General features: G+C 54.8%; 177 protein-coding genes, 2 tRNA genes and 1 pseudogene (2 of these 180 only partly in view). 102 read left to right on the forward strand and 78 right to left on the reverse strand.

The features are described from left to right. Both K239x_RS08525 and K239x_RS08530 read left to right on the forward strand, forming a co-directional pair. Positions 1–41 carry the end of a LamB/YcsF family protein gene (locus tag K239x_RS08525; RefSeq protein ID WP_145417418.1) on the forward strand. 661 nt of this gene lie to the left of the window's left edge, so the window shows 41 of its 702 coding nt (coding positions 662–702); its start codon lies off the left edge, out of view; the stop codon is at positions 39–41. Further along, positions 38–904: a 5-oxoprolinase subunit C family protein gene (locus tag K239x_RS08530; RefSeq protein WP_145417419.1), complete on the forward strand. Its 867-nt coding sequence runs from the start codon at positions 38–40 to the stop codon at positions 902–904. The genes K239x_RS08525 and K239x_RS08530 overlap by 4 nt, the downstream gene beginning before the upstream one ends. 8 nt (positions 905–912) lie before the next feature. Here K239x_RS08530 and K239x_RS08535 read toward each other — a convergent pair whose 3' ends face one another. From K239x_RS08535 to K239x_RS08550, 4 genes are all read right to left on the reverse strand, one after another. After that, positions 913–1,779, reverse strand: a complete 867-nt coding sequence (locus tag K239x_RS08535; protein WP_145417420.1) for an MYG1 family protein — start codon at positions 1,777–1,779, stop codon at positions 913–915. 32 nt (positions 1,780–1,811) lie between these two features. After that, the gene (locus K239x_RS08540) at positions 1,812–2,780 is read right to left on the reverse strand and encodes a Gfo/Idh/MocA family protein (RefSeq protein WP_145417421.1); all 969 of its coding nucleotides are present in this window, start codon (positions 2,778–2,780) and stop codon (positions 1,812–1,814) included. 153 nt (positions 2,781–2,933) lie between these two features. Beyond that, the gene (gene tgt / locus K239x_RS08545; RefSeq protein ID WP_145417422.1) at positions 2,934–4,040 is read right to left on the reverse strand and encodes a tRNA guanosine(34) transglycosylase Tgt; all 1,107 of its coding nucleotides are present in this window, start codon (positions 4,038–4,040) and stop codon (positions 2,934–2,936) included. A 27-nt stretch (positions 4,041–4,067) separates the two neighbouring features. Further along, a complete protein-coding gene (locus K239x_RS08550) occupies positions 4,068–5,399 on the reverse strand; it encodes a DNA-directed RNA polymerase subunit alpha C-terminal domain-containing protein (RefSeq protein ID WP_145417423.1) in 1,332 nt (443 codons plus the stop codon). A gap of 389 nt (positions 5,400–5,788) precedes the next feature. Here K239x_RS08550 and K239x_RS08555 point away from each other — a divergent pair. Both K239x_RS08555 and K239x_RS08560 read left to right on the forward strand, forming a co-directional pair. Further along, positions 5,789–5,861 (forward strand) — tRNA-Thr (locus K239x_RS08555). Positions 5,862–6,131: 270 nt separating this feature from the next. Continuing rightward, entirely contained in the window at positions 6,132–6,788 is a 657-nt protein-coding gene (locus tag K239x_RS08560) for a CPBP family intramembrane glutamic endopeptidase (protein ID WP_419189832.1), read from the forward strand. 26 nt (positions 6,789–6,814) lie between these two features. On the opposite strand, the gene K239x_RS08565 is transcribed toward K239x_RS08560, so the two are convergent. After that, positions 6,815–8,083 (reverse strand): prepilin peptidase, encoded by a 1,269-nt coding sequence (locus K239x_RS08565; RefSeq protein ID WP_145417424.1) that lies wholly within the window; start codon positions 8,081–8,083, stop codon positions 6,815–6,817. 641 nt (positions 8,084–8,724) lie between these two features. Between K239x_RS08565 and K239x_RS08570 the strand changes: the two genes are divergently transcribed. The 8 genes from K239x_RS08570 to K239x_RS08605 all read left to right on the forward strand — a co-directional run bounded on the left by K239x_RS08570 (position 8,725) and on the right by K239x_RS08605 (position 22,753). Further along, a complete protein-coding gene (locus K239x_RS08570; protein ID WP_419189833.1) occupies positions 8,725–14,043 on the forward strand; it encodes a DUF1549 domain-containing protein in 5,319 nt (1,772 codons plus the stop codon). Between the two features lie 124 nt (positions 14,044–14,167). Further along, entirely contained in the window at positions 14,168–15,649 is a 1,482-nt protein-coding gene (locus K239x_RS08575) for a DUF1501 domain-containing protein (protein WP_145417425.1), read from the forward strand. Positions 15,650–16,075: 426 nt separating this feature from the next. Beyond that, positions 16,076–16,543, forward strand: coding sequence for a TadE family protein (locus K239x_RS08580; protein WP_145417426.1), 468 nt, complete (start codon positions 16,076–16,078; stop codon positions 16,541–16,543). 147 nt (positions 16,544–16,690) lie between these two features. After that, complete coding sequence (locus K239x_RS08585) at positions 16,691–17,149, forward strand: TadE/TadG family type IV pilus assembly protein (RefSeq protein WP_419189834.1); 459 nt, start codon at positions 16,691–16,693, stop codon at positions 17,147–17,149. Between the two features lie 80 nt (positions 17,150–17,229). Then, positions 17,230–18,513, forward strand: a complete 1,284-nt coding sequence (locus K239x_RS08590) for a vWA domain-containing protein (protein ID WP_145417427.1) — start codon at positions 17,230–17,232, stop codon at positions 18,511–18,513. 85 nt (positions 18,514–18,598) lie between these two features. Beyond that, positions 18,599–19,234, forward strand: a complete 636-nt coding sequence (locus K239x_RS08595) for a hypothetical protein (protein ID WP_145417428.1) — start codon at positions 18,599–18,601, stop codon at positions 19,232–19,234. Positions 19,235–19,394: 160 nt separating this feature from the next. Further along, positions 19,395–21,440 carry a hypothetical protein gene (locus K239x_RS08600; RefSeq protein ID WP_145417429.1) on the forward strand — a complete coding sequence of 682 codons (2,046 nt, stop codon included), beginning with the start codon at positions 19,395–19,397 and terminating at the stop codon, positions 21,438–21,440. 308 nt (positions 21,441–21,748) lie between these two features. After that, complete coding sequence (locus K239x_RS08605; protein WP_419190064.1) at positions 21,749–22,753, forward strand: sigma-54 interaction domain-containing protein; 1,005 nt, start codon at positions 21,749–21,751, stop codon at positions 22,751–22,753. A 92-nt stretch (positions 22,754–22,845) separates the two neighbouring features. Here the strand turns inward: K239x_RS08605 and K239x_RS08610 are convergent, their stop codons facing one another. Then, positions 22,846–23,682, reverse strand: a complete 837-nt coding sequence (locus K239x_RS08610; RefSeq protein ID WP_419190065.1) for a carbon-nitrogen hydrolase — start codon at positions 23,680–23,682, stop codon at positions 22,846–22,848. 59 nt (positions 23,683–23,741) lie between these two features. Here K239x_RS08610 and bioD point away from each other — a divergent pair, with 59 nt between their 5' ends. Next, positions 23,742–24,419: a dethiobiotin synthase gene (gene bioD, locus K239x_RS08615; protein WP_145417432.1), complete on the forward strand. Its 678-nt coding sequence runs from the start codon at positions 23,742–23,744 to the stop codon at positions 24,417–24,419. Between the two features lie 4 nt (positions 24,420–24,423). Here bioD and K239x_RS08620 read toward each other — a convergent pair whose 3' ends face one another. The 6 genes from K239x_RS08620 to K239x_RS28355 all read right to left on the reverse strand — a co-directional run bounded on the left by K239x_RS08620 (position 24,424) and on the right by K239x_RS28355 (position 28,916). Next, complete coding sequence (locus tag K239x_RS08620; protein WP_419189835.1) at positions 24,424–25,368, reverse strand: TerC family protein; 945 nt, start codon at positions 25,366–25,368, stop codon at positions 24,424–24,426. After that, positions 25,368–26,192 (reverse strand): sulfite exporter TauE/SafE family protein, encoded by an 825-nt coding sequence (locus K239x_RS08625; protein ID WP_145417433.1) that lies wholly within the window; start codon positions 26,190–26,192, stop codon positions 25,368–25,370. Before K239x_RS08625 ends, K239x_RS08620 begins: the two co-directional genes overlap by 1 nt. An 83-nt stretch (positions 26,193–26,275) precedes the next feature. After that, the gene (locus tag K239x_RS08630) at positions 26,276–27,037 is read right to left on the reverse strand and encodes a phytanoyl-CoA dioxygenase family protein (protein ID WP_145417434.1); all 762 of its coding nucleotides are present in this window, start codon (positions 27,035–27,037) and stop codon (positions 26,276–26,278) included. Between the two features lie 270 nt (positions 27,038–27,307). Then, positions 27,308–27,625, reverse strand: coding sequence for a beta/alpha barrel domain-containing protein (locus K239x_RS08635; RefSeq protein WP_145417435.1), 318 nt, complete (start codon positions 27,623–27,625; stop codon positions 27,308–27,310). Positions 27,626–27,745: 120 nt separating this feature from the next. Continuing rightward, a complete protein-coding gene (locus tag K239x_RS08640; protein WP_419189836.1) occupies positions 27,746–28,483 on the reverse strand; it encodes a phytanoyl-CoA dioxygenase family protein in 738 nt (245 codons plus the stop codon). Positions 28,484–28,601: 118 nt separating this feature from the next. Next, a complete protein-coding gene (locus K239x_RS28355; protein ID WP_419189837.1) occupies positions 28,602–28,916 on the reverse strand; it encodes a hypothetical protein in 315 nt (104 codons plus the stop codon). A gap of 68 nt (positions 28,917–28,984) precedes the next feature. Here K239x_RS28355 and K239x_RS28360 point away from each other — a divergent pair, with 68 nt between their 5' ends. The 3 genes from K239x_RS28360 to K239x_RS28370 are packed head-to-tail and all read left to right on the forward strand — an operon-like array spanning position 28,985 to position 29,943. After that, positions 28,985–29,374 carry a substrate-binding domain-containing protein gene (locus tag K239x_RS28360; protein ID WP_419189838.1) on the forward strand — a complete coding sequence of 130 codons (390 nt, stop codon included), beginning with the start codon at positions 28,985–28,987 and terminating at the stop codon, positions 29,372–29,374. Between the two features lie 45 nt (positions 29,375–29,419). Continuing rightward, positions 29,420–29,533, forward strand: a complete 114-nt coding sequence (locus tag K239x_RS28365) for a hypothetical protein (RefSeq protein ID WP_419189839.1) — start codon at positions 29,420–29,422, stop codon at positions 29,531–29,533. Further along, a complete protein-coding gene (locus K239x_RS28370) occupies positions 29,533–29,943 on the forward strand; it encodes a helix-turn-helix domain-containing protein (protein WP_419189840.1) in 411 nt (136 codons plus the stop codon). Before K239x_RS28365 ends, K239x_RS28370 begins: the two co-directional genes overlap by 1 nt. On the opposite strand, the gene K239x_RS08650 is transcribed toward K239x_RS28370, so the two are convergent. Continuing rightward, on the reverse strand, positions 29,919–30,836 hold the full coding sequence (locus K239x_RS08650; protein ID WP_419189841.1) for a sialidase family protein: 918 nt from the start codon (positions 30,834–30,836) through the stop codon (positions 29,919–29,921). The genes K239x_RS28370 and K239x_RS08650 overlap by 25 nt on opposite strands. Beyond that, complete coding sequence (locus tag K239x_RS28375) at positions 30,806–31,072, reverse strand: hypothetical protein (protein ID WP_419189842.1); 267 nt, start codon at positions 31,070–31,072, stop codon at positions 30,806–30,808. The genes K239x_RS08650 and K239x_RS28375 overlap by 31 nt, the downstream gene beginning before the upstream one ends. A 1,193-nt stretch (positions 31,073–32,265) precedes the next feature. Between K239x_RS28375 and K239x_RS08655 the strand changes: the two genes are divergently transcribed. The 4 genes from K239x_RS08655 to K239x_RS08670 all read left to right on the forward strand — a co-directional run bounded on the left by K239x_RS08655 (position 32,266) and on the right by K239x_RS08670 (position 37,774). Beyond that, complete coding sequence (locus K239x_RS08655) at positions 32,266–32,547, forward strand: hypothetical protein (protein WP_145417437.1); 282 nt, start codon at positions 32,266–32,268, stop codon at positions 32,545–32,547. A 136-nt stretch (positions 32,548–32,683) separates the two neighbouring features. Further along, positions 32,684–35,851, forward strand: a complete 3,168-nt coding sequence (locus tag K239x_RS08660) for a PSD1 and planctomycete cytochrome C domain-containing protein (RefSeq protein WP_145417438.1) — start codon at positions 32,684–32,686, stop codon at positions 35,849–35,851. 24 nt (positions 35,852–35,875) lie between these two features. Further along, positions 35,876–37,282, forward strand: a complete 1,407-nt coding sequence (locus K239x_RS08665) for a DUF1501 domain-containing protein (RefSeq protein ID WP_145417439.1) — start codon at positions 35,876–35,878, stop codon at positions 37,280–37,282. Positions 37,283–37,600: 318 nt separating this feature from the next. Then, complete coding sequence (locus K239x_RS08670) at positions 37,601–37,774, forward strand: sialidase family protein (RefSeq protein WP_145417440.1); 174 nt, start codon at positions 37,601–37,603, stop codon at positions 37,772–37,774. 251 nt (positions 37,775–38,025) lie between these two features. Here the strand turns inward: K239x_RS08670 and K239x_RS08675 are convergent. Further along, positions 38,026–38,099: transfer RNA gene (locus K239x_RS08675), tRNA-Pro, on the reverse strand. 66 nt (positions 38,100–38,165) lie between these two features. Between K239x_RS08675 and K239x_RS08680 the strand changes: the two genes are divergently transcribed. The 8 genes from K239x_RS08680 to K239x_RS08715 all read left to right on the forward strand — a co-directional run bounded on the left by K239x_RS08680 (position 38,166) and on the right by K239x_RS08715 (position 46,945). Next, entirely contained in the window at positions 38,166–39,614 is a 1,449-nt protein-coding gene (locus tag K239x_RS08680) for an MDR family MFS transporter (RefSeq protein ID WP_145417441.1), read from the forward strand. Between the two features lie 111 nt (positions 39,615–39,725). Then, on the forward strand, positions 39,726–40,637 hold the full coding sequence (gene pyrF / locus K239x_RS08685; RefSeq protein ID WP_145417442.1) for an orotidine-5'-phosphate decarboxylase: 912 nt from the start codon (positions 39,726–39,728) through the stop codon (positions 40,635–40,637). A 246-nt stretch (positions 40,638–40,883) separates the two neighbouring features. Beyond that, positions 40,884–41,090, forward strand: a complete 207-nt coding sequence (gene rpmI / locus K239x_RS08690; protein WP_145417443.1) for a 50S ribosomal protein L35 — start codon at positions 40,884–40,886, stop codon at positions 41,088–41,090. A 210-nt stretch (positions 41,091–41,300) separates the two neighbouring features. Continuing rightward, positions 41,301–41,657 carry a 50S ribosomal protein L20 gene (gene rplT / locus K239x_RS08695; RefSeq protein WP_145417444.1) on the forward strand — a complete coding sequence of 119 codons (357 nt, stop codon included), beginning with the start codon at positions 41,301–41,303 and terminating at the stop codon, positions 41,655–41,657. A 5-nt stretch (positions 41,658–41,662) separates the two neighbouring features. Next, positions 41,663–42,694 (forward strand): phenylalanine--tRNA ligase subunit alpha, encoded by a 1,032-nt coding sequence (gene pheS, locus K239x_RS08700; protein WP_145417445.1) that lies wholly within the window; start codon positions 41,663–41,665, stop codon positions 42,692–42,694. A gap of 103 nt (positions 42,695–42,797) precedes the next feature. Next, positions 42,798–44,822 carry a phenylalanine--tRNA ligase subunit beta gene (gene pheT / locus K239x_RS08705; protein ID WP_145417446.1) on the forward strand — a complete coding sequence of 675 codons (2,025 nt, stop codon included), beginning with the start codon at positions 42,798–42,800 and terminating at the stop codon, positions 44,820–44,822. Positions 44,823–45,354: 532 nt separating this feature from the next. Beyond that, on the forward strand, positions 45,355–46,158 hold the full coding sequence (locus tag K239x_RS08710; RefSeq protein WP_145417447.1) for an EF-hand domain-containing protein: 804 nt from the start codon (positions 45,355–45,357) through the stop codon (positions 46,156–46,158). Positions 46,159–46,405: 247 nt separating this feature from the next. After that, the gene (locus tag K239x_RS08715; protein ID WP_145417448.1) at positions 46,406–46,945 is read left to right on the forward strand and encodes a PH domain-containing protein; all 540 of its coding nucleotides are present in this window, start codon (positions 46,406–46,408) and stop codon (positions 46,943–46,945) included. 134 nt (positions 46,946–47,079) lie between these two features. Here the strand turns inward: K239x_RS08715 and K239x_RS08720 are convergent, their stop codons facing one another. Beyond that, positions 47,080–47,502 (reverse strand): DUF2780 domain-containing protein, encoded by a 423-nt coding sequence (locus K239x_RS08720; RefSeq protein WP_145417449.1) that lies wholly within the window; start codon positions 47,500–47,502, stop codon positions 47,080–47,082. 783 nt (positions 47,503–48,285) lie between these two features. Between K239x_RS08720 and K239x_RS08725 the strand changes: the two genes are divergently transcribed. Next, positions 48,286–51,342, forward strand: coding sequence for a vitamin B12-dependent ribonucleotide reductase (locus K239x_RS08725; RefSeq protein WP_145417450.1), 3,057 nt, complete (start codon positions 48,286–48,288; stop codon positions 51,340–51,342). A 139-nt stretch (positions 51,343–51,481) separates the two neighbouring features. Here the strand turns inward: K239x_RS08725 and K239x_RS08730 are convergent, their stop codons facing one another. Beyond that, on the reverse strand, positions 51,482–52,216 hold the full coding sequence (locus tag K239x_RS08730; protein WP_419189843.1) for a glycine zipper 2TM domain-containing protein: 735 nt from the start codon (positions 52,214–52,216) through the stop codon (positions 51,482–51,484). A 242-nt stretch (positions 52,217–52,458) separates the two neighbouring features. On the opposite strand from K239x_RS08730, the gene K239x_RS08735 reads away from it, so the two are divergent. Continuing rightward, entirely contained in the window at positions 52,459–52,851 is a 393-nt protein-coding gene (locus K239x_RS08735) for a VOC family protein (protein WP_145417452.1), read from the forward strand. On the opposite strand, the gene rlmN is transcribed toward K239x_RS08735, so the two are convergent. Beyond that, positions 52,848–53,945 carry a dual-specificity RNA methyltransferase RlmN gene (rlmN, locus tag K239x_RS08740; RefSeq protein WP_145417453.1) on the reverse strand — a complete coding sequence of 366 codons (1,098 nt, stop codon included), beginning with the start codon at positions 53,943–53,945 and terminating at the stop codon, positions 52,848–52,850. The genes K239x_RS08735 and rlmN overlap by 4 nt on opposite strands. Before the next feature lie 140 nt (positions 53,946–54,085). On the opposite strand from rlmN, the gene K239x_RS08745 reads away from it, so the two are divergent. The 3 genes from K239x_RS08745 (at position 54,086) to K239x_RS08755 (ending at position 56,944) form a co-directional block, all read left to right on the forward strand. Next, positions 54,086–55,279, forward strand: coding sequence for a M20/M25/M40 family metallo-hydrolase (locus tag K239x_RS08745; protein WP_145417454.1), 1,194 nt, complete (start codon positions 54,086–54,088; stop codon positions 55,277–55,279). Continuing rightward, a complete protein-coding gene (locus K239x_RS08750) occupies positions 55,272–55,514 on the forward strand; it encodes a (2Fe-2S)-binding protein (protein ID WP_145417455.1) in 243 nt (80 codons plus the stop codon). The genes K239x_RS08745 and K239x_RS08750 overlap by 8 nt, the downstream gene beginning before the upstream one ends. 128 nt (positions 55,515–55,642) lie before the next feature. After that, the gene (locus tag K239x_RS08755; RefSeq protein ID WP_473163574.1) at positions 55,643–56,944 is read left to right on the forward strand and encodes a DUF819 family protein; all 1,302 of its coding nucleotides are present in this window, start codon (positions 55,643–55,645) and stop codon (positions 56,942–56,944) included. A gap of 49 nt (positions 56,945–56,993) precedes the next feature. Here K239x_RS08755 and K239x_RS08760 read toward each other — a convergent pair whose 3' ends face one another. Further along, positions 56,994–57,611, reverse strand: a complete 618-nt coding sequence (locus K239x_RS08760; RefSeq protein WP_145417456.1) for a hypothetical protein — start codon at positions 57,609–57,611, stop codon at positions 56,994–56,996. Positions 57,612–57,915: 304 nt separating this feature from the next. Between K239x_RS08760 and K239x_RS08765 the strand changes: the two genes are divergently transcribed. From K239x_RS08765 to K239x_RS08855, 19 genes are all read left to right on the forward strand, one after another. Beyond that, entirely contained in the window at positions 57,916–58,851 is a 936-nt protein-coding gene (locus K239x_RS08765; RefSeq protein WP_145417457.1) for a 4-hydroxybenzoate octaprenyltransferase, read from the forward strand. Positions 58,852–58,930: 79 nt separating this feature from the next. Continuing rightward, positions 58,931–60,085, forward strand: coding sequence for an aminofutalosine synthase MqnE (gene mqnE / locus K239x_RS08770; RefSeq protein ID WP_145417458.1), 1,155 nt, complete (start codon positions 58,931–58,933; stop codon positions 60,083–60,085). A gap of 178 nt (positions 60,086–60,263) precedes the next feature. Continuing rightward, complete coding sequence (locus K239x_RS08775; protein ID WP_145422258.1) at positions 60,264–61,505, forward strand: DUF1559 family PulG-like putative transporter; 1,242 nt, start codon at positions 60,264–60,266, stop codon at positions 61,503–61,505. Then, positions 61,489–61,707 carry a pentapeptide repeat-containing protein gene (locus tag K239x_RS28380; protein ID WP_419189844.1) on the forward strand — a complete coding sequence of 73 codons (219 nt, stop codon included), beginning with the start codon at positions 61,489–61,491 and terminating at the stop codon, positions 61,705–61,707. The genes K239x_RS08775 and K239x_RS28380 overlap by 17 nt, the downstream gene beginning before the upstream one ends. Before the next feature lie 58 nt (positions 61,708–61,765). Next, entirely contained in the window at positions 61,766–62,752 is a 987-nt protein-coding gene (gene folK, locus K239x_RS08785; RefSeq protein WP_419189845.1) for a 2-amino-4-hydroxy-6-hydroxymethyldihydropteridine diphosphokinase, read from the forward strand. Positions 62,753–63,131: 379 nt separating this feature from the next. Continuing rightward, positions 63,132–63,821, forward strand: coding sequence for a cytochrome c3 family protein (locus K239x_RS08790; RefSeq protein ID WP_145417461.1), 690 nt, complete (start codon positions 63,132–63,134; stop codon positions 63,819–63,821). Positions 63,822–63,926: 105 nt separating this feature from the next. Then, the gene (locus tag K239x_RS08795; protein ID WP_145417462.1) at positions 63,927–67,313 is read left to right on the forward strand and encodes a TAT-variant-translocated molybdopterin oxidoreductase; all 3,387 of its coding nucleotides are present in this window, start codon (positions 63,927–63,929) and stop codon (positions 67,311–67,313) included. A gap of 80 nt (positions 67,314–67,393) precedes the next feature. After that, positions 67,394–68,821 (forward strand): NrfD/PsrC family molybdoenzyme membrane anchor subunit, encoded by a 1,428-nt coding sequence (gene nrfD / locus K239x_RS08800; protein WP_145417463.1) that lies wholly within the window; start codon positions 67,394–67,396, stop codon positions 68,819–68,821. Positions 68,822–68,914: 93 nt separating this feature from the next. Then, complete coding sequence (locus tag K239x_RS08805; RefSeq protein WP_145417464.1) at positions 68,915–70,351, forward strand: quinol:electron acceptor oxidoreductase subunit ActD; 1,437 nt, start codon at positions 68,915–68,917, stop codon at positions 70,349–70,351. Between the two features lie 132 nt (positions 70,352–70,483). Then, on the forward strand, positions 70,484–71,758 hold the full coding sequence (locus K239x_RS08810; protein ID WP_145417465.1) for a hypothetical protein: 1,275 nt from the start codon (positions 70,484–70,486) through the stop codon (positions 71,756–71,758). A 253-nt stretch (positions 71,759–72,011) separates the two neighbouring features. Continuing rightward, on the forward strand, positions 72,012–72,614 hold the full coding sequence (locus K239x_RS28385) for a hypothetical protein (RefSeq protein WP_419189846.1): 603 nt from the start codon (positions 72,012–72,014) through the stop codon (positions 72,612–72,614). After that, positions 72,604–73,566, forward strand: a complete 963-nt coding sequence (locus K239x_RS08820) for an SCO family protein (protein WP_145417466.1) — start codon at positions 72,604–72,606, stop codon at positions 73,564–73,566. Before K239x_RS28385 ends, K239x_RS08820 begins: the two co-directional genes overlap by 11 nt. A gap of 15 nt (positions 73,567–73,581) precedes the next feature. Next, a complete protein-coding gene (locus K239x_RS08825) occupies positions 73,582–74,742 on the forward strand; it encodes a cytochrome c oxidase subunit II (protein ID WP_145417467.1) in 1,161 nt (386 codons plus the stop codon). Between the two features lie 123 nt (positions 74,743–74,865). Further along, complete coding sequence (locus K239x_RS08830; RefSeq protein WP_145417468.1) at positions 74,866–76,599, forward strand: cytochrome c oxidase subunit I; 1,734 nt, start codon at positions 74,866–74,868, stop codon at positions 76,597–76,599. 134 nt (positions 76,600–76,733) lie between these two features. After that, positions 76,734–77,942, forward strand: a complete 1,209-nt coding sequence (locus K239x_RS08835; RefSeq protein ID WP_145417469.1) for a cytochrome c oxidase subunit 3 — start codon at positions 76,734–76,736, stop codon at positions 77,940–77,942. A gap of 51 nt (positions 77,943–77,993) precedes the next feature. Next, complete coding sequence (locus tag K239x_RS08840; protein ID WP_145417470.1) at positions 77,994–78,383, forward strand: cytochrome C oxidase subunit IV family protein; 390 nt, start codon at positions 77,994–77,996, stop codon at positions 78,381–78,383. 8 nt (positions 78,384–78,391) lie between these two features. After that, entirely contained in the window at positions 78,392–78,841 is a 450-nt protein-coding gene (locus K239x_RS08845) for a GNAT family N-acetyltransferase (protein ID WP_145417471.1), read from the forward strand. Between the two features lie 250 nt (positions 78,842–79,091). Continuing rightward, a complete protein-coding gene (locus K239x_RS08850) occupies positions 79,092–80,558 on the forward strand; it encodes a sulfatase family protein (protein WP_419189847.1) in 1,467 nt (488 codons plus the stop codon). A gap of 210 nt (positions 80,559–80,768) precedes the next feature. Further along, complete coding sequence (locus K239x_RS08855) at positions 80,769–81,998, forward strand: hypothetical protein (RefSeq protein ID WP_145417472.1); 1,230 nt, start codon at positions 80,769–80,771, stop codon at positions 81,996–81,998. A gap of 37 nt (positions 81,999–82,035) precedes the next feature. Here the strand turns inward: K239x_RS08855 and K239x_RS08860 are convergent, their stop codons facing one another. The 7 genes from K239x_RS08860 to yajC form a co-directional block, all read right to left on the reverse strand. Beyond that, a complete protein-coding gene (locus K239x_RS08860; protein WP_145417473.1) occupies positions 82,036–83,127 on the reverse strand; it encodes a Gfo/Idh/MocA family oxidoreductase in 1,092 nt (363 codons plus the stop codon). Further along, the gene (gene lpxA / locus K239x_RS08865) at positions 83,124–83,936 is read right to left on the reverse strand and encodes an acyl-ACP--UDP-N-acetylglucosamine O-acyltransferase (RefSeq protein WP_145417474.1); all 813 of its coding nucleotides are present in this window, start codon (positions 83,934–83,936) and stop codon (positions 83,124–83,126) included. Before lpxA ends, K239x_RS08860 begins: the two co-directional genes overlap by 4 nt. Positions 83,937–83,995: 59 nt before the next feature. Next, positions 83,996–84,922 carry a UDP-3-O-acyl-N-acetylglucosamine deacetylase gene (lpxC, locus tag K239x_RS08870; protein WP_145417475.1) on the reverse strand — a complete coding sequence of 309 codons (927 nt, stop codon included), beginning with the start codon at positions 84,920–84,922 and terminating at the stop codon, positions 83,996–83,998. A gap of 262 nt (positions 84,923–85,184) precedes the next feature. Further along, positions 85,185–85,793: an OmpH/Skp family outer membrane protein gene (locus K239x_RS08875; protein WP_419189848.1), complete on the reverse strand. Its 609-nt coding sequence runs from the start codon at positions 85,791–85,793 to the stop codon at positions 85,185–85,187. Between the two features lie 300 nt (positions 85,794–86,093). Further along, positions 86,094–88,229, reverse strand: a complete 2,136-nt coding sequence (locus K239x_RS08880) for a M28 family peptidase (RefSeq protein WP_145417476.1) — start codon at positions 88,227–88,229, stop codon at positions 86,094–86,096. Positions 88,230–88,509: 280 nt separating this feature from the next. Then, on the reverse strand, positions 88,510–91,875 hold the full coding sequence (gene secD, locus K239x_RS08885) for a protein translocase subunit SecD (protein ID WP_419189849.1): 3,366 nt from the start codon (positions 91,873–91,875) through the stop codon (positions 88,510–88,512). Between the two features lie 225 nt (positions 91,876–92,100). Further along, positions 92,101–92,526: a preprotein translocase subunit YajC gene (yajC, locus tag K239x_RS08890; RefSeq protein WP_419189850.1), complete on the reverse strand. Its 426-nt coding sequence runs from the start codon at positions 92,524–92,526 to the stop codon at positions 92,101–92,103. A gap of 457 nt (positions 92,527–92,983) precedes the next feature. Between yajC and K239x_RS08895 the strand changes: the two genes are divergently transcribed. Beyond that, on the forward strand, positions 92,984–94,093 hold the full coding sequence (locus tag K239x_RS08895) for a DegT/DnrJ/EryC1/StrS family aminotransferase (protein ID WP_145417477.1): 1,110 nt from the start codon (positions 92,984–92,986) through the stop codon (positions 94,091–94,093). Positions 94,094–94,248: 155 nt separating this feature from the next. On the opposite strand, the gene rdgB is transcribed toward K239x_RS08895, so the two are convergent. From rdgB to K239x_RS08910, 3 genes are all read right to left on the reverse strand, one after another. Next, positions 94,249–94,863, reverse strand: a complete 615-nt coding sequence (gene rdgB / locus K239x_RS08900; protein WP_145417478.1) for an RdgB/HAM1 family non-canonical purine NTP pyrophosphatase — start codon at positions 94,861–94,863, stop codon at positions 94,249–94,251. Between the two features lie 31 nt (positions 94,864–94,894). Then, positions 94,895–96,040, reverse strand: coding sequence for a hypothetical protein (locus tag K239x_RS08905; RefSeq protein WP_145417479.1), 1,146 nt, complete (start codon positions 96,038–96,040; stop codon positions 94,895–94,897). Positions 96,041–96,341: 301 nt separating this feature from the next. Beyond that, complete coding sequence (locus K239x_RS08910) at positions 96,342–98,408, reverse strand: vWA domain-containing protein (protein WP_419189851.1); 2,067 nt, start codon at positions 98,406–98,408, stop codon at positions 96,342–96,344. Between the two features lie 558 nt (positions 98,409–98,966). On the opposite strand from K239x_RS08910, the gene K239x_RS08915 reads away from it, so the two are divergent. From K239x_RS08915 to K239x_RS28395, 5 genes and pseudogenes are all read left to right on the forward strand, one after another. Beyond that, positions 98,967–99,626 (forward strand): metallophosphoesterase family protein, encoded by a 660-nt coding sequence (locus tag K239x_RS08915; RefSeq protein ID WP_145417481.1) that lies wholly within the window; start codon positions 98,967–98,969, stop codon positions 99,624–99,626. A 322-nt stretch (positions 99,627–99,948) separates the two neighbouring features. Continuing rightward, positions 99,949–101,619: a BBP7 family outer membrane beta-barrel protein gene (locus K239x_RS08920; protein ID WP_145417482.1), complete on the forward strand. Its 1,671-nt coding sequence runs from the start codon at positions 99,949–99,951 to the stop codon at positions 101,617–101,619. Between the two features lie 139 nt (positions 101,620–101,758). Next, positions 101,759–102,280 (forward strand): RNA polymerase sigma factor, encoded by a 522-nt coding sequence (locus K239x_RS08925; protein WP_419189852.1) that lies wholly within the window; start codon positions 101,759–101,761, stop codon positions 102,278–102,280. Next, positions 102,277–102,339: pseudogene (locus tag K239x_RS28390) on the forward strand (hypothetical protein); the annotation flags it as partial. The gene K239x_RS08925 and the pseudogene K239x_RS28390, both read left to right, overlap by 4 nt. A 777-nt stretch (positions 102,340–103,116) precedes the next feature. Beyond that, complete coding sequence (locus tag K239x_RS28395) at positions 103,117–103,644, forward strand: GumC domain-containing protein (RefSeq protein WP_419190135.1); 528 nt, start codon at positions 103,117–103,119, stop codon at positions 103,642–103,644. Between the two features lie 17 nt (positions 103,645–103,661). Here the strand turns inward: K239x_RS28395 and K239x_RS08935 are convergent, their stop codons facing one another. Together K239x_RS08935 and K239x_RS08940 are read right to left on the reverse strand one after the other, a co-directional pair. Next, positions 103,662–104,528 (reverse strand): FliG C-terminal domain-containing protein, encoded by an 867-nt coding sequence (locus K239x_RS08935; protein WP_145417485.1) that lies wholly within the window; start codon positions 104,526–104,528, stop codon positions 103,662–103,664. A 172-nt stretch (positions 104,529–104,700) separates the two neighbouring features. Continuing rightward, positions 104,701–105,954: a DUF3754 domain-containing protein gene (locus K239x_RS08940; protein ID WP_419189853.1), complete on the reverse strand. Its 1,254-nt coding sequence runs from the start codon at positions 105,952–105,954 to the stop codon at positions 104,701–104,703. Positions 105,955–106,027: 73 nt separating this feature from the next. Here K239x_RS08940 and K239x_RS08945 point away from each other — a divergent pair, with 73 nt between their 5' ends. Then, positions 106,028–106,651, forward strand: coding sequence for an HAD family hydrolase (locus K239x_RS08945; RefSeq protein WP_419190066.1), 624 nt, complete (start codon positions 106,028–106,030; stop codon positions 106,649–106,651). Between the two features lie 146 nt (positions 106,652–106,797). On the opposite strand, the gene K239x_RS08950 is transcribed toward K239x_RS08945, so the two are convergent. The 3 genes from K239x_RS08950 to K239x_RS08960 are packed head-to-tail and all read right to left on the reverse strand — an operon-like array spanning position 106,798 to position 110,960. After that, positions 106,798–109,347: a serine/threonine-protein kinase gene (locus K239x_RS08950; protein WP_145417488.1), complete on the reverse strand. Its 2,550-nt coding sequence runs from the start codon at positions 109,345–109,347 to the stop codon at positions 106,798–106,800. After that, the gene (locus tag K239x_RS08955) at positions 109,347–109,982 is read right to left on the reverse strand and encodes a sigma-70 family RNA polymerase sigma factor (protein ID WP_145417489.1); all 636 of its coding nucleotides are present in this window, start codon (positions 109,980–109,982) and stop codon (positions 109,347–109,349) included. Before K239x_RS08955 ends, K239x_RS08950 begins: the two co-directional genes overlap by 1 nt. A 57-nt stretch (positions 109,983–110,039) precedes the next feature. Beyond that, positions 110,040–110,960 (reverse strand): histone deacetylase family protein, encoded by a 921-nt coding sequence (locus K239x_RS08960; protein ID WP_145417490.1) that lies wholly within the window; start codon positions 110,958–110,960, stop codon positions 110,040–110,042. Between the two features lie 185 nt (positions 110,961–111,145). Between K239x_RS08960 and K239x_RS08965 the strand changes: the two genes are divergently transcribed. Beyond that, a complete protein-coding gene (locus K239x_RS08965; protein ID WP_145417491.1) occupies positions 111,146–111,751 on the forward strand; it encodes a hypothetical protein in 606 nt (201 codons plus the stop codon). Between the two features lie 59 nt (positions 111,752–111,810). On the opposite strand, the gene K239x_RS08970 is transcribed toward K239x_RS08965, so the two are convergent. Further along, positions 111,811–113,193 carry a COG3014 family protein gene (locus K239x_RS08970; RefSeq protein WP_419189854.1) on the reverse strand — a complete coding sequence of 461 codons (1,383 nt, stop codon included), beginning with the start codon at positions 113,191–113,193 and terminating at the stop codon, positions 111,811–111,813. Between the two features lie 83 nt (positions 113,194–113,276). Beyond that, complete coding sequence (locus K239x_RS08975; protein ID WP_419190067.1) at positions 113,277–113,978, reverse strand: penicillin-binding protein activator LpoB; 702 nt, start codon at positions 113,976–113,978, stop codon at positions 113,277–113,279. 551 nt (positions 113,979–114,529) lie between these two features. On the opposite strand from K239x_RS08975, the gene K239x_RS08980 reads away from it, so the two are divergent. The 3 genes from K239x_RS08980 to purN all read left to right on the forward strand — a co-directional run bounded on the left by K239x_RS08980 (position 114,530) and on the right by purN (position 119,547). Further along, entirely contained in the window at positions 114,530–115,012 is a 483-nt protein-coding gene (locus tag K239x_RS08980) for a hypothetical protein (RefSeq protein ID WP_419189855.1), read from the forward strand. A 421-nt stretch (positions 115,013–115,433) separates the two neighbouring features. Then, positions 115,434–118,919, forward strand: coding sequence for an isoleucine--tRNA ligase (ileS, locus tag K239x_RS08985; protein ID WP_145417493.1), 3,486 nt, complete (start codon positions 115,434–115,436; stop codon positions 118,917–118,919). Between the two features lie 49 nt (positions 118,920–118,968). Then, the gene (gene purN / locus K239x_RS08990) at positions 118,969–119,547 is read left to right on the forward strand and encodes a phosphoribosylglycinamide formyltransferase (RefSeq protein WP_419189856.1); all 579 of its coding nucleotides are present in this window, start codon (positions 118,969–118,971) and stop codon (positions 119,545–119,547) included. Between the two features lie 31 nt (positions 119,548–119,578). On the opposite strand, the gene K239x_RS08995 is transcribed toward purN, so the two are convergent. The 3 genes from K239x_RS08995 to K239x_RS09005 are packed head-to-tail and all read right to left on the reverse strand — an operon-like array spanning position 119,579 to position 125,656. After that, positions 119,579–120,877 carry a DUF1552 domain-containing protein gene (locus tag K239x_RS08995; RefSeq protein ID WP_145417495.1) on the reverse strand — a complete coding sequence of 433 codons (1,299 nt, stop codon included), beginning with the start codon at positions 120,875–120,877 and terminating at the stop codon, positions 119,579–119,581. A 6-nt stretch (positions 120,878–120,883) separates the two neighbouring features. Beyond that, the gene (locus K239x_RS09000; protein ID WP_145417496.1) at positions 120,884–123,487 is read right to left on the reverse strand and encodes a DUF1592 domain-containing protein; all 2,604 of its coding nucleotides are present in this window, start codon (positions 123,485–123,487) and stop codon (positions 120,884–120,886) included. A gap of 60 nt (positions 123,488–123,547) precedes the next feature. Beyond that, on the reverse strand, positions 123,548–125,656 hold the full coding sequence (locus K239x_RS09005; protein WP_145417497.1) for an ATP-binding protein: 2,109 nt from the start codon (positions 125,654–125,656) through the stop codon (positions 123,548–123,550). Between the two features lie 376 nt (positions 125,657–126,032). Between K239x_RS09005 and K239x_RS09010 the strand changes: the two genes are divergently transcribed. Continuing rightward, positions 126,033–130,145, forward strand: a complete 4,113-nt coding sequence (locus tag K239x_RS09010) for a WD40 repeat domain-containing serine/threonine protein kinase (protein ID WP_419189857.1) — start codon at positions 126,033–126,035, stop codon at positions 130,143–130,145. Between the two features lie 26 nt (positions 130,146–130,171). Here K239x_RS09010 and K239x_RS09015 read toward each other — a convergent pair whose 3' ends face one another. Further along, complete coding sequence (locus K239x_RS09015) at positions 130,172–131,137, reverse strand: carbohydrate kinase family protein (RefSeq protein WP_145417499.1); 966 nt, start codon at positions 131,135–131,137, stop codon at positions 130,172–130,174. Positions 131,138–131,201: 64 nt separating this feature from the next. On the opposite strand from K239x_RS09015, the gene surE reads away from it, so the two are divergent. Continuing rightward, entirely contained in the window at positions 131,202–131,942 is a 741-nt protein-coding gene (surE, locus tag K239x_RS09020; protein ID WP_145417500.1) for a 5'/3'-nucleotidase SurE, read from the forward strand. A gap of 226 nt (positions 131,943–132,168) precedes the next feature. On the opposite strand, the gene K239x_RS09025 is transcribed toward surE, so the two are convergent. Continuing rightward, positions 132,169–132,399, reverse strand: coding sequence for a carbon storage regulator (locus K239x_RS09025; RefSeq protein WP_145417501.1), 231 nt, complete (start codon positions 132,397–132,399; stop codon positions 132,169–132,171). Between the two features lie 539 nt (positions 132,400–132,938). Beyond that, positions 132,939–133,844, reverse strand: coding sequence for a nucleoside hydrolase (locus K239x_RS09030; RefSeq protein ID WP_419189858.1), 906 nt, complete (start codon positions 133,842–133,844; stop codon positions 132,939–132,941). 183 nt (positions 133,845–134,027) lie between these two features. Between K239x_RS09030 and K239x_RS09035 the strand changes: the two genes are divergently transcribed. From K239x_RS09035 to K239x_RS09060, 6 genes are all read left to right on the forward strand, one after another. Then, a complete protein-coding gene (locus K239x_RS09035) occupies positions 134,028–134,858 on the forward strand; it encodes an alpha/beta hydrolase (protein ID WP_419189859.1) in 831 nt (276 codons plus the stop codon). 116 nt (positions 134,859–134,974) lie between these two features. Beyond that, positions 134,975–136,549: a TlpA family protein disulfide reductase gene (locus K239x_RS09040; protein ID WP_145417503.1), complete on the forward strand. Its 1,575-nt coding sequence runs from the start codon at positions 134,975–134,977 to the stop codon at positions 136,547–136,549. Between the two features lie 16 nt (positions 136,550–136,565). After that, complete coding sequence (locus K239x_RS09045) at positions 136,566–137,621, forward strand: N-acetyltransferase DgcN family protein (protein ID WP_145417504.1); 1,056 nt, start codon at positions 136,566–136,568, stop codon at positions 137,619–137,621. Positions 137,622–137,796: 175 nt separating this feature from the next. Beyond that, positions 137,797–139,539 carry a Na+/H+ antiporter NhaC family protein gene (locus K239x_RS09050; protein WP_145417505.1) on the forward strand — a complete coding sequence of 581 codons (1,743 nt, stop codon included), beginning with the start codon at positions 137,797–137,799 and terminating at the stop codon, positions 139,537–139,539. Positions 139,540–139,615: 76 nt separating this feature from the next. Beyond that, positions 139,616–140,905 (forward strand): FAD-dependent oxidoreductase, encoded by a 1,290-nt coding sequence (locus tag K239x_RS09055; protein WP_145417506.1) that lies wholly within the window; start codon positions 139,616–139,618, stop codon positions 140,903–140,905. Between the two features lie 154 nt (positions 140,906–141,059). Then, complete coding sequence (locus K239x_RS09060) at positions 141,060–141,635, forward strand: hypothetical protein (protein ID WP_145417507.1); 576 nt, start codon at positions 141,060–141,062, stop codon at positions 141,633–141,635. Here the strand turns inward: K239x_RS09060 and K239x_RS09065 are convergent. Next, a complete protein-coding gene (locus K239x_RS09065) occupies positions 141,595–142,509 on the reverse strand; it encodes a hypothetical protein (protein ID WP_145417508.1) in 915 nt (304 codons plus the stop codon). The genes K239x_RS09060 and K239x_RS09065 overlap by 41 nt on opposite strands. 141 nt (positions 142,510–142,650) lie before the next feature. Here K239x_RS09065 and K239x_RS09070 point away from each other — a divergent pair, with 141 nt between their 5' ends. From K239x_RS09070 to K239x_RS09080, 3 genes are all read left to right on the forward strand, one after another. After that, positions 142,651–143,328 carry a histidine phosphatase family protein gene (locus K239x_RS09070; RefSeq protein ID WP_145417509.1) on the forward strand — a complete coding sequence of 226 codons (678 nt, stop codon included), beginning with the start codon at positions 142,651–142,653 and terminating at the stop codon, positions 143,326–143,328. 222 nt (positions 143,329–143,550) lie between these two features. Beyond that, complete coding sequence (locus tag K239x_RS09075; RefSeq protein WP_145417510.1) at positions 143,551–145,494, forward strand: DUF1592 domain-containing protein; 1,944 nt, start codon at positions 143,551–143,553, stop codon at positions 145,492–145,494. Further along, positions 145,494–147,086, forward strand: a complete 1,593-nt coding sequence (locus tag K239x_RS09080) for a DUF1552 domain-containing protein (protein WP_145417511.1) — start codon at positions 145,494–145,496, stop codon at positions 147,084–147,086. The genes K239x_RS09075 and K239x_RS09080 overlap by 1 nt, the downstream gene beginning before the upstream one ends. A gap of 22 nt (positions 147,087–147,108) precedes the next feature. Here K239x_RS09080 and K239x_RS09085 read toward each other — a convergent pair whose 3' ends face one another. From K239x_RS09085 to K239x_RS09095, 3 genes are all read right to left on the reverse strand, one after another. Then, on the reverse strand, positions 147,109–150,705 hold the full coding sequence (locus tag K239x_RS09085; RefSeq protein ID WP_145417512.1) for a carbohydrate-binding family 9-like protein: 3,597 nt from the start codon (positions 150,703–150,705) through the stop codon (positions 147,109–147,111). Positions 150,706–150,893: 188 nt separating this feature from the next. After that, complete coding sequence (locus K239x_RS09090) at positions 150,894–152,420, reverse strand: SpoIIE family protein phosphatase (RefSeq protein ID WP_145417513.1); 1,527 nt, start codon at positions 152,418–152,420, stop codon at positions 150,894–150,896. Positions 152,421–152,844: 424 nt separating this feature from the next. Next, entirely contained in the window at positions 152,845–154,086 is a 1,242-nt protein-coding gene (locus tag K239x_RS09095) for a DUF1559 family PulG-like putative transporter (RefSeq protein WP_145417514.1), read from the reverse strand. A gap of 483 nt (positions 154,087–154,569) precedes the next feature. On the opposite strand from K239x_RS09095, the gene K239x_RS09100 reads away from it, so the two are divergent. The 3 genes from K239x_RS09100 to lysA all read left to right on the forward strand — a co-directional run bounded on the left by K239x_RS09100 (position 154,570) and on the right by lysA (position 158,637). Then, complete coding sequence (locus K239x_RS09100; RefSeq protein ID WP_145417515.1) at positions 154,570–155,691, forward strand: cysteine desulfurase family protein; 1,122 nt, start codon at positions 154,570–154,572, stop codon at positions 155,689–155,691. A 662-nt stretch (positions 155,692–156,353) separates the two neighbouring features. Then, positions 156,354–156,974, forward strand: coding sequence for a hypothetical protein (locus K239x_RS09105; protein ID WP_145417516.1), 621 nt, complete (start codon positions 156,354–156,356; stop codon positions 156,972–156,974). 391 nt (positions 156,975–157,365) lie between these two features. Continuing rightward, entirely contained in the window at positions 157,366–158,637 is a 1,272-nt protein-coding gene (lysA, locus tag K239x_RS09110) for a diaminopimelate decarboxylase (RefSeq protein WP_145417517.1), read from the forward strand. Positions 158,638–158,663: 26 nt separating this feature from the next. On the opposite strand, the gene K239x_RS09115 is transcribed toward lysA, so the two are convergent. After that, entirely contained in the window at positions 158,664–159,746 is a 1,083-nt protein-coding gene (locus K239x_RS09115; RefSeq protein WP_145417518.1) for a S26 family signal peptidase, read from the reverse strand. A 500-nt stretch (positions 159,747–160,246) separates the two neighbouring features. On the opposite strand from K239x_RS09115, the gene K239x_RS09120 reads away from it, so the two are divergent. Then, a complete protein-coding gene (locus K239x_RS09120) occupies positions 160,247–161,392 on the forward strand; it encodes a beta-ketoacyl-ACP synthase III (protein ID WP_473163575.1) in 1,146 nt (381 codons plus the stop codon). Here the strand turns inward: K239x_RS09120 and K239x_RS09125 are convergent. The 5 genes from K239x_RS09125 to K239x_RS28400 form a co-directional block, all read right to left on the reverse strand. Beyond that, positions 161,378–162,868, reverse strand: a complete 1,491-nt coding sequence (locus K239x_RS09125) for a sulfatase-like hydrolase/transferase (protein WP_419189860.1) — start codon at positions 162,866–162,868, stop codon at positions 161,378–161,380. The two genes, K239x_RS09120 and K239x_RS09125, sit on opposite strands and share 15 nt — an antisense overlap. Before the next feature lie 228 nt (positions 162,869–163,096). Further along, positions 163,097–165,226: a multiheme c-type cytochrome gene (locus K239x_RS09130; protein ID WP_145417520.1), complete on the reverse strand. Its 2,130-nt coding sequence runs from the start codon at positions 165,224–165,226 to the stop codon at positions 163,097–163,099. Between the two features lie 163 nt (positions 165,227–165,389). Beyond that, positions 165,390–168,374: an FG-GAP-like repeat-containing protein gene (locus K239x_RS09135; RefSeq protein WP_419189861.1), complete on the reverse strand. Its 2,985-nt coding sequence runs from the start codon at positions 168,372–168,374 to the stop codon at positions 165,390–165,392. 77 nt (positions 168,375–168,451) lie between these two features. Next, positions 168,452–169,666 carry a DUF1559 domain-containing protein gene (locus tag K239x_RS09140; protein WP_145417522.1) on the reverse strand — a complete coding sequence of 405 codons (1,215 nt, stop codon included), beginning with the start codon at positions 169,664–169,666 and terminating at the stop codon, positions 168,452–168,454. A gap of 211 nt (positions 169,667–169,877) precedes the next feature. Next, complete coding sequence (locus K239x_RS28400) at positions 169,878–170,054, reverse strand: hypothetical protein (protein WP_419189862.1); 177 nt, start codon at positions 170,052–170,054, stop codon at positions 169,878–169,880. A gap of 274 nt (positions 170,055–170,328) precedes the next feature. Here K239x_RS28400 and K239x_RS28405 point away from each other — a divergent pair, with 274 nt between their 5' ends. After that, positions 170,329–170,487, forward strand: a complete 159-nt coding sequence (locus tag K239x_RS28405) for a hypothetical protein (protein WP_419189863.1) — start codon at positions 170,329–170,331, stop codon at positions 170,485–170,487. A 37-nt stretch (positions 170,488–170,524) separates the two neighbouring features. Here the strand turns inward: K239x_RS28405 and hemE are convergent, their stop codons facing one another. Further along, positions 170,525–172,459 (reverse strand): uroporphyrinogen decarboxylase, encoded by a 1,935-nt coding sequence (hemE, locus tag K239x_RS09145; RefSeq protein WP_145417523.1) that lies wholly within the window; start codon positions 172,457–172,459, stop codon positions 170,525–170,527. Between the two features lie 140 nt (positions 172,460–172,599). On the opposite strand from hemE, the gene trmB reads away from it, so the two are divergent. Beyond that, complete coding sequence (gene trmB / locus K239x_RS09150; RefSeq protein WP_145417524.1) at positions 172,600–173,244, forward strand: tRNA (guanosine(46)-N7)-methyltransferase TrmB; 645 nt, start codon at positions 172,600–172,602, stop codon at positions 173,242–173,244. 303 nt (positions 173,245–173,547) lie between these two features. On the opposite strand, the gene K239x_RS09155 is transcribed toward trmB, so the two are convergent. From K239x_RS09155 to msrB, 4 genes are all read right to left on the reverse strand, one after another. Beyond that, on the reverse strand, positions 173,548–175,878 hold the full coding sequence (locus K239x_RS09155; protein WP_145417525.1) for a TolC family protein: 2,331 nt from the start codon (positions 175,876–175,878) through the stop codon (positions 173,548–173,550). Positions 175,879–176,180: 302 nt separating this feature from the next. Beyond that, positions 176,181–176,732: a DUF6580 family putative transport protein gene (locus tag K239x_RS09160; protein WP_145417526.1), complete on the reverse strand. Its 552-nt coding sequence runs from the start codon at positions 176,730–176,732 to the stop codon at positions 176,181–176,183. A 114-nt stretch (positions 176,733–176,846) separates the two neighbouring features. Continuing rightward, positions 176,847–177,731: a hypothetical protein gene (locus tag K239x_RS09165; protein ID WP_145417527.1), complete on the reverse strand. Its 885-nt coding sequence runs from the start codon at positions 177,729–177,731 to the stop codon at positions 176,847–176,849. Between the two features lie 283 nt (positions 177,732–178,014). Then, the gene (gene msrB, locus K239x_RS09170) at positions 178,015–178,608 is read right to left on the reverse strand and encodes a peptide-methionine (R)-S-oxide reductase MsrB (RefSeq protein ID WP_145417528.1); all 594 of its coding nucleotides are present in this window, start codon (positions 178,606–178,608) and stop codon (positions 178,015–178,017) included. A gap of 232 nt (positions 178,609–178,840) precedes the next feature. On the opposite strand from msrB, the gene K239x_RS09175 reads away from it, so the two are divergent. Together K239x_RS09175 and fae are read left to right on the forward strand one after the other, a co-directional pair. Next, a complete protein-coding gene (locus K239x_RS09175) occupies positions 178,841–179,953 on the forward strand; it encodes an ABC transporter ATP-binding protein (protein ID WP_145417529.1) in 1,113 nt (370 codons plus the stop codon). A 128-nt stretch (positions 179,954–180,081) separates the two neighbouring features. Next, positions 180,082–180,630, forward strand: coding sequence for a formaldehyde-activating enzyme (fae, locus tag K239x_RS09180; RefSeq protein WP_145417530.1), 549 nt, complete (start codon positions 180,082–180,084; stop codon positions 180,628–180,630). Between the two features lie 109 nt (positions 180,631–180,739). On the opposite strand, the gene K239x_RS09185 is transcribed toward fae, so the two are convergent. Continuing rightward, on the reverse strand, positions 180,740–181,291 hold the full coding sequence (locus K239x_RS09185; protein WP_145422267.1) for an AlkZ-related protein: 552 nt from the start codon (positions 181,289–181,291) through the stop codon (positions 180,740–180,742). Between the two features lie 127 nt (positions 181,292–181,418). Here K239x_RS09185 and K239x_RS09190 point away from each other — a divergent pair, with 127 nt between their 5' ends. The 3 genes from K239x_RS09190 (at position 181,419) to K239x_RS09200 (ending at position 184,501) form a co-directional block, all read left to right on the forward strand. Next, positions 181,419–183,170, forward strand: a complete 1,752-nt coding sequence (locus K239x_RS09190; protein WP_145417531.1) for an outer membrane protein assembly factor BamB family protein — start codon at positions 181,419–181,421, stop codon at positions 183,168–183,170. Between the two features lie 242 nt (positions 183,171–183,412). After that, the gene (locus tag K239x_RS09195) at positions 183,413–184,156 is read left to right on the forward strand and encodes a thioredoxin domain-containing protein (protein ID WP_145417532.1); all 744 of its coding nucleotides are present in this window, start codon (positions 183,413–183,415) and stop codon (positions 184,154–184,156) included. Continuing rightward, on the forward strand, positions 184,157–184,501 hold the full coding sequence (locus tag K239x_RS09200) for a redoxin domain-containing protein (RefSeq protein ID WP_145417533.1): 345 nt from the start codon (positions 184,157–184,159) through the stop codon (positions 184,499–184,501). A gap of 56 nt (positions 184,502–184,557) precedes the next feature. Here K239x_RS09200 and K239x_RS09205 read toward each other — a convergent pair whose 3' ends face one another. The 3 genes from K239x_RS09205 to K239x_RS09215 all read right to left on the reverse strand — a co-directional run bounded on the left by K239x_RS09205 (position 184,558) and on the right by K239x_RS09215 (position 188,496). Further along, positions 184,558–185,217 carry a 3-keto-disaccharide hydrolase gene (locus K239x_RS09205; RefSeq protein WP_145417534.1) on the reverse strand — a complete coding sequence of 220 codons (660 nt, stop codon included), beginning with the start codon at positions 185,215–185,217 and terminating at the stop codon, positions 184,558–184,560. A 64-nt stretch (positions 185,218–185,281) separates the two neighbouring features. Then, positions 185,282–186,931 carry a DUF5060 domain-containing protein gene (locus K239x_RS09210; RefSeq protein WP_145417535.1) on the reverse strand — a complete coding sequence of 550 codons (1,650 nt, stop codon included), beginning with the start codon at positions 186,929–186,931 and terminating at the stop codon, positions 185,282–185,284. Between the two features lie 56 nt (positions 186,932–186,987). Further along, entirely contained in the window at positions 186,988–188,496 is a 1,509-nt protein-coding gene (locus K239x_RS09215) for a sulfatase-like hydrolase/transferase (protein ID WP_145417536.1), read from the reverse strand. Positions 188,497–188,815: 319 nt separating this feature from the next. Between K239x_RS09215 and K239x_RS09220 the strand changes: the two genes are divergently transcribed. Continuing rightward, the gene (locus tag K239x_RS09220) at positions 188,816–189,382 is read left to right on the forward strand and encodes an RNA polymerase sigma factor (RefSeq protein WP_145417537.1); all 567 of its coding nucleotides are present in this window, start codon (positions 188,816–188,818) and stop codon (positions 189,380–189,382) included. Further along, positions 189,369–189,923, forward strand: a complete 555-nt coding sequence (locus K239x_RS09225; protein WP_145417538.1) for a hypothetical protein — start codon at positions 189,369–189,371, stop codon at positions 189,921–189,923. Before K239x_RS09220 ends, K239x_RS09225 begins: the two co-directional genes overlap by 14 nt. Here the strand turns inward: K239x_RS09225 and K239x_RS09230 are convergent. Beyond that, positions 189,915–191,069 (reverse strand): FAD-dependent oxidoreductase, encoded by a 1,155-nt coding sequence (locus K239x_RS09230; RefSeq protein WP_145417539.1) that lies wholly within the window; start codon positions 191,067–191,069, stop codon positions 189,915–189,917. The two genes, K239x_RS09225 and K239x_RS09230, sit on opposite strands and share 9 nt — an antisense overlap. Positions 191,070–191,374: 305 nt before the next feature. On the opposite strand from K239x_RS09230, the gene K239x_RS09235 reads away from it, so the two are divergent. Continuing rightward, complete coding sequence (locus K239x_RS09235; protein ID WP_145417540.1) at positions 191,375–191,860, forward strand: DinB family protein; 486 nt, start codon at positions 191,375–191,377, stop codon at positions 191,858–191,860. 25 nt (positions 191,861–191,885) lie between these two features. Here K239x_RS09235 and K239x_RS09240 read toward each other — a convergent pair whose 3' ends face one another. Both K239x_RS09240 and K239x_RS09245 read right to left on the reverse strand, forming a co-directional pair. Next, entirely contained in the window at positions 191,886–192,977 is a 1,092-nt protein-coding gene (locus K239x_RS09240) for an acyl-CoA dehydrogenase family protein (protein WP_145417541.1), read from the reverse strand. Between the two features lie 130 nt (positions 192,978–193,107). Then, complete coding sequence (locus K239x_RS09245; RefSeq protein ID WP_145417542.1) at positions 193,108–194,520, reverse strand: EF-hand domain-containing protein; 1,413 nt, start codon at positions 194,518–194,520, stop codon at positions 193,108–193,110. Positions 194,521–194,940: 420 nt separating this feature from the next. Between K239x_RS09245 and K239x_RS09250 the strand changes: the two genes are divergently transcribed. The 7 genes from K239x_RS09250 to K239x_RS09280 all read left to right on the forward strand — a co-directional run bounded on the left by K239x_RS09250 (position 194,941) and on the right by K239x_RS09280 (position 203,456). Then, positions 194,941–195,894, forward strand: coding sequence for a sugar phosphate isomerase/epimerase family protein (locus K239x_RS09250; RefSeq protein ID WP_145417543.1), 954 nt, complete (start codon positions 194,941–194,943; stop codon positions 195,892–195,894). A 10-nt stretch (positions 195,895–195,904) separates the two neighbouring features. Then, the gene (rsmH, locus tag K239x_RS09255; protein ID WP_145422268.1) at positions 195,905–196,819 is read left to right on the forward strand and encodes a 16S rRNA (cytosine(1402)-N(4))-methyltransferase RsmH; all 915 of its coding nucleotides are present in this window, start codon (positions 195,905–195,907) and stop codon (positions 196,817–196,819) included. A gap of 206 nt (positions 196,820–197,025) precedes the next feature. Next, entirely contained in the window at positions 197,026–197,703 is a 678-nt protein-coding gene (locus K239x_RS09260; RefSeq protein WP_145417544.1) for a PilZ domain-containing protein, read from the forward strand. 216 nt (positions 197,704–197,919) lie between these two features. Continuing rightward, the gene (locus K239x_RS09265) at positions 197,920–199,623 is read left to right on the forward strand and encodes a hypothetical protein (RefSeq protein ID WP_145417545.1); all 1,704 of its coding nucleotides are present in this window, start codon (positions 197,920–197,922) and stop codon (positions 199,621–199,623) included. 704 nt (positions 199,624–200,327) lie between these two features. Next, positions 200,328–201,827: a rhamnulokinase gene (locus tag K239x_RS09270; protein WP_145417546.1), complete on the forward strand. Its 1,500-nt coding sequence runs from the start codon at positions 200,328–200,330 to the stop codon at positions 201,825–201,827. A 105-nt stretch (positions 201,828–201,932) separates the two neighbouring features. Further along, positions 201,933–202,532, forward strand: coding sequence for a 5-formyltetrahydrofolate cyclo-ligase (locus K239x_RS09275; RefSeq protein ID WP_145417547.1), 600 nt, complete (start codon positions 201,933–201,935; stop codon positions 202,530–202,532). Between the two features lie 3 nt (positions 202,533–202,535). Beyond that, positions 202,536–203,456, forward strand: coding sequence for a formylmethanofuran--tetrahydromethanopterin N-formyltransferase (locus K239x_RS09280; protein ID WP_145417548.1), 921 nt, complete (start codon positions 202,536–202,538; stop codon positions 203,454–203,456). A 128-nt stretch (positions 203,457–203,584) separates the two neighbouring features. Here K239x_RS09280 and trpD read toward each other — a convergent pair whose 3' ends face one another. Beyond that, positions 203,585–204,613: an anthranilate phosphoribosyltransferase gene (gene trpD, locus K239x_RS09285; RefSeq protein ID WP_419190068.1), complete on the reverse strand. Its 1,029-nt coding sequence runs from the start codon at positions 204,611–204,613 to the stop codon at positions 203,585–203,587. A 99-nt stretch (positions 204,614–204,712) separates the two neighbouring features. On the opposite strand from trpD, the gene K239x_RS09290 reads away from it, so the two are divergent. Beyond that, the gene (locus K239x_RS09290; protein ID WP_145417549.1) at positions 204,713–205,654 is read left to right on the forward strand and encodes a nucleoside hydrolase; all 942 of its coding nucleotides are present in this window, start codon (positions 204,713–204,715) and stop codon (positions 205,652–205,654) included. Here K239x_RS09290 and K239x_RS09295 read toward each other — a convergent pair. The 11 genes from K239x_RS09295 to K239x_RS09345 all read right to left on the reverse strand — a co-directional run bounded on the left by K239x_RS09295 (position 205,651) and on the right by K239x_RS09345 (position 217,573). After that, positions 205,651–207,879 carry a type II secretion system protein GspD gene (locus K239x_RS09295; RefSeq protein WP_419189864.1) on the reverse strand — a complete coding sequence of 743 codons (2,229 nt, stop codon included), beginning with the start codon at positions 207,877–207,879 and terminating at the stop codon, positions 205,651–205,653. The genes K239x_RS09290 and K239x_RS09295 overlap by 4 nt on opposite strands. Positions 207,880–208,197: 318 nt before the next feature. After that, a complete protein-coding gene (locus K239x_RS09300) occupies positions 208,198–208,686 on the reverse strand; it encodes a hypothetical protein (protein WP_145417551.1) in 489 nt (162 codons plus the stop codon). After that, positions 208,676–209,344 carry a hypothetical protein gene (locus tag K239x_RS09305; RefSeq protein WP_145417552.1) on the reverse strand — a complete coding sequence of 223 codons (669 nt, stop codon included), beginning with the start codon at positions 209,342–209,344 and terminating at the stop codon, positions 208,676–208,678. The genes K239x_RS09300 and K239x_RS09305 overlap by 11 nt, the downstream gene beginning before the upstream one ends. Further along, a complete protein-coding gene (locus K239x_RS09310; RefSeq protein WP_145417553.1) occupies positions 209,341–210,024 on the reverse strand; it encodes a hypothetical protein in 684 nt (227 codons plus the stop codon). The genes K239x_RS09305 and K239x_RS09310 overlap by 4 nt, the downstream gene beginning before the upstream one ends. Continuing rightward, entirely contained in the window at positions 210,021–211,178 is a 1,158-nt protein-coding gene (locus K239x_RS09315) for a hypothetical protein (RefSeq protein ID WP_145417554.1), read from the reverse strand. Before K239x_RS09315 ends, K239x_RS09310 begins: the two co-directional genes overlap by 4 nt. Before the next feature lie 183 nt (positions 211,179–211,361). Further along, positions 211,362–212,585, reverse strand: coding sequence for a type II secretion system F family protein (locus tag K239x_RS09320; RefSeq protein ID WP_145417555.1), 1,224 nt, complete (start codon positions 212,583–212,585; stop codon positions 211,362–211,364). Between the two features lie 58 nt (positions 212,586–212,643). Continuing rightward, entirely contained in the window at positions 212,644–214,464 is a 1,821-nt protein-coding gene (locus K239x_RS09325) for a GspE/PulE family protein (RefSeq protein WP_145417556.1), read from the reverse strand. A gap of 22 nt (positions 214,465–214,486) precedes the next feature. After that, a complete protein-coding gene (locus tag K239x_RS09330) occupies positions 214,487–214,819 on the reverse strand; it encodes an STAS domain-containing protein (RefSeq protein ID WP_145417557.1) in 333 nt (110 codons plus the stop codon). Positions 214,820–214,894: 75 nt separating this feature from the next. Further along, positions 214,895–216,529 (reverse strand): sensor histidine kinase, encoded by a 1,635-nt coding sequence (locus tag K239x_RS09335; protein WP_145417558.1) that lies wholly within the window; start codon positions 216,527–216,529, stop codon positions 214,895–214,897. Continuing rightward, a complete protein-coding gene (locus tag K239x_RS09340) occupies positions 216,522–217,001 on the reverse strand; it encodes a response regulator (RefSeq protein ID WP_145417559.1) in 480 nt (159 codons plus the stop codon). The genes K239x_RS09335 and K239x_RS09340 overlap by 8 nt, the downstream gene beginning before the upstream one ends. 176 nt (positions 217,002–217,177) lie before the next feature. Further along, entirely contained in the window at positions 217,178–217,573 is a 396-nt protein-coding gene (locus K239x_RS09345) for a type II secretion system protein GspG (protein ID WP_419189865.1), read from the reverse strand. A 591-nt stretch (positions 217,574–218,164) separates the two neighbouring features. On the opposite strand from K239x_RS09345, the gene K239x_RS09350 reads away from it, so the two are divergent. From K239x_RS09350 to K239x_RS09375, 6 genes are all read left to right on the forward strand, one after another. Next, positions 218,165–219,229, forward strand: coding sequence for a hypothetical protein (locus tag K239x_RS09350; RefSeq protein WP_145417561.1), 1,065 nt, complete (start codon positions 218,165–218,167; stop codon positions 219,227–219,229). Between the two features lie 165 nt (positions 219,230–219,394). Beyond that, on the forward strand, positions 219,395–220,804 hold the full coding sequence (gene nusA, locus K239x_RS09355) for a transcription termination factor NusA (protein WP_145417562.1): 1,410 nt from the start codon (positions 219,395–219,397) through the stop codon (positions 220,802–220,804). Positions 220,805–221,260: 456 nt separating this feature from the next. Further along, the gene (infB, locus tag K239x_RS09360; protein ID WP_145417563.1) at positions 221,261–224,095 is read left to right on the forward strand and encodes a translation initiation factor IF-2; all 2,835 of its coding nucleotides are present in this window, start codon (positions 221,261–221,263) and stop codon (positions 224,093–224,095) included. Positions 224,096–224,255: 160 nt separating this feature from the next. Then, complete coding sequence (gene rbfA, locus K239x_RS09365) at positions 224,256–224,708, forward strand: 30S ribosome-binding factor RbfA (protein ID WP_145417564.1); 453 nt, start codon at positions 224,256–224,258, stop codon at positions 224,706–224,708. 69 nt (positions 224,709–224,777) lie between these two features. After that, the gene (locus K239x_RS09370) at positions 224,778–226,010 is read left to right on the forward strand and encodes a hypothetical protein (protein ID WP_145417565.1); all 1,233 of its coding nucleotides are present in this window, start codon (positions 224,778–224,780) and stop codon (positions 226,008–226,010) included. 68 nt (positions 226,011–226,078) lie between these two features. Further along, on the forward strand, positions 226,079–226,822 hold the full coding sequence (locus tag K239x_RS09375; protein WP_145417566.1) for a YebC/PmpR family DNA-binding transcriptional regulator: 744 nt from the start codon (positions 226,079–226,081) through the stop codon (positions 226,820–226,822). A gap of 359 nt (positions 226,823–227,181) precedes the next feature. Here the strand turns inward: K239x_RS09375 and katG are convergent, their stop codons facing one another. Both katG and K239x_RS09385 read right to left on the reverse strand, forming a co-directional pair. Beyond that, positions 227,182–229,374 (reverse strand): catalase/peroxidase HPI, encoded by a 2,193-nt coding sequence (gene katG / locus K239x_RS09380; protein WP_473163576.1) that lies wholly within the window; start codon positions 229,372–229,374, stop codon positions 227,182–227,184. Between the two features lie 621 nt (positions 229,375–229,995). Then, positions 229,996–230,686, reverse strand: the 3' portion of a protein-coding gene (locus K239x_RS09385) for a LysR family transcriptional regulator (RefSeq protein ID WP_145417568.1). The gene runs 194 nt beyond the window's last position; 691 of the gene's 885 nt are visible here — the last part of the coding sequence; the start codon falls outside the window, past its right edge; its stop codon occupies positions 229,996–229,998.

Below are 230,686 nucleotides of genomic sequence, written 5' to 3' on the forward strand. Positions count from 1 at the left end.
AATTGGCCGCGCGAATGAACCAGTGGAGACCGCGTCCATGATTCGGGTCCATCGTGGAATGTATCGCTTTGTTCAAGCTGCGGACTACTCGCGGTTGCATGCTGGCTATGCTCCCAGTGGACCGCAGGATCGATTCTCCTGCCAGATGACAAATCAGTTGTTGGGCAATGATCCGCTTGCGGGTGCGATCGAATTTACGTTGGCACCGGCGGCGTTAACGATCCAACAAGATTGCCATTTGGTAGTGGGCGGCGCGCCGTGCGAATGCCGCATTGACGGTGCCGAGCAGCCAGAATGGACCGTCGTTCAGGCGAATGCGGGAAGCGAAATGACAATTCGATTGGGACCCACCGGGTGCCGCGTCTACGTTGGCATGGCCGGTGGAGTGGAGGCGAACTTGGATGCTAGCGTCGATGCGGCGGGAGTATTCCGCGGGAATCCGCTTGCCGCAAAAATCGGCCGCACATTGCGGGTAGGTAAGCAGTCGTGGGCACCGGAGTTTGGTGTGGTCCGCGTGCTTCCCGGTCCCGAATTTGAAAGCAGCCTGGCGGACGATATCGCCGATCGTCATTGGGAGATCGCAGAGCAAAGTAATTCGGTCGGACTACGATTGGCGGGCAAAAAACTGCCGCTGCCATCCTATGACATCCTGTCAGCGCCGGTGCAAGACGGAACGATTCAAGCAACGCAGTCGGGATTGCTGGCGTTGCTCCGGGATCGCGGAACGTTGGGCGGCTACCCGCGCGTCGCAACCGTGATTGATTGCGATGTGGATCGGTTGGCCCAATTTCGTCCTGGACAGCAACTACGGTTTCAGTGGGTTGACCAAAACGAAGCCATCGAAGCGATCCGGCTTCAGCAACTTGCACTGAGCGATTTGCAATCCGACGTTGGACGTCACTAGGCTGTCCGTCAAACAACGGCTTCGGCAAGCAGTTCTTTCAGTCGATCCGCATCGTTGGATTCGGTTTTAGCGACGAATCCCCGTTTGTGGGCGAAACGGACATCTTCGTGGTGTTCGATCTTGGTGAAATCAACTTGCATGCTGTCTTGAAAACGGCTCATTCCGTAGCCCTCTCCACGTCGGTCAGGGTAGACCATCGCCACGATTTCATCTTTCTTGCCTTCGCCGATGATGAACTGATAAAGTCCAAACGATGGCTCATCGTCCGGGGTGACTGCGCGGGGCAGATAAACCGCTTCGATCGTTTTTTCGCCCGATTGAATCGTCCAGTACTGACAGACCTGTTTTAGATGGTCCAAGCGGGCGCGTAGATTTTGCACGTAGCCGACCAAGTCTTCGCCGACCATCGCCATCACTTGGTAGATCGGATCATCTGGCGTCAATGTTTGTTGCAATGCGAAACGACGAAGCAGTGTGATGTCGATGGGCGAAAGCAATGCGTTGAAAGCGTCGCGATCAATCCCCATTTCTTTGGCGGTTTCGACAGGGCCGCGGGAATCCAACCACTCAGCTGGCCGCAACCAATTGCAAAATGCCAGCGCGTCTTCGTAGATCCCCACGTCCTGCAGAACTAGCGAAAGTGCGCAGCAGGGCGGATGATCTTTTGGGAATTGGTGATGATCAAAATTGCTGAGCGATGGTTCGTGTGAACCGCCCACGTCAATGACGCCGATTTCGACGTTGGCCAAATCCTCGTCCGTCGGATCACGGCGCTCAATGGGGGCACCATGCAAGTGAGCCAAAACGCAGCAGGCCAAGAAGTCGTCTTTGTGGGCGCCGCCTGGATGGGTGACGATGGTTTTTAACGGCGTCATAAGTCTTTATCTAAGAGTGGAAGGCGTCGCGACTATTGATTGTCGTTGTAGCACGCCAATGAGATTTCGGTAGCGATGCTGCCAGATTCTCCGCTGAGCGGATTGGGGGTTCCGTCCAGCAAATGAGTAACGAATTCACGGACCAAATTTCCGTGAACGGGGGCAATGGCCGGTAGCGTCCAGTCTTCTTGTCCGGAGGGTGTCTCCAGCCACAAGCGTCCTTGGTCCGAAAGGCTGTCTGTCCACAGAATGCCCTGGGTTCCGACTATTTCGAGCGTGTCGCGTGGCACGGGACTGTTCCACTGAAACGACGCGACCGCTTGAACGCCATTGGGAAATTCCATTGCAACCGATGCAGCGTCTTCCACCGAAGCGGCCAAAGTTTGCGTGCCTGTGATCGCCTGGACGCTGAGCGGCTTGCCAAAAAAGCAGGCCATCAAGTCAAAGCGGTGCGTTCCCACGTCCATCAAAAATCCGCCGCCAGCAATCGCGTTGTTCAATCGCCATGGCTGATCCCCATCGGATTCGAATTGCGAATAAGTTGAAACTGAAATGCGCAGCGGATCACCGATCGCTTGCTCGCTTAGTAGCTGTTTGATTTTTTGCACGACCGGAAAATGACGTCGGTAGTACGCGATGGAGAGCGAAACACCATGCTGGGCACAGGCGTCGTTCATCGTTTGACAATCCGACGTGGACAGGGCCATCGGTTTTTCGCACAGCACATGTTTGCCGGCTTGAGCACACTGAACCGTCAGTTCGCAGTGGCTGTCCGGTGGCGTACCGATGTAGACCGCGTCGACTTCGTCGCAGCGGAGCATCTCATCGACGCTGTCAAAGACTTGCGGGTTGCCATGTCGCGAAGCAAACGACTTGGCTTTGGCAACATTGCGGTTGGCGACGGCGACCAATTTGGAGCGGTCAACTTGATAAAACGCGGGACCACTTTTTCGCTCAGCAACATCACCGGTTCCGATGATTCCCCATCGCACATGTTTCATAGGTCTATCGGCTGGCTTTTTCTTGAAAGGTGATTGCGATGACGGACGAAAATTCTAATGAACATTGACGTTGAGGGATCGTGCAGTCTCCATCAGTTGGCTTCGCGTTTGGGGCACGTGTCGTGATGGGGGCAGGACGGCCAAGTGCGAGCATTATGCCTCGCCCCAGCCAGCCTTTTTGTCAGCGACGTATTCCGCAAAACGATCTTGCTCGATCGCATCGCGTGCGCCCTGCATGACTCGTTGGTAATACGTCAGGTTGTGAATTGAAAGCAGGATCGGGCCGAGCATTTCTTTGGCATTGAACAGGTGCCGAAGGTAACCGCGACTGTGACGACAAGCGATGCAGGGGCAGTCTTCTTCCAGCGGACGTGTGTCTTCACGGTGAACCGCATTGCGAAGTTTGATCGGTCCGGCGTCAGTAAAGCCAAACCCATTGCGACCGTTTCGTGTCGGCATGACGCAGTCGAACAGATCGATACCGCGAGCGACGCTTTCGAGCAAATCAATCGGTCGCCCAACGCCCATCAAGTAGCGAGGTTTTTCGACTGGCAGTTCTGGCGTCGTCGCCTCGGTGATGCGGTACATTTCCGAGGGGGCTTCGCCCACACTTAACCCTCCCACGGCGTATCCATTGAAATCCATCGCCGACAGTTCTCGGGCGCACTGCATTCGTAGTTCGGTATCCAATCCACCCTGCACAATGGCAAACCTGGCCTGGTCGTCGCGAGTCGCTGCGTCCAAGCAGCGTTTGGCCCATCGGATCGACCGCGCCATCGCGTCGACGACCACTTCTTTTTCCGCTGGCAAAGCGACGACGTGGTCCAGCACCATGACGACATCGCTGCCGAGTGCTTCTTGGATTTCGACCGAATACTCGGGCGTCAGTTCGATCATCGCACCATCGATGTGGCTGCGAAAAGTGACCTGCTGTTCGGTTACTTTGTTGATCGCGTCCAAACTGAAAACTTGAAACCCGCCACTGTCGGTCAAGATCGGGCCGTCCCAGCCGCTCATCGCGTGCAGACCGCCAAGTCGACGGACCGTTTCGTGACCTGGCCGCAGTGCCAAGTGATACGTGTTGCCCAAAATCATGTGGGCACCCGTCGCGGCGACTTGGTCAATCGTGACGCCTTTGACAGTTCCCTGTGTACCGACAGGCATAAAGCCTGGTGTCTGGACAGGACCGTGTGGCGTTACAAAAACACCGCGACGCGCCCCAGTGGTCGCGTCGCGGTGGGAGAGTTGGAAATCGAACATGAGCGATTTGCAAATCGACTGATTGAATCAGTCGCCTCGCATTTTTAAACCCATTTCGGTCAGCTTCTCGCGAACTTCGTTCAGGCTGGTCACACCAAAGTTTTTGCACTCCAGCATGTCGTCGCCTGTTTTGCGGATCAGTTCGCCAATGGAATTGATCTGCAATCGCGCCATGCACTTGCGTGCACGAACCGACAAGTTCAAATCTGCGATCGGACGATCCAGCATGGCCTGCTCATCAGCAGACATGTGGCTGGTGTCGATCGGCGGATCGTTGTTCTTCTTCTCGTGTGCAAACTGGCCAAGTGACAAACCTTTGGCCTGTAGCATGTCGCGAATTTCGACCAAGCTGGTTTCGCCAAAGTTCTTGCTGGACAGCAATTCGGATTCGCTGGTGCGAGTCAAATCGCCGATGGTGTCGATCCCCATCTTTTGCAGACAGTTGCGACTTCGCACACTGAGCTCGAAATTCGTCACAGGCATGTTCAACGTCTGTGCCAAGCGATCGTTGCGACGCTGGGCTTCTTCGTCGTACAGCATGTTGCCAGTGGCAGCAGCGTCTTTCATGTAAAGCTGCGTCTGCGGATGGCTTGGATGGCTATCCAAGATTCGCTTGTAACACGCCTGGGCTTTGTCCAGTTGGTTGTTGTCTTCGTAGATCAGGCCCAGGTTGATCAGGGCACCGATCCCGGTTGGGAATGCCTTCGCGGCACGTTCGTACAGACGAAGCGATTCTTCGTCGTTGCCCAAGCGGTCGTTTTCGAGCGCCAGGCCAAACAGTGCCCCCGCGTGATTCTCGTCCGTTTGGATTGCACGTTCGTACAACGTCAAGGATTCGTCCAGTCGCCCGCCGACGGCTGATACGGTCGCAGCACGCTGATACATGTAGTCGGCGGTCTGTTCGGCAGGTCCGAAGATGTTGTCCAAGATCGCCATCGCTTCATCGATACGGCCTGCGTAACGATGTGATTCAGCGATCCCAATTTTGCATTGGTCTTCGTTGTATCCCGAAGTCTGCGCTGCTTCGTAGGCTTTGATCGCGTCTTCGTAGCGTCCAAGTTCGAAGTTGCATCGCGCCTGGTAGAACAGAGCCATCGCACTGCCATCGGCAGCGGACAGAGTTTGCAAAGCGTCCGCAAACTTTCCAAGCAAGAATTCGCACACACCCATCTTGGTCTTACCAGCGGGTGTCAGCGATTCGCTCTCTTGCATTTCGTTGACTGCATCGCGCAGTTCGCCAAAATGGCCGTAGTTTTCGGTGATCGCAGTACGGATTTCGCCTACATCTGCGGGGCCGAACGAGTTATTTGAAAGAATGACATCTTTCAAGTCGAGCACGTCGAGGTCGACTTCATTCATCGAGACAGGTCTCCTTGCCCACTAAGATTAGGGGCGATGGGTTCTCGGGTGGTGGGCTGTTGTATTTCAGGGCTGCTTGAATCAAACCAGTCGGTGACATCGACACGCTACGACGCAGCGGCTGCGAATTTGGGCGTGGAATTTCGATTCAAGGTTGAGATTTTTAGTGGAAAAAATATATTTTGTCGACCGCGAACGCACGGAAGGCAAGGAAAGGCACTTCGCGGCCGAATAGAGGTGGGATTGGTTCCATTGCGGTGGAATAAAAACGATGCCAAACCTTGCCTTCGCTACCAGGCCTTCCGATTTTAGCGGGAGAGAGCACATTGTTGGCGGCGGTACCCGTCCTTGGTCGAAACAGGTTTCATCTGTTATCTTTCGATTTACAGGCCGACGTAGCTCAGTTGGTAGAGCGTCGCATTCGTAATGCGCAGGTCGCCGGTTCAACTCCGGCCGTCGGCTCTTTGAAAGCCTGCCTATCTCGCCACCGATATCTTTCATCGCGGTGTTTCTTCAGGGATCAGGCTGTCGGCAGCGAAACGTAGCCTTTGGCGAGGTACGGCCCGCTGCGGAAGACGCGCATTGATCGGCCGCGAATCGAATCGTTGCAATCAAGAACAAGCTGGGCTCTCCGATCGGGACTGTCGCGATCAAAATATCGCGTCACAATCTAGAAGATTCCTGAATTCACGTTCGCTTGAGTTCGCACCGCACTTCGAGAGACCTTTTGCTTTGTCGGACCAGATTGACGAGCCGCCACAACAAACGCCCGATGAAATTTTCACGACGGCGGTCGTCTTCGAATTGGCACTTGGAGCGCTGGCGCTGATTTTGGGTTGGATCCTGGGGCCGGACGCTCGTGCGATGATTCCCGAGTTGACGCTTGAAAACTGGTGGCCGGTTGTATCGGGGATTTTATACGGTTGCCTAGCGGCGATTCCAATTTTAATTTTCATTGATTTGGTTCGCCGACTGCCGCTCGAAAGCGTGCGTCAACTGGATCGACTTGGCGACGATGGGATTTTCAAAGCTCTCTTGGAACTCCGGGGCATCGAACTGGTTTTAATTAGCATCTGCGCCGGAGTTGGCGAAGAACTGCTGTTCCGTGGATGGCTGATGTATTTCATGGCATCCGGCGGCGAAGGGGGACCGACGACGTTTCAGTTGGGGGCGGCGTTGGTGGCATCGTCGATCGCATTTGGCATGGTTCATCCAATCACCAAGCTCTATGTGCTCCTGGCAGCCATCATGGGGCTGTACTTCGGAGCGTTGTTGATTTGGACCGAAAATCTGTTGGTCCCGATTGCAGCGCACGCGGCATACGACGCCGTGCAGCTGATCATCAGCGGTCGAAGAGGCGACGACTCAATTGTGGTCGTCGAAAACTGATCGTTCGACACGAAGGTTTCGTTTTTCTAGCCGCGAAGAAAGAAGCCTTTGGCGACCTGAATGGCGAACAGCATCACGCCCATGATTGCTAGGATCGCGACGGCGAACGGCAGGACCGCAGGCCCAAGCAACACGAAGTTGATGGCAAGTTTGGGATAAAGCGTGGGCCAAAACGCGACTGTCAAGATCGCACCGGCGCTGAGGTACGGACCAAATGGCGTCTCGGTTTCGCGCGTGATCAGAAGCTTGATAGTGACGATCGCAATCGACGTAAACGGTGCCAAAAAGAACGTCGTCAACGCGGCTTGCCAACCCAAAAACGCACCGATCATCGCCATCAGTGTCACGTCGCCAAACCCCATTGCTTCGCGGCGCATCGATACCCAAGCCACGATGCGAATGGCCCAAACGATGCCACCGCCAACTGCCAATCCCACCAGCGAAGTGAGTAATCCGTGCCAGCGATCGCCACCGATTGCAAACACGGCGGCGATGCCGATGACGCCGGCGACCCAAATTCCGGCCAGAAGTTTCCAAGTCGGCAAACGGACCAAGCCGGCAAAGAAAAATTCGATCGCCTTGGCAAAACCTTTGCGAGTAATAATGCGTCGGTCAGCCAGTGCAAAGCACCAAAGCGACCAGATCGCTAAGCCTGTCATCAGTCCCGTACTGGTTCGCCATTTGGGAGCCAGCGGCGCCCAAGGCAGATTGAAGTAAGCAGGGCTCAGCCAAGTTTCGTTTCCGTTGGCGACATCAACTGGCAAAAACCAATAAGCCGAACACGCCGCCAGCAGCAAACCGATGATGGTTCCCGGCACCGTCAAAACATCGGGGATCGTCTGTTCGTCGAAATCGATAAACGTTCCGGCGACCAGTAGGAACAACAAGAACGCGTGCCCAACCGTTAGTTGGCTTCCCCACGCCTCAAAATCTTTTACCAGCTGCGCGTTTCCTTGCAGACCTACAGGAAGCAAACCGCCGATTTGGGATTCGAACCAATAGAGCAACGGAAACGCGATCGCCAATGCCAGTTCGATCAGCAGTGGTCGAATCCAGAAACCAGTGCCATGGATTTCGCGTTCACGTCGCAGAGTCATCCAGCCCAAAACCGGCAGCCGATCTGCCCACGTCCTGGTGGGCGTTTTTTTGTCCGCGGGCGCCCATGGACTGATCGGCCGAGGAAAATAGCACCAGGTGTAGATCAGGTAATTGGCGGCGGAACCTGCGACGAGGCCACTGATTGCCAGCACCAAGTATCGCAAGTTGAGAGGGAGTCCGATCCAGAAATCAATCACCGAGAAAATCCGTCGTCGCGTGGAGAAAAAAGCGCGGCCGTTGCATGTAGGTCAAAATCGAAAGTCGGCACAATGGGCATCGTCAACGCACTGACGCGATCTACCGCGGCGGACAGGTTGGCGAGGCCGTTTTGCTGAGTGACCAAGCCGTTTTGCTGAGTAATTCGCCGGGTAGGATCGCCTAGCAAGCTTGGCACGGCGTTTGGCCCGATGCTTTGTTCATCTTGGTTGACGTTGGATTCCGACGCAGCAGCCTGGTGTGCAAATCGTAACGGCTGTCGGCCACCCTTGCCGCCCCGTGTGGTTTGGTAAACGGGGGTCTAGCAAGCGGAACCAGCGAAAGGCGACGTGGTTCCCGCCGCTGACGAAACCGCAGGGCGATCCAACTGCCGCGTCGGGTTACCAAAAACGGCTTTGTCTCAGCTTGAAAAAGTGCTGGCCCCTGATTGAGATCGCTTTTCGATTGACGGCAGAATTCGACGCCACTAAACTGCCTCCAGGTAAACCCTGCGTCCGTAGATGCCTGTTTTGCCTCCCGCCTGCCCGTTCTTGGGCTACCCGCATCGGTTCGATTTATTTGGCTGTTGCTGGATTGGCGTTGTTTGACCACCTGTTACTTGAACCGCTCAAGGAACGACTTGGTGTTGAATGCAACGTTTCCTCCGCTCGCGATGCCGTTGGTTGTCAAACCGCGCGTCCGCGTCCCGCAATCCACTCACTCGCTCGCGTCTATGAACCCCCACGCAAAGTCCGCCGTTATTCCGTCACGACACTTGCCTTTCTTGCTCGTACTCATTTGTGTGTCCGTTTTGCCGACGCTTGGTTGGGCCGACGAGCGAGAAGCTGAGCAATCGCCGCAACAATCCGCTGAGCAAGACACCGAAACGGGCGCCGGCAAAGCCGAAGCCATCATCCCGCCGGTTAGCTATCACGAACAAATAACGCCGATCTTCCGCCGTAATTGTTTCGGATGTCACCAGGGCGCCAAACAACTTGGTTCGTACCTGATGACAAACTTCACCGCGATGGTCAGAGGTGGAGAGAGCGAAAATACGGCAATCGTTCCCGGCAAGCCGGACGATAGCTTTTTAATGGATCAGATCCGAATCGTGGACGGTCACGCGGAGATGCCGAAGTCACCCGCAAAGCCGCTTAGCGCAGTTGAAGTGGAATTGGTGTCGCAGTGGATTTCCCAAGGTGCAAAAGATGATTCGCCAGCCCAGTTGGGGCCGCAGTATTCTGCTCAGCAGCCGCCCGTTTATGTCGGCCCACCTTCGCTGCCATCGATCGACGTTTCGCCCGATCAAAAGTTGATTGCGGTGGCAGGTTTTCACGAAGTGATATTGATCGACGCCGACAGCTACCAAACTCGTGCGCGTTTGGTCGGGATGAGTCCCCGAATTAAGACGGTGCGTTTCTCGCCCGATGGTAAACGGTTGGTTGCCGCGGGTGGCACTCCCGCGGTCAGCGGCGAACTGCAAGTGTGGAGCGTGGACGATGCAACGTTAACACTCTCCCTACCGGTCACCTACGACACACTTAGCGGAGCAAGCTGGTCGCCGGATGGTTCGATGATTGCGTTTGGTGCAGCCGACAATACGCTGCGTGCGGTGGACGCCCAAACAGGCGAGCAGGTTTTGTTCCAAGGCGCTCATGATGACTGGGTGCGTGATACGGCGTTCACGCCCGACGGAAAACACGTGATTTCGGTTGCCCGTGACATGACGACCAAGCTGACCGAAGTCGCGACGGAAAGGTTTATCGACAACATTACTTCGATCACGCCGGGCGCGCTTCCCGGTGGCCTTAGCAGCGTTGTGGCCCATCCGACGCGAAATGAAATCGTTGTTGGCGGTGCCGATGGAGCTGCAAAGGTCTACCGTGTGTTTCGCGAAACCGAACGCAAAATCGGCGACGACGCAAACCTGATTCGCGCTTTGCCAAAAATGCCTGGTCGGATCGTCAGTGTCGCGATCAGTCCCGACGGTTCGCGGATTGCGGCTGCCGCGTCTTTGTCGGGGAAAAGCGAGGTTCGAGTTTGGAAGTACGACTTTGACGGGACGTTGCCGGCTGAGATCAAAACGATATTGGCTAAACGAGTTGCGGATCGATCCGCGGACGAGAAGAAAAAGGTGAGCGACTATCGCGGCAAACCGATCGATGAAGTGGTCAAGTTTACTGTGCAAGACGCGGCGGTTTATGCCGTAGGTTTTGCCAAGGATAATTCCGTCTTCTTTGCCGGTGACGACGGGGATGTCTGCCACTTAGACGCGACCGGCAAACTGACCAAGCGGTTTGCCGCGGCCAAAATCAACTCCGACGCGCGAGCTGCAAAACTTGATTTCGATGCCAAGAAATGGACTTCCGATTCCAAGCGAACGGCGTCATCGGGTGACGAACCAGAGTCATTAGGTGCTGTGTCGATTGATGCCGCAACGGTCAAGTCGATCGTCGTTGAACCTCAAACGATTCAATTGGATTCGCCGTATGCCTACGCTCAGATCGTGGTGACTTCGGTGGGAGTGGATGGTGCCACGAATGATTTGACACGGCAAGCGACGTTTCAGGTTCCCGATACGGCAATCGTGTCGCCGTCGGGGTTGGTTCGCCCGACAGGCAATGGCACCGGCGTCATCACGGTTTCCTTTGGCGATCATTCTTCGGAGATCCAATTCACGGCCAGTCGTATCTTGCCCGTCGACGAAGATGAATCCATCGGCGCAGTTGATTTCATTCGCGACGTCAATCCTGTGCTTAGCCGACTCGGATGCAACCAAGGCACATGTCACGGAGCGCAAAAGGGGAAGAACGGTTTTCGACTGTCCCTGCGTGGCTACGACCCCGTTTTTGATCTGCGAGCTTTGACGGATGACCTGTCAGCACGAAGGATCAATCCGGCTCAGCCAAACGAATCCATCATGCTTCGCAAACCGCTTGGGCTGAGCCCGCATCAGGGTGGCACGTTGATGTCGCCAGGGGATCCCAATCACGTAATTTTGCACCGGTGGATTGCCGACGGCAGTCAGTTGGATTTGAAAACCAAAAAGGTGCAGCGGTTGGAAGTGTTTCCGGTCAATCCGATCGTGGAATCGACGACTGCGAAGCAACAAGTCCGCGTCGTTGCTTTTTATCCCGATGGTTCCAGCCGCGATGTGACTCAAGACGCATTTATCGAAAGCGGTAACACGGAGGTCGCCACCGCTGCGGTCGGCGGCTTGCTGTCGTCCCTCCGCCGCGGCGAAGCACCGATTCTGGCTCGCTACGAAGGCGCCTACGCTGCAACGACTCTGACGGTGATGGGCGATCGTCGTGGCTACAAGAAAGTCGCGACCGAATCTTGGGACAAAATTGACGATCTGGTCGCTGACAAATGGGACCGTGTCAAAGTTGTGCCAAGTCAGTTATGCGACGACGCGACATTTTTGCGACGCGTGCACTTAGATTTGACTGGGCTGCCTCCATCCAGCGACCAAGTGCGGGCCTTTTTGTCCGATCAGGAACCCACGCGAACGAAGCGGGCTCGCGTCATTGATTCGTTACTTGGCAACGACGCTTACGTTGATTTTTGGACCAACAAATGGGCTGACCTGTTGCAAGTGAATCGCAAGTTTTTGGGGGTCGAAGGCAGCACCAAGTTCCGTGAATGGATTCGCACGGCGGTCGCCGAAAATCGCCCGTACGACCAGTTCTCGCGGCAGATCCTGACTGCTAGCGGTTCCAATAATGACAATCCTGCAGCGTCCTACTACAAGGTGCTTCGTGAACCCGATGCGACGATGGAAAACACGACGCACCTCTTTTTAGGGATTCGTTTCAACTGCAATAAGTGCCACGATCATCCGTTCGAGCGTTGGACGCAGGATCAGTACTACGAAATGTCTGCTTTCTTTGCGCAGGTCAAACTGCAAAATGATCCTGCGTCGGGCGATCGCAAGGTAGCTGGCACAGCGGTTGAAGGTGCCAAGCCATTGTTTGAGAAAGTTGTCGACGGCAAAGGTGAAATCCAACACCCCAAAACCAACCAAGACGTCGTTCCTGGATTTCCGTTTCCGGTCGCCCACAAGGCTCCTGCGAAAGGTAGCCGACGGGAAAAACTCGCTCAGTGGATGACTGACGCCGATAACCCGTACTTTGCAAAAAGCTACGTCAATCGTCTGTGGGGCTACCTGATGGGCGTCGGTCTGATCGAACCGATCGATGACATTCGTGCCGGCAATCCTGCGACGAATCCCGAGTTGTTGGACCATTTGACGACATGCTTCATCGAATCGAATTTTGACACCCAAGAAGTGCTTCGCAAAATTTGCAACAGTCGTACGTATCAGTTGAGCGTGCAGACGCGGCCGTTGAACGAAGACGATACGCAGAATTACGCCCACGCATTGCCGCGGCGTTTACCAGCCGAAGTGATCTACGATTCGGTTCACGCTCTAACTGGCTCCGTCAGTGCGATCCCCGGCGTGCCGCGAGGGACTCGGGCCGCCGCATTGTCGGATTCCGGCGTGCGACTGCCAGACGGTTTCTTGCAAAACCTCGGTCGGCCAGCACGCGAAAGCGCATGTGAGTGCGAACGCAATTCGGATTTGCAGCTCGGACCTGTCATGGCGCTGATCAGTGGCCCAACGATCGGCACCGCGATCTCGGATCCCAAAAATGAACTCGAAAAGCTGGTTCGCGATCTTCCAGACGACGCGGTGTTGGCCGAGGAAATCTTTTTGCGTGCTCTGGGTCGACCGCCCACCCCGCAGGAGTTGGCGGCGTTTAGTCAGATGGCCGGAATGATCAAAGCCAACCACATCGAGATCGTTGACGAATTGGAAGCAGCGGAACAGAAATGGAAACAGCGACGAGTGGTTTTGGAAAACCAACGCCAGGAGAAGCTGACGTCCATTGAAGAGAAAATCGCTCAGCGGAAGGAAGCAACTAAAGCAGAACGCCAAAAGTTGGCGGCCGACCGTTCAAAGGCAATCGCATCGGCGACGGCTGCCCTGGAAAAGTTGCAGAAGAATCTGGGAAAGAAAATCGATCAGATCTCGGCCGATTTCGCCAAGGGGTCTTTGGAATGGGTACCATTGCGACCATCGGTGCTGACTGCGACTAACAAAGCGGTGATGAAACCGCTTTCGGATCGGTCGATTCTGGTTAGCGGCAACAAGGACAAAGCCGTCTACAACTTGCAGTTTCCCACTTCGCTGACCAACATCACCGGATTGCGAATCGAAGCCATCGCTGATGACAGTCTGCCCAGTAAAGGACCGGGATTGCCGAAGAACGGCAACTTTGTGGTCACTGAAGTGGAGGTCAAGGTGGCGTCAGCGGACGATCCCAAGAAATTGGCAGGTGTCAAGATCGCCAGCGCGCAAGCGGATTTTATGCAGCAAGGGTTTTCGATCAAGCAAACGTTTGACGGCCGAACGCGAGACCAAAAAGGCTGGGCTGTCTCCGGCGCGACCGGAAAGACTCACTGGGCGACGTTCCAGTTTGACAAACCGATCGCCAACGAAAACGGCGGTGTAGTTCACGTCGCGCTGCATCAATTTCACAACGCCGCTGATCATCGACTGGGCCGTTTCCGGATCAGTGCAACTACATCGCAGGGCGAGATTCCACTCAGTTTTTCAGAGGAGATCGCTGCTTCGCTGTCCACCGCCAAGGATCAACGGTCCAAAGCCGATTCCGATCTGTTGTTGGGATTTGTGGGGGGAACCGACAAGGCAATTGTTAAAGCCAAGGCTGATCTAGCGGTCGCCAACAAACCGGTGCCACCCGATGCAGTCCTGGTCGCATTGCAGACACGACAAAAAATGCTGGAGACGCCAACGCCTGACGACGTCCAGTTGGTCCAACTGCGAACGGACGCCAAGCAAAGCACACAGCAAGTTGCCAATATTCGCTTGACCGCCGCAGAAGATTTGACGTGGGCTTTGATCAACAGCCCGGCCTTTTTGTTTAACCACTGATACAACGCTCGATTTAGTTCCAAACGCAATCGTTGCACCGCACAGTTCGATCACTTTGGTCGATTGCGTCAGGCTATTGCATTGCACGACTCCATTTACGCTCCTTCCCTGAAAGACACCCGCCATGCTCTCGATCAAAGGCTTTAAAGCAAAAGACCTCTGCGATCCCCATTTGGCACCTTCTCGGCGAACGTTCCTGCGTGTCGGTGGGGCTGGCATGTTGGGTTTGTCGCTGCCAAATCTGTTGCGATTGCAGTCGGCTAGCGCAAGCGAAGCAGCCAGCGGGTTATCGAGCGGAGGACCGGGGTGGGGCAAGGCCAAGAGTATCATTTTGGTGTATCTCCAAGGTGGCCCCAGTCATCTTGATCTTTGGGACCCCAAAGAGAACGTGCCGGACAATGTCAAAAGCGTCTTCAAGCCGATCAGCACCAAGTTGCCGGGCATCAAGTTCACGGAAAATTTGCCCAAGCTAAGTCAGATCAATGATCGGTTCACGACGATCCGATCGATGTCTTATACACCCAACGGCTTGTTCAACCACACCGCCGCGATCTACCAAATGATGACGGGATACACGACCGACAAGGTCAGCCCGTCAGGCCAACTGGAACCACCGTCGCCCAAAGATTTTCCTAACTTTGGCAGCAACATCATCAATATGTGTCCCGTGGACGAACCGATGTTACCGTTCGTGATGCTGCCGCGTCCGCTGCAAGAATCCAACGTGATCGGCAAAGGTGGCACCGCTGGTTTCTTGGGAAAATCGTTCGATCCCTACACGCTATATCCGACCGGCGACGATCTAGATATGAACAAAATGGACCGCATCAAGATTGACGACTTGAAACTGCGGCCAGAGGTTTTCAGCTTGCGTCTGCAGCGCCGCGCATCACTGCGGACGTTGCTGAACGCGCAGATGCCTGACATCAACAAAGCGGTAGAGTCGTTTGAGTTAGACGAGTACTACGACCGAGCTTTATCGCTGATTGTATCGGGGCGAGCCCGAGAGGCGTTCAATCTGAATGCGGAAACAGCCGACACGCGAGATCGTTACGGTCGCGATACTTTTGGTCAAAGCTGTTTGTTGGCGCGGCGATTGGTTGAAGCGGGAACCCGAGTTGTCGAAGTCATTTGGCCTAAAGTTGCCAACAGCGACAACCATTCTTGGGACCATCACAAAGACCTGAGCAAGCGAATGAAAAATCAATCCGCTCCGATGTTGGACGGCGGGTTATCGGCTTTGATCGAAGACCTGGACGATCGTGGCATGCTGGACGAAACACTGGTCGTCGCGGTTGGAGAGTTTGGCCGAAGTCCTCAACGTGGGGTCAGCACCAGCGGCAACAATAATTCCGACGATGGACGTGACCACTGGCCGTATTGCTACACCGCGCTGATGGCCGGTGCAGGGACTCGGCGCGGCTATGTTCACGGCAAAAGCGACAAGACTGCGTCAGCGCCATTGGAAGACCCGGTACATCCAGCGGAATTGCTGGCCACGATCTACCACAGCTTTGGGATCGCGCCGGAGACGATTGTCTACAACCACCTGAAGCAACCGCGCGAGTTGGTCAAGGCCGAAGCGTTGACGCAACTGCTGAGCTAGATCGGTAGCTTTCGACGAAGATTCGACGAGTTTTGCATTGCGAATTGAAGCGACGGATCTGTCGGATGTCGCGAGCGCTGACTTCGACCGGCAACTTTCTTTTACGATCACGGTTTAGGGTCCGTGACGCGCGATTAGACCGTGCGCCTTCTTTTATGGCGTGGTCGGAGCTGTTTGCTCGTCCGCTTTTGTAATCGCGTGTTAGCCATCGGGGCGATTGTCGCCGGCTTTATCTGCAAAGTCGGAAGGACCCGGTGTGCATCTTGCTGATTACACCGTCTGCAACACTGCGCAGGAAAGCCGCAGTTTCTGGGTGAAGTTTCCGCATCATGCCGATTCGTAAGCTAGGTTTCAAATGGAATCGATCACTTCAGTCGATCACGAAACGCCCCACCCCCTATTTGCAAACCCTTCGTTAGAAGTGCCATGAAATCACTGTTCAACCTCAAACGCGGCCCGATCAAAGGACGTCGTCGCAAGTCAGGTCAGCGAAAGGCCGTTGCGACGGTTGAGTTCGCGATCTGCTTGCCCGTGTTGATCGTGTTGACACTTGGCACGATGGATCTGTGTTCCCTGATCTTCTTGAAGGAATCAGTGACGATCGCGGCTTACGAAGGAGCTCGTCGCGGAGTGGGACGTGGACGAACCAATGCTGACGTGACGTCTCGAGTCATTGAATTCTTGGATGACCGCGACATCGAATTTGACGGTGCCGGCCTGACTCAGTTCAGTTCGCCAGATTTTACGTCCGCCGAAACACTGGAGAACGTCACCGTGACCGTGACTGTACCTGCCGCTGGCAACATGATCATTCCGCTGGGAATGTTTGATGCGTTGACGGTTTCCTCATCTGTCACGATGCGAAAAGAATACAAGAACCTTACGACCAATTAATGCTTGAAAGCTTGATCCTCGCGATCCACCACCCAACCAATTGCCGTCCAGAAAAGCCTTACACAGCCAAACCCTACACAGCCAAGCCTTGCACAGCCCGCTCTGTCGCTCAACTGCCTCGCAGCGAAGTCTGAAGACTGAATCACTATGATGAGAACAAACAACCGAACCGCCCGACGCTCCAACGCTGCACGTCGATTACGATCCCGACGTGATTCGCGTAAGGGTGCGGCGATGGTCGAATTTGCAATCATCGCCAACATCATGTTCGTTGTCATTTTTACGTGCATGGAATTTGCACGCATGAACATGGTTCGCAACCTTGCACAGGACGCTGCGTACTTTTCAGCTCGACACGCAATCGTCCCGGGAGCCACCTCCGAAGAAGCGGTGGCAGAAGCAGAACGGATCATGGGGGCGATGTTGACGACGGGCTACACCGTCGATGTCAGCGATTTGGATGCAGAGTCGGGCATGGTCAATGTGACGGTTGATGTGGATCTGGATGCCGTGGCACTGTTCGCACCAATGTTTTTGCCGAGTGCAACGATTTCGACGACAGCACGAATGCGGACCGAACGCTACGACGGTTTCTACGAACAATAAAAATGACCACCACCCGCTCTTTTTCAATCTCTTCGCTACCAAGCTCTCTTTTCACTGTTAATCACCAACGAAGCTACATCATGAATATCACTACCAATAACCGGCGCTCCCCACGCGCGGCTGCCATGTCGCGGCGCGGGAGTGTCATGACACTGATGGCTTTTGTATTGCCTGTCTTGGCTCTACTGGCGGCCTTTTGCGTTAACACGGCCCACATGCAGCTGACACGGACGGAATTGGTCGTCGCGACTGACGCCGCCGCACGAGCGGGCGGGCGAGCGTTCAGTGAAGTGCAGACCGTCGCAGCTGCCAAAGACGCGGCCAAGGTGACTGCCGCACTGAATACCGTCAACGGCAAGCCGCTGAAGATCCGCGATGGAGACTCGGCGAACGAAATTGAGTTTGGAAAAACAAACCAGTACGACGGCACGAGTAGCCGTTATCACTTTGAAAAGATTCCGACATCACAAATTGACAATGGTACGGTGGCAAGTGCCGTACGCGTCAACGGTATTCGTGACTTCAATTCACTCTCAGGGCGTGTTCCGTTGATCATCCCAGGTTTGCTGGATAAATACGATTTCGGAACCACGCAAGCCTCGGTTGCCATGCAAGTCGATCGTGACATTTCGATGATCATCGACCGCTCTGGATCGATGGGCGAAGTGGAATTCGATTGGCCCAACAACACATCCCCTTGGTACAGCTCGACGATGTCCGCAGGTTACTACGCTGGAATGCTGACGCGTAGCTATAGCAGCCGCCGAGGATATTCCTACTACTACGCTTCTGGCGTCAGCGAATTGGAATACAAGCAGTGGGCATGGGAAGAGCACTATGATCTCGGAACTGCTCCACGACCGCCATGGCAAGACCTTGTTGCAGCTGTCGACGCGTTCTTGGATGTGCTCGATACGACCAGCCAAGAAGAACAAGTGTCACTGGCCAGTTACTCGACCTATGCAACTTTGGATACCTGGTTGGAAAAAGACCACCAAGTCGTCCGCGACAAAGTTGGAGACCTCTATCCAAATGGATGGACGGCGATTGGACGAGGAATGCAGTCGGGGATTAACGCACTGTTGAGTAATGAAGCGAGACCGTTTGCTGCTAAGACCATGGTCGTGATGACCGACGGAATTGAAAATCGTGGTGATAGCGCTGTGACGGTTGCTCAGAGCTTTATGGGCCAGTACTTGCTGACGATCCACACGGTTACTTTTGGCGAAGGTGCTGACCAAGCTCTGATGCAGCAAGTTGCTGCGATCGGCGGAGGCAAGCACTATCACGCTGCGGACGGTGACCAACTGATTGCGATCTTTGAAGAGATCGCAAACAACTTGCCAACCATTTTGACAAAGTAGCATCGCATATCGCGAACGTCGCGTGGTGTTCGTCTCTCTGAGGCGAGCATCACGTTGCAACATTTAACGCAACGGGGGACAAATCATGTCCAAAGAAACAACCAACCAATCAGCTAGCTCCAAGAAGTCATCCAGCGACAAGGCTGGGCCGTCAACCAAATCGACTAAATCGACGAGTTCCAACGTCGACCGTCGCCAACGCAATGGTGGCATCGCCCAAGGCGGACGCCGTAAAGTCGATCGCGCCGTTGTAAAGCCCTTTAACACGTCGTCCAGGATCTGGTTCGGGCTGTCGCTGTTGCTGACACTGGTGATCATTATCTGGACGTTTTCGGTTCCCTTTCGCACGGAGAAGCCGATCTTTGCGTGGGACAAATCGGATCTGCCCAAACGTCCTCTGAACATCTCGCAGGAAATCTTGGATGATCCTGAACACCGGATGTCAGATGATCAGTACAAGGCTTTCATCTGGGAGATCGAAGCAGACCTTCGCGAGCAAGTGGAAATCCGCAATCGAGTGCCCGACAACCTTCCCGATGCGGAGCAGTCCAAGCGAGTGGCTGAACGAAAGATCGCCAACTTCGAAGCCGAATTGGAATCGCTCCAAGAGCTGGAAGGCAAAGTGAAGGATGGTTTCGAGAAGGGCTCCATTGGTTTTCAAGCGATGGAAAATCTCCGCGAAAAACTCGCTCAATCGGGCGAACTAATGCCAGCGAAGTAGACTCGCGACTCCTGCGGGCGACTGCATCGAGCCGCAAAACGCGGTTTCGCGGCTGTTTCGGCATCGATTCAGCCAACTTGGGTGGGGGCGCGTTGCACTGACCAATTATGCTATTGGAACAGCCGTTCAACCTCGCCAATTCCTTCTGTGTTCAATCGAAATGCACCCGCACCTCACCCCTGGCAGTCACCTCGGTCAGCGTGTCACTTCCGCGTCAGTTCTCCGGCACCTCTGCGCAGGCTTGTTGTGTGCTGGCAGCTTCATCGCAATTCAGTCGAATTCGATCGCGCAGGATGCTTTCGTTGACGCCGATACGGCAGTGGAAGTTCAGCCAGACTCACCTGTGGATGATCAAGTCATCCAACTGAATCAGATGGCGGCTCAGGGCGGCACTTCGCTCGGTACCGCGCTCAATGCGTTTACGCGCATCAATCGCTGGTCTGACGCCGACCGATGGCTGCAGAATGGCGTCAGCGGTGTGAATGATCCTGCGGAGCTTGCAGGAATTGCAAAGCAAATCGGAGCCGACAACTTGTTGCGATTAGCAACGAGTGACCAGATAAGCGCCGACGCCAAAAAAATGGTCGAGAAGCTGGGGCAGGCCGCGCAAAAATTTGCTGAGTCCAAGAGTAGGCTGGCCCAAGCCATCGATGGGTTGGATGCCGATTCGGTTGATCAGCGATTGGAATCCGCACGTCGGTTGTTGACCGGTGGAAATGCAGCGGTTGCGGCGCTGGTCGCAGCGGCCGTAAGCGAATCGCCCACGGCGCCGCGAGAAGAGATCTTGCGAGCGATGTTGAAGATTAGCGAAAGCGGCCGACAGGCGATCGAGCAATTGGCCATCTACGGACAAGGATCGGTGCGTGCCAGGGCGACAGGGGCGCTGACGCGAATCGATCGGAAATCGGCTCTGCCGGATTTGCTGACGGCTCTCTATGGCGCAGATTCGACGCCGGAGGAAAAGAGTTTTGCACAAGTCAATTTGCCTCCCTTGACCCAAACACTACCGACGCTGCCAGAAGCCAAGGGGGTTCTATTCACCGAACTCAATCGTCAGCGACGGCGTGCCCAAGATATCGAAAACGGTTTTGATACCGTCACACTTTGGTCGATCGGTGCGGATCGCAAATCAGTCAATTTTCAGTCCGTACGCACTGTCATAGGGGCCTATCGTGGCGCCGTGGATGCCGCGTCTCGCCTGCGCCGTGTCGGTGGACTCTCACGTGGCATGTTGGACGCCGTGTTGGCATCCCAAATGGGCTATCGCGTCATGATTGATCCGGACTGGGGCACCGTAGAACAAATGGAATCGATCGATGCGTCGTTCGCCGATCAAGTTGGCGAAATCGATTTGTCAGACGCGATCGCACTTTCGCTGAAGAACCAGGACTATCCCGCTGCGATCGGGTTGATGCGACTGATTGGTCGGTCGAACCTGGCGGGCGATGTTCAAGGACTGTTGTTTGGATCGCAATCAAAGCTCAGCGTGCTTGTGGGAGCAACGCTTCATGGTGAACCCCGTGTTCGTTACGAAGCGGCTGCGGCGATCGCCAGACTGAATCCTCCCAGCTCGTTTGCTGGTTCCAGCCATTTCATCAAATGCTTGGCGGAAATGCGCGATCTGCAAAACTTGCCGTTGGTGTTGTTGGTGGAAACGCGAGCCGAGGTGGCTTTGCAGCAAGAACTCATTCTGTCAAAGATGGGATTCCAAACCGAGGTCGTCGGTGCGGTGCTTGATTTGGAGCGCTGTGTAGCACGTGGTGGTGACTTACGCATGATTCTGTCCAAGACTCAGCTTTGGGACATTCCTCCGGTCGAAATGATCGATCGTGTTCGCCGGCTACCCAAAGGCCAAAACGTTCCGATCGTTTTTTACAACGAACCGATCCGGCCATCGGACCCCGAGTTTGTGGCCAATCTGGTGGATGACGAAGAGGAGGATGAGTTCTTTGCCAAACCGAAACCACCCGTGCTTCATCAGCCGATTGTCGGGACCGAGAAGTTTTCGATGGCCAAGCAGATCCCTGGACTCGAATCGGATCGTTGGAATGCGCCCAGTCGCCAAATCCCCATGCCCAGGACCCCTGCGGCGTTCACCAACTTGTTCCTGGATTTGGATCTGGTCAATCGATTGCCGGAGCTTACCGCGATTGACCGGCAGCAGTTTCGGAAAACCGCAATGGACTACCTTAGCTCGGTTCAATAGCGTGAAAGATTGCTATCTGGACTGGTGGTCGCTGGATTTTGCGATCCCGCTATCGTGTGCGAAGAAATCACGGTATCGTGCTTGTGATCGATGGTTCAGCAACGTCTATTCTTTTCAACTAGTTCTCGACACGCCTGTTGATCAAGCAGGAAGCGACCCTGGAAATGGCGTGGCGATAGCCGACGACAGGTGACAGTCAGGGTTCGACGAAGTCAGATTTCGCATCGTTACATATGGCAATCCTAGGAAATCCCCCGCACGACTCTTCGTCCCCTGCGCTACCGGGCATCATCGGTTCGTCCGCGGCGATGCAAGAGGTCTATCGCTTGACCAGGCGTGTCGCTGGAAGCAACGCATCGGTATTGGTGCTGGGCGAAACCGGTGTGGGCAAAGAGTTGATCGCCGGAGCAGTTCACCAACTGAGTCACCGAAGTGGCGGTCCGTTCGTAAGAGTCAACTGCGGGGCGCTGAGCGAAAGCCTGCTTGAGAGCGAATTGTTTGGTCACGTTCGCGGTGCCTATACAGGGGCGGTTGCCAATCGCGCCGGCCGCTTCGAAGCGGCTCATGGGGGCACGATTTTCCTAGACGAAATCAATAGCACGTCGCTTACCTTGCAAGTCAAATTGTTGCGTGTGCTTCAGGAAAAGGAATTTGAAAAGGTCGGCGATACTACCACCTTGCAGACCGACGTCCGCGTCATCGCGGCCAGTAATTGCGACTTGATGCAGTCGGTACGAGCCGGAGATTTTCGCGAAGATTTGTATTGGCGTTTGAACGTGGTGCCAATCGAAATCCCACCGTTGCGACGTCGCCAAAGTGACATTCCCGCATTGGTCACTCATTTTCTGGAGTACTACAACGAAGTGAACGATCGATACGTCGTTCATATGGGCGATGGCACGCTGGATGCCCTCAAGAGCTACCACTGGCCAGGCAACGTTCGTGAACTACAAAACTACATCGAACGCGCCGTCGTAATGTCCGAAACGGACGAACTAAGCGTCAGCCTGCTTCCCGATTGTGTGACCAACGATCAGGCACCCATTGGCGTGAATATCAAATCCGTCGATGTTGATTCGTTGACTCGCGATGTCGTCATGCAAGGTTTGAGTGACGCAGGAAGCGACGCGGATGACGTCCACAGCATGATCGTCGATCGAGTCGAGCGGGAATTGATCGCACAAGTGTTGGCGGCTTGCCGAGGCGTTCAAACTCAAGCGGCCAGTCGTTTAGGAATCAATCGCAATACGCTGCACAAGAAAATCAAGCAGTACGGGTTGGACGAAATCGACAGTAACGCGTCGGATTCGTAAACCCGGTTGTCCGTGATCAAGTAGTGGCCTTCGCGTCATGCGAATATCTGAAATCCCAAGCACGCGCTCGCGCGGGATCGCCGTTTGAAGTGCTAGTTGTCGATCCACCGTTTGAGCAGACCGTCGTACGCGTCGATTCGTCGATCGCGAAGAAAGGGCCAGTGAGTGCGGACGAGATCGATGTCGTCCAACTGACAATCTGTGATCACCAATTCTTCCTCAGCACTGCTTCCCTGGGCGATCACTTCGCCTCGAGGTGACGCGACAAATGAGTTGCCCCAAAATTCAAGTCGGCCTTCCACGCCGACTCGATTTGGAGCGCCGACATAGACGCCATTGCTGATCGCGTGGGCTCGCATCGCCGTTTGCCAGGCGTCCAATTGACCGGCGCCGAATTCGTCTTTCTCGTCATCGATCCAGCCGATCGCGGTCGGGTAAAGCAAGATTTCGGCTCCCGCGAGCGAGAACAGGCGAGCAGCTTCGGGGTACCATTGATCCCAGCAAATGCCGACACCCAGCTTGGCGTAGCGAGTTTGGATGGGGGCAAAATCCAAATCGCCCGGCGCGAAATAGAATTTTTCGTAGAACAACGGATCATCAGGGATATGCATTTTGCGATACCGCCCGGCGATAGAACCGTCCGCGTCCAAAACCACCGCAGTGTTGTGATAGACGCCCGGCGCGCGGCGTTCGAATAACGGCACGACGATCACGACTTCGTGCTGCTTCGCGACCGCCGAAAGTGCATCGGTGCTTGGGCCTGGAATCGATTCGGCAAGATCAAAATTGCGGTGATCTTCGCTCTGGCAAGGATAGGGGCTGTTGAACAACTCCTGCAAACAAATAACCTGAGCACCTTGGGCAGCTGCCTTTGCGATCCACTGCGAAACTTTTTCGATCGCTGCGTCACGTGAACCAGCATTCTGCATTTGCAAAAGCGTTAAACGAACATTACGTGCCACGTTCAATTCCTTGGAAAAACCATTTGATGACCGAAACGATTTTCTTTGCGGGCACAGACACGGACGTTGGAAAAACGTATGTGGCTGCATTGGTCGCAAAGACACTGCATTATTCTGGCGTCAATGTCGGTGTCTACAAGCCGGTCGCGAGTGGTTGCCGGTCAATTGGCGAAAAGTTGGTTGCTGCTGATGCCGATCAACTCTGGCAAGCAGCAGGCCAGCCCATGGATTTGGATACAGTCTGTCCGCAGAAGTTCTCGGCGGCGCTAGCGCCCAATGTCGCCGCCCAGGCCGAAGGCAAAACGGTGGATGCCGCGCTGCTGAGAAATGGAGCCACTGTTTGGCAAGATGCTTGCGACACGCTAATCGTCGAAGGTGCCGGAGGTCTATTCAGCCCGCTCGCTGACGGTTTGTTGAACGTCGATCTGTTCAAGCAATTTCAGCCGGCCAGCTTAGTCATTGTCGCAGCCAACCGATTGGGAGTGATTCACCAAACTTTGGCGACCTGCGCTGCTGCATCGTGCCGCGGTATCGTGCCGACGGGGATCATCCTTTGTTCTGTGCAGGCAGATGACGACGAGTCTGTCTCGAACAACGCGACCGAAATCGCCCGCTACACGGACGTGCCGGTGCTGGGGCAGGTCGGTTTTGGTGCTAGCGAATTGCCGTTTGAAATGTCGCGGCTTTTCCCTCCGCCGGCCTAGCCAATCAACGGTCCGTTTGTGTCTTGTCTCGCTTGCGGAAACCGCCCGTTTCTCCTTCGCCACGACTGGGGCGATAGCGTTTGGTTTGCATTCGCAGGTTTAAGAACTCGACCAACAGTGAAAACACCATCGCAAAGTAAACGTAGCCTTTGCTGACCGGCGTGCCCGCGGCTTCGCTCACCAGGACGACGCCAATCAGAATCAAAAACGACAGTGCCAGCATTTTCACCGTGGGGTGTTCTTGGACAAAGTCGCTGATCTGATTCGCAAAGATAATCATTACGCCAACCGAAATGATGACGGCCGTCACCATGATGGGGATTTGATTGGCCATGCCGACGGCGGTGATCACGCTGTCGAGCGAAAAGATGATGTCCATAAATGCGATTCGTAGCAGCACTCCGCTGACGGTGATCGATCCTGGCCGGGCCTGATCTGCGGGAGTGACCCCGTCGTGTGCGCCTCCTTCATCTCCAGGCAGATTGCCAATATCGGCTTCTTCTTCGCCGCCTTCGATTTTGTGGTGAATCTCTCGAACGGCGGTGTACAGCAAAAATAGACCGCCGAACAAAAGGATCAAATCGCGCGTGGAAACTTCGTTGACTTCGTGATCCTCTGCCAGGCTTTGGGCCATTGCAGCGGTCGGTGCAAAATCAGCTAGTTCGAACAAGGCTCCGCCCAAGCCCATGATCCAGCCGATCATCAGCAGCAACAAAATTCGCATGCCCATCGCTAGTGCCAAACCAAACTTGCGGGCGAAGGAACGTTTTTCTTCGGGCAGCCGGCCGGTGATGATCGCGATAAACACGATGTTGTCGATGCCCAAAATGATTTCCATCAGGGTCAGCGTGAGCAATGCGAACAACGCGTCGGCAGAAAAGAGCGATGCACTTTCGGCCAGCTCCGCGCCACTGGCAAGAATCATTCCCGTCATCGTGATCTCCATCATCAAGATTCGCTCGTTGATAAAACGCCCTGGTCAGGCACAGCTATTGCTTCGGAAGGTGTTTCGGCGGACGGCTGATGCATCGGCAAATAGGGGGAAGCGATCCCCGCTATTCCAATGATCAAAAGGAGCCCCAGCGTAACTTTTCGCAGTCGTTGACGCCCCAACCAATCGCCAAATTTTAGGCCAAGGTAGGTTGCCAGTAGTAGCAGGGGAATGGCAAGGGCAGCGAAGACGGCGGGGCGGACAATCAAATCGCCAAAAAACAGATAGAGCACGATCATCCCGGGGGCCAAGCTGATCAGATACATGGCAAACAAAAACCCTCGCATCTGACGCGGCGTCCAGTCATGAGCCTGCACCCAGAACACCATCGCGGGTCCGCCCATTCCGACCAGACCTTGCAAAAGTCCGGATAGCGGAAAGGCCAACCACGCCCACGCTGGATGCAGCGATTGCCGTGGTGTGGGTTTGAATAATATGATCGCCAGCGTCGCGATCAATACGACTAGGCCGACGACTTGTTTGATTCGGTCGATCGGAAAAGTCTGCAATGAAACCAGGAGGCAAACGCCGATTGGGAGGAATACCAGCCGAGTGAACGCAGGCAGAGCAATTCGCCGGATCGAAATGGATTCGCGAAGCGTCCAAACGCCAGCGATGTTTTGCGGGACGGTGGCGATCAGCAGCGACGCTTGGGCTTCGGGGATCGAAAACCCGAACCACAGCAGCGACGGCACGATGATCAATCCAGCGGCAAAGCCAGCGGATGATTGCACAAAGATGCCCACGAACAGGATCATCGCGAGCGGGAGGTAGTCTTGCATCCTGCAGATCGTAGCGAAACAAGATCCGCGACGGCAGTTGGCAGGTAACTGCAACCTGCACCTTGAAACTGGCAGCGATCCCGCTACAGTTCTGATTCGAATGTAGCGACCTCTGGAAAGATCGTTGAGCCGCTGAGCAAACGCCCTAATCGAGGTCGGTTGTCGTTGTAGACTTCAACAGCGTCAGCATCGGCATAACGCAGAAACAATACGCGACGATCTTGGTCCTCGGAAAAGTTCCCCTCCGATTTATGAAGCGTCCAGCATCCAAGGAGCAAGCAATCGCCTGCTTTCATAGGCACTGGAATCGCTTGGCTCTCATCGACGTCGACGACGACTTCGCCAAGTTTCTCTCGATCTTCGGCATTGCATCGCGTTTGGATCTGCCCCTGTTTGTGGCTTCCCGGCAGTACCCAAAGACAACCCGTTTCCGCGTTGTTGTCTTCCAAAGCAGCCAAGCAAGTCGTCGCGTTATATGGGGCCAATTCGCCGTAGCCATTGTCCTGATGCCAGCCAAAAACACTTGTGTTGCCTCGCATCTTAAGAGTCAGCTGCGAAGTCGCTCCCTTGATCTGGTTGGCGATTTCAACAAGCGGCCCTTCAAAGTAGTAGTCTCGGACCAGCTTGGACTTGTGGTGAATATCAACCAATAACGCGTTTTTCAGCCATGTGGAATTCGGGTCATACGGTCCCTTTTCCTCGGCCCAGGCATCCATGCATTCCTTGAGCATTTGTTCGATGCCGGCTGGCTTTAAAAGCCCAGCCAGATGACAGTAGCCATTTTGTTGAAAGCCCTCGAGTTCTGCGGATGTCAATTGACGGTTGGCGAAGTGATCGGACAACATAAGGAACTACCAAGCAGATTGATTGAAGGAGAGGAAACGAAAGTATCGCTTACCGGGTTCATCGACGACAATTGGCAGTTTGCTCTTCTTGGCGTGCAAAGTGCTCGATTGATGAGTCCGCTAAAATCTGAAAAATGAGCGTTCATGAGCAACGTAGGTAAATCACTTTGCTAGTCACACGGCTATTGGATTCCTGAACGGTTGCCGCCTCTGTAACCCTCCGTTCGTGATAAAGCCCATAGATGTCAGGATAGGTTTTTGGACGCAAAATTAAATCTTTCCCAACCCCGCCCGGAACCCGGATGATTGGCCCGCAACAAACTGTTCGTCGAAGCCGCTCATCGTCACGATTGGTCGAGCAATGTTGCGCACAAGCTGCTGAACTGAAAAGAAGCTTGCTCCTGTGCAATTCAATCCGCAAACATTGGGCAGATCATAAAAACCAGTATCTCGCAGGGGATCGACGCTACCGCCCAATGAGACGCTACCGCCCAATGAGACGCTACCGTCCAAGGAATCGATCATGAATGGTAGTTCGGTCGCGTTGTGTATCTGTTCGTAATGGCGACGAGCACCTTCAAATGTCATGTCCCAGTGTCGTGCCGTGAAAAATTGGGGGTACGGATCCGATTAAGTCGGCACCGACTTCGGCTGAGGCGATCGCCAAACGTGTTGCAATGTCAGTGCTTGGATGTCCAGTATGTGCGGTCACAGTGGATCGGCCTGAAGAGACAGTCGCGACCTGTTCGATGACTGTTCAAGAGTTTTCGCAGTGGCGGCTATAGCTTTCCGCGTGACTTCATTTCGTGCCGAAGATTCTCCTGATAGGCCGCATGAGCCTCTGCGTTTTCCTTCGCTGTAGTAGATAAAGCCCATCGCTTTGCGGGTTCGTACAGTCGAACGATTCGCATCTGCTCGGTGGATTGTCTTGGCGTGAAGAACCACCAAGTCACCGGGGGCGGCTTGCATAGCGACTTCTTTGGAGAGGTCGTCTGGCGTTGGATAATCGACAATTCCCTGGCTAAACCCAAGCGTCTTCGTCCTTCCGTGTTCTCGCATTGGTCGCAGATGCGATCCAGGCACATAGCGCACACAGCCGTTTTCTTCATCAGCGTCTTCGAGCGCAAGCCACGTCGTTACCGCCTCGCACGGATTTAGCATGAAGTAAAATCCATCTTGATGGGGCGGAGTCGCGGACCCGCCCGGAGGCTTGTTAAAGCACTGCATGAATTTGGGGACAACGGGACCTTCCAAAAGCTCTTCGGCCACTCGGCAAAACGGACCATCGTTAAACAACATGGCAAACCATTCATCGTGCTCACCCATCTGTTGAATTTGCTTCAACGAAGTCGGGTCTTCTTTGTCTTCGTAGAACAGATGGTCCGTCGAAATCTTAGGAACAACATCAGCGAGAAACCGTTCCACATTGCTTAGCAATTGTGACATTTCCGCCTGATTGAAGAATTGGGGGGAAGACTGCAAATCCATCGGTCTGCATCTGATCGAGCGGTTCTTTAGATCTTGAATTCATCTGTTGGCATTCGTGTTCTCTTAATCGAAACATTCAACAAAATCTTAGGCAGCGGGCGACGACTGGATTTGTGATTTCTGCACTGGGAATTGCCGAAGCCGAACGGGATTCTATCCCAGCACCCGGGAAAGTGATGTGCACATTTTCCATATCTTTATGTACACTTTCAACTTCGGCTTGTTTTGTTCGCAACGTCCAAAATATTGACTCCCAAACTTCAAGTATGGGTAATCTGCCCATTCGTGAATGCTCAAAAAAAAAACGCACATCGAAATGTTCTTTTGTCTCTCGGTTGGTAATACCCTGCCATTCATCGAGGCGTTGCGAAATTTGCGCGAGATAATTCATGGCATCTGACAGCCGACTTTGACGACCCAATTCCAAGAAACTGAAAAGGAGACGGAGTTGTAACTTTGGTGGGACAGAAGGACAGCTTTTGGAATCAACTTCGCAATGTCGAAGCCCCCATCATCGATCTGACCGAGAGCCGACCAAGAATCACACTTCCACGCGTGACTGTCGACAACAAAGCGATCGCTGAAATGGCAGCGAAGTTTGGGGTTTCAACTTTCACGTTCATTCACCGGTGGGAATTGGGAGTCAGTCGTGTTCGGCGCGATTACTTTGCCCAAACATTGAAACAGGCCGGTTTTGAATGCACTGTCTTCTCTTGGGGCAAGGAAAGAGGAAACAAAAAGGACGACCGTCAAGAACGGCACCGCTGGTTGGTGAAACGACTAGCCCAACTACCAAAACCGAACGCAGTGTTTTGCGCTCGTGACATTGAGGCGGTCGAAGCAATCTAAGCATGTGAAGCCGCAAATGTTCAATCGCCTGAGCAGGTCGCAATTTTGGGAGTCGACAATGATGAAGTGGTCTGTGAGTGCCTTCGTTGCCCACTTTCCAGCATCGCTCTCGATTGGGAAAGGTTGGCTTTGAGGGATCACGCCGCCTTCAGGATTTGATGGACGGTAAACCGGACTCCGGAAAAACCATCTATGTTCCGCCAACGCGAATCGTTGAATGCATGAGCACCGATGTGCTGGCCGTCAGCAATGCCATGGTCGCCCAGGCGCTGCAGTTCATTCGTGAAAATTTTGACAAGCAAATTCAGGTCGTCGAAATTCTCAAGCAAGTTGCTGTTTCACGAACTGGGCTCGAAAAAGGGTTCCGCGAAAACTTCCCGCGTGCCCCGATGGAAGAACTAAGACGACTTCGCCTTGATCTTGCCAAGCAACTTTTGCGGACCACCGATGACTCGATCGTGCAGATCGCACGCCAGTCGGGATTTCAGACTTCCCACAATCTCTGCCGCACGTTCAAACGCGAAATGAATGCGACGCCGAAATCTTATCGTAAATCATCAACGAACTGAAACACGAGCGATTCGTATGGCGATTTGGAGCCTGTTTCAAAGAAGCAGGCCACCCGATTGTCCGCCGTCACGACGAGATCACTGTAACCGGTTGGGCCCGCTTCGAGCAGCGAGATCTTCTGCCATTTCTTACCTGCATCCAGGGATTGATAGACGGCCATATGCGTCCGCCCTTTACCCGCCGGATTGCTGCTGACCAAACGCAGGTTGTCGCCTTCGCCCGCCGGGATCGCAATGATACTTCCTTGGCATTTCGGGCAAGGACGCTGAACGTCGTATTCAATCGCGTCCCAGGTTGCACCGCCATCACGACTGAATCGGACGGCGCGGGGCCCTTTTCGATGCGTTTGCATCCGAATGTCCTGTATCAGCAAGTCGGGTGCGACTTCCACAATTTGTGTTTCGCTGCCGCCGGCTGTGGACGATGCTCCGACCTGCCACGTCTCTCCATGATCGTCTGAGTAAAGCGAATGGCAGCGGTATTCCCATTTGCGACCATCGTCGAAATGAATGCTGTGGTTTGCGGGCACAATCAAGCGACCAGCATACTTTCCGGATTGAATTTGAATCGCCGAACATGGTCCCGTCGCATACCACCGCCAGTTTGGCTTCTTGACCGACGCGGACAGATTGCGAGTTTCGGACCAAGACAATCCATCATCGGTTGACGTTATCAGATAAACTTCTCGCGACCCGGCTCCGCCAAGCACTTGCCCTTCGCTGTGACGCGAGCCGCAATAGAACAGAAAAATCTTGCCCGACTGTTGATCCACCAGTGGGCATGGATTGCCGGCTTGATGCTTTCCATCGTCGCGAACGATCTGCATTTCGCTGCATGTTTGCCCATTGTCGATTGAACGCTTCAGGACAATATCGACATCGCCGTGATCCAATACTGGCCAGTGACGCGTCCTTCCGCAAACGCGAGAAGCGTGTCCCTGGTCGATTTTACGATGGCGGGAATGCGGTACGTTTTGTAGCCGCCTTCGCCGGATTCGAATAGCGTTTGGCGACTCTCGACAGGGGAAACGGCTTCGGCTGTTTTTGCTTTTTCCGCTTCGGCGTGATTGACCAGGCAAAATTGGATGGACAACATCACGATCAACGAAACGGAAAGTGTGGTTTTCATTGTCACGTATTCGAAGCTAGGCGAGGATTTGGATCAGTTTGTAGACGTTTGCAACCATTCGGTCCCCAGAAAGACTACGGCAATTGATCGCGAGCGATCGGGCGCAGCCGCATGGTCTTTTCTGAGGGAGCGTAATCATGTGCCATCGTCAATTTTAGTTTGCCATGCTTCGCCCATTCCGTGGGACCCGAGCAGCATGGAACGTTGGACTGATTAGGTTTTGAATTCCGCAGGGAGCAGTAGCAGCACCATTGTCGCGTCACGTGGAAAAACTAAACCACATCTCGCCGATCGTAGCCCTAAGTGCTAATCAGTCGAACGTACATTGTGCGTATTTATATAGGCACTTTGCGCACCAGCGACGGTTGTATTTGTATCCAGAGAGTCCCAGCCTTACCTGGTGCACTGCGATAGCCCAAGACTGGAGGGCAGTTTTTTCAAAGCCAAACCCACTCACCTACGTTTTCACCAGAGAGACCATCAAGAGTTTCAACAACGAATCGGACATCCCCGTGAAGGCAGCTAAGTAGATCCAACACTCTGGCAAGTGAAGAGGGGCCGAGCGATGAGGATCCGGATTGCAAAATCCTACAAAGCATTGACCGTGATGCGAGCCGACCTGAATGGTGCGGGGGACTTTTGGCTGGTATTTGGGCAGGCACTGCTGGCGTCAGTGCATTTTCTCTGGCACAGAGAAGCTGCGCGCTCAAAATTTTTTTCTTACGTGGGTACCGCGTCTGGTTCAGGATCTGGTAGGGCTAGAACGACCGGCAGGTGGTTGTCACTGATTCACGGCATCGCATCACATCATTTACCGGCTGATGGCTAGCGACGGATGCTACTTTGCTGACGCTGATGCCGCGTTTGCGACCAGCGTTTTGTGCCGACAATTCGATCGCTGGCCGGCATGTACTTCGGCTGCCTGCTGGGAACGGCACAGCATGATCAAAAACTGGATCGGTTTTCTGCGGTCAAAATGACCGGGGAAACCCAATCCACCGCTGACCCACGGAAATTCGATTCCTCGCTCACACGTGTCGTTGACACCGTATAAAATGATCTTCCCACCAACGACATGAGGCACTCGTCAATATCGCGAGCCGCGGGTAGATGCCCGTGGGACTCCGGCGTTTAGCCCCGCAGAGTTCAGCGTTTGCGAGACTGTGCTGATGTCCTTCCCGGAGACTTCGTCCATGCTGCAACGATTGCTCCCTGTCGCCCCCCAGCAAAGCACATCCTTCGCGCTCGCGGAGGAGACGGTAGTTCAATCCTTCAAGCGTCAGCGACGCACTGACGTCTATTTTTCCGAAGCCGCGAGTGCGGCAGATGTGAACGGCGTCTGTGTCGCCGATGTGGTTTATGGTCCGTACTGGTTTGCCGGGCCAGATTTCAAAACAAAGCAAGAGATTTGCAAGCCAATTCCGCGGAACCGCGATCGCTATGCTGACAACTTCTTCATTGGTTGTGTGACTTGAATGGTGACGGATGCGTTGTCAGTAACATTCAATTAGAAGTGCTCGCTGAAGATCATTCGCACTCAAAGGACTGAGTGACACAGGAACCCAAAGAGATCTCAGGATTGCAACCGTTATCTTCCGGAAAAAGAATCCCATGAAAGACTCTGGCATTACTATTCTGCTTTGCGTGCTGATGCTTGCCATGGCGCCCTGCACGGGTGTGTGCGCCGGGTCGGATGATGTCATCGCCCTTGATGTGATCGACTATCCGCTGGGTTCATTGCGCCGTGCCGATGCGGGCATCGGGTGGAAGAATTCATGGAAAACGTCACGGGCCGCCATTCCTTTTATCGTTCCGTATCCCGAGGAAGAGTCTCCCGCCCAAACCAATCTGGGCGGGCTCCAGAGCGGGCTCCAGAGCGGGCTCCAGAGCGGGCCCCAGAGCAGCGACAAGAATCGTGGCGTTACGATCAAGGGAACCGGGGCGCGCAACAATCCCATGCGACGTCAGCTCGCCGAACCGCTGGATCAAAAAGAAGTTTACGTCCGATTTGATCTGCATTACCGGGGACCTGACGAAGCGGAATCAAACTCTACAAAACCGACAGGCGTCGATCCCGAGTTTCTCGTTTTGTGGCTCGATCGACTTGAAGGCGGCGACCGTTCGACTCATTCCGCGAACGTGCCGAACATCGGTGTGCATCTTGCAGATCGCGGGCCCAAGAAGGGCCGGAACGTCTTTATGGTTCGCATCGGCGCGGCGAATGTCGCGTGGAGCAAGGTGGAACTCAAATACAACCACACTTACCAGATCGTCGCGAGGCTGACCAAGTCCGGCGATGGTCCTCGAGCCGACTATGGGCGAATGGACTTGTGGGTCGACCCGCACCCGGGAGACCTTGGTTCGCCCGATGCCTCGATCTCCAGTGCTCAGAGCATCAGTCAGATTCAGTGGATCGGATTTTCGACAGGACTGAAAACAGAAGCCTCGGACCAGATCGTCGTGCGCAATTTGACCCTGGGCAATTCATTCAATGGTGTGCTGGAGGATTCGCTGTTGCCCCAAGCGGACGCTCCTCGCGGTTACAAGGGAATTGTTTGGGACAAGCCCGTGGACTTCAAACACGACGTGTACCCTTTGTTGAAGTCGCGCTGTTTCGATTGCCACGAGGGAGCGAAGCCTGAATCGGGCTATCGTTTGGATGTTTTTCGCGAATGGTTGGGCTACAGCAGTGGCGAAGTGTTTGCCGAACCGAGGCGCAGTCACCACAGCCGTCTGATCGATATTGTTGCCGCCGAGTCCGAGGATGATCGAATGCCGCCCGCCGGTGACGATCCTCTGAGTGACACAGAAATCGCGATGCTTGCCGCATGGATTGATCAGGGAATGAAGTGGGACGACGAACTGTTGCCTACCCCACGACGAGAATCTGATCACTGGGCGTTTCAACCCATCGATCGACCAGCAATACCCCGCGCCGCAGATCACGATTGGGTGAAGACGCCGGTCGATGCGTTTATCAATCGGGCTCACCGCAGGGAAGGACTGGAGCCTGCCCCCGAAGCCGCTCGCGCGACACTCGTCAGGCGGTTGTACTTGGACCTGATCGGACTTCCGCCGACTCCGACCGAACTTGATGCCGCGCTGGCAGACACATCGCCCAACGCAATCGACCACCTTGTGGAACATCTGCTCGATTCGCCTCATTACGGTGAACGATGGGGACGTTACTGGTTGGATCTCGCCAGATGGGCCGAAAGCCAGGGGCATCAACACGACATCGTTCGGCCGTTCGCGTGGCGATATCGCGACTACGTGATCAACGCGTTCAACAAAGACAAATCGTACGGCCGGTTTCTGAAAGAGCAACTCGCGGGCGATGAGCTGCAGCCCTATTCAGATGAAAACCTGATTGCGACCGGCTTCCTAGGTGCTGCTCGCATCAGTGGAAATCAGGAAGACGTAGCAATCCAGCGAAACGATGTTCTGGTCGACATCGTCAACGCGACCAGCAGCGCCATTCTGGGACTCACCATGGAATGTGCGCAGTGCCACAACCACAAGTTCGATCCGGTCAGCCAGCGGGACTACTATCGGTTGCAGGCGTTTTTTGTTCGCGGACAACTGGGGAATCTTTCGCTTCGCGACCCCGATGCGGACCATCCCGTCGACCTGGGAAATTGGATACCAACGCCTGCGTACGATTTCTACAAAAAGGAGGTCAAGACGCTGGTTCGTAAGAAGCTTTACACAGCGATGGACACGCCGCACACGTGGGGATTTCTTTCGGCAGCGACCGGTGACCCTGAAATCAAGCGACTGCCGGTTGTCAATCGAAAACCAATCATCTGGCAACCCGCAGCGTTGAAAGAGGCACGTGGAAAGATACTGATACGCGGTGATGCCGGCATGCCCGGTCAAGACGTTCGGCCCGGTTGGCCGGAGGTGTTGGGAAAGACGCCGACTTCACTGGACACAAAACGCCGGTCTGAACTTGCCGACTGGATGGCCGATCCCGACAATCCGCTGGTTGCTCGCGTGTGGGTCAATCGAATCTGGCAGTACCATTTCGGCAGTGGCATCGTGCCGACGGCCAGCGACTTTGGCGTTGAAGGAGCCGAGCCCACGCACCCGGAATTGCTCGACTGGCTGGCGTCTGAATTGATCAACAATGGCTGGAGCACCAAGTCGATTCACCGAGTGATCGTTCTGTCGAACACCTATCAGCAGCAACGAAAATTCCACGTGGCAAATGCCAGTATTGATCCGAGCAACCGTTTGCTTTGGAATTGGCCGCGGCGACGCTTGGAAGCCGAATCGATCCGCGACTCGGTTCTTGTGGTGACCGGTGAACTGGACAGGACCGTCGGCGGCGTGAGTATCCCGCCCGAACGCGAAGAACAGGCTCTTCGTCGCACCATCTATCTGTTCCAACAGCGCAGCAGCATGCCATCGGTGATGGAGATGTTTGATGCGCCGGAAGGAATCGCTAGTTGTTCGCGGCGTTCGGTTTCCACCGTGGCGCTGCAGCCTCTGTTCATGCTGAACAGTCAATTCATGGCTCGTCGCGCAGCAGCGCTGGCGAACGTCGTCGCGAAGGAGTCCGGTGACGATCTGCAACGACAGATTGAAGTGGCATTCCGTCGAACCCTTTCACGCGGGCCGGATGCGCGAGAACGAGAACTCGCGGAGAAGATTCTTCTGCCCGATGATGCGTCAAGACACTCGGGGCAAGATGCCAACAAGGGCGCTTCGGCCTCGCGGCTGACACAGTTCTGTCACGCGCTGCTGAACCTGAACGAATTCGTTTACATTCCATAAGACCCTCACTGTCGAAAGCCGAACATGCTGATACACCGTCGCAGGATGCTGCAGGAAAGTGCTCTGGGCTTTGGCTCGCTGGCGCTGACCTCGATGTTGCTTCGTGACGCTCAGGCGAACGATGCAAGTCCCACCGTTGCACCTGGCGCTCATCACCCGGCAACGGCAAAGAGCGTTATCTTTTTGTTCATGTCGGGCGCTCCCGGCCAAACCGACACCTTTGATCCCAAGCCGTCGCTCGCGAAACTGGATGGGCAACAGGTTCCGGATTCGATCGCGGCCACCGTGCCCAATATTCCGCGATCGGGCGTTGGTTCCAAACTGTTCGCATCCCCGTTTTCATTTCGCCAGTACGGCGAAAGCGGCATCCCAGTGTCTAGTCTGTATCCGCGCACGGCGGAGTTGGTCGACGACATGTGTATCGTTCGATCCATGAATCATCGCGTTCCTGTGCACGGACCGGGTGAGTGCATCGCGCTGACGGGAACCGGTGTAGGGGACCGCCCGAGCATGGGCGCGTGGATGAATTATGGTCTCGGCAGCGAAGCTCAGGATTTGCCGGGATTCATGGTGTTTCTGTCAAACGTCACCGGACCGCCACCACAGTTGCCTGGCTGGAGCGCTGGTTTTCTGCCGGCCCAGTATCAAGGCACTTTGGTCGACGGTCGCAAAGGCGTGCCGTACACCGACATGCCCAGCGGTTACACCGAAACAGATCGCCGGCGACAACTTGATTTCATCAGCGAACTCAACCATCGCCACATCGGGCGGCAGGGCCCCGACAGTGAACTGGAAGCCCGCATTGCGTCGTACGAACTGGGATATCGCATGCAAGCGTCTGCACCGGAAACGTTCGATCTTTCCCGCGAGTCTCAGCATACTCGTGAGATGTATGGCCTCGACCAAAAAGAAACGTCCGAATTCGGCACGCACTGTCTGCTCGCGCGACGCTTGGTCGAACGCGGAGTCCGTTGCATTCAACTTCGCAACGGTGGATGGGACGCGCACAGCGGTCTGGAGTCAAACCATCTCAAGGGAGGCAAACGGACGGACCAGCCGATCGCCGCGCTGTTGCAGGATTTGAAGCAACGCGGGCTACTCGAATCGACACTGGTGGTCTGGGGCGGCGAATTCGGTCGCACTCCAACTATCGAAGGGTCACGAACCGGAAAGAGCCGCGGCCGTGATCATTCGCCAGCCGGTTACACGATGTGGCTGACAGGTGGTGGCGTTCGCGGCGGTCAGATCATCGGTGCCACCGATGAACTTGGCTACGTTCCTATCGAGCGGCCACTGACGCCGGCCGACATGCACGCGACGCTTTTGCACGCGATGGGAATCGACCAGCACCGGTTGAGCTGGAACCATAACAACCGTGACGAAATTCCCACTGTCTTTGGTGGCGAAGTCATCCAAGAAGTTTTTGCATAACAACTCACATGGCTTGTTGCTCATGAACTAAACGCTCCCACTCGTTTTCCTGCTCGCGGCGGTTTCGAGTCCGGCGATTGACGGCGCCGAACCATTTCTAAATAAGACGGACTTGTTTACTGCGAAACAGGCAGCGTACGAAACGTATCGCGTCCCCGGTGTTGTCGTGACGAATTCGGGAACGGTGCTCACTCACTGCGAACCACGCGCGGGAGCCGATCGGATTGGGCTGGCATCGAAATCCTGTTGACACGAAGCTCCAACGGTCGGCGCACGTGATCCCCACCGCAGCGGATCGCAGATTGCGGAAAAGACACGGTGAACAACGCCGTGGCGATTGTTGAAACCGAATCGGGACGCGTGCATTTTCTGTACTGCGTTAACTATCACACAGTCCATTACATGTTTAGCGACGACGACGGGACGACGTTTAGCAAGCCACGCGAAATCACGTCGGATGCCGATACCTTCGCTCCGAAGAACCAAGAGTAGTGGGACCGAACGGCGGAATTTCAGCGTGAGTTCAAGTCATGCGACCGAGATCGCAATGAAACTATCGACATTGCTGTGAAAGCGTTTGAACTTTCTCAAAGTCTGCGGGAAAAGTGGGTTACGGCAGATGATGCCAAACGCCGAATCCTCGAAATCGAGTGTTTGAACGGCACTCTCGTCGACGTAAGTCTAGTCGTCACAACAAGAAAGCCCTTCGACCGATTGGCCGAAGGGCTCGCTTCGAAAGATAGTCGGGCTGACAGGATTTGAACCTGCGACCTCTGCACCCCCAGTGCAGCGCTCTACCAGGCTGAGCCACAGCCCGCTCACAAATTGTGGCAGTTGCCGCGTTGCGACTTCTACCACTCCCCAAGATGCTAATGAACTCTTGATGGGTTCGCTAGCCGACTTATTGGGAAAGATTCCAAGGTCTTTGGCCGGGTTGTTGGGCCTTGGCAGCGAACCGACTGGGCCGGTGGGACGTCTGGGAAAGCAGTGCGTTTTGATCGCCGTTACGTTTTGTGAATTGCTTCTGAACTTGGATCCGCGGATGCTTCGCGATTACTTCGACCTTCCGCTCAGCGTTCGGATCCTTTGCGTGGGGTCGCTGATCAATCGCGCCGGGTCGTTTGTAGTCATCTTTTTGACGATCTACGCCAGCGAACAACTGAATTTTGGAGTTTCGTTCGCAACCGCCTGCGTCGGTGTGCTGGGTTTGGGCGCGATGGTGGGTTCGATCGTTGGTGGGCACCTGGCTGATTTGATCGGCCGCCGAACGGTCATGCTGATCGCATTGCTGGGTGGCGCGTTGATGCTGCTGATCGTTGGATGGCAGACCAACCGTTGGGCGTTCATGCTGGCAGTCGGAGCGTTTTCTTCACTCGCCGAAATGTACCGGCCCGCCGCGTCAGCGATGATTGCCGACGTGGTAACGGTCAAGCAGCGTGCACATGCGTTTGCACTGATGTACATCGCGATCAATTTGGGCTTTGCCATCGCGCCGACTTTGGGTGGCGCTTTGGCGTCCTACTCGTTCCAGCTTCTGTTTGTTGGCGATGCGGTGACGATGTCAGCCTACGGCGTGATTGTATTGTTGATGATCAAGGAAGCATTGCCGTCAGAAACATTGCCGTCAGAAACATTGCCGTCAGAAACGGGAAAGCGATCCACGGCCAAGCCCGGCGTGGCAAACGGACGGAGTGAGCAGCGTGGCGGTGGCCGGCGAGTGACGCTGCGTGAAGCCGTTCGTCACGCGGTTGTTGATTTGCCGTTCATGGGATTTTGCTTTGCGACGCTTTTGATTTCGCTGGTGTTTATGCAGTGCATGTCGACGCTACCGATCTACATTCGATCGTGCGGATATAGCAATTTGGAATTCGGATTGTTGATGTCGATCAATGGCATTTTGATCTTCATTTTACAGTTGCCCGTGACGCAGTATTTGAGCCGATTCAATGCGATGTCGACGGTGCTGGCTGGCGGGATTCTGATCGCGATCGGTTTTGGAATCACCGGAGCGGGCGTCGGCATTGCGTTTTTGACGTTGACGATTTGCATCTGGACGGTGGGCGAAATTTTGCAGTCTCCTTTCAAGCATGCCATTGTGACTCAGCTGGCTCCGATCAATCTGCGAGGCCGGTACCTTGGGATTTACAGCATGAGTTACGCATTGGCGTTGACGATCGGTGCACCCGCCGGTGGCGAGATTCTGACTCGATTGGGTTCCGGGAAATTGTGGCTGATTTCTGCGTTTGTCTCGGCGCTAGCCGTTTTGGTTTATGCATTGATCCATCGTTCGGTGACGGTTCGCGTGGCGACAGCGATGGCGGACGAGGCCTAGCGGAAGTGCGGTTTTCGTACCGGGAGAGCCGTGGTAGCGTTTTGGCACGCACCGCGTCGGTTGATGCGGTGAGATGGAAACGCGAGCCGTCGAAACGAAAGAGAAACGTCAATGAATTTTGCAGACCGATTGGCTGCGGCCGTCCAACGTACCGGTAGCGTGACTTGTGTGGGCTTGGATCCGCGTAAGGCTCAGTTGCCTGCGGTGATTCGCAATTCTGTGGCAGACGAATCGGCGGACGCCTGGGCGGCAGCGTACACGCAGTTTTGCAAAGAAATCATCGACGTCGTCAAAGACATCGTGCCTTGCGTGAAACCTCAGGCGGCTTTTTTTGAACAGCTTGGGCCGGCGGGGATGGTCGCTTTGGGGCAAGTGATTCGGTACGCCCATGGAAAAGGTTTGCTGGTGATTACCGACGGCAAGCGCAATGACATTGGCAGCACGGCGACTGCGTACGCACAGGCCTATCTGGGCGCCGGCGATCGGAGTCCTTGGGGAAGCGATTCTTTGACGGTCAGTCCTTACCTGGGGCAAGACAGCTTGGAGCCGTTTGTGAAAATCTGTGATCAGCGCGAAGCGGGCGTCTTTGTGCTGGTCAAAACGTCGAACCCTGGCGGCGGATTACTGCAAGACCGCGAAACCGACGGGCAAACGGTTTATCAACGCGTCGCAGCGTTGTTGACGGAGCTGAATCAGGGGCGAATCGGTGAATGCGGATACGGGCCCATGGGGGCTGTCGTGGGGGCGACTTATCCGGAGCAATTGGTGGCGATGCGAGCAGCGATGCCTCAGAGTTGGATCTTGATTCCCGGGTTTGGTGCCCAGGGTGGTGCAGCGGACGACGTGCTGGGTGGTTTCGATTCGAAAGGACTCGGTGCGGTCGTGAACAGCTCCCGGCACATCATTTTTGCACACGAACGCGAGGAATTTCGCGAAAAGTATGGCGATGCACAGTGGCAGCAGGCCGTCGAGGCGGCGACAAACCAGATGAATCAGCAACTTGGGACAATCGTCAAGGTTTAGGCGTATCTATCAACGCTTTGACGCGTTCAAACGCGAGGTGACAGCTGGCTGTTTCGCAATCGGCTGCGTCATCGGCGGCGGGTTCAATGCGACGCAGAGCCCCCGGGCAACTTGTTTAGCCTCAAACTCTGCCCAGAAAGGCTCAACTGGCACTTCCCAAAACGACGATTCTTCGGTATTCTCCGCGATTCCATGCGGCAGGATGCTGACCAGAAATAGACCCAAAAACGATCAGAAAGAAGAACGATGGGTAATAAAATCAAAACCCACAAAGGCACCAAAAAACGCTTTCGCTTGACCGCGAAAGGCAAAGCAATGCACCGTGCAAGTGGCACCAGTCACTTGGCTCGGGGATTGTCCAAGAAGCAACGTCGTAATTTGCGTGGCACCAAGGCCGTTGCTACGTGCATGGAAAAGACCATCCACGCTGCCTTGAACGGCAACAGCTATTAATCCATTTGCCTGAGTGGATTTCGTCAGAAATCTGCTCGAACATGGGTTTTGGCAAGATCCGCAGTATCTTCCTTACGGAAAATTTCCAATCGAGATGGTTGGGCAAAACATCGGCGACATGAACGAAGGGTGATCGCACCTGTTGTTCATGATTTCCGGGGCCTGAGCCACACACCTCCCCCCAAAGATTCAAAGCTAGGATTCGAGACAATGCGTACTACTAAAGGTGCAGCTCGTACTAAGTCAAAGAAACGTCTGTTCAAACGTGCGAAGGGTTTTCGCGGCGGACGTGGTAATCTGACACGAACTGTCAAAGAAACGTTGCTTCGTAGTGGTGCGTATGCGTTCCGTGACCGTCGTGTTAAGAAACGCGAATTCCGCAAGCTCTGGATCATCCGCTTGAATGCCGCCGCTCGTCAGCACGGAATTCGCTACAGCGAATTCATTTTCGGACTGAAGAAAGCTGGCATCGAAATGGACCGCAAGACTCTTTCAGAGATGGCGATCCACGACGAAGCAGGCTTCAAAGATGTCTGTGACAAGGTCAAAGAGGCCTTGGCAGCCTAGGCATCATGTCGCTCCAAGATTTTCTTGCTTCGCTGGATGCGCTCCAGTGTGATGCCCAAAGTGCTTTCGATTCCGCCGATGACGCTGAATCGTTTGAGGCCGCGCGCGTTGCCTTTACGGGCGCCAAAAAAGGTCGCCTGAAAGACGTCCAGAAGCAAATGGGCGCTGTGCCCAACGAAGAAAAAAAGACCGCGGGACTGAAGCTGAACGAAGTCAAGTCGGCGATTCAAACTGCGCTCGAAACGGCGCAGTCGCGGCTCGGCGGCGGTGATGATTCAGGTGTCGATCCGACATTTGATCCAACCTTGCCGGGCAACCGACCGATCATCGGGCACATCCATCCGATCACGCAGACGATCAACCACTTGATGGAGATCATGGGGCGAATGGGGTTCGAGGCCGCTGAAGGCCCCGAGGTCGAGGATCCGTGGCACAACTTTGTGGCACTGAATATCCCCGAAGACCATCCGGCGCGTGACCCGCTCGATAACTTTTATTTGGCGACCGCTGCGGCTGCCAAAGCCGACCGCAACGTCGAAGGCGAGCAGCTGCTGAGAAGCCAGACCAGCACGGTCCAGATTCGGATCATGGAAGAACGTCAGCCGCCGATTCGCATCATTTCTCTCGGCCGTGTCTATCGACCTGATCAGCCCGACGCAACGCACTTTCCGATGTTCCATCAGATGGAAGGGTTGTTGGTCGATAAGAACGTGACGATGGCGAATCTGAAAACCGTTCTGCGCGTGTTTGCGACCAACTATTTGGGCGACGACGTCGAGATTCGTTTTCGCCCGTCGTTCTTTCCGTTCACCGAACCGAGTGTCGAAGTCGACTTTCTCTGGGACGGAACGTGGATTGAATTCGGCGGCGCCGGCATGATCGATCCGAACGTGTTTAAAGCTGTTGGTTACGATCCCGATGAAGTGTCCGGCTTTGCGTTTGGGTTAGGCGTCGAACGGCTGTGCATGCGTCGTCACGGCATTACCGATATTCGAGATCTGTACAGCGGCGACCTCCGGTTCTTGCGACAGTTTTAGCAAAGCGTTCAGTTGCCAGCCGCAAGCGTTTGCTTTCGGCGTACTGCCTCGGCGTCGACCTGCTTTTCTCCCTGCCCCTCTCCCTTTAGCTCCCTGCGTCCTCATGCTTGTTTCTTGGAAATGGCTCTCCAAATACGTTGATCTTTCGATGGATCGTGAGGAGTTGGAGACACGCCTAAGTCTGTCGGGGCTGAATCATGAAGGCACCGAAATTGTCGGTGGCGATCCCGTCATCGATTTGGAAGTCACCAGTAATCGTGGAGACTGTCTGGGGCACCTGGGCGTGGCGCGAGAGATCGCGGTGCTTTACGGGACATCGGTTAAGACACCAGAAGTGGTCATCAGCGAGTCCGACGAAGCGGTCGATTCATTGCTGAGCGTAGAGAATCAATTCATCGACGCGTGTCCACGATACACCGCGCGGGTCATCAAAGGGGTGCGCGTTGGGCCGAGTCCTGATTGGATGGTCGAAGCATTGGCTGCGGTGGGCATTGCGAGTGTGAACAACGTGGTCGACTCGACGAACTACGTGACAATGGAATGCGGTCAGCCGCTGCACGCGTTTGATTTTGCGAAAGTCGCTGGTGCCAAGATTGTCGTTCGTCCCGGAAAAAAGGACGAAAAATTCCGCGCGATCGATCACAAGGATTATCAACTTGATGATTCGACGTGTGTCATCGCCGACGCAAAACAGGCCGATGCGATCGCGGGTGTGATGGGCGGAGCGGAAAGCGAAGTCGATGAGAGCACAACGGATTTGGTTATCGAAGCGGCTGTGTTTACGCCGCTTGTCGTGCGCCGCGCAGCGAGAAAACTAAAACTACACAGCCCGTCGTCGTATCGGTTCGAGCGTAAAGTCGATCCGGTCGGTGTTGACTGGGCCAGCCGACGTGTGTGCCAACTGATCCAGGAGCTGGCCGGTGGTGAGGTTGCCAAGGGAGTCATCGATACTGCGCCCGAAATCGCTGATCGTGAATCGATTACGCTGCGTAGCGGTCAGGTCAAACGTATCCTTGGAATCGACATCGACCCGCAAGAAATTACGCGGATCTTGAACGAACTTGGTTGCACAGCAGACGGTGACGATAGCGACCAGGGCATCAGCTACGTACCGCCGACTTGGCGTCACGATTTAACACGCGAAGCTGATCTGATCGAAGAAGTCGCGCGGATTTATGGTTACGACAAAATCCCCGAAGACGCTCCGATTCCAGTCGCGCCGAGTGAAAAACGTCCGTTTGATGTCGCCATGGATCGCGTCCGTGCCGTATTGACTGCGGCTGGAATGAGCGAGGCGATGACGCCTAGTGTTGTGACGGCAAAGGTCGATGATTCACTGAGTCCTTGGACTGACAAACCGGCTTTGCAAACACAGACCCAAATGCTGAAAGGCTCCAAACGACTTCGCCGGACTTTGATCCCAAGTCTGTTGCAAGGTCGCGCGAACAACTGGGCGACGGCCAGTATCGAAGCCAACTTGTTTGAGATCTCGCACATCTACTTGCCAAGTGACGCCGGTGACACGCTGCCTTCGGAGCAGTATTCGCTAGGTCTTGTCGCAGGCGGTGATTTTTTTGACCTCAAAGGGATCATCGAATCACTGATTTTGCGAATGGGGATCAGCGAACCAGCGAAAGTCACTCCGGTCGAACGACCTGGTTTTGCCAAAGGCGGCGCGGTTGAGTTGAGTCTCGGTGACGCACCGCTGGGTTATCTTGGCGTGGTCGATCCCAAGGTTTTGAAACAATGGAAATTGCCCCATCCAGTCGTTGCAGCGGAGTTGTCATTGCCGGCTCTGTTGGACGCTTCTCGGTTGGTTCCGCAGCAGCAAAGCGTCAGTGCTTTTCCGTCGGTGCAGCGCGATCTTAATTTTGTGCTGGCCGAATCCGTTCGCTGGAGCGAAATGGAAAACGTCGTTCGCTCTGCCGTAGGTGACGACTTGGCCGATTTGGTTTACGTCGAAACCTACCGTGACGAGAAGAAAGACGGTAAAGGCACGAAGCGGTTGCTGTTGTCTGTCGTGCTGCAGAAATCCGACGACACTCTGAGCGGCGATCAAGCGGATGCTCTGATTCAGAGCATCGTTGCATCGTGCGAAAAAAAGCTCTCGGCAAAGTTGTTGTCGTAAAGCAATCCTTGAAACATGTTGCCCACGTGATCGCGGGCCTGCTCGAAGGAAGCCTCGCGTCGGCGTGACCGAGAATCGACGTCAGAAGATCTAATCGCCGTGATCTGCTCGGCGTCGCACCAGTGGGCATCTGACTTTTGTCAGAAAAATTCGTGGGCATCTCGATGGGGTTGAATTGTGCATCTAGTGGTCGTTTGATCATTGGGTTGGGGCGGCACGTCTGGTGAAGTTAACCGTCCGCGGTTGTCCGCCGCGCAAGATGCTGAAAGCCCGCTTCTGACGCGTCATCGCTTGCAACGGCAGTTGATTCCTTGATTGGAAACTGAATCGCAAGGCGGTGTTTCTTGGGGGACGATGGAGGGCGTTGGTTGCCTGGCAAGCTGAGTGAGGCAATCCGCAACCGTTGCGTTCGCGTTTTACTTTTGCAGCGCTTTCCCCCGCCTGGTGTGCTAGAACCTCTTTTGAAATTTTGAGGCGACAAAGTTGAACGCGCGTTTTTTGGAAGTGGATCACTCTCAATCAGGCCAGCTCGATGCCCAGCGACGGAAGTTTATCGGTTGCGAAAATTCGCAAGACCATTCTATTTTCCGTGTTGTTGGTGGGAGGGGTAGCTCTGGCCTACGACCACTTGGTTGCTAGACCGGCGGTCGCGGCCGCCTACGATCAGATCACCCAAGAGAGCCGAAAACTAAATGGCCAAGCGGGCGAAACGTTTTCGAATGACGACGTACGTAAGTTGCTTGGCAAGGAACCGGCGGAAGAGTTCCGTGACGGCCTAGAGTATGTCGAAGTCTACGACTTCTCAGGCGGTCTTCCTGGCTGTCCGCATCGACTGTACGCGGTTTTTAAGACCATCGGGTCCAGCAAGCTTTTCTATCGCCATGCGAAGTTTAAGTTTGAAAGTCGGTATGAAGTTTCGCCCATCGCAGACAGCTTCGTTCCGTTTCATACGGTCAAAGAGTACGCGGAATACGACGCGGCTCGACGTCGCTATGAAGAAGAGACGCGAGAACAGCGGGAAGAGTACTTTCGCGCTCATGGAGCAACCCAGTCGTACGATCGCGAGTTCTTTACCACGATGTTTGCTCTGCACGACTATGACGGTGATGGCGAGCTGAATCAGGATGAAATGCCGCCGTTTATTCAACAGCAAATTGTCTATTTCGATTTGGACGGCAGCCTTACCGTCTCGCTTGATGAATTGGATGAGCGGCTGACAGGTTTGAAAGCCGAATTGAGCGGACAGCAGGCAGGAGGCTTTGACGTCGAGACTGTCAATCAAAAAGAATCGGACTCAGCGACTAGCGCTCCGGCGGATGCAGAAATAGGCGTTTAGCGGGTGTCTAGCTGGCGTCGAAAGGGCGTCCAGTGGTGAGTAAATCGCGACAAAATGCTTGGGAATCGGAAAGAACCTTTCGTTTACGGATTTCGCGCCCCCTATTGCTCGTTGCTCAGCCTTGTGAGATAGCCGAGAATTGCTCGGCTGGCGGTGAGCGTCATTGGGAATTTGCCACCGGTCAATTGCTCCTTCTTTGGGGCTCCCATTCCCAGGGCTCCTAATTCCCTGTTTGGAGTGCGATCCGATGCCAGTCAAAGAAATGCCCGAAAGTCCTTCTCCTGTTTTGTCGGCAACCGACAATTCAGGTTTCAATCCAACCAACCAAAGAACAATGTCCGCTACTGATTCCGATCATGGCTTAACGATCGATGAAGATCACCAAACCGTCCGCGAGGAGAAAACGGTGTACGTCGCATCCCCGTCGATGTTTCGTAACCACCCGATAGCGTTTGTGTTGACCTGCGTGCTGTGTTTGGTGGGCGTCGGACTGCCATTTATGTTGGCGTGGTGGATCCGATCAAAATCGACCGAACTTACCGTGACTGACTTGCGCACACGGTTGCACCGTGGTTGGCTGAGTCGGTCGATCACCGAAGTCTGGCATCGCGACGTTCGCAATGTGCAGTTGCATCAGTCGTTTATCCAACGGATTTTTGATGTGGGTCGAATCGGGGTCAGTAGTGCTGGCCAAGACGGCATTGAAATCGATGTGTCAGGATTGCGAAATCCTGACCAGATCAAAGGGATCATCGACGAACACCGAGCGATTGCCAAAGACGCTTAGTAGCGATCCGGCGGCCCGTCGCTGGCGACGAAATTTGTATGCCGACTTTTAACAGCAAAAACGCAGGACGATGTTGATCGCCCTGCGTTTATCTGTGTGGTGATTTGCGTCGCTCTTTGCAGAGCCGATCGGGACTAGCCCATCAAGCTTTTCAGCATGGGCACTTTGTCCAAGATCTGTTTCATCACATCATCGCCGACTTTGTCCTGAATAAACTCCACGATCGTCGAAGCAAAACCGCCGAACTGATCGGTGTTTAGTCCGGCGGATTTCAGTGACGCGGCCATTCCCAGGGCGTCCCCTGCCTTGTCGCCCAAGAGTCCGGACGCCATGCCGGTGAGGGATCCCATCAGGCCCCCTCCATCACTGCCAGCGGCCTGTTCGCTCTCGGCTGCCACGGCAGCGTCGCTTGCACCAGGGATCGCGCCAGAGATCTTGTTGAACAGGTCTTCGCCGGCATGTTCTTTGACCATCGCCATGGCTTTGCCAGTCGCTGCGTTGGCTGTCGAAGCGTCAATTCCAAGCTTGCTGGTGAGCTGCTGAATCAATTCATCCATCTGAAAATTTCCATGTTAAGAATTAGGGCATCAAAATTACGTTTGAGTCAGTAAATCATTGCGATTTTTCAGCTGCCTGACCACCTCGGGGCAAAGTCATCGATTGGTGCCAATGTCGATTTTCGCAGGCATTTGCGAATGTTTTGCCGACGGGCGTTTCGTGGCGGTCGAAGTCGACCGACGGAGGTCGAAGCGCTGGGCATTCTGGCTTGGCGAATTCCTTGCATGAGTGGCGTCAGATCTCCAGGAAAATGCATTCCTGCGCTGCCTATTTTGCCTAGGTTGATGCGTACCGCAGAGAGTCGTAAGAAAATATCGTTTTGAACATGTTTTCCACTTTTGAGACAGTTGCATCGTGGTGATGCGTGTAAGGTGCTGACACCAAATGGTTTACGGATAAAAACGCAGTCGGGCGTTTCGCTGTGACGAGTTGTCGATCGTGACGTAAGTGTCGCTCTTCAAGGGACTTAAGCGTCGGCGAGGTTATGATTGACACGGCCAAAGTAAATCATAAGATTCCCCCGGTTCACCCACATGTAGTTAGTTGCGGCAAACAACTTACTACCGGTAGTGCTTTCAATACAGATTCACTCAATTCGCGTCCTGGAGCATTCAATGAGGAATGCCAGTGACCCACCGAGGATCTGGGACAGCAATCCGAGCGTGAGCAACCGTACACATTTCTTCAGTTAAAATTGGTTGGTTGAGCCGTTTCGCGAGGACCGCGAACAATAACTTGACGGCACGATCAATCGCACGGATGACCCAAGGAGTCTCTCAAGCATGGCTACCGTATTGCCTTCTTCCACTGCCACCGATTTGTCCAACGACCCTGCGATTGAACGAGTCAACTCTCAACAGGGCGTCGACTACGCGTCCTCCCAATTCGGGACCCGCCTACGCGGCGACCGAGCCGGATTGAAGATCGATCCGACTTTTTGTCCTGCCGACGGACGTACCCCCTTTGCGACCACCGAATGGGATTTACGAAGCGCTGCGATCAAAGATGAAAGCGGCAACGCTTTGTTTGAACAGCACGACTGCGAAGTCCCGTCGGATTGGAGCCAATTGGCGACCAATGTCGTCGTTTCAAAGTACTTTTACGGCGATCCGAACAACGAAGGCGAACGCGAAAAGAGTGTTCGCCAGCTGATCCACCGCGTCACGCGGACGTTGACTGACTGGGGTCTCCAGGACGGCTACTTTGATACCCCCGAAGACGGCGAAAACTTCTACCGCGACCTGACCTGGTTGTGCCTGCATCAGCACGGTGCGTTCAATAGCCCGGTTTGGTTCAATGTCGGTCTGCACGCTCAATACGGCGTCGTCGGATCGAAATGCAACTGGTACTGGGACCAGGAAACGCAATCGACCGCTCAGCCGGACAACCCTTACGAATACCCGCAGGGGTCGGCCTGTTTCATCCAGTCGGTGGATGACAACATGGAAGACATCATGCGGTTGGCTTGCAGCGAAGCGATGTTGTTCAAGTTCGGCTCCGGAACGGGCACCGACCTGTCGACCATCCGGTCACAGCGCGAGCGTCTCTCGGGCGGCGGAACTCCGTCTGGCCCATTGTCGTTCATGCGTGTCTATGACTCGATCGCTGGTGTGGTCAAAAGCGGCGGCAAGACTCGTCGTGCTGCCAAGATGCAATCGCTTAAAGTTTGGCACCCGGATATTCTTGAGTTCATCGAGTGCAAATGGGCCGAAGAAAAGAAAGCTCACGCTCTGATTCGTGAAGGCTACGAGTCGAACTTCAACGGTGAAGCTTACAGCAGTGTCTGCTTCCAAAACGCTAACCTTTCAGTGCGTTTGACCGACGACTACATGGCTTCGGTTCGCGACAACCAACGTTTTCAGACTTGTTGGATCAGCGACAAACTGACCGAGCCAGCCCCCGAGTATGATGCTCGCGAATTGTTGAACAAAATGGCTGAGTGTGCTTGGCACTGCGGTGACCCCGGCGTCCAGTACGACACGACGATCAACAAGTGGCACACTTGCCCTAACAGCGGTGCAATCAACGCGTCGAACCCATGTAGCGAATACATGTTCTTGGACGATACGGCCTGCAACTTGGCATCCATCAACTTGATGAAATTCTTGCAAGCCGATGGTTCGTTCAATGTTGAACGTTTTCGTGCTGCATCGCGATTGTATTTCATCGCTCAAGAGATTTTGGTCGATCACGCTAGTTATCCTACCGAGCCGATCGCTCGCAATTCACACGCTTACCGACCACTGGGCCTTGGCTACAGTAACTTGGGTAGCGTTGTGATGACCGGTGGCATGGCTTACGACTCCGATGCTGCTCGGGGTCTTTGCGGATCGCTGACCGCCTTGCTGCACGGCGAAGCCAACCGCACCAGTGCGGAATTGGCCAGTGTCGTCGGCACGTTTGACGGCTACAGCGAAAACGAAAAGTCGATGCTGAACGTCATGCAAATGCACCGCTCAGCTTGCGAAGAAATCAACGACAGCGGTCCACCAGAACTGAAGGAAGCGGCTCGCAAGTTGTGGGACGATGTTCTGCAAATCGGCGAGAAGTATGGTTTCCGCAACGCTCAGGCGACTGTGCTGGCACCGACCGGTACGATCAGTTTCATGATGGACTGTGATACGACCGGCATCGAGCCTGACATCGCGCTTGTGAAGTACAAGCAACTTGCTGGTGGCGGGATGCTAAAGATCGTTAACCAAACGGTTCGATTGGGACTGCAAAAACTGAATTACTCGCAGCCCGAAATCGACGTCATCCTGAAGTTCGTCGACGAAAATGACACGATCGAAGGTGCACCAGGATTGAATCCCGAGCACTTGTCGGTCTTTGATTGTGCGTTTCAACCAGCCAACGGTGTCCGCAGTATCGCCTGGCAAGCTCACATCACGATGATGGCGGCCGCGCAGCCGTTCTTGTCCGGTGCGATCAGCAAGACGGTCAACATGCCAAACGATGTTACTCCCAAGGACATCGCCGACGCTTACTTCTGGGGTTGGGAACTGGGGCTCAAAGCGATCGCGATCTACCGCGATGGCAGCAAGCAGTCGCAGCCACTGAACACGAAGAGCGAAGAGGGCGAGGACAGCAGTGCAGCGGCAGCAGGCACGGTCAAAACGGTCGAGAAGATCGTCTACAAGCCTCGCCGCGAACGGTTGCCTGACACGCGTCAGAGTTTGACCCACAAGTTCACGATCGCTGGTCACGAAGGTTACTTGTGCGTCGGACTTTATCCTGACGGTCGACCGGGTGAAATTTTCATCACGATGGCCAAAGAAGGGTCAACCATCGGCGGCATCATGGACAGCTTCGGCACGGCATTGTCGATCGCTCTTCAGTACGGCGTGCCAGTGGAAGTCTTGGTCAACAAGTTCAGCCACACTCGGTTCGAGCCGATGGGACATACGTCGAACAAGGACATTCGCATTGCCAAGAGTGTCGTGGATTACATCGCACGCTGGTTGGGGCTGACTTTTATGAGCGGCCATGATGGCGTTTCGATGAAGCAGGATACGACCAGCAGCGGTAACGGGCCCGACGTCGCGACGACCAACGGCAATGTCGGTAGCCCCGTGATGGATGGTTTGAAAGCCGACGCCGGAGCGGCTGTCGCATTGGCCGAACGTGCGACATTGTTGGCAAGTTTCACCGAGCCAAAAAACGGTGACTCCAGCGGTCACACCAACGGCAATGGCCAGGGCAAAGAGTCCGGTCGCGGTGATCAGTTTGCACGCTTCCAAATGGATGCTCCCTCCTGTGACAATTGCGGGAGCATCACAGTACGAAACGGTAACTGCTACCTCTGCCACAACTGCGGTGCCAGCATGGGTTGCAGCTAAGAAATCTGCTATCCATTGAAAAACCAAACGCCACCCAATTTGGGTGGCGTTTTTTATTGGGTCACGACGTTGATTCAATCGCGTCGCGTTTGTCGTTCAACTGCGACAGCCCATTGCAACGGCAGCCGCTGTGGGCAGCCTAATTGGCCGGCTGAAACGGAGCCGAGGGTGCCATGATGCTCTGTCCAGATGCGTCATGCAGCTGAACGGATTGTTGCGTTTGGCCGGTTGGCTGTGAATGAATGCTTGGCTGCGAATGAATCGTTGTCTGCGACGGCATCGAGTACGACGAGTGAGACTGCGGATAGACCTGCGATGGCGACGGCACCACGTTGGCTTGCATGTAGTCAATCAACCGCTCGCTGACGCCTTGTTGGTGCAGGCCAATGATGTCGTTGACCGATAGAGCGTGGCTCATTCCGTTGAGCTGGATTTGTGCTGCGACCATCGATTCGGTCAATCCACTTCGTAGCATGTTTAGCACGTCGACCTGCGTCATCGGATGCGCAACTTGGCTGACGGGCGGTGCAACCGGAACAGGAACCGGCACGATGATCGGTGCAGGTTGCGGATACACAGGTTGTGGATAGATAGGGTAATGGTGCGGCGGTTGCGGGTGGGTGTAGCGTGGCGGGTTATGATAGTGCTGCGAATGTTCGATGCGGCTATCTTTGTTTGCTCCAATGTTGCTCCCGATCACGGCACCGGTGACTCCTCCGATCGCAGCTCCCACGCCCTCGCGATTATTTCGATCACCAATTGCCGCGCCAATGGCGGCTCCGGCTAGTCCACCGATGATGGTGCCGCGACGCCGATGGCGGTTGAACTGTGCGCTGGCGGTGCTGGCGACAAAGCAAACAAGCAAAGCGGCCATTACGATTCGTTTACACACAGCAACCACCTTTTGGTCAAAAGAACTAGCAATACATCGACTGTTCAATGATGACTCGCTCTTTAAGGTGTTGCGGATTAAAAAAGCCTTTCCGAATCCGGCTTCTAGAGCGACGGTAGCCATTGGTCGGTTCGTAGCGATTTTGCGGATGCCATTTCGAGACGCGTGTATCATGGCGAGTGTTCGATGGCGACCGTTGGCCAATTCACTGAGCGAGAATTTTCATGACTGATCAACCAAATCCTCCCGGCAACATTTCTTGGGTTGACCTCACCGTTGGTGGCGAGAGTAACGCAGAAGAGGTCAGAGATTTCTATCAGCAAGTTGTCGGTTGGACCCACGAGCCGGTCGACATGGGAGACTATCAGGATTTCTGCATGCAATCGTCGGATGGGCAGGTCGTCGCGGGGATCTGTCACGCACAGGGTGCCAACGCGGATCTACCGACCACGTGGCTGGTCTATATCACCGTTGCCGACATCCAGGCATCGATCGCCAAATGCCAAGCGTCCGGCGGCCAAGTCGTGAAGCCCATCGCAAAAGTTGGCGGGGGGCAATTTGCTGTTTTGAAAGATCCAGCTGGGGCGGTGTTTGCGGTCTACCAAGCGGTCAGCTAGCTGATCGCCTTGCCGCGGTTGCGTCGCAGTTGTCCACAGGCCGCATCAATCTCGCCGCCTTTGCGCTGTCGGAATTTGACGTTGATGCCGCCCGCTTCTAGCACTTCGCGAAAACTAGCGATCGCCTGTTTGTTTGGCGTTTGGTAGGGCAGCCCATCGACAGGGTTGTAAGGGATCACGTTGAGCATCACGTTGCGATGACGGAGGATCGAAACAAGTTCTTTGGCGTTGTCGTCGGAATCGTTAAGGCCGCCCAGCAATACATATTCAAACGTCAGGCGTCGGCCATTGGCTTCAAAGTACCGGTCCGCTGCATCCAGAACGGCATCGATACCAATGTTTTTGTTGACGGGCACCAATTGAGTTCGCAGATCGTCATTGGGTGCGTGCAGGCTGACGGCCAAGTTGTAAGGCACGCCACTGTCCGCCAGGCGGTCGATCGCCGGCGGCAGTCCTACGGTGCTGATCGTGATCCGCCGCGGGCTGATGCCAAGTCCTTCGGGGGATTTTGCCACGGACAGTGCGCCCAGGACGCGATCCAGATTCGCCAAGGGTTCTCCCATGCCCATCATGACGATGTGGCTCAGTCGTTCGTCTGCTGACAAGCGGGCCTGCAGGCGAAGCATTTGTTCCAGGATCTCGCCTCGCGTCAGGTTGCGGTCGACACCGTCCAATCCGCTTGCGCAAAAGACACAGCCCATTGCGCAGCCGACTTGGCTACTGACACAGATACTGCGTCGAATCCCATCACGCAGCAACACACATTCGACTTCGCCACCGTCGGGCAGTCGCACCAGCAGTTTTTCGGTTCCATCGCTGGACGAAACGGCTTCGCTTTCGCTGGCGGCATAAATCACAAACGATGCTTCCAGCAATTCGCGCAGCGGTTGCGGCAAATTCGTCATCTGCTGAAAGTCGGTCGCCCGCTGTTGGTAGACCCAGTTCTGAACTTGCTTGGCCCGAAAACCGGGGTGTCCGTTCTCTTTCAACCAAATCTGAAGGTCGTCGGTATCCAAGTCCAAAAGATGACGACGCGTGTCCCCGGTAGGGGATTCGCTGGAGGTCGAATTCGGCTGGACAACGGGAAGGTTCACGGCAGGTTGTGTCGGCAAAAGAAGTGCGATGCGGTAAGTTAACGCTGAAGGTCGGGAGTCTTGTCGATGCGGCAGCGACTCTCGAATAAATCTCGCGAGAAACAGTCGTCGTTAAAACCTATCGAAAGTGTACCCACAGAATGTCTTTACCCGAAGTCAACAAAGATGCCGCTTTGGACCGTTTCTTGGCGATCACGCAGATTCCCGGCCGTAGCGGCGAGGAAGCGGACGTCGCCAAGGCGATTGAACAGCTATTTCTGAGTGCGGGCGTCGATGCAGCCAATATCCGTTACGACGGCGCTGAAACGCGGACGGCTCTGGCTGGGAACTGCGGCAATTTGATTGTGACGCTGCCAGGCAGTGGCAAAGGCCCGCGTACGCTGCTGTCTGCTCACATGGACACGGTGCCGATTTGTGTGGGAGCAAAGCCGGTGGTCGATGGCGATGAAGTCAAAAGCAGTGCCCCGACAGGCTTGGGAGCCGACGACCGCAGCGGATGCACGGCGATCGCCACCGCCGCGATCGAACGACTGCAGCGGGGGGACGAGAATTTTCCGCCGGCGGTGATTGCGTTTATCGTGCAGGAAGAAATCGGGTTGCACGGCGCACGAAACTTGGACGTCAGCTGCGTTGGGCACGTCGATCGTGCGTTTAACTTCGATGGCGGCACGCTGGAGAAAGTCACCAAGGGCGCGATTGGCGGGGAACGAATGACGATCAAACTGGCTGGCATTCCATCGCACGCGGGCGTGGCACCCGAAAAAGGCGCCAGCGCGATCGTGATGGCGGCCAAAGCGATCGCCGATCTGGACGCTCGCGGATGGCTGGGGAAAGTCGAACAAGATGGCGGTGTCGGTACGTCAAACGTCGGTGTGATAAACGGTGGTGAAGCAACGAACGTCGTCACCCCGGAAGTCACGCTTCGAGCCGAAGCTCGTAGCCACGACGCGGCGATGCGAACCAAGATCGTCGCCGAAATTCGCGCCGCATTCGAACAGGCTGCCGCATCTGTCGCCAACGATCAGGGGTATGCCGGCACCTGCGAATTTTCGTCCAACGTGGACTACGAAGCGTTTTCGTTGGCGGACGATCATCCTTCGATCGCCGCCGCCATGCACGCATTGCGAGTGGTCGGACGCGAACCGTATGTCGACATTGCAAACGGCGGATTGGATGCCAACTGGCTTTTCCGCCACGGGATCGAAGCCGTTACGCTTGGCTGCGGCCAGCGCAACATTCATACCGCCGACGAGAGACTGAACATCGCGGACTACTTGGATGCGTGTGCGGCCGCGACTTGGTTGATCACCGACGGAGCAAACGGCGATGAATGATGACGATCACGTCTGTTTGTGTTTCCACGTTACCCGTCACAAGGTAATGCAGTTTATCCGTGCGGAGAGACCCAAGAAGGCCAGTCAGTTGTCGGAGTGTTACGGAGCAGGAACGGGCTGCGGTTGGTGCCGGCCGTTCTTGGAAAAAATGATGCAAGAGTCCGACCCTGCCGAAGCCGAACTCCCCGAAGCAAGTGTCTATGCCAAAGAGCGAGCCACCTACCGACAGAAATGACCTTTGTCGATGGCGGCATTTTCTGTGTTGCATTTCCTGTTTTGTGAAAGCGGCTCGTCTGTTTTCGAACTTCACGCTGACGCTCCTTCGTTTCATCCCATCGCACGGTGCTTGTTCGATAAGATCTTATGATGCTTGCCAACGCCATTGCCGAAACGCCTGATGCTGTCCCGGCCGTTGCCCCGGCTGCTGTTTTGATCACGAATGATGCCGTCGTCCTTGGCATTTTGATGGCGATTCTAGGGCTGGTTTTCTGGACCGCCAGTTCGTCGCATCGTTTTTGGAAAACGTTTTACGCCGTCTTTCCGATGCTGTTGCTGTGTTACTTTCTGCCTTCGCTGCTGACGTTTGCCAAGTTGGTCGATCCAGAGCAATCGAAGCTCTATTTTATGGCCAGCCGATATCTACTGCCTGCCAGTTTGGTGTTGTTGACGATCAGCGTTGATCTGCGCGAAATTTTGAAGCTTGGTCCCAAAGCCATCGTGATGTTTTTGACGGGCACCGTTGGTGTGGTGTTGGGCGGTCCGTTAGCGATATTGATCGTCGGTTCGGTACGGCCAGATTTGGTGGGCGGAGAAGATGCCGAAGCGGTTTGGCGAGGACTGTCGACCGTCGCGGGCAGCTGGATTGGCGGCGGTGCGAATCAAGCCGCGATGAAAGAAGTGTTTGGTCCCAGCGATTCACTGTACAGCGTTATGGTCGCCGTCGACGTGATCGTGGCAGAGATCTGGATGATGTTTTTGCTGATGGGTGTCGGCAAAGCGGATTGGATTGATGCCAAGTTAAAAGCGGACGCGAGCAGCGTGCGACGTCTGCAAGAGCAGATGGAGGAATTCAGTGAACGAGTTGCCAAAGTCCCGACTGCGACCGACCTCTTTGTGTTGCTGGGCGTGGCATTTGGTGTCACCGCGGTCAGTCACGCTGGCGGAGAGTTTTTGGCACGATGGATCGAAGCGAATCTTCCTTGGCTCAATCAGTTCAGCTTGAACTCGACGTTTTTCTGGCTGATTGTGTTGGCGACCACCGCTGGTGTCCTGTTGTCATTTACCAAAGCGCGCCAATTGGAAGGCGTTGGCGCATCGAAGATCGGTACCGTGTTTATCTTTGTCTTGGTCGCCACGATTGGGTTGAAGATGGACATTCGCGCGATCGCAAGCCACCCGGGGTTGTTCGCGGTGGGTGGCATTTGGATGGCGATTCACGTGGCGTTGATGATCGCGATGGCGTGGCTGATTCGCGCGCCGTACTTTTTTCTGGCCGTAGGCAGCAAGGCAAACATCGGCGGTGCAGCTAGCGCGCCGGTCGTTGCGGCTGCGTTTCATCCGTCGCTCGCACCGGTGGGAGTGCTGTTGGCTGTCCTGGGTTACGCCGTGGGGACGTACGGGGCGTACATTTGCGCGATCATGATGCAAGCGGTCTCGGCTACCTAGAATTGGCTTGCCGCGTGCTGCTGGCTTTTGTGTTTGTTGGGGCGCTGATTCAGTGCAACGCTTCCGTTGTCAGTGCTTCGCGAACCGTCCATCCCGATTCGAGCCGAGAGCGAAGTGCGGCAGGCGAAAGATCGACCTCGCGTGCCCACGCGGTTAGCGTTTGCGTTCGGCCTCTAAAACGAATGAGGTGCGAATTGGATTTCTGTTGAACGACATTGTCGCGGTGGACCCAGTGAACGTTCGAGGGTTTCCAGGCGGAAGTCGTTACCTTGCGTGATAGCTGATGATCTTTGGACGGCTTTGGGCCCACATCTTTGCGAAAGTTTTCGTACGATTGCCAGCGTTTGCATACGTTGTCGCTCTGGCGAACCTTTTCCCAGGCTCGGTATTCCGGCGAACCCCATTGGCCATGCGTGGTTGAGCGAACACCCAGGTCGGCATGACGACATTGGACGCACTGCGTCGACGTACCGCTGCGCAGATTGCAGCGGTAATAGTCAGCCACCGTTCCGCAGTCACACTGGCACTTCCACATCGGTGCAGATTCGCGATAGCCCGCGAAACCCAGCACCGTGAGTCGCCCGTATTGATGGCCTGTTAGATCAATGCGAATGCTCTTTGGGACCGGGATTGTTTTCACCTTCTTGGTGCTGCTTGGCTTGGGCATGTCATTCAGTTTAGTTGGTAAGGAAACACTCGCGTTTTTGCTTGGCGGCAACCCTGTCGATCGTGCTGTCGATGCCCCGTTGATGTCCTTGGCAATTCGCTTGCTGCGACACGTTGCGTTTCAGAAAGCTAGGCACACCAGATGTTCGGGCCTGTCGTATTGTAAATCACATGCCGGTATTCGTCACATGCACGGTCGATTGTGGTGGACCAGACAGCACTTTTCGTTAGCCATGTTGCGGGGCTGCGGTAAATCAGGCAGCTTATGCCATCGACCGCCCCTTTGCTTTTGAACACCAGTTTTGATGAACACACACTCTCAGCAATCTTCGGCGACGTTATCGGATTGGCTGGGGCTGATTCGGTTTAGTCATACGATTTTTGCATTGCCGTTTGCGGCACTCGCAACGGTGATGGCGTTTACTGCTCCGTTGCCTAGCGGCATTTCTCCGACATTTCGTTGGCAAGATATCGCGGGCGTTTTGTTGTGCATGGTGTTTGCGCGAAGTGCGGCGATGGCGTTCAATCGGTTGGTCGACCACAAGATCGATGCGGCAAACCCGCGAACTGAAAAACGGCATTTGCCAGCCGGTGTGCTTTCAAGGCAGAGTGTTTGGGTGTTTACTGTTTTGTGCAGCCTGGGATTTGTCGCTAGCACCGCGATCTTTTTGCCAAATTGGCTGCCATTGGCTGGTGCGATTCCCGTGTTGTTGTTTTTGTGCGGCTACTCATTAGCGAAGCGGTTCACGTCGGCGGCGCACTTGTGGCTGGGCGTTGCTCTGTCGCTTTCGCCGCTCTGTGCTTGGGTCGCGATTCGTGGCACGGAGTCGGTCGCCAATCCGGTGGATCTGTTGATTCCGTTTGTTTTGGCAGTCTCGGTTGCTGCCTGGGTGACGGGATTCGATATCATCTATGCATGCCAAGATGCCAGTTACGATGCCAAAGTCGGCTTGCACAGCGTGCCCGCCAAATTTGGAATTGCAGGAGCCCTGCGAATTGCGGCAGCGTCGCACGTCGTCATGTTGTTGGCATTGGTGTTGTTAGCGGTTGTCGGCGATAGGGCGGGATTGGGCTGGGTTTTCTGGCTGTTGCTGCTGTTTGTCGCGGGATTAGTGATTCGGCAGCATTCTTTGGTGCGCCCAGACGATTTGGACCGAGTCAATCAGGCCTTTTTCGATACCAACGCGGCGATTAGTTTGTCACTGTTGGTGGTCGGCGCAATTGACTGTTTTTGGGTCTAGCCCCAAGTTGCTTGCCGCGATCGTTCGCGGTTCTGTTAATGGGCCACGAAGCTCAACTTCTGATTCGAAATAGATGCTCATGAATACTGCCGACTACGCCGCTCGATTTCGCGAAATCCGTGACAAAGTTGAATCACAGGAACGCCTGACTTTGGACGACGGGATCTTTCTGTACGACCCCAAGGTGCCGCTTCAGGAAGTCGGCGAGCTGGCCAACCTGGTTCGCGAGCGAATGAATGGCAACGTCGGTTATTTCAACATCAACACGCACTTGAACCCAACGAACGTGTGCGTGTACCGCTGCCGGTTTTGTGCATTCCGAAGTGATTTGCGAGACCCCAAGGGTTACGCAATGAACGACGAGCAGATTCTGGCGCGTGGGCAGGAGGCGACCGAAAACGGTTGTACGGAAATGCACATCGTCGGCGGACTGCATCACCAGAAACCGTACGAGTGGTATCGCCACATCATCGAATTGTTGACGGAACATTATCCCAAGATTCATTTGAAGGGCTGGACGGCGGTCGAGATCAATTGGTTTGAGTTTCAGACCAAGAAGACGATCGAGTGGGTGCTGAAGGATTTGCAGGCGGCTGGATTAGGCAGCATGCCAGGCGGCGGTGCCGAAATCTTTCATCCAGAAGTTCGCGATCAGTTGTGCGAACACAAAGCGAACACCCATGCGTGGCTGGAGATTCACCGGACAGCGCACGAGATCGGGCTGCGAACAAACTGCACCATGTTGTACGGGCACGTCGAAAACGCGTTTCATCGAATCGATCACTTGCTGCGACTACGTGAACTGCAAGATCGTACGGGCGGATTTCAAGTGTTCATTCCGCTGGCGTTCCACCCCGAGAACACCAAACTGTCACACATCAAGAAACCATCGGCGCTGATGGATTTGCGAACGATGGCGGTCAGCCGGTTGATGTTGGACAATGTTCAGCACATCAAGGCTTATTGGATCATGTTGGGAATCGAAACCGCGCAGACTGCGCTGGCCTACGGCGCCGACGACATCGACGGTACCGTCAGGCACGAACTGATCTATCACGACGCCGGTGCGACGACGCCGCAATTCTTGACCGTCGACAAGATCAAGGATTTGATTTCCGAAGCCGGTCGCGAACCGATCGAACGCGATACGGTTTACCGCCGCATCGAGCGTGACGAAAACGATTTTACCAACTGGCGCAGTGGTGAAAGCGTCGACGCTTTGGCGGTTTCCTAAGGCGTCTCGTTCAGTATCTCGCTCGTCGGTTGATTCCGTTTTGACGCTTTCGCCGCGGTGGTGTTTCCGTGCGTCGATGGCGTCGGTGTGTTCCTGCTACAATTGCCAACGTCAATTCCTTTTTCGTTGAGCGGGATTATCAGTGCGAATCAAACGGCTTCTGCGGCGCGCTTTCACGATGGTCGAATTGCTCGCCGTCGTCGCGATTATCGGTGTATTGGTCGGTTTGTTGTTGCCGGCAGTGCAGGCGGCACGCGAGGGTGCTCGGCGGCATTCGTGCGCAAACAATCTGATGCAGATCGGCATTGCCACTCACGCGTACCACGCCAGTTTCAAGCAATTCCCCACGCAGTTGTCTGGCACAGATGGCAGCACCGTTGCTGGTCGCGACAATGATCGCAGGCTCAGTGTGTTCGTCGCGATCTTGCCGTTCATGGGACAGCAGGTCGTTGCCGATGACATTGCGACGGCTCAAGCAAAGTCAGGGGGCGACGAGATGGGCATGATGGGGATGTTCGGTGAATATTTTGACGAAGACACGCAGCAATGGGTGACGACCGATGGTGACGAAGAAGGGGCCAAAGCTGGCGAGCCGAAAGACTACCTAGCTGGTGGTCCCGAACCGTTTTGTCGGGACTACGGCCCGTGGCAAATCGAAATTCCAAGTTACCGATGTCCAAGTGATCCGGGAGTCGGGCTGCCGTCGATGGGCCGCAGCAATTATGCCGCGTGCATGGGCGACGGCTTGGTCGCGATCAATACGGGGCCAATGAAATCGGTCCAAGGCACCTTTGTGATCGACAAGCAGCGTCAGTTGCAGTGCGATGCCGCCATGCGCGGCGTGTTTGTTCCCCGGCAAGTGACATCGCTCAGGGACGTTCGCGACGGCGCTGCCAATACATTGCTTTACGCGGAAGCGGCGACTGACTTGGGCGATCGCGATCTTCGGACGGCGGCGGCGATCGGTCCTGGTCAAGCGATTTTGCGTGACAGTCCCAGGTGGTACACGGGGAACGACTTGGTCGATGTGGAGCGTCCTGAGTTTTGGCGTGTCGGCACCAAGACAATTTTGGCTGCCGTGACAGACGGTGGTCGAGGTTTTCGTTGGGCCGACGGGATGCCGCTTTTTACCGGGTTCAACACGATCTTGCCGCCTAACGGAGCCTTGGTCTTAAGCGCCAATCGGGACGATAGCTCAGGTTTGTTTTCGTCCAGTAGTCGGCATCAAAGCGGAGTGACGGCGTGTTTTGTCGACAATTCGATTCGGTTCATTTCAGATTCGATCGACGCCGGTGATCAGTCTGCCGCGACGCCTTACTCAGGCAGTCCGACGGAAAACACCCGCAGTCCGTTTGGCATCTGGGGTGCGATGGGAACTCGGGCGTCCAGCGAGCTCGTTCAGTTTGGCGATCTTCCGTGATGCTTCTGCGAGTGCAGCGGGCTTTAAAGAGGCGGGCTTTAAAGAGGCGGGCTTTAAAGAGGCGGGCTTTAAAGAGGCGGGCTTTAAAGGGGCGGGCTTTAAAGGGGCGGGCTTTAAAGGGGCGGGCTTTAAAGGGGCGGGCCTTGAGCGGGCGAGTTTGCGAACCGTCGACTTTTTTGGCTCCAGGCAACTGATTGCTTGACGAATCGTCGCGCCATACAGTGATAGGGATGTCATCTGATTCCCCGAAACGCCCGTCTTTGACGCCCCCTTCTCCGACGAATCACTCGCAGTGCTTGATCAGCTTTGGGAGTAATTTGGGCGATCGGAATGATGTGTTGGCCGAAGCGGCAAGGCGTATCAGCCAATCGGGGCTGATTTTGGGCGGTTGCCAGTTGCGGACTAGCCGGCTGTTCGAAACTCCGCCAATCGGCGGTCCTGGCGGCCAAGACCCTTTTCTAAATGCTGTAGGTGCCTTTGAAACGGATGCTTCGGCGCGAGACGTCTTGGCTCTGTTGCAGGAGTTGGAGCTGGATTTGGGGCGTCAGCGCCATCGTCGCTGGGCGGCACGTTCGATTGATTTGGACGTGGTTTTGCATGGCGAATTGGTAGGAGGCGGCACCGGGCTGATTGTTCCTCATCCTCGCTACACCGCGCGGCAGTTTGTGCTCAAGCCCGCCTGTGACGTGGCGGCACACTACCGCGACCCGCGTTTTGGATGGACGTTGGCAAGGCTGACGGAGCATGTTTCTGCTGGCAATGCTTCGATCGCTTTGGTGGGCGGCGATGCAAAGACGCGTGGAGAGTTGTGTGATCGCTTGGCCGACGAGCATGGCATTCAAACGTACGCCGCGACGCCAATGGCACCCTCGATGCCCGTGGTGGGCAATGCTCCCGCGGCGGTTCGGCCAGCTGACAGCGACCTGCCGCTGGGGGAGCCGATCGAACACTGCGGCGATCAGCCATGGATTGCGGCTTATTTGCCAAAGTTGCCGATAGATGCTGATCCGGCGAGCGATGCGGTCAATTCACCGTCCGTCCCACGTCTGGTGGCGCGTCTGCAGCGAGCCACCGAAGAGACTCGCTGGCCGGCGCCGCATCAGATTTGGCCCGGCGGATGGGAATGGCCTGAGTATCGCCTGGAAGTCGACGATTTGGCTTGGGCGGTTACCGAACTAGTGTCAGCGCTGGACTCGATGCGGTGCGAAGTCACGCCGGTGACTGACGATGGCCGCTGGTGGGAGTGAAATTCATCCCGCTGTTGGCTTTTTGGCCGCTGCTTTCGTTCGCTGCGTTGATTTAGGTGGCGAAATTTTGGAGCCGGACTGTGGAGATGATCTGGCTTTGCGCAGAGTGCGAAGTTGCGTCGACTTCGCGAGATGCGGTAGCTCCAAGGCGTCCGATTGGGCCACTTTTGGCGCACGATTGCGCAAGCTGCGGCGACTTGTCGCGACTTGCGTACCAACTGCGACGAAATAATCTGCGTCACAATGTCGCTTGAATGCATGCTGCCCTTGTCAGCACGATAGTCCTCGCATGATACTGTGCGACAACTGGCACGGTCGCCATTTTTGATAGCCCTTTTCGTGAAATTTTCGGGCCGCTGATCGCGGTTTCTTATCCATCATGCAACGGTTTTTGTTTCCACGTTGGACCAATCCTTTCCTGCTCGTGTTAGGTGCTGCCATTGCCGGTGGCGGCCTTTTTGCGGCTGCGATGGGCGGTTTGGTTACCGACCCAGTGACGCTGAACATCGGCTATCAGCCTGAGCAGCCAGTTCCATTTAGTCACGCGATCCACGCGGGGCAACTAAAAATGGATTGTCGCTATTGTCACAACACGGTCTTTGATGCGGCTCACGCGGCGATACCACCGACCGCGACCTGTATCAATTGCCACAGCCCGGCTTCGGATCAAGGTCAGACCGCCTTGGCTGCCGTGCATGCCGCCAGTGATAAATTGGCTCCCATCCACGAAAGTTGGGAAACCGGCAAGAGCATGGCATGGAAACGTGTGCACAACTTGCCCGAGTACGTGTATTTCAATCACGCCGCTCACGTGAACTCCGGCGTTAGCTGTAAAACCTGTCATGGTCGTATCGACCAGATGGAAGTCGTCTATCAGCACGAGCAGTTGTCGATGGCTTGGTGCATCACTTGCCACCGAAACCCGGATCCTCACCTGCGACCCAAAGAGTTTGTGACCAAGCTGGATTGGAAACCGCCAGCAGATTGGGACCAAGAAGCCTTCGCAGCGCGAGTTCGCGAAGAACAGAACATTCATCCGCAAGTTAGTTGTGCGATCTGTCACCGGTAACGGCGACCAGTAAACCTGATTTAGCGACGCAAGTGTCAACTGCGGTTTTGCCCAGTTGCTTTGCAAACGAAACACATATCACCTCCATCGAAGTCACTTTTCGTTATGACCTCTTACGAACTACCTCAGTTGCCCCAAGCAAACGCGTTGCCGCAAGCAAAAGCGTCACCGGCTAACGCTTCGGAAAACAACGGTACTACTGAGCGTCCTCGCTACTGGCGAAGTCTTTCGGAGCTGAACAGTGACGAAACATTCGTAAACGATTTTCTGCACCGCGAATTTCCCGTCGCGGCATCGGAATTTCCCGAAGGCGTCTCGCGGCGTCGTTGGATGAAACTGATGGGCGCTTCGATGGCGATGGCTGGCGTCGCTGGTTGTCGCTACCCCGAGGAAGCCATCGCGCCGTTTGTTGTTCGCCCGGAAGGCCGGATTCCTGGTGAGTCGTATTCGCGTGCAACGAATTTCGAGCTGGCCGACCGCGTCTACAACTTGCTGATCAGCAACGTTGACGGTCGTCCGCTTAAGATCGAACCCAATAACGATCACCCCACCGGCGGCGGCACCGATGCTTACGCTCAAGCTTCGATCCTCAGTCTTTATGATCCGGATCGATCACGCGGCGACGAGGGTTTCTTGCGTCACAAGAAAGACGGCGGCACGCGTCGTTTTGAAGTGAACTGGGACGAATTCGATACTTACGGCAGCAATCTCGTAAAATCGCTCGGCAGCGGTGCTCGGTTTGGCGTGCTCGTCGGGCCTACTTCTTCGCCATCGACGGTGCGGATGTTAAAGGCACTGAAAAAGCGATTGCCTGAGTCCACTTTGGCTCGCTACGACGGCGTCTGGGGCGACGCGATGCGAGTTGCAACGACCAGGACGCTCGGCAAGCCTGCTCAGCAGGTGCTTGATTTGGGCAAGGCAAAGGTCATTGTCGCGATCCAGGCAGACATTTTGGGCGCTGACATTGGCATGGTGCAAAACGCCAGTGCGTTCTCGACGCGGCGTGATCCCGTCAACGGCGACATGAACCGTTTGTACGTCGTCGAAGGTGGTTATTCACAAACGGGTGCGACCGCCGACGCTCGATTAGCGATTCGTCCAAGTCAGATGAAGGCGTTTATCGCTGAGCTTGGTCGTCGTGTGGCTGCGATGAAATCTGGCGAAGCTCACAGTCATGGGGATCAGAGCAAACCCTACGATGAGCTTTCCGCCGAGGATCGTATGGAACGATTCTTGGACGCCGTTGCACACGATGTTGCCGACGCGGGTGGCGAAGCAGTCGTTGTGGTCGGCGATCACTTGGGTGCCGAAGCGATTTCCGCTGGCATCCAAATGAACAAAACGCTGGGCTCGTTCGGATCGCTTCAGTCGTTCCGCCCACAAGTCGACGGTGACCTGGGGGACACGGTATCGCTGAGCGATATGGCCACCAAGATGAACGCTGGCGAGCTTGATAGCGTGCTGATTATCGGCGTCAATCCAATTTCGACCGCTCCCGGCGACGTCGATTTTGCCGCCGCTCTGTCGAACGTCGCTGAGTCGATTTACCTCAGTGAGTATGACGACGAAACCGGAGTCGCCTGTAAGTGGTCGATTCCGTTGGCGCACCCTTTGGAATCGTGGGGCGACGTGATCGACAGTCAAGGCAGCTACGGAGTTTGTCAGCCGCAAATTCTGCCGTTGCTGGGTGGACGTAGTGTCAGCGAAGTTTTGTCGGTGATGCTTGGTCAAGACAAAACGAGCGGCCTGGATATCACTCGGGCAACCGCCGATGAAGTGGCTGGAAGTTCGCTGAGTGATCGCCAGTGGCGAGCCTTGCTGCACGATGGTTTTTCAGGCGATATCAAAGGAGAAGCCGGTGACTTGTCGGTAGGTGGTGACGCAAACGAGCTCACTAGCGACGCACCGGTTGCAGTCTCCGCCGACGACATCGATCAAAACGACTTTGACGTGATCTTTACGCCTGCCGATGGTCTGTACGACGGTCGCTTTGCCAACAATGGCTGGCTGCAAGAGATGCCGCAGTCGTTGACAAAAATGTCTTGGGACAACGCGGCGATCATGAGTCCTGCGTCGGCCAAGACGCTTGGCGTCAAGCATGGTTTGACGGTTGCGATTCGCGTCGGCGATGCAAAAGTTAAGTTGCCTGTTTACGAAATGCCTGGGTACGCACCCGGCGTCATTTCGGTCCAGCTGGGTTACGGCCGAACGGTCGTGGGCAATGTGGGCGGCAACCCAGATAAAGACGTTCCGATCGTGGGCGTCGATGTGTCGCCAATCCGCACGAGCGAATCGATGTTGGTTGCTTTGGGCGTCGAGGCACGTCCGGATTACACCGAGTACGAAATCGCCACGACTCAGGACCACTGGGCGATCGACGAAGGTGGCAAGCAAGAAACCGAGGACCGAAGTTTCAACTTGGTTCGCGAGGGAACGTTGGCCTTGTTCGACAAAGTGCCAGGGTTTGCCGAAGCTCCTCCAAAAGAACCGCACGTTCCGCTTGTAGGTGATCACCAGTCGCCGTTTACCGAGCCGATTCACGACATCGAAGAGACGCCCGAAAACCAATTTGAAGAGCGTTTGCCTCAGTGGGGCATGGCGATCGACCTGAGCAAGTGTGTCGGCTGCAACGCCTGTGTTGTCGCCTGCCAGAGCGAAAACAATGTGCCGATCGTGGGCCGCGAACAGATCTTGAACAGCCGCGAAATGCACTGGTTGCGACTGGATCGTTATTTCCAAGGTGACGCCGAAAACGCGGACATTGTTCAGCAGCCTGTCGCTTGCATGCACTGCGAAACGGCTCCTTGCGAGCAGGTTTGTCCGGTCGCTGCGACCGTTCATACGAAGGAAGGCCTTAACGCGATGGCCTACAACCGTTGTATCGGTACTCGTTACTGTGCCAATAACTGCCCGTTCAAAGTTCGTCGATTCAATTACTTCAATTACAACGCGGACATCGGTGTCGGTTACGGCGTCGATTCTTTCCCCGGCAACATCGAATCGGCCAATCGCAAATTGCAAGCGTTGGTGATGAACCCTGAAGTCACCGTGCGTGGCCGAGGTGTCATGGAAAAGTGCACGTACTGTGTCCAGCGAATCGAAAAAGCCAAAATCGAAACTCGCAAAGATGGCGGTCGCCAGATCGAAGACGGCGACGTCGTGACGGCTTGCCAAGCGGCTTGTCCGTCCAAGGCCATCGAGTTCGGTAACTTGACCAATCCTGAATCGGCGGTGTCAAAGCAGCACGCTGATCCACGAAGCTACGGCATGTTGAGCCAGTTGAACGTCAAGCCACGTACCGAGTACTTGGCCAAGGTTCGCAACACACCTGGTTCGCTGATGACGGCCGCACAGCTCAAAGACTTGGCAACGATCACCGCTCCGCACCACGGCGGACACGGAGATCATGGTGACGACCACCACGGCGATGAGCACCATGACGGTGATGGTCACGAAGGTGATGATCACAAAAAAGAAGCCGCTCACGGATAGCGTACCGACGATTGCGGAATTGAGATTTCAATTCCCGTATAGCAGAACTCAACGAAACTTCCTTTCAGTAGATTTGACACATGTCATTAGCCATTCCCAACGGATTGGATAACACCGTCGAAAAACCTGGCCAACGCGCGCCGTTGGTGCTTGGCGATACGACCTACCACGACATTACCGAAACGGTTTGTCAGGTGGCTGAACGACCACCTAGCAAGAGCTGGGTCGCTGGTTTTCTGGTCGCGTTTGCCCTGCTGCAAATGCTGGGTCTGACGATCGCGTACCTGCTGTACACCGGTGTTGGCGTCTGGGGAAACCGGTCGCCGATTTTCTGGGGCTGGCCGATTGTGAACTTCGTGTTCTGGGTCGGTATCGGTCACGCGGGAACACTGATCAGTGCAATCCTGTTTCTGTTCCGCCAGGAATGGCGCACCAGTATTAACCGTGCTGCCGAAGCGATGACGATCTTTGCGGTCGCCTGTGCGGGCACGTTTCCGGGGATCCACGTTGGTCGTGCTTGGCTGGCATTTTGGTTGGCTCCGTATCCCAGTTTGAATCTATGGATGTGGCCTCAATTCCGCAGCCCGTTGCTGTGGGACGTTTTTGCGGTCAGTACTTACGGAACGGTTTCATTGCTGTTTTGGTACATGGGCATGGTTCCCGACTTGGCAACGTTCCGTGACCGGTCGACCAATAAATGGCGACGTATGGCCTATGGCCTGCTTTCGCTTGGGTGGTCCGGTTCATCGCGTCACTGGATGCGTTACGAAAAAGCTTACGCCTTGCTGGCTGCGTTCGCCGCGCCGCTGGTGCTTTCGGTGCACACGATCGTTTCGTTTGACTTTGCGGTTTCGCAAGTTCCCGGTTGGCACACAACGATCTTCCCGCCTTACTTTGTCGCCGGTGCGATCTTCAGTGGTTTTGCAATGGTGCTGACTCTGATGGTTCCTGCACGAAGCATGCTGGGGCTCGAAAAACTGATCACGATTCGGCACATGGACAACATGTGCAAAATCATTCTCGCAACGGGATCGATCGTCGGACTTGCTTACGGAACCGAATTCTTCATCGCTTGGTACGGCCAAGTCGGCGAAGAGCAATTCGCGTTTACCAACCGTGCGTTCGGACCGTACTGGTGGGCTTATTGGACGATGGTCACTTGCAACGTGATCAGCCCGCAGTTGTTCTGGTTCAAGAAGTTCCGCACGACGCCGTGGATCATTGTTGTGATCACGATATTTGTGAACATCGGAATGTGGTTTGAACGATTCGTCATCGTTTGCACCAGCCTTTCGCGTGACTACCTGCCAAGTGCTTGGGCGTATTTCTCGCCAACTTGGGTGGACTGGGCCATGCTGATCGGTTCGTTCGGATTGTTCTTTACACTGTTCCTGTTGTTCTGCCGACTGATGCCGGTGATCAACATGTCCGAAACCAAATCAACTTTAGCCAAGCAATACCACATGGCTCATCTCGATGATGACCATGCGGCTGCTACCGAACATTAAGAAGATGGTCGTGGATTGCTTCGGCAATCCAACGCTCTGATCGCTCGCGATCAGCAACCTTGTCGACTTGCCTTTTTTCAACACGATATTTAGATGTCAGCCAGCGAAACTGCTACCGAAACCGTTAGCGAATCCGAAAAGAAGATCCACGGAGTCACCGCCGAATTTACGTCGGTCGACACGCTATTGGCTGCTTGTCGCCGCGTTCGCGACGCCGGGTATACCAAAACGGATGCGTTCGCGCCGTTTGCCGTTCACGGCATCGACAAGGCATTGGGCATCAAGCCAACTGTGCTGCCTTGGATCGCACTGATTGGCGGAGTGACGGGAGTCACTGTCGCGTTGTGCATGCAGATTTGGATGAACGCGATTGACTACCCGTACATCATCTCGGGAAAACCATTCATCTCGCTTCCGGCGTTTATCCCGGTCGCGTTCGAGTTGACAATTTTGTTGGCATCGTTCGGTGCGTTTTTCGGAATGTGGGCACTCAACGGGCTGCCACGGTTCAGCAACCCGATGTTTACCAATCCGCGGTTTGACCGAGTCACCGACGATACGTTCTTCTTGTTCGTCGACTCCAAAGACGAGCGATTTGACCAAGCCGGCGTCGAGAGATTGTTCGCCGACTGTGGTGGCGAACACATCGATACGGTGGTCGAAGACGACAGCCCTACTAAAGTGCCAAGCTTTTTGATCGTCGCCTGGCTCGTTAGCGTCGCGCTTTCGATTATCCCGCTATTGATCGTCGCAAAGATGCGAGTCACGAATAGTTCGTCGCCTCGGTTTCATATTTTCTTTGACATGGACTTCTCGCCTGCTCGCGACGCTCAGCAGACCACTTCGATCTTTGCCGATAATCGTGCCGCCCGACCGGACATTCCCGGCACAGTGGCTCGCGGACAAGTGCAGGACCTGAGTTTTACCACCGGCATTGAAAAGCTCAGCAGCAACGCACCCAAACCGTCCGAGCATTTGGTCGCGTTTATGCAAGAGTCCGACGACAGCAAAACGACCGGCGGCGCAGCACAGAAAAGTGTGATGGATACGACCGTCTGGTTGGACAAGAACCCACGCAAAGTGGACGCCAGTTTGCTTGAACGTGGTCAACAACAATTCGGAATTTACTGCTCCGTCTGCCACGGTATGAATGGCGGTGGAAACGGGCTGGTCAACCAACGAGCACAGAAACTGTCGCAGTCGACTTGGATCCAGCCATCATCGCTGCATCAAGAAACGCTTTACAGTGACAAATATCCTGACGGCAAGCTGTTTAGCACGATCACCAACGGTATTCGTAAAATGCCGGGATATGCAGGACAAATCAAAGCCAAAGATCGCTGGGCAATTGTTGCCTATGTGCGAGCACTGCAGCAGAGTCAAAACGCTTCGATTGACTTGGTGCCACAAGCAAAACGCGCTAGCTTGGAAAAAGAAAAAGCCGGAGTCGAAAAGCGGCTAAAGGAAGAAGCGGAAGAAGCACAAAAGAAAGCTGGCGAGTCAAAGAAAGACAGTCCGAAGCCAGCCTAACTGGGGCAGACCCACACGCTCGTTCGCGAGCTGAATGGATCTTTGCAAAAGATTCTGTCAACGAAGGAATCTCTTGCGAGATTCACCACCAAATCATTTTCAAACGCAACCAAGTAAATCAGTTCAACCAAGATGTCTGAACACGCACCTGTGGTAGTGAAGCCGGCCGATCACGAGGCCTTCAAATTGCCCGCCTCCCTTTCTGCGCTCGGACTGCCACTTTGCATTGGTGGTGCCATCGCTCTGTTCGTCGGTCTTGGGCTGGGATATTCCAGCGTGAGCGCCAAGTTCGGAATGTCGGCGTACCTGACTGCGTTCATGTATTGCTTTACGATCGTGATGGGATCGTTGTTTTTCGTGCTGATTCAGCATCTTAGTCGTGCAGGCTGGAGCGTCGTGGTTCGCCGCGTCGCTGAACTGATGATGATGATGATCGTTCCGTTGGCCGTTTTGTTTCTGCCAATCTTGGCGACATTGTTCACTGGCGAAGGCGTTTTGTACCGCTGGGACTCGTCGACGTTTTGGGCTGATGCTCATATCGCTGACGAAGTAGTTGCCAACAAGACGGGATACCTCAGCCAAGGCTTCTTTGCGATCCGCGCGGTGTTTTACTTCGCCGTTTGGTGTTTCCTTGCCTACTACTTCTTTAAGAAGAGTACTGACCAAGATGAGACGGGCGAGAAAGCAGCGACGGATCAAATGCAGTGGTGGAGCGGTCCCGCCGTCATGGCTTTTTCGGGAACTCTTTCGTTCGCCGCGTTTGACTGGGTGATGAGCCTGTCGCCTATGTGGTTTTCGACCATGTTTGGCGTTTACATTTTCGCCGGTTCGATTTTGTCAGCCCACTGTGCTATCGCGGCGGGAACATACTTGCTGCAAAGCAAAGGTGCTCTGAAAGATGAAGTCACGGTTGAACACTACCACGACCTCGGAAAACTGATCTTCGGGTTTGTTTTCTTCTGGACCTACATTTCGTTCAGCCAATTCATGCTGATCTGGTACGGCAACATTCCGGAGGAAACCGAATGGTTCTTCGTCCGCCAGCAAGAGACTTGGGTGACGGTTGCGTTTGTGTTGATTGGGCTGCACTGGTTGTTGCCATTCTTGGGCACGATGAGCATTCATGTTCGCCGCAAACCGTTTTTGGTTTTCTGTTGGGCCTGCTATATCCTAGTGATGCACTACTTTGACGTTTACTGGATGATCATGCCCGAAGCGTACTCTGGAATCCACGGTGACGCTTATGCCACGGCTGGTGGAGCGATTGGAGTCGTTTCCAGCCTGCTGTGTGTTGTTGGCATGGCAGCACTTTTGGTCGGCGTGATTTTGAAATTGGCGACTCAGACCAAGGTTGCCGCGATCCGCGATCCGCGTTTCCGCGAATCGATGGCTTTCGAGAACATTTAATTTTGACGACTTAGACACAGCGGTCGGTCGATTCCGAACGCTCCCCGACGCGATATTCAACCACAACTTTTTCAGCAGACAAACGATGGCCGCTTACGACGACCTGAACACAAAACGCATTTTCACCGTCGGAATTCTTTCGATCGTAGTGACAGCGGTGACCGCTTTGGCGGTTCAAGTTGTGTACTACTCGTTGGTTTCGTGGCACGAAGTCGATTTGGCCGAAAAAAGCAGCTACCGACGGCAAAACAAAGTGCTTGCCGATCAAGCGGATCAGATTTCGCAGTACGGCATCGATGACGAAACTGGAAACGTCACGATCCCGGTTTCCGAAGCGATGCAGTTGATCGTCGCGAATAATAGTGACGATAAGCTGGCTGCGGATAAATTGAAGGCAGAACAGGAACAGTTCGCCAAAGACAGAGCAGCGATGGAAAAAGCCAAAGAAGCAGAGGCTAAGAAAAAGGCCGAAGCTAAAAAGGCTGCTGACGCGAAAGCCGCTGCGATGAAGGCAGAAGAAGATAAGAAGGCGGCAGCGGAGAAAAAGAAGGCTGAAGAGGCCAAGAAAGCTGAAGAAGCCAAGAAAGCGGCTGAAGAGAAAATGGCAGCTGAGAAGAAAGCTGCGGACGAAAAAGCCGCAGCCGAAAAGAAGGCAGCCGAGCAGAAGAAGGCGGACGAACTGATGGAGAAGAAGGCTGCTGACGAAAAGGCGGCCAAAGAAAAAGCAGAACAGGAAAAGAAAGAAGCTGCTGAAAAGAAAGCCGAAAAGAAGAGCGAAGAAGACAAGCCCGGCGAAGCTGACAACGACGCTTCAGAAACTGAAGGCGATAAGGAAGAGGTCAAAGATGATGCCTGATCGTACGGGGCTTTTTGCCTTGACAATCAGAACGCTTGCCACTGTCGCAGTCATGGTGACTGCTGCATCAGTCTGCAACTGCGCCATCGCACAGGATCAACTTCGCGAGGGTGCGAATGTTGAACTGAATAACACAATTCCGTTTGAACAACGTGGTGTCACGGTCGATCAAAAGCTGGGTGAAGAAGTCCCGCTCAACTTGCCTTTGAAGGATTCGAAAGGCAACGCGGTCAAAACCGGCTACTTCATCGATGGCAAGAAGCCCACGATCATCACGCTCAACTACAGCAACTGTCCGATGCTATGCAACGTGCAGTTGAACCGACTTTGTCAGTCGCTCAATAAATTGGATTTGCAGATTGGTCGCGACTTTAACATGTTGACCGTCAGCATCGATCCAACGGAGTCGACGGAACGAATCCGCGAAACAAAACAGAAGTATGTCGATGATTTGCCGAATCAACCCGGTGCTGTCAACGGCTGGGCATTTTGCACGGCTCGGCAACCGATCATTACGCGATTGGCCGATTCGGTTGGGTTTCGATACAAGTACGACCGCGCGAATCAGCAATACAACCACCCAGCGATGTTGTGCTACGTGTCTCCAGACGGAGTGATTTCGCGTTACTCATTGGACATCAACTTTCCGCCCGAGCAGATGAAACTTGCTTTGGTGGATGCTGGAAATGGAACGATCGGATCCAAAGTGGATCAGTTCATATTGTGGTGCTACAGCTACGATCCCGATTCCAATTCGTACACCCCCTACGCTTGGCGAATCATGCGTCTTGGCGGAGCGGCGACGATCGGTTTGATGCTTGCTTGCTTGGCTCCATTTTGGATTGGCCGCAAGAAGGGGCCGAACAGTATCGAAGATCAAGAATCTTCCGACGACCGAGACGGTGCAACCGTGGCATCTGACCGCACAAAACCAACTAACCTATTCAATTAAGCTCACCTCAATCTCATGTTTGCCATGTTGCCTGGTGCCTTTTCGCTTTTAGGCGATCAATTTAAAGACTACGCCTGGTTCCCCGAACAAGCTTCGACGTTCGCAGAAACGAACGATTGGCTGTACGGGGTGATCACGTTCATTTGCTTCCTGTTTTTCATTCCTATCGCGGGCCTGTTGTTCTACTTTGCCATTCGCTATCGCAAGCCCAAGGGCGCGAAAGCGGAAAGCCAAGTGGCTCACAACACGAAGGTGGAATTGATCTGGTCGATCGCTCCTTCGTTCGTGTTGATCGCGTTGTTCTACTTGGGTGCTCGTGCCTACTTGGACATTCGTACCGTGCCTGAAGGCAGCTACGAAATCGGCGTTCAAGCTTTTAAGTGGGGCTGGACCATGGATTACGGCCGTGGCACGTACAATCCGGAATTGCACTTGGTCGTCAACGAACCTACCAAGTTGACGATGAAATCCAGCGACGTGATCCACAGTTTGTACATCCCTGCGTTTCGCGCAAAGAAAGACATTGTTCCTGGCCGCTACAACTACATGTGGTTTCAGCCGACGGTTGCGAGCGAGAAAGTCAGCGAAGAAGAGCTTGCCAAGGCGACGCAGTGGACTAAGGAAAGCGGACAGGGTTGGAACTACGAAAAGTGGCAGTTCACGGAGCATGGTTACCGGTTTTTTGACCTGTATTGCACTGAGTACTGCGGTACCAATCACTCCGAAATGCAGACGGTCGTGGTTGTCCACGAAACGCAAGAAGAATTGGATGCTTGGATCAAAGAAGTGAGTGCTCGTGGATCTGATGTGACTCCGGAAGCTTGGGGCAAGTTGCTCTACGAACGCCGGGGATGTCAAGGTTGCCACAGTCTGGATGGATCAAAATTAAGCGGTCCATCGTACAAGGACGCCTATGGCTCTAAGCGTAAGCTGCAAACAGGTGAAGAAGTCCTGTTTGACGAGAACTACGTCCGCGAATCGATCATCAACCCCAAAGCAAAAGTGGCCGAGGGTTATGCTCCAGTGATGCCTAGTTTCAAGGGCCAACTGAGCGACGACGACATCTACTCGATTACCGAGTTCATCAAGACTCAGTCATCCAACACGCCGGTTGCAACGCCAGCGACGACCCAACCAGCAGCGGACGAATCGGCTGCCGGAGAAACAAAGGAATAGAACGTTTTTCCGTCCCGCGGCGGGTCGACGTTTGTCAAACTAAATTTAAGAGCACGGCCAACGAAATGCTGGTCCTGACTAATACGAATCCAACGCATTTGCGTTAAACCGAGGTTATTGAACATGTCTGCCGGATCCATTCCATCGGGTGCACAGATTCGCGATCCAGGGTATCCCACCCACAGCGAAAACTACTTGACCAATTCCAAGGGCATCATGTCCTGGATCTTCACGCTGGATCACAAACGCATCGGCGTGATGTATCTGATTGGTGTGACGTGCGCCTTTGCCTTCGCTGGTCTGCTTGCGCTGGCGATCCGCTTGCACTTGCTCAGCCCCGATGGGGCGATGTTCAAAGGCGAAAATGCCAACAACATCTACAACCAGGTTTTCACCCTCCACGGGGCGGTGATGGTATTCCTGTTCATCATTCCAAGTATCCCGGCAGCACTGGGCAACTTCCTGGTGCCGGTCATGTTGGGCGCCAAAGACGTAGCGTTCCCGCGGCTGAACCTGTGCAGTTTTTACTTGTGGATGATTGGAGCAGTTTTCTTCTTGATGGCTCTACTGGGAAGTCAGCTCGATACCGGGTGGACTTTTTACACGCCTTACAGCACGACAACCGATACGTCGGTGATCGCGGCGACGATGGGCGCATTCATTCTTGGTTTTAGTTCGATCTTCACTGGTCTGAATTTTATAGTGACGATCAACACGATGCGGCCGCCAGGAATGACTTGGTTTCGTATGCCCCTATTTCTTTGGGCGACCTACGCGACCAGTATCATTCAGGTTCTAGCGACGCCCGTTTTGGGCATCACGCTATTGTTGTTGATCGCCGAACGAACAATGCACATCGGGATCTTCGACCCGGAATACAATGGTGACCCAGTCACGTTCCAGCACTTTTTCTGGTTCTACAGCCACCCCGCTGTGTACATCATGATTCTGCCGGCTTTCGGCGTGATCAGTGATCTGATCAGTGTGCATAGTCACAAGCGAATCTTTGGCTATCGCTTCATCGCGTACTCGTCGATCGCAATTGCATTGCTGGGATTCCTGGTTTGGGGACACCACATGTTCACTGCGGGCATGAGCTCGCTGACGACGATCATTTTTAGTGCTTTGACATTTACTGTTTCAGTGCCATCAGCGATCAAAGTGTTCAACTGGTTGGCCACGATGTACAAGGGTTCGATTAGCCTGACGACGCCGATGTGCTATGCGATTTCGTTCATCTTCTTGTTCACGATTGGCGGTCTGACCGGACTTCACTTGGGAACACTTGCAACCGACTTGCACTTGCACGATACCTATTTCGTCGTCGCTCACTTCCACTACGTGATGGTCGGTGGGACCTTAGTGGCATTTATTGGTGGTGTCTTCCACTGGTGGCCAAAGATGTTCGGCAAGATGTACAGCGAACTTTTCGGTCGCTTGTCCTGCCTGATCGTCTTCCTTGGATTCAACCTGACGTTCCTACCACAGTTTGTGCTGGGTAGCCGCGGGATGCCCCGTCGTTACGCCACATACGACCCCGAATTCCAAAGCTTGCACGTCATGAGTACTTACGGTGCTCTCCTGTTGGGCGTGGGGCTGACAGTGGCATTGTTCACTTTGCTGTACTCCCTGATCTGGGGCAAAAGAGCGCCTGCGAATCCATGGGGTGGAGCAACATTGGAGTGGCACTGCACGAGTCCTCCGCCATTTTACAACTTTGAACGAGCACCCTCGGTTGGCGATCCCTACGAGTTCGGCAACGTGGAGTGGGACAGCGAAGACGAACGCTATGTCAGCACGGAACCCGAACGAAAACTTGTTCCCGATGAACAACCGTCCGAAGTGCCTGCTCACTAGGCTCATCCACCGGCACGCCCGGCAATCGCTTTCGACGAAAACGATTGCCGGTTAAGATCTCGCCGCCGATGGCAGTGGGATTTTTCAATTTCCAAAAGACTTTTCAATTCCGTTAACAACCGACGTTCACGACTATGGCTGGCGAAGAAACGAATTCGGGTGGTGATCACGATCACGATCACGACCACGACCACCCGCCGTTTTTGGCGCACCACTTTGACACTCCCGAGCAACAGTTCGACAGTGGCAAGCTGGGTATTTGGTTGTTCCTCGTTACCGAGATTTTGTTTTTCGGCGGGATGTTTTGCGCCTATGCAATCTTTCGGATGTTGCGTCCAGAGGTTTTCGAGGGCTGCAGTCAGTTTTTGAATACCAAGCTTGGTGCCATCAACACGGGCGTTCTGCTTTTCAGTTCGCTAACGATGGCATGGGCCGTTCGCTGTTCGCAGACAGAAGAGCACAAGAAGCTGACCGGCATGCTGGCCGCGACGCTTTCGTGTGCAATGATCTTTTTGGGTGTTAAAGCGATCGAGTACTCGCATAAGTGGCACATGGGATTGTTGCCCGCGGGCTTGTTCTCGTACGACCCGAACCATCCACATCATGAAGGCGGTCCGAACTATCTGTTATGGATCTGTATGCCCTTCATCTTGATCGCGATTGGAACCATTCTCTGGTTAGTGATCTCGCTGATCCGAGGAAATAAGTTCCACATTGCGTGTGCGAAACCGCTCACGGTCGTGGCTTTAAGCTTCTTTGCTGGTGTCGGTCTGGGGACCTACCTGGAGAGTGGCGGATCGGAGTCGCATGCAGTCGCTGGTGCACATGCTGATGGTGACCATGCTAGCGGTGAACACGCTGGCGATGACGCACACGATCACGATGGTGATCATGCTGATCACGACCACGCCCATTCATCGGCTGCTCAGTTGGCGATGGAAGATTCGGGTGACTTAGATGTGCTGGAGCACTTGGCATCGGACGCCACCAACACCGGTTTGAAAGACGACGTGGCGGCTCGCGTACGGCAGTCCGAAGAAGCGTCCGGTTCGTTTGCGTACAACACATCGGATGACGCTGCCAACACCATCAACGACGTCGAACGCGAATTCCTGACTCCAAGTCGTGCCGGTGTGTTCTTTAGTATTTACTACTGTATGACGGGCGTGCACGCGATTCACATTTTGGCGGGTATCGCCGTACTGGTGTGGTTGCTGATTCGTTCGGTTCGTCAAGATTTCAACCGCCAGTACTTCGGCCCCGTTGATTACGTCGGACTCTACTGGCACTTGGTCGACCTCATTTGGATCTACCTGTTCCCGCTGCTCTACCTGATTCGATAACGCCTCGCGGCAACAAAACTTCAGCTCACCGAATACATCGGTCAACAAAATATGTCTGATCACTCCACCGATTCACATGGCGACGGTCATGATTTCGCACATCCGATGCCAGTGCCTATGTTGCTGGCTGTTTTTGGTGCACTAACGGTTCTAACCATCATCACGGTGGGCCAAGCCAGCTTTGATTTTGGAAGCTACGATGTTTTGATTGTCATGTTTATTGCGACGATCAAGGCGACATTGGTGGGTGCGTTCTTTATGCACTTGGCTCATGACAAGCCGTTCAACATCTTTATCTTCGTCAGTTCGTTTGTGTTCGTCGGCCTGTTCATCATCTTTACGCTGAGCGACAGCCAGATGACGTCCAAGGATTTTATCCCCGTCGACGACGCAGTGCCGATTTCGGCACCTGCTGAACCGTCGTCGGTGCCAGCGGTATAGTTGGCGTAATGGAGTTTCCGATTCGACCGGTTTCGTCCAGCGACCATGCTGAATGGTTGCTGCTTTGGAACGACTATCTAGCGTTTTATAACGAAGGCATCGCGCCAGCTACGACGGCAAACACCTGGAAGAAATTTCATAATCCAGGCGGCCACGATTGTTTGGTTGCGATCGAAGCCAGTTCGCTCAAGGTGATTGGTTTTGTCACCTACCTCTTTCATCCCAGCACGTGGACGGACACAGGCTACTGCTATTTGGAAGACCTTTTTGTAGCGGAGTTGTTTCGGAAATCGGGCGCCGGTACTTCGTTGATCAAAGCGGTTGCCGGTGTGGCGCGGCAGCGGAAAGTGAGTCGCGTGTATTGGTACACGGACGATGCCAACGAGGTCGCCAAGAATTTGTATCGCAAAGTCGGGCAACAGTCCGATTCGGTCCAGTTCCGCATCGCCACACGTTAGACTTTGCCGCTCGCCAGTGGATTTCGCTCCACGCGTCGCGGGAGCTCCGCACTGCGTTGAGGATCGTTTCTGCGGGGATTCCTTGCTTGCTCCTCGCTGCCAATTGGTCTGCAGATTGCTTTGACTTGTGTATCGGTTTGCAGCGAATGACCGGGAGTTCACCCGGCGCTGTCGATCTCTGACATAATGGGAGGCTCACCATGCCGGCGCTGGTGCGACGTTTTCTTCTTGCCTCTTCGAACCCAGTGCTATGCCTGACACCCTTTGTGCGATGCGGACGACGCTGTTTGTCCTTGCTCTTTCGTTCGTGCCTGTTTGGGCGGTCGTTGGACAAGAACGCCCTAACATCGTGCTGGTAATGGCGGATGATCAAGGCTGGGGCCAAACGGGTTACTACAACCATCCCGTTCTGAAAACGCCGCATTTGGACGCAATGGCTTCTTCAGGAATACGGTTCGATCGTTTCTATGCCGGGGCTCCCGTCTGTTCGCCGACTCGGGGGTGTGTGCTGACAGGCCGGGCCAACGACCGCATCGGCGTGTTGTCACATGGGTACGCTCTGAGACGACAAGAAATTACGATCGCAAGTTTGTTGGCAGGTGCTGGATACGCGACGGGGCACTTCGGCAAGTGGCACCTCAATGGGATTCGTGGGCCCGGAGTGCCGGTGTTACACGGCGATACGCATCATCCCGGAAAGTTTGGATTTCAAAGTTGGCTGTCGGTTACCAATTTCTTTGATCGTGATCCGATCTTGAGCCGACGCGGGAAGTTCGAGGAGTTTGAAGGGGACTCGTCGGAAATTGTGATCGATGAAGCACTGAAGTTTATGCGTCGACAACACAAGAACCGGCAGCCGTTTTTTGCCGTGGTGTGGTATGGAACACCGCATGATCCGTTTAAGGCAGCGGACGACGACGCCGAAGCGTTTGCGGATCTCGATCCCGTTTCGCGTCAACACTACGGCGAATTGGTCGCGATGGACAGGAGCATCGGTACATTGCGGTCGGGGCTTCGCGAGATGAACGTTGCTGACAACACGATCGTATGGTTTTGCAGTGACAATGGCGGACTGGCAAAGATTAAGCCCGACACGGTGGGTGGTTTGCGTGGAAACAAGGGCAGCGTTTACGAAGGCGGTTTGCGTGTTCCAGGGATCATCGAGTGGCCCGCATCGATTCAGCCTCGTACTTCGCTGTATCCAGCGAGCGTGCTGGATATCTTGCCGACTCTCTTAGATGTAACGGGCGTCGAGTACCCGGACTCAGATCGACCACTCGACGGAATCAGTCTGACCAAATTGTTTGACGATGATTTGCGAGTTCGGCACAAACCGATTCCATTTCGTCACACCGGCAAGGCGGCTCTAGTGGACAATCGATTCAAGCTGGTGACGAATCGGTTAAACGAGGGCGGTTTTGAGTTGTACGATATAGAAAAAGATCCGAAAGAGAAGAAAAACATTTCAGAGCAGGAGCCCGTCATCGCGCAGCGAATGAGACAGCAATTGCTTTTGTGGAGCGAATCGGTCGATCACAGTGCCGATGGCAAAGACTATCCCGAAGGTCAAGTTGATCGTAGCGAGCCGGTTTCGCGGTTTTGGATGGACATGGACGAGTACAAGCCCTTCTTTGGCCAGTGGAAGAGTCGATGGGAGTATGCTGGGCGGCTTGATCCTGAGTCACGAAAGAAACGGAAGAGAAAGACAGCACAGTAGGAAGAGAAAGTCGGCGCGTCGCGTGCGGCCGACGAATGAGAAGCTGCCGCCGCCAAGACGGCTGGGGCAGCGCCTCCAGCGAGCGACACGTGAGCTGATTGCGTCGGTTGTTTTTCAAAAGTTTGCAACGAATGCTGACCCGCCTCTGTTACTCAATGCTATTTCCGCGCCCATGGTTTTCCCTCGCAGGTTGGCGACACAAAAGATTGAATGAGTGATTCGCAGACGATCCTGGTTCACATCCAGACCTTGCTGACCGAGAATCAGTCCAACGAGGCCGAGGACGTGGCTGGTCCCATCCAGTTAGAAGGCGACCAACTTTCCTTGGTCGGTGGGAAGGCTATTGTGTGTGTTGAGCTTTTCGCCAACGAAGGCCGACGTACTTCAGCGAAGATGGTGCACGCTCACGTGATCACACGGCTGGCCGGCAACGAGGGCGACGATGTGTCGACCATCGATCTGCCCGCTTGTGTCGTAGGGATCGACGGAGTGCATGCAGCCGCACTATTTGACGTTGCACGAGTGTGGGTCGATTTGGTCGCTGGCCCCGTTCTTTCAACTGTGCTTCAGCGGCCGGTTTTGAATGCCGAACGTCTGGAGCTACCAGGCCCAGCTGGAAAATCCGGTCTCGATGGCTACGTGGGGCAAGTTGGATTTCGGTTTGATGAATTGCCTGCTGAATCGAAGATCGCCCATGCGCCGCTTTTCGCCGACGTGGTCAATCTCGCGAGTCCTCGCCGGATGCATCTAGCAAAGGCGACGCTGGATGGAGCTGCCGGTCCTCGTTGGCGTTACACGGTCGAAGTGAATGGGCACGAATCGACGTACGCGGATCCAGATTGGCAGGGACTGTCAGAAAAAACGCACGGCGGAATCGCGATTCGCTTTGCAGTGTTGCAGTCTAGCGAACAGACCGCCTGGGGCAGCGAACGCGAAACAATCGACGCTTCGATTTTTCGCTACGTCGAGTTGCACGAGCAGGTTGAGCTTGAGGAAGTCGACCAGCGTTTTTACCAAGCGATGCAAGACGCTCAGCTGACCGAGCAGATAATCGATTTTGTTCCTCTCGCGTGTGCCAGAATTGCTTTTGGCGATCTGGTCCGGAATTGGCCCGGAGAGTTTTACGCGGTGGGCCCCGGTGGCCGGCTGAGTTCGCCGCATCGATTGATGGACGAAGTCACCTTTGCACGATCGATTGGCTTGGCGCCAGTTCTGAGGAGCGAAAGGTATCTTGCAGGATTGCAAAACTGCGCGAAGCGTTCGCCGGGTTTTGCCGCCATTGACCAGACGTCGCGCAATGGCAGCAAGTCTGAAAACTTGGAACTCTTGCCGCTTTTGATTCCGGTCGATGGCGCGGACCAGGAAGATATCCGCATCGCCATGAAAAGTTTGCCGGATCGCAAACCACAGACGTTACGACCGTGGTGGCGATTCTGGTGACTACTTGATTCCCGCGATTGCTACGCTGCCTTGATCTCTACGCAGCGCGACGATTTTCACCGCGAAGGCGAGTTTCGATGCGTTCGCGAGCATAGGCTCTTGGTCCAATTTCGGTTGGACGTGCGTCGGAATACCACTGACGTTCTTGGATCGCCGTGATGATTTGGTCGGCAACCATCACTGCACGCGCTCCGGCGCTGCCGCTGACCGTAGGCGAGACGCCGGTCTGCACGCTGATGACAAAGTCGTGTAGTTCGTCAAGGATTGCGTTGCGCGGCTGCAATTCCTGCGTATCGCACTGCAGGCGTTGGCTGAACAATTGGTCGGCGTAGCCGAGTGGGTTTTCGGTTGCCTGCGAAAGTTCAAACGAACGATCGACCAACGTATGGCAAGGCACGACGGTCGAGAGGGACGGTGTCCCAAAATCGATGTCTGCAAACCCGCCGCTGCCGTAGACTTGCATTTGTCGTGCAGGCGTCGGGCTAACGCGAGAGGCTTTTAAGTTGGCAACCAAACCACAAGCGAACTCAAGTCGCGTTTCGGCGATGTCTTCGTGGTCGCTGACGACTGAAACGCCACTAGCCGATACGGAGGTGATGGAGGAGTCGGTCATCGACAATACGAGATCCAAATCGTGGATCATCAAGTCCATGACGACTCCGACATCCAAGCATCGACCTGGGAATCGCGATGCGCGGACCGCTTCGACATACTTGACGTCGACCCCGATGTCACCGAGCGCCGTGAACGCCGGGTTGAAGCGTTCGACATGCCCAACCTGCAAAGTCAGCCGTTTGGCCGACGCCAAGAGGGCCAGTTGGTTGGCTTGTTCGCCGCTGGGCGTGAGTGGTTTTTCGACTAGCAGGTGTTTGCCAGCTTTTAGGAAGTCCTTCGCGATCTCAAAGTGCAGGTCGGTCGGAGCCGCAATGACAGCCGCGTCGACTTGGGAGATCACGTCACGATAGTCGGCGTACGTTGGCACCGAGAATAGTTTTTCGGCATTTTGGCGAGCAGCGTCGAATGGGTCGCTGATGGCAACCAGTTCGGCGCCGTCGACTTGGCCCAAAAGTTTGGCGTGGATGCGGCCGAGGTGACCAGCGCCGATAACTGCAGTTCGTAGACGACTCATGCCGCTTTCTTCTTTCTTCGGTCCTGGCCACGACCGTGTCGGCCGCCGCTGGAGTGATCAAGGCAATTGAAGAGATGTTTTAGGACAGGGCGAATCGGACCTTCATTGAAGAGCTGATCGCGAGCTGTTTCCACACCGACTTTGGATCGGTAGAGCAATTTGAACGCTTTGGTCAACGCTGTGATGTCATCCGACGAATAGTCGTGGCGTTTTAGACCAATCGTGTTGACCGCGCGAGGTTTGGTGGGCTGACCGTCGACAATCATAAAGGGCGGGACATCGTGCAAAACACGGCTCATCGCACTGACAAAGCTGAGCTGTCCGATCGACGCGAAGTGCGAGACGCCAACGCCGCCCGCCAGCGTGACATCGTTTCCAACGCGTACGTGTCCGCCAAGCATGCCATTGTTGGCGATGACGATTCGATCACCAACTTTGCAGTCGTGAGCGATGTGCGTGCCCGCCATGAAGTAGTTGTTGTTGCCGACCAACGTGATACCGTCTTCTTTCTCGGTAGCGCGATTGACGGTGCAGTGTTCGCGAAAAACATTTCCGTCGCCGATTTCCACGCAGGTGGGGGCGTCGGTGTAGCTGGTGTCCTGAGGGTGAGCACCCAAAACACTGCCAGGGAAGATATGGTTGTCTTCGCCGATCGAGCAGATACCCGTTAGCACAACGTGTTCGTCGACACGTGTGCCATCACCGATTTTGACATCAGGGCCAATCACACAAAAGTGTCCGATCTGAACATGATTGCCGATCTGAGCTCGGGGATCGACGACGGCCGTTGGAGCGATAGTCGCACTCATAGTTGCTCCGGTTGTCCGGTAGATGTGTAAAGGACGTGGTCAATATTCATGGCGGTGTCTTACGCTGCGTGCTGGTCGGGAAGTGAGCTGTCAGCGTCGTCGTTGAGTTGTGTCGCTTGTATCTGATCGTCAGCGATTGCGGCAAGTCGTTCTGCCATGCGTCCGTTGAGCGTATGGCCGCCACGGCAGGAAACGATGGAGCCAACAATGTCGCACCCGGCCAACGCAATGTCGCCGATCAGATCGAGTGTTTTGTGGCGCGAGCATTCGTCCGCAAAACGCAATTCATTGTCGATGGGGCCGTTGTCGCCAAAGACAAGTAAGTCTTGGTTGGTGACATGGCCGGCAACGCCTTGGGCACGCAACATCTCGGCCTGAGATTGCGTGACAAACGTTCGGGCACCCGCGACTTCTTTGCCGAAAGTTTCGGGGGTGCAGTGAAATGAGAACGTTTGTTCGTGGATTGGGCAGTCGTGATCGAAGCTCAAGCGGTATTCAAAACACGTGCCGGCGTTCTGCATCGCGCGATCAAGCGGTTCGACTTGGATCCAACGGTCCGCTAGTTCGATGCGAACGGTTTGTTGGATCACTAGTCGCTTTCGCTGAGTCGATTGCTTGGTGATTCCGGCGTTTTGCAGAGCTTGAAAGAATGCCAGACAGCTGCCATCAAGGCCTGGGAATTCTTCGCCATCGATTGACACAAAGCAGTTGTCAATCTGGAGTGCGTGCAACGCAGCCATCAGATGTTCGACCATCTCGAAGCGTGCATCGCCATCGCGAATGATGGTTCGCAGGGGCGTTTCGCAACGGTTGGCAGCCGAAGCTGTGCAGCTGGGCCGGTCGGTTAGATCACTGCGGATCAATCGAACGCCGGTTCCCGCAGGAGCCGGTTCGATCGATACACACACGAGTTTGCCAGTCCAGTAGCCGCGGCCGCTGACACTGCACGCGTTTGCGATCGTTTGTTCTTTGCGCGAAACGCTCACGCTGTGGCCTCCCTGCCAGTTAGCTGATTCATCCTTGAATGCAGCTATTGTTATCGAACGTTCAATCGGTTTGCTTGAGGTTGTTCAATCGCAATTGATCAGATCATTTGCGATTGAATTCAACACTCATGTTGACCGAACAAGTAGTGGGTTTGCCGCGTCTCCGCCAAGACGACGCCGGTGATTTGCGTCGGGAACTGCACCAAGCCATTGCATCAAGATTGACGACAATGGCTTTGGCAGTGCACGTTAACAACGATCTCTATCGTTGTGTTGCAGGAGCGCCGTTTCCAGCTACCTTCAACGCACGGTCAAGATATTGCATGACGATGGGGGTCATGTTCAACGAATCGTCGTGAAAGACGACGTTCTTCATGACGCCACGAATCACGCTATCGCCTTGACCCTGGTTCATCTCTTCGCTGTTGTAGCGAAGCACCAAGTTGATCTTGTTGTGCTCGGCCAAGAATTTGACGCCGGCAGCGATTTGCTGATAGTTGTCAAAGTAGATTTTGGCTTCGGCATCCGCGAGTTCTTTGCGCTTGCGAGCCATATCCAAGCGGAGCTTGGATTCCATAGAGGCGACTTGTTCTTCTTGCGCAGAGTAGTCCGGGCTGCCAGGTGTAAAAGTTTTCAGTTTTTCCGCGGCCAACTTCAGTTGATCACGTTTTGCCTTCAGTTCGGTATCGTAGCGTTTTAGATCACCTTCGACTTTGGTCACCTGAGCTTTGATGCCCGGATGATTTTTGAAGATATAAGCAACGTCAACAATAGCGACACGTGTCGCATCTTGGGCCGAAGCCACTGACGGGGCCATAACACTAACAACAGCAATGGCCATCACGATGGCCGATTTCTCAATAAGTCGCACGTCCGCTCTCCTTGCGTTTTGGGTGCGCATCCAACCACCGACGCTTTGTTTGGCGAATCCTCCAACAGACATCCATCGTCTGATCTTGGAAAACACTCACGTCGGCACGCCGATCGGTAACCACGGCATGTTCGATTCGATGCGGATTGTGTCACCCCACCGCTATGGCGTAAAGGTTGAAAACGTCGGATCAGGGCTGTCTGACAAAAAAGTTTCGAATCCCTTTTCCTGCGCAGGTGACCCAAATGTTGGGGAGGACGCAGGGAGTTGGGGTGAGTCGTTCGTTAACGCGAAACTTTGTCAGCCTGGCGGACGTTTTCCAAGTTTTACGACCACATCAAGTGGTTTGCCACGGCGAAGAACTTGGACTTGGAGCGAATCACCGGGAGAGTGATTTCGCAACAAGTCAAAGACATCCGTCGATGTTCGAATCCGGCGCCGGCCAATTCGACTGAGCTGATCGCCCGCTATCAAACCACTCTGCTTGGCTGGACTATCCGATCCAACGTACGAAATGACGACATGGTCGCTGCGATCAGAGAGCGAGATCCCCATGTAGACCGACAATTGCCGGCGTATTTGGACCTTGTTTTCCGTTTCCACATATCTCGGACGTTGGCTGCGAACAGCCAGTTGTAAAGTGACATTACTGACCGTATCGGTTATCCGGGACATGCCGCCGAAATCAATCTTGTCAAAATCGTCCGAAGGTCGGTGGTAATCATTGTGGAGTCCCGTGAAGTAAAACAGCACTGGCACGCCCGCTTTGTAAAACGACATGTGGTCGCTGGGCCCGTAGCCAGACGGGATTTTGTACAAGCTGAATTTGGCCACTTCATTGACCTGTTCGACCATCGCATCCAAGCCTTCCGCCGAACCTGTGCCATAAACGGTTAGTTCGTTGTCGCGAAGCCGGCCGACCATGTCCAAGTTGATCATCGCAGCGGTGGTTTCGAGCGAATAAAGCGGGTGTTCGACGTAATAGCGACTGCCTACCAAGCCTCGTTCTTCGCCCGTAAATGCGATGAACACGATGCGTCGATGCGAACGCAGCGTCTTCGTTTTTGGTGCTAGCATCGCTGCCGCGCCCAGCATGGTTGCCACGCCGCTGGCATTGTCGTCAGCACCGTTGTGAATCTCGACCGTGCCTGGTGCCAACGATCCATAGCCGCCCATGCCGACGTGATCGTAGTGAGCTCCCACGATTACCGTTTCGTTGGCAAGTTCGCCTTTGCCAGCAATGACACCGACGACGTTGGGGCTGTTGGCCGATGTCGGCTTGAGCTTGATCTTGAGCGTGCAGGTAACGTTGGTCAAAACACGCGAATCAGGGCGCAAGCGTTCGTTGATCGTCTTTTCAGCCAACTCCAGCGACGAGGGCGAAGAATTACGAATCAACTGATCGACCGTGTCGCGTGCAATCGAAACGACGGGGATTTTTGTGTTCTCGAACGTCGTGGTGCCCGCCTCGCTGATTCCAAGAAGTCCTCGACTGGCTTTGTTACGTTCCAGTTTCAGTGCTTGGATCGACGCGGTCACTCCGTCGATCTGCATTTGAAATTTGTTGCGGCTGTTCTTTGCTTTGGCAGGCAACGTCGCCATTTGTTTTCGCAAATTGGCATCGCGATTTTCTTCTTGCTGAATCTTGTAGCGAATGATTCGCTGAGCTTCATCAACGCTATTGGGATCGTTGACGAAAAGTATCGCTGCGGCACCATGCGCTACCGCGTTCTTTATCTTGGTAGTGAAGTAGGCATGACGCGTGTTGCGAACACCGTCAAAGGGACTTCGCGGATCCGACGCGCGTGGTTCTTTTCGTAAGACAATCACGACTGCGTCTTTTGCATTGATGCCGGCGTAGTCATCGTACTTCAGGTCGGGCGCAGTGATTCCGTAGCCGGCAAAAACCACTGGGCGATCGGCAATCGACCCAGTAATCGGTCCCGCAGCCATCGGGTTCATCGATTCGCCTAGTTTTGCACTCAATGGCGGATTGTCAGATTCGCCGAATGTGAAGTTGGCAAAGTTCTGGTCGGGGCTTCCTGGCTGTGCACCCAAATCAACAGGCACGCTTTGGTAAGCAGTGCCGCCAATCGTATCGATCTGCAAACCGCACGCTTTCATGCGGTCGACCACGTAGCGGGCCGCCAAATGAATCGTTTCATCGCCGACATCACGGCCACGGAGTTCTTCGCTGGCCAAGTAGCGTACATCACGCTCAAGCTGCGATCGGATTGTTTCCGTCGGTTCCGCGTCGCGGGGGAGCGTGTTGGCGGGCGTATCAGCGAAGGCTGGGGCGTTAACAAAAACAAGTAACGTCAGTAGCGAAATGCTGCGTGCGATCGATGCAATTTCGAGAGTGCGGAGCGAAGCGATGGGTTGCAGGATGCCGCGGAGTGATCGCGATGACACCGGTGCCAAATGATTTTGCGTCAAGAGTTTCTGCCTTGTTGACCGCGAATGTCGGTGTCTTCAGTTTTGGAATTTATCAGCGGGAGTGGGCTCCCGTTGGAGGACGCCGGCTTATGGGTTGGGTTCATCCATCTCCGCCAAGCCGCTCCCTGCCGGGCCTTGAGCAAATTGTAACGCTGCGATTGCAGGGGTGGGAATCTGCAAATGCCAGACGCGACACTTGGGCGCATAAAAAACCGATGCTCACTTGCCAATCACAGGGCAGGTGAACACCGGAATGAACAATCTTGTCCGGACTTAGATACTAGGCACCCGCAACGTCTTTGCCTTCTTGACGCTCGATCAGCCATAGCAAGATCGGGCTGGCAACAAAGATCGAACTGTAGGTACCGACCAGAACACCCACCACCAAAGCAAACGCGAATGCATGAATGCCTTCGCCGCCGAATGCGTACAGCAGCACGACCACGATCAGCGTCGTGACCGACGTCAGCAATGTGCGGCTGAGTGTTTGGTTGATGCTGGTATTGATCATCTCCCCGGTCAGCCGAGGAGCTTTGCCCTTGGTTTCGCGGATACGGTCAAAGACCACGATCGTATCATTGAGCGAATAACCGATGATTGTTAACAGTGCCGCAACGACCGTTAAACTGATTTTGAACGGATCGATCAGTAAGAATCCCAAAGCGTCTGCAAGCCAGTAACTGACGGCGATTGCACCCAACGTGATCAACACGTCGTGAAGCAAGGCCGCGACAGCTGCCAATCCGTAGATCACTCGTTGGAATCGGAACCAGATGTAACCGATGATGCAAAGCAAGCTGGCAAACAGCGAACCCAACGCACGGCTGATCATGTCGCCAGCAACTCGTTTACCGACTTTGCTGCTACTGATCCAAACTGGCTCGGTGCCTAGGTTCTGTTCCAGGTTGGCCATGATTTTGTCAGCCGATTCGGCCTTCATCGGAAGCCGGATTTTCCATTTGCTGAACGTCAGCGATGAACCTGTGCTCCACTCGTCGGCACCTTCGCCTTGGGGAGTCAATTCGATCGTCTTTTCGTTGAGCGGAACGCTGGCCGTTTCGGCAGCTCGAGTAATCTCGTCGATCAAGGTTGCTTCGTTGACAGCGGCTCCGTCTTTTTCGCTGGCGATGCCCAGCTCCATGATGGCCGTGCTGTAGGTCAGCGTGCCAGGAGTTTCGACCGTACCAGTGTTGCCGGTATCGCCTTCGGGATCATCGCCCAAAGCGGCGGTGGCATCCGCTGCAGTCGCATCATCGGAGGCTGCGGAATCGCTGTCCGCTTCGTCCGTCGGGGGATCTGCGGCGGCGTCCGTTTCGACATCGTCTTGTGGATAGAACGCCGTCAGCATGACGCCATTGCCGTTCTTGGTCTTAGAGCGAGACTTGAACTTAGATGCATTGGATTGGTCGGCGGGTTTGATCGCCACGTTGTAGCTGACCAGTCCGACGCTACCGTCTTCTTCAAACGCTTTGCGGATCGCGTCTTTGAGCTGGTCGACTTCTTCAAACGACGAGTCCACTTTGTAGACCGTCTGAGCATCGGCTCCTTCCATGCTAACGCCGTTGACCGTGAAATCGATTGGGTCATCGTCGCCGTTGTCCATGACTTTGCCGACGATGCTACGAACGGTTTCCGAATCGGTCGGTTTGTCCAATTTGAATTGCACGGACGAACCGCCTGCGAAATCGATATCCAAGATTCCGTTGCCGCGTGCGAACAAGGATCCCACGCCAACGCAGATCAGTACGGCGGAAAGTGCCAGCGTCAGTTTGCCTTTGCCAATGAAGTCCAGGTTGCCGTCGCCCGATACAGCTGATCGGAGCGAGTTGACGCCGTCGGACATGCTGAGTGTCAAGAAACCGTGACGCTCGGCAAAATCAAAGAAGGTTCGCGACATGTAAATCGCTGTGAACATGGAGAACAAGATGCCCAAGATCAGCGTGACCGCAAAGCCACGAATCTGGTCGGTACCGATCGCATAGAGAACAATCGCTGTGATCAGCGTCGTCAGGTTTGCGTCGACAATGGTTACGGTTGCTTTGGCAAATCCGTTTCGGACCGCCATTCGGTCTGCGGCGCCTTTTTTCAGTTCTTCGCGTATCCGTTCGAAGATAAGAACGTTTGCGTCGACCGACATACCCACCGTCAGCACCAAACCAGCCAGACCTGGCAAGGTCAGCGGCTGATTGATCAGCACCATCGTGGCCAAAATCATCGCCAAGTTCAGAATCAGTGCGATGCATGCGACGACACCTGCGAACCGATAATAGAAAAGGATGAAGACCAGAACCAAGGCGAGCGAGGTTCCGATGGCGTAGACACCTTTTTTGATCGTGTCAGCACCCAAGGTCGCGTCGATCTGGTTTTCGGCGATCGGTTGTTTGGTCAAGGCCGCAGGCAGCTGACCGGCTTTGAGGATCGCAACCAAACTGTCGACTTCTTCGCGAGTAAATCGTCCCGTGATACGCCCTTCTTTGCGAATGGGCTGCAGGATGTTGGGAGCCGAAAGCAGTTTGTCGTCGAGTACGATCCCCAACTGTCGCTGGAATGTTCCGGTTGGGGCGTTGTTAGTCGTCAGTGCAAAGAACTTACCCGACCCCTGATCGGTCAAGTTAAAGGCAACTGCGGGCGCACCGTTTTGGTCGTACGTGCTGGTGGTAAACGCTAGGTCTTCGCCTTTGACGTCTAGCAAGGGATCGACAATCATCAGGACTTCTAGCCCGGACATGCCTTGTTGATCGACCCACTGAGCTTGTTTGGTTTCGCCGTTTTCGCCCATTACGCTTGGTGGCATTTGAATGATTGCACCCGTTTGTGGGTTACGCACAACAGCGTCGCCGACGTTGACACGGAACGGAGCCAGTTCGCCTTCATCGACCAATTCGCGGTCAATGGCTGCCCAGCGCCCGACGATCGTCCCGTCGACGTCTTGCACGACGCTTTGGGTCCGCAAGTTTTGTTCGGGCGAGTCTGCCTGAGTGCGAGCGAGGTCAATTTGGCGTGAGTGGTCACGCTGATTGTTTAAGATCGCAAAACGCAAAATGCCGGCTTCGGCCATCTTGATTTTGATTTGATCAACTTCGCGCTGATCCACTTCGGGCACGATGACTTCGATTTCGGTTTCGCCGTAAGGACGCAAAACGATTTCGCGAGTACCACTGGGGTTAATTCGGCGGGTCAGCGGTTCGATCAAATCTTCGGATTTGATTCGCGTGCCCGTATCACCGTCGACACCAATGTTTTTGGAGGGATCGATCTCGTAGACCAGAATGGTTCCACCCCGGAGGTCGACGCCTAGTCCTGGCAATCGCTGGACCAAGATCACGACGCTGGCCAAGATCGCCAGAATTACGAACCCGAATCGAGTTCCGTAATTGGGCATCTTGAACATCTTGGCCAATCGGCTGCCAACGATGAATGGCAAAATCATGACCGCCAACGCGATGGCCAATGCACCGTATTGTTTCCACGAAATGCCTTCTTCGACGGGCGCGGCGCCCGCAGATGTCACAGCGACTTTTTCAAGTACCGCGTTGTTGTCGGCAGCTTGAGCAAGCGGCATGGCGAAATCAGTGATCGCACCGAGCATATTGCTGCCGTGGATCGAAAAAGCAGGAAGCCAATCGGCCAAAAAAGAGCAGTCCATCGTTTTAGTTTTCTGAATCAGGGGATTCGGGAACTCGATCAGCCATCGTGGCGTTTTCGAGCGATGTGTTTTGTTGTGTCGTTTCTTTGTGGTCGCCGTCGTAAGACACCGGCCTTGTTTTATTTCGAGCAAGCTTAGCGGTTGTTGGTAGTGGCAAAGAATTTTCTTGCCACCGGTTCTCCGGCTGCCAGTTCTGTGCAACGCGGAGTATTTTGACTTGCTTGACTACTTCGCAGCTTCTTTCTTGTCTTGGATCTTCGATGCGATCGCGGAACGATTGATTTTGATCCGTGTATTGCCGCCTTCGTCAATTTTCAGTGTGACGACGCCTTCGCCCGTGGATACCACAGTGCCGTGGATGCCGCCGACCGTGATCACACGATCGTTTTTCTCCAGGGAGGACATCAATTTGGCTTCCTCCGCTTTGCGTTTTCGCTCGGGTGCCAGAAACGTCAGGTAAAAAATCAAAAACAATCCGATCGGTAAGATCAATGGGTTTCCCAATATTTTTTGAATTCCTGTCAATTCAGCTGCCGGTGCCGCTGCTGCTCCAGCCTCGCCGGCTGCATCCCCCTGCGCAAGAAACAGCCCCAGCGAGGTGGCTAAGCCGCAGGTCAGATTTGTCAGCAACGTCAGGGAATTGGCGATCAACGGCGGGGTGCCTTGCGTATGGCTCCATAAAAACAGCTAAAACGCGGTCCGATCGCGTGTTTGCTAGCCATGCTGGACTCCGTAAAGGAAAACGAATCAAGCAAAGCGAGGGCCAGTTTCTTGGCACCTTTGCAAAACAGCGGGATCGCATCGGTCGTAGCCCAAAATGCGAATCGGAAATGATATGGAAGGCAAAAATTAGTCACAAGCCCAGCCCGCTCCTCCAAAGGCTAAATACTGCCGCTAAATGCTCCTGGAAACCGTTCATCGACAAATCAAGCGATTGATTCGGCTGCTGGTGGCAGCCAAGACCGTCCTCGGGCTCGATCGCGGAAACCCGTTTGTGATAGCCTTGACGACTCGGTTTGCTCAAAACCGTTCACTCGGCGGTTGCCTGGATTGCCCAGAGCCCCTGTTTGACTGAGTAATGGCGAAATGATGTTTCTCTTGGTGCTCCATGACTTTTCAGCCTGAAATTTGGCCTCCCCAGTGGCCCGAGATTCGTCAAGCTGCGATGGAGCTGTTTGAATCGGGAGATTGGGGCCGATACAAATCGCTCTGCCAGGAAAAATTGCGTTTGCAGATCGCTGCACTGACGGGATCGGAGTTTGTCCGTTTGTGCGGAAGCGGTTCGTCAGCTATCGAAATCTGCCTCCGCGCCGCCGGAGTGGGACCTGGCGATGAAGTCGTGGTCGCTGCGTTTGACTATCCCGGAAACTTTCGCGCGATCGAGGCCGTTGGAGCTGTCCCGGTGCTGGTCGACGTGGAACCCAGTGGGCTATCGATTGACACTGCGAAACTGTTGGCACATCGCGATGAATTAGACGCTGCCAAGATCAAGGCAGTCATCGTGTCGCATTTGTTTGGGCGCGCCGCGCCCGTCGAATCGTTGCGGCGGTGGTGCGACGAACAAAGTCGTGACGAACGAAAATGCACGTTGATCGAAGACGCTTGCCAAGTTCCGGGAATGACGATCGGTGCAAAAGCCGCCGGCAGTGTTGGTGATCTCGGGGCAATCAGTTTCGGGGGCAGCAAACCACTGACCGCAGGCAATGGCGGGGCGGTCGTGACAAGCGACCGTCGTCTCTGGGCGCGAATCGGTGCACTGCTGGATCGGCCAAGTGATTCACAGCCTTTGTCGACGCTTCAGGCAGCCACTTTGTTGCCTCAGTTGGCGCGACTGAGCGACTGCAATCGCCTGCGCAATGCGACGGTGCAGTTTTTGCAAACTGAGGTGATCGCAGGCCTGAGTTCATGGACTTGGCTGAGCCAGTCGGACTCGCACGTCTCCGCGACACACTACAAAGTGGCGTGGCAGTGTGGTTCGTTGGAACAACGCGACCGCATCGTTGCCGCGGCACGCGATTTTCGCTTGCCAATCGGCGCCGCGTTTCGATCGATGGGTAAAAGCAGTGAACGTCGCTGCCGAAAACCGATGTCGTTGGAACGATCGAACGACTTGGGAGCGACCGCGTTTGTGCTCGATCATTCGGCGTTGTTGATCGACCAGGAGCGGCACGCGGAACTTGGCGATGCACTTAAGAAACTGTTTGAATGCACTTCTTAAAATGCGTTTTTTAAATCAGGCCACACCCATTGAATCGCAGACTGCGACTCTTTGTTTCGAGATAGCTGGCTAGTCGGCAGCTGGATTAAATTCGCTAATCAGATGCCCTGCAGGGGCACTGCTACTAGAGGGGCACTGCTACTAGAGGGGCACTGCTACTGGCTGGATTCCATGCGAACGAGCCGCAATAGCTTTGGGATGAACATGCGAAGAGCGCGCGATCGATGGCTGATTGCTCGTTTGACCGTGAGGTCCAGTTCGGCAAACGTTTTGTGATACTCTCGGATTTCAAACATTGGGTCATAACCGAAACCGGCGGTGCCGCTTAATCCCGTTCGGATGCGCCCCGCACACGCTGCGTTGGCTTCCAGCCTGACGTTGCCTTGGGGATCCGATAGGCAAAGGTAGCAGTTGAACTTGGCACCGCGTTTTTCGGGCGGCACTCCGTCCAGTTCTTTGAGCAGCTTTTGGTTGTTGGCGTCGTCGTCGCCATGTTCGCCGGCATAGCGCGCCGAATAAACACCTGGTTCGCCACGCAGGGCGTCGACGGTCAGTCCGCTGTCTTCCGCTAATACCCAACGCGAAAGATGTTTCGCTTGCTCGGTCGCTTTCAACGCTGCGTTTTCGCTGAACGTGGTCCCCGTTTCGTCGACGTCAATCGAGCCATCGATTTCGGCCAACGAAGTCAGGTTGATACGATCGGTCGGCAGCAGGAGCCGGAGTTCGATCAGTTTTTTTGCGTTGTTAGTGCCGAGGACAAGATCGAACATGGATTCGCTTCAGACGCTTGGGAGTGGCCGCCTAACGACGCACGGCTCCCAAGAAAACACGCTTGGAAGGTTTCGGAACGGCGATCGGGGTCGGTTGAACATCGAACGGAATCATCGCGGCGTGATTGGCTGCGATGCCATTTTTGCCAGGAATCGTTCGCGCGATCTGCGAGTTGAACGCGCTGTACTTCTGCATCACACGTCGGATCTCAGGATTGTATTGAAATCCTCCGTTGGGCATGGGAGTTCCCAGCGAATCAAAGCTACCAATTGTGACCAGTGATCGGTAGCGGTCATGGAACTGGTAGGCTTCGGCGCCGTCTTTGCGAAGTTTTAATGTCATCTTCCGAGCGTCGGTCGCAAACTTGTCCATGCGTTTGCGGCTGGGGACAAAGTCTTTTTCTTTGCTGCCGTCGACGATGGTGCCCAAGCCTGTAAATGTGCATACGACGACGGTGTATTTGCCGTCGCATTTGAGCAAATTGTGTTCGCCAAATTCTTTGTTGTCGTTCAGTTGGCGGACAAACGAATCGACTTCGGGAGCCGAAAAATATTCTTCCGGCAGCATGGGGTTTCGCGTGACAAACGCATTGGCCATGGGGCCCTTGGCGTGTCCTTTGCGAGAATGAAACAGTTTCTGACTGAATGCTTTGATCGTTGTCGCTGGCGAATCGGTGCGGTGTTCGGCGCGAACTTCGTTGGGATCGCTGTACACATCCAGTTGCAACGATTTGATTCGTTTCAGATCGCTGTCGACGTTGCCATCGTTGACGGTTGCGTACTCACCGACCAGGACCGCGTAGGCTTCGTACTCGTACGCGTTGGCGAAACGCATGGGGCGGCTGTTTGCACTGCCGCCTCGGACGCGTCCTTTGAAGTCAAAGTTTTCGTGGTAGATGAAGGCGGGCATTTTGAGCTCGCGGCGTATTTGTTCGGCCGACCGTTCGGCGCGGGTCTTGGCATTGTCGCCGACAAAGGTCGTTCCCAGGATCATCCAAGGGCCGTCTTCTTCGGTTAGCTCATAACGGACGTTGCCAAGTTCGGCTGAAACGTCACGCTGAAACATTTTTTGCAGGAACGATGGCGTTTCACTTTGGGCGTGGTCGCTTCCCAGAGTGATCGCGAAGGCGAAAGCGAGTAAACACAAGACTGGGCGGCGTGATGTTGCAAAGGACATGCGCAGGTTCCGCGTGACGTTGAAGAAAGATTTCATCAAGAGTCTGGGGAACTAACAAAAATCGATACGCAAGCGAAAGAGAAGATTCGCGGCGAGGAGAGTCTGCGACATTGATACGAGCAATCAAGTCAGCCGCACCGAGGTGTCGAAACGCGTTTCGAACGCAATGAGAACGCGTCAGAGCGGTTGTCGTCGATGCGGAATGTGTCGGGGACGATGCGCGTGAAACAATCCGTGTGAAACGCGCCGATGTACCGGACAGGACGTCGTGCCTACCCTGAGGTCAGGGGGATCGCTGCGGCTACAGCTTTGGCACCGGACGCTTGGGAGCTTTTTTTAGCATCCGTTTTTTGTCGTCCTGAGGCGGATTGTTATTGTTGTTATTGCCAGCGGGCCGATTGGGCCGCGGTGTCAAATCGGTGAATGTTTCTTCCCATTTCCAGCCGATCGGAACTGCCAGTTCTTGCTGAGCCAAGTACGCCCACGGCGTGCCATCGTGTTCACTGACCACATTATTCAGAAGGTCGCTGGCCTTTTTCGCTTCTCGTTCCCATTTACTGCCCACGGAGATCTCGTCGGCTGGTTTTAGCAGCCAAGTGTTGTTCTTTTCTTTTTCAAACGTCATGCCGCGTTTGGCTTTGGCCAACATCGCATTGTAAGTTTCGGTACGTACTTTTTGCGCCAGCACGCGGCCCATCGCCAAGTCGTAGCCGGCACGCCAGCGAGGGCTTTCCTCTGCGTCGCGTAGTTTCATGCCCGGCTCCAGAATTTGAGCCAACCGCTGCAGCGTCGGCTCCAGCTTGGCAGCACCTTGTTGAGCGATCGTCAATTCGCCCGCCAGTCGAGCGACATCGGTTTGGACGAATCGTGTTCGTGGTCGGCCGATGCCCTGAACGGGTTTGGATTGGTTCGCGGCTGTAACCAACGCCCGGCGCAGTGGGCTGGCTTCGACTCGGGCTCGATAATCGCCTGGTGATAAGTAATCGGGCCGGTAGGGCTTCATGACTTCCGCATCAAAGAACCTTGTCAGTTCGGATGCAAACGGCGAAAGTTCGCGGCGACTGACCGTTCGGTTCATCGCTCGATTGGGGTGCACTGCGAAAAAGATGCCGTTGGTTTCGTAGCACAATCGCGTCAACGCGTACGGGCCAAATCCGCTGTCGATGGGTTTTTCGTCTTTGAAATCCGCTGTAAATCCAACCTGCACGTACTCGGGAATCAACGATTCAGGGCCCTGGTCGACTTGAGCAAACTGGGGCGACTGATCGAATTTTGGGTCCGGGTCGACGTATTTGACGAACGTGTGTTTGCGACCAAACGGAGCGGGGACGCCGATCACGTGAACGGGAATGCCCGATCGGCGGCAGGCATCGATGGCGGGTTCCAATTGGTTGTCATCATCGCCGCGTTCGTCCGTGACGACGACGAACATGACATTTCGCTGCGGGCCATTGCCGCCGCGACTTTTGCGAAGTGTCTTGTATTTGTCGCAAGCGGTTTTAACGGCTGTGAATACGTTTTCGACGCCCGACGTGTCGACTTCGATGTCATCCAAGATCGTTTTGATCTCTTCGATGTCTTGCGTCGGTGGATCCGTAAACAACATGGGTTGCTGGCCACCGAAACCGATGATCGATGTCAGCAGAGGCGCGTCGTGATCCATCAGCCCACGCTTTTGCTTTGCGCGATCGATTTCGGGGTTGGCAATTCCGACTTCGGTGTAGATGCGATCAAAGCGATCGCGAATTTGCTGACGTTGACGATGCAAAGAACCGCTTTGGTCAAACAACCAGACGACCAGAGTTTTGCGTTCTTCTAGCGACTGCAAAATTTCAAAACTCAAACGGTCCACCGCACCCACGGCTCCGGCGGTTTGCACACCTGTTTTTCCCGTCCGCTGAGTCAAACGGTCAAACTGAGCCGTCGAGGGCTGGAATACCTCTGTCACCATGATGTCGGCGAAATCCGATTTCTCCATTTCGATCGGGTTGGTGATGACAGGGATTTCGCTGAAATCTTGTGCTGACGCTTCGGCCATCGCCGTTTCCGTCTCACTGGCCGCTCCGACTTCATCGGCCGGTTCGTCGTAGGTGACGTCTTCGACGATTTTGATTTCTTCGGTCAGTTCGGTGGTTGGCGGTGAAACCAGCACGACGGCTTCTTCGTCGATGATTTCATGAAGCGGAGCTAGCGCCAAAGCCAAGATGATGACCAAATGAACGATCACGCTACCAATCAATGCGGATGATTCGTCCGTCTGAAAGACTGGTTCCTCTTCCAATTCCTCATCGCTCCACGCATCGACTTCAGCGTCAGTGTGGACGCTCTGATCAGTCGGATGCGATGGGTGAGTCTCGGGAGGTGTCACAGGGTTTCTCAAGGAAGCTTGGGATCAATGAGGGAGGATGGCTGATTGAGGTTTGTCGGCGTCGATGTAGAGAGCATCTACAATCGTAGGGAGCATCGATTGCAGGACTCAGTGTATCGGCCTCCGGCTGGCTTGTTCGAGCTTGGTTTAGCGTTGTTTTCGGGGGGGAGGGGGCGTTTTTGAGTGTCGCACCGGGCACCGTTGTTTCGCGGAACCAGCATTCTGCTTCGCTTCGGTCCTCTCTTTCAAACGGTTTGAATTGGCCGATGTACCCTGTTTCTTTGTTATCCGACGCACCCTTTCTCCGCCACGTGACCGCCACTGGCGAGGCCTCTGGACCGGCTCCCACTTCATTATATCTTGCCTAATGGGCGGGAACGTCTGCTGATCGGCGGTTTCGACGTCCTGATAAAGAATGTCCGCCGATTGGCCCGCCTTTGCGGCTACTCAACTGTGATTAGGTCGAGAAATGCGGTATTTTCAGGCGGATGTCTCGACGGTGTCATGGCGGAATGAGCCGGTTTTCGACGGAGTTTTTTCTTTCTAGGTGTGGTTTTAGTGTCTGAGCGTCTCATCGCCATCGGCGATATTCATGGTTGCCGTGTTGCATTGGACCGTTTGCTGGAGCTGGTCGCTCCGACCAAAGACGACGTCGTCGTGACTTTGGGGGACTACGTCGATCGCGGTCCCGATTCGCGAGGCGTGATCGACACGCTGCTCGAACTGCGTGAGCGAACACACTTGGTCGCGTTGCTAGGCAACCACGAAGAGATGATGTTGGAAGTGCTTCAGAACGGCGCGTCCCACCACGAGTGGCTCAAGCATGGCGGCGTCGACACGCTGGATAGCTATGGCTTTGATGGCGATCTCGATCTGTTGCCGGCCGAGCACGAAGCGTTCTTTGATTCGTTGGGCGACTATTTCGAGACGGATGAGTTCTTCTTTACTCACGCGGCGTATGACCCAGATGTGCCGTTGAAGCATCAGCCAGTGGAGCTGCTTCGTTGGTATTCACTGACGCAAGGAGTTCCTGCGCCGCACGTCAACGGAAAAAGCGGCGTCGTCGGTCACACCGCCAATCGCGATGGCGAGATTCTGGATATGGGGCACCTGATCTGTTTGGATACATACTGCTACGGCGGAGGTTGGCTAACGGCAATGGACGTCAAGACGCGTCAGATTTGGCAGGTGTCGAGTGACGGCCAGTCGCGACGCTAGCCGTTGTTTTTGCTTGCGCGTTTCGGATTGGAGAGCAACTGTTCTTGTTGCGGACTTCGTCTGTGGCATGCTTTGTTTTCATGACGTTGCGTCCAGAGAGTCTGTCGAACGCTAGCAAAGGGACAGAGCGTCAAGAATCACGCAGCCCGCAAAGTTTGCCAGATTTAGCTAATCGTCCTATCCGGAATTGCCGAACAATTGATTCAGGCACGTAGTGCGCACGGGTTTTCGAAGTGCGTCGTCGTTTTTGAATTTTGGGTTGGGTTTGCTTATCGCGACCGCCCGCTGCGTTGCTGTTTTGATTTTTACAGCGGATAAGGCAATGGACTGCTACTTGATTCTCCGAAGTTTCAGCGGAACTGGCTCTCGATTTAGCTGGCTCACTCTGGTCGTGCTGGCAACGATTTGCGTTCTGCCTGCCGCAGCGCATGGACAGCGGCAGATTCGCACCAAGAAACCCGATCGTGGCGTTTACCAGCCACCGACGGTTCAAGTGGATGCAACAGAGAGCGCCAATGCGCCCGCAGCACGCCGTGGCGAGCAACTGGTCGAAGCCGACATTCGCGACGCACAACCGATGCCGACTGCAAGGGTTGGGCAGCAAAGTGCCAATGGTCTAACCACGCGCCGCTCGGCGACTCAGTCACGCAGTTCGGCGACCCAGTCACGCAGTAATGTTCGCTCCGTCCGATTCAATGAACCCGTCCTGGACGCACCCTACGTGGGTGGCGCAATCGCCAACGACGTGATCCTGGACTCCGACGTTCAGTACGAAACAATCCCATACGATGGCGAAATCGTTTGTGGCGCCGAACCCGTTTGCGGCGTCGAAGCGATGGGCTGTGACTCAATTGGCTGTGACTCCGCGGGAAGTTGCGGAAGTCCGCGGTGTGGTCGCTGCTTGCCCTCGCCCAATGGATACATCAGCTTTTCGCCGGATCGCTGGTTCGGTTCGATCGAGTTGATGTTGATGTATCGCAAAGGCGACCGACTGCCGACGCTGTTGACCACTGGCCCGTCAACCGATGCCGATACGGCCGGTGAACTCGGTCAAGCCGGAACACAAACCGTCGTCGGTGGGGATCCTATTTTTAGAGACGTAGCAGCGGGAGGACGATTGACACTGGGCACTTGGTTGGATAATCAGCAGTGCCGAAGTTTGATCTTTCGCGGTTGGTTCTCAGGTGAAAAGACATTCGGATTCGTTCGTGACCAGAATGGACAGAGCGTCATCACGCGTCCGTTCTTAGATGTTTCGGATAACCAAGCCGCACAACAAGACACGTTGCTGATTGCATTTCCTGGTCGTGCGACCGGTTCGATATCGATCAGCGGTGACAGCAATGTCTACGGAGGTGACGTATCGGTACGGCAGTTTTGGTACGGCATCGAAGGACTGTCGATTGATTTTCTGTACGGTTATCAATTCATGCGGCTGGACGAAAATCTAGCAATTCGCGGTTCGTCGGTTTCGCTGGACGACGATTTCGCGCCACTTGGTTCGACAATCGCGATTAGCGATTCGTTCGATATCGAAAACGAATTTCACGGCGGACAGATCGGTGTCGCGTCGATGTACCGAGAAGGCTGCTGGTCGTTTAGTGCTTTGGCAAAAACTGGATTCGGGTCGCTGGCTCGACGAGCCGATTTGCAAGGCGAAACTCGAACCAGCATCGATGGCAACACAGCCGTCGATAACCAAGGTTTGCTGGTTCGCGATCTGAACAGCGGCAGTCGAACCGATCACACATTCGGCTGGGTACCTGAGATCGATCTGACACTGGGATGGCGCAAGTTCCCCTGCTACGAAGTCACGGTCGGCTACCACATCACCGCCATGACCGATGCACTGCAAGTCTCCGGAGCCGTCGATCCCAGCTTGGCGGTCAATCTATCTGACCCTCCCACCGGACAGCAACGACCGCGTGAGTCCTTCGACTACCGAACCTTCTACGTCCAAGGCATTCACTTCGGCCTGCAGTACGTTTATTAAGACGCCGACGGCCGATTGCAGCGTCATCGCCTGGAAATCCAAATAATTCTCAGATTCTGTTTGGCGCAGACCGCGGTTTTGCATCTATCTAAGTGTCAGTTGAACTTAGATTGATCAGACGATAACCCGCGAGTGCCCTTTGGATGACCTGTTCATCGCTAACCAGCCGCCGATTTATCGGTTTCTGCTGCGCTTAAGCGGAAGCGTTGAAACGGCCAGCGATCTCTCGCAAGAGACGCTTGCTCGCGGTTGGCAAAAACGCGAACAGCTCCGTGACTCTGCCGCGCTGCGAACGTGGTTGCTGCGAATCGCTCACAACACGTTTTGCGAATACGCGCGGCAGCAAAAGCAGCACGGTGAGCGAGGCTGGGAGCCTTTGGAGGCGAGCACGCTGGCGTGCCGCGAGGCGTCGCCTGGCAAGTTGTCGTCTGATCAAGAACTGGGCGAACAGATTTGGCACGCGATGGGCGAGCTACCACCGCGACAGAGCCAAGTGTTGCATTTGCGAGTCGTCGAACAATTGAAGACGCACGAAATCGCAGACGTTCTTGGGATCAACGCTCAAGCCGTCCGCTCCAATCTTTCCGCCGCCCGCAAAAATATGCGAGAGCGACTTGGCGATTCGGTCAGTAAACCTTCTAACCCCAAGGCGATCGGATGAACGAGAATGTTTGTGAATCGCTCGACGCGTTTTTGGACAGCGAACTAGATGCGACAGAGCTTGAAGTGTTTCAAGAGCATTTAGCCCACTGCACTCGATGTCCAAACGCAGTCGAGCAACAAGTCGGCATGGACAACGCATTACGAACGTACGCGGAAACCATCCTGCCACGACATCATGTTCCACACGTCACGTTGCCTGAACCACCGCGAATGAATTTCCGCAGCTACATGTTGACGATCGCCGAAATCAGTGCCGTTGTATTGATCGGCAGCGCCATTTGGTTTGCGTTGGGCCGTACAGCCGCGCAACAAAAGATCGCTCAGGTGAAAGCAGAGCAGGTCGCCGCACCGCCTTCGAAGAAGTCAACGACGGAAGTTGTGGCGCCGCCATCACCTGATCAAAAGGAGTTCGTTGAGGCGTCTGCAAAACTTGATTCGATTCGGAAGAAACGGTTCCAGTTAATCAAAAAGAGAAGCGAGATTTTTGAAAATCTGCGATCAAAACGAATCACGCTTTCACAAATTGAGCAGCTCGAAAATAGCGCGAGGGATCCCGTGGTTGCCTTAACGGTCGTTAAGAAACTGCTCGGCTTGCCTGCCGAGTCGTCAATCGAGAAACGAATCGCCGGGGAGCCTGATCGGGAAATATCAAATGGCGAAGCGCACAAGCTATTTGTGCCGCTCATGATTCAGCGAAATCGACTTGCACAAATGTACGATGACAACGATCCGATTGTTCTACAGCTTGATGCGGAGCTGAAAGCGATGCGCAAGGAACTGATCGAGACGGTTCGAGAGCAAGGCGAAGTTCGCAATCTAAAAATTGACGACCAAATGATTCCATTGATCGTTGAACGCAACAAATACGCGGCTCAATTCGGCGAGCGACATCCAAGCGTACGAGCACTCGATCATGAAATCGAAGTAATGAAAGCTGAATTGAAAAGGCAAATTCGTGAGAACACGGTCGCAGCCAAAAATCTTGAAACGCTTTCCATGAAAGCGGGCAAGGATCGGTTCGATGTGAAGTCGGAGGCACGCCTTGAAATCGAAAATTCAATTGCAGCATTGAAGATGGAGCGAAGTAAGCTCGAAGCCAACTTCGGTCGAAGTCACCCAGCGGTCAAGCGGATCGATGACGAGGTGCAAGCTCGTCAGAGTCAATTGAAGCGGCAAATCCAAGCGGAGGCACCTGGCAAGCTCACAGCGATCATCAAGTCGTTCAAGCGTGAAATCGTCATGGTGAAAAACGAGCTTGCTGAAGCAGAATCCGAAATAGAGCGTTTGAAAGACGTTTTATTGGGTGAGGCCGAGCGAGTAAGAAAGGTGCGGCATCAGGAAAAGTTGCGGCATCAGGATTAGTGCCTGGCGGTCAACAACTAAGCAGCGCGGCGGATTGGCTGTGGCTCTTGCAATTGCCTTGCGACGCGGACGATCTGCTGCTGGGCGAGATCGATTTCGCTGGGCGTGACTTGGCCCAGGTAATCCATCTCGGCACGCACGTGTTGAGCGGCTCGCGGCGAAAGCGATTGGAAAACTCGCTCGCGCAGATCTGATTCCGATCTTTTCAGCGCCCTGGCCCACGTCTCGGCATGCACGTTCTTTGCGAGCGTGCAGATTTGGTCGTCACCCATCGAGGTGATGTCTTCGAAGCACAGTAACATTTGCTCGATCTCTTCCCTGAGAATGCGATGGTTGTGGCCAAGTGATCGCAGGATTGAACGTTCGGTTTCGTGATCGCAGGCGTTCAATATCCTGGCAACTTTTTGCATCCCACCGGGTTTGCTGCGTTGCTGAATGGATGTTTTTTCGATCCGCTCCTGTAATCCCACCAGCAAGGACGAAACGGTTGCGTGATCGGTACGCTGGAGCCGCGAAAGTCGATTGATGACTTCGATTCGTTGGCGATCCGATAAAGCGCGTATGACTCGGGGAGCCAATTGAGGCGGCAGGATGCTAAGCAAAACCGCAATGGTCTGTGGACGCTCGCGAATAATCGCGGCGAACAAGACCGGCTGCGAGACGTGTTTTAGGTACTCCAGGCGATTGGCCAAACCGATTTCCAGGGCGGGGTGAGTTTCCCGGGCGCAGACGTCCGTGCCGATTTGGTCGCGTATTGAGCTGGCAAGCTTGGTCGGAAGCCGATCAAGGAAGCGATCGGCTTCCTGCGCAGGCAACTGCTGCAGAACCCGGACCACGCGGTTGATGCCGAATTCGCGATTGATGGGTTTTTCCGTCTGGCTCATACCTGCAATTATCGGCCAGACAAGCGGACTGTCGGATTGCTGTCAGCAGCGATCCGGTTTTAACGGTTGGGCAATTTTTGCAGCGGAGTTTGCAGCGGACTGTATTTTTAGGCCGCGTTGCTTTCCAAAGGGCTCCTCGGTCAACCGTTTGTTTGATCCGAGTTCGCGCGTCTCAACGGTGGACGATCCATGCTTTACCGTCGGGCGTTGGTTTGATGGCTTTGATTTCGCAAAGCCCCACCAAAGCTCGGTCGACTTGAAAAGCTATTTCGACGTCGATCGCTTCCCGCAGGATCCGCTCGCATTTGCGTCTGAGCCGTCGCGTGCTGATCGGTTCGTCGTGAGTGGCGATGGCGTGGTATGCCAGCATGGATTCGACGATCGATTGTCGGTGGGCCTGCTGGATCATTCGGTAGGCGACGCCGGCGTTGGTGTCCAATTTTTGGAAGTACAGATTGCGAGTCAAATCCAACAGGTGCTTGTCTTTGGTGCGCAGGTAACTGAAAACGCTTTTGATCAAGTAACCGATTCCCGCCAGAATCAGGATTCCGATCACGGCAGCGGAATAGTACGCCAACGCAAACCACAGAAACATGATCTGCGCGATCTTGCGCATCGAAAGCAACCAGCCGCCCAAGCTGGGCACGATAATTTTTGCACGATCAATCTTGCTCAGTCGAACACGTGTGCAGGGCAACAGCATGTCGACGTCTAGCTTGGGGATGTTTTTGAACATGCGTAAGTGCAAAGCAGATGCGGCCAGCTCTTCCCCGACGGCGCTGTCGTCACAAAGTTCAAACAAGACCACCATGCGTTGATAGATGGGGACTTCGACTTGTTCCGGCTGGTACAGTTTGCGGAGTCTGCGGCGGAGGCGTGTTCCCACGACATCGCCGCGGGCGTACACGGCTAAGTGTTCAAACAATTCAAAATTGACGTGCAGCGGTACGCCCCATTGGCTGGCGACGCCGACGCATTTTTCGATCTCAGATTGTTCCAGCCTGCGATATCCCGCTCGCATCAGAATTTCGTCGCAGGTCGCCATCAATTGATGCGTTTCTAGGTCGACGTCATGAGATTCGGTTTGCTTGGGGACCAAACTTTCCAAGTCCGGATCCAGCGACGAATAGAGATCCGCAAATTGAGTGTGGTACGATCCGGTACGATGATGAACTAGGTTTTCGATCTGATCACAACGCTGCTTGAACAACTCAGTCGCGGCCGCATCCAGTTCTTTGCGACCGACCAGGTACTCCTGCAGCGTCCGTGTTTCGATCGGAACATACGGCTCGATCGCCCAGTGGGCAGCGTCGTCACGAATCACACCCGAATTGCTGACGCCCGCCCAAGAATTGGACAACGCGTCGGAACCACCCATTGGCCAACTTGCGAGAACTCGATTGATGTGCGGATCAGATGCAGGCAATTTGTCGGACTCCCTGTCCTCGCATGGTTTGTCAAAGGATCGACGCAAAACCATCCTTGGCGTCGCGTTGGACATGGACGGGCTACTATTCGACACGGAAAAATTGTATTGGCAAGTCGGCGACACCGTCTTGCAGCGGCGTGGGTTTCGATTTTCGGCGGAGCTTCAGCAACGAATGATGGGCCGCGTGGGTGTTTCGGCGATGGCGCAAATGATCGAAATGCATTCGCTAAAAGATTCCGCTGAGGATCTGCTTGCCGAATCCGACCAGATTTATAGCGAGCTTTTGGGTGAAACGCCCGATAGCATGCCGGGGTTGGAATTGTGGATCGATTATCTTGACCAAATCGAAATGCCCTTTGGATTGGCCACCAGCAGTCGGCGGAAGTTTGTCGATCGTATTTTTGAGTCGGTTCCTTGGCGAGAAGCGTTGCAGTTTGTTTTGACGGGAGACGACGTGGTCAATGGCAAACCTGATCCGGAGATGTATCTCAAGGCTGCTGAAAAGCTGGGGATCGCTCCAGAGGCGATGATGGTTTTGGAGGACAGCGGCAACGGTTGTGCGGCTGCCGTAGCGGCCGGTGCCCAGACGGTCGCGATTCCTAGTGAACACACCAAGTCACAAGATTTCAGCGGTGCAATCTTGGTCGCCGAATCGCTGGCCGATCCAATGCTGTGGTCGTTGCTGAGAGCTTGACTGAGGCAGGATGGATCACGTTGGGGGCATCAGTTCGGGGGATCACGTTCGGAGCTGAAACGATCGCGATGGGAACGAGTTTGGAAGGGGCCCGTCACTTGGTCAAACTTACTCGGTTGATCCACCGGCGATTGCTTTGGGTAGAATCACTCCCCGTGAATTTCCCACCATTTTCGTGCGTTGTCGGTGGACCATGGATAGTCGCTGCGGAGTTCGTCGACGACGGCGGAGAGATCCTCGACGGTTGTGAAACGGTCTTCGGGGTCCTTTGCCATGCAGCGATCCACCAGATCGACGATCGCTGCGGGCAGTTCTTCGCCACGATGAATGTTCATGGCTACCGGAGCTTCGCTAAGGACTAACGCAAAGAGCGTTTCGGGGTCGCATTCCATGTAGGGCGGGCGTCCAGTGAGCAAAAAATAAGCGATGCAGCCGACGCTGTAGATGTCAGATCGTGGATCCATGCCGCCCGGTTCACGGTAACGTTCGGGGGCCATGTACATCGGCGTGCCCGCCCATACTGTTTCGGCGGTTTGGAACGAACCTAATTCTGAATTCAGTGGCTTCGCTAATCCGAAGTCAAACACGACTGCCCAGTCGCCGACCGATGGGTCCAAGGACAGCATGACGTTCTGAGGTTTGATGTCGCGATGTAGCAGCGACATGTTGTGCGCCTCGGCCAGCGCGTCGCAGATTTGTCTCAGGATCAATAGAACTCGGCCGATCTCTTGATACCCACTTCGCGACACAATTTCGTAGAGCGTGATGCCTCTTAGAAACTCCATCACACAAAATGCTTCGCCCTCTTCGCTGCGTCCGTAGTCGTAGATCATTACGCTGTGGGGATTGCTGAGCGAAGCTGCCAAGCGAGCCTCGCGGTCAAACCTCATTCGGTCGTCGCCGCTCCGTCGATCGTCACGCAGGACTTTCAGGGCTGTCTCGCGCCCTAGTTGTCGGTGTCTTGCACGGTAGACCACTCCCATCCCGCCGCTGCCCAGTTCGCTAATCAATTCGTAGCGGCTAAGCGGGTGAACCGCCGCGTGCGCTCGCGAGGTTTGCTTTGCAATTTGCCTTGCCGCTAGAAACGCCGTCAATGTCAGAAGCGATCCGAGAATCAAAAACGAAAAGCGAACGATGCGCGCCGGCGCGAACGCTTTGGCGGCGTCGTGTTCGACCAAGACACCGATCTGCCATTGTTCGTTCCAACGCCAGGCGCCAACCACCGGAACGCCGACGTAGTTGTTGTATTCTTGGACGCGGACATCCGGTTTGCCAGTGGTTGCACTTGCGACGCTGATGGTCAGCGGCAACGCACTGCGCAATATCTTGCCCACATTGCTTGGGCGAATCGTAAATCCCGGGTCGCTCACACGCAGGTTGGCCGCGATCTTTTCGGGCATCAATTCCAGTTCGACACGGTTGGCGGCCGTCACCGCATTGGGACTGTTGGTGATCATGACGCCGCGGCGATCGACCGAATAGACGTCCAGTCCAGAGGTTTCAGATACTTCGTTAAACATCTGATCAAAGTCCTTGAACGTATCGATGCCACGCACCATCAAGGCAGCCACAATCAAGTCGTTTGTGTTGCGAACCGGAACCATGTGTGCCATCACGGGCAATTCGGTGTCGGGCGCTTGCCCGGATTCGTCTCGAGGCAATCGCGTCGGTCCAAACAGAACGCGCTCTCCCCGCATGACTCGTGAAAGGTTGGCGGCACCGTCGGGCGCGATCGACGTGCCGACGTCCGATTTATCTGGGATCCAGCTGGCCAAGGTCGTGCCGGCACGATCCCAGACCGTGTACTTGACGTCGGAAAAGCCCGACAATTCTTGCAGCTGAGACCGGATTAGTTCGGTCTGTGCGGCTTTTTTTAGCTCTTCGCTGGGCGCGTCTTGTTTGGCGATTTCGACCAGTTCCAAAATGGATTGACGAACAGCGAGTTGTCGCGACCACGATTCAACCAATGCGGCTCGGTCGTCCAAGAATCCTTTGGTGGACAACGTGACGCTGTCTGCTAAACCGGATAGTTCTTTTTGCTTGGCTTCCCGCTGGCTGGTTGCGACTTGGACGTAGGTCCAGGAGCCAATCAATGCGGTCGGGAGTACGGCGGCCAACCAGAGCCATCCGGAATTGAGACGTTGGTTGCGACGTGTCCGACGGTCCCAAAAGCTATTGCGTGGTTGCGGTGCTTTTGTTGTCTCGTCGCCAAACCGTGGTGAAGCATGCGTACGTTGGTTGCTTTGCAGAGTGATGGTTGAATCGAGATTCTTACCCTGGCGTTGCTTTGGCTCTTTGTCGCGGCTAGTCGATTGGCCGACAGTCGGGCCGGCAGTCGGGTCGGCAGTCGGGTCGGCAGTCGGGCCGACAGCGTGAACGATGCGATCGAGGTCCGCCGGGTTACTGCCCGAGTCATAAGCACTGTCCAAGTCGTAGTCGCTGTCCAAGTCGTAATCGCTGTCCGCCGGTTTGGGCGTTGGCGTGGTCGCCATCATGGGCGGTCGCACCGGCTTGGCGAGTTCGCCTTCGCGGCGCGCCGATTCAGCGTCATGTTCACTTAATAGCGAAAGCACTTCGTCGACCAGTTCGTGGTCGTCGCCGGCTTTGGAATGAACGAATGAGATTTGTTGATCGGTCGGCTGCTCTTCGGCGTCTAAGAACAGCTCGCGAATGCGTGCGTAGCGAGCAGCGTCCATCACCCGTTCTCAGCACTCGGTGCGACAACCGATGCTTCTGGCGTCGAATCCATGGCATCGACTTCGCTGTCTTGGATCCCAGCATTCTGTCGAAGTTCGCGTCGCATCCAAGCGCGCGACATGGCCCATTCTTTTTCGATCGTTCGCAGACCCAGGTTCATTTCGGCAGCGATTTCGCGCATCGTCATGCCGCCAAAAAAACGCAGCTCGACAATCTTGGCTTGGCGTGGATTCAGTTCAGCCAGTGTCACCAGCAAATCATCCAGGGCAACGACATCAGCATCCTGGCTCAATTCAAACGTGACTTCATCGGTCAGTTGCCTTCGCTCCCATCCGCCACCGCGTTTAAGCGAGTGAACTTTGCGAGCGTGGTCGACCAAAATGCGACGCATGACTGTCGCTCCGATCGCAAAGAAGTGCGTTTTGCCCTGCCAGTTGATTCGCGAATGGTCAACCATCCGCATATACGCTTGATGGACCAGCGAAGAAGAGCTGAGTCGATTTCGCAGCGGTTCGTTCTGAAGGAACCGTCCGGCAAGTCGGCGCAGGTCATCGTACATCACCGTAAACAGCTTGTCGGTTTCGCCTGCTTGGCCACTGCTGCTGCCCGAGAGGATTTCGGTGATCGACTTCATAGTGAATGGCTAACCGCAAAAGAAAAGAGCGTCCGTGACGTGACTCTATGATAACGTCTAATGGCCAGAGTTGCAGTGATTACTGGCCAAAGCCAAAGTCGTTGCGTGGATCGTAACGATATCTTCGATTCTAGGGGCGTAGCCCCCCGCCATTGCGATCGCCAAGGGGACGTTTTTCTGCTTGCTCCAGCCCAGAACGCGGGCGTCTCGGTCAGCGAGACCTTTCTGGGTGAGGTGTAAACGCCCCAAACGGTCGTCGATAAACGGATCGGCTCCGGCGAGATAGATTGCCAGATCGAAAGGTCCGTTTTGCAGCGCGTCGGCGTCCAGTTGTTCAAGCGATTCGTCTACTGCGTGCAAGTAGTCCGCGTCGCCTGTTCCGTCGGGCAGCGCGACGTCTAGATCGCTGGGCATTTTGCGAAGCGGAAAATTCTTGACGCCGTGAATTGACAGCGTGAACACGTCGGGATCGTCGGCAAAAATCGCTGCTGTCCCGTTGCCCTGATGAACATCCAAGTCGATTACGCAGGCACGCCGAATCAGACCTTCGTTTTGTAGAGTGCGAATTGCCACGGCGGCGTCGTTGAACACGCAATATCCTTCGCCAGCATCGGCAAAGGCATGGTGCGTGCCGCCAGCCAAATTTGCCGCCAAGCCATCGGAGAGAGCAGCTCGACAGGCCGCAATTGTCGCGCCCGTGCTGCGTCTTGAACGCTCGACCATTTTGGCCGACCAGGGAAAACCAATCCGGCGAATTTCCGCGGACGTCAGAGTCCCCTCGGCGACGGCCTGAAGATATTCGCTAGTGTGGCAGAGCGAAATTTCAAAATCGGTAGCAGCGGGCGGGACCAGGAGCGTGTCGGAGTCGTGGATCTCACTCTGAGCAATGCGCTGTCGCAGCAGTCGGTACTTTGCCATCGGAAAGCGATGGCTCTCTGGCAGTGGTAGCTCGAAATGATCGGTGTAGTAAAGTCGCATAGCTTGGTCGAACGAGTGCCCTGCTCTCTTGATGAATCGCTCCGTCTGTTTGAATCGCTGCCCTACCCTGCTCTGTCCTGCATTCTCGCTGAGTCGTCGCCCAGATGAATTTGCTAGACTAGCAGGCTGTCCACTTTTCGTCAGCCATCAACCGGCTATTCGTCAGTCATCTAGGAAGTACCCCCGTGAACGATCCTGTTCAAAATCCATACATCGCACCCGGAGCAGTTGATTCCAGTGACATCGGGATCGCAGCCATCAAAGACCGCGTGCGAATCGGAATGATCATCACGTTCGCACTCGTCCAGGGAGTCGTTTTTGCGACGGGCATCATGCTGTTTTTAATGCTCAACGGCGACGACGGGGTTGCTGCCGGAGCTCAGCCGGCGGCAGCGCAACCAGCCGGCGCGGGCGACTTGGTTTTGCCAGGTCTTGGGATTGCGATTGGCGTGGGCGCGTGTGTGGCGGCGTTGGTCGTTGGTGGCATGATGAAACGAATCAGCATCAACCACTTTCGGGCTCAATTGTCCGCTGCAGGTATCAAGCAAGTCGACCACACCGCGACGCAGTTTCCGCCGCAAGTCGATCAACTAATCAATGCGTCGCGAGCACGTACGATCGTCGGCCAAGCGATCTTGGAAGGTGCCGCGATGTTGAATGTCATCCTAATGTTTTTGGATGACAACCTGATTCACTTGGTGCCCATCGGCGTCCTGATTGCGGGCATCGTGATGCTGTTGCCTACGGTCGGCAAAAAGCTTGCTTTGGTTGAACAAGCCAGCTCGCGTTAGCAAACGTTTCTCAGGAGAACCGCACCGCAAGAATTGACGCGGCAAAGCGAGTGATGGAGTCAGTCATTGGCCAGAAAAACCAATTGATCCGGCGCGATTGCGACGAGGTATTCGTTTTTGCCATCGACGATTTCGATCTTGCGGGTTTGCCCCTGAGAAAGCGGACGCCCTGTGTTGTCGACGGGAACCAGCTGCACGGTATGAGTCCCGGCGGGCAATTCGATTCTCTGAGTTTGAATTTCGCGTGGCAGCATGCCCCAGCAACGCGTGTCCGCTTTTTCGGTGCTGCTCCAGACGGTTCCCGCCGCAAACTGAAAGATCGACGCTGATTGACCGGCCAGACCCAATTGTTGGCCCGCTTTGGCGACCATGGCTTCTTTGGTCGCGCGACGTACCACAGCGCGGGCGATCGTCCACGGCATTTCCGCCGAGATTTGATTGGCGGCCAATTGCGAAACGTCGGTCAAGGTTTGCGTGTTGCCGGCGGCCTGCCCATCAATGACCGTCGCCAATGTGGCAATGCTACTGGGCGGCAGGACCAATCGAGGCACTTTTACCGAAGCGATATTGGGAAGCGCAGTGGCGTGTTCTCCATCGTCGTCGTTGCTTTGACTGCTTCGCATCGCGCTGATTGCCTGCGATGCAATCGACAGAGCCGCGGTCGTCGTTTCGGCAACGCCTTCTTCTAAGACAGGTCCGCGACCGACGCATCCCAACACATACAACACTCCGTTGCCTGGCGAACTGTGCGTACCGCCACTTGCGCGTGCGATGTCCGCGTGAACTGGTGCAAAATCCGGACGCACATCACTGACCAATTGATAAGCTCGGGCCGCGTCGTCGTAATCGTGATGAGTCGCTTCGCGTAGGATTCCTCTCAAGTAGGGCGCGATCGCGATCGGCTGAAACATTTCGTCGACTTCGATCAGTCCACGAGCTTCGGCGGCGCTGGCCAGTTCCGATTGCCGCATCGCCGCCTGCAACGCATAGCTTTCCGCGTCCGCTTGATCCGATGACAGCGAACACACCGCCAGCATTGTCCGAATCATGACTTCTTCGTAGCCTGCCGGTCGATACACTCGCGAGAGATCGTCGGTCAGTATCGACGCGGCTTCGTGGATCGGTGCGACTTTGGGCAAGGCATCAATCTCGCCCCGCATTTGTCGCAGGCTGGCTTCCGCGGCTTTGGGTTTGCCGGATGCCAGTTCGATCATGGCCAGGTCCAGCTTCGCTGCCGCCGAGATCCGGTTGTTGTCGCCTGACAGGTCGACCAAGATTTCTTCGGCGGCCAGAATATCGCCTGCGGCAAACGCATCGCGCGCGACGTCCAACGTCTTGGGCGAAGTCGCGCAGCCGGCTGACATGCCGCACAGCAACACACCGAGTGCGACCCACAGGATCGCGATGCGAGAATGATCGCTGATGATGCTGCGCCCGAACATATTGATCGATTCCTTGGACAGTTCGGCTCTCTCTTGGCAGTGTCAGAGAGCGAAGCAGCCAAGTTGCTCTGGAGAAAGAACTGTTACCCGTCAGCTTGGTCGCCGACTCCATAGTTCCACCACTTGCCGACGCGCGACTTGGAGTAGCCTTTGCGGATTTTTGCGGACTCTTTGACGGTGTCGCCTGTGTGTATGTTGACCATCTCCAGGGTCAACAAATAATCGCGTTGACTGGTGCGATTGCGATCCGTGGTCCCGCTGGTGATGGTGGCGTACATCAGGTAGTCGACCGGAGTGCCTTGTTGTCCCAGTGCGTTGGCGAACGCGGTTCGATTGTTTGGCAAAAACAGGGAATCCGGACGCAGGCGAGTTTCGACCAAAGCGGCATCGACCATGCGGCGGCTGACGACGCGAAATGATTCGGCCGAATTGATTTGCGAATCGATGCGTTCGTAGAGTTGGTCTTTGAAGTCCAGCATTTCTTCGGCGCTTTTGTTTTCGATCCCGATGAAACACACGTTGGCGGGGCCGACGGCCAGCGGGGCATGGACGGCTGATCCAATGGTCATGTTTTGCGACAGGCCATCGCTGTCAAACGTGACCGGACGCACTGCAGTGGGGCATCGGCCCAATAGTTTGGCGACTGATTCGTCCACTAGCGGATTCCAAGTCGCGGCCCCCGCAGCGTGGCTGCCGACCATGTCTTTGTCGTCGTTGGCCAACAAGTGTCCATATTGTCGACCAGCGCATCCAGCGGCTAGCAAGCAGAGGGCGGCGACGGCCATGAATCGGCGGAACGGTCGATGGAACTTTGTGATCCGTGTCATCGATTGAGTCATTCTTTCGATTTCAGTAGTTGGGTGTGATGTCGTGGTTTCGAGCCGGCAGTTGCTCGCTGTTCAGCGAAACCGCCTCAATTACGTACCAAAATGCACTGATCATCAGCCATATCAGGCCGACGCCGCGGCGGTTGCACTATTCGCCGCGATCTTCCGTCCGGTTGAGGTCGCAATGGCATCGGAATCAAGCGTTTTGGTGGCGGTTGCACGATTAGCGGCGGTTATCGCAGTCGGCTTAGTCGTTTCATCGGTATTTATGGGCACCAGTTGTTGACAAAGCTGACCGCAGCGAGAAACTCTGTTGAGATCCCCGGGGCTTCCCGAAGCCCGTAATTTGCCGCGTTGTCAGAAAACTCCCGTTTGGTGAATTGACAGCAACCGGTGATTGGATTTTGTTGTCTGCTGCGATTGCGGCCCGTTTTCTTCAAACGTCGCGTCAAAAACCGGCTGAATTCGCTGCCGCTCCCTCCAAAAAACAGTTTTTCACGACACTGCCCATGACTGTTGTTTCCCCCGTTTCGACATTGCCATCGATTGGACTGCCTACCGATGTCTTGGTAGTCGCCGATGCTTCCGCGAGTCCGTTGGCTATTCCAGCTCCTCAGGTGCCTGCGCCGCAGCTGCCGACTCCCCGAGCAGCGGACGACGAAGAAGAAAAAGTCGAGGAAAGCGATGATGAAAATGACGATGACGACCTGGAAAGCGACTCATTTGGCAATGACGACGAAGCGGACACCGACGACGGCTTCAACGATGGATTGGACGAAGACGACGAATTAGATGAATTTGACGACATCGACGAAGACGACTTTGACGACGGCTTCGATGATGATTTCGAGGAAGAACTCGATGACGACTACGAAATCGAGATCGACGACGAAATTAGTGACGAATTCGGTCTCAGCACCGGACCGCCAAAGCCAGACAAAGACGAAGATGATCTTGGCGATTTCGAAGATTTCGACAATTTGCACCGCTAGGTGATAGGCGTTTCGCAGCGGCTGAGACGGACCCTTCAGGCCGCTGAGACGCATCCGCTGGGCCGCTTGAAACACAGCGGTCACTGGCCTTGGATCAACAAACTGGCCGGTCCTCTTAATTTCTGCGACAGTCGGTACAATCTTGCCGACAGGGCGACGCTTCTCTTTCGTGGCTCCGGCAGTGCTGGGCGATCAAAGTGAACGGGCAAGATGAACGATCAAGGTAGATTCGTGCCGACGCATTGCCGGTGAACTTACCGCGGCGAACCGGATGGTGGCCGATCACTTCGTTCGACGCCGTTTGGCGTTGCTTGAACCTTTCACCACCTCGCCGACTCTCTGTCGGTGGTTGTTGAAGTACTGTTGCACTGTTGATTCCGAAGCTGTCGTTTCCTAACACGATCCCTCACAAATTCGTCTGATGTCCGCATCTGTCAGCCCCTTTCGTGCCCCGAGTGGTAGTCCCAAATTTCCTGAACTTGAAAAGGAAATCCTGCAGTTTTGGGACGACAATGATATCTACAACGAATCGCTGAAGCGTCGCGCGGACTCTCCGTCGTTCGTTTTCTTTGAAGGGCCGCCAACTGCCAACGGCATGCCGCACCCCGGGCACTGCCTGACACGTGCGATCAAAGACGTGTTTCCTCGCTACAAAACCATGCGTGGTTTTCGCTGCGAACGCAAAGCGGGCTGGGATACCCATGGTTTGCCAGTCGAAGTCGAAGTCGGCAAAGAGCTGGGGATCCACTCCAAAGAAGACATCGAAAAGTTCGGCGAAGAACCGTTCATCCAGAAGTGCCAACAAAGCGTGTGGCGCTATATGCAGGAGTGGCAAACACTGACTCGGCGTCTAGGTTTCTGGGTCGATCTCGAAGAAGCCTATGTGACCTACCATCAAAGCTACGTCGAAAGCGTTTGGTGGAGCTTGAAAAACCTGTTCGATCGAGGCCTGCTTTATGAAGGCCACAAGATCGTTTGGTGGTGGGCACAAGGCGGAACGGCGCTCTCGGCCGGAGAAGTCGGTCAAGGCTACAAGGAAGTTGCTGACCCGAGCGTCTATGTTCTTTTTTCGCTCGTCAGTAATCCTCGACGCAGCTTGGTCGTTTGGACGACAACTCCGTGGACGCTGCCCAGCAACATGTTTGCCGCCGTTCACCCCGAATTGGAATACACCGTCGTCCGCGACGAAGAACTGGATCGCGAGCTGGTCATCGCGTCGGCGCTGGTCGAAACGATCGCCGGAAAGCTTAAGCGAGAATTCACGGTGGTCGACACCATTAGCGGTGAATCGCTGTTGGGCGAACGCTACGAACCTCCTTTCGATGCCTACCGCGGCAAAGACGATCCCACCGGCGAACTGGTCAGCGGTGGCAGCCAACATCGCTATTGGCGAGTCGTCGCAGCCGATTTTGTCACAACCGAATCCGGTAGCGGCATTGTTCATCAAGCACCGGCGTTTGGTGAAGTCGACCATGACGTTTTGGTGGCCGAGCAAAAGCGGTTTGCCGAAGGCAGCAAGCCAGAACTGTTGTGTGCGGTAGGACCGGACGGAAAGTTCACGGATGACTTTCCCGAGCAAAAAGGGGTTTGGGTCAAGGACGCGGACAAAGCGATCACGCGAACATTGCGTGACAACGGGCGGCTGCTATTGCAGGAGCAATATTTGCATGAGTATCCGTTTTGTTGGCGTGCCGACAAAGATCCGTTGATTCAGTACCCGCGGCGGAGCTGGTTTATCCGGACGACCAAGTTCAAGGACTTGATGCTGAAGAACAATTCGCAAATCGGCTGGCAGCCGGAGCATATCCGCGATGGCCGATTCGGAAACTTCTTAGAGTCGAATGTTGACTGGGCACTGTCGCGCGAGCGGTATTGGGGAACACCGCTTCCGATTTGGGTTTGTCAAGAAACCGGTCGTCGCGAAGCCATTGGTTGCTACGACGAATTACTTGCCAAACCCGGCGTGACGGGCACCGAAGTCTGGGCTGCTGCGAAGGCCAAAAACCCCGAGCTGCCTGACGATCTGCAAGTTCACAAACCGTACATTGACGCCGTGCAATATGACTCGCCGTTTGCCGACGGTGCGAAAATGAAACGCGTCACCGAAGTCATCGACTGTTGGTACGACAGTGGTGCGATGCCGTTTGCGCAGTGGGGATGGCCGCATCAAAATGATCAGAAATTCCGCGATCAGTTCCCAGCGGATTTCATCAGCGAAGCACTGGATCAAACGCGAGGTTGGTTCTACAGCCAATTGGCGATCAGCACGATGTTGTTTGGCGAAGGCGCCACGATCGCCGAAGACGATTCGCCCAAACCCGATACATCGGCGTTGGCACAGTTGGCTGATTCTGACTACCCGCATCCGTATCGCAACTGCATTGTGCTGGGGTTGATGCTGTCACAGTGGTACGAGGGCAACAAAGACACGATCGCTCTGACCGAAGCGGATACGAAAGAGCACACCGACGAGAAGTTCACGAAGAAGACCGGCAAAATGTCGAAGTCGCTGCGCAACTATCGCAGCCCTTCGGAGATCTTTGATCGTTACGGTGCCGATGCGATGCGGTGGTTCTTTTTTGCTAACCAAGCTCCGTGGAATTCGATCGTCTATTCAGATCAATCGATCAAGGATTCGATCCCCGAATTTCTGCTGCGGCTATGGAATGTCTACAGCTTCTTCAGCATCTATGCCGAAATCGATGGCTTCGATCCGACGTCAGCCACAAAGGTCGACGAATTTGTTTCCCCCCAGTCGCTCGCGTCTGCACCGACTTACCGCCCGGCCAGCGAGCGAAGCGAGATCGATCGTTGGATCTTGTCCGAGCTAAATCAGACGATCGAAGCGGTCGTCAGTCGCATGGATGCACTGGATAACTACAGTGCCTGCCAAGCGATCACATCGTTGGTGGACGGACTGAGCAATTGGTACGTCCGTCGTAGTCGCGATCGTTTTTGGGCCAGTGGTCTAGAATCGCAAGACAAACACGATGCTTACTGGACGCTGTACGAATCGCTGGTTGAACTTACCAAGCTGATCGCTCCCTTTGTGCCGTTCTTAGCCGAAACACTTTGGAAAAAATTGACGGCGCCGTTCGGCGATGTGGTTCTCAAGAGCGTTCATTTGTGTGACTACCCTGCCCCGCTCTCGGATCGCATTGATACGGATTTGTCGGTGTCGATGAAACTGTTACGCGAGATCGCTTCGCTGGGACGCGCCGCACGTGCAGAGGCAAAACTGAAAGTTCGTTTGCCGCTATCGAAAGTCGAAGTCGTTTTGGCGGATGATTCAAGCATCGAATGGCTGCAAAGTCACGATGAATTGGTGCGTGAAGAATTGAATGTTAAAGCTGTCGATTACACGACGGACGGCGGCGACTACGTGCAGTACACGGTCGTACCAAATTTCAAACGTTTAGGTCCCAAAGTGGGCAAGCAGATTCCAGCGGTCAAAAATGCACTTGCGCAAGCTGACGGCAATGAATTGCTCAGTCAATTACAGGCCAATGGCGTCGTGAAAATTGACTTGCCCGATGGCGAGCTGGAGTTGGACAATGAAGACATTCAGATCCGATTGAAAGCTCGCCAGGGCTGGGCGGCCGCACAGGGGCCCGGTTCGGTAGTGGTTCTGAACACCGAAGTCACCGATGAACTTCGCCGCGAAGGGACAGCCAAGGATTTGATCCGAGTCATCCAAAGCCAACGCAAAGAGATCGACTGCCAGTACACCGATCGGATCGAAGTCGGCGTTGTAAGTGATGACGCCGAAGTGGTTTCGGCCATCGAAGAGCATCGAGAATTGATCTGCAGCGAAACGCTAGCGGATTCTTTGAAGCTGCAATCGATCGATGGGATCGAAGCGGTCGACACCGATCTGGGACAAGTTTTTGTAAAAAAGGACTGTTAGCAAACAGTCGGTCGCTGGCCTGGATGAGATTCAATCGTTGACGATGCCCATGCAAAATTTACTTCCTATCGCGGTCTTCCTAAGTGGTGGAGGACGTACGCTGGAGAATCTGCTGACCCATCGCGATCAGCATGGTTTGCCGATCGACGTGCGACTTGTCATCAGCAGTCGTAGCAAAGTTCGGGGAGTCGAAATCGGTCGTGCGGCGGGAATCGAAACACGGGTCGTCCGCAAGTCAGATCATCCAAGTGCAGATGATTACTCGGCGGCCATGTTCGATCCTGTGCGAGAGTCCGGTGCCAAGTATGTCGTGATGGCTGGTTTTCTAAAGCACGTCTTGATCCCGGACGATTTTGAAAATCGCGTCATCAATATTCACCCGTCGCTGTTACCCGCGTTCGGTGGCGAGGGAATGTATGGCGGTCGCGTCCACGCTGCTGCGATCCAGCGCGGTGTCACGATCAGCGGTTGCACGGTTCACTTTGTTGACAACCACTACGACAACGGGCCCATCATTTTGCAGAAAACTTGCCCGGTGCTGCCTGGCGACACGCCGGACACGCTCGCCGCTCGAGTATTCGATTGTGAATGCGAAGCGTTGCCCGAAGCAATCCGTACTCTGCAATAGACCGGGCGGCCTCGATCTAGCCAGCCGATTATCAAGCCAGCCCGCGAATTCCGGCCGCCGTGCTGCTTCCGAACTGGTCCGTGTCGACTCCCATTCGCTGAGCCATTGCGAGAAGGAGATTTGCCAGCGGCGTGTTGGCTTTGGCGTCATGCGCGACATAGGATCCATGTTTGAATCCACCACCGGCGACGATCAGCGGCAGATTATGCCAGTCATGGGCGCTGGCGTTTCCAAGATTGGACCCGAACAAGATCGCCGTGTGATCCAACAACGGACTCCCGTTCTCTTGGATCGTTTTCAGTTTGTTCAGGAATTCATTGAAAACCGTGAACTCCGCGGATTCGATCTTCTTAAGCTCGTCGATCTTCTCAGGATCTTTGCCATGATGCGAAAGCCCGTGCCAGTCGCTCTTGACTCCCGGTACGACAGGCACCGCGTTCATGCCACTTAGTTGGTACGTGATCGTGCGGGTGGAATCGGTTTGGATCGCCAACGCGATCATGTCATAGAGTAAACGTTGTTTTGCGATGGCGTCGTTTTTCGCTGCGATGTCCTGAGGCAATTCAGCATCGACTTTTGGTTTGGGGCGTTGCACCCAGCCTTCGGATTGCTGCAGTCGTGATTCCAGTTCCCGCACTGCCGTCAGATACTCTTCCAATTTGTCTTGGTCGCGCAGCCCCAGTCTTTCGCTGAGAGTTTTGGCACGCGCGCCCACGGTGTCCAGAATGCTTCTGCCGCGCCGCAGATTTGCGATCTCTGCCTTGACTTCCTTTTCGCTGCCGCGGACAAACAGTGCCTTGAACATCTTTGCAGGCGAAGAAATGCCAGGGATTTCGACGCCGCCCGCGGTCCATGACATGCTGCGGCCGCTCGTAGAAACAGCCAAATACGGATACCGCGTCTCGAGCCCGACTTGCTGTGCGATCAACTGATCAACGGAGATCGAATTGCGAAAACCCGCCAGACCTGGACGCTGAGCAGACGTCAGCCAAGTCATTTCGGATGCGTGGCCGTTGTTGCCTTGCTGTTCGGGGTGCGAAAGACCAGACAGTACCGTGAAGTGGTCGCGATTTTCAGACAGCTGTTTCAGGTACGGCGTTGATTCGTAGTCTCGGCCTTCGGTGGTGGGAAACAAATGCGGCCCGTGAAATCCCAATGTCGCGCACATCGCCACGAATCGCTTGGGAGAAACGTCGCTCGGAGTCGCGGCCAAAACACGCTGCCCAAAAGTGGGCCCCATCGCGTCCAGCATCGGAAGCGAAAACGCTACGGCACCGGCACCACGCAAAAGATGACGTCGGCTGAGTCGCTTGGATTTTGAAATATTCATAACGGTTTACTTTCGTCGAAACGCATCACTGGTCACCACTAGTTTTATCAAATCGCCCACGCCGTGTCCGCGTATTTTGGACTGTGCCACCAGCTTGCCAATGGCATCACGATCCGAAAATCCCATCTCTCGGCCGGTCGCAAACGTCAATAACTTCGTAACAAACGATTTGGTCAATGCGTCTTCGTCGTCGGCAAGCAGATCGCGAAATTCACGAAACCCGTCAAACTGCTTGCCGTTGGCGAGTTGGCCGCTCGCGTCGACCGGCGGCCCGAGTTTGTAGCGGACTTTTCTACCGTTGATTTCTTTGACCACTCTTTCGCCGTCACCGAGCGAACGAAAGCGATCACGCCATCCACCGATCGGATTGAAACTCTCCAACGCAAACCCGGGAGGATCGATCATTCGGTGACAGCTTCGGCACGAATCACTGTCGCGATGTTTGGCCAGTAGTTCCCGCAGTGTCGAAGCGCCACGGCTATCTGGTTCGACGCCCGGAATTCCCGGTGGCGGTGGCGAGGGACGTTTTCCGACAATGCGTTCCATGACCCACACGCCGCGGACGACCGGCGAGGTGTTGGTGCCATTGGCTGACACTTTCAGTGTGCTCGCTTGAGTCAGCAAGCCTCCACGGACATGTCCATCAGGAATCGCAACGCGTCGGATCTGCGGGCCCTCCACGCCATCGATTTGGTACAGCTTGGCTAAGCGGTTGTTTAGCATCGCAAAATCCGACTGGACGATATTGCGGACTGGCAAGTTTTGCGTGATCAATTCATCAACGAAGCGGCGGGTTTCTCTAAGCATCGAAAACTTCAGAAACGCGTCATATTCGGGATACAATCTTTTGTCAGGGCTCGTAAATTCGATATCGCGCAGATTCAACCATGCATCTGTAAAATCGTTGATAAAACGTTGATGACGTTCATCGTTCAGCAAACGCGTTGCATGGCCAAGTAAGACCTGGGGATCACGCGACAACAAGGACTTGGCCGCATCATCTAGTAACGGCTGGTCCGGTGTTGTGCGGGTCAAAAAGTAAGCCAGTCGAGACGCGATCGCGTAGTCATCCAGCCATCCCTTCTGTTCACTCAAGAACAAAAACTCTGGCGATGAAAAGATTGCCACGACTGCCGTTCGCAGCGCGCGTTCCATCGTCTCGCCTTCGTCAATCTGTGATTGATATAGTTCGACAAAGTCCGCGACTTCGATTGGTTTAGTGGGCCGACGGAAAGCAGCGGTGGCCACTCGTTGAAGTACGTTTGCAATGTCTTTCGGCGCGTCGTCTGCTTGCAGGTCAAAAACGGGGACGTACCACGACTTACCTTTCGTTTCCGGATTCCTCGGCTCCACCTCGGTTCGCGTCAAACCGTCAAAAATAAGTTGATGTCCGCGGCTAGGAAATTCATCCGTCAGAGGGCCGACAAGCTCGACCTGTTTGATGGCTAAGCCGGGGCCTTGGTAGTTTTGAATGCCTTTGTTTTTTATTTCGTAGTGGTCATCGAAAATTCCCCACGGCGCGATTTCGACCATGTAGCGATCCTCGATGTCCGCTTCCAGTTCGATCGTTTGTGGATCGCCCGGTTCGAACGAATAGTAGCCGTACGTTGGCCGCTCCGCACCACGAGCGAACGTCGTGCTCCCGACACGAAACGTAATCGGCTTCGTTGACTGATAGGCGTACCCGGTGACTTTGATTCGATAGCGACCGGCCGCTTGAGTATTGGCGGTTCGGAGCATCCCGGTCGGATACACCAGGTCTTGGAAAAACACAACCGATCCGTCGGCCGCATGCAGCCACGCTTTACCAAGGTGTTTTTCCGCTTCGCGTGTCTCCGCGTAGTTCGCTACTTTTGTCTTGGGCGTTGGCTTCTGCGAGGTGCGCGCAATTGCCGAATCAAGCACCCCCTCGGCAGCCGCTATGTATTGTTCCAATTGCACCAGAGAGACATTGAGCGATTCGCCGACGTTTTCGAACTCGTGCGATCTGCCATCTTCGGGGAGTAGTTCTTTTAGTTTCAGCCGAGTACCGAAAAGATCGTTCATCGTGTTTTGGTATTCGCTGCGATTGAGTCTGCGCAGCACGGTGCCTTTTGTGTTCGCATGCTCTGTAGCGAGTGACAAGGCAAGTGCTTTTGAAAACGCAGAACGAACGTCCATGGTCGGTTGTTCGCTGTCGACCGGCGGCATCTCGCCGTCGGCGACCCGGTCAAAGAGTCGCTCCCATCTGGCAAAGGTCGCGGCGTCATTCAAGTTGTCGCCCAAGTCATCCAACGACAATCCGCCTTCATCCGCTCCGTCGGCATGGCAGTCGCCGCAGTACTTGGCAAGAAACGGATTCAGTATTTGCCGCGGAACGGTTTCAGCCGCGTGAGAGACGCCGACCCAAAAATCGCCCAACGCAAAGCCGCCAATCAGGACGACGGCAACGGCGGTGCGGATCAGAGTGACAACAGGGGATTGCAAATGAGGCACTGGGAGCTCGAACTTGTAGCGGCCATCGGTGGGAGCGGATTGATCGTGGGTGGGGCTGCGACGCGTTGCAGTGATCAAAGCTGCCGCGTTTGCAGTTGCAGCGTTCAGGCCAGCAACCGATAGCGGGGGAGTCAATATATCTTAATCGATGCTGGGCCCAATAACTTGCTGGCAGCATGTCTTATCGACGCCAACTTAGTTTTTAGACATGATGCTCGAGACGGTCCATTGGTTGGCCGAGCCGTTCTGGATTTGGTGCATCACCGCCAATAGGTCCGAAGCGTTGAAGGGTTTTGGCAGAAACCAAGTGATGTCGGGCCGTTCGTTGACAATCGAAATATCGTCCTGCTGGTGACCGGAAATCAAAATCACCTTGGCGTCGGGCGATGATTTTCGCACCTGCCGGATCCACTGAATACCGGACATGCCTGGGAGTACGATGTCGGTAATGAACAAGTCAAACGGTAGTTTCTCGCGATAGCATTCCCAGCCTTGTTCACCCGTTGTCAGGGCAGTCACCTCGTGTCCCGCGGTGGTCAGTGTTTGGTCAATGGCTGTCCGCAAGGTTTCGCGGTCTTCGATCAGCAGGACGCGTTTGGGGACTTGCCGTATCGGTGTATCAACTGTGGTTTCTGTTTCGTGTGAACTGGATTTCAAGGCTTCGTTTCGATGCCGCGGCAGCACAACGTCGACTTGAGTGCCTTGTCCGATTTGGCTGGTGACGCTGATCCAGCCACCCGCGTGCCGTGCTGTGCCGTGCGCGGTCGCCAATCCTAGCCCAGTTCCCTGTTCGCGAGGCTTGGTCGTAAAGAATGGCTCGACTGACTTGGCGGCGGTTTCAGGTGACATACCGGACCCACTGTCTCGCACGCTCAGGACCACGAACGGACCCGACTGAACCCCGTGGCTGATGGCTTCCTGCTGATCGACGTCTTTGAGTGTAAGTTCAATCGAAAGCTGGCCGCCGTTAGGCATCGCGTGAATCGAATTGTTGACCAGGTTGATAACAACTTGTTGCAACTGACCGGGATCGACGCAAACCCAGGTATCACGGTTTTGCACTGTCCAATGGCAATCGACATTGGCAGGTACCAATCGTTCGATCATGGGACGGCTCGTTTCTAAGAAACGGTTGATTTCGATGTTCTGTTGTCGGAATTCTTGCTTCCGCGCAAACGTCAGCAAGCTGGCGGTTAGGTCCGATGCCTGCCTTTGCGATTGCAAGATTCCGTTGCGTACTTCTTCGTTGTCAATGAGCTCGCCATAGATCCCGATCACGGTCAAAAGATTGTTGAAGTCATGCGCAAGACCGCCGCAGACGGTACCAAGACTCTCCAGTCTGGAGCGCTCCAGGATTCGCTCCATGTTGACCATTTCATCATCGATATCCTGGACCGCGATCACCCATCTTTGATTGCCGTGGGCATCGATCAAATTGCCGCCGGAGAAACGCAGCCATTTAACTCGTCCTGTTTTGTCGTCGACCTTGCTTTCGACGCAGAAATTAGTCTCGCTGTTTTCAGTCCGATGCAATTCACGCAACAGTTTGCGGCGTGCAGAAGCGGACAATAATGGCAACGCGTTTTTGCCGACCAAATCCGATGGCTCGAATCCCAGTTTGCCAATCAATCGTCCTTGTGCCCACACGACCGTCCCTTGGCTGTCCGTTTCGATGATCCCGTCGTAGGCGCTCTGGCAAATCGCCTCGAAGCGACGCTGCTGGGCGTGGGCATAGCCGCTGGCACTCAGTTCTGCGTCGCGAACTTGAGCCACCACCTGCTCTTTCCAAATTGTCGATCCGGTGATTGCGACCGTGATCAGCGCCAACACGATGGCTTCCGGGATCAGTCCTGCCATGTAAACGTCGGCGCTGATAGGAGGAACCCAGACACCCATGTGGGTAGCGGCCGACATACCCAAAAGGAAAAGCACGTAGCCTGCCAAGACGAGCGAGGCGATTCGAGTTCCGCCGAACAACGCCACCGCGATCGGGAGGGTCATGCCAATGGCGAGGTAATACAAGTCGCCAGTGAGTACAAATCCCGATGCGAAGCAAATGAAGACGACCGGTGTTCCCATCATCAAAACAGGAATCAACGCGCGAGTGCGCTGCAAAATTCCCAGCAAAAGTAGCAAGCAGACGCCTGTGGTGATGCTGATCCAAAATCGCGTGGGTGTAGAGAGTCCGCCCAATGTGATGGGGTTCGCGATGCTGACTAGACCGCCAGCTGCTAACAGGAACGACAGTGCGCGTACCTGCGATTGCGACCAAGACTGCTCAATCTGGCTGTCATTCTTTGACACCGTTGAAGTCTCTCCTCAGCGTTCTACCCAAACTTGCTGCCCAATTCAGTCACGCATGTCGCAACTGAACGACACCAACTTAGCCTGTTCGTTGTTTGTCGTCTGCGCCGTAGTACGCCATGGCATCTTTCTGCGCCGTGATGCGCGGTGCCAACACTAGGATGGGGGGATCGTACGCCGTAATGGTTGGCGCGGAACACAAACGTAAACCAACCGAGTGCGCCAAACTTCTGACGGTTTGCCTGCCAGGGTCTGCCAACGAATCTGCTTTACCGGCGCAATGCAAACAGCGGCGGCGAAATTGATTGAACCGACTCCGTGGTTGCCGGTGCATTTGGGTGGAACGAGGGGGCAGCTTGGTAGTACACTGAGGGGTATGGATACACCGATCACCCAAGCTGGAGCAGAGCAAGGAAGTACTTCCGGTGGGACAAGTAGCATCTTTGATTTCGGAAATCAGTCAGAAGTGGCTGAGGCCGTTTTGTATTTGGAATTGGTGCGGCAAGGATTTAGTGCAGAAGCCTTTCAGCTTGACGTCTACAAATTTCGTTCTGCCATCATCCTTGTTAGCGCCGCGCAGATCGAACGCGACGGCAAGGTCGACACTCAGTCGTTCGCTTGGTTGCAAGAGAACGAATCGACCTGTTTGGATACGCTTTTCACAGGGATTCGCGCCCCTACACATAATCCAGCCGATTACCCCAGTTCCATCGGGCGTTTCATCCTGTTGGGCGTGATCGGCGAAGGCGGCTTTGGGGTGGTCTACAACGCGATCGATGTTCGGTACCGACGCCGAATCGCGTTAAAGGCATTGGTCACTGGCGCGCGCGGCTACGAACGTTCGCGCGAATTGATGAAGCGTGAAGCAAGGATCATGCAGGAAGCGAACTGCCTGCACATCACGCGCGTTTACGGTTCGTACGAAATTGGACGCGAAACGGTGATCGCCATGGAATTGGCGAGCGGGGGAAACTTGGCGAGAATTTTGTTAACCGAAGGAGTCTTTGATCGCCGGAAGGCTGCAGAGATGGCCCGACAGGTCGCCGCCGGAGTTGAAGCCGCCCACGCACTGGGAGTCATCCATCGCGATCTGAAGCCAGGGAATGTGCTTTTCGATGGCGAATCGAGATGGTGCGTAAGTGATTTTGGACTCGCCAAAAAAATGGACGAAGTCAATTCTTACAGTAGCGTGGACAGAATGCGTGGGACGCGCGCGTATGCGTCGCCCGAACAACTTGATCTGAAAGACGCAAACGAACAGTCCGATGTATTTTCGATCGGAATGATCTTGTTCGAATCTGTGACAGGCGTCCGCGCGTTCCATGCCGACGGAACCGAAGAACAAAAGTTGCTAATCAAAAATCAGGTGGGCATCAACACGAAACACAATCGCCAAGTGATGGGCGCCGACCTGCTGGCGATTACTTTAAAATGCCTGCAGCCATTCCCCGAGCATCGTTATCAAACGGTCAGCGAACTGCGGCTGGACTTAGCCAGCTATCTATCGGGCAAACCCATCTCGGTGCGTCCGCCAGCGGCATGGGACGAACTCAAACGGTTCGCACGGCTCTACAAAAAAACCAGTTGCGCCGTGGTGGCAGCTCTTTTGTTGGCGTTTTTGTTCTCTGTCGTTTTTGTCGACACCCAGGCGCGTCGTCAGATGAGCATGCAGATGCTTCGTCATGGTTCCATTTCAACCGTGATGGGTGAACTGCCCAATCTGCAGGCCGATGCGAGATCGCGTGCACTGAATCGGATCACCGAGACGGCACTGACGTACGGTGCTGACGATGATCTGGTCGAGCCACTTGCTGCGGTGTTGCTTAAACATGGTATGAAAGAAGTTTGGTCGGTTCCCGGTAATCAACACCACGGGTTTGACGTCACTTTGGACGGGACAAAGGCCGCGGTCGCATCGGCAACCGGTGGCGTCGACATCTACTTCAAAGAAGCTCTGTCAGCTACCGGGAAAACGGCTGTAGGAAAAACACGGGAAGGTCGCGAAAAGACGCACCTCGATGTCGGATCCAAGGAACCCGTTCTCTATCTCGACTGGTCCAGCAATGGAAACTTTTTGGCGGTGATGAATGAATTGCCAAAAGATGCGGACGCAGATAGTCGGCGGCCGTTTGCCATCGTGGATGTTCGATCGGGTGAGCTGATCAATTCGATCCCCCAAGGAATCCACGATCATGGTTGGAGCTTTTCTGACTGTGGTGAGCGAGTTGTGGTCGCCGATGCCAGTAGCGGCGAAATCAAGCATATCGATTTACAAAACCGGACTGAGCTGAGCCGGTTTTCGATACCCGATGCAGCTTGGGTACGCGCTGTCAGCGTGCTGCCGGACGGCGAGTCCGTCGCGATCGCTTACGCCAATACCGGTGACGTCGCCGTCTGTCGATTGACCGACGGGACCATGGTCGAACAATGGCATGTGCCCGACGACATTGCTGATCTGGACACGGGCCCGCAGGGCGAAGTCGCTGTCGCGGCAGACGAGGAAGTCTATCTTTTTCAAGCCGGTCTATCCCAGGCCGTCGCGCTGTTCCACGCCCATGACGCCCCCATCGATCGAATTCGGTTTTCGCAAAATGGCAATCAGATTTTGACGCATTGCAATCGAAACTTTCTCCGGGTTTGGGAACCCAGAAAAGGTGAGCTGTTGATGAAAGCGACGTCATCGCGGCACGTGAAATTTGTTTCAAACGACGACCAAATCGCTGGTACGTTTGCGGTTGATTCGGCAGACGCACCAGGCTTGGGAATCGTTTCGCTTGAACGAAGTCGTTTTTGCCAGCACTATCGGATTCCCGAAGCAGGTGAAGCCGTACGTTCGATCGCGATCAGCGAAGACGGCAAATTACTGTTTGCTGCGACCGATGGTGGGATGGCGAGGATCCCCTTGGGCCCTGCTGCCAATCCAATGACGATGATTGATCGATTGCCATGCGCGGACGTGTGCGTGACGGGAGATTTTCTCTTCAATTCCGGACGTTTTCGCGTCAACCTTCGATCCGTACGAGATCGAACCGAAGGATTCTGTCGCGGGCAAACACTTAGCTATTTCACTCAGGATCATCACTATGGCAGTCCCCTCGTGGTCGATAGACAGGCGAACACGGTTGCGTTTTTCCAGGCAGCCACGCAGGAATTGGTCGTCTTGCGGGGTGACGAGCGTCCGCAATCATTGGCAGCCGGTGGTTTCGATTGCATCGCGATTTCTGCGGACGGTCGATTTTTGGCCGGGTCGCGGTCGAAGCAAGATGGAGTCACACGCATTTGGGATTTGGACGATGAATCGTCCACCGCAGACGTCAGTTTTGCAGCGACTAGCGTTGCCTTCATCGACCAATCGCGGTGCTTTTTACTGGGCGGTGGCAATGAATACCAGCTTTGGGATCTTCAAACGCTTTCGGTCGCTCGAACGATTCCTCGAGACCATCAAACGATTGACGCGCCGATTGCGACCTGCGCCGCAGCCAATGTGGTCGCGATTGTGACCGAGGCGAACACCATTGATTTGTACGACACCATTTCCTGGGACAAAAAACTGGAAATTCCCATCGGATGTGACAACATACGAAAGCTAGTTTTCGCGGCCGGTGGTAGCAGGCTGGCCGCACTGGGACGCGATGGATCGATCCATGTTTTCTGCTTGACTCGTTTTCAATCAGAATTTGCACGGCTGGGCTTGCGTTGGCCCATCAATGTGAAAAGCAACTCGAAACGGGCTCTCTCACCGCCCGTTGGACAGCACTTCGTTTCGCACCCAACGTTTGAATGGATTAAGGGAGCCAGGAAAATTCGACAGGAGGCGGCTCCGCTTCACCGGGCAATTGAATCGTTGTTGGCGTCGATCGATCAGTCGGGGGCCGATACGAGTGCGGACACCTACCGTTCATTGGCCCACAAGTATTTGATGCTTGGTGGTGTTGATCAGGCCAGGAAGTATTTCGTCTTGGCGATGGAAACCGAACCGAATGACGAGGATCATTTTTTCGCGGGCTTGTTGTCTCTGGCAGTGGGTGACACTCCGGGATTCAATCGTATTCGCGGCAGAGTGACTGAGTCCGAGATTAGACAGGACACGCTTGCGTACATGTCCGCGCGAATGGTGCTGTTGGGACCGGGAGTGGACCCGCCAATTGCGAAAGCCATCATTGATACAGTCAATCAACGCTTGCTTCTTGATCGACCCTCAGAAACGGAGTGGCTTTCCACGATCCTGGCGTATGCTCTCGTACGCGATCAGCGATCGGGCGACGCGGTCGATGTCATCGAAAAAATCGGTGACCGAAGTTTTGCGGAATTTGATTTGTTTGAAAAATCAGTCATGGCACTGGCGTTCAGCCACAACGGGCAGTTCCAGCAAGCGGCAGAGCTGATCGATCTTTGTCGCAAGTCTCCCGAACACCGTTTTGAAAATCTTCGTATTCTCTCCGAGCTCTTGCTGTGTGAAGCGGCTTCGTTAACCGCTAACCAGCAATGATCGTTGGCTGCTCTTTCTGGTTCGGTCTAACTCGGTGTGTCTTTTGCGACGCTCTCCCAATCAAAGTTTGCCGTCGTTGCACCGGCTGCAGTAATTGAATGCGCGGCAACTTTTGCCGCGATAGTTCCGGCGGCAAAACAATCGCACCGTTTGATCAATGCGGAGAGAAACGCTGCGAAAAACACATCGCCAGCTCCGGTCGTATCCACAATCGGACTCGGTGGAACGGCAGCCGGGATCGCGATGTATTCGTTCTCCGCTGGGCTCAATAACGCTCCTTCGGCACCCAGTTTGACGCCCACGATTCCCCTTGCTCCATGATCGCGGTAGGTGGCAAGGATCTCTTGGGGATTTTCACGCTGCGTTTGGTGTTTGGCTTCGGCCAGGCTGGGGCAATAGACGTCGACGTAGGGCAAGACATCCGACAGCGGATCCATGGTGCCGCCGTCCCCGGCCGAATCCAATGCAGTCAGGCAGCCGGTTTTCTGAATCGCAGCAAAGACGTCAGCGAGTTGATCAAGCATGTGGGGAAGCAGGGGATAGTATCCCAGCAACATAGCGCGGCTGCGTTTAAACAATGCCGTCGAGCGGTGATAGTCGTCCGCCGTCATGGCTTTGGGCGCGCCCTGGCTGTGAACGAAACTTCGTTGCCCATCCGCGTCGATCATGACAACTGTCGCGCTAGTCGGTAGCGTTTCATGCTGAGTGATGGCACTGCAATCGACTCCGGCGGCAGTATAAGTATGCAAGACAACGTCGCCCCACCGATCACGTCCGACCGCGGAAAAGCCCGCCGCTTGCAGGCCCAATCGCGTCGCCGTGATCGCGGCATTGGAAACGATGCCCCCAACGGATAATGTGATAGGGTCGACGCGATGAAGTCGACCGACTCCAATCGGCTGCAACAGATCCACCGGGTGCACCAACACGTCGACTGTGCAGGACCCGCAAACGATCAGGTCAAAGTCGCGGTTGTCGCTGGCAATTTTCATGTTGTCGTATCAGTCGTGATGAATCGGAAGCATTCGGAATTTTTAAACGCACTGTGATCCCGACATGAAAATTGTACTGACCAATGATGATGGCATCGATGCGCCGGGGCTGCAGGCACTTTGTCGCTCGGTGACCGAAGCGCTTGCCGATTATTCGCCGGAGATCATCGTCGTTGCTCCGGATCGCGGACGCAGTGAATGTGGACACAGCGTGACGCAAACGCGGCCGCTGACTCTAAGATCCGTCAAGCCAAATTGGTACAGCGTGGACGGGACACCGGTGGACTGCGTGCGTGTCGCACTCAATGCGTTGATGCCTGAAACGGACTTGGTTTTTTCGGGGATCAACCAAGGTGCAAATTTGGGCGTCAATCTGACAGTAAGCGGAACCTTCGCGGCTGCCAGAGAGGCGGCAATGATTGGGTTGCCAGCAATGGCGGTAAGCCACTATCGACACCCCGATTATCCGAAGTCGTGGGATCACTGCAGTCGGTGGCTGCGTGAAACGCTGCAACAGTTTGCAGCTCAGACTGTGTCAGCAAGAGACAATTGCCAGACGCCGGAGTCGGCAACAAGCGGATCGCTATGGAACGTCAATCTTCCGGCAATTGATCCCAACGCCGCTCCATCGATTCACGAATGTGAGATCGATCAATGCCCAATTCCGCGGACGGTTAAGCGTGACGGCAGTTTGGTTTCGTTCGAATTGGACTTTCACGGGCGACCACGTCAACCTGGCCGTGACGTGGCGGCTTGCTTTGCAGGCAACATGACAATTAGCAAATTGTCTCCGTTCCTCGTCTGAACGGGACGCTTTCTCAGATCATCGCTTTGGCACTAGCTTGTCTGCCCAACAGACTTGCGGCAGTCATTCGTAGCACGGGCTGTTTGTGATGCGGCTTCACAGAAATTTGCCGCAACCAATTCCGTTAACCAGTTCTGGGCCCAGGACGTCATCATTGTAGACCAACCCAGGCGTCATCTTTGCTTCTCAGCCCTGGGGTGAATCGTAAAGGTGTTTCCCGATGCGACTAGCTATGTGGCTTGCTGGCAACGGCGACAGTCGAATCTTCCATCGAGGCTGCGACCGGGGCGACACCACCGACGACCTTCAACGGTTCCAATTCTCCGCGAACAATGCGAACGCTACGAGGGGCTTCGATGCCAATCGCGACGCGGTTACCGGAGATACGACTGACCGTCAAAACGATGTCGTCACCGATACGCAACTGTTCACCTTCTTTTCGACTCAAAACTAACATAGCTATTACTTCCCTGATTTTGTGTACAAAACTAACTTTGCGAATAACCGTAAGTACAAATTGCGTACCAGTTGATGAACAGAAAATGAAAATTGAGCGTTTTTGTTTCTCAGTTAACAAAAACCCGGAAAATGCGGGTTTTCACTTAAGGTCGCCAGTCTCATCATTCATCTGTCGTCAAAATTTGATAGCACTCTGCGACTCAAGAAACCGCTTGAGTCTCCCGTTTTGAACATCGAGTCTCAAATTGCGACCTCGTTGCTCCCCTTGGGTAAAAGAACTATCGCATCGGCCCGTGACACGTCCGGTCACGCCCGAATTGCAATTTTCAAGAAACCTGGCGGATAGTCTTTTCCGCCGTGGGTATTGAGAGGGCGAACTGGCTGGAGGAACTGGCTGGGCAAACCGCTGAGTGACTGAGCCGATGACTGACTTGGACCTTCGGACTGGCGAGTTTGGTAAATCGGCAAGTTGATGGCGGATGAGGCATCACGAAGCGTGAAAGAGTTCGTTGCCGATCGCTTCGCTAGTATTGGTTTTCAGCCTCCCTCCAAAGCGACGCGCCAGTAATCGTCCGACATCTTCTTCACATCGATGTGGTCGTAGACCCAGACTTTGCGCGGCGTGTTTTCAGGCGGCGTATCCACTTGTCTTTCGCTGGCCAGTTCGGGGCGTAGCAATGCTTCGACGACAGCCAGGTCCCACATCACCCAGGTCTTGGAACTTGCAAACTTCGTTTTCCACTGGCTCGTCAAGAACTCGCCCAAGTCACCCATGGTCTGCTGACGACGAAACGTTTCATCGCGATCAAATTTCAATTCCCCCGACACGTCGGCGGACATGATGTGCAGTTCAAGATCGGGTTGGTCGAGCAACAAATCGGCTGCGTTGAGATCGCGCCGGACATTGAATTCTGATTTGTTCCAAACTCGCTTGGCCGCATCGTATCGAAACCCCATTAAGTAAGCCTTGATCTTGGGGGCGATCTCTGGTGCCAGTTTGATTGCCGATGCTAAGTTGGTCGAAGCACCTAGGCAAACGACGTGCAGTTGCTGTCCGTCGGGCAAAGATTTCGCGTGCTGGATGATGAACTGTGCCGCCGCAGAATCTCTCGCGTCCGTGCCACCCCATGGTTTTCCAACGGGGCGGTCGGCGCCCAGCGGCAGCGATAGGTCTGTGCGTCCCAGTAAAGATGCGAGGCTCTCGTTGATCTTCTGGCTTGCCTGAACCGAATTGGGGTCACCCAGATAATGAAACCACTGCGCCGATGAAACTCCCAGCACGTCGAAATGATCCTGCCGCAGCATCCGAACGATCGAGTACATGTCATCGATTTCGTTGGCTGTGTCGGCATCCAATATTAGCTTGGGGCGCACTCGTTCTTCGCAGAATCCAGTCGCGCCGACCCACAGCACGATCAAGCTTATAAAAAGTCGAAACGTCAACGAGTGTCTCCTTTGAAACGCGGTGCTTTGGAATCCAACGGTCGTGGATCGAATAACCTGCTTCGTATTTGTGATTCGGCCCAAGCGACCACCGACGCGATGTCCGTGTTGGTTGTTGTGTAGACTATCAGACCATTCACTCACAGTCGTCCAATCAAGTGTGCTCACCAAGGAATCTAGTTCGTGGTTCGATTTCATTTTGCTTTTTTGATCACAGCTAGTCTGTTTTTAAATCCTGGTTGGTCGCAAGACAAAACGGCCGCGAGCGTCGGCCCTACCTACCAGACTCGATTGGACGTTGCTTATCGATCCGAATCGAATCCTTTGATCCAGCAGAAGTGCCGCCTGGATGTGTACCATTGTGACAACAAAACAGGACTGTCGACGGTGGTTTGGTTCCACGGCGGCGGTCTGACGGGTGGCAAACGGGAAATCCCCAAGCGTCTGCAAGACTGCGGAGTCAATGTTGTTGCCGCCAGCTACCGTCTTTCGCCGGACGTTACCGTTGGCGATTGCATCGACGATGCTGCCGCTGCCGTTGCCTGGACGATCAATCACATTGCGGACTTTGGTGGGGTTCCGAGCAAAGTGTTTGTCAGTGGGCATTCAGCGGGCGGCTATTTGACCAGCATGATTGGACTGGACAAAACCCGGTTGCAGAAATACGGCGTCGATGCTGATTCGATCGCCGGATTAATTCCGTTTAGCGGACATACGATCACTCATTTCACGGAACGAAAATCGCGGGGGATCGATGGCAAGCAACCCATTGTCGATGAAATGGCACCGCTCTTTTACGTCCGCAAAGATTGCCCACCGATTCTGTTCATCACAGGGGACCGCGAGCTGGAAATGCTGGGCCGTTACGAGGAGAACGCGTACATGTGGCGAATGATGCAGGTCGTCGGGCACGACGATGCCGAACTGATGGAGCTGGACGGCTACAACCATGGGCAAATGGCTGACCCGGCTTTTCCATTGTTGCTGAGATTTATCGAAAAACACTCCAAGTGACGTGGGCTCGCTTTGTGGCTCCAGGTCTGCGGTCGATCCGGTATACTTTGGGCTTTGGTTCACCTCGATCACGCTCGCTTTGACGCGGCGTCAGTTGCCACCTGCAGGGACATAAAATGCGATTTCCATGGTTGTGCTCGGTGTTTGTATTTGCGCTGTTGATTGATGGCGGACTTGTTGAGCGAGCGTTTACGCAAGACAAGGTCGACGCTAAGAAATCGGAGGTGAAACAGTCGGCGGAAAAGACCGCGAATCGTGCAGCGGTTAACCCTAAGGCGCCGAAAGAAGCAAAGAAGTCTGGCGATTCGAAGAAAGAATCAAATGATACGAAAACAGTCAAGAAGAAACCGAAGACGCCGGCCGAGAAGATTCGCCAGTTAATGTCAGAGAAGGATTTTGCTGGCGCCGCAAAAGCACTGGACGCAGCCATCGAATCGGGAGACGCGGCAAAGCTGGAGCCGATGCGAATAACGATCGCCACCGGATTTGCTCGGTCCCGGAATTACGGCCAAGCATTCGAACAGTACGACAAACGAGTTCAGTATCTAAGCGAGAACTTAGACAAACGCAGTCAGCTAACGTCGATCGTGCCCGTGTTGTCGATGGCGCGAATGTACGGCATGAGGGCAAAGCGAAAAGACCAAGTTGACGAACTGTTCGCCAATGTCGCCCGCAAAGTTCACGCAGCGACGAAGGAGAACACGAGTAAGTACCTTGATCCGATCTCGCAACTTGCTGTCTTGAATGCGAATCACAATGCCACCGGAGAAGACGACTACGAAAAAGCGAGAGGAATTCTTGCCGATCAATTGCAACGGTTTGATGCGTTGGAAGTCGGAGCGGACGAGGAAGTTGATTTGTTGATCGCCACGCTTCGGTTGAAATCCGCCAAAGCGAGATTTCCTGGCACTCAACCAGCTGAGATTGAGGACCTGGACCAATTCCTGGCCAGCGCGATCGAGGCGCATCCCGATTCGATGCCTCTGTTGACGGAATATGCTCAAGTAGAAGTGATACGGATTTCGCAGCTCTATAGTGTGTCACCCGATCAGGCTCAGGAGCGGATCGATCGTCTGCGAGAAATTATCGAAGAAAAGGGGGAAGGCAATCGTCTGTTGACGGCCCGGATTCGGCAGCTTGATTCTTTAGAAACGCGCATTGAGTCCGCACGAAAACTGCTGGCGATGGTTGGCAAACCAGCACCCGATTTCGATATCGAATCTTGGGTAAACGAAGGCGACACGACGTTGGAATCGCTGAAGGGGAAGGTCGTGCTGGTTGACTTTTGGTCGGTCTGGTGTGGACCGTGCATCATGACGTTTCCCCATCTACGCGAGTGGCGCGAAGAGTTTCAGGACAAAGGATTCGAGATTGTTGGCGTCACGCGCTACTACAACTACAAGTGGGATGACAAAGCAGAGCGTGCTGTTCGCGCACCCTCGGGCGACAAGGCGTCGCCGGAGGACGAGCGTGAAATGTTAGTTTCGTTTCTGAAGCACCACGAACTACAACACCCCACGATCATCACGCCCAAAAACAGCAAGATGCAGTCGGAGTTTGGTGTGACTGGAATTCCTCACGTCGTCTTGATTGATCGTGACGGCAAGGTTCAGATGGTGAAGGTCGGAGCGGGCGCTAAAACGGCTAGCGAGATTCACGCCAAGCTTGCCAAATTAATCGAGCAGGAATGATTGAGACGAAACCAACATGCTGAAAGATTCGCTTACCAAGTACAAACGCATCGTCCTCTTAACGGACGGTTACTCGACGCCCTTTCTTGCCAAGACTGCTATCAGTTTGCTGCGCTATCGGGGCGATGACATCGCTGCGGTTTTGGATAAGGAACATGCTGGCCAAACGGCGCAGCAGTTGCTGGGCTACGGCGAATCGATTCCGGTTGTCGACAGCCTTGATCAAATTGATGCCGACGCATTGTTTATTGGCATTGCACCTCCAGGCGGAAAACTTCCGGCCCAGTGGAAACCCATTGTGATGGAGGCGTTAAGGCTGGGAATGGATGTCGTTTCGGGATTGCACGACTTTTTGTGTAACGATGAATCCTTTGTTGTCGCCGCGCACGAACGCGGCGCCAAATTGATCGACGTGCGTCGCAACAACGAAAACGAGACAGCTAAAGCAGTTGATTTTCGCCGCGAGTGTCTGCGCATTCATGCGGTCGGCAACGACTGTAGTTTGGGAAAGATGGTCACCACGCTTGAAATTCAAAAGGGATTGCAGGAGCGCGGGTGTGACGCTGGTTTTGCGGCGACTGGCCAAACCGGAATTATGATCTGCGGAAGCGGCATTCCAATTGATTGCGTCGTGTCTGACTTCGTCAACGGTGCCACAGAGCGTTTGGTGTTAGCCCATCAGGATCATGATTACTTGTTGATCGAAGGACAGGGCAGTATTTCGCATCCGGCTTATTCGGCCGTTACGGCGGGGCTGTTGCACGGCTGCGCGCCCGACGGCTTGATCTTCTGTTACGAATCAGGCCGCGAAAATGTCAAAGGTTTTGATCACCGTGTGATCCCCGAAATGGAACGGATCTATAGCGCTTACGAAATCATGTCGAACTTGCGTCATCCGTGCAAAATTATCGGGATGGCAGCCAATACAAGGCATTTGACCGAAGAAGCTGCGTTGGCTGAAATGCAAGAAATGGAGTCGCGTTTTGGCGTGCCTGTTTGTGACGTCTATCGTTTTGGGTGCGATAAACTTGTCGATGCTGCGATTCAGCTACGAGCCGAAATCGTCGATTGATCCGACCGATCGATTTCACCGGCAGTTGGCTTGCTCACGCTACGTGAGCCAAATCGCGTATGCTTTCCACTGGCGTCACGCACACAGGTAAACGAGAATCGGTATCAACACTTCAAGCATTCAGTCCATCGTTCACCATCGCCTGTTCGCTCCAGCGATCTTGGTCGCAGCCGTCTTGTTGTCTTTCGTTGGGTCTCGACTGGCCACTGAGACGTGGGAGATCAGTGTTCAACCGACTGACGCTGACGTTGCCCCGGAACCGCTCGCGGTGGCGACGGACATTTTGAAATCGGAGGTGATCCAGCAACGCAAGTCCACGGTCAGCCAAGTGCTGGACGCGAGTTCATTGCAACGCGTTCAGCAAAAAATGGACGCGGATGAAGCGGTCGTCTTCGCTGACTTGGAATTGCCCGCCGACGCGACGCCAACGGATGATGCGATTCGTTTAACCGTCGGACATCACTTTGGAATTTGGTCCATTCTTCCTGCGATCATAACGCTTTCATTGTGTTTGGTTTTTCGTGAACCGTTGCCTGCTCTCTTGTTGGGGATCATTTCAGCCGCGTTGATATTGAGCCGATTTGATTTGACTGATGCCGTGTTGCTACCAGCAATGGCGTCGACATCGGCCGCAGGGATCTTGCTGTTGTATTTGTGGCTGTTGGGCGGGTTACTTGGGATTTGGGCAAAGACAGGTGCGGCGCTCGCGTTTGCGGACTGGACCTGCGCAAAGTTTGTTCGGGGACCGCGTTCTGCGAAATTAGTTGCATGGGGATTGGGCATCCTTTTTTTCCAAGGCGGCACGATCAGCACCGTATTGGTTGGCACCACGGTCCGCCCGATTACCGATCGCAACCGCATCAGTCCTGAAGAGTTAAGCTACGTCGTCGATTCGACTGCATCGCCCATTGCGTCGCTTATCGCATTCAACGCATGGCCTGCTTATGTGGGAGCGTTAATCTTTGTTCCTGGTGTCAGTTATCTGGCAACCGAATCAGACCGGATCGGGTTCTTTTTTCAGTGCGCTCCGCTCAGCTTCTACAGCATCTTTGCAGTGCTGGGCACATTCCTGCTTTCGATCGACAAAGCCCCCGTATTGGGCAAGCGATTTCGCGAAGCCATCGCAAAGTCGCGTCAGGTGGGACGGCAATCGCATCCAAACGATGCCGTTTCGAAAACAGAGAATTCAGTGAAAGTCGAAACGACGGAGCCGACGGGTTTTGAAGGCGACGTCCGCGAACAGATTGCGGATGGTTACCACGCCAGTGCGTTTGAATTTGCTATTCCGCTGATCGTATTGATCGTTATCGCAGTGGGCACCGGGTTCTTGGGCAGCAAGCCGCAAGTGCGTTGGGCTTTCTCTGCCGCTCTGGTTGTCGCGGCAATGATCGCGTTGTGCCGAGGACTTCGCATGCAGTCGCTTATCGAAGGCATCGGAGACGGTCTGAAAAGCGTCACGGTCGTTTCGGTGATTCTTGTGATGGCCGTGATTCTGGGCGGATTGACAAAGGAACTTGGTGGCGGACTGTACGTATCGGGAATGATTGGCGAAAACGCACCGCACTTGATTGTGCCGGCCGTGTTGTTCGTGATGACCGGAGCGATGGCGTTTGCGACGGGCACAAGTTTTGGTACCTACGCGATTGCGTTTCCACTGACGATGCCGCTCTCGCTATCGATTGCTTCGGGCATGGCTCCCGAATCGGGCGAGTGGTTCGTCATGATTTGTTTTGCTGCGGTTCTAAACGGCAGCGTTTGGGGGGACCAGTGTTCGCCGATTTCCGACACGACGATTCTCAGTTCCCTGGTGTCGGGGTGCGATCTAATGCAACATGTACGCACCCAGTTGGTGCCCGCCTGCGTGGCCGGTTTCTTGGCCATGGTCGCCTGGACGGTGATGACGATGATCGTGACTTGATCAGCATCTACGATGTTGACCTAAACAGGGAGCGGCTGGGACGAAGTGTTTTTCGCGGTTGGGTGAATTTGGTCTGATGAAAATAGCGATCGTCGGCAGCGGAATCGCGGGATTGACCGCAGCGTATCGGCTGTCGGCGCGTCCCGGTTTCGATGTCACTCTGATCGAGCGAGAAAGGCAGTTTGGACTGGGGGCTCATACGTTTGAATGGAACGACCCAGGCGGGCAGCAAGTGACTGGTGATTTGCCGCTCCGGATGTTCAACGCATCGAACTGGCCGAATTTGCATGCCTTGTATGACAAAGCCGGCATCGAGTATTCGCCGGTCAACATGACGCAGAGTTTTTCGCAGTTGGATCGGCGCGTCGATGCCGAGCAATCTGTCGTGGACGTGAAGACATATTTGACGCTCCGCAGTGCGATCCAGCCGAAGTTGGGAACACAGTTCTTTCGTGAGGCAAATCGCAAAATCGCGGTAGAGTCGCTCCGGCTGAAAACGCAGGGGCATCGCGATTTAAAAAACGGAATCGACCCAGACGAGACTCTGGCTGACTACCTGAGTCGCAACCGCTACTCGCGCGTGTTTCGTGAACGCTTTTTGTATCCGACGCTATCGTCGACGGTGTGTACGTGCAGTTATGCGAGCCTGGATCGGTACCCTGCGCACATTGTATTTGCCGCGCTGGATCGGATGACGATTGAACAACCATTGTTAAGACTCCGGCATTCCGCGAAACACGCTGCCAAACGCTTGGTAGCGTCTATTGATGATGTCAGGCTGCATTGCGACGTGCGATCAATTCGTCAACAAGGCGATCGACCGAAGGTGCAATTCGCCGATGGATCCAGCGAAGACTTCGACTGTGTGTTGGTGGCGACGCAAGCCAACACGGCTGCCAGGCTGATCGAGCATCGTGATTCATTTTCTCAGCTGCTTGATACGATCGAGTACGAAAACGTCCATGTCGTCGTCCACCGTGACCGTCGTTTTCTGCCTCAGCGAAAATCCGACTGGTCGACGTTTAATATGACGATTGATGCTGATGCGTGCCAAGCGATGTGCACGGTTTGGATGAATCGATTCCACGATGACTGGACAAGCGAATTCGATGTTTTCCAAACAATCAATCCGGTTTGCCGACCAGAGAGCGTGATGGCGGAAGTATCTTTGCAACGTCCAGTCGTGACGACGCAATCACAGGCAGCGGTGCACGAGTTTTTGCGTCGCGATCACACACCGGAGCAGCGAATTTTGTTGGCTGGTTCGTGGGCCTCGCCGGGGATTCCGCTGCTTGAAACGGGCGTGCATTCTGCCAATGACGCCTGTGATTTCATCGAAAACGCGGCGATCGCGATAGGGAATTAGCGTGTTCGCTGTCGTCAGTTGGCGATTCAGTAGAATGGACACGGTAGCGAGGGGCCTAACGAAAAGTCAAAACGCAGGGCCGTGTCGTTTTGTGCTTCCCGAATCGCTGCCCGCTGGGAAACTGGTCGCCACCGATTGGAATTGAGTTATCCCCATGACGGCATCCGCCATAAACCCCTATCAGCCACCCCAGTCGCCAACCTCGCGAATTGATGGTGTGCCGATCGATGAAATTCGATTCGTATTGTCGAACCGAAATTTGCGGCACGGGCAATCACATCACTTGATTCGTTGTCGCCCTTGGGCAGTCAGTCTTGTATCGGTAGTGATGATTGGTATTAGTTTGGTGGCGTTTTCCTATGCGGTCTTCTTTGTCGGTTCGTTCGCTGCGCTCTTATTGATGCCGCTACTGATGGGCGTATCTGCTTGGGCCTATCAAGTCGTCATTCGACAGCCCCAGCGGGCAACTGAGCAACGCATGGCGGAGTGTGGGTTGGTGGCTGGAGCACACGTCAAAGTGGAGCCGCATCCGGACCACTTGATTGTCGAGACAAGTAACGCGGCGGATATTAAAACCGTGCGTTGGAATCGAAGCGTTGTGAAACGCTATCGCACACCGCTAGGATTGATGATCGTCCCCGAACCGTTCGTGTTCCTGTTTCTTCCAAGTCGTGGTCAGTTCGATCGGCTTACGTTTCAATCGATATTGGAGTTGTTTCCACATCGATAGGATCCGCGGGCGAGCGGTGATCGTGTTGCGTGTTTGGATCTTTCAGTGCACTTTGTTCTTTCGCGATCGCTTTTTGCATTGGCTCAGTGCCTGGTCCGATCACACAGCTTTTCAGTGCCGTCAGTACCATGACCCCGTTGGTCAAAAACGGGACGTAGAATGTCTGGGCTTCCGCAGTTGCAATGGAAACCGCTTCAAGGATTGATAAAACCAGAAACGTCGCAAGAGCTGATGCGAACGAAACGAGGGCCAAACGCAGGGCGAAATGCCGTCTGCTTGTGCTTTGGATTACCCACATGCAGGACGTGGCGGTCACGGCGGTGACGAAAGCGAACAACGAAAGCATCAGTGTCGCACGCCACCAGCCATCGGCCCATAACTGCCACTGCCAACTGTTTCGACCATAGTTCAGAAACGCGATGAAACACGCCGTCGCTGTCACCACCATCAGAAGGGACCGCAGGTCGAAGGAAAAGAGTGGTGGGGCATCGGGGCCTGAATGCACGATTCGCATTGCTGTTGTCAACACAAACGCAATGGCGGTCATATGCACGACCAACATCACCGCAAGCACTCCGGCACCGGGAGCACGCAGCCCCACTTCCATGATCAACATCGCCAGCTGCCAGCAGCCAACCGAAACGGAAGCAAGCACGATCAATCGGATGGGCCACCAGGCTTTGGTTGTGACAATCCAGAGCGCTGTCAACGAGCAAGGCGCAACGGCAACCCCCAGCAGAGCGAGTCGAGCATACGTGTTTAACAGAAGCGGTTGGCGATACAGCCAAACAGCAAGCAGGACAAAAGCAGCAGCCCAAATCGTCGCTGCGCGAACCGATACGCTGTGTTCACCTTTGCTCGTGCGTTGGGTCATCAAGGTTCGTCCCTTCAGCTAGGATGGAGACACCGGACGCCAGGGGCTCGCTGGTCGATTCTTTCGATGCACCCGATTTAACAAGCGGCCACTTGGTTTCGTAACGGATTTCTGTTCGCTGGCACGTTTGCAAATTGTACTATGCATCTTTACCTGATACGTCATGCCGAAAGCGAGAACAACGCCAAGCCCGCGTATCAACGCGTGGAGGACCCTGGATTGACGCCAGTCGGGCACCTTCAGTCGCAGCACCTTGCCACTTGGCTGGAAACGCTCAAATTCGATGTGTTGATCACCAGCCCTTTTCGCCGGGCGCTGCAAACCATCAAGCACTTCATCGACGCATCGCCAAGGCAGATCGATGTTTGGCACGATGTTTTTGAACGCGGCGGTTGTTTTCGCGGACATGGTCCGCAAGCGACCCAAGGAGGCGAAGGCTTGGGGCGAAATGAAATCGGCAGTTTTTTGCAGTGTGATCCGTCGCTTGTGACGATCGACGAAACCATCTCTGAAAACGGATGGTGGTACAGAAAGGCACGCGAGACCGATTCGGAAGCAAAGCGAAGAGCGAAAGTTGTTCGGCAGCGCGTCGTGGACACATTTGGTCAAACTCAGCAAAGTGTCGTGGTCGTATCGCACGCCGATTTTATCGAACTGTTGCTGGCCGAAATTTTCGCTGGCGTGCTCGACACCAGCAGCGTCGGACTACTTCGAAATACGGGGATCACGCGGCTGAACTTTTCGGGCGACCAATGGGAGCTTGACTGGCTGAACTCCGTCAGTCACCTGCCTGCAAAACTGAGTGTGCCCAGGGCGTAGTCAGAGCTTACTCAGGGCATAACCTCCACGATCGTCGGCTTGCTGCGGCTACCACTGATCGCATCGTGGAAATTGCGGCCAGCGAACGATAGTGAGGGCGTTTACGCAATAGAACGGACGCCGCGACGATGTTTCGATTCCTATGGAGGAACGTTGTGTTTACAATCGACGTCGAGATTTCGCTTCCAATTTGCAATTCCTTTTTGAGCGATCGTCGGTTTCGTGCATAGAGTTTTACTTTCGATCGGGGGCACGTTGATTCTTGCAATGGCATGCCGTGGTTCCGGTTATGACCAAGACATGAAACCGCTGCTGTCGCAGTATTGCTCGGAGTGTCATAGCGGCGAACATGCCAACGGCGACGTCGATTTTGATGATTTCGCAGCGAGTGGATCAAACATTGATGATGCGTTCGAACTGTGGGAATCAGTCGCTGGGCATTTGGAGAATCGCACGATGCCACCTGGCGATAGCCCGCAACCGAGTGATGAGGAACGTCGTCGAGCACTGATGTGGTACCAGACGTTTGTTGAATCGGTTCAGATGCGTCCGGCCGTGATGCGCCCCCGACGGCTATCGGTCATCGAATATCGCAACACGCTGCGATCAGTGCTCGGGTTTGATTTGCAAACGGCCGTGATCGAAGCCGAGCAAACCGACAGCGAGCGATCGCTGGTTGTCAAATTGCTGCCGACGGATCCACCCGGTGCCAGCGGGTTTACCAACGATACCCATGCCAATCCGATCACGATGATTGCCTGGGAGCAGTATGCGTATTTGGCGAACGTGGGTTTGGAAGCACTCTTTTCGCAATCACGCCGGAGTGATTTAGAGGTTCTGGCGGGGCCGATTGATTCAGGCGTCGGTTTGACCTTGGAAAACGCCCGCGAAGTGATCCGTCGTTTTGTTCCCAAAGCGTATCGCCGCACAGTAAGCGATGCTGCGATCGAAAAAATCGTAGCACGCTTGGACAAAGAAGATGACAAAGAGATCGCCGACAAACTTCGATTCGAGATGAAAGCCGTGCTGATGTCGCCAGCGTTTCTGTACCGTGGGTTTTTGGCGGAAGGCGAACGGGGGCAATCGGTGGACGTTGACGATTTTGAACTGGCAGAGCGTCTTTCGTATTTTCTTTGGGCGGATATGCCGGACCAAACTCTGGTCGCAAAAGCCGAAGCGCGCACTCTGTCTGATCCCAAGACGCTTGCAGGCGAGGTCGATCGCATGCTGGCGTCGCCCAAAGCAAGGAGCCTATCTGAAGTTTTCGTCAGTCAATGGTTTACGTTAAGCGAAATCGATCTCGCTTCGGACAACCCGCCGATTCGTGACGCCTTGAAATCGCAGCCAATGGATTTCATGCATTTTTTGCTGACGAATGACCGACCGCTGATGGAGATGGTTGATTCCGATATCTCGTTTATCAACCTGCATACCGCCAGGATGTACGGCAAGGATGCCAAGCAGTTGAACAAGCATGTCAAACAGAAGGGAATCGAATCCGAAGTCGTGCCGAACCAACAGATTCGACTGGAGCATTCAACGGAGCGCGGAGGCGTTTTGACGATGCCGGGCATTCTGGCGATGAACCGAGGGCCGATTCTTCGTGGCACTTGGATTTTGGAACGTATTCTGGGGCAACATCTGCCCGATCCGCCTGCGAATGTGGGGCAGGTTGCCGAAAATCGCCGCGGCGAATCTCTGACGTTTCGCGAACGATTCGAACAACATCGCTCGAGCGACGCTTGCTCAGTTTGCCACGACAAAATCGATCCGCTTGGTTTTTCGCTGCAGACGTTTGACGATAGGGGGCAGTATTTGCTGGCTGAAAACTACCAATCCAAATCGAAGGGCAAGTCAAAAGGTACACTGGTCAGTGTTCAGGAAATTGACGCGAGTGGGCAGCTCCCTACTGGCGAGCGTTTTCAGGATGTTGGCGGTCTGAAGCAGATTCTGGTCACGAGCCAGCGAAAGGCCGTGATCCGAAACATCGTGCGTCAGGCTCTTGCTTATGCGCTGTGCCGCAAGCTTGAGTTGTTCGACCGCCCGACGGTAGAATCGATTACCCAAACCATGGCCGACGACAACGGAACTTGGCGAGACTTGATACACGCAATTACGCACAGCGTGCCATTTCGTAAAGCAATCTTTTCCGAACGGGATCAGTGATGACAAAAAGAACGAAACTCGACCGACGCACTCTGCTGCGTGGTGCCGGTGTGCTGCTGCCGTTGCCCTTTCTGAATCTGATGAAGGGCTCTGCGTTGGCCGCGCCGGATAGCAAGCCGCCCAAACGATTCATGACGCTTTTCAAGCCTAACGGCGTTCATCCACCGTCATGGAATATCAATGCGGGCACGGAGTACGATTTTCGTTTGTCACCTTTGATGAAGCCTTTTGAAAAGCACAAAGACGACCTGTTGGTGCTGGACAATATGGGTGACTTTGGCTTTTCGTCGCATGCCAATTCGACGCGTCGTTTTTTGTCAGGTCATCACGCTGTCAAAAATTCGGCTTCGGTCGACCAATTGATCGCCAAGAAGATCAGCGGTGATACCCCGCATCGATCGATCGAACTGACGACCGAAGGTTTGTTTCCCAATCAGTTCGGCTGTAGTTACATCTCTTACGACGAAAATGGCGGTGCGATTCCGCGTGAGAGTGATCCGCAGCTGGTTTTTGATCGATTGTTCCGCAACCCGCTGGCCAATCCAAAGCAGCGCAAAGAGATGGCGAGTGTGCTGGACCGAGTGCAGGAAGACGCGCGTTCGCTTGGTCGAAAAGCCGGTGCAGAGGACCGACGGACGTTGGACGAATACATGCAAGTGGTTCGCGATTCGGAGCGAAGGCTCGGGACGATGCAGCAGGTGGAGCCGAACGCAAAGTTTGACGTCGATTCGTTTAAGCGGCCTGGTACCGGCGCCAACTTGGACGAGCAAGTCGACATGATGCTGGATCTGATCGCGTTGGCACTATGGACGGATTCGACACGCTGCATCACGTACATGTTGGGCAATAGTAATAGCCGCATGGTGTTTGATTTCTTAGGGATCAAAGAGCAGCATCACTATCTATCGCACTTTTTCCGCAACTTTAGTCGCGAAAATTTGGATTCGCTTTTGAAGATAAGCCTCTGGCACATGGAGAAGTTTGATTCTCTGTTGACCAAGTTAAAATCGCATGCGGAGGGTGACGGGACGTTGCTGGACAACACGTTGGTGCTTTACGGAAGCGGCATGGGGCACAGTGATAACCACACGGCAACGCGGATTCCGATTGTCATGGCTGGCGGCAAGGAACTGATCAAGACGGGCCGATATGTTCGCTATGCGGAGAACCAGCAACTGGGCCGTTTGCACCTGTCGCTGATGCACAGCTTTGGTGTCGACATCGATGCGTTTGGCGGATCGCTGCAGCCGCTGCCAGGAATCAAGGGCAGTGATTTTCAGCCGTATCAAGAACGTCCCTTCAAGAGTTGGGTCCGAATGGATGACACGAGCGTCACCGTGCAAGGGCGACTACGAATGTCCGACGACTTGAACGAAGCGAAGATCTTTTACGTGGACGTCGACGGGCAACCGGCGGTGAAAGTAGAAGTCGTGTTTCGCGATTTTCACGACTTCAACTTAGCGTATCACTGCGGAACAGGCGTCACGCTCCAAGGGCAAGGCAGTCGCCAAGGCGAGCAGGTGATCGTCACGAGATTGAAATCGATTCAATCCATTTTTGGGAAGTCGAAGCCTGGGACTCAAAATGGCTAAGTATCGCTTTGCGACGCTGGGGCTATTCTCTCGAATCGGCGAACTCCACGAACCCGAAATATTCCGGGTGGTGAAAGCGCGGGAAGTTTCGGTCGCCTTGTGACCATTGGCTCAAAACCTTTTGGTCGTCTTCGAGCCGATTCAGATTCAGGCGCCAGCGGTCACCCGGTTTGGGTTTGCCGGATGGCAAGACATGCTTGAACAGGCTGAAAGGGATCGCGACTTCCAGCGACCAACCCTGATCGACATCACTGGAGTCATTGATGCTTCCGTCGACAGCGACGGCGATTTGGATTCCCTCGGGGTTCCAATCGCTCGGCTTGCCGGGAACGCTGGCGGAGCGATACGCGTCCAGTTGCGCCCCGAGTGCGTTCATTTCCAAGTTGAAATAGTTTTCGGCATGGTTGATCTCGGGTGAAGCAAAAACTTCGACACAGTCATCGCGGTAGACTTTGCTGTCTCGCGTGTTTCGCTTGGCTTGGACGTCTTGGTCGCTGCATTGGAACGAAACGTAAAGATAGTCGTCGTCCCACAACATGCGTGCGTCGGTAGGCTGTCGATTGCCGTCGTCTTCGTCCGACCACGTGAACACAAAATCGCCGATCGAAGCTGCCGATGCCCAAGGTGATTCGTCACGTTTGCCATCGATCACGATCGGGCCGGTGGCACGAAGGATCAGCGCCTGCTTGTGCTGAAGCGGTCCAATTTTCTTCTGCGCGGACAGGAAGCTTAGCAAATCAGCGGCTTGTTGTGCCGTCATCCCCGACAACAATTGATCGGGCATGGCTGATTTCGCCACTGGCTGCATCGCTTCGATATCATCGGCAGGAACTTTGAATTGTTTTCCTGTTGAATCGACAAGCGTCAATTCCACGTCTGTTTCATTCACGACAATTCCGGTCAAAGCCTTACCGTCGACGGTTAGTATCTGTCGTGATCTAAAATTGGGCGCGACTTTTGTCGACGGATTCAAGAGGCTGGCAAGGATTTCGTCGGGCCGCTGCTGAGATCCAATTCCACTTAGATCCGGGCCGACGTTTTGGCCCACTTGTCCGATGCGATGGCAGGCACGGCAGTTGATATCGCTGGCTTGTTCAAAGAGATGGCGTCCGGATTCGGCTGATCCTTTGATTGACAGGAGAGCGTCGGCGTCGATGGTCGGTCCAAGTCGTTTGATTCGTTGGTCTTCGGGCAAGTAGTGCTCAAATAGATCGCGGACCAACGGGGTATCATGCGTCGTAGCAAGTTTGACGACGCGATTCTTTAAGTTGGCATCCATCGATTCGTCATTGCATGCCATCGAAAGTGACATCGCGCCGGGGAGTGTCGATAGCAGTGATTGAATGTCTGCTACGGAGGTAGGGCCATCGGCAAGAGCGGCAATGGCGTTTTTGATTCTCTGATTCTCTTCTGACTTCGGCGGCAGCGATTCGATCCAGTCGTACAGCAGTTGCACACCCTGGATATCGATCACATTGGATCCAAATTGCGGCATGTGGCCGCGACCCGATTTCAATGCCCGATAGAGGAGCACGCTTCGCAGTGGATCACCTGACGCAACGACACATGCGTTGTCGAGTCCGAGGGACCCCTGGGCGGGCGCCGCATCGATGTAATTGTTTTCTTCAAGCGTCTTGGTCAGGTCAAAGTTAAAGTCTGCTGTGCCCCCTCCCTGCTTGCGATGGCAAGTCGAACAATTTAAAGCCAAATACGACCGAGCGCGGTCCTGTAATGGATGCGTTGTGTCGTAGGGTGACGGCGGGGGTGGATTGGCTGTAACGTGTTTTTGGAAAAGGCCCAGTCGGGTTAGGTGATCGAGTTGGTTTTCCGTTTCCAGGGCAATGTTCAATTGCTCTGGCCAAAAGGCGTGTGCAGTCCCTGCCGCCCAGATATGACACAGCAGGCACTCACTGCGGCTTGCGTGGCGCCACGTTTGGCTGCGTGACCCGCCGGCGACACCGGGGTCTTTGATGACTAATTTGCGTTCCGTCGCGACGTCGTCCTGCAGAACAGCATCGGTTTGTTCGTCGTTCCAGATGTAGTTGTAAGCACGCCAATCGTCGTCGTATCGATGCAGCAACTGTGTTTCGATGTGACGCTGGGATTCGGGGTTGCTGGCGTCCGTGTAGTAGCTGACTGTTTTGGCTAGTACCGTGTCGGGCGGGAAATTGAACCGCCCCGCGGTATCACCCGTCATCCAGTTGTCTTTGTTATAGAGCCCCAGTTGTTGCGATTCGGGAACCGCGATCCACTGTCGCGAATGGGCGCCATCGGCCCAGTGGTGAGCGCTGATCTGGTACTCGGCAACGCCCAATGCTGGAATTTGTTTGGCGACATTTGAAAAGATGCCGGTGTCGGCCAATCGACGTGGAAACGGTTCTTGGTTGGTTTCGATGGTATTCGGGTCTAGCCGCAAAATGGTTCCGTCGTAGGCCAGAATCAGAACATCGCCATCGGGGCCCAGCATGAACCCGATGATTTGATGCGGCGTGTCGACAAGTTCTTTTTGCCAAAGCACTTCGTCGCCTTGGTGTTTGAGCGCCCAGACTTTTCCGGTCATCCAATCACCGTAGATGTACGCCCCTTTGAGTTCTGGGATACGATCGCTTTGCCAGAAGTGTCCGCCGGAGATCGACCGTGATTCGACGTGCGTGTGTTCGTAGAGTGGGAGCGTGATGGGGACTTTGGGTTGGATGCCCTGTTTCACTGTCTGGCTTCCCTCCATGATGCTCCACCCATGATTGCGGCCGCGAACGACCCGGTGAATCATTTCGCGCATTTCCCATCCAACGTCTGCTGCCAGCAGGTCACCGCTGGCCGGATCGAACGCAATTTTCCACGCGTTGCGAAGTCCAAACGACCAGATCTCTTCTCGCGCATTGGGTTGGCCGACGAATGGATTGTCCGATGGGGTTCGATACGGCTGGGCAGCCGTTGGATTGGTAACGTTTATCCGCACGATGGAGGCTTGCAGATCGCTCAAGTCTTGGCCGGTATTGTCCGCATCGGGCGGATAGGGGCCTTGCCCATCGCCGACCGAAAAGTACAGCATTCCATCGGGGCCGAACTGCATCGTTCCGCCCGCGTGCCCCTTGCTGCTCCAGCTAAGAAGTTCTTGCAGGCTACCTGGGTCAACGCTGGGAACCGTCGGATCGGTCACCTTGAGTCGACCAAGCTTGACTCCGTTTAGATCTTTCGGGTTCGTCACATACGTCACGAAACACCACGGATGTTTTTCCTGATCGGGGTGAAACAAAACCGCGTAGGCATTGAAGACGCGGTCACCATGAGCATCACTCATGTCCAGGAACGGTTTGACCACTGCGTTGGCGGGATCATTGTCAAACATCACAAGCTTTCCCGCGTTCTGCGTCGCGATCCACTTCTTCGCCGTCGGCACCCAAACCGCGTCGGTGGGCCGATCAAGTGACACACCGGGAAAAACGCGTGTCGCTTTGTAAGGCAAGGGCGGATCAGGGCTGCCTTTGACTTTGGAATCCAGCCACGGGATCTGCCGCGTAGGCACTGCATCTTTAGCACCTAATTCGCAGCGATGGGCAAAGGCGATTGCAATCCATGCCAAGCAAATGGCGAACGCACGCAGGTGGAGCTGATTCATAATTGCAAAAGATCCCAACCGATGTCGATGAAAACCGTGTGATGGCAGGTCGCCATTTTACGTGATTCATCGTCCCAGCGGGAGCGATTGGGAACCGGTTTCACTCGCAAGCGTCATTCGGCAAAGCAGCCGAATTTGCGCCGCGTTTGGGATTTTTCAGAGCGAACTCTGATCGGACGCCGCAGAAGTTACTGCCGTAAGATCGTGACGGCTCCGCGTTCGTGGTTCATCGGCTGGTCGACCAAGTGGCGACGCACGGATGCAAGTGGGCAGTTGTCGGACGCCTGCATCGCTTGACGCAGTTGATTGCCGATTGTGGTTTGGTCAATTCCATCGCCGCCAAATCCGTCGCCATATGCCATCAGGACTTCACCCGCAGACATTCGGAACGTGGTGGCCGTGCAATTCAGATCGATGCGACTGGCCAATGGAGAATCGTTTGGTGCAATGGCGGGGCGATAGCCGTAGCGACCTGCGATCATAGCGATCATGCTGCCGGCCGATGCGATCTCGCCTTCGCCAGTTTCCGGATTGATTCGCACGTACATCAGCGACGTGAGCTGATCCATTGTGTTGGTTTGCCAAAGGGTGTCGCTGACTCGTTGCAGCAGTTGTTCTGGAGTGTGCCGATAGCCTGTATGCGATTCCAACGCGGCGCGGGCGATGGCGGCGCTCATGGAGCCGGCGATCGATTTATCTTCCGCTTCGGCAATCGCGATCATCAACGTCCCGTCTGGCAGCACGTCCCAGGCGTGCCAACCGGTTGCCCATGGTTGCGGCGATTCGATCATGCCGTCGACTCGCCAGTCTGGTGCAAGCAGCGTGCCCATGGGGAGTCCCGCGAACTGCCATTGGGCCAGGTCATCAACGTTGTGATCAGGCGTCGTGGTTTGTAAAGAACTGTCGGACGAAGCGGACTGCAGTTGCATCGCAATCTGGTTTGCGGCCAGCTGAGCGATCGCCGCGTGCGAATCTTCGAGTGACTGTTGTTCGCTGAAGTAAAACCATAGTGTTCCGATGGGGACGCCTGAGCTGACAAGGGAGGCGCACGCGGCGCTGGATGCATTTTCAGGGCAGCTCCAAGTGTCGAATGAAAGTTCGTGGAGGTCGCTGATCATCACGACGCCTTGAACCATCGCTTCCAAATCGCCGCGACTTCCTTGAAGCTGACGCGGCGGTGCGGCAAGGCGATTGTCGGGCAGTCCATGCATGCTCCGCATCGTCAGATTTTCGGTGTCGTCATCAAGCAGGTAGATCGCCGCGGCGTCGCATTTCATCGCGGTGACCATATCGGCTAGCGAATCACTCAATCGATCCGCTAGTGCACGCTGGGACGATTCGGGAACAACGGAGCAACGAGCCGCAAGCTCTGCATTTTGGATTCGGATTGTTTCGTGTGCGTCGGCAAGTTGCTGGGCGAGCGCTGTTGCCGAATCAGCCAGTCGCTGAGCGGAAAGTTTGTTGACCAACGGCGTGTTGTTTTTAGTTTCGCTCGTGTCACGGCTGTTTGCGTTGCCGGGAGCAGCCTGCAGTTGAACGCGAGCCTTGATGGAGGGGGACCCATTTCCCGCATCGATCCGCCAACCTGTCGCTTCGTTGTAGGCGTGCCAGAAATCGTTGACAGAGTCTTTGGCCAATGGTGCCTTTGTCTGAACGTTTTGATTGGAGGCCGTCTCGTGGTGAACGCGCAAGTAGTGAGGGATCGTTTTGGTCATACGACGTTTGCCAAGCAAGATAAAGGATGCGAAGGCAATCCATGCCTGGTAACACGCTCCGGAAAAGAGCGTCAACGATGTGACTGGCAGCCAAGTCGACGAGGAGCTTGCTACTGCGAACCATCAAGACATTCGGTCGTCCAGTTGCGTCTGACGTGAGGGAATTGTCAGAGAGAACTTGCAGGATTGGTCTGTCTTGTCGCCACAAAGAGTTGATCGTCGCGCGTTGCTGTTTTGCTGAAGCGATTGACCGGCAAAGTTCACGGAGTTTACTACGGCGCACGCGCGACCGAACCAATCGTCAGGACCTGCAGACTTTCGGTCCAGTGACCAATCAAGATCGTCCGGGTGGGCGCGTAAAAAAACCGAAGTCGCTCGGGGGCGACTTCGGTCGTGCGTGTTTCAGAAAGAACGTCGCGTTGCGTTACTGAGCGATCTCGTCGGTCAGGACATATTCGCGAAACGGAACGTTGCTGCTTTTGCCGCGTGGGGTCAAGATCGCTTGGTAGGCTCGGTAGTCGATTGAATCGGCCATGGTGCGTGTGGCACCATCGGCGAACACAGCGTGGACGACTCCCGAGTGGACCGAGGTTGGTCGAGCCAAGTTCATGGCATTCGAGTTGCCATTGGAGTAATCGAATTGCATCTTCATTTGGACGAATCCCGTTGGCCCTGATTGTCCGCCGCCGTTAATCGCGTGGAGTTCATCAAGCTGCAGGCAAGCCGTGTTTGAGTCGGACGGAATCAGTCGAGGCATCGATCCGTAGTCTTTGTCTTCGTAGTGCCAGACAATTCCACTGGTGAATTTGGAATACACGAGAGCTTTCGACCAAGCTAGCTCATTCAACCCGGTTCCAACGCAGTCATTAAGTGATGGGATGCCGGTATCGGTGTTGTAGCCGTCGACGAAGCCGGGGCGATGCCATGCTGTTGCTTGAACGTTCTCTGTGAACAGGAGCGTGCTCCCGAGGCCATCTTTCAGGTCACCCAGTGTGACTCGTGGTCCGGCAACGAAATCGGCTGCGCCGCCAACTCCAACGTACTTTGCGTTGAAGACGCCGTTGTTCTTGTCTTCCGCCAGATTGAACGGATAGATCTGCGTGTTATTGCGCATGTACGACATGCCGTTGTTGGGCACATAAGCTGTTCGACCCAGGTTGCCGTGTTCCACCGGACTGCTTGGGCATAAGAACACGCTGATGTTTGGCGCCGCTAACGCGCTGAATCCGGCACCCGAAAGCTCGAGCGAAACATCGTCTTCCGAACCAGCACCGGCGATGACTGGATAACGATCTTGGGACCATCGCTCCCAAACCGGTTGCTGATCTAGTTTGGACAGCAATGCAACGCCCCATCCGCCCACTTTGACGTGCCGTGGCACATTGCCGCCGAAGCTTCCCGGGTCACCCGGATCGGCGGTTGCGCCTGCAAAGACGCCGTAGTTCGCCATGTAGCCGGGGAACTCTCCTTTGGCGGTCGCGTAGCCAGTGGTTGCTTGTCCAATGCTGCGCAAGTTGTTCAAACACTGTGTCCGGCGACCGGCTTCGATTGCGGCGCCGACGGCCGGCAACAGCAATCCAACTAGGATGCCGATGATCGCAATGACAACTAGCAGTTCGACGAGCGTAAACGCCCTCGATTGCAATCGGGTGGGGTGTACAGACATGAGACGGATGCGCTCCTGGCGAGAGTGGAAGAAAAGAGAGTGGTGACGCAGCGAAATGAAAAAGTGTGGCGACGGGTTACGAGCGATGCAGCGTTGATCTTGAAAGGGTACCAAGACGTCCCGGGTTCACCGTTCACGCGATCGTCAAAATTCCCACGAGGGGGAACCGCTGGCGAGTCGAAAAATCGCTCCACCGTGAATGATAAAGACGCCTTAGATATTATCACTTTTATGGCGATCCATTGCAAATGCGTTGTTTGGCACCTTACAACCCAACAGCGGTGCAACGTTTCGCGGGAGTTTTCGGGCGTCAGGTGGCTGTTGCATAGAAATCGTTGATGGTGAGACTACTCTTTGATGGTAGACGTCGCTATTTCGCCGTAATTGCGGAGAAATTGCCTCTTTGTTGGGGGCACGGCAGTCGATCGTCCGCCAGTTCGCGGTCAAGATCGACCTCATTTGCACGCTGTTTTTGGACTCTGTGTGTCGATTATTTATTTAGACCATAACCGCACCACGCCGCTTGCCCCGTCGGTGCAGGAAGCGATGCAGCCCTACTGGTCGACGCATTTCATGCTTCCTGGCCAAGAACACGCCCATGCCCAGGCGATTGGCGAGGCCCTTGATCATGCCCGCGAAGGCGTCGCAATGTTGGCAGGTTGCGATCCATTTGAGGTCGTTTTTACCAGCGGCGGTACCGAATCGAATAACTTGGCGATCCTTGGCTCGCTTGCTCAGACCGCATCGGGGCACTTGCTGGTGTCATCGATGGAGCATGAATCGGTCTTGGCGGCAGTCGATAGCTTGGCCGATGGGCCCTGGGAAATCGAGACGATTCCGGCTGACAGTAATGGCTTGGTCGATCCCGATCAGGTTGCCAGTTTGCTGCGGCCAAACACGCGTTTGGTAGCTGTCCAGGCAGCGAATCCAGTGACGGGAACCATTCAAAGTATCCGCGAAATCGCAGACCTGGTCCACAACAGAGGGGTACACTTTCACTGCGACGCCACTCAGGTGTTTGGAAAGATCCCGTTCGACGTCAGCCAAATGAGAGCGGACTCGATGGCTCTAAGCGGGCATAAATTTTACGGTCCCAAAGGCAGTGGTGCGCTGTACGTTCGGCGTGGATTGCAGGTAGCTCCAATAGCGTACGGCGAGCCCCGCGAAATGGGGCTACGTCCGGGCGCGGAAAATGTGCCAGGTTGCATCGGAATTGGTGCCGCAGCAAGGCTTGCTAGCAAATGCGTGGTCGATGCAGAAGCGAATCTTCGCCAGTTGCGAGATCGATTCATTAGCGGGTTGCGATGCGTGATCGATCCGGAGCCTGTGATTGTTTGTGAAGACGTTTCAGCGTTGCCAAATACCGTGGCAGTTGAGCTGCCTTTGGAAGCCAATTTGGTACAGAAATCTGCGCGGGAATTGGTCTTTGCGACCGCCTTGTCCAGTGCTCCGGCTGACGAAATGACCCGTTCGTTGCAGGCCATTGGCAAGCAGCCCGATCAGATCCGGCGCACGGCCAGATTCTCCTTCGGCTGGACGACCAGTCGGGACCAGATCGATCGGTCGGTTGACCTGATCGCTGAAGCCTGGGATGCGTCGAAGTAGCGGCCGCAGGAGATGCTAGCCAGACCCTGGCGGGTGTCAGGGGTTTGGCCATGCGGGGTGTTCCTTGCGAGGGCAGAGAGGCCGCGAATCTGGCTTTTTGACGGGTAGTCCGGGGCCCTTCTGTTGCGTCTTTTCACTTTGCTTTGCTTCGCCATGCTTGGCGGGATGCACGTCGGCGAAGCGTTGGTTTTAAGGGGTTGACTCTTCGGTGTGACAGGGTGGCGCAACAGAATGCCACGTTGGGCCCCTCTTGTGGTGATTGATTGCGGGCGTGTCGCTTGGCGTGTGTGTTGACTCCTGCAATCCGGAGGAATGGAATAATCGTCAAGACCGCGATATCCGGCCGGATTTATGTAGAATAAAAGTCGTTACTGCTAAAGTGTCGTAAATAACGGCATTTTGAACGTCTTCGGGCGTTGCCATCAAAAGACGGGCCGACCTAGACACTTGGTGAATGCACATGATAGGCGTGCTCGATTTGCAGGCACTGCCGGAGTGCCTGTGTTTTGAAGGGGCTGCGTAAGATGTGGGCAGGCGTGCTTTGCTAGCCGTAAGTCGCTTATGCCAGCAACGTTAAGTGACAGCATTTGACGCCATGTAATCATCGGATCCAAACGACGGACCACCACGTCCATGGACCTCCTCAGAAGGACAAACTTTCGATGACTCAAACTGATCAAACTGATTCGCTCCGTTATGCTAGCGATCCCTCCCCCGAAGCGGCAGCTTCGTCGGAGCACCGGCTGCAACTCTCTCATCCTAACTGTACCTTGCCGCCCGAGCAGCGAGGAGCCGAAGCACTTCGGATCGCCCAAGAGGCGTTTGCAAAGACAGGTAGCTGGGTAGTCTTTTACCGCGAGATCATGGGCGTCGATGGGATCGTCCGAAAGCTGTTTCCAGGGTCGGAGGAGATGCGTCGTTTCGAGACTTCCAAAGAGTTTGGAGAGTTGCAAGAAATGGTCGCGGCCGTACGCAGCCAAGACAGCTCCAAAGGTGATGCGGCCGAACCTGAACGCATGATCACAATTCGGCTTCCCAAGAGCCTTCACGACACGCTTCGCTCGGAGTCAGATGAGATGAATCTGAGCATCAACAAGTTGTGTATCAGCAAGTTGCTACAGCGGATTGATCCGCGATGCGTCCCTGAGCAACAGGGCCGTCGTCGCGGACGCCGCCCTGGTCCGCAGGGGCCCCGCAAGAAGGTGGACAACACCGAGGCAACAGCGACTTTGACGCAGGTGCGAGTTCCCGGGCCGATCACCCCATCGTCGCTTGACGGCTAGTCTGTCGACGGGACGCTATGTCCAAAAAATATTAAAAACATCAAGCCGTCCGCTTTAATTCGGGCGGCTTGTTTTGATGGGCGATGATGTCGCGGCAATGGCCGAGTTGACGATCGGAGACAAAAGCGCTCCCATTCGGGTGGTGTCCGCAGAGGTTCGCTTCGTGAACTCGCCAGTGGTCAATTCGGTCATGAATGTTAGACTTGTTGATTCGTATCAACCGCCCTTTGCGAATGGGTGGCATCGTACGAAGTGATCGCTTTTGGCTAGCCAGTTTTGTAGGCCGCGTGCCGTGAAAAAACTTGCTGGTGCGAACCGTCTCGGTTCGGGATCACCTCAACTCGCGTGCCCGCCCTGCCCTTCTTCTTGGCTGACCATTTCTTAGCTGACTATGATCTCTTCCCCTACTTTTTCGACATCTCGCAACCAGATCGCTGGGCTGCCAATCGCCGACCTCGTTAGCCGCTTCGGAACCCCCCTCTACGTTTACGATCGAAGCATCATCGATCTCCGAATCGCTGACCTTGCTGCCTTTGACGTCATTCGCTTTGCTCAAAAAGCATGTGGTAATTTGGCGATCCTGGATCGGATGCGTCGCCAGGGTGTTTTGGTGGACGCGGTAAGTGCGGGGGAAATTAAGCGTGCAATCGCGGCGGGATATTCGACCGATCCGCAGAAGCACGAAATTGTCTACACGGCTGACATTTTTGATGCCGAAGCATTGGAGTTGGTTCTGGAGCACTCGATTCCAGTGAATTGCGGTTCGCCGGACATGATCAGCCAATTGGGCGAGCGAAAGCCTGGAGCGGACGTGACGCTGCGGATCAATCCCGGGTTCGGGCACGGGCACAGCCAAAAGACCAATACTGGCGGTCAGCAAAGTAAGCACGGAATTTGGCACACGCAAATCGATGATTGCCTGCGTCGGGCCGACCAGCATGGCGTGACGATCACGGGGCTGCACATGCACATTGGGTCTGGCACCGACCTGGAGCACCTGGGCGAAGTTTGCGAAGCGATGCAACGCGTCGCAATGGAAGTTGGCCGAACCGTGAAGACGATCAGCGCGGGCGGCGGGCTACCAGTTCCGTATAAGGAAGACGAAACGTACGTGGATCTGACGAAGTACTTTGAACTGTGGGACACGACTCGCAACACCCTGAGCAAAGAATTTGGGCACCGTCTTTCGCTTGAAATCGAACCGGGCCGATTCTTGACGGCTGAGAGCGGTTCGTTGATTGCGGAAGTACGCAGCGTCAAGCAAGTCGGCGAAAACCTGTTTGTATTGGTCGACGCGGGCTTCAATGATTTGGCTCGGCCCGTCATGTACGGTTCGCATCATCCGATCTCGGTCTGTGGCAAGTCGAGCGATGCATCGGAGCGGGAAGAAGTCGACATGGTGATCGGCGGGCCGCTTTGCGAATCCGGAGACATTTTTACTCAGCGGGAAGGCGGGTTCGTTGACACGCGAAAGTTGCCGATGTGCCGAGTCGGTGACTACGTCATTTTAGAAAATGCCGGAGCCTATGGTTTTGTGATGGCCAGCAACTACAACAGCAAGATGCGTGCGGCAGAGGTGTTAATCGAAGACGGCGAAGCAAAGTTGATTCGCCAGAGAGAAACGTTTGAGGATTTGGTTCGGGGCGAGATCATTCCCAGCTAATGCCGAGCGTAGCAGCTGAATTGAAATCACTCCGGAGGATAGCTTCGGACAATCTTCCCGTAAATTTGATTCAACGGGATTGGACCCCAGCGTCGACTGTCGTCTGAAACAGGGACGTTGTCGCCGAGAACGAAGACTTCGCCTGGCCCGATTTTGAGCTGATGGAGATCGTCGCGATCCGAATCTCGCAATCGGTATTCGACAAACCGTTCGATCGAGAGTTTCGGAAGCGACACAGCAGCGGCGATTTTTGAAAATCGGATCGAAACCGGTTCTTCCCGAGTGACGGGGGCAATGCTCTGCGTCATCTGTCTGGGCGAACGCTTTGGCAGTGGCTTCGGTTTCGAGCGAGCTTCATAGTAAGTGACCAGGTTTGGGCCGGATTTTGCAATCGCATGCTTGGCATAAACAACGCCGTTTGCATTCCAGAATGCAACGTGCAGTGTGAAGGGGGCAGATGCCGGCGAGATGCTTTCTGCATCAAAAGATATGACCAGCCGGTTTGCTTCATTGAGCCGCCGGGATACGCCAAGGTTAAACGCATAGTCGTCCTCGACGAAGCTTGGTTGGTTGTGTTGGCGGACGTATTGATGTCGGTAAACCAGCCAGTCGTTGTTGACTCGCGGAGCGTCGGCGTCCGGCACGACGTTATCTGATCCGGAGTTGTCCGAAGTGCTACCGACAAGGTTGCTTGGTTCGTAGCTCCAGTGCGAATGGCTGTCGCGTTTCCAGAATGTGTTTTTCTGTTTTGGTTGCCAGCGAGAGATTTCGTGTCGGTTGTCTTCGTCGACAATCAAGCGTTTCGGGCGCGTGGGAAACGGGGCGCGGGTGGTTGCGATCGCGTCTTCCAGTCGTTGATCGTTGATGAAGATTCGTTCGTCGCGAATCGAAATCGTGTCGCCGGGCAAAGCCGCGATTCGTTTAGCGCGTAGTTTGGAGTTGTATTCGATCGCAACGACGTCGCCGATCTGGAGAGTCGCCTTTTGTGTTTCGTCCAACGCCACAATTTCCACGATGTCACCTGCAACTTCGTCGGTGCGATGTAACGGGCCGCCGCAGATACCGCAGATCTGATGACGCGCAAGAAGTTGATCAAAATGCGGTTCCACTCTGTCAATGCGCTGGCAGCGAACGCATCGCGAACGGCAGCTCGGTCCAAAAAACGTTGGAACCATTGATGGGCCCGAGATGCGGAATGGGAACGAGCCGCTTCTCTCGCTAGATTGCTGAGCGTTGGGGGCTAAGTCAGGGCGTTGGTTGCCAAGGGAATACAGCAGAACCAAGATTGAGCAAGCCGAAACGGCTAGAGTCAGCCAAATTGCGGTCTTGTGAGCCGGTTTTTTTGCCGAAGTAATCGTTTTGCTCATGGGTAACGCCAACCTGCGGCACACTTTGGCTGTCAAAAATCCACCTGAAGTTCTATACTGCTGTCTTCTAAAACAGTGCCTGGATGGCAAGCTCACCAGCGGTTGTGAGGGCGACGCTTGCGAGAAGCGATCAACCAAACGCACCGCGAGTCTCCATGCCAATTGAATATCAGGCCAGCATTGGCGAGGATCGATCTGTTTGATGCAGCGATCGCCGCTTGGATTCTAACACAGAACTGCGAATGTCCGAATCGACACCCACCGCGTCCCGAGAGTCGGGGATGGAAAACAACTTGAATGCCGCCGCATCAACTGGCGGTCAAGCGGGACAATCAAAACGCGCGGACGCTTGCGACGCGGCGAAGTTGGAAACGCGTGGGCGAATGGGGACTGCACTTGGTGTGCGAGTGTTGGCGACGGGGTCTTATGTTCCCGACCAAATCGTAACCAACGAAGACTTGGCGGAGCTGGGTTGCGACAGCGATTGGATCGTTCGGCGAACGGGCATTTTGCGGCGCCGGCGTGCTGCGGATAATCAAGCGACCAGCGATCTGTGTTACGAAGCGGCTTTGCGATGCATGGACAACGCGAAGGTTTCGCCTAGTGCAATCGATTTGATCATCGTCGCAACGATCACTCCGGATCATCCGACGCCATCGACAGCGTGTCACCTGCAACGACGTTTGGGGGCAGTTGCACCAGCGATGGATATCAACGCAGCCTGTGCCGGGTTTATGTATGCGATGACGACGGCATCTCAGTTCATTGCTGCGGGCAATGCGAAATGTGTGCTGGTCATCGGAGCGGATCTAATGAGTCGCACGGTTGACCCGAAGGACATCAAAACGTATCCGCTATTCGGTGACGCTGCGGGGGCCGTCATCATGACACCGGACGACCAGGACGCGAGTGATTCCGAAGGCGGCAGTGGGCTGCTGTCCTACCAAATTGGTAGCGAAGGATGCGGCGGCGAAATGCTGTGCATCCCCGCAGGAGGAACGCGTCAGCCGCTGACTCCGGACGCTTATGCCGAAGGTCAACAGTACCTGACGATGGATGGCCGCAGTGTGTTTAAGTGGGCGGTGCGAGTATTTGACGAAAGCGCGAAGCAAGTTTTGGACGCGGCGGGAGTTGGTGCGGATCAGCTTGAACTGGTCGTTTTGCACCAAGCAAACCAGCGGATCATCGATTCGGCGGTATCCGGTTTGAACGTGACGGCAGAAAAAGTGTTCGTCAACTTGGACGAATACGGCAACACTTCGGGGGCCAGCATTCCATTGGCGCTGGACGAAGCTGTTCAGGGTGGTCGTTTGAAACGAGGTGACTACGTGTTGCTGTGTGGATTTGGCGCCGGGCTGGCTTGGGGCACTGCGTTACTTCGTTGGTAGAACTTGCCGATCGGTCTTTGGTTTTGCATCGGCGCGTTCGCGTTGGCTTTTCGAGCTTTGGGGTTGAGATCGGGGAAGAACGAGTGGCGGTTTCATGGTTGCATCCATCGCCGCCCACTGGTTGACGACTTCACTCAGCTTGGCGGGATATTCGTTCGACAAGTCGCGTTGTTCGCCCGGGTCACTGGCCAAGTGATAAAGCTCGAACGGCTCGCCTTTCTTCGGCCGCACAATCTTCCAGTTCCCAGATCGGAAAGCCGATTTGCCTCGGCCTAAACGCCAGTAAAGACGGTCGTGGACGGATTCTCGCGAAGGCGAATTGATCCAGCTCAGCAAACTAATGCCGTCAGTCTGTTCTGGTTTTGCAGCACCCGCGAGATCCAGCGCTGTCGCGGCGATGTCCAAACTGAGGACGGCGCGTGTTTCATCGCGACCGGCAGGAATACGACCCGGCATCGACCATATCATCGGGATGCGAATGCCGCCTTCGTATGGCGTGCCTTTGCCGCCTCGCAGTGGAGCGTTGCTGCTAGTCAGTTCTTCCGTTGGGCCACCGTTGTCACTTAAAAATACCAGCAATGTTCGACGTGTCAGAGCGTGTCGATCAATTGCTTCGCGGATCTCCGTTACGCCTCGATCCATGGCCACCAGCATCCCCGCGAAAACACGACGTTGCTCGTCCTCGATGCGGCTCAAAGATTGCAGGTCTGATTTCGCTGCTTGCAACGGACTATGGACTGCGTTGTAGCTAACGACCAAGCAGAACGGATTGGCGTGGTGATCGTCGATGTACTGAGCGGCTTCCCGTGAGATCGCGTCGGTCAAGTATTCTTTTTCGACAACGTGCTGTTGGCCTCGCATCACAGGATTGTGACCGTCGTAGTCTGGTTCGCTAATCGGTGCATAGTTTCCGCGGATGACATCGTCGGTCCGTTGACGTTCGCCCTTGGGCAGCGAGGTATCACGGATCATCGTCACGACGTCTTTGAAAGGCGGGCCGGGGACGTAGTAATGTCCTTCGTGCAGAAATCCGTAGAACGAATCGAAGCCTCGAGCCAGCGGATGCTTGTCGGGAGTGGAGCCCAGGTGCCATTTGCCGACGAGCCCGGTGTGGTAGCCGGCATCGGAGAGACGTTGGACGAAGGTTGTTTCGCTGAGCGGCAGACCCGCGATGGGCAGCAAGTTTCGCTGGCCGGTTGGATTCATATCATATCCAAACCGAGACTGGATCCGGCCGGTCATTAGTCCGGCGCGAGAAGGACTGCAGTAGGCTGCGGTCACATAACCTGATAAGCATCGCAGCCCGTCTTTGGCTAGCTGATCAATGCCTGGCGTCGGGATCTCTTGGTTGCCCATCATGCCCGTTTCGCCATAGCCCAGGTCATCGGCAATGATGACGACTATGTTGGGCCGCTCGTTGGATTCTGCATAAAGAGAAACGCAGGCCGCCGATGATGTGAAAGCGATTCCGGTCACGATTACTAGAATTTTTGGTAGACCAAACCTTTGCGGTCGATCGGGCGCGCTCTCTTGGGCCGGAGCGGGGATTCCAATTCTTGTGAACAGCGTTGCGGCAAGGAGCTTGATCATACGGATTCCCGATGTCTCACGAGCGAGTGCGGTTTGGAATTTTGATTTAGGAGTTGCGGCGTGGCTCTTGCGGAATTTGCACCAAATCGGGCGTTCGATCTGCCGCGGATCGAATCATTCGCTTAGCAGCACGCGGGAGTTATCACGTTGGTCGATCAGTTGGCGGATTCGACTGACTTGGACTCCCAATTTCGTTTCGATCAGTAACGCCGGGCGATCTTCTGTGAAGTCGGCCGAGTCAGACCAACTTTGCAGCAATTTGAAGGCTGCTTGCTGGCGTTCTTGTGAAGTCGTCGAAGTAACGACATCCAGGTTGAAGTCTTGCATGTTTTCGTAGGTCTTGATGGAACGCCTTGCGACCAGTCGAACCGCGTCATAGTCATCGTCTAGGGTTGCCGCCAAGAAAGGCAGTTGCCAGCTTTGGCCCGACGCAGCTTTTGCATCCGACCACCCCATGCACCAAGCTGAAATCGCACGCTCGGCGGCGTTGCCTTTGAGCAGCCAGAGCAGTGACGCGGCGACTTCTTGTTCGTTGGTTTCCAGTTCTGGCGGCTCAATTTCGTACCACTCTTGCAGATGATCCGCGGACCATTTCAGCGTTTTATCCAAGTGGCATTGGTTGCAGGCGTTCGGGCGTTTCGCTTGATGGTCGCGGCCTATGTTGGGGCTACTGATTTGATGGTTCCGGATTGCTTTGAGCAGCCCATACGCGGTGTGAGGCATGTGGCAGTTGTAGCACGACGATCCGCTTGATCCGGCGGGATGATGGGTGTGCTGCGTGCCGTATTGCGATGGTGTGTGGCAACCAGTGCAGGCACTGTTTCCGATCGCGTCAACGTCGAGTTGATCGTTCGCCCACTGCTTGACCGGGCGACTGTCCAGGGAGTCTTGGTGCATCTTGTGACAGGACAAACACGTCATTTCACCATTGATGTAGCAGCTTGACTGTACCATGCCGGTGTATTCGCGGCCGGAGACACGAACCATTCCGTCGTTGTAAAATGTTTCGTCCAACAGCGTGTCCAGGTCTTCATATCCCAACGCCTCTTGCGTGCGTTTGAATTCGGGAGATTCTCTAGTCCAAAGGCCGTGGGTGTCGGCCAGGTCTAAGCCGGGGCGATAGGGGTGGCCATTTTCCATCGTGCCTCGGTCGGGACGTAGCACATCGGAAACACTGTGGCATTGTCCGCATACTTGCGCCGACAGAGCCTTGGGAAGATCCGCGGGATTGATGATCGGATCGTCCACCGGATCGGGGACTTCGGCCGCAGTTTGCTGCTGCGACTGTCTGCGAATGTTGACGTGTTCTTCCGCGGGGCCGTGGCAGGCTTCGCATGAAATTCCAAATTCACCAACATGAGTGTCCCATTCGCCTGACGCCAGTCGTCGTCCTTTGCGATGAGTACTATGGCAACTGCTGCACGCTTCGTTCCATCGTCCCAATTCAAACGAGGGCGGCATATTCGGAGGCACCAGAAACGCTGATTCACGTGGAATCCATTCGTTGGACTCGTTCAAGTGAACCATCGGCAGCATTCCGATCAGCCGCTTTTTTCCGGTGGCAAACCAGTAGACTTGCATGTGGTGCGAGCCGGTCGTCATTACGATCGGCGCACGGATTCGTTGTGAGGGATTGTGTTCATCTGGCATTTCGACGGTGCAGACCTCGCCTTGACGTGTGAATTCGTAAAGACGGTTGCTGCTGGTCACTGCGACATCATCAAAATTTCCCAGCACGGATTCAGGTGTTGCAGCTTGTGTCATCGTGCGATGATACGAATGCTCCCACGTGGAATGCTGTTGGGTATGACACTCGCGGCAAACATCCGATCCCACGTATCCGTGCGTCGGACGTTCCACAGGACGAAGAGCTCGAAGGTTGGCCAAAGTAAGCTGTTTGGAATCGCTCTTGGTTGTTCCTGCAGTCGCGGATTTCGCGGAGTGGCTTTTGGTTGCGGTTTCGTCCGCAGCAATGGCACGTTCATCCGGTGATGCGTCCGGTTTGCCTGACGTTCCTTCGGTCAAACGTTCGGATGGTTTCGATTGCTGCGCGCGAGACGTTGCGTGCTGAACAATTGACTCGGGTGTCTCCGATGGGACATCGCTGGGGACTAACAGCCACGTGATGCAGGCTGCCACTATGAATGCGACGACGCCAGTCGCATGGCTGCGAGTTTTTTTGTACGCGACCAAGCCGATGGCGAAGGATAGAGCCGCGCCAAGGAAAATCAGCAGGTTGGTCATGGTCTAACAAACGGAGGCGTAGGGGGGCACGATAATTTTGGCATTCGGTCACGCAGTCCGATCCAAGATGACTTTCGTGGCAGCGATCGTTGCGGTGGAAGGTTTCTTTTGGCTGAGAATAGGATTGGGATTCCGAACGATTGGTTCGCCGAGTGGTCAATCTTCAATCGCTGTCACTGTGGTTTGCGGTGATTTCTTCGATTACCAGCAATCGTTGGTTGGCCGCGACGTTGTGGAGCGTCTCGTTGGTTCCGCTGGGCCATTGTATATCGATCCGTGCAACCGTGGTTGCGTTACCCAATCCAAAGTTCAGGCAGGATTCATTTTTGCAAAGATAGCCATCGCCCGTTTGCATCACTTGGACATGGTTTTGATTCGCAACGTGTAAAGTGACCCGAGTCCCAATCGCATCGCGTTCACTTTTGGTGCCCGCGAATTCCAGTTGCAGATAATTGCCCGCGCCTTCACATCGATTTTCCAGCAGTACAAATTCTTCCATCAGGTCCGTGATCGCAAGGTCGATTCGGCCATCGCCGTTCCAGTCAAGCTTTGCAACCGAGCGGGCTAAGTGGTTTTGCGACCAATAATCGTCCCCGGCTACTTCAAGTTGGACGTATCCATTGTTCGAGCGGGTGAAAAGCTGAGTGGGCATCTGAAACGTCTGGCCTTGATCACGAAAATCTTCGATGTGTCCGTTGCCGATGATCAAGTCCGTTGTGGTGTTGTTGTCAAAATCCAGTGCCTGAGTGCCAAAGCCCACCATCGGCAGAGTGTTCTTGTCCAGGTTCAGTGATAAAGCTGCGTCCTGAAAAGCGCCTTCGTTGGTTTGTAAGTAAACGTTGGACGGTTCTTTGGAAAAATTGGTGATGTGCAGGTCGAGTCGTCCGTTGCGATCAAAATCGGCGGCCGCAATTCCCATGCATGCGTATGGGCGTCCGCCCGGTCCGTAGGCGCATCCCAGTAAAGCGGCCGAATCAGTCCAGTTGGCCTCGCTGCCTCGCCAGTATTGATTTGCATTCTGATCGTTGGCCACGAAGACGTCGTTGTCTCGGTCGCCGTCGATGTCAGTCACTAGTAAACCCATGCCTGTGCTGGCAATCGATTCGGGGTCGCCGAGGCTCTTTGGGGTGAGTTTGCCGTCCGACGAAGTCACGAATAGCCGATCTTGAGCCGCGCGGAAATGCTTGGGCCCGGGTAACTTGACCGGCTTTCCGTTGGGCCTGCGGGGGATCGGTTCGTAGGCATGTGGGTCGTCCACATAAGTTGTCTCGAAAATATCGGGAATCGAATCGCCTGTCAGGTCAGCGATTCCGACCGACATCGTGTACATGCCGCGGTTCCATTCCAGCAACTCATTGTCGGATATGTTTTTGCTGGGTTGATCCAGTTTGAGCTCCAGAAATGTCCCGTCGCCCTGGTTTAGCATCAGACGGTTGACGCCAATGTTGCCGATCAGCAGGTCGGGAAAACCATCTTGGTTCCAGTCGCCTGCCGTGACTCCGTTTGTGTAGTGAAAATCCGATGCGCCTGATGCTTCGGTGCATTGGCGGAATGCATCGATTTGGTTTCGGTACATCTGATTCGAAACGATGCTGACGCCGCCAGGTGGCACGCATCCGGCTTGTCCAAGATACAAATCGACGTTGCCGTCTCTGTCAAAATCCAGGCAGGCAACTCCGCTGGCAAGTGCTTCGTGCAGGCGAAACTCTTTCTGTACCGGTGGGTCGGAGTTCTTCAGCCGATGTCGAACGCCCAGCGACGGTGCAACGTTGGTGAAGACTGCCTTTGACGCTTTAGGGCGATCAACTGCCAGTCGCGGCGGGGCACCGTTGGTTAATGGTTCCTGCGATCCGCTACGTAGATCCGCAAGCCTAGATGCAAGGCTGGTCAAATCACCTTGTTCAAGACCACACACGATGGTGTCGACATTCATTCCATCTGAAAACTTGTCGAGTGTGGCGAGTTTGTGCTGCCGGATTGAGTTCAGCTTGGAGGATTGCGGCGAAACGGCGGCGATGATCGACTCCTGCCACGCCAACGACTCGGCGTAGCGTCCCATGTCGTTCATGACTCGGCCCATTTCAGGTGCCAGTTGAAGTGCTCGTGCGGGCGACGAAGAGATCGCTCGAGCGATGGCAGCCGATTCGTTGATCAGTTTTTTGCGTTGCTGAATTATTTCCACTGGGCGATTCCGTTTCGATGCTGACAGCGATTGGATCAATCCCTGAACGGCTTCTTCGGATCCCGGTTCGCGGCGGAGTGCTTCGGTAAAGCAGTCGACGGCAGATTCATTTTTGCGATGCAGCATCAGGTTGCCAACCGCTAGCCAGTAATCTGGATAGCGTTTGCAATCAGGATTGGCAGAGGCGGCCCACTGAGCTAATTGGTCGTAGCGCTGGGTCAGTGATAGAAGCCATCCGTGCACTGCTATCGCATAGGGATCGCCTTCTTTGAAAGTGGCGCTGTTCTGCAGGACTTCCAGCGCGGCGCGAGCTTCGCCATTGGCTCGCAGCGCGGCGATTACATTGAATAGTCCCGCTTTCTGAATCGCCTGTTCATCTTCCGTGTTGGGTCTGTCAGCGAAGTTTCTCCAAGTTAGAAATGGGTTGATCAGAGCGGTCAGTTCGCGAGGCGTCAGAGCTGTGCGAGCTGCCAAGTAACGTAGATGTTCGTTGGCGTCAAAGCGGTAGCCCACTTCGTTGAGGGTTCCTGCTAGCTGGCGCCGGATATCTAACCGCGATGGATGTTTCTGGACTAAGTCCTGCAACAGATCGATGCTTCGCTTCGTTTGCCCCGCCTGAAGAAACAGGTCAGCAGCACCAGCCAGTAATCCGGGACGCTCGTCAGGGTGCGACGAGCCGGATCGAATCAGGAGCTCCGCGGCAGAAGCCAAGTCGTCTTGGCTGACCAGGATCTGGGCCATCAGCTGAGTGGCATCGAGTCGATCTGGATTTTGAATCAGGACTTGCCGGGTGATCTTTTCCGCAAGGTCCAAATTGCCGCTGCGCAGGGCGGATTCTGCATCGGGTAGGTTGAGCGTTTTTGCGGGTTTGTCTTGCACCTTGGAGGTGCAGCCCAGATTGGGAGACACGACCACGCAAGAGAGACCGGCCAATAGAAGGCAGCGAAATTGAAGCCAGGCGGTCATGGTTGGTTCCATAAAAAACCTGCTCGCTTGAAAGCCAAGCGAGCAGGTGATCAGAATTTCTAAGCGATTAAATCAGTTTACTGATTCAACGATTCTTCAACCACTTCGGAAGCACCGCGAGTACCCAGTGCACCCCAAAGTCCGTAAGGGCTTTTCGATCCTGGAGTTGACTCAGGAACCGCTGGGTTTACTTTGACGACTGGGTGTCGGCCATCGCCGGCTTCGACTGAGTCAGTCATGAAGACGACTGCTCCGTCACCCATCAGCACGTGGCAGCCACCTTGGTGACGGCTACTTGGAGGCAGGTTTCCGGTGTCAAAGTCACCGCCGCCGCCGATACAAACGGCACTGTTAGGGCCAGTCATCGTGGTGAAACTGGTGTAACAAGGAACCGAGTCAACCCAGCGGTAACCACGTTTCCAGTTGTTGTTTCGCAGACCGGGGTTTGCGTTGCCAACCGATGCATCCCAGAACATTGGGCGCTCAGGGTCAATCAAGTTTGCATCGATACATGCACTTGGGTTGTTGTGAATCGTTCCCCAACCGATACCGAAGTAAGGGTCAGTTCGGATGTCTCGGTCACCCAAGCCAGTAGCGATTTCAGCTGCAGCAATGGTGTTGGACAGACCGTCGGTGATGTCGCGGAAACGCATCTGACGTCGGTTGTAGTAGAATCCGCGGTTCGAGGCGTTTGCCGAGTTGACGTGGCCCTGGTTCCAGGTACCACCTTGCCAGCGCCAGTATCCGTGGTTCACCCAGTCAGACGAGTCTCCGATGTTACATGCGTAGTTGGTACGTGCAGCGGCAGGTAGACCTTCGCCCGGATCGCTAGGGCAGCGAATGGTTGGAACTTGCGTTCTCCATGGATCGTAGTTACCAGCCCATGGACGTGGTCCCATTGCCGAGAAATCCAACGCGCCATCGCCGTCGATGTCTTTGGGATTGGAAATTTCGCTCCAGAGACCTTGTTGCTCGATGAATGGCAGAAGGCCAACCAGCCAGCTCAAGCGACGACGGTTGTTGTCACCCAGTTGGTTGTTGTATCCGCCCGCGCTGTCAGAGCGGAAAGTACCACCAGCCTGCATGCCCATACGCTTGTAAGCAGAGTGGTAGTTGTGGATGGCGAGTCCGATGTTTTTGAAGTTGTTACTACAACTCATTCGCCGAGCGGCTTCACGAGCAGCTTGAACAGCTGGAAGCAAAAGCCCAACAAGAATGCCGATAATGGCAATAACGACCAACAGTTCTACTAACGTAAAACCACCAGATCGTGAAGAACGAGAACGTATCATACACATATCTCCGAGAAAAGAAAAACAACATATTTGAAAAGTGGGCGGGAAACGCCTCATTAAACAACGCGGACCCGGTCCGCGTATCCCGCACAAAAAAACTGTCAGCTCGACAATTAAGATCCATAGAGCTGACCTGATACACCACCAATTCAGCGGGTTAGTGGTTCATTGAGACCAAAGATCGTCTCGAATTTAAGCTATTAAACGACTAGTTTTGGCTAGCGTCGTCGGTGCTACCATAGCTTTGCTCTTCGTAGGATGCTTCTTCTTCTTCCGTCATGACGGCTTCCGGCACGACGGCGTTTTCGTCAGAGCCACCACAGCCAGCAAAGCACATAGGAAGGACGAGAAGAGCAGCAGCGAGAACAAACTTGGTTTTTGTCATTTAGATAGGCTCCAAAAAAAGTTTTTGTTTAAGGGCGAATAAGAGACCGCTTTACGAGCAATTCTCAGTGCCCTTTTTACATTATCAAGAAAAAATTGTTAGTCGATAATTACTGAACTTGAACAATTTGCGAAAAAATCCTGCGTGAAACGTTTGGGGCCTGCGCTACGGGGACACAGTCGTGGTTGGCAGCGCGCGAATTTTGCCTGGCACGAACCGCTCTGCAGAGTGGAGTTCGTGTAGTCCGCGAAAGGCGGCTCAAGTTAGTCGACGCGTGCTCTCTTTGAATGAAGGCGGCTGCATCGACTTTGTCGGATGGCTAAAGCAAAAGGCTGCAGCTAGTTTTCGCCAGCTTGCCGATGGGAGCCGCTACAAAGATCACACCGCCGCGATTTGCGCCGCACAGATGGGAGACGCAGTTGAATTCAACTGACTCCTGCTGAAGGAGCCTTCGCTAAAGCGGCGTCCGTTTATCGCTGGCTTAGCTCTTTGACATTATCCACCAGGGCGATCGCGTTTTCGACGGGCGTTTCTTTCAGCACACCGTGACCGAGATTAAAGATGTGCCCCGGTCGGTTGGCGGCTTGCTCCAAGACATTGGCGACACGATCGCGGATGGTTTCGGGGTCGGCCAACAAGACTGCTGGATCCAAGTTTCCTTGCACGGCACAGTCATGCCCGATTCGCTGCCAGGCTTCATCTAGTTGAATTCGCCAATCAACGCCCACAACGGTGCGCTGGTCGCCACGCAACAGCGGCAGAAGTTCTGGGTTGCCGGTCGCAAAATTGATGACCGGCACATGCGGTGCGATGCCGGCGATGATCTGTCGCATCCATGGCAACACAAATTCGCTGTAGTCGGCCGTCGAAAGGCAGCCAGCCCAACTGTCAAACAACTGCACGCACTGGGCACCAGCGGCGATCTGTTCGTTTAAGTAAATCGTGATTGCATGCGACAACCTTTCCATCAGTGCGTTCCAGGCATCGCCATCGCTATGCATCAGTTTCTTTGTGTGCATGTATTGACGACTTCCGCCGCCTTCGATGGCGTAGCTGGCCAACGTAAACGGCGCGCCGGCAAAACCGATCAACGGGATATCTTCGGGCAAGTCTTTGCGGGTCTGCGAAACCGTTTCGTAGACGAATCCCAGTGCACCAGGATCATCCAGCTGTTTGACGCGTTGGATGTCTTCGCTGCTGCGAATTGGATTGTGAATGACTGGCCCGTCGCCTTTGACAAATTCCAAGTCAAATCCCATCGGAACCAGGATGGGCAGCAGATCCGAAAAGATAATCGCCGCGTCGACCTTGAGGCGATCGACCGCAGTGCACATGATTTCGCTGCAGAGTTTTGGGTTGGCGCAAAGTTCCAAAAACGATTGCTTCGCGCGAACTTCGCGGTACTCCGCCATGTAACGACCGGCTTGTCGCATCAGCCAAACGGGGGTTCGCTCTGTCGCTTCACCGCGGCAGGCTCGGATAAAAAGACTTTCGTCGGACGGATGGCTCATCGGTGGTTTCCCTGGTTGCAATTTGGTTCCGGCCGTAATGGCGGCTTTGATTCTTTGTTTGACGCTGACAAGTTCGTGACTGCGTTTGGCGGATTCGGTGACGAGGTGTCCCATTTTGGGATGGCTCGGCTCCATATCGACTTGCAAGTCACACTCGTGAAGCATTTGGCTGGTGGTCGGGCCGATCGAAGCGATCACGGTTCCGCGTAGTCCATCTCGCAATTGCTGGACCATCTGCATTTTTTCGGCCATTCGCAGCATGTTGACGATTTGGTGGGCGCTGGTCACCAGCAGGAGGTCGCGTTGGCCGGCAGCCAGAGAGCGGATGTTTTCTTGCAGCGGGCCGGCGTTGTCAGGAAATTCCCAGCCGTAGACGCGAAGTGGCTGCACGGTGGCTCCGCGAGCTTCAAGTCCGGCGATCAGCGAAGCATTGGAGATGCCGTATTCCTGAAGCCCGATCACTTGATTGGCGACCGATACGTTCTGATCGATCGTCGTCAGGAGTTCTCGCCACGTGTTGGGTTCGGGGGCGCGGTGAGTCGGTTTGAGACCGACTTCGCGCATCGCAGCAGCAGGTTTGGGCCCGCGGCAGATGGTGATGATGTCCGAGAGCGAATCCAGAAAACGTTGGGTATCAACATGTCGATCGATCGCCCGGAGCAGGTAACGGAACCCGACGCCGGTCATCAAAACGACTATGTGAACCTCACCGGTCATCACGCGATACGCAAAATCGATCGCATCGCGGTTGGGTTCGATGGGAACTTCACGCATCGACGGGCTGACGTGAGCGGTGCCCCCGTGTCGTTCGATCAGGCGATTGAGATCGTCGGCACGACGGCTTTCGAGTGCTGCGACTTGAAGTCCGTTGAAATCAGCGTCGGACTTAGGCATGGAGACGGCAGTGTGTAGGGAATGGGCGTCAAAACGAAGCTTCGGATGGTGTTGCCGCATTGTAGAGAAATCACACGAAGTTACGATGAGCGGTTCGAGTCGATTTTTCTTTCGTCACCCGCACAGATTGACGCGTCGCAATGCCCCGAAGCACCATTCGCCGCCCATCCCCCGAGCTTGACTTGTCGGCGCATTTCCGCATGTCCGACGATTTGCCCGCTGAATTGACCAGCCAAACGCTGTTTCAGAATGATCGGCCGTTGGAAATCGAAATTGGATCCGGCAAAGGACTGTTTATGTCCACAGTATCGCAAGCCAATCCGCTGCACAATTTTTTGGGCATCGAGATCGCGACCAAGTACGCTCGCCACGCAGCAGGGCGTTTGTCTAGCGGCCAAAACACCAATGCAATGATGGTGGCGGGCAACGCCGAGCCGTTATTTCAAAAAAGCATCCCCAGCGAGTCGCTTGAAGCGGTGCATGTGTATTTCCCCGATCCTTGGTGGAAAAAGCGTCATCGCAAACGGCGGGTGGTCAACGAAGTGAGCGTGCGAAATTACTGCCAAGCGATTCGCAGTGGAGGACGGTTTCATTTCTGGACCGATGTGTTGGACTATTTCGAGATGACGATCGAAATGATTGCCGAACTGGTGCCTGAGTTTGGTGTGCCCATCCCGGAAGAAGAAATCGAGGCAACGCACGATTTGGACTATCACACGCACTTCGAACGGCGCAGTCGCCAGCACCACATTCCGGTCTACCGCGTTCGATTTGAAAAGCGCTAAGCCGGTCAGCAAGCTCGAAACGCATCGAGCAGCGCAGGTTACCGCTCGTTCATCGGACATCTGCTGGCTCTGCCTACTTAAACAAGAGCGATGCAGAATCGGCGAAGCAGCCTCGCCACACCGGCCAACTGTGGCCGCCAGCGGTATGACGCCAGTCCTGTTTGACATTCGCTTAGGGCGACAAGTCGTCGTCACCGAAGGTAAGCGGTGTTCAGGCATCGATTATTTCTGCCGACATGTAAACCGATGCGGCAATTCCAGGATCGCCTCGACTCACTTTCTGCAATCACCGGTCGACATCGCTTACTCCAGCATGCCGTCAAAGGCGGACAAGATCGAACGGTTGCGGAAAGAATACTTTGGCGTCAACGTTCTATTTTTGATTGCCGCCTTGGCCACCAAATCTTGTTTGGGAGCAAACGTGTTGGACGGACCCGACTGCGTCAAAGGTGACTCCGGCGGTTCTGGCAATTCGGAGTCTTCGTCTGCGTCCAGCCGCGAACGTTCGATTGGTTTTTCGTCGTCGCCGGAATCCGTTGGCTCGCTAAGCGGCGACGGCACCGATTGATACGCGGGGGCAGTCACCGCAGTAGGATCGAGCTGATTCGATTGCACTTCGGATGGATCGAATCTGCCGTTTGAAACCGGTGCAGGCCGTGACACGGATTGCGGATCTTCTTGTGGGGCTAAGAATCTGCCCACGTGAGCCGCGTCGGCACCGGCGCCGCCACTCCAAGCCCCTTCGGCCAATTGCACTTGGTTGTAGGCCAGGAGCGATCCTTTTTGCCGGTGGAAATCGCGGATCGCCAAGTTGTAAGTCTGCAGAGCGCGATAGAAATCCAGTTCGCTTGTCACGACTTGTCGCTGAGCTTGCAACAGGAAGTTGATGTTGTCAGTTCCGTCGCGGTAGCGTCGTTGCAGAACGTCAACTTGCCGCACATCGGAGAGATAGCGGTTGTAGTTTGTCTCAAGCAGTTGGTGCGCCAGTTTGATCTGACGGGCTGCGTCAGAAAGGTCGTGGCTGACTCGCAATTCGGATTCGGCCAGCAGGGCACGCTCACGATTGAGATTTAGTCGTGCATGAGAAACCGCGACACTGGCAGCGCGTAAGCCGACAGGGAAGTTCATTTCCAGTCCGGCTTGCCACTCTTGATAATTGCCGTCGGTAATGTCCTGGTAAAGGTTGTCGCCACGTTCTTTGTCCGACGAACCGATCAAGTGGTCGCCTAGTCCGCGCCAGCGATACTGTCCCAAGAAATCCAATCGTGGGCGACGGTTCAAGCGGGCTGCGATGATCTCCAGTTCACGACGTTTGACGTTGAATTTTTGACGACGAATTTCGACCCGTCGCTCAAGTGCTTGGCCCAACGCGCTGTTCCAATCGAACACGACTTTCGCGTCCGTTGGTGCACTGGTCGGCTTGATCAATCGTCCGTCCGTGGCAGTCAATCCAACCAGGTAACGCAAGCGTTGCTCTGTTGCATACAGGCCGTCTTCGCCACCAAGTGCCGATTCGACTTGTGCTTGGAACTGATAAAATTGCGACTGTGCCTGGGCTTCTTCGTCACTGCGTCCGGCACCGACTTCCAGGCGAACTTGCTGATACTGGAATGTCTGCTGGGCGGCGTTGCGGCCTTTGAGCGTCGCGTCTAATACTCGATATGCTGTCCCCAGATTCCAGTACGCTTGCTCGACATCAGCCACCAAGTTGATCATTGCTAATTCAAAATCAGCCAGTGCGACGTCCTCGTTGACTCGCGCGATCAGAACGCCGTTGTACTGTCCGATGCCGCTGTTCGGTCCGGCGATGCGATTGAACTGAGTGCCGGCGCCTTGCATCATTGGTTGACGCCATTCGGCTTCTAACCAACCGTTGAACTCGCTCCGAAAGGCTCGGCCCGGGCGATTGTTGCGATCGTAGTTGACGATATGGCGAAGTGCAAAGCTGGAACCTTGCGCGGTTTGCTTGGCCAGTTCACCCGAATAAGTCGCCCCCGTGGATTGCGTTGCGACGGGGGTGAACGCCGCGATAAATCCACCGCTGTCCACGTTGTTCGGGGCGTCGCCTTTGGTCCAGAAAAGCTGCTGCGTAAACGTCGAGTCGAACGCCGACAGGGCGGCTTCGGTACCCAGTTGCGGGCTGGCGGATGTCAACGCAGGGTCGTAGATCGACGCCGTTGCTTGCGGTGCCGAAACGATGGTTCCGCCAATCGATCGCAAAATCGGACTTTGTTGGACGGCCAACTGAACGGCTTCCTGCAACGTCATCTCAAACGTTTGCAGCGTCGAAGGATCTTCCAGCACCAGTGGTTCGTTGGCCGCTTTGGCTTCGACCGCGGGCGCCGTCGAACACTGTTGGACTTGGGGATATTCGATCCGCAGTCCGTAGTTGTCGTGGTATGACGGTTGGGATTGCTGTTGTTTGTTGCTGAGCTGATCCAGCATTCCGCATCCGTTACTAAGGATGGCGGCGGCGGCGATCGCGCCGTGCCCCAGTCGTCGGCTGGCAACGGATGGCCATTTCAGTCCGCGAGTGCATCGCAAGACCAACTGCGAAACTGACTGAGTCGCCAACTTTAAAACCGCTGGCTGATGACACCGTTTTGAACGACAAGATGGGGTTTGTTTTCGCATGGCCAAGTGGATCCGGGTTCGCCAACTGCCTCTGCTGGCCAGGCAAGATTGCCTAGACGAAAGTTTCGCAGTGGTTGGTCCGAGCCCAACAACTGCGCAGCAAGAGAGCTTTGTTGCGATCCTTATCGACCGAGCAACGCGTGCCGCTGGAATAACCGGGGCAATAATTCCATCCGAAGATTCGGAGGAAGTAGCAAAGCCGTTAAGGTCGTGTCAGACTTTGACGCCTAGGCTAGGTTGGAACAGAAAATCACGCTGCCGTGATTTGTTCAACTAATGCTAGCGGGCCGTAATTGGCTGCTCTATTTAGCGGCAAAAGCCGGAAGAAATGTTCGCATAACCGAAGGGCGACGCGAAAATTCCATCGCGCCGAACAAGACTGCGGTGAACAGCAAGTCGCCGGTGATTGTGTATCCAAAGAACGGAACAGCATTGGAGTAACAGGCTGCCAGCCCAGCGATCGAATTGGGATACCAAGGTCCCAGCCATACGCCAAAATTACTGATCAAGAAAAACGCCGTCGAAGCAACCAGCGACAAAGCTGGATATTTCCAAACACCATCGATCTTTTCGATCAATCGGCCAATCGGAACAGCGGCAATAAAGCCGGCGTACACGGCGACCATGGTCACGATCGAATAGAGCCCCATGCCCGGCAAACCCATCAGGTGGCCGACGACGTCGCTCAGCAGCAGTGCGGCTGCGGGGACCAGGTACGCACGTCGTCCGGCTAGGTAACAGCCCGCGAACAGACCCAACGCACCTACACAAGCCACGTTGGGTGGATGAGGCAGAAAACGGCTGGCGGCGACAAGCAGAATCAGTGCGTAGTGCATGGTGTGACCATCAAACAAGGGAAATCTCAGGACTTGTTTTTAGCTCTTTTCACCGCTGATCGAAAGCCCCAGCTTGTCGGGGCAGTTCTGCTTGAATGAGCCAGGCCGTCTAGCCCGCCGAAATGTCGCCGATCACGGGAAAATCGCGATCGCCGACCCAATTGCCACCGCTTCGACAAACGCAGCTTTGGCATCCCAGGGCGGCTGTTGGTGAAGAACTGGTGCGCAGGATCCCGAGCGGAAATAGCCGAGGGTTGATTCGCATTCGCAAGGATCGCTCAGCGTCATCAGGTAAGGCAGCATCGGAACCGTGGCAAAAAACCTGGCTCCGCTGACAAATGGTTGCAGCTCTGGAATCCGCTCGTGTCCATGTCGCTCCAGCATCCGGTCTTCAAAGTACCGGGGGTTGGAGAACGTGTTGGCGGCTGCCCAGTGACTGACTGCCCAATTCCAGGGGACGGCATCCAAGTTTCGCTCGTTGCCACTCTCGGGCAGCAATACCGAGGGCGACACCACATCACCTTGAAACCCGTCCGGAACTCGCCCGTTGCCGACTAGGTCGGTGGCTGTCTTCGGGGCAACTAACGCGGGTAGCTCGAAGCGGCCGTTGTCCAGATGCGAAATCCGTTGATCGGTAAGCTCCGACGAAAACTGATCTTCGTCATCGCCGTCTTCGTCATCGTTTCGCCGATCGCTCCGACTGTCGTCATCATCTTCGTCGTCGAAATCGTCAGAGTCAGGATCAAAGCGTCGAAGTCCCGGACGGACCTCATCATCTTCGTCCTCAGGAAGCGACTTGAGTCGCTGCGAGACTTGCACGAACTTTCGCTCGGCCGGGATCAGAATCTGATCGATGCCCAGTTCGGCATCCAGCTGATTCGCAGCGGGCGGCAGAAGAAAACCGCCAGGCTGTTCGGCTGATGCAGATGGTGATTGGCAAACCAGCGAACTTGCGGCCAACAACAAGGTGGCCAGTCGCCGACGGCGTATCCTTACTTCACTCTGAGACGATTCCATCGCTCACTCCATCGGTTCGATCAAAACGTTTTGGTACAGAAGTAACAGTTCGACCGAGCATGAGAGAAAAATCACTCACGCGATGTCGGCTCGCCCTAACCGCTGGTCTTGTTAGAACCAAGAATCGCGAAAGAACCGCTGTGCGCGACAGTTCTGTCACCGGCGTCATTCGTGTCACAACCCCTCCATGGGGTCTCGCTGAGAGGGATTGCGAAGCGACAACCCTCACCACCTGCACAGATTGTTGCTCGACAATAAAATCCGCTCTATCGACAGCGAGCAACTACTCCTTTTCGCTCTCAGCCGTTTCTTTCTTGGCCGCCGACTTTTCGATGAACTTCATCGCAGCGCTGTTCATGCAGTAGCGTTTGCCAGTGGGCTTGGGGCCATCGTTAAAGACATGTCCCAAGTGTGACGTGCATCGTTGGCAGTGGACTTCGGTGCGCGAATAGAAAAGCTTCCAGTCTTCGCGAAAGCCGACTGATTGCTTGTTGACCGGAGCGTAAAAGCTAGGCCAACCGGTGCCCGATTTGAACTTCGTCCGACTGGTGAACAGTGGCTGACCGCAGACCACGCAGTGATACTCGCCGTCTTTCTTGTTGTTCCAGTACAGATTGCGAAATGCTTTTTCAGTACCTTCTTCTTGCGTGACGTAGAACTGAATCTTTGAAAGTTCGCGGCGTAATTCGATCTCGGATTTGGGCTGGTAGGGTTCTTCCGCGGCAGCAGTTTTTTCATCGGTGGCCTTAGTCGCGGCCTTTTCGTCCGCTTGGGAGATCGTTATCGCCAGCAGCGAGAGCGTCGTAGCGGCCATGATCACAAAAAGAGACAGCAGGTCTCGTCGGCGATCGATTGTCAGAATTCGTGTTTTTTTCATTTCACTAAGACTTTGTGTTTCAAATCAAGTTCGTCGAAGGGATCAGATCACTTTCAGTAGGTAAACTAATCGCCAACGTCAATTCCGTTCGTCCCAAGTCGCGTCGGTCATTATAGTTCCGCGACCAGCAATTGAGGGACGGCTGTCAGTTGATAAATGACTTTATTGCGTCGGTCTCCGCCGAACCGCCAGACAAACCCTTTCACGTTCAAACCGCGTCGAATCCTATTATATGAGTAGTGTCCAGCTTTGCGAAATCCATCGATCGCAAAGCGGCGCAGCGATTCTGGGCGGCGTTGACCTGCAGGTTGAAGCCGGGCAATACGTTGTTTTGCTAGGTCCCAGCGGGTGTGGAAAGACAACGCTGCTAAAAATCATGGCAGGTTTGGTGGAAGCGGACCGAGGTTCTGTGGCGATCGATGGCAAAAGTGTGGACCATTTGCCGCCTCGAAAACGCGATGTTTCTTTTGTGTTTCAAGGAGACAGTTTGTATCCGCACCTGACGATTGCCGAATCGATCGCAATGGGGATGCACAAAATGTCAGCGGCCCAGAAGCAATCGCGGATTGATGAAGCTTGTCAAATGACCGGGATTGGCCCTTTGCTGAACCGTCGCCCCGAAAAGTTAAGCGGCGGTGAATTGCGACGAGCCGCGATTGCAAAATCGGTTGCCCGGCGCTGCGGAGTGCGACTGTTGGACGAGCCTTTATCCGCATTGGATACGCACGTGCGGCACGGCATCCAAGACGCTCTGCTGGCATGGCATCATACGCATCGCGGTACGACGATCCACGTCACGCACGATGGTCACGAAGCGATGCGAGTGGCTGATCGCATCGCAGTCCTGGGAGACGCAATCGGCGGTGACGGCAAACCTTGGGGGGCACGCGTTATCCAGTATGCAAATCCCGTCGAAATCTATGACGCACCGGCAACCAAGGCGGTCGCGCTTTCGCTGGGTACACCGCCGATCAGTTTTGTGCCAGCGACACTGCGCGATGGCGAGGTCCAAAGCAAGACAGAGGGAGTGGTGATTCGAGTTCCCCGTCGCGAGGGTGATGCCTTGAATGGAGAGATTGATTTAGGCGTGCGCGCCGAAGCTTGTCAGATCGCTGGCGATCGCGATCCGGGCATGGATTCGCGGCAAGGGATGACGTTGAGCGGAAATGTGTCGCGGACGTATTTCAGCAATGGTCGGCTGTTTGCGGAGCTGAGAATCGACGCCGTTTGTATTGCAGCGGACATTACTGGCCAGAGCGTCCAGTCAGGTCAGGCACTGACGCTGCACGTCCCGAACGAAAAACTACTCGCATTCGATTCGCAGACCGGTCGTTCGCTGGGTTAGGCGACCTGAGGGCGATAAAGTGCTGGCCACGTTCTGTCTTTGTCCGGATCATTCGCAACTGTTCGGGTACGCGCTGCTCCGTTAGGCTTCTGGCGTTAAACCAATTTCCCAGAAGCTGGACGGATGAAATGAGCGAACGAATTGTGATGCGAACAGGTGAGTCACTAGTAGCCGGTGGACCTCCCTTTACCGCTGCCGAACCCGAAGTGGTCATTGGCGAACTCGATGGCCCCGTCGGAACGGCGCTGGCAACTTTGACGGGTGATCAAGCGGCGGGCCACTCCAAAGTGTTCGCGATCTTGGACACGGATATTCAAGTTCGTCCGGTCACGTTGATGGTCAGCAAAGTGACTGTGAAAAGCAGCGCGTACACAAACATCCTGATGGGGACGGTGCAGGCAGCGATTGCCAACGGCGTGCTGGATGCCGTTCGGGCCGGCGACATTCCTAAAGACAAAGCCAATGACTTGGGAATCATCTGCTCGGTTTGGTTGAATCCCGGTGCGGCGACCGAACCGAACTTGGACCACAAAGCTTTGTTTGAAATTCACCGCAAGGCGATGGCGCAAGCGATTCATAAAGCGATGAATAACGAGCCGTCGATCGATTGGTTGCTCGAAAACCAAGACAAAGTCACGCACAAATATTACCAGCGCGGCCTGGATGGCAAGCTGTAGTCAGCACGCTACGAGCGCTGTTGAGCTAAGGCTGTGAAGTAGCACTGCCGATTAATTCGGCGGGCTGCTTTTCAGCGAGTTACTTTTCAGAGTGCCAATTTTTGGCGGGCTATTCGCGATCTTGCGACCGGGCTAACGCGACGTCCAAGTGGACCTCGCGCATCGGCAGCCAAAAGTCGTTCTTCAGTTTGGGATCGTTCGAGCGAACGATGTTCAAACTCACTTGCAGTTTTTTAAGTGCCGTATCGAATTGGCTTTTGGTACACGCCAGTCGCGCGATCGCTTTCTTGCGTAGCGTTCCCGTGTACGCGGGTTCCAGGCGAATGAATTCAAACACTTCGCGTGCGATCGTGTCCAGCTCAGCGACGTCTTGATAAGCGTTGGGGTAATGCGTGTTTCGGAAGTGCTGCATTTCCATCAGCACAGCGTCGCCGCCGGCCACTTTGCCGTAAAAGATCTGCTCAGGATAGGTCTGCGGAATGCGAGTCTTCCAATCCCAAACCGCGACGACCTTGGGACTCCACCCACCCGCGTCGGGTTTCTCTTCGGAAAGCCCCGTGTTGTCCCATAGAGACGGGTAGGGAGATTTCTTGCTTCCAAACACCGTGCAAACTTTCTTGTCCAACACAAAACGGTACGCATCATCAAACGTTTTGATCATCAGTTTGCTTTCGATCACGCTGACATGGAGTGGATGAGTGCTTTGCCCTCATGACGCCCCGCAATTGCCGATCTGCTACCGTAGGGCAAGTAGGAATGTACCCAAATCTTAAACGTTGGATAGTGAAATGAATCGATGCTTTCAGATGTTGGTCGTCGGATTGGCCTTTGCAAACGTGACGGCGGTAGCCGAAGACTGGCCTCGATTCCGCGGCGTCGCTGGTTCCGGCGTGGCGGGCGAGGCGAGTTCGTTGCCGGACGCTTGGTCGCCCGATGCCAATGTCGCTTGGAAGACCGAACTGCCTGGACCGGGGGCTTCCAGCCCGATCATTGTTGGTGGCAAGGCGTTTGTGACTTGCTACTCCGGGTACGGATTAACACAAGAAGATCCAGGCGAGATCGAAAACCTGGTGCGGCATCTGGTCTGCATTGACGTCAAGACCGGAAAGAAGCTTTGGCAAAAAGACGTCAAGGCAACGTTGCCGGAAGATCCGTATTCCGGCATCGGCGTGACGGCTCACGGGTATGCTTCGCATACGCCGGTTTGCGACGGAACCAACGTGTACGCTTTCTTTGGCAAAGGCGGCGTGCATGCGTTTGACATGGACGGCAAAGCTTTGTGGAACGCGGACGCGGGCAAAGAATCCGATCCGGCCAAATGGGGTTCGTCATCCAGTCCCGTTGTCTACAAAGATTCGGTCATCGTGACGGCTTCGGCTGAGAGTCAGGCGATCATCAGTTACGACAAAACGACCGGCAAAGAACTCTGGCGGCAAGAAGCAAAAGGCTTGGACGGAATGTGGGGCACGCCCGCGTTGGTCAAAGTTGGCGACAACCGAACTGATTTGGTGATGTGTGTCGCCAAGGAAGTATGGGGATTGGATCCGGCCAACGGAAAGTTGCGTTGGTTCGCCGATGCAACGGGAGCCGAGCAGGCTTACTCCAGCGTGATCTTGGACGGCAAGCGCGTGTATGCCTTTACGGGACGCGGTGGCGGGAGCATTGCCTTGGATGCCGGTGGCAGCGGTGATGTGAGTGATTCCAAGACCATCTGGACGGGAACAGAGAACGCCAGCTTTGCTTCGCCGGTTCGCCATGAGTCAAAAATTTATGTCGTGTCGCGAGGTGTGTTGACGATTGTCGATGCCGAAAGCGGCAAACGGCTCAAGCAACTTCGTCTCAAAGGCGTCAAGGAAACCGGCGGACGATTCGGCTCGCTGGACTACCCCTCGCCAATCGTTGTCGGCGATCGACTTTACTATCTCAATGGCAGCGGTCAGATGTTTGTCTTCGGTCTTGGCGACGATTTCGAGCAGCTTGCGGTCAATGAAGTCACAAGCGACAAGGAAACGTTTTGGGGATCGCCTGCGGTCAGCGATGGGCGCTTGCTGATGCGAAGTTCCAAGCACCTGTACTGTGTGACCGATCAAGGTGACACGGTGAAGCCTCGTGAATTGGCGGTCGCATCGGCGGATAAGACCCCAGAAGCAGCCGGGCGCGGATCGGGGCGCGGACCGGGGGGTGCGGGCGGCGGAGCTCGCGGTGGCGGGCCAAATGGTGGTGCTGCTGGTGGTCGTGGAGGCCCCGGCGGCGGTCGCCCCGATCCTTTAGCCATGTTCAACGGGATGGATGCCGATAAAGACGGCAAAGTGACAATGGCGGAACTGGAAGGCAATCGAATAGCCGATCGTTTGAAAACCCTTGATAAGGATGGCGACGAGAGCATTTCCAAAGAAGAGTTCACCAGCGGGATTGGATCACTTTTCCGTGGCGGTGGAGGCGGTCGCGGAGGATCAGGAGGCGGGGGTGGCGGCTACGGCAATCGAGGAAAAGATTCGCGTCCGGACCGTCCTCAACGTCCTGAGCTAGTCGAAGGTTAGACGATCGGTTTCGCTGGTGAGTATGTTCGCTGGTGAATCTGAATTCCAATCGGTGCCAGGTGCCGGTTGGCATCTGCCGTGGTAAGAATGCAGGCGGCACGTTTGACCAACCAGCGGCAAAATCGTTGGGGCTGAGTCGGCTGTGGTAAGCTGATTCGGCTATTGGACACAAGTCGCTTTGGCGTGAATGGTCAGCGCAGAGTAAAAGTTGCATTTGGTTTCTGAATCGTCTGAGGTTTGAAATGAATCGTCGTTTAGCTGCCTTCATTTTCGGGCTGTTCATCGCGTCGCCCGTCGCAACGTCGCAAAACGTGACAGGCTACGACGCGATGCCCGATCCGTACTTGTTCCTGCTGCGTGAACCCGCGGTGCAAAAGGATCTCGGATTGAATGCATCGCAAATGAAGCAACTGGTCGAAATCAATGAGTCGTTTGACGGCACGTTGCTCGGCATGCGGAATAAGAAAGATGCGCAAGAGAACCAGCGGAAAACCGACGATGTGATGCGCAAGACGCGGGCCGCGGTTGGACTGCTTTTTTCGGCCAAGCAGCAAGAACGGATCCAGCAAATCGCTTTCCGGCTCAAGGGCATGTCATTTGTTCTGGTGCCTGCTGCGGCAAAACAGTTGGAGTTGACCGCCGAACAAACAGCGACGATCAACGCGGCCATCAAAGACGCAAGTGAAACGATTCGCTCGGTTCAGTCCCGCGAGTTTCAGGGGCAGAAGGAACACCAGGCGTCGCAGCGAACGGTCGCCGCTGCTCGCAAGCGTGAACAGGAGGCGATAGTTGCGGCCCTGAATGACTCGCAGAAACGAAAACTGGTCGCTTTGATCGGCAAGCCTTTTGACCCGTCAACGCTCGGTCGAGTGGCGTTCAAGGCACCGGAGGTGATCGATAGCGGGCAATGGATCAATTCCGAAGGAGGCAAGCTAAGTGACCTGCGCGGAAAAGTCGTCGCTCTGCATTTCTTTGCTTTTGGCTGAATCAACTGCGTACGCAATTACCCTTGGTACAAGGGTTGGGACAAAACGTTTTCAGGGCAGAAATTCACACTGCTGGGTGTCCACACTCCAGAAACTCAGAAGGAACGCGATCCAAACAATGTTCGCGAGAACATGAAGGAGCACGGCTTCCAATTTCCAATTCTGATCGATACCGACCAGAAGACTTGGGATCACTGGGGCAATTCGATGTGGCCCGCGGTGTACTTGATCGACAAGAAAGGCCGAATTCGCTATTGGTGGTTCGGCGAATTGAACTGGAATGACGCCAGCGGCCAAAAGCTACTTGAACGAAGGATCAAGGAGTTGTTGGCCGAAGAAAGTTAGCGCGATCAAGATCCTTGGCGTTGAAACGGCAAAGCCGGTTTTAGCTACCGCTGCAATCAATCATCCAGTGGCATGACTTCGACCTTGCGAATGTGAACTTTGCTGCCGGGGTCGTGTTGCTGAAAAGCGAAGTAGCCTGCCGGGTTGGTTTTAGCGAAGTCCATGTATTCGTAAAGTTCATTGCCATCGACGGTGACCTTGATACGCGTCATTTCACGTCCACGCCAAACATCGTCACGGACTTCGATTTCATATTCGAACCACGTGTCTGGTTTGACCAGTTGCTGGTAGACGTGGCAAAATCCGTAAAGCGATCCGGTGCGAATGGGATCTTTGTGAGTGCTATCGACCTGAGCTTCGTAGCCGTCCCTGAACGACGGTTTCCGTGTCGCGCGGAAATAGACGCCTGAGTTTCCACCGTCATTGATTTTGACTTGCGTGCGGTAGCGATAGTTTTTGAAAGGGCCTTTCGTACAGACGAGCATGGATTGGGTTCCTGACCCGACCAGCATTCCGTCTTCGACCGTCCAGTGGCTGTCCTTTTTGCCGACTTTCTCCCAGTCAGTCATCGACTTGCCGTCGAACAGGCTTGTCCACTCTGTCGCGTCCTGTGCTGAATCAGTTGACGTAGCATCTTTGACAGTTGCGTCCTGAGCCAGCGCTGTCGTGCAAATCAAGATCGCAAGCGTGGTGGAAATCGTTCGAAGTCGCTGCATGTTTTGTCTTTCGTTAAAAAGTGGTTGTTGTCAGTGAGGTGTTGATTGCCAGAATGTACTAGCACTAATTGGAACGGTTCTTAGCAGGATCGGTATCAATTTTGACGACTAGAATTGCAAATTGGTCATCGAAGGGTTTGTCAAAGCTGGGCCACTGAGTGATGTCCTGCCCAATAGGATCGGCAAACGTCCCTTTGAGCGGATCAAACCAAGTGCCAGTCATGCGGCCACCCTTCAGGTTTTGGGGGAGCCGCACGCCGATGTTGATGTTTTCATTGGGCACATAGTAAACGAACAAATCCTTGTCGTTGTGCAAGCAGAATCCGCTGGAGCTCTTTTTGTCGCCCGCCGTTAAATTTGCCAAATGATATTGTTCGTCCAGCTTCCGCATGAAACGGTAGTATTCCAGTCGCGGACGATCGCCGGACGCCATCGCGTCGATGTCCGGCAGCATCACGTTCCATGCAGCGCCTTGCCAATAGTGCGTCGGGTAGGTTCCGGCAAAGACGCATTGGTACGCTCTCTCCAGGCAGACTTCGGGCGAAGTGTAGCTGCCTGTGAAAACGACGTACGGACCTTTTTCGTACCCACCATGTTCGATGTTCAAGATGGGTTTGTCTTTAAAATCGGTGAAGATCTTTCGCATCACGCTGTAAAGTTCGGACGCCCAGATTTGGACGGAAATGAAATCGACCTTCTCAGAGAATCGTCGGCAGTAGCTGTAGTCGTGCACGGTTACCAAACGTTGGTAGGCGTCCAGTTTACGTAAGCGATCGATCCGGCTGCTGATGTAGTGGTCGTCGTCGTGACCGTATCCCAAAGCCTCTTTTGAAATGTCCCAGATCAGATTTGGATAAGCCTGGTAGCGGCGCACGGTGTAATCAAAATAGCGATTGTCTTCGGCGGAATTCGCCGCGGGCCAATTTACTTGCTTGTTCCAAACGTAGATCATCAGGTGAGCGACGATGCCGTTTTGATCCAAGTAGTCGACGACGCGGTCGAGACGCTGGAAGTACTCGATGTTCAGCTGTGAGTGATCCGGTTGGCTGTTGTCACCTGCAAACGGGAACACACTTGGGCTTCCATAGTCATGTTTCGCTGGGAGTGCTTTGTCTTTTTTCCACTTTACGTCGTAAGCAAATACGTTCAATACGACTTGGTTGAAACCATTGTCCGCCAATGTGTCGACGAATTTCTTTGTCTTCGGGATGTCATCTGGGTTTTCTGCGTCGAGTGCAAAGATCCAGTCCGCTTCAAACGCAATCGGAAAATAGTTGTTGCCGTTTGCGTAAGTGAAGTTGCGAGGATTCCGCGCATCCAGGGTGATGCCACCTTTGCGATTTGCGACAGCTTTTGCGACCGCTAGTTGTCCCTGTAGGCCGTCAAGAGACGGTTGAGGTGACTGCGTGATGTAACGCCAATTCCCCGCCGATGGAGGTGTAAACCGAATCACGTACTCGTGGGCGCCATTGAAAAAACCTGGCACTTGCAAAGTGTCGCCATCGCTGGCGGTGAACTTTGCCGCAAACGGCGTGTCGACAGGTTGGCTGGTCAACGAGTCTGCTTGAAAACGAAGGTCGACAACATCCCACTGTCGTGCAGCAGTGGGGCGATCTGGTTGTGTCTCTTCAACGCCGCTCTGTGCAAACACGAAAGTCGCGGCGCTAATCCAAAAGAGAAACGGAGCGAAGAAACGGATACTTGCGAATTGCATGCCGGGTGCTTTGATGGAGAGGTGGTCTTGGGCGCGATCTGTTGCAAGGAAGTAGTCTACCGAGCTTGGAATGTGGATTCGTACCGCGGCATTTTGTTTTCGATCCAGCTATCCAAGGCAGCTTGTGTGTCGTGCCACTGCGGAGCGATTAACGATCGTGCCCAGTCGGCACCATCCGCGATTCGGCTGCTGAGGAAATCCGCGTTTGCTTTTGCCAGGTCGGTTGTTTCGCCCACGTCGTTGGCGACGTCAAACACTTGCCATTTGCCTGTGTTTTTTCGGTAGGCCTTGAGGTTGCCATTTCGAATCGCGACTTCGTTACCGCTGCCATGGTGTCGCAGCCAGTACATGGTTTCGCCCACGTGAGAGTTGCGTCCGGCCAAAAAGTCGGACCAGATGTCTTTGCCGTCCAGCTTTTTGCCTTCAGGGACCGTGGCACCCGCCAGCCCAGTGAAGGTTGGGTAAAGATCAAGTGCAAGTACCGGATGGTCAAACACCGCGGCAGTCGGAACGTGACCGGGCCAATGCATGAACATGGGAACGCGAATCCCGCCTTCGTGCGTTGATCCTTTGTCGTCCTGCAGCGGTGCATTGTTACCGGCTTGCAGAATCTTGCCCCCATTGTCACTCATAAACACAATCAGCGTGCTGTTCAGCATCGAATCGGAATCGTTGCCGTCTTGGTTGGGGTCTTTCATCGCGTCGACGATGTGCCCGACACCGCGATCGACCGCGTGCATCATCGCGACCAAGTTTTGTCGTCGTTCGTAATCACGGTAATTGATTCCGTTCTCAGGAGCGGACGGTTTGTGGTTGGGGAAGAGTGTCTGCAGGTCTTCGGTTTTTCCCTGAAGCGGCGAATGCGGCGCGTTGTATGCCACGTACATGAAGAACGGTTTGTCGCTCGGTTGGGAAATGAATTTGGCGGCTTCGTCCGAAAGTGTGTCCGTCAAATACGCTCCTTCGGGCGACCGAATGTCGGTACCGTTTCGCTGAAGGAAATATTGATAGTCGTTGATCTTCGGTTTGACTTTGTCCGTGATCGACGGATAGTATTGGTGGCCGCCGCCCAGAAAACCGTAGAACTGGTCGAAGCCGCGCGTGTTTGGGTGAAACGGTTTTGCGTCCCCCATGTGCCACTTGCCAATGCACGCCGTGCGGTAGTTGGCTTCCTGTAATACGGTGCTGAAGAGTTTTTCGGTAACCGGAATGCCTTTCTGGTTGTAGTCTTGCAGATTCTTGGCGACATCGGGAAGGTTCTTTTGTCCGCCAAACACATGAGGCCTGCGTCCGGTCAGTAGGCCCATTCGACTGGGACCGCAGAAGGGATGCGCGACATAGGCTTGCGAAAAGAGCGTGCCGTGTTTTGCCAGCGCATCCAAGTTTGGGGTGACAGCATCGGTTTGGACGCCAAAGTGTTCGGCATTGAAACCGACGTCTGCGTAACCCAGGTCGTCGCAAAAAATCAGCAGAATATTGGGTTGATCCAACGATTGAGCCAAGCAATCTGTTGTCGCGCAAAGTAGCCCGCAGGCAATCAAGAGAACTTTGGTCAGTCGGTTCATGGGAGGCTCCACCATTCTGCCTGTAGGCGATGTTCGTCGGCAAGCACCGGCAGCGTCCGCCGTTGTCAGTACCGTTGTCGCGTTAGTTTAAATTTGTCAGCGTGGGCATGTTATACACGCCGTGGAACTGCACGACACAGAACGTGGTGGACAAAGCTGCTTTGAAAAACAAGACGATTTTCGGTGTGAAAGTGGAAACGCAGCATGGAAAGAGGCAACCGAAAAGCTGGGGCGGCTGGGGCTTTGTGGAACGATTTTGCTTTTTGCGTGAACCGGTGATGGGCAGCGAGCGACTACCCCACTGTAACAAGGAAAGGCAATGAAATCGTTTGAAACATCTACCGCCGTTCTGGTCGTTCGTTGCCAGCTTGGTGAAACGGACGCTTGGGAATTATTGGTCCAGCGTTGGCATCCACGTTTGGCACGGTTCGTCGTGAACATGATTGTTGATCGTGCCAATGCCGACGACGTGATGCAAACGGCGTGGCTGCGGATCGTTCGTTCGCTCAATCGACTGCGAGCTCCAGAACGATTTGAGGCCTGGGCGTTTCGGGTCGCTCGGCTGTCAGTGATGGATCACCTTCGACGACAGTACCGCGAGCCAGTTTCAGAGGCATTTGCAGAATCGGAGCAAGGCAGTCCATCCGCAGAACGGGAGGCGGAACGGATCGAGATAGAGGATCTGGTTCGCGTCGGTCTTGATGAACTACATGCGACGGAACGTGAGGTCATTGTCCTGCACTATTTGGAACAGCTGAATGTTGCTGAAGTCGCGATGGTTTGTAATGTCCCACCGGGGACCGTGAAATCTCGGTTGTTCCGAGCTCGAGCGACGCTCCGCCAAAAATTAACGGAAAAGGAATCAAACAACGATGAAAGTAAATGAAGTTTCGACGGCAAATGATTCGATTGCGTTGTCGGACCAAGACGTGTCTAAGGCTGCCGTGCTAAAGATGGTGCGTGGCGAACTGACTTCACGACGTCGGTGGCTTTATCGCCTGATGTTGTTGGTGGTGAGCGTTGTGTTAGCAGCGATTGTGTCCTTGTGGATGACCGAGCCACGACCATTGCCCGATCGACTGCACTGGGGTTTTGGTTTGATGTCGTGCGTTGCCCTTTCGTGGATTGTTGTGTTGACTTGGATCTTGAGCCGGCGGCATTGCCCAACGGCCATCGATCGACTGGCTACCGCTTGGGTCGCGACGGCTGCGTGTTGTCTGTTCGTTATGACGGGCGTGTCGCTGTCGCTATGGCGTCACGACGTAATGGCGGTTGTCTGGGTCGGCACGGTTGGGATCGGTTTTACGGTCGCTGCCGTCGCGATGTTGGTGCGGGCGTACTCGTTGCGGTCGATGCTGCGTGCGAAGTTGGCGGAACTGCAATCGCAGGAAACGGCGACGGATCGACGAAAAACGACGTTAACCTAGCCAGCCAGAAGTGATCCCGCACAGTGTTTGGAGCATTCGTGTCCGTACATAAGGAATGCGTGGAAACCAAGGCAGTGCGATGTTTCGGCCCAGAGCCAACAGCGGAATATCCGATTGAAAGAAGGGTGTCAGAAGACGTGTGAGCTGTTGGTAGTAGCGGATTTTTGCTGCCCGTCTTTTGTGGAACAGTTTGCAGGCTTGGTCGAAATTATTGCACTGGCGAAGTGCTGTGGCAAAACAGCTGGCGTCTTCGAGTGCCAAGTTTACGCCTTGGCCTAAATGCGGGCTGGAGGGATGCGCTGCGTCGCCCACGAACAGCACACGATCGGTGTGCCATGATTTCATTCGCACGTGCCGATACCCACTAAATGTCAATTGATCGAACGAATCGATCGTTTGCAGCAATTCGGCAGATTGCGGGCAAACCTGAGTGGCAACGGTTTTCCAAGAATCGAATCCGCGATCGATCAACGAAGCGTAGTCGGTTGATCGCAGGCCCCAGAAAAAGCTGCACTGCCCTTCACCGATCGGTAGCAGTCCCAATAGTTGCTGAGTACCGTCGATCACCTGACAAAGCCGGTCAGGGATGCCCGTACACGGACCCGTTGTCCACAAAGCAGCGTACTGGTACAGGACTTGGTGATGGCGGATTCCCGATGCTGCCCGAAGCTTTGATCGTGCCCCGTCGGCGGCGATGACAAAGTCGAACGGCCCCAGCGTCTGACCGTCTTCGTCGACCAAATGGACGGCATCGCTGTCGATGTGGTGTCTCGCGATGGCGGTCGACGTAACGACTCGAGCGCCCGAGTTTTCACACGCCTGAAGCAGTTCTGTGAACAGGCGTCCGCGATGCACTCCCAACGCGAACGTGTTCGGTCCGAGCGCTTCGTATCGCAAGCGAATCAAAGGTCGACCGGAAGTAAGAAACGCGTCAAGACCGTCCAGGCGAGCGGACCGCTGCTGAATCGAATCCAAGACGCCGAGCTCGTCTGCGATTGCTTGACCGCTTGGTTGCAACATGATGCCAGCGCCAATCGGTTGGCACTGTTCAGCTTGTTCAAAAACCGTGACGTCATGACCGTCTCGAGCTAGAAAGGCTCCGGTCGCGGTGCCAGCGATTCCACAACCAGCGATCGCAATTTTCATAGGTCGTGTCGCGATGGTTCGTGAGAGGTTGATTCAGCCAAACAGCTTACGCCGATTTGCAGGGCACGTCATTCGTAGCCACAGTCTGACGGCGCGTTGCACGGCAGTATCTTGCGGATGCATGTTAGAGCTGCACACCTGCTAGCAGCGCAGGGATCGTTTGCCGTCGTAGATGTTAACAGACGCAATCCCACCGCAAAGCGAGACGGCTTCCCATCGACAATTGTTGCAGGATAAGTTTTAGTTGCGTGCTATCGGTTAGCGCGGTGCTTGAGGCTTCGTTTTAAACAAGGGAATTTGAATTCATGTCGAATCGTGACACGCAGCTCAATCGGTTTTTGTTAGACAGCTATCAGCAGATCGTTGCCGATATTCCAGCCGAGCGTCTAGGTGAGCCCGCGCCTGGTGGCGGGCATCCTCCAGTGTGGGTGTTGGGGCATTTGGCAATTTGTGCGGAGCTGGGGCTGGCCAGTTTTGGTGACGAAATGGCGCATCCCGAATGGCTTGAAAAATTCGGTCCGGGATCGTCGGATCAGATTCAAAATGCCGACGAGTACTCGTTCGACGTTTTTGACCAAGTGATTTTGGAAGGCTATCCCAAGTTAGCCAAGGCGTGTGCCGAAGCCAGTTCGGACGACATGAGCGTTCCTCACGGCATTGACTTTTTGGAAGGCGGCGCGATCGCAACGCGTGGCGATTTGATGTCGCACCTGCTGACGTCGCATTTCGGTTTTCACTTGGCACAGCTGTCGCATTGGCGAAGGGCAGCTGGAAACGCGCCTTTGTTTTAAGGCGATTGTTTTAAGATGCTCGTCGTTAGGATTCGATTCCGGCCAATTCGCACAGATGGGCCGTCGACACGGCTTGTGGGCAGCTCCAAACCAAAAAGAAAAGAGCTTGTTGGCACCAGCGACCGACGGGGTGACCGTTGACGTAGCCAGCTCCTTTGGCGGCCGTCAGCGCCGCTTGCGTGCTGCGGAGTACCAGTCGATTGGCTTTGCCGCGAATGTCGGCCGTGTCACAGTCGGCTGCACCACTGACGGCAAGCAATAGCAAGGATTCCAACGCATCGACTTCGGAAGTCAATTCACGGGTTGCGGCCGTCAGTTCCTCGCGTCGTGTAGTCTCTTCGCTTAGAAACGTGATGGCTGCTCGAGCCAGTCCGATGGCGAGGGTTGAAGTCTGCAGTCCACCGGTTCGGCCGCCAACGCCCGACTGCATGACGTTTTGGACTGGGCCAGCGATCAGCATCGATTCGTCGATTTGAACATGGTCGAATTCCAGTCGGTCGGTGACGCTCGCTGACAGAGCGACCAGTGAAATGCCGGGGCCGGGCTGGACGCCTTGGCTGTCACGGGGCACGGCAGCAAGGAGTTCGCGGCCATCGTCCATTGCTGCGCCGACCACATAGACGTCTGCGTGCGCGACGCCGGTCACCCAAGGAGCCATGCCGTTGAGGATGAAGCCGTGGTCATTCTGTCTAGCAGACATCACGGGTTTGCGGAGGTGTTGTCGACTAGTCGTCAAATGGCTGATTCCGACCGTGCCGAAAGATTCGCCCGACAGTAACGATGGGAGCCAGCGGTTGATCAGCGGTTGATTACCGCTGCCAGCGATGCGTCGAATCGCACCCATGTACTGCGTAATCACAAACGTGGTCGTCAAATCAGCTTGTGCCAAACGCAGATAGCCTCGGGTTTGGTCAGCGGTGTTCCAACCGACTCCGCCCTGGTGCGGTTCGATGAACCAACGGTACACGCCAGCGGCCGCGCAGGCTTGCAACGCGTCGAGGGGCCAATCTGAGACGCTTGACCAACGCGACGATTGGTCAGAAAGATACTCGGCCAACTGTTCCAGCGATGGATCGGTTGGAGCTGAAACGATCGCGATGGATGGGAGATCCGACATTGGCAGATAGTCAGGGGAATGCGTGGGCAATGACTGTGCCTAGCAGCATACGAAACCGACCATCTGATATCCAGACGCCGAACCTATTGGTCGGCGTCGTCAAGCTCCTCGGGTGATCACCCCGAAGCTGCTATTTCTTCTTCGATCGCGATTGCAGATAGATCGCGTACTCTTCGATCGTGACGCGGCCATCGCGGTTACCGTCCGCAGGAGCCGGATTCATCAGCATTGAACCCCATTCAGAAGCAACCAGTGCGCCGTCTTTGTTCTTGTCATAGCGACCGATGATGCGTTCGGCGTAGCGGACCAGTTTGTCATCTGGTTTCGTGCTGCCAGCGGCTGGCTTGCTACTTCCTGATGAAGTGGATCCAGACGAACCAGACGATCGTGAGGTAGACGAACTACGACTGGCCATGGCGTTCGATGAACTGCCTGTCGACGCAGGAGCAGAGACACTGACGCCTTGTTCGACCGCGCGAAGTGCTTCGGCGGCGGTAATGGTGCCGTCTTTGTTGAGATCCGATTTGAAAAACTCGGCCACGACACCATCATTCCAGTCCGAAGCGAACTCTGCCATCGTGACTTGTCCATCCTGGTTGGCGTCTTTGTCTGCAAAGAAGCCTGGCGTGCCTTCGGGAACCGCCTTGCCGTTTGTCATGCGGTACGACTTGCGTCCGTTGTAAACATCGATTTCTTTGTCATCGTCGCTTCGTCGCCGATCATCGCTTCGTCGGCTTCGATCTTTTTGGGCAGTCGCTTCTTCACGGCCTTCACGGCGGCGAGCGTAGCGAACGGCTAGTTCTTTTTGCGACAGTTTGCCATCTTTGTTGCGGTCAAAATCCATTGGGTTGCCCGAAAACCGACTCGACAATTCGTTCTTGGCAATGAATCCATCTTTGTTGCGATCGTAACGTTGCATCGTGCTGGCAGCTTCGGCTAGGTCAGCATCGGTAATCGGAACCGAAAGCATTTCAGCGGCAGCCCCAAAGCCCATCAACGGCATGGGCTCTTCTTCGATACCAAAACCTGGAACCAGCAATTCAACTTCCAGCGAATCATCGTCCGTGCTGGAAGTGTTTCCACGGCTAGCACGCGGATCGCCGCTACTTTGCTCGCGCATCTTGGTGAACGACTCCGATACCTTTTTGATCGAAATCGGCTGGCCAGCTTTGATGCTGGGGTCAGATTGCTGAAGCCGACTGATCATGAATTGCGCGGGGCCTTTTTGTTCGTCAGGGTCCAAGATCCCGTTGCCGTTAGTATCCAATCGGCTCAAAAATCCACTCGGATCAAACCCGCCTCGGGTACCACCTGCACCGCCACCGCCACCGCGTCCGCCGCGATCACCACCGGGGCCTCCTGCTCCGCCACGACCACCTCGATCGCCACCGGGAGCTCCGCCACCGCCACGCATGCCACCACCTCGGTCTCCGCCGCCCCTATCTCCACCTCGGTCGCCCCCAGGTCCGCCACGTTGGGCTTCGGCGGCAACCGCAATTAGAAAGCAGCATCCAATAGCAATGATATTGAGTTTGGTATTCATAGTCGTTTTAACCACGGACGGGTGGCAAGGTTTCGCGGTCACCGTGTCATCCATCAAGGCCCGATGGTGGGGCCAGTGGGTGTTTGCGACGATGGTTGCGCGATCTGTTTGTGAAGTATTTCGCGGTCTGCTGCCAGCGAAGGCTGCCGAGGCAGCGAATATTGGAGCGTAAACCGCCGGTTTTTGGTATCGAAAGTCCTTGGGAACCGGTGTTTTCTCCGTCATTAGTATAATTTGCACCAATACGCTTGGTCGATTTAAGCTGACCAAGCGACCGCCGACGCCTTGTTTTTTGATGGCTTCGACCGATTATCAGGCGCCGGGCCCTTTTTGTCCGTTTCCGCGTATACTTTCGGATAATTCAGTGCCGAATCCCTCGACGCCCCGCCCTTTCCCACTCGCTCGCCTTCGGATTGCCAGATGAACAAAATTTTAACCACCGATCGACGTCGTTTCTGTCAGATGGGCCTCGCTGCGGCAGGACTGGCAACGACGACAGGCTTGTTGGGGCAGAACGGTTTTGCGGACCAGCCCAGCGGCGATGGCGACAAGCCTTGGCTTCGCAAAACGCTGAAGATCGGCATGATTAAATTGAAGGACGGATCGCTGGAAGACAAATTCCGTTTGGCCAAAGAAGCTGGCTTCGAGGGTGTCGAACTCAACGCACCGACCGTCAATGTCGAAGAAGCCAACGCGGCTTCCAAAGCGACCGGATTGATCATCGACGGGACGGTCGGAAAATACCACTGGCAAACGCGGCACACCGACCCTGACCCAGCGGTTCGCAAGGAAGCGATGAAGCTTCTCAAGAAAGGCATCGAAAACACCGCCGCTGTCGGTGGCCGGACAATGCTGTTGGTGCCTGGTCATGGCAAAGACGGCACCGATCAAGAAGTATACGATCGCGCTGTCGCGGCCATCGAAGAAGCGCTGCCGCTGGCAGAAAGAAATCTTGTTTCGATCGTGATCGAAAATGTTTGGAACGATTTTTGTTATGACCACGAAGGTGGCAATGATCAGACAGCAGATCGATTGGCCAAATTTGTGGACGAGTTTCGTTCGATTTGGGTGGGCGTTCAATTCGATATCGGAAACCACTGGAAGTACGGCGATCCAGCCGAGTGGATCCACACACTTGGCAGACGCATTCACAAATTGGACATCAAAGGTTTCTCTCGTGCAGAGGGAAAATTCACCAAGATCACCGAGGGTGATATCAACTGGCCGTCGGTTGAAAAAGCGTTGCACGACATCAAATTCACTGGTTGGCTGGCAGCTGAAGTAAGCGGCGGCGGGCTGGAACGTTTGAAAGAAATCAACGATCACCTGGAAGAGTCGCTGCACTGTAGCAAGAGTATTTCGAGTGTCGGCTGAACAAGAAGCGATGGATCAATCGACGGGTGAAGCCGCAGAGTCTTGCCACATTTCGGTCATGCCGTCAGAAATCGTCCACTGGATCCAGGAATGTGATCCACGGGTGATCGTCGACGGAACCTACGGAGGTGGTGGTCACTCACGGCTGTTGCTAGACAAATTGCCCGCTGGCGAAGGGCACGTGATCGGGCTTGATCGTGATCCGGCCGTGAGCCTGCGGGTGGAATCGGAGTCGCACGACCCGCGGTTGGATGTGTTTTTGGGGAGCTATGAACAAGCTCCGAAGGCGCTTGCGGCGATGGAGCTCAAATCTGCCGACGCGTTTGTGCTGGATTTGGGTCTGTCCAGCGATCAATTGGCCGACCGCGACCGCGGATTTAGTTTTACGACGGACGGGCCGTTGGATTTGCGGTTTGATCCAGAGAATGGCGTTCCCGCATCGCAGTGGTTGGCGAATCATAAAGAGGTCGATATTGCCAACGCGATTTACCAATTTGGCGAAGAACGTTTCAGTCGGCGGATCGCGCGGGCCATCGTCTTGAGGGGCAAAGAACGCAAGCCTGTTCGGACGGTCAACGACTTGGTCGAAATCTGCCGCCGCTGTGTGCCGCGAAGCAAGAATCATGACATTCATCCGGCGACGCGAACGTTTCAAGCATTGCGAATCGCGGTCAACGATGAGTTAGAAATCCTAACACGGACCTTGGCCGATGCTCCCAACTGGATTGCCGGTGGCGGACGAATCGCGGTGATCAGTTTTCATTCGCTGGAAGATCGAATCGTCAAAAACGCGTTTCGCGACGATGACCGCTGGAACATTCTGACGAAAAAACCACTGCGTCCCAGCGATGCCGAAGTCGCCGCGAATCCGCGCAGCCGTAGTGCCAAACTTCGCGTTGCGGAGCGAGTCGCTGACACGGCATGATTGTGTGTGTGGCCCCGGGCTGTGTGTGCCCCGACAGGAGGCTGGCACGGCATGGCGCAGCGACAATCCATGCGATGCCTACAATCCCATTTCGCGGAGCTGGATTCACGGCCGATGCGAAGGGATGCAAAAGCATCCGCCGCGTTAGAAAGCGAAGTTGATCTAGTGTTTTAACGGCAAAGAAGAGAAAACGGTTCGGAACCGTAATGCACCAGATTTTAATACCGCCATCCGGAACACCGTCCGGTTTGGCAACGACAGATGTTGATCAAAAACGTCACGCTCTGATTCCCGGCTTGATCATTCTGCCGGGCGACAGCAGTCAGCAGTTCACGCCCTGTTTCATGTTGGATTTCAGCAAGGACCATTGTCTGTTGCGGGTCGACGTTTCCTACACTCTGAAACAACGCGATATTTTGATCCGTGTTTTGGATACGGACGACGATCAAAAAATCGAACTCGTGGGCCGCGTCACTGCGTCTCGTCGGCATACGATCGACACCACGACATTCGTTTGTGAATTTGGTCAGCAGCTCCCGCCACACGTGTTGGCGATGATGAACCAGATCGCCATCGTCGACCGCCGGACCTGTGATCGCAACGAGTGCTTGGTTCGCGTCAGTGTCTGCCGGATCGAACGCGGGCAAGTTGTTTCGCAGGCAAGCCTGGTCGAGGCATCTGGTCACGGTCTGCGTCTGCGCACCGAAGTCCCGCTCGACATCGGAGAGCAAGTCGTCGTGAGTTTGCCATCGGGCGAAGACATTTTGGTGGCGATCGTTTGGTCCAAAGAAGTCAACGGTACCAATCAAACCGGTGCCAGTTTGACGACGGCATCGGTCGAATCAACCGTACTGCACAGTGTGCATCGCTTGTCGAAGCAATAGTGTTCGCAGGTTTTGCGAGCCATCGTATCGACGCCGATGCGAACCATCGGTGAACCTTCGCCGTAAGAATTGTCGACGCAATCTTACGGTTGATTGAGACGCGGCGCAATGAGTGCGGGTTGCGGACGAGGAACACCGAATAAGGAAAAACGAAACACTGCGACGTGTCTCACTTGCCTTTCTTTCTTCTCCCCGAAAGATCGCTAGGAGCACTCGATGGAAAATTCTTCGCCGCCACTGCGCGCGCAGATCCGAAGTCTTGGGAAGTGTCTGTACACAGAAAACCCGTTCTATCTGATTAGCTGCGGTTTTGTGATGTACGGGCTTCAAGTAGTCGCGGCCAGCGTTGGCGACCAATACTCGCGAGCGAGTTTCCTGACCGGCAGTTTGGCCCTTTACACGCTGTTGATGGGATTGACCGCGATCGTCGTGATTCGTTGTGCCAAAGTTTGGCAAGACGCGCGAACGATTCTGTTGATCATTGTGATCGGACAAGTCGCGTACTCGATCGCGGTGGACGAACTTTGTCTAAGCGATCGGGCAAAGGCGACAGCTTTCCTGCTGGCGGGATTGGTTGGCACCGTCCTGACGACCGAAAGCGTCTTTCTGTTTTGCCGAATTCGATTTGCGTTTTGGTATCGGGCCAGCTTCTACGCCCTGCTGACAGTCTTCTATGCGTCTCCGGCGTTGGCCAGTCAGTTCCGTGCCAGCGATAGCGAATTGGCAAACTGGACGCCTTTGTTGTTTTCCGTTGCCGCTGCTGGCGCTCTGTTGCTGCTGATTCCGGCGGTGCATCGTGGCAAGAGCTTGGCAGCAGACAACGGTACGCCGTGGAGTTGGCCCCTTTTTCCATTGAGTGCGTTTGCCATGCTGGCGGTCCTGGCAGCGTTTCGTTCGCACGCGATCTGGATCTCCTTTGGTTCTCTTCGGGGGCCCATCCAGTTTGAACCGCTGCTGTTGATGCCGCTGCTGTTAGCAGTTGTGGCGCTGTTGATGGAAGACGCGATCGCAAAGGGCAAGCATCAACGCGTCAGGTCGATCGTGTCACTGTCTCCGTTGTTGCTTGTGTGCGGCATCAACCGTTTCGCCGAAGCAGGGCTCGCGCAGCAGCATTATTCGTTTGACGCGGGACTGCAGAGGTGGGGCGGATCAGGAATGACCGTCGCTTTGTTAATCGGGTTGTTTTTCTATTTCTACGCTTGGCTGCGTGGTGTCCAAGTCGCTCTGTCATTGCTAACCCTGGGGTTCTTTGCCCTCGCAGTGGTCGGTCGCGAACCAGATGTGCTGAGCGAGATCCATTTTCAGAGCTGGTGGATGAGCGTGGTTGCTTGCGGCATTTGGTTCTTGCGATGCCGCAAAAGAAATGCGACGGAATGGAGCTGGATCGGGTTGGCCGCGTTGGCAAGTGCTCCGTTCGTCCTCGCCGGGCAACAGCGTGGACAGGTTCCAATTGCCATTGGATTGGCAATTGCCAGTTCGGTGTTGATCCTTATGTTCATCGGTTGGCGGTTCGACACGGTGTTTGCCTACAAGATTCGCTGTTGGGTGGCGTCTCTGATTGCAGTCGGCGGAATCGCAGCTGTGTTGCATCATTGTTTTGTGACGCAGTCTGATGCCATGTCGCCGGCGTTGCTGGCTGCCATGGTTTGGTTGGCTATCTATGGCGTGGCCGTGCGGCGGATGAACTGGTTTTTCCTTGCAGCCGGTTTGGGCGTCGCCGCGGTGGTGACATCGACGCTGCTGACTCGTCAGACAATGGAGTTCACGCGTGTGGCGCATCAGCATTGGCAACTAAAAACAGGGCTGCTGTTTTTCTTTGTGGGGGTGCTGGTCACTTCGTCCAAGACAATTGCATTTAGACGATTGCGACATCGAGCACGGATGGCAAAGAGGCGCCGAGGTTTTGTGCGAGGTTTTTGAAACGGCTTTTGCAGCCGTCAAAACTGTTCTCACACGCGAGCGTTCGCGACCGGGCACAATCCTGTACCCGGTCCGTGAGGTAGCTGGGTGATCATCGAAATGTTCACCGCAATGGTCAGCCCGTGGCCGCAAGCTGACACAAATAACCCCACGCAAGGCGAACTCGCGGAAGTGAGTTTGCTGGGCTCAGACGCTGCCGAATCGAATCGATCTACGGCTGAGTCGCAATCACACGAATGTCTTTGTAAGTCGTTGACAGTCAATTACTTGGGACAGACTCGGCATTCAGAAAGTCGCCGTTTCCCCGCAGTGCAATTCGTCTCACCGACCACCTTAGATTACGCGCTACGGCCGGTCGGTCAACCGCAGAAATGATGTTTTCATTCGCCGGTCCGCGCCCAACCGCGCTAAAGTGTTGAGCGGATGCGGTTTAGGTTTTTTGGCGACTTGGGAAGCCGCGAATTCGAGACACCCCCCGGGGGTGGGTGGGCTGGATTTGACAGCTTTGGGTGGTGGTCCGATCAGGCGAATCGGGCAATCTGGGCGATCAGTCCCGAGGCCAGGAAATTTCTGGCTGAACTCGTTACGGTTTGGAGGCTAGCGAATGCCGGGCGGCTTCCAACTCTCATTTTGGGCGGCTAGTTTGTCGTGCCCTCGCCGCAGGTGCCAATTTCCATTTTCCTCCAAGATTCGACGTTTGGGTCATGAATTCATCACAGAGTGTTCATCTAGCGGTTGACCTGGGGGCATCCAGTGGTCGAGTCATTGCGGCAGGTTTGGATGAAGGCCGATTGTGGCTGAACGAGTGCCACCGGTTCGAAAATGAGCCTGTCTGGATCCAGGATTCTTTGCACTGGAACGTCCATGGGCTTTGGCGTGATATCGTCAAAGGGCTTCGTGTGGCAGCCGATCAATACGACAAAATCGAATCCGTTGGCGTTGATACTTGGGGCGTCGACTACGTGCTGCTCGATGCTTCCGAGCAGCTGGCTGGACCTGTTCGCTGTTACCGTGACCCGCGAAATCAAGGTTCGCTCGAAAGCGGCTTTGCAATTGTTCCGCGCGACGAGATCTTTGCGGCGACGGGTCTGCAATTTATGGAAATCAATTCCCTTTTTCAGCTGCATACGGCCGTCAAATGCAATGACGCAACCCTGGGCATTGCTGAATCGTTTTTGATGATGGGAGATTTTTTTCACTGGCTGCTGAGCGGTAAGAAAAGCATCGAAGCAACGATGGCTTCGACCAGTCAGATGCTTGACCCACGCACCAAGCAGTGGCGAGAAGATCTGCTAACGAAGTTTGCGATTCCCACCAAGCTGTTTTCGCCGGTAACCCAGCCGGGAACCAATCTTGGCAATGTCCAGCCATCGGTCGTTGCTATGACGGGACTGGACAACGTGCCTGTGATTGTCCCTGCGACACACGACACGGCATCCGCGATCGTATCGGTGCCCACGGACGATTTTGCTCCCGACAAACCAACGTGGTGTTACATCAGTAGCGGAACCTGGTCACTGATGGGCGTGGAAGTCGCGCAGCCAAAGATCAACGCCCTCTGCGCGGAACTCAATTTTACAAACGAAGGTGGAGTTCAGGGCAGCACGCGATTGTTAAAAAATATCGGCGGCCTGTGGGTCTTTCAGCAGATACGCAAATCGCTACAGCGCCGCGGCGAAGATGTGTCCTGGGACGACATGGTTACGCAAGCCAAACAGGCCAAACCATTTGCATTGTTGCTAGATCCCGACGCCGGCGAATTTGTCGCTCCGCACGACATGATCGATGCGATTGTTGACTATGCAAAACGAACCGGTCAGGCGGAGCCGGAAGGCAATGGCACTTTGTTTCGAGCGGCGTTGGAAGGATTGGCGCTGCGTTATCGATCCTGCTTGGGCATGTTGGAATCGCTTGTCGAAAACCGCATCGAAACGATTCACATCGTCGGCGGTGGTTCGCTCAATGCATTCTTGTGCCAGATGACCGCGGACGCCTGTGGACGAACGGTCGTCGCCGGGCCCGTCGAAGCGACGGCGATCGGAAACATCGCCGTTCAGATGATCGGTACTGGCCGGCTTCAGTCGATCGCCGAAGCACGCAAACTGATACGCGACAGTTTTGACGCCGTGACTTATCAGCCGCAGAACGCTGCCGGTTGGGATGAACCTGCCGTTCGATTCGATGCCCTTTCGTCGCAAGCCTAACGTTTTGGCTTGCGAGGCATGTGACGACAATTATGTTCTGCCCAGACGACGGCGTACCGCTTCGTTTTTGCGGACACAACTTTCCTTCTCTTTGTAAACAACACTATGTCGACTGACCAACTAAACGAGCGAAAGAACGAAATTCGCACCGCGGCGCACGCCGCTCGAAAGGCTCAAGCGGACAAAGACGCCGTCAGCAAACTGATTACTGATCGCGTCATGTCGCAGGATGAATATGCAGCAGCAGACTGGATCATGTGGTACGTCGACGTTCGCGACGAAGCGCGGACTCGACACGCATTGCCCGACGCGGTTGCCAGCGGCAAAAAGATTGTTGTGCCTTATTGCGTCGATGGCGAATTGGAATTGTTTCATCTTGAGTCCATGGACGAACTTGAAGTCGGCATGTACAAGATTTTGGAGCCCCACGCTGATCTTCGCGACGTCGCCGCCAAACGCGTTGATGTCAAACAGCTGGACCTGATTTTGGTGCCAGGTGTTGGGTTCGATGCCAAAGGCGGGCGAACCGGTCACGGAAAAGGCTACTACGACAAGTGTTTGGAAAACGCGCGAGCGGAAACACCTCTGATCGCGTTGGCATTTGAGTGTCAAATGTTCGACGAAATTCCTATGCAGGACCATGACATTTACATGGACAAAGTCGTTACAGAGACCAACGTGTACGAAGGTCTTGGTAGGAACTAATTGATGCCGAACTTAAACGAGTTGGTCGAAGACACTTACGCGGAAGGGTTCCGCAGTATCTATGGCGAAGTCCTGATTACGGCGCGCGACAGAAAGTGGCTGGATCACTGCGTGCATGCCGTGACCGGTCACGCTTCGAGCACGATCCTGTGTGATTGCGAGGCGGGTGTGTCTCAGTGGATCAGCGCGGAACAAGCTGCCGCGGGGGCGACGCCTGACGGCCGAATCGGCGCTGTGGTGCAATTCCATGTGCCGCGTTTTCGCAAGGACCGTCGCGAACATTTGGAACAGGTCATGTTGGCCCGGATCAGTCAAAACGTTTTGACGTGCCCGACGACCAGCTGCTTCAATCGCTTGGATACCGAAGACTATTTCAAGCTGGGGCGTAAAGTAGCGATGTTCGGCGATCGACATCAGTTTCGCGATCAACGCCATGGTCAGAAAGTTTGGGTCATTCCGATTCTGGGCGGCGAATTTTTTCTCTCACGACGGTTTGGTTTTCGTGACGGAGTGATGGGGGGCAATCTTTGGTTCTTTGGACCCAATCAAGAGGTGGCATTGGACGCTGCCGAAAAGGCCGCCGCGGCTGCCGAAGCGGTTGCTGATGTGATTACGACATTCCCCGGCGGTGTGGCTTCGAGTGGTTCCAAGGCAGGTAGCAGTTACGAAGGGCTGATTGCCGCGACGTACGCCGAGTATTGTCCAACACTGAAAGACAAACTGGGCGAAGATTCAAAGGTCCCCGACGGTGTGGCCAGCATCATGGAGATCATTATTAACGGGCGAGATTTGGAAGCGCTCAAGGCGGGGACGAAAGCAGCGATCGCGGCGGCGGCTCCCGTGGATGGTCTGATGAAAATCAGTGCTGGAAATTACAACGGCCGCCTGGGTAAGACATTCATTCATTTGCACGAATTGATATAGCTGGCTGATATAGCTGAGCTGGTCAAGCGGCGCAGGCAGGTGGATAGATCGCCGTGTTGATGGCGTGTCTTCAGGTTGACGTATCACGATCAGAGACGGTCGACGTCAGGGTTGCTTCTTGGGCGAACCTACTTTGCCAGTTCCGCCAGCTTTGCTTTGGCGGCTCCACTGTCGATGGCATCGGTGGCCAGCGTGGCAGCGTCGGAGAGTGACGATGCTTTTTCAACCAGCAAGAGAGCGGCGGCAGTGCCCGCGACCACCGTGTCGCGGCAAGGGCCTGGTTCGCCATCAAAGATTCGCCGGATAATCGAAGCACTCTGGGCCGGGTTCTCGGCCGTCAAGGCTTCGCGGCCAACCGGCAGCAACCCAAAGTCAGCGGGTGTCCACACGTGCGTCGTCTGTTTTCCGCTGATGACATCGATCGCGGTTGTTGATCCATCCAGTGAAACTTCGTCTTGCCCATCGGCTCCGTGAACGACAAAGGCTCGCTGCGTGTTTAGCTTGGCAATCGCCGCAGCGACTTTGTTTTGCGCGTCGGTCGACGATGTGCCCAGAAGTTGATGCGTGGCGCCGGCCGGATTGCAAAGTGGGCCGAGCAGGTTGAACAGTGTTTTGACCCCGAGTTTTCGGCGTACGCCGACGACGTGTTTCATCGCCGGGTGCAGTTTGACGGCAAAGCAAAAGCAGATGCCAATCTGATCCAACGACTTTGCAACACTATCGGCGTCCGATTCGATCGGAACCCCAAGCTCTTCCAGGACGTCGGCCGAACCCGTCAAGCTGGTCGCTTTTCGATTGCCGTGCTTGGCGACTGCGATCCCGCAAGCTGCTGCAACAATCGCGATGGCTGTACTGATGTTGAACGTCCGACTTTCGCTGCCGCCGGTTCCGCAGGTGTCAAGTAATACGTCGTGCGAATGCGAAATGCGAGTCATATGGCGCCGCATCGCTTGGGCTGCACCGACCAATTCGTCAACGGCCTCACCTTTCTCTTTGAGCGCCAAGAGCAAATGGCCGATCTCATCGTCGCTGGCGAGCCCGCTGAGCATGGCGTCGATCAAGTCACTCGTCTGTTGAATGCCTAAATCCTTGCCCTGCTTTGCTTGGTCGATGGCCGTTTGGAATGAAGACATGGGCATGGTTGGATCTGGAGGAATTGGGAGCTTCAGGGATAGCAGCGAAGACGAGATTGCGTTTTGCGGCAGACGTTCAAATGCGGGGTCGTCGGCAACGGTCCGGGAAATTACAATCTGGCGATGGCTAGAAAGATCATCATCGACTGTGACCCCGGAATTGACGACGCGATTGCGATTTGCATGGCGTTATTCGATCCGCGTTTGGAAGTGTTGGCAATCACCGGGACGGCTGGGACGATCCCCGCAGACCAGGCAACGTCCAATGTAAATGCCATCGTCGATCAATTGGACCCACCGAAGCATCCGCGGATCGGCAAGGCGACCGTTTTGGAGGACGCACCGGTTTCGAGCGACCTTCATCTTAACGGGGACGACGGCCTGGGTGGCTGCGGAATCAACGGTTCCATTCGTCAGCATTCATTGCCCAGCGAAAAAGTGATTTCGGAGCTGCTTCGCAATCATCCTGACCAAGTAACGCTCTTGTGTTTGGGGCCGCTTACCAATCTTGCACGTCTGTGCCAGCATCACGCAGCAGTCGTGCCGATGATCGACAAAGTCGTGATCAGTGGTGGTGCTTTGCAGCATCCTGGCAATGCATCGCCGGTCGCAGAATCAAACATGTTCTTTGACCCCATCGCGGCCATGGAAGTGTTCGCGTCAGCGACGACAAAGAGTCTTGTGCCGCTGGACGTCGTGGAAAAACTGACTTTCGGGGTTGATCTGTTGGAGCAACTTCCGCCAAAGCACACGCGTGCAGGCGACTTGCTGCATCGGTTGTTGCCGTTTGCGTTTCGAGCCGCGCATCAACATCTCGGTCGCGAACTGATTCCGTTGCAGGACGCTGTGGCGCTGTTGGCGGTTTTGGAGCCGGATCTTTTCAGTTGGGAAATGATGGCAGGCCGAGTCGAAACGTCCGGCGAATTGACCCGCGGTGCAACCGTTTTTGATCGACGGTTGAGACCCGAATGGGCGGTCAATATGGAAGTGGCGGTGGATGTCGCCGATGGGGACGCCAAAGCAATGCTGATTCGATCACTGCGTTACGCAGGCCAGCAGAGCTAGCGTCGCGTTCGAATGCGAGTTTGTGAACTACCGGTTTGATAGGCGCGAGTTTGCGAGCTACGCAGCGAAGCGGGCTGGGTTCGCGCGTTGCTAGAAGTTGATTGCCGCGTCAGCGCCTCCGCTCTGGGAGCCGGGCCGGCGTGCATCACCGATTGTCTGGGCGAGTGCGTTTGCATACCCGGATGTCGCAGATCTTGTTTGGCATACGGAGGAAGCGTCTGTTCGAGTTCGCACATTTCCTGAGAGCGTACCGAATAGATATCCGGCAAGACGTGGGTGACCAAAGCGATGACCAATTCGTTGCGTCGGTGCTCGTTGCTGCGACGCTTGAACAGCGAACCGACGACCGGCATTCGGCTAAGGCCGGGGACTTTTGCTTCGATGTCTCCGGTTTCTTCGCGAATCAGTCCGCCGATAACAATCCCGCCGCCATCGGGCATCAGGATCGTCGTCGATAGTTCCGTTGTGTCTTCTTCGGGAAATCCACTTTCGGTGATCCGTCCGCCGGAAACTTTAGGCAGCACAGTCATCAGCACATTGCCGTCGTCGGTGATGATCGGCTGCACGGTCAGCACAATTCCAACATCCAGAAACTCGACGGTCTGAATCGTGGACGTCTGAGTCGTCGTCGCAACCGAATAAGGCAAGCGTTGGCCGATCTGAATGCGGGCTTCCTGGTGATTGACCACCGAGAGTTTGGGCGACGCCAGGGTTCGCGAATTGGTGTTCTCTTGGATCAATTCAATCAGCCCGTCCATGTCGGTGCCTTCAAAGCGAAGAGCGAGCGACGGGCCGGTGAGATTCTCGTCCGCAAATCCGCTTCCTTCCAGAGAGATGCGAGATCCGTCCAAGCGGGCCAGCGAACGCAGATTGATGCCGTGTCGATCCGAACTGTCCAGTGCGACTTGCAGCACATGGGCTTCGACAAGAACCTGTTTGGGCGCGATATCGATTTGTGCAATGTACTGAGCGATCCGCGCGTGGGCGTCCCGCGTGTCTTCAACGACCAAAATTTCGCGAGTTCGGCGTTGGTCATCCAACGCTGATTCGCTGATAAACGCATTGCCCACTGGCGAGAGCAATCGATTGGCAACCGCTTCGACCTCTTGCGCCGCAACATAGTTGAGCGGATAGACCTGGACCGTCCGACCTTGCACTCGTGGATTCATGTTCGCGGATTCGGATCCAGTCACGTAAAGCATGTTGCCGACTTGGTGCCATGCAAAACCGGCAACGCCCAAAATCGCATCCAACACTTCGTCCAATCGGGCTCCGCGGATGCTGACCGTAACGGGACCAGCAATGTCGGGTCCAAGCACTAAGTTCAGTTGGTGATGGTCCGCAATCAAACGCAGTACGCCAGGCAGGTCCGCGCCCGTCGCGATCAGGGTGACCAATCCGTCGGTTCGGTTGACGGTGATGTCGTTGGCAACCGGCGTTATCTGAACCGGCACGACGACTTCATCGAAGTTTTCGGCTGCGACTTCATTTAGGTTCTCGGCCGCGGTGGGGTCGTCGAAGTCAATGCTGTCACGAGTGACTTGGTTCGGAACCAACGCTGGTTCTTGACGCAAGAAGTGTTCCGCTTCTTCGCGGACCAATGCGTCTTGAGTGACCGGGGGCTGAAGCGTGCCCTGGACCTGTCGAATACGGCTGCTTTTGCTTTGGTGGTCGAAAGATTGATCCGAAATCTGGATCGTCAGTGCGCGGGAGTTTCCATTGTCATTGAATTTGGGGTTGAACGTGGATCGACGAACAGGAGCCGGACGCAGTGCAACTTCGGGTGACGAGTGTCCGCCGCGGACGAATGCGTCGCAGTGTTCAACGGTGCGAATCGAACCGGCTTGAAGCTTGGTGGTCGACAACACATTGAGTGCGTGTTGGACCACACCGGGGTTGCGGCCAAGCGGTGGCGGAACCAGCGTGTTGGCAAGGTGTTTTTCGACCAAGATTTGCTCGGGAAAAACTAAGTACGCTGAGCGACGAATCAGTAGTTCATTGTTCGCCGGTCGGGCATACTGGATGTGTCCAGCCGGTTCTACATTACCGGTGACCAATCGAATGGGCTTGGGCCGAATCAGGTGAATTTTGGACGTGTCGGCGGGCGTCAGCGTTTGGGAATCCACTGCGCTGGCAACCGACGCTAGCGTCAGGGCAGCAATCGCGCAGAGCCATCGCCGCAGAGGCGGCGTCGCGGAATTCGATTGTCGGAATCGGTAACGCATAGACTTTGGGTCGCGGGACTTCCTCAGCGGCGACTGCGAAGACCAAAATCGTCGCGCAGGCTGCTTGTGTTGTCTGCCTAATCGGTTCGACGATGCCGCCATTTTGGGCGGTCGATCGAGCGGAACGCGCTTGTCGCGGTGATCATCTTGGGGTTGGATCGCGGGTCAATCCAATCAAGAACAATCCGGTTGTTCCACACAATCATTACAGTCGCTTAGGGTGAACATCGGCTAGCGAAGTTCGTCAGTGCGAACGAATTCGACAGGAATTGAGAAATTCCCGATCGCAAAGAGAGTGATAGCAACTGCAATGCGTTGCTAGTGAGGGGCCGACGTGATGGTGACGCCCTGAGTCGACACATTACTCACCGTCCGTCCGTCCGATAGACGCTGCCCGGTCCGCAGAATTTCAGTTCCGTTCAGTGCCGCGTGTTGCGGCGACTGATGGTTACCGTAAATCGCTTGCACCTGAACGTCTTCGATTGGCAGTTCGGGCTGAAGTAATCGACGACGTCTCGATGTGGCAGAAAAAAGGTCGTGCTGCTTTGCGATCTGGATCGATCGTCGGGGCAGGTCTTTGACGACAAAAAGGCTGCTGTCGTTGGCAACCGAATCGGCGCTTTCGGCCGACTGCAACGCTATGGAGGTAATCGCGAGCGGTTCGGTGTTGGCGGGTGGCTGTGACGAATCGGATTTCGATTGGTCAGGTTGGGTGGCGAGTGCGACCGCTAATCCGATCGAAAGTAGAATCGCGATGACGATCTGCTTCTGGCTTTTCGGCGCACTTGATGCTGGATCACGTTGCATTGGGGAGCTCCAGCGAGATGATTTTTTCGGCGATCGTTTTTTGGCCGGTGAAAGGGGATCGCAGGGATAGCGTCGCTTGGCAACGGTTGGGCTGATTAGCTTTTTCTCTGGACCGCTTCAGTTTAACTCCATCACACCAAATTGGTGTCGACGCCCGCGGCAGCTGGCTCAAAAACTGGCAAATCTGATCAAACGTGCCATTGATCTGGCAAGTCGATGTGACGGTTCCGACTCGCATGCCCACGTGCACCTGTTTCTTTTCCACATCCACGAGTTCAACGTCCGTTTGCTGAGCCAGTTGAACCAGAAATCGTTTTTGCTTGTCCCAGTCGACGGACAGTGGCAGCCAGTGCCGAATTTCTGCGGCATCATCGGAACGGGCTGCGGTTTCAAGTTTTGCGGCAGCGTGCTGCTGGCGAATCTCAGCGGATTGCGAAATCAGTTCGATCGCGTCGTGAATCTGCTCTTGGGAATGCAGCTTGTCGCCGGCAAACCAATAGCTGTTCTGCCACACCCACGCTGTGGCGATGGCTAGGCATGCCGCGACGCACGCAGACATCACGTGACAGCCGACAACGCTTTGCGAAAAATAGTTGCTCAGCCGAGTCGATGCCGTTGCGGAGTCTTCGACGCGCTCTGGAATTGTTTTTTCGTTCATGGCACCACCTTGGTGGATTCCGGTTCGCCCCGTATTTCAAGGGAAATCGTGTCCGATGCGCGGTCAACATCGTGAAGTTCCGCGGTGCGGATGCGTTCGGATTGTTGAAGCTGGTCTGCCCAAAGTTCGATGGCTTGTTCGTTCATGGGCATTGGCGTGGACGCGACGATTCGCAACTTGGCTTTGGCCCAAGCTGGTTGGTCGGCGTTCTGCAAATGCTCCAGCGGCAGCTTGACTTCGACCGTTTCGATCGTGATGTCAGCTTGCAGAGGGCTGGACATTTCGGCGATGGCCAACAGCGTCTGCAATACGCTGTCGTCGGGTTTGGCAGATTCAACGGCGGCAATCCACTGGCGTCCGGTTTTGGTTTCGTGCGTCATCCGTGACACTTCGGATTTCAGTTGATTGACCGGCGCACTGAGGGAGATGACGTTGGAGTTCTGAGTTTGAAGCTTGCGACCTTGCGTCAAAAACAGCGTTGCAAGTCCGGACAGGATGCAAAGCAGCGCAAGGTTGATCGCTGCCCAGCATTGGATCACCGATTTAGCTTTCTCACGCTGAATGTAGAGCTTTGGCAGCAGCTGATAGGATTGCCAACAATGAGTCGTCGGCCCGTCTGGCGTGTCCTGTTTTTTCGATTGCGAACGGGGCATCGGCCGTGTGCTGAATTCTTGTGTCATGACGAAGCCTCCGCTGCGTTCGCTTCGCTTGCTTGTGTAGACATCGCTGCCTGATGTGCCAGCGACAGTGACATCGCACAGGTTCCGTCGGAACCTATCGCGTGCGTTTTCGTTCCCTGGTACGGCCGCGAACGTCCGCAGTATCTCCACACGGCGACCGGCAGATTTGTCAGTTTGGCCAACGCTGAATCCACGCCCGAGATCGTGGCAATGTCGCCACATACCAACAGGATTTCTGGATGGTTGACGGTCGTGCTGCCTCGCTGCGAGTACTGAGTCGTGGCAACGATTTCGGCTGCGATATCCGAAAGCCAAGGATAGATGTCGTTGAGTGACAGTCCGTTCGATGGCTCGCTGTCTTGCAATTGTTGGAGCGTTTCGTGGGGGAGTGCGGGTAGGGATCGGCACAGGCCGCACTCCGCGGAACGATCGTCAGCCTGGCGATTCATTGCCACCAATCCGCCGTCGAAGTTCAACATGGCGACGCTCTGAGGGGCGATCGACGTCAGAGCGTGAGCAGAATGAACGAGCGCGGCCCCGTGTGGGAGAAGGCTGTGAACTTGGTAGCCAAGTGAATTGATCGTTTGCGCGATTTTGATGGCAGCGCTATTGGACGTCGACGCGACGACCTGAAGTGCGTCTTGCGTAGGCGGCTGATTGTCAACCGGCGTGGTGGGTTCGGTTTCGGCGTCAGCGAGTTTCATCGGCCAATGAGCCAGATGCGCGTTGCTGTTGAAAATCGAATTTTGGAAAAGTTCGTCACACTGCGACTGGCAGTTTTCTAGATTGTTGGCCGTGGTGACTTGGTAGTGCATCCACGTGGTGGGAAGCGACAGTGATGTCACGATGCGCTGGCCATCGACCGTCCGGGGAAGCTTTTGCACAAGCGTGTCAATCGTCTGCTGGATCCACTGCCGCGATGGTGTCGAAATGGGATCGACTGGCAAAGGAATCCGTACGATCGATTGCCATTTCAACGCCGATTTGCGATCGGACTTTCGCCGAGCTTTTTCGTTGCCGGTGCCGATCGACGTGACGGTGATTTGACGAACACCGATGTCGATGCCCACAAAACTGGCGGGAGCCTGGCTCAGCGCGGATCGCAATCGGTCAAGCCGTTTGGTGATCGCGGATGATGAGTTGGCTGAAGACATTGCTTTGCGGTGATCGACTGAAAATTTGGTGTCAGGAGAATGGTGCGGTTTGATTTAGGTTACGCAGGAGGGCGGATCAAATCGCAAGTTGCCCGAAAGCTGCCGCAGGGTGTTCGTTGCCTAAGCTGTCCGGTGTAATCGTCGTAAACGGCCTGGCCGCAACGATTTCGATTCGGCTTTTGCCTAACGCGAAATCGTGGAGACATCCAGGAGCGGCAGCATGATGGACATGACGATGCCGGCGACGACCACTCCCATGCACAGGATGATGAACGGTTCAAACGCGACGACTAGACGTTTCAGTTTTCGCCCGCCTTCTTGTTCATAAAACGATCCGATGTCTTCAAGCACTTCACCGACGCGGCCGGTGCGTTCGCCCGTTGCCATCATCTGCGCGGCTTCGGGCGGGAGAAAGTCGACGTTCGTGAGGGCACTGCTGGCCTTGAGCCCATCGATCAAGTTGTCTTCGATCTGGAGCAGCAGTTTTTGCCAGTACGCGTCGCGTGTCGCATGCCTCGCCAGCTGAATGGATTGCATCAAGGGCACGCCGCCACGAACCATCGCGGCAATGGTTCGGAAATTGCGACCCGCGGTCAATAGGCGGTAGGCATCGCGGATGAACGGTCCGTACATCAACAGTTTGCCAATTGGCTGGCGAACGATCGGTTGATGGCGAATCGAAAATAGACCCAGCATGGCGGCGGTGATCGATGGGACAACCCAGTACCAATTGGCTCGGCAGAGATCGCCAAAGGAAAGCAGTATTTGCGTGCTGGCGGGGATGGGGCGTCCCATCGAACCAAAGACTTTGCTGAATTGCGGTAGCACACCAAGCACCAGTGCACTGAGCACGATTGTTGAGGCAGCGATCAGAATCGCAGGATAAATCATCGCTCCCACCAGTGTGCCGCGCATGTCCAATTCGCCACGCATTCGCTCGCAAACTTTGCCCAGGGTTTCAGGGACTTCGCCGGTCGCTTCGGCTGCGGCCAACATCGGCGAAAGTGTGGGCGGGAAGTAATCCCCGCATGTTGCGACGGCCGCCGAAAACGTATTTCCGCCGCTAACGGCTTCGTGGATTCTTACCAACGAACGGGTCAGACGTTCGTCGTTGCAGTGCCGCGCGACGTTTGCCAGTGCGTCGGCAAGTTCGATCCCGTTTTGCGTCATGACCGCTAGCTGGTTTAGTACCAGGAGCACTCGAGATGGCGAGACAGGGATGATGGGCGATCGTCGAAATCGATCGTTCGTGCGAGATACCGCGCCGCGCGAAGCGTTTTTAGCGAATTGGTGTCGGTCGTCTTGGGATTCGGAATCCTGCTGATAGCCTTGCGCAGGCATCCCGCCAAGCAACGGCGATGTTGCATGAAGCGGGGGACTGGCGGTTGACTGAAACGCGGAATTCATGAATGCGGCGAGTTAGCGGGTATGGTGGTTTGGAAACAAAGAACAGGTTGCGCGGTGTCTATTCCGACAATGCAACGCGACCGACTTCTTCCAAGCTGGTGGCACGTGACTCCGCTAGTCGCAGTCCTTCGCTCAGCAGCGTGGGGCCGACGTGGGCGGCACGGAGTTGGTCCAAATTGGAATCGCTATTGATTAGCGAGCGAATCTGCGCCGTACATTCGAAGAGTTCGTAAACACCGCTGCGTCCTCGGTAGCCTGATTCGTAGCATTGCGAGCAACCGCGACTGCGAGCAAAGGTGTGACGAGGGTCGCCTTGGTAGTGCAGTTCTTCGAGCAACTTGGATGAGGGGTAGTAAGATTCGCGGCAGTTTTCGCAAAGGTTTCGCATCAATCGCTGTGCCACAACACCGACCAGTGACGCTGCAATTTTGAACCGTTCGATGCCCATGTCCAGCAGTCGAGTGATTGCCGACGCGCTATCGTTTGTGTGTAGTGTGCTCAGGACCAAGTGCCCGGTAAGTGCTGCTTGGATGGCTGTTTCGGCGGTTTCGCGGTCGCGGATCTCGCCAACCATGATCACGTCAGGGTCTTGCCGCAAAATACTTCGCAAAGCTTGTGCGAATGTGACGCCGCTGTCGTTTTGCACTTGGACTTGATTGATCAGTTCGAGCTGGTATTCGACAGGGTCTTCGACCGTGATCATGTTTCGTTCAACACCTTTGATCAGTTCGATGGCTGAGTACAAAGTCGTTGTTTTTCCGCTGCCGGTCGGGCCAGTAACCAGCACCAGGCCGTGTGGACGCGAAAGCATGCGTCGCATCGTGGTAAGCGAATCGTTTGGCATTCCTAGTCGGTTCAAGTCAAAGGTGACGTTCTCGCGATCGAGTACTCGCATCACCACTTTTTCGCCAAGGACTGTTGGGAGCGTGCTTACCCGCAAGTCGACATCGCGGCGCGCGATGCGGACATGAAGCCGGCCGTCTTGAGGTTGGCGGTGTTCGGCAATGTCTAGCTTTGCCATCACCTTGATTCGCGAAACGATTGCGGGGTGCATATCTTTTCGCGGTTTCATCACCTCGCGAAGTGATCCGTCGATTCGAAAGCGGACGGACGTGTTTTTTTGCCCCGCTTCGATATGGATATCGCTCGCGCCCTGACGCACGGCCTGAATAATTGCGTAGTTGACCAAGTTGATGACCGGACTGCCTTCGGCCAACTGCTGGGTGCCGTGCAGGTCCAAGTCGATCGCGTCGGCATCCAGTTCTAACTGTTCGACATCAAGGTCGGCGGTAACCGAATCGACCGAAAAGTCTTCTTCGTAACAACGCGGGAGCAAACGATCGATGCCCGTCGCCAGCGTGAAGACGGGGCGAATCCGGCACCCACTTACGCGAGCCAAAGTGTCGATTGCGGCAAGGTCTTGCGGATCCGCCATTGCGACGGTTAACTCGCCGCGCACTCGCATCAACGGCAAAATGCGGAACCGTTCGGCATATTCTCGCGGCACCAGTTGGACAGCGTTGGGGTCGATCAATCCTTCGCGGAGACGGACGCCATCGACGCCAAGTTGTTCGCCCAAAAGCGGGAGTAGGTCGGATTCATCCACGAGCCCCAGTTCGGCGACGACTTCGCCCAGGCGTTTGATGTTCTGAACCTTGCGACGACCGTCACCACTTTGACGCTCGAGACTGCGCAGTCGATCTTCCTCGGCGGCCTGGTGTGCCAGTGCCGTTTCGAGTTGTTCGACGCGGATCAATCCGGCTTCGACCAGCCGTTGACCTAGTTGCGTTGTTTGATCATCGACGGACACTTCGTGGACAGGCATCACGATCTTTGGGATCGTCTGGTCGTCGGTGTCGATTTGCAGGAACTGATTCATTGGATTCTCCGTGAGGCCAGGTTTAGGCGAAGCTGCCTAAGGCGGCGGTTAAATCCGGAAACTGCTGAACGCTGGCGCCCACGGCAGTGATTCGCAAAAGGTCTTGGCAGAGTTCGCCGACGTTGCACAGGCGAACGCATCCGCCGCGCCGGCAACAGGTTTCGTCCAGATCCAGAATCCATTCCAGTCCGGCACCATCGATCAGCGGTGCGTCTGTCAAATCGATGACGACGTACGGCACTCCGCCATTGAGATACGGAGAAACGTCTTCGTCGATGATTTCGAGATTTTCTTCGCGCAATGGGCCGTCAGGTCGAAGGACGGTGACTGAACCTTGGCGTTTGACGATCGGCATGACTTTCCCCTGTGCGGCGTGTTGGTTGGATGGCGTTTTTCAGCTCGTTGTTCTCATTGCAAAAGACGGTTGTCTCTAAATGCCTGACCTCGACTGACCGCCCACCGGCAACCTCATCGTAAATGTCGACCCTTCGCCGATCGTACTTTCTAAATCGATATCGCCTCCGTGCATGCGTGCGACTTCGCGAGTAAACGCGAGTCCGAGTCCGTTGCCGCGTTCATCCAGGTCAACGGTGTTGGACCCGCGATAGAATTTGTCGAACACTTTGGATTGTTCATCCGCCGGAATGCCCGGACCGTTGTCTTGGACCGAAACGCGAATCCATTCGTCGTCGTGTCCGCACCGTACGATGATTTCGCCACCGTCGGGGGTGTACTTTACTGCGTTGCCGACCAGGTTGACCAAGGCCGCTTGCAGTTTTTCGCGATCGCCAAAGACGGTAGGAAGTTTGGCGGCGAAGTCAGTCAGTAAGCTCTGCGATTTCTTTTCCGCCGTCGCCGTCATTTGGTCCCATGAGTACTGCACCATCGGCAGCATCTCTAATTCGTTGCGTACCGCCACCATCGAACCGGCTTCCATTTGCCCGACCGTTAGCAGTTGGTCAACGAGTCGACCCAGTCGGTTGGCTTCGGAAACAATGACGTTGCAGAATTCTTTTTGTTGTTCGACTTCCAGGTCTTCTTCCAGTTGCAATGCTTCGGCATACGCCTGGAGGTTGCCCAGAGGAGTTCGGAGTTCGTGAGTCGCGGTCATCAAGAACTGGTCGCGAGATCGGCTGGCCAAGTCCTGCTGCGTAACGTCGGTCAGGATCCAAGCCAGACCCTGGCCGTCACCGCTTCGGCCTTCCAGGACCGATCTGCGAATTCGTAATTGCAAGGTGAGCGACTCAGTCTTCAAGGTGTGTCGTTCGCGAACCATTCGCAGATCGCTCAATAGCCGCTGGCGAATTTCGCGCACGCTTTCGTCGGTATCGTCGCGCAAGCCGAGTCGCTGTAGCAAGTCCTTTCCTGCGTGTTCGTTGGCTTCATCCAACGCCAGTAATCCACATGCCGCAGGGCTGATGAATCGGATTCGGCCATCACGATCCGTGATGACCCAGGCAACTGGTAGTCCGCGCATTGCGCGAGCCAGCGTGACGACTTCGTGATTCAGTTCGGCTGGGTTGCGGTCGGTTGCAATTGGAATTTGCGATTGGCCGACACACTGAAGCAGTTCGTTCCAGCTGTGAGTGATGGGGGCGCTGCCGATGATGGGGCGAACCGATTTCCAAGCTTCGGGTTCGCCGGCGGCTTGATTTAGTTCTGATTCGATTGTTTGCAGCGTTCGCGTCGTCCGCATGGTCGTCATCCCAATCAACGCGCACGTGGCGACCGATGTCAGCCACATGAATGCTTGAAATGATCGTGAATCTGGAAACGCACTTGCAGCGAATGCGCACACCATGACGCAAACGGCTGTCAAGAAAAATTGAAGGCCAACTCGAGTCGTGATCGACATCGTTCGTTTGCGTTGCAACGGGGCCTTGCTGGATAGCTTTCGCGTCGCAGCCGACTCGTTTGAGTTCATCGATTGTTCTGATGACTCAGTGTCTTTTGCAGCGTAGTTCTGCTCAATGCCGTCAAGAATATCACCGCTGGCTGAGATTGCCGTCGGGAAAGATGCGGCTGCCGGCAGGGTGGGGGCGTTTGCCGGCAACATGTTATCCATGGTGACCCACGTCCGCTTGCAGAGCGATTGGATTCATGGCAAAGGTTGGGGTGATCATCTCGGTCGCCTCTTGGTCTTTGTCAACGACGCCGGCGACTTCTTCAAAGTGATTTATGATCACTTCGGTCAGTTTGCGTGGGCTAAACGGCTTGTGCATCAAGGCGAGAAGATTGAATCGCTCGATCAAATCATTGCGGTCCAGTTCCAGGCCTTTGGCAGTGCATAGAACGGTGCTCGGGCACTGGTAGCCTTTAACGGCCTGCAATCGCTCTAGCAATTCGATGCCCGAGCAAAGTGGCATTTGCAAATCGGTCACCAGGAAATCGATTCCGCCGTTCATCAATCGATCGAACCCCGAACCGCCGTGGTTGGCTGTTTCGACGATCATACCTTTCTTGGCGATCGAGAAGCTCAGCACGCGACGGAAAACAGGATCGTCCTCGACGATCAAAACAGTTTTCGTTTGTGACATGAAGTTCGCCTTGAAAGTTACGGTATTGAAAAGCTTGTTCGATTGTGGCGAGGCGCCACCAACATGTTTCAGTCAGGCCGAGAGGCTCGCTAACGAGAGTCTAGGTCGGCTGCCGGGCGATCAACGCATCGGCAGTGAACTGTCTGTCTTGGCAATCAAGTTGCCAAGCGAATCGATTACCAGTTGATGAATCGGCCGTCGCCATCAGTGGCGGTGACGTTAAGTTTCAGGCTGCCATTGGCTGGCTTGTAAGCCCATCCGCCACTGGAAGACGCGGAGGGGGCAGCTTCTGTCGACGAATCAGTGTCGGGATCGTAGTAGACTTCCGCGTCGCCGCGATGTGACCCGATGCTAGGTGCCGGGAAAGGCCCGTTGAGCATCGTCGACATGGCGGTCGGTAGTTGGTTTGCCAATGGGTACGCGCCGTCGCGAGCACGATACATTTCGATCGCGTTGCGTAGGACTTGAAGCTGCTGCCGCGTCGTGTTTTCCTCCGCGGTCGTAGCGGTGTCAAACATTCGAGGAGCAGCCACGGCTGCGATGATGCCCAAGATCAAAATGACAATAACCATTTCGATCAGTGAGAAACCTTTTCTTAGACGGCGCTGCATCGGTCTTGCCCTTGGATTAGTTTTGCTTGAGGTGGGGACGACGTTTGGTTCGTGATGCGTCACGACAAGGATGTGGTCGACGCGGGGCCTGCGATTCCGTTCGAATGTGGTTTCGCATTTGCGAAATACGATCCGAATCGGAGGCAATGAAACCTACGCGACAAAACGTACTGGCAGCGGACTAAACGGGATGTCACGTACCTTTTGTGCAGATGATTTTTGGTCGCGCATTGCTGCGACCCGGTCAACCGCTACAGCACAAACGCAAATTGCGTGTTGTCTTTTTGAAACAGACGTTGCGTTTGATTCTCACTTGTGGGGGTTTAGTACCAGCTCCTCTAATCGGCTGACGTTGTGTTTGCGAAAAGGAGGCTTTAGATGTTTCTGCTTCGCAGACAAGGGTTTTCTGTGCTGAGGGGCCGGTTTTCAGGCCCAGCGGACCGTTCGGTTGAGCCGATCGCTCGTTTAAGTCGCGTGGTTTCGGCTTGATGTTTGCGTTGGCGTGCACGTCAGACTCATTCGATTCGAGCCATCTCTCCTTGAGGTACATCGTTGAAAGACACCGATCACACCAATTCATGCAGTTGTCCATCTAGCTGCGAATCCAATTGCCCATCCGGCAGCCATTCACCGACCGCTCTGACCGCCGACGAAACAAACGCGGATAGCCGCGGTGCCGCGGCGTCAGAGTCGTCGTCTCATTGGAGGCCTATTTTCATTCTGTTGTTCGCCGCGATCTTGATCTTGCTGAGCAGTCGATCCAAAGCGGCCGAGCAAATTGCGCAGCCAGTGGCAGTAGGCGAGCGAGCGGAATCGAGTGTGAAGGAATCAGCCGAGCCAGACTTCGTTGAGCAAGATGCGAATGGGCATGGCAAGCCTGCAGCGGATGTTCCTGGGCCGTTGGTCTCTCATGCGACCATGACGATCGAATTAAACGGAACGACCCATGTGATTACGCCGACGCATTCTGCAGCAGCGTTCTCTGGATCGGTTACGCAGGCAAGCCATGTTCAAGGCAATGGCACGCGGCGGTCACTCACCCAGCGTGCCGCAAGTCGTCCGGCTTATGTGCAACTGAGTGCCCATTTGGCAAACTTCGATTCAGACGCTGATCCGGATGGATGGCGAGCTGAATTGGTGGTTCGCGATCGACAGGACCGAGCCATCGAAGTTCGCGGGCAAGCCGAGTTTCAGCTCACGCCCCGCGTACCGACGGGCGATTTTCACAACTACATTGACGCCGATACTCGCCCACTGACTTGGTCGGAGAATGTCGTCTTTGACGAAACAGGCGTGGCTCACTTCAAGCTACCTCTGCGTCAGCAGCTTCGGCCACTGTTCGGCTGGTCGTCAGCGATCTATCCCGCGACGGGTCTGCGATCAACGACTTACAACCGCCAGGCCTTGACACATCGTCGAGGAATTCACGGTCGGTACAAAGGATCTCGGCAACGGGGGACGGCGATTACCAGTGATTGGAGAAACAATCTCGGGAAGCCGGACTTTGGCGAACTGCGAGTGAAACTGTCGATTCCTACTGAAGGCGTTTTCGAGGCCGTCAGCGTCACCCCCATTCGGCCGTCAGTCTTGGTTGACACCCACTGGCCTTACCGATAGAGTTGAGGACCTACTGGTTCAAGCGCTTGCCCGGGCCCCCAAGGTTCGGGCGGTTTTCGTAAATGGACCGGAGGGATGCGGCGATTTTTGCGTGTTTCGAATGATTCATGCTCGCCAATACACGACCGAAAAACACCGCCGGATACGCACGACCGGGGAAACGCCATGAATCCGCAAGACATTCTTCGCTACGTCGATTCGCTTCACCGCGAAAAGAATATAGACACGGAGCTGGTATTCTCGGCAATCGAAGCTGCTCTGCAGACCGCTGCGAAACGTCAGTATGGCGAAGAAGCGGACATCACTGTTCAGCTGGATCGTGAAAACGGTCGGATCACCGCGACGCTCGAAGGCGAGCCGCTCGGGGATGATCAGATTGGGCGAATTGGTGCTCAGACCGCCAAGCAAGTCATTATTCAAAAGGTAAAGGAAGCCGAACGCGACTCGTTGATGATCGAGTATCGCGAACAGATTGGCGAGATCGTCGCAGGCATTATCGGCCGTGCCGATGGTGGAGTCGCAACGGTCAACCTCGGCAACGTCGAAGCCATTCTGCCACGTAGCGAACAGATTCCTGGCGAGTCGCTTCACGCGGGCGAACGTGTTCGTTCGGTTGTGTTTGAAGTTCGCGCGACAGGTAACCGCATTCGTGTGGTGCTTAGCCGTACTCGGCCGCAATTGGTTCAGCGTTTGTTTGAACAGGAAATCCCCGAGCTGACCGAAGGCGTGATCGCCATCAACTCGATCAGTCGCGAGCCTGGCTACCGCAGCAAGGTGGCCGTCAGCAGCGAAGACAGTCAAGTCGATCCGATCGCTGTTTGCGTGGGATATCGCGGTAGCCGCATCAAAGCCGTTCGCGAAGAACTGGCTGGCGAGCACATCGACGTGGTTCGGTTCAGCGAAGATCCGGAAGTTTTGATTCCCAATGCACTGCAGCCGGCCGAAGTCGAACAGGTGTTGCTGTGCGACATGATTGGTCGCGCGATCGTGTTGGTCCAAGAAGATCAGCTGTCGCTCGCGATCGGACGTCGAGGCCAGAACGTCCGCTTGGCCAGCAAGCTTTGCGGTTGGGACATCGAGATCATGACTGGCGGCGAATTAGAAGAGCAGATCGAACGGGCGGTTGGTGGATTCAGTCAGTTGCCCGGAATGACCGAAGAAATTTCGCAGTCGCTGGTCGAGCAGGGCTATTTGTCCTACGACGATTTGTCGGTGATCGAACCAGACGCGTTCATGGAAATGAGCGGTTTGTCCATGGAAGTGATTGACCAGATCGTCGAAATTGCCGAGCAGCGTGCCGAAGAAGCGGAGGAAGTTGCCGCAGAAGAGCGACGCACGCGACGTGAGCGAGAGAAATTGGAGAAAGAAGCAGCCGAAGCGAAAGCTGCCCAGGCTCCTGAAGCTGCCCCCGAATCCGAGGCGGCTGATGCAGTTGCCGAATCGGCCGGCGAGCCCGCAGTAGCGGAAATCGAACCTACGCAAGCCGATAGTGGCGACGCGCCGGCCAGCGACGATGGCGCAAGCCCGGCCGCGACCGCAGAGGGCAGTGCTGATGACGCTGCTGCGAAGAGCTAACGGGCACCCGAAACTGGAGGTTTTAAACGGTTCTTTCGTAGAATCGGCAGGAATCTCCGGTGTACGACCTCTGCGAAACACCAGTTGTTCGCTATCCTGTAGCCCCAGTCGGATTCTGGAGGCCCCCAGATCAACGCTTCGTCAGCACAGCTGACCTGCTAAGATGGGTGGCCAAAAGGCCCTTTGGAATCGAAGGACAGAGTGCAGACAACGGTTTCGCCCCATTCAGATTGTTTTTGAGTGCGGCTCAACAAGCATTCGATAGGTACCAAAGCGACTGTCCGTTTGGACAAAAACTATACGTCAAAAACGACCCCCGATTCGGTCGGTTCTGCCAGAGCCAGTCGAAATCGACGGAGGAAACTTTTTATGTGATCGAAACCAGGCCAGCGAACCAGACGTGGATACGCAAGCAGTACCACGGGTTCCATTTGAAATTGACAGGATTTTTACCCCGTGCCCGCACGCATTTACGCGCTCGCAAAAGAACTGAAACTCGATAGCAAGGATCTCGTTGATCTCGTTAAGAAAGTCGGCATCACCGGAAAAGGTTCGGCGTTAGCCAGCTTGTCCGACGAAGAAGCCCAACGAGTTCGCGATCATCTCGCATCCTCTAGTCAGCCTGCCGAACCGGTAGCCGCATCGACAGCACCTGTCGCTGTGCGCGAATCTGTCCAGCCTGAGCGTTCGAAGCCAAAACCCATCTCGATTGGACGATCGACGGGGCCCCGCAAAGCCGGCGCCAGTCAGAGTTCACGTCCAGCTGCTGCCAAGAGCGAAGCTCCGGTGGTTCGTAGCCCGGCGCCCCTGCCTCCGGTCGCAGAGAAGCCTCCCGCACCGAAGGAGCCCGTCGCCAAGGCGCAGGCTCCCGAAGTCAAGCTTCCTCCTCCTCCGCGAAGAAGTTCCGGTGGTGGTTTGGCAAGTAAAATGGGCGCGCATGCTCCCATTCGCCCCAATGATCCCGTCGCACCCATTCGTAGTGAAGGTGGAAGCGGCGGACGAATTCGTTCGCTGGATCGATCCCCGTCAGCCGGCGGCAAAAAAGACGCGGACGATTCGAAGCCAAAGAAACGCGAGCCAAGAGTCAAAATCAAAATGGCTCAGCTGGGCGAAGCCAAAGAGCCAGTCGCGGCGAAAGGTGCCAACGAGCCGAAGGCACAAAAGCCCGACGTCAAGCTGAGTAAAGATGCGATCGCGGGTCACAAGCAAGGCATGGCTGCACCGTTGGAGCAGTTGGCTAAAGAAGACAGCGAAAGCAAACGCGTCAAACGCGGTGGTCTGAGTGGGTTCACCGGCGAAAAGAAGCGTGGCACTGAAGAAGAAGAGAAGCCACAGAAGAAGAAAGGCATTGGCGGAATGGCCAGTGTGCGTGCGGAACGTTCACGCGGAAATCGCCGCCAGAACTCTCGCATGGATCGCTCTGGCTACGGCGGACGTGATTCAGGTCGCGGTCGTGGTCGCACGCTGAAGCGGAAAGGCACCAACACCGCCGCACCGCGAAAAGACGCCGTCGTACTGGAGTTGCCTTGCACAATCCGTAGTTTTTCAGAAGCCGCCGGGATCCCCGTTGCGAGTGTTCTGAAGGTCTTGATGGGCATGCAGATGATGGTAAACATCAACTCGGAATTGGATCTTGAAACTGCCGAAATGATTGCGGCAGAACTGGATTTGACGATCGAGCTGAAAGCAGCCGAAACACTCGAAGACGAGCTGATCACTGAACTGGAGAATCAGGAAGACGATCCTGATTCGCTAGTTCCACGAGCTCCAATCGTTACTTTCCTTGGTCACGTCGATCACGGAAAAACCAGCCTTCTGGATTACCTCATTGGCATCAATGTAGTTAGCGGAGAAGCTGGCGGAATTACTCAGCACATTCGCGCTTACGAAGTCGAAAAAGATGGCCGCTCGGTCACCTTTGTTGATACGCCCGGTCACGAAGCATTTACCGAAATGCGTGCTCGCGGTGCCAACGTCACTGACATTGCGGTGCTAGTCATCGCGGCCGACGACGGCATCATGCCACAGACCGAAGAGGCGATCAGCCACGCCAAGGCCGCCGATGTTCCGATCGTTGTTGCGATGAACAAGATTGATGTCGAAGGCGTCGATCCGAACCGCGTCATGACGCAGTTGACGGAACACCAGCTGACACCAAGTGAATGGGGCGGCGAAGTAGAAGTCGTGCAGACGAGTGCCACCAAAGGCATCGGAATGGACGAGCTGCTTGAAACGCTCCTGACTGTTGCTGAATTGAACGAGTACACGGCGAATCCAAATCGTGAAGCTCTGGGCGTTTGCTTGGAGTCGGAGCAGCAAGGTGATCGCGGTGTCGTCGCTAAACTGATCGTCCAAAACGGAACGATGCGAGTCGGTGATATTTTGGTTTGTGGACCGGCACACGGCCGTGTGCGAGCGATGACCAATACACTGACCGGAAAACCAGTCGAAGAGGCTGGGCCAAGTACGCCAGTGAATCTGATCGGTTTGGACACAGCACCTGGCGCGGGCGATCGATTCCATGTTCTCAGTGACATTGGTCAGGCCCGTGAGATTGCGGGAGCCCGATCGTACGAATCGAGTCGCGAGAATTTGTCGGGAATCACGACGAAGGTTTCCTTCGAGAATTTCCAAGACATGTTGCTCAATGGCCAACTTGGTCAAGATCACGAACGAGTCAAGTTGAACGTGATCATTCGTGCCGATGCGAAAGGTTCGTTGGAAGCGATCGACAAAGAGCTTGCTAAGTTTGATCACCCTGAAGTCGAAATTCGCGTGCTTCAACGCAGCGTCGGCGGGGTGACATTGGCTGACGTTACTTTGGCGTCCGCGTCCGACGCAGTCATTTTGGCGTTCAATGTGATTCCTGACGAACAAGCTCGTTCGTTGGCAGATGAACGCAACGTCCAAGTCCGGCGTTATGAAGTCATCTACAAATTGACTGACGATATCAAGGCGATGGTCGAAGGACGTCTCAAGCCAGAAGAGAAAGTCGTCGAACTTGGTCGTGCCGTTGTCAAACAGGTCTTTTCAATCAGCCGCGTCGGAACCATTGCTGGTTGCTACGTCGTGCAGGGTTCGATCCAGCGTGGTTGCCGAATTCGCGTCAATCGTGACGGACGAACGATTGGTGACTACGGACTTGATTCGCTCAAGCGGATCAAAGAAGACGTCAAGGAAGTACCGCGAGGAATGGAGTGTGGTATTCGATTGCAGGGCTTTAATGACATCAAGCAAGATGATGTTCTGGAAGCATATCGCATCGAAGAAGTCGCCCGTACGCTTGATTAACATCGCGTTTGATAAGCAGGACGCTTGGATCCTAGCATGCTCGGTCGGCCAAACGCCGGTTCGCAGCATGCTCGATGCAGTTCATTGACCTGTCGTATTGAGCCGTGTTTTGTTTTGTAGGTTCGACTATTCCTTCCCTCTCATTTGTACTTTTCAAGCCGTGACCAGTCGTCGATTGTTAAAAGCTGCCGAAGCGATCCGTGAAGTGGTCGCCTCAGCCATCTTGACCGAATTACGTGACCCTCGTGTCAAAAATGTGACGGTCATCTCGGTCGATGTGGCTCCCGATATGCGCGAAGCAAAAGTGCATGTCAGCGTGATGGGCAGCGAAAAGCAGAAACAGAATTCGATCCGTGGTTTGCAGAACTCCGCTGGATTTCTTCAGCAACAGATCTCAAACAAGATCGAATCTCGCTACATACCTAGGCTGCAGTTCGTCTTGAACAAAGGCGCTGACAACGCGATGGCGGTCGGCGAATTGCTGGCCAAAATTCGAGAAGAAAAAGAAGAGCGTTCGCTTCCTACGGAAGACGAAACCTCGCAAGCTGACATTTCCCGGCCGGATCCTAACGAGACCGCGCCAGCCAACGATGCCACGACCGAGCCCGGCTAGTCAAACGTCTTTGACCCGCTTTCTTGTCGTCCTCTCGCATCCTGATCTCCCCCTTTCGATTTTAACCTGATGGCCGCCAGTAACCGCGCAAAACTGATTACTAAACTTCATACCGTGCTGAAGAAGAAGTATCAGGCTCCACCCGCTCAACCGACACGTCCGCTTCTGGAGCATTTGCTGTATGCCTGTTTGCTAGAAGACGCGCCAGCTGATTTGGCTGACGAAGGGTTTGCAAAATGCGAACAAGATTTTTTCGATTGGAACGAAGTTCGTGTCACGACTGTCTCTGAGCTAAGCCAAGTGCTTTCGCGGTTGCCTGATTCAGCCAAAGCTGCCCAGCGTCTGAAAGAAAACTTGCAGGCAGTGTTTGAGGAGTTCTACACGTTCGATCTCGATCACTTGAAAAAAGAGAACCTAGGCAAAGCGGTCGGCAAGTTCGAGAAAATGCCAGCGATGACGCCGTTCGTGCTCAGCTACACCGTGCAGCACGGTCTAGGCGGCCATTCGATCCCAATCGATTATTCGGCCATGGTGCTGATGTTGGCGACCGACATCGCCACGCAAGCCGAAGCCAAAGATGGGCGAGTACCAGGGCTGGAGAGAGCGATTCCAAAGGCCAAGGGCATTGAGTTTTCGACGTTGTTGCACCTTGCTGCCGTCGAATTGAATAAAGACATTAAGAGCAAATCAGTTCGCGCTTTGATGGATTCGGTCAGCAAAGGATCCAGTGATCGGTTGGACGAATGGATTGCCGCTCGCAAAGCCGCTAAGCGACGTGGAGTAAAACGGCGCGCCGAAGAGAAAGAGCGAAACGAAGCGGAAGCCAAAGCAGCAGCAGCGGCGGCTCGTGAAGCCACTCGAATCGCAGCCGAAAAGGCAGCCAAGAAAGCGGCTGCAAAAGCTGCGGCAAAGTCGGCGTCGCGAAAGAAAGAGTTGACCGCCAGAGATCAGGTCGCAGCGACCGCCAAGAAAGACTCGCGAGCTAAATCGACTGCTGCAAAAAAGAAGGCAGCCGCTCAAGGCGAAACATCTGCCAAAAAGAAGGTCGCTTCCAAAAAGTCCGCTGCGGCGGAGCCAGCCAAGAAAAAGAAGACTCCTTCAAAGAAAAAGTCGGCCGCAACGTCGAAAACGGCAGCTGCTAGAAAGAAGCCAGCAACAAAAAAGAAACCAGCAACAAAAAAGAAAGTTGCATCGAAGAAGCCAGCGTCAAAGAAGGTGGCCAAAAAGCCTGCCAAGAAAAAAGCTTCGTCTAGCGCTAAGAAAGCTACCAATCGCAAGCTCACCAAACGCAAGCCGCGTTAATCTCGGTTGGCGTTCATATAGTGACGTCAGTTTTGTTTCGGTTCCCTCGATTTTACGTTTGATTAATCATGGCAGGACACTCAAAGTGGGCGAATATTCAACACCGCAAAGGACGTGTTGACGCTGCCCGTGGCAAGTTGTGGAGTAAGTTAAGTAAGGGGATCATCATGGCTGCCAAGCACGGCGGCGGAGATCCGGACGCGAACTTTCGACTTCGCAAAGCGATTGACGATGCGAAAGCAGTCAGCATGCCCAAGGACAACATCGCTCGCGCGATCAAACGCGGGACGGGTGAGTTGGCCGGCGGCGACATGGAAGAAGTGCTCTACGAGGGCTACGGCCCCGGTGGCGTGGCAGTCATGTGCGAAACGCTGACCGATAATCGCAACCGCACCGGTCCAGAAATGAAAACGATCTTCGGCAAGCAAGGTGGCGAGATTGGAAAGTCAGGCTGCGTTTCTTATCTGTTCGATCGTAAAGGCGTATTTGTCTTTGCCGCCGAAGGATGTAATGAAGAGAAGCTGACGGAAATCGCACTGGAAAATGGCGCCGAAGACATCGAAACGCTCGACGATGGTAGGTTTCAAGTCACCTCGCCTCCCGATGCTTACGAAACGCTCTCCAACGCTTTTCAAGTTGCTGAAATGCCGACTGAGATGAGCGAAGTCATGATGGTCGCACAGACGTCCGTTGATCTGGATGCTGATACGGCAAAGAAAGTGATGCGGCTGTTGGAAGCAATCGATGACCATGACGACGTGCAGACCGTCAGCACGAATCTGAACATCACCGACGAAATGATGGAAGAGTAGGTCGTCAACGACCAGTGCAAAGGGCATTCTTGCCTGTGCTTTTGCGACATGGTTTTAGATTAGCACTCGTTTGTCGCGGCATCTACACTGTGGCTATGCCAGTATGGTGCGACGCAAACGACTGCTTCTCGCTTGCATTGTTCATCGAGGTCAATTTCGCATTTCACCATTCGTTGCAAAATGAATGTGGCTTGAAGTGAACGGCGAGTCGTTCTGGTTTTCGGTCGAATGCATTCCTGTGCGTCACAGCCGAAGCGATTCTTGGTGCTGAGGTCGGCGCAAGAAAAAACGCTTCCGGCAATGTTTTTGCGGGAAGCGTTACGCGATGTCGCTCTGTTTGTTTTGCCCCAGCGGCTTGCTTAGTTGCGAGAGGGCAGATCAAAGCGATCTAGGTTCATGACCTTGGTCCAAGCGGCAACAAAATCGTTGACGAATTTCTCGCTCGCGTTCTTGCTGCCATAGACTTCCGCGATGGCTCGCAGTTGCGAATTCGATCCGAATACTAGGTCCACGGAACTTGCTTTCCATTTGGCCTTTCCTGTCTTGCGGTCGGATCCCTCGAAAAAGTGTTCGCAGACGGGCGACTTTTTCCACTGCGTATTCATGTCCAACAGATTCACAAAGAAATCGTTGGTCAGTGTCTCGGGTTGCTTCGTCATTACTCCTAGTCCCAAGTCATCCGCATTGGCACCCAGAACACGCAGGCCGCCGACCAAGACAGTCATCTCGGGTGCGCTCAGTGTCAGCAAACTAGCGCGATCGACAAGCAGTTCCGGCGCGGGGCGATCGATCGAGTGTCCCAAAGCGTTGCGAAATCCATCCGCTCTTGGCTCCAAGAATGCAACCGATTCTACGTCCGTTTGTTCCTGAGTTGCGTCGGTGCGACCTGGAGCGAAGGGCACGCTTACATTGTGCCCAGCTTTCTTTGCAGACTGTTCAACGGCAGTGTTGCCACCCAAGACGATCAGATCGGCGAGCGAGACTTTCTTGCTAGTTGTTTGCGATCTGTTGAATTCGGTTTGGATCTGCTGAAGCTTTTTCAAAACGTTCGCCAGTTGAACCGGTTTGTTGACGGCCCAGTCTTTTTGAGGTGCCAAGCGGATTCGAGCTCCGTTGGCTCCACCACGCTTGTCTGAACCACGAAAGGTTGACGCGGACGCCCATGCGGTAGAAACCAATTCGGAAACCGAAAGGTCGGAGCCAATCAGCTTTGATTTCAGGTTGGCAATGTCAGCATCGTCGATCAAGTCGTGATCGACTGCGGGCACCGGGTCTTGCCACAGTTCTTGCTCGGCCGGGACAAGCGGCCCCAGGTAACGAGAAACTGGACCCATGTCACGGTGTGTTAGTTTGTACCAAGCCTTGGCAAACGCCTTCGCAAACTGGTCCGGGTTCTCGTGAAAGTTTTTTGAAATTGGCCCATAGATAGGATCCATTTTCAAAGCCAAGTCGGTCGTGTACATGATCGGCGCATGAGCCTTCGCAGGATCGTGAGCGTCGGGAACAGTGCCTTTTGCCGATTCATCTTGAGGGATCCAGATCTGAGCACCGGACGGGCTCTTGGTTAGTTTCCAATCGTAGCTAAACAGGTTGTCAAAGTAGCCGTTGGACCATTCGGTGGGCGTCGTCGTCCACGCACCTTCCAAGCCGCTGGTGATCGTATCGCCCGCTTTGCCAGAACCAAACGCGTTCTTCCAGCCCAAACCTTGTTCTTCGATCGGTGCGCCTTCGGGAGCTGGGCCAACATTGTCGCGGGGTGGCGCGGCGCCGTGACCCTTGCCGAACGTGTGTCCGCCAGCGATCAGGGCGACCGTTTCTTCATCGTTCATCGCCATACGGCCGAAGGTGTCGCGGATGTCTTTTGCGGCGGCCAGCGGGTCGGGTTTTCCGTTGGGACCTTCTGGATTGACATAGATCAGTCCCATCTGGACGGCCGCCAAAGGATTTTCTAATTCGCGACCTTCGCTGTACCGCTTATCGCCCAGCCATTCACTCTCCGGCCCCCAGTACACATCTTCCTGCGGTTCCCAAACGTCGGCACGTCCACCAGCGAAGCCGACAGTTTTCAGACCCATCGTTTCGAGTGACCGATTCCCGGCGAAGATCATTAGGTCAGCCCAGGAAATCTTGTTGCCGTACTTTTGTTTGATCGGCCAAAGTAACCGCCGAGCTTTGTCTAGGTTTCCGTTGTCGGGCCAGCTGTTGAGCGGTGCAAATCGCTGGGTACCGTAACTGGCTCCGCCTCGACCATCGGTCACCCGGTAGGTGCCCGCGCTGTGCCAAGCCATGCGAATGAAGAGCGGGCCGTAGTTTCCATAATCCGCTGGCCACCAATCTTGCGAGGACGTCAGCAGTTCGTCAACATCTTTTGCTAAAGCATCCAGGTCAAGGGTTTTGAATTCCTTGGCGTAGTCAAAATCTGCTCCCATCGGATTTCCTTTGACCGAATTCTGGTGCAGGATTCCCACATTCAATTGGTTGGGCCACCAGTCACGGTTGGAATACGCGCCTGCCGCGGTATGCCGCATCGCCGGGGCGGTCGGCGCGTTCATGACGGGGCATTTAGCAATGGCGTTCTGCCCTTGCGTAGGAGTTGTCTTGGAATCATCAGCGAACACTGATGTCGCGATGCAAAACACTGCGAGGCTCGTTATCGGACGAGCGAGTTGGGTTGGAGCCATGGTCTCAATTGGGGTGGAGGGTGAGAATTCCGCTTATGCTGCGGAATCGTGATCGAGATGCCAGATTATTGCCATAAAAGAGCGATAGATCCAATGCATTAATCGAATGCCTTCTATGCAAATAATGCATGGCTGGGGCGGACGCAATACGCCTACACGTTAGTTTATTGGTCGATCAAGGGTTCGTTTCCATTGGGCGAGATTCCCGCAGCGAGAACCGATCGGTCGCCAATTGCGGTGCCATCCAGGCTGGTTCAGCAATGAATGAGTGACGCCTGCTCGTGGACTTCTCGCCGATCCGAACTGCCGATGCGCACTGTCGATGCGCACTGTCGATGCGAAACATTCGCCCGCTGACGAACCTATCCATTCTCAGGGAGTGAATCGCCGGGAATATCTGATTCACGAGGTGAGCGTGCAGGAAAGAACGCTGCATGGACGTTCGTGCAGCAGATTCATCGCGGGAGTAGGATCGCCGCGTCGAATTGCGACCTAAGCGATCGTTTTGGAGTAGTCTTTGATGTGTTCGCGAAACTCTCTGACCAATCGTGTTTGAAAGCGATAGGGATTCCAAACGGCTGCGATGGTTCGCGTGGGTTTGGTGCCGCTGATTGAACGGTAGACTCGGCGTTCGGTTCGGTCCAGCCGCTTTGCCATTTCCGGAATCATCGAAATGCCGTGCCCAAGCGAAACCAATTCTTGCACCATGACCAGTTGGCTGGTGCGTTCGACGGCCACCGGTTGAATCGCACGCTGCTGGCAGAACGAAGTGACATTGTCCGACAAGCAGTGGGCTTCGTTTAAGAGTACGAACGGATACTGTTCGATGTCTTTGATGCGAATCTGTTTTTTAGTGGCAAGTGGATGCTTGGGTGGCAGCACAAGGATAAGCTCTTCTTCAAACAGTTCCTCGCACTCGACATATCGAGTCGGTATCGGAAGAGCCAGGATTGCCAAATCCAGTTCGCCTTGTTTGCAGCGTTTCAACAAGTGGTCGGTCGTGTCCTCTTGAACGATGATCGTCGCCTTGGGGAACTTGTCCGAAAATTCACGCAGCAAATCGGGAAGAAAAAAAGGAGCGACGGTTGGGATGGCACCGATGCGAATGCGACCGCTCTCTCCATCGTCTCCGATTTCGGCTTTGGTGTCTTCGACGATAAATAGGATCTGTTCCGCTCGATTT

This window comes from Stieleria marina (assembly GCA_007741555.1).
Lineage (GTDB): Bacteria > Planctomycetota > Planctomycetia > Pirellulales > Pirellulaceae > K23-9.

Bases quoted from the DNA above. Each gene is read 5' to 3' on its own strand.
- K239x_RS09280 (WP_145417548.1), top strand. From the start codon at position 202,536: ATGCCGAACTTAAACGAGTTGGTCGAAGACACTTACGCGGAAGGGTTC.
- K239x_RS09010 (WP_419189857.1), top strand. From the start codon at position 126,033: ATGGATACACCGATCACCCAAGCTGGAGCAGAGCAAGGAAGTACTTCC.
- K239x_RS08655 (WP_145417437.1), top strand. From the start codon at position 32,266: ATGCTGCAACGATTGCTCCCTGTCGCCCCCCAGCAAAGCACATCCTTC.
- K239x_RS09295 (WP_419189864.1), bottom strand. From the start codon at position 207,879: ATGCGTTACCGATTCCGACAATCGAATTCCGCGACGCCGCCTCTGCGG.
- tgt (WP_145417422.1), bottom strand. From the start codon at position 4,040: ATGTTCGATTTCCAACTCTCCCACCGCGACGCGACCACTGGGGCGCGT.
- K239x_RS08895 (WP_145417477.1), top strand. From the start codon at position 92,984: ATGACTTTTCAGCCTGAAATTTGGCCTCCCCAGTGGCCCGAGATTCGT.
- K239x_RS08820 (WP_145417466.1), top strand. From the start codon at position 72,604: ATGATGCCTGATCGTACGGGGCTTTTTGCCTTGACAATCAGAACGCTT.
- K239x_RS08550 (WP_145417423.1), bottom strand. From the start codon at position 5,399: ATGAATGAAGTCGACCTCGACGTGCTCGACTTGAAAGATGTCATTCTT.
- K239x_RS09195 (WP_145417532.1), top strand. From the start codon at position 183,413: ATGAATCGTCGTTTAGCTGCCTTCATTTTCGGGCTGTTCATCGCGTCG.
- K239x_RS08805 (WP_145417464.1), top strand. From the start codon at position 68,915: ATGTCAGCCAGCGAAACTGCTACCGAAACCGTTAGCGAATCCGAAAAG.
- K239x_RS09080 (WP_145417511.1), top strand. From the start codon at position 145,494: ATGACAAAAAGAACGAAACTCGACCGACGCACTCTGCTGCGTGGTGCC.
- K239x_RS08980 (WP_419189855.1), top strand. From the start codon at position 114,530: ATGACTGTTGTTTCCCCCGTTTCGACATTGCCATCGATTGGACTGCCT.
- pheT (WP_145417446.1), top strand. From the start codon at position 42,798: ATGCTTGTTTCTTGGAAATGGCTCTCCAAATACGTTGATCTTTCGATG.
- K239x_RS08580 (WP_145417426.1), top strand. From the start codon at position 16,076: ATGAAATCACTGTTCAACCTCAAACGCGGCCCGATCAAAGGACGTCGT.
- K239x_RS09375 (WP_145417566.1), top strand. From the start codon at position 226,079: ATGGCAGGACACTCAAAGTGGGCGAATATTCAACACCGCAAAGGACGT.
- K239x_RS08575 (WP_145417425.1), top strand. From the start codon at position 14,168: ATGCTCTCGATCAAAGGCTTTAAAGCAAAAGACCTCTGCGATCCCCAT.
- K239x_RS08810 (WP_145417465.1), top strand. From the start codon at position 70,484: ATGTCTGAACACGCACCTGTGGTAGTGAAGCCGGCCGATCACGAGGCC.
- K239x_RS08725 (WP_145417450.1), top strand. From the start codon at position 48,286: ATGGCTACCGTATTGCCTTCTTCCACTGCCACCGATTTGTCCAACGAC.
- K239x_RS09275 (WP_145417547.1), top strand. From the start codon at position 201,933: ATGTCGACTGACCAACTAAACGAGCGAAAGAACGAAATTCGCACCGCG.
- K239x_RS09065 (WP_145417508.1), bottom strand. From the start codon at position 142,509: ATGACCCAACGCACGAGCAAAGGTGAACACAGCGTATCGGTTCGCGCA.
- K239x_RS09060 (WP_145417507.1), top strand. From the start codon at position 141,060: ATGACGGCATCCGCCATAAACCCCTATCAGCCACCCCAGTCGCCAACC.
- bioD (WP_145417432.1), top strand. From the start codon at position 23,742: ATGACCGAAACGATTTTCTTTGCGGGCACAGACACGGACGTTGGAAAA.
- K239x_RS09090 (WP_145417513.1), bottom strand. From the start codon at position 152,420: ATGACCAAAACGATCCCTCACTACTTGCGCGTTCACCACGAGACGGCC.
- K239x_RS08620 (WP_419189835.1), bottom strand. From the start codon at position 25,368: ATGATGGAGATCACGATGACGGGAATGATTCTTGCCAGTGGCGCGGAG.
- K239x_RS09140 (WP_145417522.1), bottom strand. From the start codon at position 169,666: ATGATACGTTCTCGTTCTTCACGATCTGGTGGTTTTACGTTAGTAGAA.
- K239x_RS09290 (WP_145417549.1), top strand. From the start codon at position 204,713: ATGGCTAGAAAGATCATCATCGACTGTGACCCCGGAATTGACGACGCG.
- K239x_RS08995 (WP_145417495.1), bottom strand. From the start codon at position 120,877: ATGAATATTTCAAAATCCAAGCGACTCAGCCGACGTCATCTTTTGCGT.
- K239x_RS09310 (WP_145417553.1), bottom strand. From the start codon at position 210,024: ATGACACAAGAATTCAGCACACGGCCGATGCCCCGTTCGCAATCGAAA.
- K239x_RS08730 (WP_419189843.1), bottom strand. From the start codon at position 52,216: ATGGCCGCTTTGCTTGTTTGCTTTGTCGCCAGCACCGCCAGCGCACAG.
- K239x_RS09245 (WP_145417542.1), bottom strand. From the start codon at position 194,520: ATGAATACCAAACTCAATATCATTGCTATTGGATGCTGCTTTCTAATT.
- K239x_RS08850 (WP_419189847.1), top strand. From the start codon at position 79,092: ATGCCTGACACCCTTTGTGCGATGCGGACGACGCTGTTTGTCCTTGCT.
- K239x_RS08720 (WP_145417449.1), bottom strand. From the start codon at position 47,502: ATGGATGAATTGATTCAGCAGCTCACCAGCAAGCTTGGAATTGACGCT.
- K239x_RS08970 (WP_419189854.1), bottom strand. From the start codon at position 113,193: ATGTTCGGGCGCAGCATCATCAGCGATCATTCTCGCATCGCGATCCTG.
- K239x_RS09260 (WP_145417544.1), top strand. From the start codon at position 197,026: ATGCACCAGATTTTAATACCGCCATCCGGAACACCGTCCGGTTTGGCA.
- K239x_RS28370 (WP_419189840.1), top strand. From the start codon at position 29,533: ATGGACGGTAAACCGGACTCCGGAAAAACCATCTATGTTCCGCCAACG.
- K239x_RS08835 (WP_145417469.1), top strand. From the start codon at position 76,734: ATGGCTGGCGAAGAAACGAATTCGGGTGGTGATCACGATCACGATCAC.
- K239x_RS09240 (WP_145417541.1), bottom strand. From the start codon at position 192,977: ATGTCGGATCTCCCATCCATCGCGATCGTTTCAGCTCCAACCGATCCA.
- fae (WP_145417530.1), top strand. From the start codon at position 180,082: ATGAGCGAACGAATTGTGATGCGAACAGGTGAGTCACTAGTAGCCGGT.
- K239x_RS08795 (WP_145417462.1), top strand. From the start codon at position 63,927: ATGACCTCTTACGAACTACCTCAGTTGCCCCAAGCAAACGCGTTGCCG.
- K239x_RS08735 (WP_145417452.1), top strand. From the start codon at position 52,459: ATGACTGATCAACCAAATCCTCCCGGCAACATTTCTTGGGTTGACCTC.
- K239x_RS08845 (WP_145417471.1), top strand. From the start codon at position 78,392: ATGGAGTTTCCGATTCGACCGGTTTCGTCCAGCGACCATGCTGAATGG.
- K239x_RS09345 (WP_419189865.1), bottom strand. From the start codon at position 217,573: ATGGTTATTGTCATTTTGATCTTGGGCATCATCGCAGCCGTGGCTGCT.
- K239x_RS09235 (WP_145417540.1), top strand. From the start codon at position 191,375: ATGTCGAATCGTGACACGCAGCTCAATCGGTTTTTGTTAGACAGCTAT.
- K239x_RS08660 (WP_145417438.1), top strand. From the start codon at position 32,684: ATGAAAGACTCTGGCATTACTATTCTGCTTTGCGTGCTGATGCTTGCC.
- K239x_RS08605 (WP_419190064.1), top strand. From the start codon at position 21,749: ATGCAAGAGGTCTATCGCTTGACCAGGCGTGTCGCTGGAAGCAACGCA.
- K239x_RS09265 (WP_145417545.1), top strand. From the start codon at position 197,920: ATGGAAAATTCTTCGCCGCCACTGCGCGCGCAGATCCGAAGTCTTGGG.
- pheS (WP_145417445.1), top strand. From the start codon at position 41,663: ATGTCGCTCCAAGATTTTCTTGCTTCGCTGGATGCGCTCCAGTGTGAT.
- K239x_RS09330 (WP_145417557.1), bottom strand. From the start codon at position 214,819: ATGCCGATCGTCAAACGCCAAGGTTCAGTCACCGTCCTTCGACCTGAC.
- K239x_RS08750 (WP_145417455.1), top strand. From the start codon at position 55,272: ATGAATGATGACGATCACGTCTGTTTGTGTTTCCACGTTACCCGTCAC.
- K239x_RS09210 (WP_145417535.1), bottom strand. From the start codon at position 186,931: ATGCAATTCGCAAGTATCCGTTTCTTCGCTCCGTTTCTCTTTTGGATT.
- mqnE (WP_145417458.1), top strand. From the start codon at position 58,931: ATGAATACTGCCGACTACGCCGCTCGATTTCGCGAAATCCGTGACAAA.
- K239x_RS09070 (WP_145417509.1), top strand. From the start codon at position 142,651: ATGCATCTTTACCTGATACGTCATGCCGAAAGCGAGAACAACGCCAAG.
- pyrF (WP_145417442.1), top strand. From the start codon at position 39,726: ATGAATTTTGCAGACCGATTGGCTGCGGCCGTCCAACGTACCGGTAGC.
- K239x_RS08585 (WP_419189834.1), top strand. From the start codon at position 16,691: ATGATGAGAACAAACAACCGAACCGCCCGACGCTCCAACGCTGCACGT.
- rpmI (WP_145417443.1), top strand. From the start codon at position 40,884: ATGGGTAATAAAATCAAAACCCACAAAGGCACCAAAAAACGCTTTCGC.
- K239x_RS08830 (WP_145417468.1), top strand. From the start codon at position 74,866: ATGTCTGCCGGATCCATTCCATCGGGTGCACAGATTCGCGATCCAGGG.
- K239x_RS09325 (WP_145417556.1), bottom strand. From the start codon at position 214,464: ATGAATCAGTTCCTGCAAATCGACACCGACGACCAGACGATCCCAAAG.
- K239x_RS08825 (WP_145417467.1), top strand. From the start codon at position 73,582: ATGTTTGCCATGTTGCCTGGTGCCTTTTCGCTTTTAGGCGATCAATTT.
- K239x_RS08775 (WP_145422258.1), top strand. From the start codon at position 60,264: ATGGTCGAATTGCTCGCCGTCGTCGCGATTATCGGTGTATTGGTCGGT.
- K239x_RS09225 (WP_145417538.1), top strand. From the start codon at position 189,369: ATGAAAGTAAATGAAGTTTCGACGGCAAATGATTCGATTGCGTTGTCG.
- K239x_RS09270 (WP_145417546.1), top strand. From the start codon at position 200,328: ATGAATTCATCACAGAGTGTTCATCTAGCGGTTGACCTGGGGGCATCC.
- K239x_RS09340 (WP_145417559.1), bottom strand. From the start codon at position 217,001: ATGTCACAAACGAAAACTGTTTTGATCGTCGAGGACGATCCTGTTTTC.
- purN (WP_419189856.1), top strand. From the start codon at position 118,969: ATGCAAAATTTACTTCCTATCGCGGTCTTCCTAAGTGGTGGAGGACGT.
- K239x_RS09155 (WP_145417525.1), bottom strand. From the start codon at position 175,878: ATGCGAAAACAAACCCCATCTTGTCGTTCAAAACGGTGTCATCAGCCA.
- K239x_RS08920 (WP_145417482.1), top strand. From the start codon at position 99,949: ATGGACTGCTACTTGATTCTCCGAAGTTTCAGCGGAACTGGCTCTCGA.
- K239x_RS09055 (WP_145417506.1), top strand. From the start codon at position 139,616: ATGAAAATAGCGATCGTCGGCAGCGGAATCGCGGGATTGACCGCAGCG.
- K239x_RS08950 (WP_145417488.1), bottom strand. From the start codon at position 109,347: ATGGACGCTGCTCGCTACGCACGCATTCGCGAGCTGTTCTTAGACGCC.
- K239x_RS28395 (WP_419190135.1), top strand. From the start codon at position 103,117: ATGATTCCATTGATCGTTGAACGCAACAAATACGCGGCTCAATTCGGC.
- K239x_RS09120 (WP_473163575.1), top strand. From the start codon at position 160,247: ATGTCCGAATCGACACCCACCGCGTCCCGAGAGTCGGGGATGGAAAAC.
- K239x_RS08755 (WP_473163574.1), top strand. From the start codon at position 55,643: ATGATGCTTGCCAACGCCATTGCCGAAACGCCTGATGCTGTCCCGGCC.
- K239x_RS09045 (WP_145417504.1), top strand. From the start codon at position 136,566: ATGCTGAAAGATTCGCTTACCAAGTACAAACGCATCGTCCTCTTAACG.
- nusA (WP_145417562.1), top strand. From the start codon at position 219,395: ATGAATCCGCAAGACATTCTTCGCTACGTCGATTCGCTTCACCGCGAA.
- K239x_RS09105 (WP_145417516.1), top strand. From the start codon at position 156,354: ATGACTCAAACTGATCAAACTGATTCGCTCCGTTATGCTAGCGATCCC.
- trmB (WP_145417524.1), top strand. From the start codon at position 172,600: ATGCCCCGAAGCACCATTCGCCGCCCATCCCCCGAGCTTGACTTGTCG.
- K239x_RS08595 (WP_145417428.1), top strand. From the start codon at position 18,599: ATGTCCAAAGAAACAACCAACCAATCAGCTAGCTCCAAGAAGTCATCC.
- K239x_RS08840 (WP_145417470.1), top strand. From the start codon at position 77,994: ATGTCTGATCACTCCACCGATTCACATGGCGACGGTCATGATTTCGCA.
- K239x_RS08530 (WP_145417419.1), top strand. From the start codon at position 38: ATGATTCGGGTCCATCGTGGAATGTATCGCTTTGTTCAAGCTGCGGAC.
- K239x_RS08935 (WP_145417485.1), bottom strand. From the start codon at position 104,528: ATGAGCCAGACGGAAAAACCCATCAATCGCGAATTCGGCATCAACCGC.
- K239x_RS09165 (WP_145417527.1), bottom strand. From the start codon at position 177,731: ATGGAATCGTCTCAGAGTGAAGTAAGGATACGCCGTCGGCGACTGGCC.
- rdgB (WP_145417478.1), bottom strand. From the start codon at position 94,863: ATGTTCGATCTTGTCCTCGGCACTAACAACGCAAAAAAACTGATCGAA.
- K239x_RS09205 (WP_145417534.1), bottom strand. From the start codon at position 185,217: ATGCAGCGACTTCGAACGATTTCCACCACGCTTGCGATCTTGATTTGC.
- K239x_RS08680 (WP_145417441.1), top strand. From the start codon at position 38,166: ATGGGTTCGCTAGCCGACTTATTGGGAAAGATTCCAAGGTCTTTGGCC.
- K239x_RS09370 (WP_145417565.1), top strand. From the start codon at position 224,778: ATGGCCGCCAGTAACCGCGCAAAACTGATTACTAAACTTCATACCGTG.
- K239x_RS08665 (WP_145417439.1), top strand. From the start codon at position 35,876: ATGCTGATACACCGTCGCAGGATGCTGCAGGAAAGTGCTCTGGGCTTT.
- surE (WP_145417500.1), top strand. From the start codon at position 131,202: ATGAAAATTGTACTGACCAATGATGATGGCATCGATGCGCCGGGGCTG.
- K239x_RS09305 (WP_145417552.1), bottom strand. From the start codon at position 209,344: ATGAACGAAAAAACAATTCCAGAGCGCGTCGAAGACTCCGCAACGGCA.
- K239x_RS09250 (WP_145417543.1), top strand. From the start codon at position 194,941: ATGAACAAAATTTTAACCACCGATCGACGTCGTTTCTGTCAGATGGGC.
- K239x_RS28355 (WP_419189837.1), bottom strand. From the start codon at position 28,916: ATGAATTATCTCGCGCAAATTTCGCAACGCCTCGATGAATGGCAGGGT.
- lysA (WP_145417517.1), top strand. From the start codon at position 157,366: ATGATCTCTTCCCCTACTTTTTCGACATCTCGCAACCAGATCGCTGGG.
- K239x_RS09135 (WP_419189861.1), bottom strand. From the start codon at position 168,374: ATGACCGCCTGGCTTCAATTTCGCTGCCTTCTATTGGCCGGTCTCTCT.
- K239x_RS08955 (WP_145417489.1), bottom strand. From the start codon at position 109,982: ATGAAGTCGATCACCGAAATCCTCTCGGGCAGCAGCAGTGGCCAAGCA.
- K239x_RS08745 (WP_145417454.1), top strand. From the start codon at position 54,086: ATGTCTTTACCCGAAGTCAACAAAGATGCCGCTTTGGACCGTTTCTTG.
- ileS (WP_145417493.1), top strand. From the start codon at position 115,434: ATGTCCGCATCTGTCAGCCCCTTTCGTGCCCCGAGTGGTAGTCCCAAA.
- hemE (WP_145417523.1), bottom strand. From the start codon at position 172,459: ATGCCTAAGTCCGACGCTGATTTCAACGGACTTCAAGTCGCAGCACTC.
- K239x_RS08855 (WP_145417472.1), top strand. From the start codon at position 80,769: ATGAGTGATTCGCAGACGATCCTGGTTCACATCCAGACCTTGCTGACC.
- K239x_RS09300 (WP_145417551.1), bottom strand. From the start codon at position 208,686: ATGCAACGTGATCCAGCATCAAGTGCGCCGAAAAGCCAGAAGCAGATC.
- K239x_RS09025 (WP_145417501.1), bottom strand. From the start codon at position 132,399: ATGTTAGTTTTGAGTCGAAAAGAAGGTGAACAGTTGCGTATCGGTGAC.
- K239x_RS08625 (WP_145417433.1), bottom strand. From the start codon at position 26,192: ATGCAAGACTACCTCCCGCTCGCGATGATCCTGTTCGTGGGCATCTTT.
- K239x_RS08610 (WP_419190065.1), bottom strand. From the start codon at position 23,682: ATGCAGAATGCTGGTTCACGTGACGCAGCGATCGAAAAAGTTTCGCAG.
- K239x_RS08760 (WP_145417456.1), bottom strand. From the start codon at position 57,611: ATGCCCAAGCCAAGCAGCACCAAGAAGGTGAAAACAATCCCGGTCCCA.
- K239x_RS08710 (WP_145417447.1), top strand. From the start codon at position 45,355: ATGCCCAGCGACGGAAGTTTATCGGTTGCGAAAATTCGCAAGACCATT.
- K239x_RS09315 (WP_145417554.1), bottom strand. From the start codon at position 211,178: ATGTCTTCAGCCAACTCATCATCCGCGATCACCAAACGGCTTGACCGA.
- K239x_RS09190 (WP_145417531.1), top strand. From the start codon at position 181,419: ATGAATCGATGCTTTCAGATGTTGGTCGTCGGATTGGCCTTTGCAAAC.
- K239x_RS09215 (WP_145417536.1), bottom strand. From the start codon at position 188,496: ATGAACCGACTGACCAAAGTTCTCTTGATTGCCTGCGGGCTACTTTGC.
- K239x_RS09220 (WP_145417537.1), top strand. From the start codon at position 188,816: ATGAAATCGTTTGAAACATCTACCGCCGTTCTGGTCGTTCGTTGCCAG.
- K239x_RS28375 (WP_419189842.1), bottom strand. From the start codon at position 31,072: ATGAAAACCACACTTTCCGTTTCGTTGATCGTGATGTTGTCCATCCAA.
- K239x_RS08540 (WP_145417421.1), bottom strand. From the start codon at position 2,780: ATGAAACATGTGCGATGGGGAATCATCGGAACCGGTGATGTTGCTGAG.
- K239x_RS08535 (WP_145417420.1), bottom strand. From the start codon at position 1,779: ATGACGCCGTTAAAAACCATCGTCACCCATCCAGGCGGCGCCCACAAA.
- K239x_RS09230 (WP_145417539.1), bottom strand. From the start codon at position 191,069: ATGAAAATTGCGATCGCTGGTTGTGGAATCGCTGGCACCGCGACCGGA.
- secD (WP_419189849.1), bottom strand. From the start codon at position 91,875: ATGGACTGCTCTTTTTTGGCCGATTGGCTTCCTGCTTTTTCGATCCAC.
- nrfD (WP_145417463.1), top strand. From the start codon at position 67,394: ATGTCATTAGCCATTCCCAACGGATTGGATAACACCGTCGAAAAACCT.
- rplT (WP_145417444.1), top strand. From the start codon at position 41,301: ATGCGTACTACTAAAGGTGCAGCTCGTACTAAGTCAAAGAAACGTCTG.
- K239x_RS08640 (WP_419189836.1), bottom strand. From the start codon at position 28,483: ATGTCACAATTGCTAAGCAATGTGGAACGGTTTCTCGCTGATGTTGTT.
- K239x_RS08860 (WP_145417473.1), bottom strand. From the start codon at position 83,127: ATGAGTCGTCTACGAACTGCAGTTATCGGCGCTGGTCACCTCGGCCGC.
- K239x_RS09095 (WP_145417514.1), bottom strand. From the start codon at position 154,086: ATGTCTGTACACCCCACCCGATTGCAATCGAGGGCGTTTACGCTCGTC.
- K239x_RS08975 (WP_419190067.1), bottom strand. From the start codon at position 113,978: ATGGCCGTCGCCGCCCTCTGCTTGCTAGCCGCTGGATGCGCTGGTCGA.
- K239x_RS09085 (WP_145417512.1), bottom strand. From the start codon at position 150,705: ATGAATCAGCTCCACCTGCGTGCGTTCGCCATTTGCTTGGCATGGATT.
- K239x_RS08960 (WP_145417490.1), bottom strand. From the start codon at position 110,960: ATGCGACTTTACTACACCGATCATTTCGAGCTACCACTGCCAGAGAGC.
- K239x_RS09185 (WP_145422267.1), bottom strand. From the start codon at position 181,291: ATGATCAAAACGTTTGATGATGCGTACCGTTTTGTGTTGGACAAGAAA.
- K239x_RS09130 (WP_145417520.1), bottom strand. From the start codon at position 165,226: ATGACCAACCTGCTGATTTTCCTTGGCGCGGCTCTATCCTTCGCCATC.
- K239x_RS09015 (WP_145417499.1), bottom strand. From the start codon at position 131,137: ATGAAAATTGCCAGCGACAACCGCGACTTTGACCTGATCGTTTGCGGG.
- K239x_RS28400 (WP_419189862.1), bottom strand. From the start codon at position 170,054: ATGACAAAAACCAAGTTTGTTCTCGCTGCTGCTCTTCTCGTCCTTCCT.
- K239x_RS08630 (WP_145417434.1), bottom strand. From the start codon at position 27,037: ATGTTGTCCGATCACTTCGCCAACCGTCAATTGACATCCGCAGAACTC.
- K239x_RS08600 (WP_145417429.1), top strand. From the start codon at position 19,395: ATGCACCCGCACCTCACCCCTGGCAGTCACCTCGGTCAGCGTGTCACT.
- rsmH (WP_145422268.1), top strand. From the start codon at position 195,905: ATGGATCAATCGACGGGTGAAGCCGCAGAGTCTTGCCACATTTCGGTC.
- K239x_RS09040 (WP_145417503.1), top strand. From the start codon at position 134,975: ATGCGATTTCCATGGTTGTGCTCGGTGTTTGTATTTGCGCTGTTGATT.
- K239x_RS08790 (WP_145417461.1), top strand. From the start codon at position 63,132: ATGCAACGGTTTTTGTTTCCACGTTGGACCAATCCTTTCCTGCTCGTG.
- K239x_RS09175 (WP_145417529.1), top strand. From the start codon at position 178,841: ATGAGTAGTGTCCAGCTTTGCGAAATCCATCGATCGCAAAGCGGCGCA.
- K239x_RS08765 (WP_145417457.1), top strand. From the start codon at position 57,916: ATGAACACACACTCTCAGCAATCTTCGGCGACGTTATCGGATTGGCTG.
- K239x_RS09335 (WP_145417558.1), bottom strand. From the start codon at position 216,529: ATGGATAACATGTTGCCGGCAAACGCCCCCACCCTGCCGGCAGCCGCA.
- msrB (WP_145417528.1), bottom strand. From the start codon at position 178,608: ATGAAAAAAACACGAATTCTGACAATCGATCGCCGACGAGACCTGCTG.
- K239x_RS08590 (WP_145417427.1), top strand. From the start codon at position 17,230: ATGAATATCACTACCAATAACCGGCGCTCCCCACGCGCGGCTGCCATG.
- katG (WP_473163576.1), bottom strand. From the start codon at position 229,374: ATGAACGCGCCGACCGCCCCGGCGATGCGGCATACCGCGGCAGGCGCG.
- lpxA (WP_145417474.1), bottom strand. From the start codon at position 83,936: ATGAGTGCGACTATCGCTCCAACGGCCGTCGTCGATCCCCGAGCTCAG.
- K239x_RS08945 (WP_419190066.1), top strand. From the start codon at position 106,028: ATGGACGGGCTACTATTCGACACGGAAAAATTGTATTGGCAAGTCGGC.
- K239x_RS08715 (WP_145417448.1), top strand. From the start codon at position 46,406: ATGCCAGTCAAAGAAATGCCCGAAAGTCCTTCTCCTGTTTTGTCGGCA.
- K239x_RS08905 (WP_145417479.1), bottom strand. From the start codon at position 96,040: ATGTCCTTTGCAACATCACGCCGCCCAGTCTTGTGTTTACTCGCTTTC.
- K239x_RS08635 (WP_145417435.1), bottom strand. From the start codon at position 27,625: ATGACATTTGAAGGTGCTCGTCGCCATTACGAACAGATACACAACGCG.
- K239x_RS09320 (WP_145417555.1), bottom strand. From the start codon at position 212,585: ATGAATTCCGCGTTTCAGTCAACCGCCAGTCCCCCGCTTCATGCAACA.